Raw genomic sequence first — 230,686 nt, forward strand, 5'->3', positions numbered from 1 at the left:
CCTCAGCGAGAACAAACTGATTATCACCGAAGATCACCAGCGTCATGAATCGACGCTGCATTCCGAAGATGAACGGCGTGCAGCGCTGATGCGCTATTTTGGGATTGATTTGGACCGGTGATGACAGGGGAATAATCGCTCTCTGAACAGGGGAATATTCCCCTGTTTATTTTATAGGGAATGCACTGCCGCTTTGAATATTCCTGACCTTACCTTTTAGATATATAAGACAATCACCATTGACAATATAATATTATTAATATTTCAAATAAAAAACGGATAAAAAACAATATTTATATGATTTTACAATTACAACACCCTTTTGTTTATACAGGTGTTTTTCGTTGAAAATCTCGTCAAAATCAATCACAACAGAGACTGATTCTGATATTTTTATTTAGATAGAGTAGGCTTTACCTGGCAGTCACGATTATTTCAACGATATATCTTAAGGAGAAATGCATGAGTGACAATGAAAACAGCAAGACGCAGATTGATAATTTACGTGATGTGGTTTCTCAGCTAAAAAAATGCGGCACTACGCGCAATCCAATACCGAAACGCTGTCTGCGCAATGGTTGGCCTTCGATCAGGGCGAATACAAGCATGCTGAATTTGCCGAAGCGATCGCCGATCTCTTGAATAACCAGGGTATCTGCCTGGAAGGGCTGGAAAAGAACATTCAGGATATCGAGATCGAAATAAACCGTCTCGACAGCGAAGTCTGATAACATCTCTCACGACTGAAAAATAAGATCTGAGGAATCAGGCTGACAGCCTGAAATAGCACGAGTGATATCTTATCTGATGTTAGAGGAGAATGTCCTGCGACACTCTCCGCTAATTTTAAAGCGAACAGCACTGGATGCCGTTCTTAATCATCTCGCCAAAACCTGCCGCGATATGGTGCCGGTTTATTAGCGCTGATTTATGGGAATCCCTCAGCGTGGTTGGCGGGCTTAAATTGAAACCAGAATGATTAAACCCTAACAACGATTTTTTATGCCTTGAGCCCTAATCTCTTATCACCTTATAACTGTAATATTTACCGACGTATTGATATTTGGCTCCCCTAACAGCCGGGATTGATACTCCGGATAGTCTTTATCATGCGCCTCCAGAGTTAAGGTATAGCCCCCTTCGCTAAGTTTATCCGGTAATGCACAATCTATTGATAATGGTAAGGGTCCTCCATCATATGCAAAAGCATTTATTGCTTCACCGATTTTTATCTGGTTGCGGTTTGCCAACGTCACATAGGCTGTCACATTCCCCCAATAACCATAATTATCATTTTCCCGTGGCAGGAGATACATTTGTGTGTCGAGTGTAAATGCCTCTCCCGGGGACAGACGCAACTCCGCCGGCAGGCTTTGTGTAATGCGCAGGAAAGGAGCCTGTAGCACAGGGATTACGATAATCGGTGACGGATTACGAACCCCCTCTGCGCCGGATACCAACATTGCGCCAGAGGGACTTCCCGCAGGCATTGCGACTATGCCAATTTGATATTGGCCTGGTGTAAAATTCCTGCCCATCATCGGGGTAATCGTATAGTGTTTTGTTTCTCCTTTTTTATATCCTTCGCGCTCCACCACACTACCTATGTAATGGATGATGCCATCTCCATCAATAATTACAAGATGTATCAGCACTACTTTGTCCAGACCCTTTTCACAATAAAGATCAAACGCTATCGGCGTCGTCGTTCTCATTGAAATATTAACGGGATAATCTGGAGTATAAACTAAACGAAGTTCATCCATATAGTGAACGGTTGACTTTATGGTGACCATTACAGTGTCAATGATATCGGTACCTTCTCCCGTTAGAGGGGTAAACGTATTTACCGGATGTGCATCTTCTGAAGAATAAAAGACTTTCATCGTATAGACATTTCCTGTCTGTACTTCTGAGGGAACCCTGGCTGAAAATATCAGTTTCTTCACCTCTCCCGCAGGTAATATGACATTTCTCTCGCGGGAAACTTCATATGTTACGTTATTCTTCTTATCAACAAAACAAAGGGTAACACTTCCCGTAAACGGTTCACCAATATTTCTCAGAATTACTGAAACAGGTGACATTTCATCCCTGTAGAAGGCTACGGGGGTATCCAGTGATTTATCCAGCCTGACTTTATTGCTTGTTTTAGGTCGAATTATGTTTACAGAAAAAAAATTATTCCCATTAAAAATGTTTGGTATTTTTTTCCATCCATATTTCAATGATGGGTTATTTGCCAATAAATAAAGGCGTCTTGGGTTACAAGTCATGATATTCGGTAGGTGTGATGCGAATGTCATGGGTACTTCGGTTCCTGCGGGAATATGTACCGTTTGGTTATCATCCAGAAGTTGAATGATCACACCACTGACATCCGCCAGTGCCAGTACAATCTGTCCTTCAAAATCCACACCCGTGGTATTTTTCACCATGACAGTCGTAAAAAATGATTCACCCAGAGTGAGTATTTGCTGGCTGCTGACAGGAGTCATCGATAAGGGCAGGTACTCTCGGGGTTTTATGTCAACAACAATATCTTCACACCAGATGTTATGGGGCAAATTATAATAACCGTCGTAACCGCTGATGCCCCAGCCGAAATTAAGGTGGAAAAACTGATTCTCATCCATCCCGTCGCACACCACTGAATGGCTTTTTCCACCGATCTGCACGGGGCGCTTATTTTCAATTTCGTGCCTGAATATCGATATAATTTCGTAATCCGAGAAGGTAGTTTCACTCTGTTTCGGCGTCAGATCACCGTAAGTGACATCGGGGTCATAGCTGTAATGCCTGGAGAGCATAGGTCCGACGTCTTGTACAAACGCGGCTGAGCCTCCAGACATATAATGCATCTTTACTGCACATCCGATGTGTAGCATCAGGTCCGCGACGGCATTATCTTCTTCCGGTGTGCCCTTGCCAATGTCCTTCATCTTGTCCCACTGATACATAAAATTATTAATATCAATGGCAGGCATTGTTGTGTCACCCACGGTATAGGCAGGAATAATGCCTGTTCCTGTCACAGGCCATTCGTGGTATTTCATGAGCTGCGCGGCGGCTGTGGCCACGCACCCCGTATATCCTGGTGTTTTATCATTATACGGTGAGGATTGATTCCACCGTGTCTTTAGCATTGGAGAAATGGCTGTTGACTCCGAAGGGTACGGACCATGGAGTTTAAAACCACCTCTTTTAGCGTAATCTGCATCATAGGTAACCTGCCGTGACTGGTTATCAATGGCTGTTCTGGCAATTTCATCAAGAAATCTCTCCGTATCGTCGTTTTTAACGATCGCTTTCGGGAAAAATAAATGACTCAGCGAGTAACCAATTACCGGAGGGAGATGTTTCACCGAAGCACAGATAATAAACCCACTGCCGTCTTCATTCAGGGAATATATTTTAAATAGCTCAAGGCCGTGATGGTATCGGGTATAAATTACCGTGGGGGAAAATGTCTTGCGTCCAATAGTTAGTATGGATAACGTTTCAAAAGCCAGATCATGTTTCATCATGTAATCCTATTAGTAGGAGGTATCAATTTTTTGGTCAATCACATTGTTATAACCAATAACAATAAACGTTATAGTTGTCTTTTTTATCATGTATCGTCAATTTATAAAAACAAAAGGCACGTAAAGAAAATACAATGATGAACTGTGAATCGTTATGCGATAATATTCATTAAATTTATTCCATTCCCGGCCTCGCCATATAAAGAGTATCGACCAGTTGATCTTCACATTGTAAAGCGCTGTGCCCGGCCTTCGATGACAAAGCCGCAGCGTTTTTCGTCCCGGTGTGGCGGATGCCAGTCGGGTACATAAAATTCCCTTTCTGGATAACCCCCCCTCTTTAAAATTATGGTTATTAAGGCAGTCGGCAAAAAAATAATCAGTGAGAACATTGCAAGTGCGAATTATTATTGTTGTTGTACGTTCCCAGGAAGTCTTTCGGGACGGATTGAGAAAGCACGACATTGCTCACATCGCTTCTAGTATTTTTTAGCCAACCCGGTGGCTCTAAGGCTCCCCAGTAATAGGAGAATATTTCATTTATTATTAACAGGGTACGTTATTAATCAATTAAAAAACCTGGAGATTTTGACCAAAGAATAGGGAGTGTTATCTAATCCCAATTTCTTCAGCGCGTTGATTTTTTGGCTGCTGATGGTTTTGATACTTTTCCTTGTTCTAAATGCAATCTTTGTGGGACTCATGCCCAATAGGATAAGTTTTAGCACATTATACTCGATAAAAGATAAAACCTCGCGACTCCCTTGAATGCCGGAAAAGTCCCCTACCCCTATGATTTCACGTTCAAACACCTCAACTCCTGCATCCTCCTCGATAAACCTAAGCGTTTTCATGGATAAATACTCCATGATTGCGATAACCCGCTTTTGCGCAATGACGATGAGATCCCGATGCCCGTAAAAATGCGCATTCCTTAGCAAAGGTAAAATGGTTGGATAGTCGTCATCTGTAACATGAATTAACACTATCGCCTGATCAACATTACCCTCACTTAAATCATCCGGTCCAATAAACGCCATTTCATAGCCTTTTTTATTTTCAAAAATGGACTTTAATGCCAGCTTCGTGAACTGGCATTGACTCATCAATAATATTTTTTTCATATCAGTAAATACGCTAAAGAGTAAAACAGATTTCTGGAATAGACAGTGATTTATACCCAAAATAATTGGAGTTGCATTGAGGCGAGCAGACGCAGCCAACAAAAATGCAGCTTCAAGTATGAAGGGTATACGCCTATTGCCGTCAGAAGCTTGAGCGCGCAAACCGCCTGTCATGGGGAAACAATAACGCCGCCTCGTACCGCAGTTCATCGGCCCGAACATATTCTTGCTGTTGATACAAGATAACCAACAGGTTGGCGTAAACGTTTTTATCAATGCGGTGATTCAGATAACGCTGCGCCCATTGGGCATAGGTTTCCAGCCGCTGCTCGTCACGCGTTCGGTTAAAGGCAAGCAACCCCGCCAACTGGCGATCAAACTGCAGGCGCTCCTCATGCATCCAACTGACCCAGCCCGGCAATGCCTCCACCTGCCGCATATCCTGCAACCCGCCGCGCTCCGCCTGGGTCAATACCCGCGCGCTGTAAAACCCGGTCGCCATGACGAACAGCGCCGCCAGTGACAGGGCCAGCATCGGCAGTCGCCAGGGTTTTAACCCACAGCCGGCGCCAAGGCGCGGGCCGACCAGCCGATCGAGCATTGCCAGCAAAAGCAGGAACACCAGCCAGTGCAGCGCCGACAGGTAAAACGGGTATTCGGTTTGGCTATGCAGCGCAATCGGCAGCAGCGCTACGCACAATGCCAGTGCCTCGCCCGCCGATGCTTTGCCGCAGGCAAAGGTCCGCTTGTCATGCCAGCGGGCGCAGGCCAGCAGTTTGAAGCCCGCCCACACCAGCAGCAGCATCCCTAACAGCGCGACCATGCCCCCTTCCACCCACCACAGCAGCAATTCGTTATGTGGATGACGAGCAATTTCGGTCACCGCCGTGGGCGGGGTTTGGTTAATGCGAAAATACTGAAAACTGTACTCAAAACCGCCGTAACCCCAGCCAAGCAGCGGTTTTTCGGCGATCATCGCCAGCGTATCGCGCAGCATGGTGTAGCGCGCATGGTTGGAGCCGGCATGGCTGGCGTAGCGCAATGCACCGCCCAGCTCACTCCCCCACCACAGCACCAGCACGCCCACCAGGGTGCCGCCGGCCATCAGCAGTGAAGCAATGGCGATAACCTGCGGATAACGGCGGCAAAAGCACAGAACAAACAGCCCCAGCACCAGGGCACCCGCCAGCCAGCCGGTGCGGGATTGCACCCACACCAGCACCATCGGCAGCAGCACCAGCACCACGGCCAGGGTGCGGCGACGCCAGCATTCTGCACGCGGCTCCAGTAGCCGGAACCCCGGCAGCACAAATGCCGCCTGCGCCAGCGCCAGCCCGGTGGCGATAAAACTCGCCAGCACGTTAGGTTGCTGGAAAATGCCAAAGGCACGCAGGCTCCCGGATGGGATCCAGGATTGTGCAATTGCTGGCGCAAACAGCTGCAACAGCACGATTAACGCCTGAACCGCCGCCGCCGATAAAATCACATACAACACCGCATGGCGCTGACGTGCGGTCATGCGTACCTGCAGCCAGGTGAAATAGAACACTGCCCCAGCAAATAAGCCAGCCAGCCGCCAAACGGCGGTGCTTTTCCATTCGGGCCGGGTAAATATAACCGGCATCGCCAACAGCAAACAGGCGGCTATTATTGCGCGACAGCTCGGCGTTATCACAACCCGGTGCAGCGGTGTTGCCCGCCAACACCCCCCTATTAATAGAGCCGCTCCGCCATAGGTCAGCAAATTAAACGGCAGCGCCAACCCCATCCCGCCGGGGTTAGGGATATATATTGCTAACGGAATAAAAAGCAAAAATACAAATAAGAAAAAAACACGGTCGAATATCATAAAAACAACCTGGTAATATTATCATTAAACTTATCGGCGCTATAAATATCGCCATTTGGGTTGTGAAAACATCGACGATGAGCGTGAAGGTAGAGATATGCACAAATGAAGTCAGTAAAGTACCGGTGCTATAAAACTCGCCAGCATATTAGGATACTGGAAAATTCCATGTGGCGCGCAGATTACCGGGATGGGATCCATTGATGTGCGGCCGTTGGCGCCAAGTAGTTTCGGCAACAGGATTAACACCGGAGCCACCGATGCCGATAAGTCAACTACAGCACAGCGTTGCCCCGGCGTGCTGTTGTTATCCCGTATCAGGTTGAATAGAGAGCCGCCTTCACCACCGTCCTGGCACCCGCCAAACGGCGGCGTTTTGTCATTTAGGCCTGGGCAATATTCAAACCGCCCCGCCCAAGGATTTTAATCCCACAACCGCTGCACTCTGTAGACCTTCTACGGTGGGTATCCCCCCGCCCCCCACGATGGACTCACCCGAGACGACATACCAGTGTTGCCGGATCGTGGGGGAAGGATTCACCTTGAGTACGGTCGTCTACAGACGGAGCCAGACAAACGTGTCCGCTGCCGGGATTGCGGCCTTTTCCGAATCGTAGCATTCACAACCCCCTGACTTCTTTCTTTCCGGTGTCCGCTGTCTCGTCTTCATAACGGTGGTGTTTCGATTCTGGTATAGGCCATTCAATCGTATGATATATTTACGACAGCACTCCCAGAGATCACCCCCGCCCCCATCGTTGACACACCGTGAGTCTTCACCCGCAACGGAATATTTTTGGGAGTATTGCTTTCCATCGTTAGCGTCACACTATTTCCGTAACCTCGGCCCCAATCGAGCACTGCGACCGCATCGGTCGTCCCCCCCAGCGGTATGGTTTCGCCCGTATTTGTTTCGACGGTCACCGAAGCCCGTTCGGTGCATTTTATCGATACGTCACTGAACTTGACTTCTTCGGCCTCCTTGCCAAGAAGCGCGGCCAAGCGCACATCGATATTATTCGGGGTTATCGAGCAGGTCGGGGCCTGCACTATTCCTTTTGCGCAATTCGATACGATGGACCCGGCGATCATCAGCCTAAAGGAGTCCCGTGCGGCAACGACGACGCAGGGCTTCATGGGTTTATCATCACTCGCCGGGAGGTAATCTTGTCCCGTGCGGTTTTTTTCTCGCACTGCAGACCACCATTCACCAATGGTCTTATACCTCCATGCGTCCGTAACGGACGGCCATCCACGGTCTGTCGTATTGTACCCTTCGGCACCTTCCGGTAGCCATCTTTCGTCGATGGTAAAAAATCGGAGCGTGCACGAACGGCGGTTCCAGCAGGGGTTCAATTCAGGGTCAGTATTGGAACCCCCGGACACCGTCGCGCTAAAAACCCCGGATGGTTCACTCGGCACCGATGTTACGGACACCTGTAGTTTGCTGTCTGCAACGGTTGACAGTAATGACAACGTTGCCATGAGTATCGGGATCAACAATCGCATGATTTGATGTCTCTGAGTTTTATCTATCAGGCAGATACCGCTAAATATCACCCAACGGATGACCCAGCATTTGTTCTGCCCATATTGCCCACCGTGCCTCGTGCGTCCGCACTCGCAACTCGGTCTCTGTCGATGACAGCCCCTGTCGGCGAGCCTGCTCGTAAAGCCGCGCGCGTCGTGCACGATGGTTTTCCAGCGCTCTGGGTGCTATGGTGGACCCCGTGGGGGTAAACCATACCCCCAGCCAGTCAAACCCCTGCGCAATTCTGCCCAGTTGGGTCTTGTCCGGGTGAGTTTCAAACCCGCCCAGGTCAAAAAATTCATGCAGCCGCTTAACGCTGCGCCGCAGTTGCCAGCGGGTGCGGGTGAACACCAGAAAATCATCCATGTATCTTGCATAAAAGACTCCCTCCTGAGCGTTAAAAAACTGTCTATACCCGTCATACTTGAAGCTGCATCTGTGTTGGCTGCGTGCAGTCACCCCAGTCACTTACCTGAGTAAGCTCCCGGGGACTCCTGCCCTGGCCGCCTTGATGCAACTCCAATTATTTTGGGTATGCATGATGCAACAGGCTGCCGCCAATCAACGGGCTCAGCGCGCAACCCCGGCAGATACCGTTTGGCGGGGAATAAAACTCTCCACCGTCTTCTACGCTGTAATGCACATATTGCTGAATCACATCAAACAACACCGGGTCGGCCACATGCCATTTCAGTTGACTGATCACCTGCTGTTTACGGATGTGCCGGTAATAACCGCGAATGTCCGTTCGGTAGACAAAAGCGTATTCTCCACCGGCCAGGGCAGCCCGGACTTCCGCTACCGAAACCACGCTACCGCCATGCCCGCGCAAATGCATGCAACGAGCGGGTTTTGGCAACAGCGGCTCCGCCAACAACGCGGCCCACTTCAATATCAGCACATCCTGCGCACACCACTGCACCCAACTGCGGCCACCACGCCGCAACGCCTGCATCGGCGCCAGCCGGTAATGCCCACTTTGCAGTTGCCGATAGAGCCGGTCGCCCTGCTGCGCCCAGTGAAAACGCAAATGCCAAATGTCCGCATTGGGCGGCGCATGGCGGCGACGTTGGCACAGCCAGCGCCAGGCGGCTTGCCATGCCGCCGCGCGGTTATTCATACTCCAGGCTAAAGGTCGCCACCGCACTAAACGGCCCGCGTTCGATGACTTTATGCTTCAGCGCGTCTGGTTCACCCTGCACATAGGCGTGCGCCGTCAGAATGTTGGCCCCACTCACCAATGCCTGCGCCTTGCCTGGCTGGTTAATCGGCAACGGCTCACCCTGCGGGGTTTCCATGCCGATGGCGATGCCGCTGGCCTGGCTGGCACCGTTCAGTGCCAGCAGCCCCGGCAGCGCCGCGCTTTCATTGCCGCTGAACGTCACCTTGACCGTTTTGCCCAGGCTCAGATCGCACTGCGCCAGATGCAGCTCAAACGGCTGACCGTGAGTGCGGGTGTTCATATACAGGTACTTGTCGATCACCGTGTCAAAATCCAGCACCACCGTTTCATCGCCCGGCGGGATCACGCAGGGTTCGGCCACCAGCGCGCCATGCAGGCGCATATTCTCCGCCGCGCCGGCCGGTACACTACACAGCAGCAACGCCGCCGTTGCGCACCAGGCCACCTTGTTAACCATGGCTATTCTCCGCCTCATTGGTACACCGCCAGCAGGGTGGCCGTGGCTTCAAACGCCCCTTCTTTCAGCGCTGCGCCCGGCCGTTTGACCGGCACCGCCACAAGCGCTGGCGGCGCGTTCAACTTGATCGGGATCGGTTGATTCAACGTAAACCGCTTGCCGTTTTGCAGCAGGCGAACGGCCAGATCGTCCACGTTGCTCTCGATCGCCGCCTCGTCGTAATCCGCCGGGGTGCCGACCACTTCCAGCGTCATGCTCCATGCCCCGGCACCGGGGCCGGGGCCGGGGCCGCAGGTGATCCTGTAGTTCACCGGTTGCAGGTAGTTAACGCCATCCACCTTGCTGACCCCGACACGGTTGCCGAAATCGACATCCACCTCGCCGCCGTCGTTGATGGTGCACGGCGGCGGTTCGATCAGGGTGCCGGAAAAACGCATGTTGTCCGCCGCCGCTGCCGGGCCGCCGAGGGCCATTAACAGAAAAATGCTGCCGTATCTCGCCATTGCCTCAGCCCCTTTCACTGGTATTCCACCTTCATGGTCGCCCCGGCGGAGAAGGCCCCGCCGCTCAACGTCGCCCCGGCCTGCTTGACCGGCACCGCCTCAAACGTTGGCATATTGGGGTAGGTAAAATTCACCCAGGTGTTGATCGGCTGCCGATTGCCGTTGCGCAACAGCGCCACCCCTAAATCATCCTTGTTGGTTTTCAGCACGTCAGTGTCAAAGCCGGCGCCGGTACCCTGGATCTGCATTTTCATCGCATTGTTCGACGCGTTTTTGCACTCCACCGAATACACCACCGGCTGTTTCTTGTAGCCGCCGTCGATGCGGGTCGTCATGACGTCGTTGCCGAAATTCACTTCGATCAGGTTATTGTCGTTAATCACACAGGGCGGTGGTGCGACGATGGTCACCGTCACTTTTATCGTTGCGACTGCCTGCACCTGCGGGCCGTACAACAACACCAACGCCGCCAGCCCACAGCCGGGCAAACACTGTCTAAATTTTGCCTTCATGCCCATTCCCTTAGTCATAGCTGAGCTGGAAATCCACCACCGCCGAATAGGCGCCGGGCAGCAACTGCGCACGGGTGCGTTCCGGCGTGATGCGGTAATTCAGCGTGTTTTGCCCCACCGCCAGCGCCAGTGGCGCCCCGCGACTGCCAAGGCGGATATCCCTGCCGCGCTCATCACTAATGCGCAACGCCAGCCCGGAAGCGCCGTGCACCTTCACCAGTTCCGGGTTGTCAGCATCCGCCGGCGCGATAAAACTCACCGACACCGCCGGCTGATGGGCGCTCCACAGCAGATTGCCGGTGCGTTGATCCCGGTTGGCGGCCGGGCCACGCAGGCAGTCGCGCAGCTGCAATTGCACGTTCACTGACGCACCGCGATCGCCGGATTTTGCCAGTTGCGCCGTGGTGGTATTGCCCAGCCACACCGCCTGATACGCGCTCGCCATCTCCAGCCGGCAGGCGCTTTCGGTCAGTTCGCCGCGCACATGCAGCACGCCATGGGCACCTTCCACCTGCCAGTTATCCGCCGCCAGGGCTGACGGCATCAGCCACAGCATCACGCATAGGCACACCGGCACCATCATCACCACCGCGGTAATCACCAGGGTATACAACCATTCATGGCGGCGGTAACCGTCGCCGTTCCATCGCCGGGATGTTGTTCGCATCGCTTATCCACCTGTTGTGTCAGTGGGCCTTATTTGCTGCCCGCCACCGCCTGGCAGCTCGCGCCGTTACAGTTAAAGCTCAGCTGCGGGCGGCCGCCGTAGTCGTTGACGTAAGTCAGCACCGGCGCGTTACCCAACGCAGAGGCCGCGACCTTCAGCGGTGTATTGCCCTTGGGTGCCACCATCAGCGGTTCGAAGCCCGGCGCGCTGGCACCGCCTTTTTTGCTGCTGGCGTCCACCAGCGTCACGTAATACGGCGTCGGGTTATTCACCTGGTAGCTGTCGCCCTGTTTGGTCAAGGTCAGTTTTTCCTGCCACGGCGCGCTGGCTTCCGGGTTGGCTACCGCAATCGCCTTCGGCCGGTAGAACAGCTTGATGCGGGTTTGCAGCGCCAGTTGCAGCGTGTTGGGTTTGTCGCTCTTCGGCGGGATCTCGCGCAGGTTGAAGTAGAACAGCGTTTCGCGATCCTGCGGCAGCGTATTGGCGGCCGGCAGCCCCTGCACTTTCACCTGGCTCTTGGCCCCCGGTTCCAGGCGTTGCACCGGCGGCAATACCGTCAATGGGCTGGTGATTTTTTTGCCGTTGGCGTCTTCGATCCAGCCCTGCGCAAGATAAGGCAGCTGTTTGTTCTCGTTGCTGATGCTCATGCTCACCGACTTGTCGCCGCCGCTGAAGATCACCCGGGTGCGGTCCAGCGCGATGGCAGCCGTTGCCTGTTGGGCGCACAGCAGGCCCGCCAGGCCGCCGGCAATTAATGTCACTAGATTATTGGTTTTCATTGATCTCTACTCTTTAACAGTGTTTAACGCCTTGCCGTTGGCCACCGGGCCGCAAGGCAGTAACAGATTGGTCAATTGGCCAGGCGACAGCGTCTGCGGCAGGGTAAAGCCGCACTGCTCCGCGCCGCCCCAGCTCACGCTCATGGCTTCCCCGGCGTTGATGCCGCTCAGGTAGACTTCGCCGTTGTCATTGATAATGCCCACCTCCTGCCGCTTGCCGTTGCGCACCGTGGCGCCAAACGGCGGGGCAGAACCGTCCGCCAGCCGCACTACCGCCATCGCCTTCTCGCCGGCGATCACCTCAAAACGTCGGTAGCCGATGGCACCTTCGGTCAGGGTGGCCTGCGCCACGCTCTGGCTGACCTCGGCGTTTTCCGGCAACGTGTTCAGATCGATACTGAACTGGTTGCGGTAGTAACTGCCGACGTCCACCACCACCGCCTTGCCGAACGCATTTGTCAGCGTCGGTGAGCTGTAACCGCGGATCGGGATCCCCGGCACGCCGTCGGTATCCAGCAACATGCGGGTGCCACCGCTTATGCTGCTGCGGTGCAAGGCCGCCCCTTTCAGGGTGGCGGTCGCGCCGCCCTGCATCGACAGCCCCAGCGAGCTGTACTGCCCGGCCTGGTAGCTGGCGCTGGCGTTCACCTGGCTGAGATCGCCGCTGTGGCTGTAGTAGCCGCTGGCTGTCGCGCCGCTGCGCGCAGTACCGGCGCTCACCTGGTAAGTGTCGCGCTCATTGAGCCGGTCGTAATACCCCACCTGATGGGTGTTATCGTTGCGGTTGTAACTGCCGCTGTAGCTCAGTGAGCCATTGCTGCCCCACGGCAGCGACAGCGACAGGTACATGCCGTCGTCATTGGTGCCGTTATATTTGTTGCGATAGCCGGTCAGCGACAGGCTGATATTCCTGAAGCGCCCCAGGTCGAAATAGCGCGACAGCGTCAGGTTGTAACGGTCATTCGCCGGCCGGTCCCAGTAGGTCTGGTGGTTGTAGTTGAGATAGGCACTCAACCCCAGATCGCGGAACTGCTGGTTAAAGGTGATGGTGTACATCTCCTTGCTGCTGTTGGTTCGCGTACCGTCGCGGCGTGCATCCAGGTATTCGCCCATCGACATATAGTTGCGCTCCGAGAAGCGGTAGCCGGCAAAGGTCACCTGGCTGTCATAGTCGTCAAAGCGCTTGGAATAGCTCAGGCGGTATGAACCGCCGCTCAGCGTGCCCTGCTGCGGCAGGTTGGCGCGTGACTGGGTGGCGTCGAAAGACAGTGCACCGAACATCATCAGATCACGCCCCACCCCCAGCGCCAGCGCGTTGTAATCGCCGCCCGCCACGCCGCCGCCGTACAGCGACCAGCCGTTGCTCACGCCCCAGGAAAACTCGCCGGAGCCGAACATCGGCCCGTCGCTATGGTGTTCCCAGTCAGCCGGCCGGCCGGCCGCCACCTTGTAACGCACCGAGCCGGGCCGGGTCAGGTACGGGATGCTGGCGGTGTCCATCTTGAACTCCTGCACGCTGCCGTCCTGCTCTTCCACCCGCACGTCCAGCTGGCCGCTGACCGCGTCGTTGATGTCCTGAATGCGGAACGGCCCCGCTGCCACCTGGGTCTCATACAACACGCGCCCTTGCTGGCGAATAATCACCTTGGCGTTGCTGCGCGCCACGCCGGTCACCTCCGGCGCATAGCCGCGCAGGTTGGGCGGCAGCATGTTGTCGTCGGTCACCAGGCTGGCGCCGGCAAAACGCACGCTGTCGAAGATGTCGGAGTTTAAATAGTCCTCGCCCATCGTCAGCCTGGCACCCAGCTTCGGCAGTGCGCGGTAGGCGTAGTAACGGCTCCAGTCCCAGCTGGTGCGGGTCGGCTCGCCCGAGCCACCCTGGTGATCCAGCCGCGATTGCCAGTCTGCCCGCAGCCGCCAGGCGCCCAGATTGCCGCCAAGGGTGCCGTTGCCGCTGAGGTTATAACTCTGCGTGCCCTGCTTTTGCTGGCGCTGGCTTTGCGCATTCAGGTTGTAATCAAACAGCACCCCCGGGATCCCCTCGTCCCAGCGTGAAGGCGGGTCCCAGTTTTCTGCGGTATATTCCAGATACGCCTGCGGAATATTCAGGTACAGCGCCGCCGCGCCTAAATCGCCGCGCATTTCCATCCCCTCCAGGCTGCGGGGATCCATACACTGGTTTTGGTGCCACCAGGTCAATTTCAGTAATGCAGATTCTTTTAACCCCAGTTGCTCAACCAACTGCGGCGTAATACAGGCTTCACTGCCTTTGGCATCGTCATCCGGCGGGTAAAACGCCACCGGCCGATCGGTTAATGTCTGTTTATTAATGTGCACGGCAAACAGATAATCACCGGGCATAATAAAGTTGCCGCGAGAAAACTGCTCCAGGTCAATATTGGCGCGATCCGTCACATCCAGTACGTCGGTATTGAATTCAATATCAGCAGCTGCGACATTGGCAGCATTCCCCGCCAGAATAAAGACGATCAACAGCCCCAAGATTCGCGGTCGTATTTTCCCTATACAGCCATATGACGGAGTAGTTGACATCCGCAGACCCTTATCAATAATTATTTAATTCGCAGTTACCGCATTCAGGCATATTTAGTAGTAATCCATTTTAAAGCGCACGGTGGAGTAATAACTCCCGGCCTTCATTACCTGATTATTGCCAATCAACCGCAGGCCATAATTAAACTCCATGGTGCCGGGTTGAATTTCATTTTTTGCCATGGGCATTCCGGGTGCGGCGACATTCCCCCGCTTATCGGATATTTGCAGGGCAATGCCCTTCGCGTTACCGTCAATACCAAATAATCCGGCATCTTCTCTGCCGTCAAAGGTCACGGCAAAATATCGCCAGTCATCCAGCGCAGGGTTGAATTTCTCTAACGTGCAATTCACCAGCTTAATAGTAAACTCATGCAACTCGCCCTGGCCGTCACGAATAATCTGGCTGACGGGCAGCGTCGCCAGAGTAATGGTTTGGTCAAGGCTTTCAGTATCAATGGCGCAGGCGGAGGCGATAATCCTGCCATTCACGGTCACTTCGCCACGCCCCTGATTGGCCGATTGCGCCAAAGAGGAACACAGCAACAGATTAACTAACACCGCACTGTGCAATATCCTTTTGCCATGCTGTGAATGCATACCTTCTCCCCACATAACGAGTTAATATACCCGTCATACTTCAAGTTGCAGGTGTGTTGGCTGCCTTTACTCACCCGAATCACTTACTTGAGTAAGCTCATCGGGATTCGCTCAGTTGCCGCCTTCCTGCAACTCCAATTATTTTGGGTATAAGCAGCATGCGGGTTGCCCCGCATGCAATTAACTGTGCGAATTAATCGCCGTGGGCTTATTGGTACGCCAGGGTAAAGTCAGCAACAGAGTTGAATTCGCCCGGGGTGATGGCAGCAGAAGCGCCGTCGCCCTGCAGGTGTGCGCTGAAGCGCAGGGTTGCCTGGCCGTCTTCAATTTTTTGCGCTTTGCTGGCTTTGGTCAGTGGCAGCAGTTTACCGTCGAGGTCGTTGATGGCGATACTGGCGCCGCGAGCGGAACCTTTCATTGCCAGCAGGCCAGGAGCCGCTTCAGACTCGGCACCGCTAAAGGTGGTGGTCACGTCTTTAGCCGTTTCCACATCACAACCGACCAGCTTGATCACAATATCCTGCGGCGTAGACTTGCCGCCGTTTTTCAGCTGTGCAGAGGCGATATCGCCCAGCTCCACAGTCTGATGCAGGCTGCCCGGCTCGATAGAACACGGTGCATCAATGATAGAACCGTTAAAGGTTACGGTGCCGGAACCTTGGTTAGCGGCGTTAGCCATAGAGATAGTACCCAGGGTCATTACGGCTGCCAGCATGATTTTGTTCAGTTTCATTGTGTTAATTCCATATATACAATTAATTTAATAAAGAAAGAGTCCTTGTGCTTACGCAGCCACTCTTTATTTTTTCACGTTCGCCAATACAGAGAATCTTGCTACCCCCCCTATTTTGGCGATGTGAAAATGATACCCCCGCCAAAAGCAAAACAGCAAAATAAACTAAATAGGTTAAAATTTACAACATTAAAACCTTAAAAAATGCGATTAATTATATTTTTACACTAAAAATTATCAAAATAATGGCAGCGACAAGATTATTAAACCAGAATAAAAACAATAAATTATCGTCAATGGAAAAATCTTATGGATGCAATAAGATTTTTCTTGAAAACCAAGTCATCTGGGTTAGGATATAGGCTAACAACAAGACCTGCTAATCCACATAAAACTTATAAACATGAAATACATAATAAACAAAATCGTTGTTTTTAACTCTGAAGAATTAACATTGTGTCTGTACGAGAATAACCAGGTTGTCACCAGGCTGACTAAACCGGCAAGCCGGTTACTGCTGGAATTAATACAAAACAACAGGAAAAACATTACCCGGGATGATCTCATGGAAAGGGTGTGGACTACCTACGGCTTCACCGCCTCTAATGCCGGTTTAAATAATTACATTAGCGAACTGCGCAAAGAATTTGCTCTATTGGGCATCAAGGAAATTATCATTACCATCCCCAAAGTGGGCTTCAGGTTTGAGGTTGATATTGACTTTATGGATGATATTGCCCAAAGAACTAAAGCTCCCGTTATTCTCGAAGCTGTAGCACAGCCAGAAAATGGTGTGGTTCTGCACAAAAAAAATCGAATGTATACCCCTGGGTTATTGCCATACAAAAAGTGGCTGTTGATTGCTTCGGGGTTAGTTATTATTTTTATTTTCTCAGGCGTAAATTTGTTGAAAGGGAAAAACGACGAAAGTTATCCCTATCAGCGGATATCTAAGATAGATAACTGTGAGATCTACACTATTGGAGAAATAGATAATGGGAATAATTTATTATTGAAAATAAAAAACACTCTAAAGCAACAGAAGATTGATTGCGCACAAACCCATGCCGACATTTTCTACATGGAAGAAATTGCCAGCAAAAAAATGGTGCGATCTGATTTAATTTCTATTTGCAATAAAAACAAAAAAAACCATTATGACACCTGTTTCAACATAAAAAACCTGAGAAATACATCAAAATGAAAAAACTGCTGATTGTCCTGAATGCGTTTCTTTTTTTGCTGTTCTTTTCATTCAGTATTCGTGCCGAAGAACCCTTCAAATGCGCATCACCTTATGAGTTTTTGATAGAAAAGGACAATGATTTCACGCTGTATGATGGCCGTATAACCCTATTTCTGAAGAGCGAAAACGAAGGTTTTTTCGTCATGTCCGGCAAGGTCCAGACCAAAGAAAACCACTATCTTCTTTCCAGAGTCAGTTACTTTTCTTTTGCCCCTATGGAGATCAATCATGTTAAAAAGGCGACTATCACCAAGGTGATAAAATACCCTATTGATACAACCCCCGAAAATATTTGGCTGGCCGATATTTCACCTAGACCACAGAAGATAGACTTCCCTCTGGAAATATGGCGATTAAAAGATAACCTTATGCTGGTAAAATACATGGACACTGGGTATCTCATCTGCGCAAAAAAATAAACATTTCTAACAATGAGATAAATTAGCGCGGGTTATCACCAGGGTAACCCGCCGCTTTTCTCACGTCAGCGGCAAATCACCCGCGCAATGTCCTTCGAGTTGGTCAGAGCGCGCACTTCGCCGAACAGCTCGGTGGCCTCTGCATACTCTTTGCGTAAATACCCCAGCCACTGCTTGATGCGCGCCACGTGATACAGGCCGGTGTCGCCCTGCTTTTCCAGCTGAACGTATTTTTGCAGCAGTTGCACCACCTGCGGCCACGGCATGCGCGGTTCGTTGTATTTCACCACCCGGCTCAGGTTCGGCACGTTTAATGCGCCGCGCCCCAGCATCACCGCGTCGCAGCCAGTAGTTTGCAGGCAGTCTTGCGCGCTTTGGTAATCCCAGATTTCGCCGTTGGCGATCACCGGAATGGTCAGCCGCTTGCGGATCTCGCCAATCGCCGCCCAGTTAATGCGCTCGGCCTTGTAGCCGTCCTCTTTGGTACGGCCATGCACCGCCAGCTCGGTGGCACCCGCCTGTTGTACCGCGTCGGCGATTTCAAAACTGCGGCTGTCGCTGTCCCAACCCAGGCGTACCTTTACCGTTACCGGCAGATGATCCGGCACCGCCGCGCGCATCGCTTTAGCGCCCTGGTAAATCAGTTCCGGGTCTTTCAGCAAGGTTGCCCCGCCGCCGCTGCCGTTAACCAGCTTGGACGGGCAGCCGCAGTTGAGATCGACGCCGTAAGAGCCCAGCTCGACCGCGCGGGCGGCGTTTTCCCCCAGCCACTGCGGGTGCTGGCCCAACAGCTGGATGCGCACCAGCGTGCCGGACGGGGTGCGGCTGGCGTGGTGCAGTTCGGGGCAAAGGCGATAGAAAGATTTGGCCGGCAGCAGTTGATCGACCACGCGCAGGAATTCGGTGATGCACAGGTCATAGTCGTTCACTTCGGTGAGCAGCTCGCGCACCAAAGAATCGAGAACGCCCTCCATCGGAGCCAATAATACGCGCATGATTACCCCTGCTTAAAAAGACGCGCAATGATACGGGGGAATGCCGGTATCAGACAAGCGCACGGGGGAATAAACCCTGCATATTTGAAGCTGCATCTTTGTTGGCTTCCTGCGGATATTCGGCCCATCCGTGGGCCTCCCCCCTTTGGGGCCGCTGCAAGCAGCGTTCAAATCTGTTCCTGACAGATTTGTCACCCCGGTCACGTACTACCTGTACGCTCCCAGGGATGCGCTTAGTTGCCGCCGCGATGCAACTCCAATTATTTTGGGATTCAAACCGCCTTAGCTCAACCTGCGCAGGGGCTGCCCGGCGAGAAACGCCTCGATGTCCTCAATCGCCTCGCGGAAGTAGATGCGGTAGTTGTCATCGGCCACGTAACCCAGGTGCGGCGTCGCCAGCACGTTGGGCAGGCGGCGGAAGATATCGTCCGCCGGCAAGGGTTCAACCTCGAACACGTCCAGCCCGGCACCGGCGATCCGTTGTTGTTGCAGGGCTTCTATCAATGCCGCCTGATCGACAATCGCCGCGCGCGAAGTGTTGATCAGATAGGCGGAAGGTTTCATCGCGGCCAGTTCATCGCGCCCCACCAGCCCACGGCTGCGTTCGCTCAGCACCAAATGGACGGAGACAAAATCGCTCTGCTCGAACAGCGCCCGTTTCGACTCGGCCAGCGCAACGCCCTGTTGCCCGGCTCTTTCCGCCGTCAGGTTCTGGCTCCAGGCCAGCACCCGCATGTCGAACGCCTGCGCCACCTTGGCCATCTGGCTGCCAATCTTGCCCAGCCCCAGCAGGCCCAGCGTTTTGCCTTGCAGGGTGACGCCAAGCGCCTGTTGCCAGGGGCCGTTATTGCGCAGCCCGGCATTTTCCGCCACCGTGTGCTTTGCCAGCCCCAGCAGCAGCGCCCAGGTCAGCTCCATCGGCGCGGCCGAGCCGCTGGCGGTGCCGCAAACCACAATGCCGCGCTGTTCGGCAGCGGCCAGATCGATAGAGGCATTGCGCATACCGGAGGTGATCAGCAGTTTTAACTTCGGCAAACGGGCCAGCAGCGTGGCGGTGATCGGCGTGCGCTCGCGCATGATCACCAGCATGTCGCAGTCTTGCAGGTGCACCGCCAGCTCCGCCTCGTCGGTAAAATGCTGGCTCATGGCGAACACCTCGACCCGCCCGGCGATCGCCGACCAGTCCGCCATGGTGAGCGCCACCTGCTGATAATCATCAAGAATTGCGCACTTCAGTTTCATCACCGGCTCCAGAGAAATTGAGTTACCCCGTCGATCCTAGTATGAAAATTCACTTCCGCCAGACATAAAAAAAGCCACCTATAAAGGTGGCCCAGACTGCTGACAAAGCCGATTATTAGGGAGAGCGTGCCGAAGGGGTCGTAGCGGCTTGCCCGCCGGAGCGCCCCTCGGTGCGCTAGGCCCGGGTATCTCGGGTTTAAAGACAACTTTGTCATCAAACTCAGCCACCTATAAAGGTGGCCTGATAGCGTCTTGCAACAGCGCGATATTATTCGCCCGGTTTGCGACTGCGCGGACGGCGTGCCGGCGCGCCTGAACGCGGTTTGCCATCGCCCTGAGGACGGGCACTGCCGCCGCCACGGTTTTCACGTTGGCCGCTATGGCCGCCGCCGTTACCGCTGCGCTGGCCGCCACCGGAGCGTTGACCGCCGCCGTTGCCGCGCCCGCCACCCTGACGGCCGTTGATGATCGGCTCCGCCTTGATGCTTGGGTCCGGCTCGTAGCCTGGCAGGGCAATACGCGGGATTTCACGCTTCAGCAGGCGCTCGATGTCGCGCAGCAGTTTGTGTTCATCCACGCACACCAACGAGATAGCCTCACCGGTACGCTCTGCACGGCCGGTACGGCCGATGCGGTGCACGTAATCTTCCGGCACGTTAGGCAGCTCGTAGTTCACCACGTGCGGCAACTGGTCGATGTCCAGACCGCGCGCCGCGATGTCGGTTGCCACCAGCACGCGAATTTTGCCGTCTTTAAAATCGGCCAATGCACGGGTACGCGCGCCCTGGCTTTTATTGCCGTGGATCGCTGCGGCAGTGATGCCGTCTTTGTTCAGTTGCTCGGCCAGGTGGTTGGCGCCGTGCTTGGTGCGGTTGAACACCAATACTTGCTTCCAGTCGCCTTCGCCGATCATCTGCGACAGCAGTTCCCGCTTACGCTTCTTGTCGACGAAGTGCACGCTTTGTTCGATCTGCTCGGACGCGGTGTTGCGGCGCGCCACTTCCACCGATGCCGGGTTGTGCAGCAGCTTGTTCGCCAACGCTTTGATGTCGTCGGAGAAGGTGGCCGAGAACAGCAGGTTCTGACGCTTGGCAGGCAGCTTGGCCAGCACGCGGCGGATATCATGGATAAAGCCCATATCCAGCATGCGGTCAGCTTCGTCCAGCACCAGAATTTCAATTTTGGACAGGTCAACCGCGTTCTGGTGTTCCAGATCCAGCAGGCGACCCGGTGTTGCCACCAGAATGTCGACGCCGCCGCGCAGTTTCATCATCTGCGGGTTGATGCTCACGCCGCCAAACACCACCAGCGAACGCAGGCGCAGGTGTTTGCTGTAAGCTTCGACGTTTTCGCCGATCTGCGCCGCCAGTTCACGGGTTGGCGTCAGGATCAGCGCACGTACCGGGCGACGGCCTTTGATCGGATGATCATGCTTACTCAGCAGCTGCAATAGCGGCAGGGTAAAGCCAGCGGTTTTACCGGTACCGGTCTGTGCGCTGGCCATCAGGTCACGACCTTCCAACACCACAGGGATAGCCTGGCGCTGAATTGGCGTAGGTTCGCGATAGCCCTGTTCTTCAACAGCGCGCAGAATTTCAGCACTTAAGCCGAGAGTTTCAAATGACATAGTAGAGAAAAGCTCCAGATCCCCCCTAACCTAAACAATGTTCGGTGCAGTTTCCTGGGAGGATGATCAGACGGGGCATTAAGCATGACCACGAGGGATTTGGCACAAACTGCAGTGCACCAGCGCGGGAGTGTAGCAGAAGTCGCACAAGAAAACGCAATTTTACTGACCGAAAGCACAATATGCCGGAAATTCAGCATATCCCGAGAATAACCTGAATTTAAAAAGGGTTTCTGGTTGCATTTCACCCAATCTGGCATAAAGTTAATCATATGATTGATTAACTTTTGCGAGCACCGTCTATGCCAGCTCATCAAACTTCCGGCCGGGCGCGCGGCGAACAGGCGCGCCAGCAGCTGATCGCCGCCGCCATCGAGATGTTCGGCGAATACGGCATTCAGGGCGCGACCACCCGCGATATCGCCCAGCGCGCCGGGCAGAACATCGCCGCCATTACCTATTACTTCAATTCCAAAGAAGGCCTCTATCTGGCCGTTGCGCAGTGGATCGCCGACTTTATCCAGCAGGCGTTCCGCCCGTTGGCCGAGGAAATTGACCGCTTCTGGCAACGGCCCGCCGCCGAGCGCCGGCCGGAACAGTATCTCGCTTACCTGAAAAGCGGGCTGCTGGCGTTCAGCGAACTGATGACCCAACCGCATACGCTGAACCTGAGCAAAATCATGTCGCGCGAACAGCTCTCGCCTACCGATGCTTATCCGCTGATCCACCAGCAGGTGATAGCGCCGCTGCATAGCAAACTGTGCCGCCTGTTGGCGGCCTATACCGGCATCGACGAGCGCTCGACCAAAATCGTGCTGCACACTCACGCGCTGATCGGCGAGGTACTGTCGTTTCGCATCGCGCGGGAAACCGTGCGCCGGCAAGCGGGCTGGCAGCAGATAGGTGCGGCCGAAGCGGCGCAGATCGGCGAGGTGCTGGCAGAACACATAGATCTTCTGGTGAATGGGCTGCGCCAGCGTTATGGCGCATAAACCCCGCGTCTTTCAAGCTACGGCGTTGTTGACTGCGTGCACGCCCCCCAGTCACTTACTTGAGTAAGCTCCTGGGGACTCACGCACTTGTCGCCTGGCCGTAACGTGAAATTCATTGGGTTTAATCTTTATAGGCAGGGAGTGTTATGAACAAGAAACGCAGTGCCATTATTGTGGCGGTTATCGTGCTGATCGCCGCCGCCGGTTACGGCTTTTGGTATTACCAACAGCAGCAAGACCAGCCGCTGACGCTGTACGGCAACGTCGATATCCGCACGGTGAATCTCGGCTTCCGCGTCGACGGGCGGCTGGCGTCGCTGACCGTGGACGAGGGCGATCCGCTCCAACCGGGGCAACTGCTCGGCAAGCTGGACGATGCGCCGTACATTAACGCGCTGCAACAGGCGCAGGCCAACGTCGCCAGCGCCAAGGCCAAGCTGGCGCTGCTGATGGCCGGTTACCGCGCCGAAGAAATTGCCCAGGTGCGTTCGGAAGTGGCGCAACGCCTTTCCGCCTTTAACTATGCCGACAGCTTCCTCAAGCGCCAGCAAGGATTATGGGCGAAAAACGCCACCTCCGCCGATGCGCTGGAAGATGCCCGCACTTCGCGCAATCAGGCGCAGGCCAACCTGCAGGCCTCGAAAGACAAGCTGTCGCAATACCTCAGCGGCAACCGCCCGCAGGAGATAGAAGAAGCCAAAGCCAATCTGGCGCAAAATGAAGCCGCGCTGGCGCAGGCGCAGCTGAATTTGCACGATACCACCCTGGTTTCCCCTTCGGCCGGCACGGTGCTGACGCGCGCTGTCGAGCCGGGCACCATGCTCAGCGCCGGCGGCACGGTATTCACGCTTTCGCTGACCCGCCCGGTGTGGGTGCGCGCCTATGTGAACGAATCCAGTCTGAGCAAAGCGGTGCCGGGTGCCGAACTGGAAATTTATACCGATGGCCGGCCGAACAAGCCTTATCACGGCAAAATCGGCTTTGTGTCGCCGACCGCCGAATTTACGCCGAAAAGCGTCGAAACCCCGGATCTGCGCACCGATTTGGTGTACCGGCTGCGGGTGATCGTCACCGACGCCGATGACGCATTGCGCCAGGGCATGCCGGTCACCGTTCGTTTTGCCAAACCTTGAGGGGGCGGTAATGGAACAGGTCATTGAACTGGCGGCGTTGGAAAAACGTTTCCCGTCGTTGGCAAAACCCGCGGTCGCCAGCCTGACCACCCGCCTGACCAGTGGCGCGGTCACCGGGCTGGTTGGCCCGGACGGCGCGGGCAAAACCACGCTGCTGCGCATGCTGGCCGGGTTGCTGAAACCCAGCAGCGGTACGCTGCGCGTCGCCGGGTTGGATCCGATCGCGCAAGATCGTCAACTGCACGCCATCCTCGGTTACATGCCGCAAAAGTTCGGGCTGTATGAAGATCTGACGGTCATGGAAAACCTGACGCTGTACGCCGATCTGCGCGGCGTCACCGGCGATCTGCGTAAACAGACTTTCGAGCGGCTGCTGACCTTCACCGATCTCACCCGTTTCACCACCCGCCTCGCGGGCAAGCTTTCCGGCGGCATGAAGCAAAAACTCGGGCTGGCCTGCACGCTGCTGGGCCAACCGCAGGTGCTGCTGCTGGATGAGCCGGGAGTCGGCGTCGATCCGATCTCGCGCCGCGAACTGTGGCGCATGGTGCATGAGTTGGCCGACGACGGGATGCTGATCCTGTGGAGCACCTCCTATCTTGACGAGGCCGAGCAGTGCCGCGACGTGCTGTTGCTCAATGAAGGGGAATTGCTGTTCAGCGGCGCGCCTAAAGATCTGACCCAGCGCATGGCCGGGCGCACGGTATTGATTGCTCCCCCCGCCGGCAGCCACCGCGCTCTGCTGCAACGGGCGATCTGCCTGCCTTCGGTCACCGACGGGGTGATCCAGGGCAAATACCTGCGGCTGATCCTCAAGCAGGGCGAAGATCACCGCCAGGTATTGCAAGCGCTGGATCTGCCGGATGCCGAAATGACAGAAGCGGATCCGCGCTTCGAGGATGCGTTTATCGATCTGCTCGGCGGCGGGCCAAACAGCAAATCGGCGCTGGCGGAGATCATGCCCACTGTCGAGGGCGAAAGCACGCAAACGGTGATTGAAGCTCAGGGGCTAACCAAGAAATTCGGCGATTTCGCCGCCACCGACCATGTGGACTTCAAGGTGCAGCGCGGCGAGATTTTCGGCCTGCTCGGCCCGAACGGCGCCGGCAAATCCACCACCTTCAAAATGATGTGCGGGCTGCTGGTGCCGACCGAAGGCAAGGCGCTGGTGCTGGATATGGACTTGAAAACCAGCTCCGGCAAGGCGCGCCAACACTTGGGCTATATGGCGCAGAAATTCTCGCTGTACGGCAACCTGACGGTGGCGCAAAACCTGAAATTTTTCTCCGGCGTCTACGGCCTGAGCGGCAAAGCGCAGCGCGAAAAAATCAACGAGATGTCGACCGCCTTCAACTTTGAGCCGATCCTCAGCCAAACGCCGGATTCGCTGCCGCTCGGTTTCAAGCAACGGCTGGCACTGGCCTGCGCGCTGATGCACGAACCGGACATTCTGTTTCTCGACGAACCGACCTCGGGCGTAGACCCCCTGACCCGCCGCGAGTTCTGGTTGCACATCAACGGCATGGTGGATAAAGGCGTGACGGTGATGGTCACGACCCACTTTATGGACGAGGCGGAATACTGCGATCGCATCGGGCTGGTGTATCGCGGCAAGATCATTGCCGCCGGCACGCCGGACGATCTCAAACAGCAGGTCGCCTGCGACGACAACCCCAACCCTTCAATGGAGCAGGCGTTTATCGATCTGGTGCAGGGTTACGATCGGGAGGAGCAGCCGTGAGCGAGAAAGTAGCCGTGAACGAGAAAACAACCTCCGCCGACGCCAGCGGTTTCTCCTGGCGGCGGCTGCGTGCGCTGTGCCTGAAAGAGACGCGGCAGATCCTGCGCGATCCCAGCAGCGGGTTGATTGCCTTTGTGATCCCATTGATGCTGTTGTTTATCTTCGGCTACGGCATCAACCTGGATTCCAGCAAGCTGCGACTGGGCATTTTGATGGAGCAACAGAGCGAAGACGCCCGCGATCTGGCCCACGCTTTCGCCGGTTCGCCCTACATTGAGCCGACCATCAGCGACAACCGCCAAGGGTTGATCCAACTGATGCAGGCCGGACAGATCCGCGGCTTGGTGGTGATCCCCAATGACTTTGCCCAACGTATGGCGCGGCCGCACGACAGCGCGCCAATCCAGGTAATCACCGACGGCAGCGAGCCGAACACCGCCAACTTTGTCCAGGGCTATACCCAGGGCGTGTGGCAAATCTGGCAGCAGCAGCGCGCCACCGATCGCGGGCGCGAGGACAAGCCGCTGATTGACGTGCAGATGCGTTACTGGTTTAACCCGGCGGCCATCAGCCGGTACTACATCATTCCCGGCGCCATCACCATTATCATGACGGTAATTGGCGCGATCCTCACCTCGCTGGTGATCGCCCGCGAGTGGGAACGCGGCACCATGGAGGCGCTGCTCTCCACCCAGGTGACGCGCAGCGAACTGTTGCTTTCCAAACTGGTGCCCTACTACTTCCTCGGCATGATCGCCATGGTGCTGTGCATGGTGGTGTCGGTATTCGTGCTCGGCGTGCCCTACCGCGGTTCGCTGCTGATTTTGTTCGTGATCAGCAGCCTGTTCCTCGCCAGTACGCTCGGCATGGGGCTGCTGATTTCCACCCTCACCCGCAATCAGTTCAACGCGGCGATGGTGGCGCTGAACGCCGCCTTTCTGCCTTCGATCATGCTGTCCGGCTTTATCTTCCAGATCGACAGCATGCCGGCGATCGTGCGTGCCGTGACCTATATCATCCCGGCGCGCTACTTCGTCAGCACGCTGCAGACGCTGTTTTTGGCGGGCAACGTCGGCACGGTACTGATGATTAACCTGCTGTTCCTGATCGCCTCGGCGGTGGTATTTATCGGCCTGACGGCCTGGAAAACCCAGCGGCGGCTGGATTAAGGAGCCAGATGATGTTTCACCGTCTTTGGACGTTAATCATTAAGGAAATGCAATCGCTGCTGCGCGATCCGCAGACCCGCGCCATCCTGATTTTACCGGTGATTCTGCAGGTGCTGCTGTTCCCGTTTGCCGCCACGCTGGAGGTGACCAACGCCACCATCGCGGTGTACAGCGAAGACAGCGGCCATGCTTCAGTAGAGCTGACCCAGCGCTTCGCCAAGGCGAAAGCCTTTTCGCACGTATTGCTGCTGCGCAACCCGCAAGAGATACCAACCACCCTCGACAACCAGCGGGCGCTGCTGCTGATCCGCTTCCCGGCGCAGTTCTCGCGCGATATCGCCAGCGGTACTACCGCCCCGCTGCAATTGCTGCTCGATGGGCGCAATTCCAACAGCGCGCAGATCGCCGCCAACTATGTGCAGCAGATTGTGCAGGATTACCAAAACGAGCTGATCGGCAACCGCGCCAAACCCAACAACAGCGAGCTGGTGGTGCGTAACTGGTATAACCCGAATCTGGATTACAAATGGTTCGTGGTGCCTTCGCTGATCGCCATGATCACCACCATCGGCGTGTTGATTGTCACTTCGCTGTCGGTGGCGCGCGAGCGCGAACAGGGCACGCTGGAGCAGTTGCTGGTGTCGCCGCTGACCACCTGGCAGATTTTTATCGGCAAAGCGGTCCCGGCGCTGATTGTCGCCACCTTCCAGGCCAGCATCGTGCTGCTGATTGGCATCTTTATGTACCAGATCCCGTTCGCCGGCTCGCTGCTGCTGTTTTACGGCACCATGCTGATTTACGGGCTGTCGTTGGTGGGGTTCGGTCTGCTGATTTCGTCGTTGTGCGCCACGCAGCAGCAGGCGTTTATCGGCGTGTTCGTGTTTATGATGCCGGCGATCCTGCTTTCCGGTTATGTCTCGCCGGTGGAAAACATGCCGGTGTGGCTACAGGATCTCACCTGGGTTAACCCGATTCGCCACTTTACCGACATCACCAAACAGATCTATTTGAAGGACGCCAGCTTCGGCATTATCTGGCACAGCCTGTGGCCGCTGCTGGTGATCACCGCCACCACCGGCAGCGCCGCTTACGCCATGTTCCGCCGCAAAATGGCATAAAAAATGTCGAGTTTGATGACAAAGTTGTCTTTAAACCCGAGATACCCGGGCCTAGCGCACCGAGGGGCCATTATGGGACACATCCCTGTGTCCCACCCTGCGGGCCGACATGAAGTCGTTCCAATTTGCTCCAGGCAAATTGGTCGGCGGGCAAGCCGCTACGACCCCTTCGCCACGCTCTCCCTAATAACGGGCTTTGTCAGTAGTCTGGGGCTTAACATGTTAAGCCCCTACGGAAAACGCTGATTTTAGCGGCGGCGAGACCAAGCAATGGTGCGACGCCCGCAGCGCAGAAAGCGCAGTTGACATAGGTCAATGAGCATTTCGAGCAGCGTACGGTGCAGTAGTGCGCTGTGTCGCAGCCCCGATAAAACGGATTTAGCGGCGGTTGCCGAAAATGCGCAGCAACATCAGGAACAGGTTGATGAAATCAAGATACAGCGTCAGCGCGCCGACGATGGCGTATTTGCGGAAGCTGTCTTTGTCATCGGCGTTCAGCTGTTCGCCCATCGCCTTCAGTTTCTGGGTGTCGTACGCCGTCAGGCCAACGAACACCAGCACCCCGATATAGGTAATCGCCCACATCAGCGCGGTGCTTTTCAGCCAGATATTCACCAGCGAAGCCAGCACGATGCCGATCAGCGCCATAAACAGCATGCTGCCGAAACCGCTCAAGTCACGCTTGGTGGTGTAGCCGTACAGGCTCATAGCCCCGAACATCCCGGCGGTCACCACAAAGGTGCTGGCGATCGAACTGTAGGTATAAGCGATGAAAATGCTGGAAAGCGTCAACCCGGTCAGCGCCGAATAAAGCATAAACAGTGACGTAGCCACCGTGCCGCTCAGGCGGTTGACCATGCCGGAAATCACGAACACCAGCGCCAACTGCGCGATAATCAGGCCAAAGAAGGTGATCTGGCTGGAGAAGATAAAGTTGAGGATCGCGGGCGTGTTGGCCGCGTACCAGGAAACGAACGCCGTCAACAGCAGGCCGCAGGTCATCCAGCCATAAACCTGCGCCATATAAGCCTGAATGCCGCTGTTGGCACGTTCAACGATTGAACCATTAGAGCGTGGATATCGGTCCATGACGGTTACCTTTTGCGTATGAAACAAGATTTCGAACCCCATGTACCCGTCGCCTTTCAAGCTACAGCGTTGTTACCTGCTTACAAGGCCCATCCATGGTCCTTGCCCTTTTAGGGCCGCTGCAAGCAGCGTTCAAATCTGTTCCCGACAGATTTGTCGCTCACCCCAGTTACTTGACTTTAGTAAGCGCCTGGGGATGAACGAGCTGGGTGCCTGGCTGTAACTTGAAATTCATAGGGTATCCAAGGGATTCGGCCTGTTATAAGCCTACCACAGAAAGCCTAGCCTGAAAGTTGCAAAGGTATTGATATATTTCTGCGGTTTACCCTTTATTTACTCGCTTGATGCCAACGTTCCGCCGCCTGACGATCGCTGTCGCGCGCGTCGACCCAGCGCTCGCCCTGCCCGGTCGCTTCGCGCTTCCAAAACGGCGCACGGGTTTTCAGGTAGTCCATGATGAACTCGGTGGCGGCGAACGCCATGCCGCGGTGCGCGCTGGTCACGCCGACGAACACAATCTCCTCGCCGGGAAACAGCTCGCCCACGCGGTGGATCACCGTCGCCCGCTGTAACGGCCAGCGGCTGCGCGCTTCTTCCACGATCTCCGCCAGCGCTTTTTCGGTCATACCCGGATAGTGCTCCAGCGTCAACGCGCTGACGTTATCGCCCAGATTATGGTTGCGCACCTTGCCGGTGAAGGTCACGACGGCGCCGTCGTCATCGCACTGCGCCAGCCACTGATACTCATCGCCGACGCTGAAGGGTGCTGCGCCAACGCGGATACGGGTATTTTCCACTGTTAACCTCCGGTTACCGGCGGAAAGAAAGCGACTTCATCGCCGGCGCGCAGCGGGTGCTCGGCCGCCACCAGCGATTGATTGACCGCCGTCAGCAGCTTGCCGGATTCCAGCGCCAACGCCCAGCGTTCGCCGCGTGCGCACAGCGCCTTGCGCAGCGCCTCTACCGTGGGATAGTCCGCCGGCATCGACAAGTCGCCAGTGCCCACCAGTTCGCGCACTTGCGCAAAAAACAGAATATTAATCATAGGTCCACCTTAAAATCACCGGACTTGCCGCCGCTTTTCGCCAGCAGCCGCACCGGGCCGATCACCATGTCTTTCTGCACCGCTTTGCACATGTCGTAAATGGTCAACGCGGCGACCGAAGCGGCGGTCAGCGCTTCCATTTCGACGCCGGTCTTGCCGGTCAACCGGCAGCAGGTTTCAATGCGCACCCGGTTGTGCGCCGGTTGCGCCTCCAGGTGCACTTCAACCTTGCTCAGCATCAACGGATGGCACAGCGGGATCAGCTCCCAGGTGCGTTTCGCCGCCTGAATGCCGGCGATACGCGCCGTGGCGAAGACGTCGCCCTTGTGGTGGCTGCCGTCGACAATCATCGCCAACGTGGTGGGCAGCATCTCGACAAAGGCCTCGGCGCGGGCTTCGCGCACCGTCTCCGCTTTGGCGGAAACGTCGACCATATGGGCTTCGCCCGCGGCGTTAATATGGGTTAACTGCGTCATGGCTCTTATTTCTTCAGATGTGGCTGGAAGTTGCACGGGCGGTGGCGCGCGTCCAACTGCTCTTCAATGATGCGCTCCCAGGCGGTGCGACAGGCGCGGGTGGAACCCGGCATGGCAAAAATCACCGTCCGGTTGGCGATGCCGGCCAACGCGCGCGACTGGATAGTGGCGGTGCCGATTTCTTCGTAGGACACCATGCGGAACAGCTCGCCAAACCCTTCGACCTCACGGTCAAACAGCGGCAGCAGCGCTTCCGGGGTGTTGTCGCGGGCGGTAAAACCGGTGCCGCCGGTGATCAACACCGCCTGTACGCCTTCATCGGCAATCCACGCGGAAACCCGCGCGCGGATCTGATATTTATCGTCTTTGACGATGGCGCGATCCACCACCCTATGGCCCGCCTCCTGCGCCGCTTCCTGCAGGTATTGGCCTGAGGTATCTTCCGCTTCGCCCCGGCTGTCCGAGACGGTCAAAATAGCGATGTGCGCCGGAATGAATTCACTGCTGGCATGGCTCATTGTTAACGATGCTCCTCTTCGTTGGATACCCGATAAATTACCTGCCGTTATCAGGGGTGACCGCATGCAACCGACAACGCTGCGGCTTGAAATATGCAGGGTGTCAGCCGCCGATAAACGACAAGTTCTGGGTAATGCCACTGTTGTTCTGATGCAGGAAATGGGTCTGCTTTTTGCTCAGCAGCCCGCCCTGGATACGTTGCTTCAATGCCTCGAGCTGACCGTCATCCGCCAGCAGATCGCGCAGCGTGATGCCTTGCTCGCCGAACAGGCACAGGTGCAGGTTGCCGATGGCGGAGACCCGCAGCCGGTTGCAGCTGGCGCAGAAATCTTTCTCGTACGGCATGATCAACCCCACTTCCCCCTGGTAATCCGGGTGGCTGAACACCTGCGCCGGGCCGTCGCTGCGGCCGCGCGGTTGCCGTTGCCAGCCCTGTTGCTCCAGCTGCAAACGAATCACTTCGCCGGACACGTGATGCCGGCGAAACAGCTCGCCGCCCTCGCCGGTTTCCATCAGTTCGATAAAACGCAGTTGGATCGGGCGGTCTTTGATCCAGTGCAGAAAGGTATCCAGTTGCTGATGATTGACGTCACGCATCAGCACCGCATTGACCTTGACCTTGCTGAACCCGGCGGCAAACGCGGCATCGATGCCGTCCATCACCTGGCGGAACTTGTCCTGGCCGGTAATGGCGTGAAACTGGCGGGCATCCAGGCTGTCGACGCTGACGTTAATCGCCGTCAGGCCGGCGTCGCGCCACTGGGCGACGTCGCGCGCCAAGCGGTAACCGTTGGTGGTAACCGCCAGCGTTCGGATGGCCGGGTTTTCACGTACGGCAGCAATGATCTCGGTAAAATCGCGGCGCAGCGAAGGTTCACCGCCGGTAAGACGGACCTTTTCGGTGCCCAGTTCGGCAAAGGCGCGGCTGACGCGACGGATCTCATCCAGCGACAGGAAGGTTTTCGGGCTGCCGCTAGGTTGATAACCGTCAGGCAAGCAGTAGGTGCAACGAAAGTTGCACACGTCGGTGATCGAGAGACGCAAGTAATAGAACTTGCGCTCATAAGCATCAATGAGTTGCGGCACCATAACACCTTTCCAAAGTCGGGAGATGCGAGCGTTTCCACTCTGCACCCTGGTGGCTGATTTCGCCACGGCCCAAGCGCCATATTGTTCGCAGGAACAACGTAGGCCCAGAGGCTAGGAGTTTTGGTCTCAGTTCCCGCTGTTTGAATAGCCGGAACGAAACCGTGGTTTTCACCAGAATACTAGCGCTAAATAAACGCGATAGCCAACTCGCAATTTCGCTATATAATTGTGTATACAGCGTTTTTACGTGGCTGCAAATCTGGTTAACCATGATAAACGCCCCTTGCGCAGGCGAATTGACCAGAATCACGCAAATGACACTCTTTTACCCTAAATAATTGGAGTTGCCTCCCGACGGCAAGAGCGGGAGCCCCCAGGAGCTTACTCGAATAAGTGACTGGGGTAAGCGCTTGCAGCCAACACAGAGGCAACTTCAAGTATGACGGGTATATCGCGTTTTTACGCCAGATCCGCTATTTTATGCGGGCAGTTTCAGCCCCTTTGTAAGGAAATTTATGCGTAATCGTACCCTGGCCGATCTCGATCGGGTGGTGGCATTAGGTGGTGGCCACGGTCTTGGCCGCGTGATGTCTTCCCTGTCGTCTTTAGGCTCCCGTTTAACCGGCATTGTCACCACCACCGATAATGGCGGTTCCACCGGTCGCATCCGCCGCTCGGAAGGCGGCATTGCCTGGGGCGATACCCGCAACTGTCTCAATCAACTGATCACCGAACCGAGCGTCGCCTCCGCGATGTTCGAATACCGCTTCAGCGGCAACGGCGAGCTGTCGGGGCATAATCTCGGCAACCTGATGTTGAAAGCCTTGGATCACCTTAGCGTGCGTCCGCTGGAGGCGATCAATCTGGTACGCAGCCTGCTGAAAGTGGATGCGGCGCTGATCCCGATGTCTGAACAGCCGGTGGATCTGATGGCGCACGACCACGAAGGGCACCAGGTTTACGGTGAAGTGAACATCGACCAGCTTACCCATATGCCGCAGGAGCTGATGTTGTCGCCGCACGTCCACGCCACGCGTGAAGCGCTGGATGCCATCGCGCAGGCCGACGTGATCCTGATTGGGCCGGGCAGTTTTCTCACCAGCCTGATGCCGCTGTTATTGCTCGACGATCTCACCCAGGCTTTGCGTCGCAGCAGCGCCAATATGATCTACATCGGCAATCTGGGGCGCGAACTGAGCGTCGCGGCGGCGGCATTGTCGCTGAAAGACAAGCTGGAGCTGATGGAAGAGCGGATTGGCCGCAAGATGATTGAGGCACTGATTGTCGGCCCGGCGGTGGATACCGGGGCGGTGCTGGATCGGGTGGTGATTCAACAACCGTTGGAAGCCGCCGATATTCCTTATCGCCACGATCGCCAACTGCTGCGCCAGGCGCTGGATCAGGCGCTGATAGAATTGGGGACTCGCGCCTGAGTTAATCGCAGTCGGTTAATCGCGCCCGCGCAGCCACGGGTTGTCGCTGGCCGCGCTGTTGAGCATCTCGATATAAAGATCTTCCACCTGCTTGCGCGCCCACGGCGTGCGGCGCAAAAACTTCAGGCTGGACTTGATGCTGGGATCGCTGCTGAAACAGTTGATGCGAATGCGTTCGGCCAGCCCTGACCAGCCATAGCTTTCCACCAGCTTAGTTAAAAGGTGTTCCAAAGTGACGCCGTGCAACGGGTCTTTGGACGGGCGTTCGGTCATGGTCTTTGGCTCGCGTTAGTCAATTGGCCGCACACGATAATCAGCTTTGGCACAGGCGACAAGAAATTTATCCCCTTCGTCTTTCAAACTGCAGCGTTGTTGGCTGCAGCTTGAAATCCATTGGGTATCAACCTGAACGACATCAGGTGCCTTAACGGTTCACGAAATGGCGATAAACTGCTCGCGCAGCTGATGGATTTCGTCACGCAAACCGGCGGCCAGCTCGAACTCCAGGTTCTGCGCGTGAGTATACATCTGCGCTTCCAGCTCGCGGATTTTCTGATCCAGCGCTTTTGGCGTGAGGTGTTGATACTGGGCGGCGCTTTCTGTGGTCTTGCCCTTTCCTCGGCCCTTGCTGCGGTTGCCCGGTTGGCCCAGTTGCAGGATATCGGACACTTTCTTGTTCAGGCCTTTAGGCACGATGCCGTTTTCTTCGTTGAACGCCTGCTGCTTGGCGCGGCGGCGTTCAGTCTCGCCAATCGCCCGAGCCATCGAGTCGGTGATTCTGTCGCCGTAGAGGATCGCCTTGCCGTTGAGGTTACGCGCCGCACGGCCGATGGTTTGGATCAGGGAGCGTTCGGAACGCAGGAAACCTTCCTTGTCTGCGTCCAGAATCGCCACCAGCGACACCTCAGGCATGTCCAGCCCCTCACGCAACAGGTTGATGCCCACCAGCACGTCAAACTCGCCCAGACGCAGGTCACGAATGATTTCGACGCGTTCCACGGTATCGATGTCCGAGTGCAGATAGCGCACGCGCTCGCCGTGCTCTTCCAGGTATTCGGTCAGATCTTCCGCCATGCGCTTGGTCAAAGTCGTGACCAACACGCGTTCATTGACCGCCACCCGTTTGCGGATCTCGGAAAGCAGATCGTCCACCTGGGTGGTGACCGGCCGAACTTCCACTATCGGATCCAGCAGCCCGGTAGGCCGCACGACCTGATCGATAATATCGTCGCCGGATTTCTCCAGTTCATATTTGCCCGGCGTGGCGGACACGTAGATAGTCTGCGGTGCCAACGCTTCGAACTCTTCAAAACGCATCGGGCGGTTATCCAGCGCCGACGGCAGGCGGAAACCGTATTCCACCAGCGTTTCCTTGCGCGAGCGGTCACCTTTGTACATGCCGCCGATTTGCGGAATGGTGACGTGGGATTCATCGACCACCAGCAGGCCATCCGCCGGCAGATAGTCAAACAGCGTCGGCGGCGGCTCACCCTCGCGGCGGCCGGACAAATAGCGCGAATAGTTTTCAATGCCGGAGCAGTAGCCCAGCTCGTTCATCATCTCCAGATCAAACTGGGTACGCTGCGTCAGACGCTGTTCTTCCAACAGCTTGTTGTTGGCCAGCAACACCTTGCGCCGCTCGGCCAGATCCACCTTGATCTCTTCCATCGCCTGCAGGATCCGCTCGCGCGGCGTCACGTAGTGCGACTTCGGGTAAATGGTGAAGCGCTGTACCACCTGCTCGATCTGGCCGGTCAACGGATCGAACAGCGAAAGCCGTTCGACTTCTTCATCAAACAGCTCGATGCGCAGCGCCAACTCGTCCGACTCTGCCGGGAAGATGTCGATCACCTCGCCGCGCACGCGGAAGGTGGCGCGCTGGAAAGCCTGATCGTTGCGGGAATATTGCAGCTCCGTCAAACGCCGCAGGATCGACCGTTGATCGATGATCATGCCCTTGGTCAGGTGCAGCATCATCTTCAGATACAGCTCCGGATCGCCCAGGCCGTAAATTGCCGACACGGATGCCACCACCACCACGTCGCGGCGTTCCAGCAGCGCTTTGGTGGCTGAAAGGCGCATTTGTTCGATGTGCTCGTTCACCGCGGAGTCTTTTTCGATAAAGGTGTCGGAGCTGGGGACGTAGGCTTCCGGCTGGTAGTAGTCGTAGTACGAGACAAAATACTCAACCGCATTCTCGGGGAAGAACTCTTTCATCTCGCCATACAGCTGCGCCGCCAGCGTCTTGTTTGGCGCCAGCACCATGGTCGGCCGGTTGAGATCGGCGATGACGTTGGCGACGGTAAATGTCTTGCCCGAACCGGTAACGCCCAGCAGCGTTTGATGCGCCAGGCCGTCTTCCAGGCCCTCTTCCAGCTTGCGAATGGCTTCCGGCTGATCGCCGGCCGGTTTGAAATCGGAATGCAGTTTGAAAATTTTACTCATTGACTCGGCTACCCTGTGGAGATGCGCGCGCTCAGGCGGCCATGGAGCGGATGCTCGACGAATGGCCCCTAATTATGGAAAGCCCCGGCGATTTTCGCCAGTGCCTATGATACTGGATATAAAACCAGCTTCAAGCGATTCATTGCTCAAGATGACGCATCCCGCTATTGACCCCGGCACCGACGCGCAGCGGCAAAGCGCCGCCTCATGCGCGTCGGCGGGGCGCGGATGCACCGACAGGGTTACAGCCGCGTGACATTTTTATTGTCAATAACTGATTTATCCCCAGAATCCGTCAAAAATTAACTTATTGATAGCACTGCGGTGAAAAATCATACATAGCCACCGCATCAATACATTGGCGTCTTGATTTTAGTTAATTTATTGATATAAAACACAATTAATAAAAAGATGAGAATGCGGTCAACGGGAACAGAACCCGCGCCCGCTCTCGCTTTAAACCGCTTTTCTAAATCTAATGCACAAGGTTATCCACAGGAATAGTGGATAACTCCCACCGCCCCGCCCGTGACGGGAGTTGCAGAAAGAACGCTTTTTGGCGTTTCACCTCGCCGAAACGGCTTTTTTAGTTATTTTTTCACAAAAATATCGCATTGTTTATGCCGATTAATGCTAAAAAGCCCCATTGCCAAAAACACATTTATCCCATTATTGCACTCATGTGCTGCATCTTGCCGCAACCGGTAAAATAGTTTGCACCATCACTTTTCCTCACGGCACTGCAACAGTGCAAAAATCGTCCGCGTTAACTTTTCACCTCATTTTCATCCAGGCCGTCGGGCCAGCCCACTCCTGCCAAAGGGTTAACATAGCAATAACATTCCCTTTTTTTTTCGGATTGAAAAAGTTGGCCTGAGAGTTGCAATATCGTCTAGCGGCAAAAGTGCGACCGGATGAAATATCCGTGCCGGCACGGCAGGATTACCTGCTCTTGGCTGGGTGTCGGTATGGGGCTAAATAACTGGCAATACCGCGATAAAGGCGAGAGAGCGCTGGTAAACCGCCATTAACGGCCATTTTTACCTGGAAATCCTTTGTTTTTTCTGAACCTGAACTACCTCGTTAAAGGTAGCAATGCAGCATTTTGTTCTGGACATTAAGACACTCGGGAAAGAAACCGCCAAGGCGGATCAAGCAGTCAGGAGTGGATAACGCAGGGAAGCAGACGTTTGATTGCCGTTCCTGCGCAGATACCGCCCGGTGAAATCGGTGTGGTTTTTAACAGGAACGCGTTACGCCTGCGCCTATCAGGGCGCATATCCACGAGTGGAATACAGGTCTTTGAGGAGAGTGCCGGATGTTGAGTTTAAGGTCAGTGAACCAGTTCTACGGGCAAAATCATACCCTGTGGGATATTAATCTGGAGTTGCCGCGCGGCCAGTGCACGGTGCTTATCGGTCGTAACGGCGTGGGCAAAACGACGTTGGTCAACTGCATTATGGGGCATTTGCCGGTCGTCAGCGGCAGTATGACCTGGCAGTTGGCGGACGAACCCCCGCAAAATCTGCTGCAGCAGCCGATGGAAAACCGGGCGGCGCTGGGCATCAGCTACGTGCCGCAAGGACGGCAAATCTTCTCGCAGCTCAGCGTGGAAGAGAACCTGCAGGTGGCGCTGATGGCCGGCCGGGACAAAACCCGGCGCATTCCGCCACTCATTTACAGCCTGTTCCCCAACCTGCGGGAAATGCGCAGCCGCCGCGCCGGGGATTTGTGCGATGGCGAGCAGCAGCAACTGGCGATTGGTCGGGCTCTGGTGCTGGAGCCGGAACTGCTGATCCTCGACGAGCCTACCAGCGGAGTACAGCCTTCGATCGCCACCGATATCGGCAACGCGATCCGCAAGCTGAACCGCGAGCTGGGCATGACGATCCTGCTGGTGGAACACAAGTTACCGTTTGTACGCCGCGTGGCGGATCGTTTTTGCCTGATGGATCAGGGACGCAGCGTGGCGAACGGCACGCTGGAGCAGTTGGACGAGGAGTTGATCAATGCCTATCTGGCAGTGTAAAAACCGGAGGTGGGGGAATGTCATCTCCCCCGCCCCATTTACAGCAGACTCAAATCCAGATACGCCCCCAGCGCCTGCCGCTCAGGTTGCGGCAGATGCGGGATCTCCCCCAGCAAAGGCGCAGGCAGCATACGGCGCAGCGTAGCCAAATATTCCTGATGACGGCGGCCCGGTGCGGTGACGTCGTTGGCAATCCACCCGGCAAGCTGCAACCCCGCCTGCCGGATCGCCTGAGCGGTCAACACGGCATGGTTAATGCACCCCAGTTTGATCCCTACCACCAGGATCACCGGCAGTTGCTCCTGCTGTACCCAGTCGGCGAAGGTATGTTGCTCGGACAGCGGCGTAAACCAACCGCCGGCCCCTTCGACCAACAGCCAATCGGCCCTTTGCTCCAGGTGACGCAGGCCGGCGGAAAGCCGGGCCAGCTCGATTGGCCGCCCTTCGTCGGCACTGACAATGTGCGGCGACGTCGGTTCGGCAAACACATAAGGATTCACTTCTTCGTAGCTCAGCGCCACGGCGCTGTTGGCCTGCAATGCCAGCGCGTCGCCATTGCGCAGCCCCTCGGCCGTCATGTCACTGCCGGAAGCGACCGGCTTGTAACCGGCCGTGCGATAACCCGCCGAATTGGCCGCCTGCAACAAGGCGCTGCTGGCCACGGTTTTACCCACCTCGGTATCGGTGCCGGTGACGAACCAACGCTTAATCACGATAAATCACTCCATAAACCAGATGATAGCTGAGCGGGAATTGCCCGCCCCGGCGTGGATAGGCAGCCTGTAAGGCGGCAAGCCGCCGACGGGACAGCAAACCGGCTTCGCGCCCCTGATGCAAATGGGTGGCACCGATCCCCTTGAGCGATCGCATCAGCGCCATCACATCCGGATAGTTCAAGGTTTGTCGCTCCGTCTCCAGACGGTAACGGTAGCCGGCGCAGGCCGCGTCGATCTGCGCCAGCGGCAGAAAGTCGTTCACGTGACGCTCGCCGTCGACCTGCTGCCAGGCGTCGCCCAATTCCGCCAGCGAGCCTTCCGCCAGCGTGGAAAACAAAATCAGGCCCCCCGGCCGGGTGACGCGGTACAGCTCCGCCAACGCGCGCGGCAAATCGCTGCACCATTGCACCACCAGGCTGCTGAAACAGATATCCACCGCGGCCGCAGGCAGCGGCACATTTTCGATATCCCCCAGCAGATAATGGTCCGCCGCCTGCTGCTGGCGGGCGAATGCCAGCATGCCAGGCGCCAGATCGAGCGCGGTGACCCATTTCCCCCGTTCGCGCCAGCGGCGGCTGAAGTGCCCGGTGCCGCAACCGGCGTCGAGCAACTGTTCGCCCCGATGCTCCGCCCCCATCCCCAGCAAGCGCTCACCAACATCACGTTGCAGTACCGCCGCCGAATCATAACTGCCCGCCGCACGGCTGAAGGCCGAGGCGACCGCCTGCTTGTTGACCGGCTCAAAGGCTGACGTCATGCAATACCTCCAGCAGGCGATCGATATCCTGCGGCTGATGCGCCGCCGTCAGGGTAATGCGCAGGCGCGCGCCACCCGGCGGCACCGTTGGCGGCCGAATGGCGCTCACCCACAATCCCTGGCCACGCAGTTGCTGCGCCAGGTCGAGCGCACGCTGGTTGTCGCCCACCAGCAGCGGTTGAATGGCAGTCACCGACGCCGTCAGGGCTAATGGCAACCGGGCCGCACCTTGCCGGAAGCGCTGAATATTGTCCTGCAGCCGGGCGCGCAACTCGTCACCCTGCCGGATACGGTGCAACGCCGTCTGCAAGGCGCAAGCCTGCGCCGGCGGCATGGCGGTGCTGTAAATCAAATGGCGGGCAAACTGCAGCAGATATTCCGCCGTGGCCTCGTCGCACAGCACCGCCGCGCCGCTGACGCCAAAGGCTTTGCCAAAAGTGACCACCAGCAGTTCGGGCCGCACGCCCTGTTGCCAGCAACTGCCGCGCCCCTGTTCGCCCTGAACGCCGATGCCGTGCGCGTCATCGACCATCAGCCATGCCCCCGCAGCTTGGGTCAGGCGATGCAACTCCGCCAGCGGTGCGCTGTCGCCGTCCATGCTGAACACCCCTTCGGTCACCGCCAGCATCTGGCCGGCGCAGGGTTTTGCCAGCAGGCCGGCCAGCGCCGGCGGCTGATTGTGACGAAAACGACGCAGCTGGGCCGGTGAATGGGCGGCCGCCTCCAACAACGACGCGTGGCTGAGCCGGTCCGCCAAGATGCGATCGTCCGCCTGCATCAGCGCCGCCAGCAAGGCCTGATTGGCGGCATAGCCGGAGATAAACAGCAGCGCGCGCGGGTAGCCGAGCCACTCCGCCAGTTGCTGTTCCAGCGCCTGATGCGCCGCACAAAACCCGGTGACATGCCCGGAGCCGCCGCTGCCGACGCCATACTGCCGGGCGCCCTGCTGCCAGGCGGCGATCACCTGCGGATCCTGGCTCAGGCCAAGATAGTCGTTGCCGGAAAAGTTCAGGTAGCGCTCGCCACCCAACTGAATATGGCGGCCATTGCCGCCCTGGTTCACCTGGCGATGACGGTAAGCGGCATTCTGCCGCCGCTCCTCCAGCGCCTGTTCAATACGTTGTTGCCAGCCCATTACAGCGCCGCGTTGTAAAACTCAGCGGTATCGGCATGCAGCAGTTGCTCCGCCAGTACCTGTTGCTGCTGGTTGTCGCCGTGCTCGGTTTCGGTCTGCTGCGGGTTGAGGCCCAGCTTGCGGAACAGTTGCAGGTCTTTGTCTTCTTCCGGGTTTGGCGTGGTCAGCAGTTTGCAGCCGTAGAAGATGGAGTTGGCGCCGGCCATAAAGCACATCGCCTGAGTTTGCTCATTCATTTGTTCGCGACCGGCGGAAAGGCGGACGTAAGAGGCCGGCATCATGATGCGCGCCACCGCGATGGTGCGGATGAAATCGAACGGATCCACATCATCGTTATCCGCCAGCGGCGTGCCTTTTACCTTCACCAGCATGTTGATCGGCACGCTCTCCGGCGGCGTCGGCAGGTTGGCCAACTGCACCAGCAGTCCGGCGCGGTCACGCACCGTCTCGCCCAGCCCGACGATGCCGCCGGAACAGACTTTAATGCCCGCCCCGCGCACCTTGTCCAGCGTGTCCAGGCGTTCCTGATAGCTGCGGGTGGTGATGATGTTGCCGTAGAATTCCGGCGAGGTGTCCAGGTTGTGGTTGTAATAATCCAGCCCGGCGTCCGCCAGCCGTTCTGCCTGGGTGTGGTCAAGCGTGCCCAGCGTCATGCAGGTTTCCATGCCCATCGCCTTCACCCCTTGCACCATCTGTTGCAGATAAGGCATATCGCGCTCGTGCGGGTTCTTCCACGCCGCCCCCATGCAGAAACGGGTCGAGCCATTCGCTTTGGCCTTGCGCGCCGATTCCAGCACCTGTTCCACCTGCATCAACCGCTCCGACTCAAGGCCGGTTTTGTAGCGAGAGCTCTGCGGGCAGTATTTGCAATCTTCCGGACAGGCCCCGGTTTTGATTGATAACAGCGTGCTCACCTGCACCTGGCGCGGGTCAAAATGCCGACGGTGAACGGTCTGGGCTTCAAACAACAGCTCAAGCAAGGGTTTATCAAACAAGGTCTGGGCGAGACCCACTGTCCAGTGAATGCGATCGGCCATCACGGCGTCTCCAAAAATGAAAAAAGTGTCGTCAGTGTAGATATTGTGGATATACTGTCAACCATTACGAACATGATTTGGTTTACAAGTATGTCTATCAGCGCCTCCGACCTTGAATTCGACCAGCGCCACATTTGGCACCCTTACACGTCCATGAGCCATCCGTTGCCCTGTTATCCGGTAGAGGCCGCCAGCGGCGTCGAGCTGCAATTGGCCGACGGCCGGCGCCTGGTAGACGGCATGTCATCCTGGTGGGCCGCAATCCACGGCTATAACCACCCGCAGTTGAACCTGGCCGCCACCCGGCAACTGGAAAAAATGTCGCACGTGATGTTCGGCGGCATTACCCATCCCGCCGCCATCGCGCTGTGCCGCAGGCTGGTGGAGATGACGCCGGAGGCGCTGCAATGCGTGTTTCTGGCGGACTCCGGCTCGGTGGCCGTCGAAGTGGCGCTGAAGATGGCGCTGCAATACTGGCAGGCGCGCGGGGAGCGGCGGCAACGTATTCTGACCCTGCGTCACGGCTATCACGGCGATACCTTCGGCGCGATGTCAGTGTGCGATCCTGACAACTCGATGCACAGCCTGTATCAGGGTTATCTCACACCGCACCTGTTCGCCACCGCACCGCAGTGCCGTTTTGACGACCCCTGGAATGAAAACGACATCGCGCCCTTCGCCGCGCTGCTGGAACAGCACGCCGGGGAGATCGCCGCAGTGATTCTTGAGCCGGTGGTGCAAGGCGCGGGGGGCATGCGCATCTATCACCCCACCTACCTCAAGCGGGTGCGCGAGCTGTGCGACCGGCATCAGGTGCTGCTGATTGCCGATGAAATCGCCACCGGTTTTGGCCGCACCGGCAAGCTGTTTGCCTGTGAGCACGCGGAGGTGGTACCGGATATTCTCTGCCTGGGCAAGGCGCTGACCGGCGGTTATATGACGCTGTCGGCCACTCTGACCACCCGCCACGTAGCGGAAACCATCAGCAATGGCGCGGCGGGCTGCTTTATGCACGGGCCGACCTTTATGGGCAACCCGCTGGCCTGCGCGGTGGCCGAAGCCAGCCTGTCGTTGCTGGCGGAAAATCATTGGCAGCAGCAGGTCGCCGCCATCGAAACGCAGCTAAAACAGCAGCTATTGCCGCTCCTGTCGCGGCCAAAAGTGGCGGATGTGCGAGTGCTGGGGGCGATTGGCGTGGTGGAAATGCGCGAGCCGGTGGACGTGGCGCAGTTGCAGCGCGGGTTTGTCGAGCGCGGGGTATGGATCCGCCCCTTCGGCAAGCTGATTTATCTGATGCCGCCTTACATCATTCAGCCCGATCAGCTCAGCCGGTTGACCGCCGCCGTGGCCGCAGCGGCGAGCTAAGCGCTTACCAGTGCTGGTCCAGATAGCGGGCCAGCATCACCAGACACAGCACCCACAAAAAAATGATCATCACCGCCGCCATGCGGCCGGTGGGATTATCGATACGCCGTTGCGCCTTCTCCCGCAGTTCCGCCATCAGCGGCCTGGGGATCAGGCGCACCGCCAGCATGATACCCAACGGCACGATGATCACGTCGTCCAGATACCCCAGCACCGGGATAAAATCCGGGATCAAATCGATAGGCGACACCGCATAGCCGGCCACCAGCAGAGCAACCAGTTTGGCGTACCAGGGCGTGCGCCGATCGCGGGCCGCCAGCCAGAGTGCATAGATGTCGCGCTTGATGCCCTTGGCCCAGCGGCGCAGCCAGCCAAACCACGGCGTGCGTTTTTTGAATGAGATCATGATTGCTTTTATCGATTTGTGAATAATTGATATTGCGTATGTAGCTTCAGCGTTAACGAGGATAACTCATAGGTGAGGCCGCTGGCGAGATGCAATGACGCTTGTGTTATCGCGCCAAAAAGGTCTGGCTTAGGCATTCGGCTTTTACCGACCCATGGGTGGATGAAGGTTCCAGCGGCGCACTGGTCGGCTTTAACGTGCACTTCCACAGCCTCGGCAGCGCCACGCTGACGGTGAAGTACAGCTGAGAACGCTTATCCGCCCCGACGGAAAAGTTGATTCAGCGTAGATAATATGAGGCGGCGAAAGTCTATTTACACCGCCGCATACCATGCCTTGAGTAATACCTCTTTCTATACCCTAAATAATTGGAGTTGCATCACAACAAAACCAAGGGTTTTGTTGAACAGCGCTTGCGCTGGCCCCTACGGGGCGAGGCTTTGCCGAGTAACGCGGCAAGTTTGTGAATCCCCAGGAGCTTACTCAAGTCAGTGACTGGGGTGACAAATCTGCCGGGAGCAGATTTGAACGCTGCTTGCAGCGGCCCCGAAGGGGTTCGGCCCACGGATGGGCCGAATAATCGAGTGCAGGTAACAACGCTGCAGCTTGAAAGGCGACGGCTATTAATTACTTGGCTAACACGCTCACCCACATCGGGCCTTGCCCCACAGGATAACGTGCCAGCGTGGTCAGTTTGCCGTTGGTCTGATCGATTTCATAGACGCCGATATGGCCGGATTTCTGACCTGCGGCAATCACAAAGCGGCCGCTGTGGTCGATGTTGAAACCGCGTGGCTGCTCTTCGGTCGGATGATGGCCGACAGGCGACAGGGTGCTGCCGTCTTCGGACACTCTGAAAATCGTCAGGATGCTGGCCGTGCGGTCGCTGGTGTACAGGAAGCGGCCATTCGGCGTGATGTGGATATCCGCCGCCCAGCGGGTGCCGTCGAAATCGTCCGGCATGATATTCACCGTCTGCGTCAGGGTGTATTTGCTGCCGTTTTCAGTGATGACGAACACGTCCACCGTGCCGTCCAGCTCATTCACGCAATAGGCATAGTTGTCATTGTGATGGAACGCCATATGACGCGGGCCGGCACCGGTTGCGGTAGCCACCGCGTCCTGCGCATGCGGCGTCAGTTTACCTTCCAGACTCAGGTTGAACAGGCGAATACGATCTTCTTTCAGGCAAGGCACCAACAGCAACTGATTGGTCGGGTCGATATTGGCCGAGTGCGGCGCGGTTAAACCGTCGATCTGCTGAAGGGGTGCCACTACCACGCCGTCATGGCCGATCGGGCTGACGCTGGCGCAGTTGCCGCTGTAGGAAGCGGAGAACAGATAGCGGCCCTGCAAATCGGTGGAAATATGGGTCGGGCTGCCCGGCAGCGGCGCCATGCCGGCCTGTTGCAGTTTGCCGTCCGCCTCAATGCGGTAGCTGACGATGCCGAAGGCCGGGCGCACGCCCACATACAGGTGGGTTCTATCCGGGTGGATCGCCATCGGCTGTACCTGGCCCGGTACGTCGAGGGTCTGCAGCAGATCCAGTGCGCCGGTGTCATTTAACTGCCACACGTGGATTTGCTGGCTTTCCGGGCTGGCGACATAAACGATTTGCTTCATGTGTTCTCCTTGAAGAGAGTAAAAGAGAAACCGGTTTCAGGTTTTTCGGTTTCCCCTAGCTTACCTCACATCGGTGACATAACAACCCCGGGTTGCAGATGAAATCTGTGCAGTTTTATCCCTCGCTTATCCGGTGTACCATCGGCTTAGTTTTCTTGCTAACGATAATGAGATCCCTATGAGCTACCGCGTCATTGCCCTCGATCTGGATGGCACCCTGCTGGACAACCAAAAACGCATTTTGCCGCAGTCGCTGGCGGCCCTGGCTGAAGCACGCGCCGCCGGTATCAAAGTGGTGGTGGCCACCGGTCGCCATCACGTGGCGATCCACCCGTTCTATCAGGCGCTGGAAATAGACACGCCGGCGATCTGCTGCAACGGCACCTATCTGTATGACTTCCAGCAGAAAAAGGTGCTGGCTGCCGATCCCTTGCCAAAAGAGCAGGCCAGGCTGGTGCTGCAAATGCTGAAACAAAGCGGCATTCACGGCCTGATGTATGTGGACGACGCCATGCTGTATCAGGACACCAGCGGCCACATTATCCGCTCGCTGGCCTGGGCGGAAACCCTGCCCCCGGCGCAACGCCCGACGCTGCTTCACGTCAACAGTCTGATTCAGGCGGTGGATGAAGTGCAATCGATCTGGAAATTCGCGACGTCGCACGACGATATTCCCGCGCTGCGCAGCTTCGCCGAAACGGTGGAAAAAGAGCTGGGGCTGGCGTGCGAATGGTCATGGCACGATCAGGTAGATATCGCCAAAGGCGGCAACAGCAAGGGCAAGCGCCTGCAACAGTGGGTCGAGTCTCAGGGGCTGAGCATGGATCAGGTGGTGGCCTTCGGGGATAACTACAACGATCTCAGCATGCTGGAAGCGGCCGGTCTGGGCGTAGCCATGGGCAACGCCGATGACGCCATCAAACAACGCGCCGATCTGGTGATCGCCGATCATCTGCAACCCGGCATCGCCGAGGTGATCCGCACGCGGGTGCTGGGCCAGTAACCCTCTCGCCCTCCCCTTGCGGGAGGGCCGTATTCAACGCGCCTCGCGACTGATCGACACGCTTTTCACCTGAGCATACAGCCACTGCCCCGGCCGGATCGCCAACTCGTCACGCGCCCACGGCGTAATGCGCGCCCACAGCACGCTTTCCCCGACCGCCAGCTTCACCTCCACCTGCCCGTCAACCTCCAGACACTCGGTCACCCTGGCCGGCAAGACGTTGCGAATGCTGCTGTTAACCGGCGGCTGCAACACCAGCGAAACGTCGGCGGCGTTGATGCGGATACGCAGTTGTGCCCCCAATGGAGCATCGACGCCGCTGACCCACAGGCGTTGATCGCCCAGCGCCAGCGCGGTCATGGCATAGCGCGAGTGATGTTCGATCACGCCGACGCGCAACACGCTGCTTTGATCTTCCCGCTGCAACCAAGGGCGCAGCGCGCTGCTGGCCCAAACCTCTTCCAGCCCGCCGAATGCCCGAACCTGGCCGTTATCCAGCACCATCACCTGTTCCGCCAGGCGCAGAATTTCGTCCATGCTGTGGCTGACGTAGAGGATCGGGATATTGACGTCCTGCGCCAGCCGTTCCAGGTACGGCAGCAACTCGCGTTTGCGCGGCAGATCCAGCGACGCCAACGGCTCGTCCATCAACAGCAGTTCAGGGGCGGTCAGCAATGCGCGGCCAATCGCCACCCGTTGTTTTTCACCGCCGGACAAAGTCAACGGCAGGCGGTTGAGCAAAGGGCCGATGCCCAACAGCTCAACGATGCCGTCGAACTGCGAGCGCATACCGGCCGCCATGCCGTATTGCAGGTTGCCGCGCACCCGATAATGCGGGAACAGGCGCGCGTCCTGAAACACGTAGCCGATACGGCGTTTTTCCGGCGGCAGGCACAGGCCGCTGGCGGTGTCCACCAACGTGCGGCCATTGAGCGCTATGCGCCCCTGCTGCAAACGCGTCAGGCCGCCGATGGCATTGATTAATGAGGTTTTACCGGCGCCGGACAGGCCAAAAATGGCGGTAATGCCTTGAGCGGGCAGATCCGCGCGCACGTTGAGGTCGAGATCGCCAAGGCGTTGGGAAAAATCCAGCTCCAGCATTTAGATACCCATCCGTTTGCGGCCCCAGCGGGCCAGCCACTCGGAAACCATCAATGAAACCAGCGACAACACTATGGCAATCACGCACAGGCGCGCGGCGGCGGCTTCCGCCCCCGGCGTTTCAATCAGGGTATACATCGCCAGCGGAATGGTGCGCGTTTCGCCGGGAATATTGGATACAAAGGTAATGGTGGCGCCGAACTCCCCCAGCGAGCGGGCAAACCCCAGCACCACGCCGACGATGACCCCAGGCAGCGACAGCGGCAGCGTAATGGTGAAAAACACCCGCCACGGGCTGGCCCCCAGAGTGCGGGCAGCCTGTTCGAGGCGGGTATCCACCGCCTCCAGCGCCAGCCGGATGGCGCGCACCATCAGCGGAAACGCCACCACGGCGGAAGCCAGCGCCGCGCCGCGCCAGCTAAAGCTGAAACTGAAACCGAACCAGTCATGCAGCCATTCGCCAATCACACCGCGCCGCCCCATGGCGATCAGCAATAGGTAGCCGACCACCACCGGCGGCAGCACCAACGGCAGGTGGATAAGACTGTCCAGCAGCGACTTGCCGGGGAAACGGCAACGCACCAGGATCCAGGCCATCAGAATGCCGAAAGGCAAGCTGCAAGCCACCGCCACGGCGGACACTTTCAGGCTCAGTTCAACGGCCTGCCACTCGTACTCACTCAGAATCATTTACGCGGGGAAAATCCATAATGTTGAAAAATAGCCGCCGCTTGCGGGCTTTTCAGGTAGTTGTAAAAAGCGCTGACGGCCGGCGTTTGATGGTCTTTAACCACCGCCATCGGGTATTCAACCGGTTTGTGGCTGTCTTCCGGGAAGACGCCCACGACGCTGACTTTATCACTGGCCACCGCATCTGAGCCATAAACAATGCCCAACGGCGCCTCGCCGCGTTCCACCAGCGCCATTGCGCTGCGTACGTTGTTGGCCCGCGCCAGTTTAGGCTCCAGCGCGGTCCAGACGCCGAGATTCTGCAAGGCTTCTTTGGCGTAGATCCCCGCCGGTACGTGGTCCGGATCGCCCACCGCCAGGCGGCCGCCGTTCAACAACCTGGCCCAGTCGGTCTGTTTATTCAGCGTGATTTTGCCCTGCTTGCCGTCTTTGGCGGCGATCAGCACCAGTTCGTTGCCCAGCAGCGTATAGCGCGTCTCTTTGACCATCTGCTGCTTGTCGATGGCGTAGTCCATCCACTGTTGATCGGCGGAGATAAACAGATCGGCCGGCGCGCCCTGCTCAATCTGGCGTGCCAGCGTAGAAGACGAGGCGAATGAAGACACCACCTGCACATCCTTGCCTTTCTGATACTGGGTCGCGATATCCTGCAGCGCGTTGGTCAGGGATGCCGCGGCAAAAACGGTAATTTTCTCTGCCGCAGAGGCCTGCATGACCATACCGGATGCCAATACAATACCGCCGACCCATTTAGTCCATTGCTGTTTCATGGTGTTCTCCGCAAGTTAATGTGCAATATCGCCCTTCGTTATATAAAAAATAATATAACGTTGCGCAGAAGCTTGTCATGCGGTTTATCGGCAGGGGAAGACATATCTTGAGAAACACCCGCCGAACGGTGCCGGCGGGCATTGAGAGGGGAATGGGTGACGATCAGTGCTGAGTGCGGTTTTCTTTCGAGCGGCCCACTTTGGAGAAAATGTTGAACACTTCCGCCAAACCGTAGATCAGGCCGAGGATGATCGCCATGACCACCGGCACCATCACCACAGCGAACAGCAAACTTTTTAATAATTCCAACATGGTAGCCTCACTTAACTGCCCATTGAGCGGTAATGAACACCGCTACGTAGCGCCATTTTAAACCAAAATAGCCGCTAAAACGGAGCTATTTTAAACATCAGGTGAAATTTGTAACCGGCCAAACGTGCCATTTTGGCGCTTTGTCGGCAAATCGGCGACAATAAGGCTTTTGCAGCCGACAGGACGCGTTATGCAGGCCGAAATCCTCCTTACCCTAAAACTCCAGCAAAAACTGTTCGCCGATCCACGCCGCATCGCGCTGCTCAAGCAGGTCCGACACACCGGCTCCATCAGCCAGGGCGCCAAACTGGCGGGCATCAGCTATAAAAGCGCCTGGGACGCCATTAATGAAATGAACCAACTGGCGGAGCAAACGGTAGTGGAACGCGCCACCGGCGGCAAAGGCGGCGGCGGCGCTCAGGTCACTCACTACGGTGAACGGCTGATCCAGCTTTATGATCTGCTGGGCCAAATCCAGCAAAAAGCCTTCGACGTATTGCAGCAAGATAACCTGCCGCTCGACAGCCTGCTGGCGGCGATTTCCCGCTTTTCGCTGCAAACCAGCGCGCGTAACCAGTTCTTCGGCACCGTCATCGAACGTGACCACCAGCAGGTGCAGCAGCATCTGGAGATTTTACTGAGCGATGGAAAAACTCGCCTCAGCGCGGCGCTTACCCAACAGAGCGCCGACCGGCTGCAGCTCGCTCCCGGCAAGGAAGTGTTGGCGCTGATCAAAGCGCCGTGGGTGACACTGAATAGCGATCCGGCGCTGGCCGGGGCGGCGGACAATGTGCTGGCGGGCGTAGTGGCCAGCCTCCAGCCAGGTGCCGATCACAGCGAAGTGCTGGTGACGCTGGCGGGCGGCGAAACTCTGTGCGCAACGGTGACCAATCAGGAACTGCAACAGCTTGAATTACAGCCCGGCAGCGCGGTACACGCCCTGTTTAACGCCGATCGGGTAATTGTCGCCACGTTGTGTTAAACGCAACGTAACGTTGCGTTTTTGCCGATTGACTTCACACGCCAATACGCCTATTTCTAAATCAATTAATTGCACAATAAGGAATAGGTAATGTCATCGTTGCACATTTCGCAAGGCTCATTTCGCTTAAGCGATACCCGAACCCTGACGCTGGATGCGCTGGAGATTCAGTCTGGCGACAGTTGGGCCTTTGTCGGTGCCAACGGCAGCGGAAAATCCGCCCTGGCGCGTGCGCTGGCCGATGAGCTGGTGTTGCTGAGCGGCGAACGCCGCAGCGACTTCAGCCGACAGGTGCGCATCTCCTTCGAACAGTTGCAAAAACTGGTCAGCGACGAATGGCAACGCAACAATACCGATCTGCTCAGCCCCGGCGAAGAAGACACCGGCCGCACCGCGGCGGAAATCATTCAAGAAGAAGTGAAAAACCCGGAGCGCTGCGCGCAGCTGGCCGCACAGTTCGGCATCACTGCGCTGCTGACGCGCCGTTTCAAATACCTTTCCACCGGCGAAACACGCAAGACCTTGCTGTGCAGGGCATTAATGCCGCAGCCCGACTTACTGATCCTGGATGAACCCTTCGACGGGTTGGACGTGAATTCCCGCGCGCAATTGGCTGCGCTGTTGAGCGATCTCTCCGAACAGGGTTACACCCTGGTGCTGGTGCTCAACCGTTTTGACGAGGTACCGGACTTTATCCGGCAGGTGGGGGTGTTGGCGGATTGCACGCTGGCAAGCCAGGGCACGCGCCAACAGGTAATGGCGGACGCGCTGGTGGCGCAATTGGCGCACAGCGAGAACCTGGATGGCCTGGCGCTGCCGGAAACCGAGGATCCGGCCCAGAAATCCACCTTGCCGACGGATCAACCGTTAATCGTGCTGCGTGACGGGGTGGTCAGTTACAACGATCGCCCCATCCTTAATCATCTCGACTGGCAGGTTAACCCCGGCGAGCACTGGCAAATCATCGGCCCGAACGGTGCCGGTAAATCCACCTTGCTCAGCCTGATCACCGGCGATCACCCACAGGGCTACAGCAACGATCTTACCCTGTTCGGCCGCCGTCGCGGCAGCGGAGAAACCATCTGGGACATCAAACGCCATATCGGCTACGTCAGCAGCAGCCTGCATCTGGACTATCGCGTCAGTTCGAACGTACGCAACGTGATCCTGTCCGGCTTTTTCGACTCCATCGGCATCTATCAGGCCGTGTCTGACCGGCAGCAGCAATTGGCCGACCAATGGTTGGCACTATTGGGGTTGGGCGGTTCACGCGGCGATATGCCGTTTCACAGTTTGTCCTGGGGTCAGCAGCGGCTGGCGTTGATCGCCCGTGCGCTGGTCAAGCACCCGGCGTTGCTGATCCTCGACGAACCGCTGCAGGGCCTGGATCCGCTCAATCGCCAATTGGTGCGCCGCTTTGTCGACGTGCTGATCGGCCAGGGCGCCACCCAGTTGCTGTTTGTTTCCCACCATGCGGAAGACGCGCCACAGTGCATTACTCACCGCCTGAGCTTTTTGCCCGACAGTGACGGTTACCGCTATCAACAGGATCAGTTGGCCTGATATCCCGGATTATCCTGCGGAGGGGGGCCCGGCGCTCCTCCGACGGCATATCCGACGACATATCCGGCAACACTTCCTCCGCAACACATCGCAGTGGGCCTTTTATCATAAAGGGATGAAGGATTCATTTTTGGAGAGGCTATGTCCGCTGCACTGATTATTATCGATCTGATTGAGGATCTGATTGGCCCCAAAGGACGCGCGAATCATTGCCATGAGCAGGTGGTGGCGCATGACCTGATTGCCAACACCAATGCTGCCGCAGCCTACGCGCGCGTGCGCAAAATTCCGGTGATTTGGGTACGCGTGGGTTTTGCCGACGATTATCACGATATCCCCCCCCACTCTCCCTTGTTCAATCACCTTAAGCAGATAGGCGCCCTGCGTTTGAGCAGCCCCGGTTGCCAATGGGACAAGGCTTTACAGGTGTTGCCGGTGGATTTTCAATTCGAAAAGAATGCCGTCTCCGCCTTTGCCGGTAACAATTTGTTAGCCTGGTTGCAGCAACATCGTTGTCATCATCTATTGCTGGGAGGCGTCAGTACCCCGCTGGCAATTGAAAGCACCGCGCGACAGGCGCACGATGCAGGTTTTCAGGTCACCGTATTGCAGGATTTGTGCGCGGCGCCGAGCGAGGAGATACACCAGCAAAGCCTGGATATTCTGCAAAACCTGGCGGAAATCACCCGCTCGCAAGCCTGGATGAAAGGGTAAATCAGACAGCTGCCGAATAAACTCACTTCAGATCACTGTCCGGACCTTTGCTGTAACCTCTCTATGTTACTATTCGTCATAGCGCTCAACTTCGCCATACTCACACGCCGTACAGGCATTGAGCGCTGTGTGCATATTTTAAAGGGATAGAGTTATGTGGGGCGTACTTTCGATTTCGTTGTTCTTTTTGCCATTTAACCGGCTGATTGCCTGGTTGTTTTTGGCCGCATCGGCGGGCATGGGGATGTACCATGGGGTGTTGACCCCACTCAGCCTGGGTTGTTTGTTGGTCATTGCTGCACTGGCCGGCCTGAGGCACCATTTCCGCGCCCAACCTAATCTGGCGGTGCCGCTGGAAGTGCTGGTGGTGGGAAGCTGCGTGGCGTTATTCCTGCATCTGGTGCCGGGGTTCCATAACCAGTTGATGATCGACGATGAAAAAACCGGCCCGCTCAGCGCACCTTTCACCATGTATTACAATTTCGACAAGGCGCTGGTGCCATTCCTGTTGTTTGCCTGCCTGCCGACATTGTTCGCCGCTGAAACCGGTAAAAGCGTCGGGAAAACCGGTTGGATCGCGCTGATCGTGGCAGTGCCTGCCTTACTGCTGGTGGCGGTGGCGCTCGGCGGTTTGAAGATTGAACTGCATGCACCGGGCTGGATCCTGGCGTTTGTGATGGCCAACCTGTTCTTCGTCTGTATGGCGGAAGAAGCGCTGTTCCGCGGTTATTTGCAACAACGCCTTAGCCAGTGGCTAGGCGCCTGGCCGGCCTTGATTATTGCAGCGCTGGTGTTTGGTGCCGCGCACCTGGCCGGCGGCATGCTGATGGTGGTATTCGCCACGCTTGCCGGGTTGATTTACGGCCTGGCGTGGATGTGGAGCGGCCGCCTGTGGGTGCCGATCCTGTTCCATTTCGGGCTTAATCTTACGCACCTGCTGTTATTCACTTATCCACTGTATCAACATCCCTGATGTTCTCGGCCGGCAGGGATACTCTGCCGGCGATATGGATGAAAACGCTATCATCCCGTTTCTCACCCTACCTACTCCGCCCTGTAACCCCTGCTGCATTTCCTGTATCCCTTCTTGCTGCGCCCGAGTGTAAACGATTCCATTTTTCGCTCTGGATCACCTTTTTACTCTGTTGGGCATGCTATCTTTTTGCGCATCGTTATCCATTTTAATCTGTAAAGGGTGCGCCTGGCACTGATGAAAGCGATTACACGCAGCCGCACCAGCCAAGAAAAAGGAACCGCAATGACGGATTTTAATCCCATCGATCACCCCCATCGCCGCTATAACCCGCTGACCGGTCAATGGGTATTGGTGTCGCCGCACCGCGCCAAGCGCCCATGGCAGGGTCAACAGGAATCCGCCCAGCAGGAAAGGCTGCCGCAACACGATCCGGACTGCTTCCTCTGCCCAGGCAATACCCGCGTTACCGGCGATAAAAACCCGGATTATCAGGACACCTATGTGTTCACCAATGATTTCGCCGCGCTGATGACGGATACGCCGCAGGCACCGGAAAGCCAGGATCCGCTCATGCGCTGCCAGAGCGCGCGCGGCACCAGCCGGGTCATCTGCTTCTCCCCCGATCACAGTAAAACCTTGCCGGAACTGACGCTTGCGGCACTGGAACGGGTGATTGCCACCTGGCAGGAACAAACTGCCGATCTCGGGCGCAGCTATCCGTGGGTACAGGTATTCGAAAACAAAGGGGCGGCGATGGGATGCTCCAACCCGCACCCGCATGGGCAGGTGTGGGCCAACAGCTTCCTGCCGAACGAAGTCGAACATGAAGATCGCCTGCAGCGCGAATATTTCCAACAGCACCAATCCTCCCTGCTGGTGGACTACGTACAGCGTGAACTCGCTGACGGCAGCCGGACGGTAGTAGAAACCGAACACTGGCTGGCCGTAGTGCCTTACTGGGCCGCCTGGCCGTTTGAAACGCTGCTGCTGCCGAAGGCCGCCGTGCAGCGCATTACCGATCTGAGCGCCGCGCAGAGCAGTGACCTGGCCGTCGCGCTGAAAAAACTGACCAGCCGCTACGACAATCTGTTCCAGTGTTCTTTCCCGTATTCCATGGGCTGGCACGGCGCGCCGTTCAACGATGCGGATAACCGCCACTGGCAATTGCATGCGCATTTCTATCCGCCGCTGCTGCGCTCCGCCACGGTGCGTAAATTTATGGTGGGTTACGAGATGCTGGCGGAAACCCAGCGAGATCTGACTGCAGAACAGGCGGCAGAACGCCTGCGCGCCGTTAACGACATTCATTACCGTGAAGCCGGAGCCCAATAATGAGTTTGAAAAATATTACCCACACCCTTTTTACCGAACGCTTTGGCTACGCGCCCGCGCTGACCATTCAGGCTCCAGGGAGGGTGAATTTGATCGGTGAACATACCGACTATAACGACGGTTTCGTGTTGCCGTGCGCCATTGATTACCAAACGGTGATTGCCGGTGCCAGGCGTGACGACCGCCAGATCCGGGTGATCGCGGCCGATTACGACGGCCAGCTGGATCAATTTTCGCTTGACGAGCCGATCGTCAGCCACCCGGACCAGCTTTGGTCCGATTACGTGCGCGGCGTGATCAAACACCTGCAACTGCGCAACGCCAATTTTGGCGGCGCGGATCTGGTGATCACCGGCAACGTGCCGCAAGGCGCCGGCCTCAGCTCTTCCGCCTCACTGGAAGTGGCCGTTGGCCAGGTGATGCAGGCATTGTATGAACTGCCGCTGGATGGCGTAGCGCTGGCTTTGAATGGCCAGGAGGCGGAAAACCAGTTTGTCGGCTGCAATTGCGGGATCATGGATCAGCTGATTTCTGCGCTCGGCGAACAGGATCATGCATTACTGATCGACTGTCGTTCACTGGAGACCCGTGCAGTGTCGGTTCCGGAAAATATTGCCGTGGTGATCATCAACTCCAACGTGAAGCGCGGACTGGTGGACAGCGAATACAACACCCGTCGCGAACAATGCGAAGCCGCCGCGCGCTTCTTCGGCGTCAAGGCACTGCGCGACGTCAGCCCGGAGCTGTTCTTCCCGATCCAGCATGAATTGGATCCGATCGTCGCCAAGCGAGCGCGCCACGTGATCACTGAAAACGATCGCACCCTGGCCGCCGCAGATGCACTGGCAGCGGGCGATATGAAACTGATGGGGAGGCTGATGGCGGAATCTCACGCTTCAATGCGGGATGACTTTGCCATTACCGTGCCGCCGATCGACCAGTTGGTGGAGATCGTCAAAAACGTTATCGGCGAGCGCGGCGGCGTGCGCATGACCGGCGGCGGCTTTGGCGGCTGCATAGTGGCGCTGATGCCGCAAGAACTGGTAGAGCCGGTGCGCGAGACGGTAGCGCGCGAATATCCGTTGCAGACCAATGGACTGAAAGAAACCTTTTACGTTTGCAAGGCATCAGCGGGGGCCGGAATATGCTGACAGACAGTTTGCAACTGGCCCCTGATGGCCAGCCTTACCAGCTGACCCGGTTGCAAAACGCCGGTGGGATGACGATCACGCTGATGGATTGGGGCGCCACCTGGCTTTCCGCCGTGCTGCCGCTGAAATCGGGCGAAACGCGTGAACTGCTGTTGGGCTGCCGGACACCGGCGGACTATCAGCGGCAGGCGGCCTATCTTGGCGCCACCGTTGGGCGCTATGCCAACCGCATCGCCTACGCCAGTCTGCTGGTCGGCAACAAGCCGCATCCGCTGCTCGCCAATCAAGGGGAGCACCAACTGCATGGTGGGCCGGAAGGCTTCAACGCCCGCCGCTGGCGGATTGTTCAGCAAGATGCGCAGCAGGTGAGCTACGCGTTGCATTCACCCGATGGCGACCAGGGGTTTCCCGGCAACCTCGAGGTTCAGGTCAATTACCGGCTCACCGCCGATAACCGGCTGGAAATCAGTTATCAGGCCCGGACCGATCGCGCCTGTCCGGTCAATCTGACCAACCACGCGTATTTCAACCTGGATGGCGCCGGTACCGACGCCCGCCGGCAACGGCTGCAGCTGTTTGCCGACCGTTATCTGCCGGTCGACAGCGAGGGCATACCCAACGCCGAACTCACGCCGGTGGACGGCAGCGGCATGGATTTTCGCCACCCGAAAACGTTGCTGCAGGATTTCCTGCGCGACCGCGATCAGCAGCGGGTAAAAGGCTACGATCATGCCTATCTGCTGCACCGTACCTGCGGCGCATTGGACTGCCCGGCGGCACACCTGTGGTCGGCGGACGGTCAGGTGCAGATGAGCGTCTTCACCAGCGCACCGGCGCTGCAACTGTACAGCGGCAATTACCTGGACGGCACGCCGGCACGTGATGGCGGCAGCTACGCCAGTTACGCCGGCATAGCGCTGGAAAGCGAGTTTTTGCCGGACAGCCCGCACCACCCGGAATGGCCGCAACCGGACTGTTGGCTCAAACCGGGGCAGCAATATCAAAGTGCCACCCATTATCAGTTTTATCCTATTTGACCCACCACGCCCCTTGCCATGCGGCCGGGGGCCGTTTGTTATAAATGCTTACCTTTTTACACGCCGGGCCCACCGGCACCTGCCTTTCCTTATTCCAAAGCGCACACTAGAATCAGGCTACGGTGATAAGCACAACGTCTTGTGCTGCGTCACAATTTTCGGCCATCTCAGGCCGGTCAATAGCTGAAGGAACACCTATGCGTCTGATTACTGCACTCCCTTTACTGGCGGGTTTACTGCTGAGCACCAACCTGATGGCTGCCGATACCGCAACCGCAGCGAAAACGCCTTCGCCGGCGCAGGCTGCACAGCAGAAGCGCATGACCGATTGTAATCAACAGGCTTCTACCCAAACACTGAAAGGCGCGGACCGCACCACCTTCATGAGCACCTGCCTGAAAGCGGAAGGTTCTGCAGCAGCGAAAACCCTGACGCCGCAACAGCAGAAAATGAAAACCTGCAACGCCGACGCCAAAGCTAAAAGCCTGAAAGGCGACGAACGTAAAACCTTTATGAGCAGTTGCCTGAAAAAAGCAGCCTGATTCCCCTTCTCCCACGGCACGGCCGGATCTCATTCCGCCGTGCCGGTTTACCCCGTGACGCCCGCCTGATCGATTCAGCTTTTTCCTCGGAACAGTACTTACTTTGCGGCAAGAAATTGGCTATGGTTAGACACTATCGATTGCCGAGCCACCGGCCGCGGCAATATAATGATTTTCGTTATCATTGAAATGTCAGATTATTAAGGAGTTAAGCTATGGCTGTAACTAAGCTGGTTCTGGTGCGTCACGGCGAAAGCCAGTGGAACAACGAAAACCGCTTTACCGGTTGGTATGATGTTGATCTGTCCGACAAAGGTCGCACCGAAGCGAAAGCAGCAGGCAAGCTGTTGAAAGATGAAGGTTTCTCTTTTGACTTTGCTTACACCTCCGTACTGAAGCGCGCGATCCATACCCTGTGGAACATTCTGGACGAACTGGATCAGGCCTGGCTGCCGACTGAAAAATCCTGGAAGCTGAACGAACGCCACTACGGTGCGCTGCAGGGTCTGAACAAGGCCGAAACCGCTGAAAAATACGGTGACGAGCAGGTTAAGCAATGGCGTCGCGGCTTCGCCGTCACCCCACCAGAGCTGACCAAAGATGATGAGCGTTACCCGGGCCATGATCCACGCTACTCAGCGCTGACCGAAAAAGAGCTGCCGCTGACCGAAAGCCTGGCGCTGACCATCGATCGCGTAATCCCTTACTGGGACGAAGAAATTCTGCCACGTATCAAAAGCGGTGAGCGCGTTATTGTTGCCGCTCACGGCAACTCGCTGCGTGCGCTGGTGAAATACCTGGATAACCTGAGCGAAGATGAGATCCTCGAACTGAACATCCCAACCGGCGTGCCGTTGGTGTATGAATTCGACGAAAACTTCAAGCCAATCAAACGTTACTATCTGGGCAATGCCGACGAGATCGCGGCTAAAGCGGCCGCCGTGGCAAACCAGGGTAAAGCGAAGTAATTTTTCGCCCGTTGATCTAAAAACCCCCCGGTTTTGGCCGGCAATATAGATCGTTTGAGAATGTTTGAACGATCCCGGCAGTAAGTAAAAGATAATCCGGAGTCAGCCCCTGACTCCGGATTTTTTTATGTCTGAACTCGATGCAGTTACAGGGGCTGGCCCCCTATTCGGAGCAATGACCAGCAATTCAATCCGCCAAGTTTCGCAGCCTATAAACATGCGGCTCGAGAGTATCAAGCACAGATAGCCAATATGAAAAACATAAGCTTGATGGCATTCTGCTGAGAGGTTAAGAGAATAGCGGTTATAACCGTTATGGCCTTCTGTCCGGAAACGGCCAAAAATCCGAATCTACGCAGGGAGAATTGAACAACATTTACACTGCAGTCGGTCATGACCTATTATCCATGAATAAAAGGACCGCAATGGACGACGTACAAGGAATGTATCACCATGTCAGCACTAGCGTTTCCCTGCACTATCTTCAAAACTCAAAAAAGAATGGACGACTATGGCGCGGAGGATATGCGCTGCGGTGATTTAAGCGAATCACAGCTAAAAAATACATTTAATCTGGCCGACATCTCGGCCAGGGTTAATCCGTTCACCTTGACGAAAATCACCCCGTTCAGCCAGCCACAATCGCTGACTCGTGGTTCCCGTGGAGAGGACGAGAAAATTACCCGTGAGGCGTGCGCCAAAATTCTGTTTGATGAATTCCGTCACCTCTCGCAGCCTTTCTCCGTATACGGTCCCTACAAGCCGTTGATCGAAAAGATGATCACCCATATGCAGAATGGCCAGGGCTCGCCCTTCACCAGTCCGCATCTGGATGCGGCTTTGAAGGAGCATGTGCTGAGCGACAGATCGCCAGATAATAGCTCACGCTTATTATTGGGGAAATCTTTAAGCCAAAATATAGACTGGGAGAATAAATGTTATCCAATAGAAAATAAAAATGAACTAAACGATGCTATCCTTGGAGGAAAGTTACCTAAATTTGATAGATTCCAGGATAATTTTAACGGCATGGGCATCACGGTTCACGACACTTGGGCAACTCATATCACCATAAAATCACTACAGATTGATAATGACCGCTATCGTGCGGTTGTGCATTACAAGGTACAGGATCACTTCGGCCTGGACGGTGACGATATTTCAAATACTAAATTTAACCGGCTCCGTTTTTTCCGTATCTGGTTTGTACTCCAGCGATACCATCAGTTTGGTTTTAATCCCTTTATGACCAATATGGAAGCCACTGTAGAAATTACCGGGGGACGAAATGAAAACAAAAACTAAGAAAACTTTCTATGCACTACTCCTGATCGGCTTCGCTCTGATTTTTTATTTTATCTGGTTAACTAATCGTACAGTTGAAATAGTAGGCATCCATCAGAGAAACAATTACAGTGATGTACTGGTAACAAATTTCCCTTTCACTGACAAAGGTAAAATAAACTGGTGGATGGAGAATAAAGATAGATTAAAAACCCTGTATAACATACCAAAAGCAGCACCTTATGGTTTATTCACTATAGTATTTTGGGATTTCGACGAAGGTTATAAAGAAGAAGGAAAGTATGACAGAATGTGTTTTGATGATATGAAAACCAAATTTAACTGCATTGATAAAAATAGAGTCTTCTCAGTTGAGAATAATCGAAGTAATGATATTTTGTTTACCGTGCATGATGGAATATATCGCATGGGAAAGGATGGGAATATTATAAAAATTTATCATAAATAAGTCTTTTATCCTCCAGGGGTGAAGGCAGGAAGATTGCCTTTGCTCCCGATATACACTAGCCATGCACTCATAGCCAAATATCCAGAAGGCTATCACGCCTTACCCCCTTCCGATAATCCGTCAATGGTGAATTGCGCAAGCGCATGGGTGACAATTCAGTTACCGACGCCGCGCTTATTAAATAACAGTGGGTTAACGCATAAATCGCTAACCCACTGTTTATTATTATAATAGGTAAATCAGACGCCGTTTGGCGAAAACCGCGTATTGATGACGCAAACGGCTTTCATCGGGACAGGAAGCACTTCCCGGCAAACATCGGGTCGATTTAAGCAAAACCGCCTGCCTCTCAAAATCCGTCTTGCAAAACAGGCGGCCCATAGATTCCATGAAGATTTCGCAAACTGATCCCTGTTTTATCAGGCGCGACGCGCCTTAACCGCCGCCGCCAACTCGCGCAGCACGGTTTCCGTGTCTTCCCAGCCGATGCAAGCGTCTGTCACGCTTTTGCCATAGACCAGCGGCTCGCCGCTTTCCAGGTTTTGGTTGCCTTCCACCAGATGGCTTTCGATCATCACGCCGATAATCGCTTTTTCACCGCCGGCTACCTGTTTGCACACGTCCGCATTCACTTCCAGCTGCTTTTTGAATTGCTTGCTGCTGTTGGCGTGGCTGAAATCGATCATCACCTGCGCCGGCAGGCCCGCTTTGACCAGGCCGTCTTTGACTTCTTTCACGTGCGCCGCGCTGTAGTTCGGCTCTTTGCCGCCGCGCAGGATAATGTGACAATCGCCGTTACCGCTGGTGTTAACGATAGCCGAGTGGCCCCATTTGGTCACCGACAGGAAACAGTGCGGTGCGCTGGCCGCGTTGATGGCATCAATCGCCACTTTGATGGTGCCGTCGGTACCGTTCTTGAAACCAACCGGGCAAGACAGGCCGGAAGACAGCTCGCGGTGTACCTGGGATTCCGTGGTACGTGCGCCAATCGCGCCCCAGCTCATCAGATCCGCCAGATACTGCGGGGTGATCATGTCGAGGAATTCCCCCGCAGCCGGCAAGCCGCTATCGTTGATATCCAACAGCAACTTACGGGCCAGGCGCAGACCGTCGTTGATCTGGAAGCTGTTATCCATCTGCGGATCGTTGATCAGCCCTTTCCAGCCCACGGTGGTACGCGGTTTTTCAAAGTAAACGCGCATCACCACTTCCAGTTCACCGCTCAGTTCCTGACGCAGCGTCAACAAGCGCTCTGCATACTCTTTTGCCGCTTTGGTATCGTGGATCGAGCATGGGCCGATGACCACCAACAGGCGATCGTCGTTACCGCGAAGGATCTTGTGAATTGCACTGCGCGCCAGGGACACCGTCTCAGCTGCACGTTCAGTGGCCGGAAACTTCTCTAACAGGGCCACCGGTGGCAGGAGTTCCTTAATTTCTTTAATGCGTAAATCATCATTTTGGTAATTCATAACTTTTCCATTCGGTATCGAGGGGCGGTATTTCACAAAGCGTAGATCTCACCAATTTAGCCTGTGAGGGTAGCGCTGTAAATCACCTTAGCCGCCTCCCGGCTGAACGGCCAAATTATCAGTAGATTGTGCTGTTTCATCGGGAGAGCGCAGTGGCTCCTTTTTCGCTATGCTAGCGATCAGGATATCGCTACTTGAGCCAAACCATGCCTTCTCTGTTATTAGTTGATGACCACCCAGTGGTTCATGTCGCACTGGAAGCGGCGCTAATGAAGTCTTCCCGTCCTTATAGTCTGCAGGCGGTAGAGGACGATGTTCAGGCCCTGGCCCAATTGGCCTCAGCCGCTTTTTCTCTGGTCATTCTGGATATCGGCCTGCCGCAGGTAGACGGCTTACAACTGCTGAAAAAGATCCGTCGCCACTACCCGCAGCAACCGATCCTGATCTACACCGCGCAGGAAGAAGAGATCTACGCGCACATGGCCTGGTCGGCCGGCGCTAACGGGTTTGTGCATAAAGGCAGCCGGCTTGAACAGTTGGTGCAGGCAATTGAAACCGTGCTGGCCGGGGAGCCGAGTTTTCCTGCCGGCGCGATGGCGGAAGAAACGCAGTCGGCAGAGGGAACACTACTGACACCCAAAGAATTGCAAATCCTCGGCCTGCTCAGCAAAGGGCTATCCAATCTGCAAATTGCCGAGATGCTGAGCATCAGCAACAAAACCGTCAGCACCCACAAGAAGAATATTCTGCGCAAAACCGGCGCCGGCAACCTGTTGGAGCTGGTGGCGGTATTTAGAGAACTGGCGCCATGATGCGTGGCGTTCTGCTGCTGTTGGCGATGCTGTTCAACCTCGGCAACGTTGCATACGCGGCGCAACCGGTGCCTTATCAGTTGGTCAGCAGCCTGAATATTCCGGCGGATATGCTGATTGCCAGCGAGAAAAATCCCTGGCGCGACGCTACGCTGCGCGTGGGCATCATCAGCGAGAATGCCAGCCCCTATAACATTATTGTCGATGAGGATCTGTACGGGTTGAACGCCGACTACCTCGGTTACATCCAGCAGGTCACCGGCATCCGCTTTCAGATTTACGGCTTTGCCGATCTGGCGCAGCTCGAACAAGCGCTGCACGGCGGCATTATCGATCTGCTGTACGGCATTCCGCAGAACGAGGCGCTGGAGGATCTGAAAATCTCCCAGCCTTATTACGTCAGCAACCTGCGCGTATTGCGCGATCGGAGCAATGACCGCCAGGTGATGCTTAACTCCGCCGATGCACGAGTGGCGATCAGTGCCCTGACCGATATGCAAGCCGGCAACGCGTTGAAGGCGGTGTCTTCCCACGTGCAGCGTTATGACAATAACCTGCAGGCGGTGTATGCCTTGCTGAACGGCAGCAGCGATTACTTTATTGCCGACGAAGCCAGCGCCAGCTTTATTATTGACCAGTTGCAGCTAGGTCAGCTTTATCAGATCGAAAGCACCGTCAATCTCGGTAACCTGTCGTTCGTCTTCGCCGCCGCCAATCCGGCGCTGATCGACACTCTCAACGTCGCTATCGCCGATGCGCCCATGGAGTTGATGAATGCCATTCAAAGCCGTTGGAGCAAAAAGATCCCCAGCTATCTCGATACCGGCAACGCCGATCTGACGCAGATGGAAAAAGGCTGGGTAGAAAAGCACCCCACCGTTTATTACGCCGCCATAGAGAATAACTTCCCTTTCGCCTATCGCGGCTCCGACGGCCAGCCCCGCGGTTACGCGATCGACATACTCAAGATCATTGCGCAAAACACCGGGCTGCGTTTTGCTCCGTTATGGGCGCGCAATGCCGAACAGGCGGACCAGTTGGTGCTGTCCGGCCAGGCCAGTTTCCGCACCGCTCTGCCGCTGGCGCGCGGCGTTAAGGCACGCTACAGCACCAGCATGCCGATTCACCGTTCGCTGTGGGGGGTTTACGTGGGCCAGTACGCCAACGGGATTTCTACCTGGAACGATCTGGCCGGCAAGCGCATCGGCGTACTGCAAGGCGATCTGGCGCAGGGGCTGGTACCGCCTAACGAAGAACCGGTACGCTTTGCCGACAGCAAGGCCATGTATGACGCCCTGGCCAACGGCCAGTTGGATGCGCTGGTGGATAACGTGATCTCGGCAAACTTTATCGCCCTGTCGCGTTATTCCGGGGCAATAAAACTGGCTTTCGCCGCCAATAACATCGCCTACCCGGTGGCGTTCGGCGTGCGTCAAGACCAGCCGCTGTTACTGGCAATCCTCGATAAAAACCTGATGCAGATCCCCGCGGAAACCCTGCAATCGCTGCGCGATGAGTGGATTGTCGACCGCAGCAACCTGATCGATGCGGTGAACGACAACCGCATGCAACCGCAAACGACCTGGCTGCTGGCGCTACTTGCAGCGGCGATCCTGCTGCTGCTGGCGCTGACATTGCGCCGGTTTATTTTGCAACGAAGGGAAAAGCATGAGCGTGAAATGATCGAGCAGGCGCGCCGCCACGCCGAAGCCGAGAACCGGATGAAAAGCAAGTTTTTGGCTACCGTCAGCCATGAGCTGCGCACGCCCATGCACGCCATCCTCGGCCTGTTGGAACTGGAGCTGAAACGCCAGCCGATGCCGGAGGGGCTGCCCGTCATTTACAGTTCGGCGTCATCCTTGCTCAACTTGCTCAATGACTTACAAGATTACGCCCGGCTGGAAACCGGAACCTTGACGCTGGTGCCAAAGACCCTGGCACTGCGCCCCTGGGTTGCCCACATCAGCGCGCTGTATCAGCCGCTGATCGGCGAGCGCCCGGTCACCTTGAGCGTTACCGCCAGCAACCTGTTGCCTGCCGCCGTCGTTATTGATGGTGAGCGTTTACTTCAGGTTGCTAACAACCTGATAAATAATGCCATTAAATTCACGCCTCGCGGCAGCATTCTGGTCAATATCGGCTGGCGCGAGCAGGATAAACAACAGGGCGAGTTGTTGCTGACGGTGACCGATAGCGGCTGTGGCATTGCCGCCGATGAGATCGGCAAACTGTTCCAACCCTTCTATCGCGCCCGCGGCGCACAACGCGTATCGGTGCAGGGTACCGGGCTGGGGTTGTCTATCTGTAAGGAAATTATCGAGCAAATGGGCGGCCGGATTGAGCTGCAATCACAGCCCGGCATCGGTACTCAGGTCAAGGTTTCAGTGCCGGTCCCCCAGGTTCCCCTGGATGCAGTTCCCCTCAACCAGAACGACGCACCGCTCAGCTTGCCGTCGCCCTCCACGCTGCGCGTGGCGCTGATTGACGATCACCCGACCAACCTGCTGCTGATGGAACGGCAACTGCGCCACTTCGGCCTGCAGCCGGCGCTGTTCGAGCACGGTTATGCGCTGCTGAAAGCTCACCGCAGGCAGCCGTTCGACCTGCTGTTTATCGATTACAACATGCCGCGCCCGGATGGCCTGACATTGGCGCGACTGATACGCCGCGATGAACAGCGTTATCATCGCCCGGCCTGCCAGATTGTTCTCTGTTCGGCAGACGTACAGGAATTTACCCGTATTCCACAGGGACGGGGGTCTGTCGATCGCTTTTTGACCAAACCGATTTCACTGGCCGCCATTGCTCAGGCACTACCGCAGCAACCGCAGGCTCCGGAACAGCAGTTAGCCCTTACTGACCTAAAACGGGTACTGGGCGATATGGCCGGCAATGATCAACTGATGGCGCAACGCCTGGCCACCACGCTGATCTCCACGCTGCGACAAGACCGGCAACGGCTTGTCCAGGCGGCGGAGAGCGAAGACTGGCCGAGCCTGGGGCAGGCCGCACATCGCATCAAGGGCAGCCTGCTGATGTTGCAACAGCCAGAGGCCGCAAACCTGTGCCAATTATTGGTGGAAAGCGGCCGTGAAGGGATGTTGGCTCAGGCCGCCTATACTGAATTGAGTGCGTGGGTAGAACAGATACTGATAGAACTGGACGGTCTGGTCAGCACTGACGCGCCGTATTTCGCTATGCATAAGGATAAACAATGACGGACTCCCCACAGGCACACCTGCCAAAAAACAGTAATAGTAAACGCCTACTGACCGCTTTTTTAGTCACTGCGGTATTTATGATCGCCGAGGTGATCGGCGGGCTGATTTCCGGTTCGCTGGCACTGCTGGCCGATGCCGGCCATATGCTCACCGACGCTGCGGCGCTGCTGGTGGCACTGATGGCGGTACACTTTTCGCAGCGTAAACCCAACGCACGCCATACCTTCGGCTATTTGCGCCTGACCACGCTGGCGGCGTTTCTCAATGCCGCCGCCCTGTTGGTGATCGTAGTATTCATCCTGTGGGAGGCGATACGGCGTTTCTTCGAACCACAGCCGGTGATGGGTGCGCCAATGCTGATCATCGCCATAGCGGGGCTTTTGGCTAACCTGTTCGCCTTCTGGCTGCTGCACCGCGGTACGGAAGAGAAAAACATCAACGTGCGAGCCGCTGCGTTGCACGTATTGGGAGATTTGCTGGGTTCGGTGGGGGCGATCGTTGCCGCCATTGTGATCCTGAGCACCGGCTGGACGCCGATTGACCCGATATTGTCGGTGCTGGTGTCCTGTCTGGTGCTGCGCAGCGCCTGGCGACTGCTGAAAGAGAGCTTCCACGAATTGCTGGAAGGCACGCCACAAGAAGTGGATATCAACAAACTGCAAAAAGACCTGTGCCTGAATATTCCCGAGGTACGCAATATTCATCACGTTCACGTCTGGCAGATTGGCGAACAGAAACTGATGACGCTGCATGCGCAAGTGATACCGCCAAACGACCACGATGGCCTGCTGCGCCGCATTCAGGCTTATCTGCTGGAACACTACCGTATCGGCCATGTCACCATTCAAATGGAATATCAGCACTGTGATACGCCCGACTGCGGGATTAACCGGGCACCCGAGCCGAGTGATCACTCACATTCCGGCTCACATTCACATCTGGGTCATCACCACTAAAAGCAAGAGGGCGCCAGTTTGGCGCCCTCTGCGTTTGTTATTGCGAGGAAGATAACGGTCGGGAATGGTTGCGACCGGCGCTTTTGATCCACAACCAGGAACCGTTCAGCGCAATCAGCGTCAGGATCACGTATTCCAGCGCCATGGCATACACGCCCTGGTAGGCAAAAATCGCCACGCTGATTACGTCAATCACCACCCACAGCAGCCAGTTTTCCACGTATTTGCGCGTCATCAACATCATCGCCACGATCGACAACACCATCATCGCCGAGTCCCAGAACGGGAAAGCGTCCGGTTGCAGCTGCGGCATTTGCACGCTGAGGCCCACTGCCTGCATTACCGTCACCGCAAGCTGCGTCAACCAGGCAAAGACTCTGTCGATATTGAAGGTCATCAGGGCAATGCCGATAACGCACACCGCCGCCCAGGCCAGCGCTTTCGGTAACGGCAGCCAGCGGATTTTCAGCTCGGCCTGATTGTCCTGGGTTTGGCGGCTCCAGGCATACCAGCCGTAAATATTGGCGACAAAAAAGAACAGCTGCAGCAACAGGCTGGCGTAAAGCTGGATCTGAAAGAAAATCACCGCAAACAGCGTGACGTTAATCAGGCCGAACAGATAGTTGATAATTTTCTCTTTGCTGGCATACCAGATGCACAGCAGGCCGAACAAGGTCCCTATGGCTTCAATCCATGACAGATCGTAGCCGCCCGCCCCCAGCGGGATGTGCACCAATATATTGCTGGTACTGAAAAAGCTCATCTGTTCTTCCTTATCAAAGGGTTAACTCAGGCGTTTCCTTTAACCTGCATTTTCAGCTGCGCGGCAAAGTCCAGCATCCGGTTTAGCGGGATCAGCGCCTTTTCGCGCAGCGCGGCATCCACGTGTATCTCATGCAAGGCACCGCCCTGTTCCAACCCATCGGCAATCGCCTTAAGGCCGTTCATCGCCATCCACGGGCAATGCGCGCAACTGCGGCAGGTGGCGCCTTCGCCGGCGGTCGGGGCCTCGAACAGTTCTTTGTCCGGGCAGGCCTGCTGCATCTTATAAAAAATGCCGCGATCGGTGGCAACAATCAGCTGCGGGTTGGGCAGCGTTTTGGCCGCCTGAATCAGTTGGCTGGTTGAGCCGACCGCATCGGCCAAATCGACCACCGCCTGTGGGGACTCTGGGTGCACCAATATCGCCGCTTCCGGGTACAGGGCCTTCATGCGCATCAGCGCCTGGGTTTTAAACTCGTCATGGACGATACAGGCCCCTTGCCAGCACAGCATATCGGCGCCCGTCTGCTTTTGCACATAGTTGCCCAGATGGCGGTCCGGCGCCCAGATGATTTTTTCGCCCAGGCTGTCGAGGTGTTCTATCAACTCTACGGCAATGCTGGATGTTACCACCCAATCCGCGCGCGCTTTGACCGCAGCTGAGGTATTAGCGTAGACCACCACGGTGCGATCCGGGTGGCTGTCGCAAAATGCATGAAATTCGTCTTCCGGGCAACCGAGATCCAGCGAACACTCGGCGTTCAGCGTCGGCATCAGCACCTGTTTTTCCGGGCTGAGGATCTTGGCGGTTTCGCCCATAAAGCGCACGCCGGCGACCAGCAGGGTCGAAGCCGGGTGATTGCTGCCAAAGCGCGCCATCTCCAGCGAGTCCGCCACGCAGCCGCCGGTTTCTTCCGCCAGCGCCTGAATTTCCGGATCGGTGTAATAATGGGCCACCATCACCGCATTGCGTTGCTTGAGCAGAGTTTTAATCTTCTCGCGATAAAACGCCTTTTCCGCTACGTCCAGCGGCACCGGTTTGGGCGGGAACGGGTACACCGCCGCATTGACATCAAACATTTCACTCATCGCTGCAATCGTCTCTGTGCTAGGCTGAGTGTCTGCTGCCCGGGTCTCCCCTCTCGCAACCGCCACTCGTTTTATATACTAAACAAAATACCTAAAAACTCGCCAAAAGTCCGCTGATATTTTCATTATTGCGCTCACAGCGTTTAATGGATTGAATTTTTGATGAAAGAAGAAAGTCTGCAGGAAGCAAAGTGCATTTTTGAGGAGGAAGGGAACGGATTAAGGGTGCAGGATTGATTCAGTTTTTGAATGGCCAGGTGCGATGTTCGAACCTGAACGCCGGTTACTCACCCACAGGATTCGTGCGTTATGCAATATCAGGGTTTGGGGGAAGTACTGAGGTATCGGAAAGAATGGTGGGTCGTGCGGGATTGGTTCGGCCTTTGGCCTCGCCCTTCGGGCCAGCGCAAGCGCTGCCCAAAATTGACGGAGCAATTTTGTCGAACCTGAACGCAGGTTACTCACTCACACGATTCGTGCGCTATACAATACTCGGGTTTAGGGGAAGTACTGGGGTATCGGAAAGAATGGTGGGTCGTGCGGGATTGGTTCGGCCTTTGGCCTCGCCCTTCGGGCCAGCGCAAGCGCTGCCCAAAATTGACGGAGCAATTTTGTCGAACCTGAACGCAGGTTACTCACCCACACGATTCGTGCGCTATACAATACTCGGGTTTAGGGGAAGTACTGGGGTATCGGAAAGAATGGTGGGTCGTGCGGGATTCGAACCTGCGACCAATTGATTAAAAGTCAACTGCTCTACCAACTGAGCTAACGACCCACTGATGTGGTTTACTGCTGAACCGCGTAAGCAAGAGAGAAACTCGCTGCGATAATGGTGGGTCGTGCGGGATTCGAACCTGCGACCAATTGATTAAAAGTCAACTGCTCTACCAACTGAGCTAACGACCCACTGACGTGGTTTACTGCTGAACTACGAATACAAAACCGAGGATTTGTATTGCGGAAAAACACCTCTGGAACAGTGGGTTGCACGGGATGATTCGGCCTTTGGCCTCACCCTTACGATTCCACATCGTAATCACATCTAAAAATGGTGGGTCGTGCGGGATTCGAACCTGCGACCAATTGATTAAAAGTCAACTGCTCTACCAACTGAGCTAACGACCCACAGTAGTGGTGGGTGATGACGGGCTCGAACCGCCGACCCCCTCCGTGTAAAGGAGATGCTCTACCAACTGAGCTAATCACCCACTGATGTGGTTACTGCTACTGCTTCAGAAATTGGTGGGTCGTGCGGGATTATTCGGCTTGCGCCTCACCCTTCGGGCCATCACTTCGTGATGTTGTCTCGCTCTGCGAGACTCGAACCTTTACGGTTCTCACCCTTACGATTTCACTTCATTTCTGATTTTAGGAATTGGTGGGTCGTGCGGGATTCGAACCTGCGACCAATTGATTAAAAGTCAACTGCTCTACCAACTGAGCTAACGACCCAATTTCCTAGCTGCTTTAACATCTTGCAAGTTGTCTTGGCAACGGCGGCATATATTACTAATTTATCTTGGCAGCGCAACTTAAATTTTAAAACAAGTGGTTCAACTGCTTGTTCTTCACACGAATGAGCCCAGAAAGCGGTCAGATAGACTAATTTCTGGGCTCATTTTTTTGCTGACTAACCGGCAACGCGACTTTTCGCCTGTTTGGCCGCAGCACTGGTTGGATATTGTTTAATCACCTGCTGGAACACGGCTTTGGCTTTATCGGCCTGCCCTTTTTCCTGCATGATGATACCCACCTTGTACATTGCGTCCGGCGCCTTAGGTGATTTTGAATAATTCTTCACCACGACGGCAAAATAGTAGGCCGCATCGTCTTTCTTGCCCTTGTTGTAGAACAACTGCCCCAGCCAATAGTTGGCGTTGGGCTGGTAAGTAGACTTTGGGTACTGTTTTACGAAGGTCTGAAAAGCGGAGATCGCCTGATCATACTGTTTTTTTTCCAGCGCCAATGAAACAGCGGCGTTGTAGTCGCTGTTTTCATCGCCCGCACTGGCCGGTGCTGCCGCTGAGGCGCCCGCAGACGCGCTGTCAGCGCCGTCGGAGGAGGCAGCCGCTGCTGCTCCACCTGCGGCACCCGCAGCGGCTGCGGAGCTCTGAGCGCCGCCCTGGCTGATGCTATCCATCTGTTGATAGATCTGCTTTTGGCGTTCAACAACCTGATTCAGTTGATATTGGCTTTCCTGGATTTGCCCGCGGAGAGAGTCAATATCGCGTTGGTTATCAGAGAGTTGCTGCTGGAGTTGGTTTAAAAGCTGGCCCTGAGCATTGGAGATACGCTCAAGTGAAGTGACACGGTCTTCGACCGAGCCGGAGCCGACATTACTGATTGGCGCTTGGGCAGTAGCGGCCCATGGGACCGCTACGCCAACCAGTAACGACAGACTCAACAAGTGACGTCTGAAGTTACTGTTCATGCGATTCTCTTAGTAAACCAGAACGGCACGACGGTTTTTAGCATAAGCCGCTTCGTCGTGGCCCAGTACTGCTGGTTTTTCTTTACCGTAAGAAACGATAGAGATCTGGTCAGCTGAAACGCCTTTGCCTTGCAGGTACATTTTAACTGCGTTAGCACGACGCTCGCCCAGAGCGATGTTGTATTCAGGCGTGCCGCGTTCGTCCGCGTGGCCTTCAACGGTCACTTTGTAAGATGGGTTCTTACTCAGGAATGCAGCGTGTGCGCCCAGCATCTCGGCGAACTCGGAGCTCACGTCATACTTGTCCAGGCCGAAGTAAACAATGTTGTTCTTCTGCAGTTCTTGCATCTGCAGACGAGCTTGTTCTTCAGAAGACAGGTTGCTGCTGCCGCTTTCCATACCAGTGCCAGCGCCAGCGCCCAGACCAGATTGGTCGTTGTTTGCGCTTTTGTTAGAACTACAAGCCGCTACAGCCAGAACTGGCAGTGCCAGCAGAAGCCCTTTCAGCACTTTGTTCAGTTGCATTTCTTTGATCCTTTTATAGTTTGCCATACATATTTACACATGCATCACAGATACGGCGACCAGGCAGGGAATTTGACCTGTCCATCGGTTGCCGGAAGACGCGCTTTAAAACGCCCATCAGTCGATACCAGTTGCAGCACGGAGCCCATACCTTGCGTGGAGCTATAGATCACCATGGTGCCATTTGGAGCAATACTAGGCGTTTCGTCCAGGAACGTGCCGGTTAAAACTTGAACGGCTCCCGATCCAAGATCTTGTTTGGCGATATGCTGAGCGCCGCTATTGGAGCTCACCATCACCAGGAATTTACCATCAGAGCTGACTTCAGAATCCTGATTCTGAGAGCCTTCCCATGTCAGACGCTGTGACGCACCGCCACTGGCACTGACTTTATAAATCTGCGGTCGGCCGCCCTGATCGGAGGTGTATGCCAGAGACTGGCCATCCGGGAACCAGGTCGGTTCGGTATTGTTGCTGCGCCCGTCGGTGATTTGCGTGATCTGGCCGGAGCCGAGATTCATCACATACAGGTTCAGGCTGCCGCTTTTAGACAGCGCAAAAGCCAGGCGGCTGCCGTCCGGTGAGAATGCCGGTGCACCGTTGTGACGCGGGAACGAAGCGATCTGACGGATAGCGCCGTTAGCCAGGGTCTGTACGACCAACGCAGAACGGCCACTTTCAAAGGTCACGTACGCCAGCTTGCTGCCATCCGGCGACCAAGCCGGGGACATCAGCGGCTCCGGTGAACGGTGTACCACAAACTGGTTGTAACCGTCGTAATCCGCTACGCGCAGCTCGTACGGGAATTTCCCGCCGTTGGTCTGCACTACGTAGGCGATACGGGTACGGAATGCGCCTTTGATACCGGTCAGCTTCTCGAACACTTCGTCACTGGCGGTATGAGCAGAATAACGCAACCATTGCTTGGTCACTTTATACTGGTTCTGCGCCAATACGGTGCCCGGTGAACCTGAAGTGTCCACCAGCTGATAGGAGATCAGGTAGCCGCCGTCTGCACCAGGTTGCACCTGGCCGACCACGACCGCGTCAATGCCCAATGCAGTCCAGGCCGCCGGCGTCACTTCAGACGCAGAGGTCGGTTGCTGCGGCATGCGCGCCACGTCAATAGGGTTGAATTTGCCGCTGTTGCGCAAATCTGCGCCGACAATCTTGCCAATGTCTTCCGGAGGCGTGCCTGGGCCAGCCCATTTAAAGGGTACCACACCAATCGGGCGAGCAGAGTCGACCCCCTGGGTGATTTCGATGCGAACTTCCGCATGAAGAACGGACGCCCACAGTATTAAAAAACCTAACGCTACTCGAAATGCCTGCTTCATCTCATCTCCCTTATCCAGGCGGGATGCCTGCGATAAATTAGCAGAATTTTAACAAACCAACGCAAACAAAACTACATAATCCCTGTTGGTTACCTTAGTACATCCCTGCGGTATGACTTAGTCAATCAACCGTTATTACGGCTTGAATACAAGGGGAGCATTCTTAAACACCTCATACACAGCCTGGCTAGGTGGTTTCGGGATCTTCGCCTGCTTCGCTGCGGCTATCGCCGCCTGACACAGAGCTGGATCACCCCCTTCAGCTTTAACATCAATCAACAGGCCGTCTGGTGCCAGCTTAATACGCAGGTTACAGGTTTTACCGGCGAACGAGCTGGCATCATAAAACTTGCTCTCGATTGCGCCCTTAATCTGCCCTAAATAACCATTAATATCCGCTCCACTGGCCCCCGCAGTCTTGGCATTCCCCTGACCGGCAGGTTTACCGTCGCCTTTCTGCTTGCCGCCACCTTTCGGTGCGTTTTTACCGTCCGCCAGACCACCAAAGAGATCGTCAACCTCTGAGGACTGAGCTGCAGCTTCGGCTGCCGCCTTCTTCTTGGCATCCGCTGCGGCTTTCTTGGCTGCGGCCTTCTCGGCAGCAGCCGCTTTTTTCTCAGCCTCTGCGGCCGCTTTCTTCTCGGCGTCAGCAGCAGCCTTTTTCTCGGCTTTCTCGGCTTCTGCTGCAGCTTTCTTCTCAGCTTCCGCTGCGGCTTTCTTCTCGGCGTCGGCAGCCGCTTTTTTCTCTGCGGCTTCAGTCGCTTTTTGCTCGGCGGCAGCCGCTTTCTTCGCTTCTTCCGCCTGTTTCTTGGCGGCAGCGGCGGCGGCGGCTTCTTTCTTGGCTTCAGCTTCCGCTTTCTTCTGCGCATCTGCTTGTGCCTTGGCAACTTTATCCGCTTCGGCCTTGGCCTTGGCGGCGGCCGCTTCCGCTACTTTCTGTTGTTCTTTGGCTTTTTCCGCAGCCTTCTCGGCCACTTTTTGCTGTTCTGCCGCCTGCTTTTGCTGTTCTGCCGCCTGCTTTTGCTGCTCTGCGGCCTGCTTTTGCTGTTCAGCCCGTTCTTTCGCGTCCTGCGCCGCTTTTTCCTGCGCGGTCAAACGCTCTTTCTCCAGCTCTTTCAGGCGCTGTTGTTCCGCCGCCTGCTTCTGCTGAAGTTCTTCGGCCTGTTGCTCCGCTTTTTTCTGGCGCTGCTTTTCAGCACGCTGCGCGTCGTTACTCTGCTGTTGCTGGCGGTTGTACTGCTCCACCACTGCCCCGGGATCGACCATCACTGCGCCGACAACCGAACCCTCGCCGCCACCGCCGGCGCTGTCCATGTTGACGTTTTCTTGCAGCGATCCCCAAATCAGCAGGGCAATCAATATGAAGTGCAGAACGACCGAAACAATAACGGCGCGGTTCAGCTTATCGTTTTGCTCAGTTGCCTTTACCAAAATAGATTCCCAAAAACTGGTGTTGCTTATACGGGGTTCCTGCGCCTGAGCACAGGAACCGGGTTGCCTCTAACCTTAGGGTCAGATTGGCTGGGTCATCAGCCCCACAGAAGCGACGCCCGCCTGATGGAGAATATTCAATGCCTTGATAATCTCATCGTAGGGTACTTCCTTCGCCCCGCCGATCAAAAAGACCGTCTTCGGGTTAGCCGCTAAACGCGACTTGGCTTCGGCTGCAACCTGCTCCGGCGGCAACAACTCCATGCGGTTGTGATCCACCACCAGCGTATATTGACCGACACCGGAAACCTCAAGGATCACCGGTGGGTTATCGTCACTGGACACCGCCTTGGAATCGGTGGCGTCCGGCAGATCAACCTCAACGCTCTGGGTGATGATCGGCGCGGTTGCCATAAAGATCAGCAACAACACCAGCAACACGTCGAGCAACGGCACTATGTTAATTTCGGACTTCAGCTCGCGCCGATTGCGTCCACGAACTCTCGCCATGCTACCTCCTACTTATTTGCTGTCGCTGGAGAAGGCCTGACGATGCAGAATAGCGGTGAACTCTTCCATAAAGTTGTCGTAATTCTGCTCAAGCTTGTTGACGCGCTGGTTGAGGCGGTTATAGGCCATAACGGCCGGGATAGCGGCGAACAGACCGATGGCGGTTGCGATCAGCGCTTCGGCGATACCCGGTGCTACCATTTGCAGCGTGGCCTGTTTCACCGCACCCAGTGCGATAAAGGCGTGCATAATCCCCCACACGGTGCCGAACAAACCGATATACGGACTGATCGACCCCACGGTGCCGAGGAAAGGAATGTGGTTTTCCAGCGTTTCCAGTTCGCGGTTCATCGAGATGCGCATAGCGCGTGACGCGCCTTCAATCACCGATTCCGGCGCATGGTTGTTAGCGCGGTGCAAACGAGCGAATTCTTTGAAACCTGAATGGAAAATTTGTTCGGAGCCGGTCAGGCTATCGCGACGTGCCTGGCTTTCCTGATACAGACGGGAAAGTTCAATACCGGACCAGAATTTGTCTTCAAAGGCCTCGGCGTCACGCGTGGCCGCATTAAGGATGCGGGTGCGCTGAATGATGATCGCCCAGGAGGCCACTGAGAAGCATATCAAAATCAACATGATAAGCTTAACCAGCAGGCTTGCCTTCAAGAATAAATCTAGGATGTTCATCTCATTCACTGCTTAAACTCCGCGACAATAGACTTAGGAAGCGCTATCGGCTTCATTTGGTGTGGATCAATGCATGCAATCAACACATCGGCCTGACTCAAAAGAGTTCCGTCAGAATTGACAATACGTTGAGCAAACGTGAGAGAAGCCCCGCGCATTGAGGTGATTTCACTCTGCACTTCCAGCTGTTCGTCGAGACGAGCCGGAGCCAGATAATCCACCGTCATGCGCCGGACTACGAAAGCGATATGTTCACTGAGCAGCTGCTGTTGATGAAAGTTGTGGTGACGCAGCATCTCGGTGCGCGCTCTTTCAAAAAAGGCGACATAGCGGGCGTGATAGACCACACCACTGGCATCGGTATCCTCGTAGTAAACGCGAACCGGCCATCGAAACAACGTATTACTCACTCTACTTCCCAGCAATGCAATTTAACGGTGCTACTATACGCAAGACGGATCGGGTTGGGAATGGGTTACAAGAAGGGAACGAAAATAATTATGGGCCGGAATGGCCCATAACACGGGGATATAACGGAGATTATAAAGAAACGTAAAGTAATCCTGCGGCCAGGATCACAATTGCCGGAAGTGGCGCAAAAAAAGCACGCCATAACGAACGTTGCGGTCGGAACCCGACGCCGTGAATCACGCCGGTGCACACCGCCCAAATAAGCAGCAGGCCTTCCCAAATCTCCAGCGAGCTGGTCTTCGCCGCAAAGCGGGTCGGATCCCAGAAAATACAGCCCGCCAAAATCAACGCCAGCACCAATGAAAGGGCCCGAATCGGGCCCTTGTCAGTCATAGCGTACAGCTTGTCAGCCAATGACGAACTCATCACTTGCCGTCTTGCTGCGCTTTTGAATCTTCGTGCTGCTCAAACGCCAGCGCCGTAATGATACCGAAGGCACAGGCAAGAAGCGTTCCGAGGATCCAGGCAAAATACCACATGGTTTAGCTCCTTATCCTTAATACAGCGAATGCTTGTTGTTCTCGATGAAGTTCTTGTCGAGACGGCCAAACATTTTGTAGTACGACCAACTGGTGTATGCCAGAACGATAGGCACGAAGATCGCCGCAACAACGGTCATCACTTCTAGCGTAAACAGGCTGGACGTCGCATCCCACATGGTCAGGCTAACGTTAGGCACGGTGCTTGACGGCATCACGAACGGGAACATGGTGACCCCGGCAGTCAGAATCACACAGGCAATGGTCAGTGACGACGACACGAAGGCCAACGCGTCTTTCTGCAAGCGCGAGAACAGCGCGGTGAACAACGGCAGCACGACGCCCAATGCTGGCAGCGCCCACAGAGCCGGATACTTGTTGAAGTTAATCAACCAGGCCCCCGCCTGATGCGCCACTTCTTTACGCATCGGGTTAGACTCCGCCATGGTATTCAGCGCCGAGGTAATCACATACCCATCGATGCCTTTCACCAGCCATACGCCACCCAACAGGAAGCATACCGCCATCACCAGCGTGGAGATCTGCGCCGCAGCGCGTGCGCGCAGGTGGATTTCGCCGGAGGTACGCATCTGCAGATAGGTTGCCCCTTGCGTCACCAGCATGGTCAGGCTGACCACACCCGCCAACAGGCCGAACGGGTTCAGCAGTTGGAAGAAGTTGCCGGTGTAGAACAGACGCATGTATTCGTCCATGTGGAACGGCACGCCCTGCAACAGGTTGCCGAACGCCACGCCGAACACCACGGCCGGCACGAAGCTGCCGATGAAAATGCCCCAGTCCCACATGTTGCGCCAGCGGCTGTTTTCCAGCTTCGAACGGTAGTCAAAACCGACCGGGCGGAAGAACAAGGCTGACAGCACCAGGATCATCGCGACATAGAAACCGGAGAACGCCGCCGCGTAGACCATCGGCCAGGCGGCGAACAACGCACCACCTGCGGTGATCAACCACACCTGGTTACCGTCCCAGTGCGGAGCGATAGAGTTGATCATCACCCGACGCTCAGTATCGGTTCTGCCGATAATACGCAGCAGGATGCCGACGCCCATGTCGAAACCGTCGGTGACGGCAAAACCGATCAGCAGTACGCCAATCAGAGCCCACCAGATAAATCGCAGTACTTCATAGTCAAACATACGTGGACTCCTGTTTAGCGCGCTTCCTGCACGGCGGCAGTCGGTTGTTCAAAGTGGTAGCGGCCAGTTTTCAGGCTGCTTGGACCCAGACGCGCAAATTTGAACATCAGGTACATCTCAGCCACCAGGAACAGGGTGTACAAGCCGCAAATCAGCCCCATCGAGAACAGAATGTCGCCCGCAGTCAGTGAAGAGTTGGCGACAGCCGTCGGCAGCACCTCACCGATCGCCCAGGGTTGACGACCGTATTCAGCCACAAACCAGCCGGCTTCGATCGCAATCCAGGGCAGCGGCAAGCCATACAGCGCCGCGCGGTGCAGCCATTTTCTCTGACCGATGCGCCCGCGAATCACGCTCCAGAACGACAGACCGATGATAAACAGCATCAGCACGCCACAGGCCACCATGATGCGGAAGGCGAAGTACAGCGGAGCCACGCGTGGGATGGAGTCTTTGGTCGCTTGCTGGATTTGCGCTTCCGTCGCGTCGGTGACGTTCGGGGTATAACGCTTCAGCAACAGACCGTAGCCCAGATCCTGCTTGGCTTTATTGAACTCGGCGCGGACCGCCGGATCGGTATTGCCGCCACGCAGCTCTTCCAGCAGTTGGTAGGCTTTCATCCCGTTGCGGATACGCACTTCATGCTGCGCCATCAGATCTTTCAGGCCGGTGACCTGGGTATCCGTGGAGCGAGTCGCAATCAGCCCGAGCGCATAAGGAATTTGGATCGCATAGGAGTTTTCCATTTTATCCTGATTCGGGATACCGAACAGGGTAAAGGCGGCCGGAGCCGGTTGGGTTTCCCACTCGGCTTCGATAGCGGCCAGCTTGGTTTTCTGCACGTCGCCCATTTCGTAACCGGATTCATCACCCAGCACGATAACGGACAATACGGCAGCCATACCGAAACTGGCGGCGATGGCGAAGGAGCGCTTGGCGAAGGCGACATCGCGGCCTTTCAACAGGTAGTAAGAGCTGATACCCAGAACGAACATCGCGCCGCAGGTGTAGCCGGCAGCCACGGTGTGCACAAACTTCACCTGCGCAACCGGGTTGAGCACCAGTTCGGAGAAGCTGAGCATCTCCATGCGCATGGTTTCGAAGTTGAAGTCGGATGCGATCGGGTTCTGCATCCAGCCGTTGGCAACCAGGATCCACAGTGCGGAGAAGTTCGAGCCCAGCGCCACAAGCCAGGTTACCGCCATGTGCTGCACTTTGCTCAGACGATCCCAGCCGAAGAAGAACAGGCCGACCAGCGTCGATTCCAGGAAGAACGCCATCAGACCTTCGATGGCCAGCGGGGCCCCGAAAATATCACCGACGTAGTGGGAGAAATATGACCAGTTGGTCCCGAACTGGAACTCCATGGTCAAACCGGTGGCCACACCCAGAGCAAAGTTAATTGCAAATAACTTGCCCCAGAATTTGGTCATATCTTTATAGATTTGTTTGCCAGACAGCACATATACCGTTTCCATAATTGCCAGCAAAAACGCCATGCCTAGCGTTAATGGGACAAATAAGAAATGGTACATCGCCGTTAAAGCAAACTGTAAGCGCGACAGTTCGACAATATCAAACATCTTGACTCCTTGCTCCTCGCAGGAAGACTCCGACATGCGGTTATCGGCATATACCCGTCATACTTGAAGCTGTATCTGTGTTGGCCGCGAACGCTCACCCCGGTTACTTACTTAAGTAAGCTCGTGGGAACTCACGCTCTTGCCGTCGTGATACAGCATCAATTATTTAGGGTATGGCTTTTTTCAAAGCTGCCGGTAACGCCCCGCAGTGAATGCCCTTAAACACAACAAATTTGATCCAGCTTCTCCGCTTTCAACCGCACACTCACCGCAAGGCCGCGCGGGCCATCGCCAAGCACACCACTGAAAACCGACAACGGGTAACAAATGCAACAAGATCAACCATCCATAATCACAACATGGATGATACTCGCCCAATCCCACACAATAAATAGGTTTTTGCGTGATGCAGGTTAGACTTTTGGTTACAGGTCAAATCTTGGCCGAAAGAGGTACTTCGGGCTAATTTGATCTGAAACAATTTAAGCCTATCTCAGTATTATTTCCATATTCATCAGCACATTTCTCATAATTTTCTTAGGGTCATGTTGCGCAATGGTTTAATTGTTTTTTAATGATATTTTTGTGTTAAATAAATGTAATTCAAAAGCAGCTTCGTTGTATTATTACGCGCTTATTATGCGACATAATTAACTTTTTATTTCCAATAACCGAACACAGTGATTTCAGTCACAAAAGCAAAAAACTCTCTCCAATATTAGTCTATTTTTGGCTATTCGATCGTAAAGGTTGCATTTTTGTAGCAAAATAGAACCTTGTATAAAAAATCTTTGGCCTACAATAACTTATGAAAAAAATTCTTTTTGCCTCTGTTCTTGGTCTCTCAGGGAGCGCCATTGCCGCGGAAACGGTAAATATCACGCTGCTGGGCACCTCTGACCTGCACGGCACCTTCGTGCCCTGGGACTACGCCAGCGATACCGAAAACCTGGCAGGCAGCCTGAGCCAGATCGCCACTCAGATTAAAAAGCTGCGCGCCGAACAGCCCAATCTGATCCTGGTTGACGCCGGCGACACCATTCAGGGCAACTTTGTCGAGACCTTCAAACATGAAGCCATCAGCCCGATGATGCTGGGCTTCAACGCGCTCAAATACGACGTGTGGGTGATGGGTAACCACGAATTTGATTTTGGCCTGCCGGTATTGGCGACGCCACTCAAGCAGTTTGAAGGCACCGCGTTGGCGGGCAATATTTTCTGGGATAACGGCAAGCCGTTCCTGCCGGCGTACAAAATTATCGAACGCCAGGGCGTTAAAATCGGCATTATCGGCATGGATACGCCAATGACCGCCGAGTTTGCCAAAGGCACCGATCGCACCAAAGGGCTGAACTTTACCGATCCCGTGCAGGCGGTGAAGAACGTAATCAGCGAGATTGACAGCCAGGTCGACGCCATCGTTCTGGTGGCGCATATGGGTATCGATAACGAAAACCAACGGCCAGGCACCGGCGTGGCCGACATTGCCAACGCCAACCCGCAGCTGGCAGCGATCGTCGCCGGGCATATGCATGTAAAAATCGACAAGGCGGTGGTTAACGGCGTCATTATTACCGAGCCGGATAAATATGGCCGCGCGCTGTCGCGCATCGATCTGCAGTTTGAACGGCGCGACGGCAAATTCGCCCTGATCAATAAAGACAGTTTTACCTACCCGATTAAGGGCATCACGCCCGACAGCGGCATGCTGGCCCTCTACCGGCCGTATCACGATATCCTGCGCGCCAATGCCAACCGGGTGGTAGCAACGTTGACTGGCAGCGATCTGGTGCCTGCCGACGAGATCAAGGGCATTCCGCAAGTGCATATCCAGGATACCGGTATCAGCGCCCTATTCCAGCAAGCCGCTCGTTATTACGCGCCGCAGGCGCAGGTGATCGCCCTGCAAATCGATAATGACTTCGCCAAACTCGATGTCGGTGAAATCAAGGCCAAGGATATCGCGTTTAACTATCAATATGCCGGCGGCGAAATCACCGTTTATCAGCTCAACGGCAAAGCGTTAAAACAGTATATGGAATGGTCCGCCGGTTACTTTAATCAGCTTAAGCCCGGTGACGTCACCTACAGCTTTAACCCGGCGCGTCGCTCGTCCAAATACTCCACCAACGACTTTTTCGACGGCGTCACCTACAACATAGATCTGCGCCAACCCGCCGGTTCGCGCATTACCGATTTACGCCTGGCCGATGGCACCCCGGTTACCGACGAGATGCCGATTCGCCTGGGCATGAACAGCTATCGCATGGGGCATCTGACGCAAAAAGGCGGTGCGCTGGAAGGGCAATCCTTCCCGGTGCTGTCCGACAGCAAGGCGCAATACGGCGAGGAGGAAGGCACCATCCGCAATCTCACCCTGCGTTATCTGACGGAAGTGAAAAAAGGACAATATCAAGGGCTGCCGCAGCAACGCTGGAAACTGGTGGGCATGGAAGGCTATGAACCCCAGCGGGCGATCGTCAAAAGTCTGTTAAATCAAGGCATCATCCGCGTCCCCACCACCGATGACGGCCGTTACACCAACGTGGCGTCAATCAACGTCAAAGACGCATTATTCAGTGACGCCGCAGACTATAACGCCGCCCTCTCCTCACTCGAAAAGCAACAGGGAACCAGCAACGACGCAATGCAAAAACAACGTCTGCAGGATCGCATCGCACTGATCAAGGCGCTCAACAACTTCTGAGCCCTTTCCATAAAAAAGGCCACCCAAAAGGGTGGCCAATCATGTCGAGACAATATTGCCGTATCAGCGATTCAATACCGCTTTTACCGCTTCACCGATGTCAGCCAGGCTGCGTACGGTTTTAACCCCTGCCGCTTCCAGCGCTGCGAATTTTTCATCCGCAGTGCCTTTGCCGCCGGCGATGATGGCGCCTGCGTGGCCCATACGCTTGCCTTTCGGCGCGGTAACGCCGGCAATGTAACCCACAACCGGCTTGGTGACGTGTTCTTTGATGTAAGCCGCCGCTTCTTCTTCCGCGCTACCGCCGATCTCGCCGATCATCACTATCGCTTCGGTTTGCGGATCTTCCTGGAACAGTTTCAGGATATCGATGAAGTTGGAGCCCGGGATCGGGTCGCCGCCGATGCCCACACAGGTAGACTGGCCCAGACCGGTATCGGTGGTTTGCTTAACCGCTTCATAGGTCAGGGTGCCAGAGCGGGAAACGATGCCCACTTTACCCGGCAGATGAATGTGGCCTGGCATGATGCCGATTTTGCACTCGCCCGGAGTGATAACGCCTGGGCAGTTCGGGCCAATCATGCGCACGCCGGCTTCATCCAGCTTCACTTTCACGGTCAGCATATCCAGCGTCGGGATGCCTTCGGTGATGGTGATGATCAGTTTGATGCCTGCATCGATAGCTTCCAGAATGGAATCTTTGCAGAACGGTGCCGGGACGTAGATCACGGACGCAGTGGCGCCAGTGGCTTCTACCGCTTCGCGCACGGTGTTGAACACCGGCAGACCCAGGTGTTGAGTGCCGCCTTTGCCTGGCGTAACGCCACCGACCATTTTGGTGCCGTAAGCGATAGCCTGCTCGGAGTGGAAGGTCCCCTGGCTACCGGTGAAGCCCTGGCAAATTACTTTGGTGTTCTTATCGATTAAAATGGACATTATTTACCCTCCACTGCCGCAACAACTTGCTGAGCCGCATCAGTCAGGCTGGTCGCAGCAATGATATTCAGACCGCTGTCCGCCAGTTTCTTGGCGCCCAGTTCGGCATTGTTCCCTTCCAGACGCACGACCACAGGGACGTTAACGCCCACTTCTGCTACAGCGCCAATGATGCCGTCGGCGATCAGATCGCAACGTACGATACCACCGAAAATGTTAACCAGAACCGCTTTCACCTTGTCGTCAGACAGGATGATTTTGAACGCTTCCGTTACACGCTCTTTGGTTGCGCCGCCGCCTACGTCGAGGAAGTTGGCCGGTTCGCCGCCGTGCAGTTTAACGATGTCCATGGTGCCCATCGCCAGACCGGCGCCGTTGACCATGCAGCCGATGTTGCCGTCGAGAGCAACGTAGTTCAGCTCCCATTGCGCAGCGCGGGATTCACGTTCATCTTCCTGAGAAGGGTCACGCATTTCGCGCAGTTCAGACTGGCGGAACAGTGCGTTGCCGTCAGCGCCCAATTTACCGTCCAGGCAGATCAGATCGCCCTGCTTGGTGACTACCAGCGGGTTGATCTCAACCATCGCCAGATCGCGCTCCAGGAACAAGGTCGCCAGGCCCATGAAGATCTTGGCGAACTGGCCGACTTGCTTGCCGGTCAGGCCCAGTTTGAAGGCCAGCTCACGCCCCTGGTAAGGCTGTGGGCCTGCCAGTGGGTCGATGGTCATTTTGTGTATCAGTTCCGGGGTTTCTTCCGCAACTTTTTCAATCTCGACGCCACCTTCGGTGGATGCCATAAACACCACGCGACGGCTTGCACGGTCGACTACCGCACCCAGGTACAGTTCTTTATCGATGTCGGTCGCCGCTTCTACCAGGATCTGGTGAACCGGTTGGCCCAGCGCGTCAGTCTGGTAGGTCACCAGACGCTTGCCCAGCCAGGCTTCAGCGAAAGCACGGATATCTTCTTTGCTGTTAACCACTTTAACGCCGCCAGCTTTACCGCGACCGCCAGCATGAACCTGACATTTCACCACCCACGGGCCGGAGCCTATTTTGGATGCGGCTTCTTCTGCTTCACGCGGTGTGGTACAGGCGTAACCGGTCGGTGCCGGCATGCCATACCGAGCAAACAGCTGTTTTGCCTGATATTCGTGTAAATTCATGATGTTCTATCCATTCAGTTCTGAAGGTTTTAGCCGAGCCATTTTGGCGGAAAACCGCATGACTTTAATCGGCCACATAGCACAGAGTGTGGGCGCGGCGTACCCGTAATACTTGAAGCCGCATCGTTGTTGGCTGCCTTCTCTCACCCCAATCACATAGTTCGCTATGTTCCTGGGGATTCGTTCAGTTGCCGCCGCGATGCAACTCCAATTATTTAAGGTAGCGCGCCCATCAGGGTTATACGTCCAGCAGCAGACGAGCCGGATCTTCCAGCATCTCTTTCACCGTCACCAGGTAACCAACGGACTCTTTGCCGTCGATCAGGCGGTGATCGTAAGAAAGCGCCAGATACATCATTGGCTGGATCACAACCTGGCCATTCACCGCCATTGGGCGATCTTTAATGGCGTGCATGCCCAGGATGGCGCTCTGCGGTGGGTTGATGATCGGGGTAGACATCAATGAACCGAATACGCCGCCGTTGGTAATGGTGAAGTTACCGCCGGTCAGTTCTTCCACGGTCAATTTACCGTCACGGCCCTTGACCGCCAGCTCTTTGATTTTCTTCTCGATGTCCGCCATGCTCATGCTGTCTACATCGCGCAGAACCGGAGTCACCAGGCCGCGTGGGGTAGAGACCGCAATGCTGATATCGAAGTAGTTGTGGTAGACCACGTCAGTACCGTCAATGGACGCGTTCACTTCCGGGAAGCGTTTCAGCGCTTCAACCACCGCTTTGATGTAGAAGGACATGAAGCCCAGACGTACACCGTGACGTTTTTCGAAGGCTTCACCGTACTGCTTGCGCAGATCCATGATCGGCTGCATGTTGATTTCATTGAAGGTCGTCAGCATCGCAGTGCTGTTCTTCGCTTCCAACAGGCGCTCTGCCACACGCTTGCGCAGACGGGTCATCGGCACGCGTTTTTCGCTGCGGTTGCTCAGGGCAGGCTGCGGTGCGGCTTCAACTGCGGCTGCGGCCGGCTTGTCGGCTTTCTTGCCGTTGGCCAGATGCGCTTCCACGTCTTCGCGAGTGATGCGACCACCCACGCCGCTGCCTTTGATGGCTGCAGCGTCGAGATCGTGCTCAGCAATCAGACGGCGGATCGCCGGGCTGAGGGCATCGTTGCTCTCTTCTTCCAGGCTGGCGGTTGCGCGCTGTGCCGGGGTGGCTTCTTTAGCCTGGCTTTTCTCTTCGGTCGGCTTGCCGGAGCTATCGCCCGGACGAATACGGCCGAGGATCTGGCGAGAAAGCACGGTTGCGCCCTCTTCTTCCACGATCGCATCAAGAATACCTGCTTCGCTGGCCGGCACTTCCAACACAACTTTGTCAGTTTCGATTTCAACCAGAACTTCGTCACGCTGGACGCTGTCGCCTGGTTTCTTGTGCCAGGTGGCTACGGTCGCATCGGCAACCGATTCAGGAAGGTCAGGAACCAGAATATCTACGCTACTCATTTAGCTTTCCCTTAATCTTTATTCAATATTCAGCGCGTCATTAACCAGAGCCTGTTGCTGCTTCTGGTGTACGGACATATAACCGACCGCCGGAGAGGCGGAGGCTGGACGTCCGGCGTAACGTAAAGAAGCCCCGAACGGCACGACTTCACGGAAATTGTGTTGGCTGCAGTACCAGGCCCCCTGGTTCAGCGGCTCTTCCTGGCACCAGACGAAATCATGCACGTGAGCATACTTCTCCAGCACGGCCTGAACGGCCTGGTGCGGGAACGGGTACAACTGCTCGATACGTACGATGGCCACGTCTTTCTGGTCGTTCTTGCGGCGCTGTTCCAGCAGGTCGTAATACACCTTGCCGGAGCACATCACCACGCGTTTGACCGCTTTCGGATCCAGCTCGTCGATCTCGCCGATAGCCGGCAGGAAGGTGCCGTTAGCCAGTTCTTCCAGGGAAGAAACCGCCAGCGGATGACGCAGCAGGGATTTCGGTGACATCACCACCAACGGACGGCGCATACCGCGCAGCGCCTGACGACGCAGCATATGGTAAACCTGTGCCGGGGTGGACGGGATGCACACCTGCATATTCTGTTCTGCACACAGCTGCAGGTAACGCTCCAGACGCGCGGAGGAGTGCTCCGGACCCTGGCCTTCGTAGCCGTGCGGCAGCAGCATCACCAGGCCGCACATACGGCCCCATTTCTGCTCGCCGGAGCTGATGAACTGATCGATCACCACCTGAGCGCCGTTGGCGAAGTCGCCGAACTGCGCTTCCCAAATGGTCAGGGTACGCGGTTCCGCAGTGGCGTAGCCGTATTCGAACGCCAGCACCGCTTCTTCGGACAGCACGGAGTCCCAGACTTTAAACTCGCCCTGCCCGCTGTGTACATTCGCCAGCGGAACGTAGACCGAACCGTTTTTCTGGTTGTGCACCACCGCATGACGGTGGAAGAAGGTTCCGCGCCCGGCATCTTCACCGGAGATACGAATCGGAATGCCTTCATCGACCATAGTGGCGTAGGCCAGCGTTTCGGCCGCGCCCCAGTCGAACGCTTTGTTGCCGGCGGCCATCTCTGCACGATCGCCGTAGATTTTCGCTACGCGCGACTGCATTTCGATCGCTTCCGGTACGGTGCTGATGCGACGAGCCAGTTCCTGCAAGCGCTTCATCTCAACCTTGCTTGGGTACTCTTCGTCCCACTCGTGGTTCAGGTACGGCGACCAGGTAAAGGAATGCAGATTCATTGGACGCCATTCTTCAACCACGCAATCGCCGCGATCGAGCGCATCGCGATACAGGTTGACCATTTCCGTGGCATCTTCCAGGCTCGCGACTTTCTGTTCGGTAAGAACGTCAGCATAAAGCTTGCGCGGCGTCGGGTGTTTTTTGATCTTCTGGTACATCACCGGCTGGGTTGCACTTGGCTCGTCGGCCTCGTTATGCCCATGACGACGGTAGCAGACCAGATCGATCATCACATCGCGTTTGAAGGTGTTACGGAAATCCAGCGCCAGACGGGTAACGAACGCCACCGCTTCCGGATCGTCAGCATTGACGTGGAAGATCGGCGACTGCACCATTTTGGCGATATCGGTACAGTATTGGGTCGAGCGCGCATCCAGCGGGTTGGAGGTGGTGAAACCAACCTGGTTGTTGATGACGATACGCACCGTGCCGCCCACTTCGTAACCGCGAGCCTGCGACATGTTCAGGGTTTCCTGAACCACGCCCTGGCCGGTAATGGCGGCGTCGCCGTGAATGGTGATTGGCAGCACCATGTTGCTGCGCGCTTCGTCCAAGCGATCGCGGCGGGCACGTACGGAGCCCATAACCACCGGGCTGACAATCTCCAGGTGCGACGGGTTGAACGCCAGCGCCAGGTGAACCATGCCGCCTTCGGTTTCGACGTCGGAGGAGAAGCCCTGGTGATATTTTACGTCACCGGTACCGAGGTGTTCTTTATGCTTGCCGGCAAACTCGTCGAACAGGTCGGCGGGCTTTTTACCCAGCACGTTGATCAACACGTTCAGACGGCCGCGGTGAGCCATACCCAGCACCACTTCGCGCGTGCCGTTCTTGCCGGCGTGGCGAACCATCTCTTTCAGCATCGGCACCAGCGCATCGCCGCCTTCCAGAGAGAAGCGTTTTGCTCCCGGGAATTTAGCGCCGAGATAGCGTTCCAGACCTTCCGCTGCGGTCAGCTCGTTCAGGAAACGGCGTTTCTCTTCGTTAGTAAAGCTGGCGCGCCCCGCTACCGATTCGATGCGCTGTTGGATCCAGCGTTTCTCTTCGGTATTGGTGATGTGCATGTATTCCGCACCGATCGAACCGCAGTAAGTCTGCTTCAGCGCGGCATACAGATCGCCCAGCTTCATGGTTTCTTTGCCGATGGCAAATGACCCCACGTTGAAGGTTTCCTGGAAGTCGGCTTCGGTCAGATTGTGGTAAGCGGGATCGAGATCGGCAACGGTTTCTTGTTGCCACAGGCCGAGCGGATCGAGGTTGGCATGCTGATGCCCGCGGAAACGGAAGGCGTTGATCAGTTGCAGTACCTTGACCTGTTTGGCGTCGGTGTCTGGATCGTTGATGGTGGTGTTGTAACGCGCAGAGTCTTTCGCCAGGCGGCGGAAGTAGTCACGCGTTTGAGAGTGAAGCTGATCGGGTTTAACACCCGCGGTTGGTAGCTGTTGAAAAATGGAACGCCAGCTATCTTCAACGGAGCCCGGATCGGTTAAGAAGTCTTCATAGAGCTGTTCTATGTAAGACTGGTTCGCGCCCGCCAGATAGGAGGAATCCAGCCAGGCCTTCATTGCGCCGTTCTGCATCATGATCCCTTAAGCTTTGAAGCTTTAGTTTTCGCCGTGGTTAACATAATTACCGTGATGGATACGGTTTGCCGTAGAAACGGTTCACTCGACGTACTTAATACCCGTCGCCTTTCAAGCCGCAGCGTTGTTGCCTGCATTCGCTCCCCCCAGTTACTTACTGAAGTAAGCGCCTGGGGACTCACGAACGGGTCGCCTGGCTGCGACTCGAAAGTCATAGGGTATGCCATTATGGCCTGATACGTTTTGTTATGGACCTTGCGGCCCCTTACAAGGAACCTCTAAAAACCGGCGGACGAACCAGGCTGCATAGTACCGCAGCCGCGGGTCAGTTTTTAGAGGCTCCCTCCTTTGTGATGTGCGCCGGGACCTGCCCGGCGCAGCATCTCGTTCCGCTTATGCGCCGCGTTGCAGCAGCATAGACTTGATATGACCGATCGCACGCGTCGGGTTCAAGCCTTTAGGGCATACACTGACACAATTCATAATGCTATGGCAGCGGAAAACACTGAAAGCGTCGTCCAGATCGTCTAAACGTTCTTGCGTTTCCGTGTCACGGCTGTCGATCAGGAAGCGGTACGCTGCCAACAGGCCGGCCGGCCCTACGAACTTGTCAGGATTCCACCAGAATGATGGGCAAGACGTCGAACAACAGGCACACAGGATACATTCATACAAACCGTCCAGTTTAGCCCGTTGTTCCGGCGATTGCAGGTGCTCACGCGCCGGAGGATTCTTGCCGTCGTTCAGCAGGTAAGGCTTGATCTTTTCATACTGGGTATAGAACTGGCCCATATCAACCACCAGATCCCGCACCACCGGCAAACCCGGCAGAGGACGGATCACAATCTTGTTGTTGCCTTTGCGCAACGCCGAGACGGGGGTAATGCACGCCAGACCGTTTTTACCGTTCATGTTCAGGCCATCGGACCCGCACACGCCTTCGCGGCACGAACGACGGAAAGACAGGGTCGGATCTTTCTCTTTCAACTGGATTAACGCATCCAGCAGCATCATGTCCCGGCCTTCTTCCGCTTCCAGGCTGTAATCCTGCATATGCGGAGCGTCATCAACATCCGGGTTATAGCGATATATTGAGAATTCGAGTTTCATCAATCGATCTCCGCGATCAGTAGGAACGCACTTTCGGTGGGAATGCCGGGCGCAGCTTCGGTTGCATGTTCACTTCACGACGCGTCATGCTTTCCGATTGCGGTTGATACAGCGAATGGCACAGCCAGTTGGCGTCATCGCGCTCCGGGAAGTCGAAGCGGCTGTGCGCCCCACGGCTCTCGGTACGGAAGTTGGCCGACACGGCGGTGGAAAACGCAGTCTCCATCAGGTTATCCAACTCCAGGCATTCGATGCGCTGGGTGTTGAATTCGCTGGAGGTATCGTCCAGGCGTGCGTACTTCAGACGTTCACGGATCTCTTTCAACTCTTCCAGCCCTTTCGCCATGGCGTCACCTTCACGGAATACCGAGAAGTTGTGCTGCATACAGGCTTGCAGCGCCTTGCGAATTTCGACCGGGTCTTCACCCGAACGGGTGTTGTTCCAACGGTTCAGGCGCTCCAGCGACGCCTCCACATCCGATTCGCTGGCGTCACGGCTTTCGCCCTGCTCCGCGAGTGACTCCTGCAAATGCATGCCGGCAGCACGCCCGAACACCACCAGATCAAGCAGCGAGTTGCCGCCCAGACGGTTGGCGCCGTGCACCGATACGCAGGCGATTTCGCCCACGGCAAACAGGCCCGGGATCACCACGTCTTCGCCTCTTTCGTTCACGGTCAGCGCCTGGCCGGTCACCTTGGTCGGAATGCCGCCCATCATGTAGTGACAGGTCGGAATAACCGGGATCGGCTCTTTCACCGGATCGACGTGCGCGAAGGTGCGCGACAGTTCCAGAATGCCCGGCAGGCGGGATTCCAGCACTTCTTTACCCAGGTGATCCAGCTTCAGCTTGACGTGCGGGCCCCACGGGCCGTCACAGCCGCGGCCTTCGCGGATTTCAATCATGATCGAACGGGCAACCACATCACGGCCCGCCAGGTCTTTGGCGTTCGGCGCATAGCGCTCCATGAAGCGCTCGCCGTGTTTGTTCAGCAGATAACCGCCTTCACCACGGCAACCTTCGGTCACCAATACACCTGCGCCGGCGATGCCGGTCGGGTGGAACTGCCACATTTCCATGTCCTGCACGGGCACGCCGGCGCGCAGCGCCATGCCGACACCGTCACCGGTGTTGATATGCGCGTTGGTGGTAGACTGGTAAATACGGCCTGCACCGCCGGTCGCCAGCACGGTGGCTTTGGCTTTGAAGTAAACCACTTCACCGGTTTCAATGCAGATAGCCGTAGTACCCACCACCGCGCCATCCTGGTTTTTCACCAGATCCAGCGCATACCACTCGGAGAAAATAGTGGTGTGGTTTTTCAGGTTCTGTTGATACAGGGTGTGCAACAGGGCGTGGCCGGTACGGTCAGCCGCCGCCGCCGTGCGTGCCGCCTGTTCGCCACCAAAGTTCAGTGACTGGCCGCCGAACGGGCGCTGATAGATGCGGCCTTCATCCGTACGGGAGAACGGCAGCCCCATGTGCTCCAGCTCCAGAACCGCTTCCGGGCCGGTTTTACACATATATTCAATGGCGTCCTGGTCACCGATATAATCGGAACCTTTCACCGTGTCATACATATGCCATTCCCAGTTGTCATCGTGGTTATTGCCCAGGGCTACGGTAATGCCGCCCTGTGCAGACACGGTATGGGAACGGGTCGGGAATACTTTGGATATCAGGGCGCACGTGGAGCCCGATTGAGAAATCTGCAGTGCCGCGCGCATACCTGCACCGCCAGCACCGATAACTACAGCATCAAACTCTCTGACCGGCAGTTTCATTTACACACCCCACACTACGATTGTTCCGTACAGTAAATAGACCAGCAACACGACAACGATCGCCAGTTGCAATACCAGACGCACTGCCAGCGGTTTGACGTAATCCGTCAGCACCTGCCACAAACCGACCCAGGCGTGCACCAGAATCGACAGCAGCGTCAGCAGCGTGAACACTTTCGTAATAGAGGTGGCGAAGAAGCCGCGCCAGATTTCATAGGTGAGATCCGGAGCCGTGACGAAGAAGCCCAGGATATACAACACGTACAGGGTGATGACGATAGCGGAAGCACGCAGTAACAACCAATCGTGTACGCCATTGCGCCCTAATGCAGAAACATTGTTTACCATACGAGGACTCCAGCCAGAACTGACAGCACGACGGTCAGACCGATCGCCACCTGGGCAGAACGGGTACCGGCGGCTAAACTCTCTTCGATATAGCCAAAATCCATTAACAAGTGACGAATGCCACCGCAAATGTGATAGGCCAACGCCGTGAGGATGCCCCAGAATATGAATTTGACGATGAAGCTATTCATGATGGCGGCAGCCTGCATGAAACCCTCTTGGGAAGAGAGAGACAGGCCCAGCAGCCAGAGGAGGATACCCACGGCAACGAAGGTAATTACGCCAGAGACTCGGTGTAAAATGGACGCTATCGCAGTTACGGGAAACTGAATCGTTTGCAGATCCAGGTTGACAGGTCTTTGTTTTTTCACGTTTTTGCCCACACAGCTCTTATTATTTTCCTTCCTCCGGGCCTGGGTGGGGATCAGACAGCGTTAAGAGCCAAAACCCTTACACGTCACGCGCTCAAACATCAACATCCTCTGTGCTTAAACGGCGCGCATTTATAACGCTGGGTGCTCCTACTTCAGGGTAATCCGGAGACCTGGCGGCAGTATAGGAGGATCACATTCTGATTACAATTCCCATACAATCTGTTTGGTAACATTTCCCCCGAACAGTGATTTAGATCACGGATTTCACAATTGGCACAAAATTAATTATCTGATTTGACAAGAGATCAACATTTCCATTACATATAGGGGCACAAACGGTCCTATGATGCGCTATAGGTCAGCGGATACACTTCCCCCAGTGTTCAAGATATGCAACAGTGTATTTGGCAGAACCTATCCCAATAACCGTTTTTGCCGGTCATGTTTGCAACAAATCACCGCAGGTAAAAGCAAATAAGACAAATAAAACAGTTTATTGGGATAGGTTCATAAAACCCTCGAACACGTCGTAGGTACGATTAACAGAATATAACGAATTCCGATGAATCGTTAACAACTGGTCACCCGCCTCGTTCGCCTGGTTAGCACTCTGTACCCTACCCGCGCAATTGCGCAGTCGCTCACAGAGTTAGCGTCCGCTCCATTTTTTGCGGGCAACCTGCGGAGAATTAAGGTATTTCAGTTGTTAGAGGTTTTTAAAATAAGGCGCTAAGGAGACAGTAAATGACTGATAAGAAAGCGACGCTAACCATTAACGATGGTGAAGCTCCGATCGAACTGGGCGTATTATCCCCGACACTGGGCCCCGATGTCCTCGATGTCCGCGCTCTGGGCTCCAAAGGTTATTTCACATTTGATCCCGGCTTTACTTCTACCGCTTCCTGCGAATCCAAAATCACCTTTATCGACGGTGACAAAGGCGTGCTGCTGCACCGTGGCTTCCCGATCGAACAGCTGGCGAAAGAGTCTTCCTACCTGGAAGTGTGCTACATCCTGCTGTACGGCGAGACCCCGACCGCAGAAGAGTTCGAGACCTTCAAAACTACCGTAACCCGCCACACCATGATCCACGACCAGATCACCCATCTGTTCCGTGGCTTCCGTCGCGACTCGCACCCTATGGCGGTGCTGTGCGGCGTAACCGGTGCGCTGGCGGCGTTTTACCACGATGCGCTGGATGTGAACAACGAGCGTCACCGCGAGATTACCGCATTCCGCCTGCTGTCCAAAATGCCTACCGTGGCGGCGATGTGTTACAAATATTCCCTGGGCCAGCCGTTCGTTTACCCACGTAACGATCTGTCCTACGCAGGCAACTTCCTGCACATGATGTTCGCTACCCCATGTGAAGAATACGTGGTTAACCCGGTGTTGGAACGCGCAATGGATCGCATCCTGATCCTGCACGCCGACCACGAGCAAAACGCGTCCACGTCTACCGTACGTACCGCAGGTTCTTCGGGCGCTAACCCGTTTGCCTGTATCGCGGCCGGTATCGCTTCCTTGTGGGGGCCGGCGCACGGCGGCGCCAACGAAGCCGCGCTGAAGATGCTCGAAGAGATCAAAACCGTTGAACACATCCCAGAGTTCATCAAGCGCGCGAAAGACAAGAACGATTCTTTCCGTCTGATGGGCTTCGGCCACCGCGTGTACAAGAACTACGATCCGCGCGCCACCGTGATGCGCGAAACCTGTCACGAAGTGCTGAAAGAACTGAACAAGAAGGACGACAACCTGTTGGAAGTGGCGATGGAGCTGGAACACATCGCACTGAACGACCCGTACTTCATCGAGAAGAAACTGTACCCGAACGTCGACTTCTACTCAGGTATCATCCTGAAAGCTATGGGTATCCCTTCTTCCATGTTCACCGTTATCTTTGCCATCGCCCGTACCATCGGCTGGATTGCGCACTGGAACGAAATGCATGACGAAGGCATCAAAATTGCCCGTCCGCGTCAGCTGTATACCGGCTATGCCGAGCGTGATTTCAAATCCCAGCTGAAAAACAAATAACGCCGCTTTACCCTACATAAAGCAGCACAACGCCGCCCGAATGGGCGGCGTTTTTTTTGCTATTTTTGGCAACCGGGGCACCAATAAAACGGCCGCGACGACAGTTGGGTTCTGACAATCATCGCGCCGCAGCGCCCGCAAGGCTCACCGCTGCGATGGAACACCTTAAAGCTGAACAGCGCGCCGTGATGGCGATTCTCATCCACCAGCCCGCGCGTCCGGTAAGACAGGCGCGGCACAGCCAACAGAGCCTCCGCCAGCCGCCGTAACACTTCCGGCGCCAAATCCTGAGGCCGGTGCTGCGGCGCCAGTTCCGCCTGCCAAAGAATTTCGGCACGCAGATAATTGCCCAAACCGGCAAGAAACGCCTGATCGAGCAGCATCCCTCCCAATTGCCGGCGGCGAAACGCCGGCGACAACAGCCGTTGTTCCACCGTTGTCGCCGTCAGCGACATATCCAGCACATCGGGCCCGATGCGTTGCAAGAACGGGTGCTGCTCAATTTCTTCGCGTGGCCCCAGGGTGATCTCCGAGGCACTGTACAATAAAATCGCCCGCTCCGCCGTTTCCAGCCGTACGCGCAAATCGCGCTTGGTATCCGGCGTCTCTCCCGCTCTGGCCACTTTCCACACGCCATACAACTGATTATGGCTGTACATCGTCAGCCCGTTGGAAAAATGGGTCAACAACGCCTTGCCGCGTGGCTCGATGGCAATAATGCGTTCGCCGATTAACCGATCGCGGTAATGTTTAAGCTGGGGAAAAGCAAACTCGACCGCAGTCAGCGGCCGATCGATCACCGCCGTCGCCAGCGCATCCGCCGCTCGGCGAATTTCCGGTCCTTCCGGCATGTTGCAACTCCTGATTTAGCCGGGCCGCCGCAGCGGGCGCCCCGGTGAAAAACACCGGTTAATGCGTCGCGCCGCCCACCACTTTCAGATCGTGTTCCACCTGCAATGCGACAGAGATCGCCAGCTCCAGAGCGAACAGCACCGTCTGGGACGCCATGCTGGGCGCACCAGGATGCGCGGCAGCCTGTTCCGGCAGATAAGGGATATGAATAAACCCGCCCTTAATCTCTTGCTGGCCGTTTAACCGGTGCAGCAAGCCGTACATCACGTGGTTGCAAACGTAAGTCCCGGCGGTTTGCGATACCGAAGCGGGAATTCCGGCTTCACGCATCGAGTTGACCATCGCCTTGATCGGCAAGGTACTGAAATAGGCCGCCGGTCCGGTTTCGAGGATCGGTTCGTCGATCGGTTGCCGGCCCTGATTATCGGGAATGCGCGCATCATCAACGTTGATCGCCACCCGTTCGAGGGTAATATCGGTACGCCCACCGGCCTGGCCGATGGCCAATACCATCACTGGCTGCACCTCATCAATCGCCGCGTTCAACGCCTCAAGCGCCACGCCGAATACGCAAGGCAGCTGGCGCGCAATAATGCGCGCGCCGACAAACTCCCTATCGTTCAGTTGCTTTACCACTTCCCACGAAGGATTAACCCGTTCTCCGCCAAAGGGCTCAAAGCCCGTAATCAATACCTTTTGCATGAGTTCTCCTACAGGAACATCAGGAAATACAGCAAGAATACGTTAACCAACAGCAGCAGCACCCCGGTCGGCACCTGCGCCTTGATCACCGCATTCTTGTCCGGCAATTCCAGCAACGCCGCCGGCACAATATTAAAGTTAGCAGCCATTGGCGTCATCAGCGTGCCGCAATAGCCGGAAAACATGCCGATTGCCGCCATCACCGCCGGATTACCGCCGTGTTGCAACACCAGGATCGGGATGCCGATACCGGCAGTGACGATCGGGAAGGCGGCGAAGGCGTTGCCCATCACCATGGTCAGCAGCGCCATGCCGATGGCGTAAACCGCCACGGCGATAAAGCGGTTGTCGACCGCCAGGTATTCCTGGGTCAGATGGGAAATCGCGGTGCCGACGCCGGCGGCAGTGAACAGCAGCCCCAGCGTGGCCAGAATCTGCGGCAAAATAAACGCCCAGCCGACCGAATCCAACAGACGACGCGCTTCCTGTATCGGCTGCGAAAGGGTTTCGCGAGTCATTCTCACCGCAATAATGCCGCCCAACACCACACCCAGCGCCATCGAGAACAGCGTAATCAACGTGGCGTGATTGCCGCTGCCGAACACCGCCTGCTGCAGAGCCGGAATATTGTTGAACAGCAACACGCCGGCCACCGTCACCACCGGAATAGCCAGCGCAGGAATAAACAGCCGGTTCCCCAACCGTTTGGCACTTTCTTCACGCTGCTGCGGGGTACGTTGATGGTAGCTGCCAAGCCGCATCCCGCCGAAGCCGGCGATCAATGCCATCACTATCACCACTACGCCGACGATGATATGCAGTATGCGTTTCTCATTGCTGCCCTCGCCCAACACCTCACCCAGCAGGCTATAGGTCCAGTCGCCGACCAAAAAAACCAGGCCGTACAGCGCCCAGAACAGCCCGGTGGTAATGCGGCGCGGGTTGGCGCGATCGCGGAACGACATCACCGCCACGATCAACAGCACCGCGCCGGCCAGCCAGTAGAGATATTGTTGTTGGAAATTCATTGGGCATCTCCTTTGGCCCGCAGCGCCGCCTGGTTAAGCTGCGCCAGCTCGGCGCTGAGCTGTTTGTCCATCCGGTAAAGCCGGAAGGCATGGATCAGGAAAGCGAAAATGGCGGTCGGAATGCCCCATAACGCGATATGCAACGGCTCGGTCTGGATACCGCCTGACTCCAGCATAAAGTTATGCATGAAAATGATCGCACCAAAGGCCACGAAGATGTCCTCGCCAAAGAACAGCCCGACGTTATCGGTGGCGGCGGACATGGCACGCAGGCGATGCCGCGTACGTTCCGGCAGCTCGCCGTAGCGGTTTTCGGTTGCCCCTTCCGCCATCGGCGCCAGCAACGGGCGCACCATTTGCGGGTGGCCCCCCAAGCTGGTCAGCCCCATGGCGGCGGTGATTTCACGCACGAACAGATAGACGATCAGCAACCGCCCTGCGGTAGCGCTCTTGATCTTGGCGATCCACGCCTGCGCGCGTTCCTTCAACCCATGACGTTCCAGCAGACCGATCACCGCCAACGGCAACAACAGGATCAGCGGCAGATTCCGGGTATTGAGGAAACCTTCCCCCAGTTTTTCCAGAATGACGTCCAGCGGCATCAGCGCCGCCAGTCCGGTGATGATGCCGGCGGCAATCACCACCAGCACCGGGTTGAAACGCAAAACAAATCCAGCCACGATGGCGACAATGCCAATCAATGGCCAGAGATTAATGGCCTGTTCCATAATCATCTTCCCTCGGTAGTTTCTAATCGTTTTTTATGAGTGATGTTGTGTGTACCGCTGTCAGTCTGCGCTGACGTTAATGCCCTCTATGGCGAAACGCTCGCGCAGCGTGCGCGCGAAGCTCAACGCGTGTTCACCGTCGCCGTGCAGGCAGACGGTTTCTGCTTGCACCGCAGCCCAAGAGCCTTCCAGAGTGCGAACCCGATGATGGCGCACCATGTCCAGCGTTTGCCTCAGCGCCTGTTCATCGTCTTCGATCAGTGCGCCCGGCTGGCCGCGCGGCACCAGCGTGCCGTCGGCCTGATAGCCGCGATCGGCGAACACTTCCTGCCGCGTCGCCAACCCCAGTTTTTCACCGGCGCGGATAAGCTCGCTGCCCGCCAACCCCACCAACCGCAGAGCGGGATCGACCGCCTTCACCGCCCGGGCGATAGCCTCCGCCAAAGCCGGTTCAACCGCTGCCTGGTTGTACAACATACCGTGTGGCTTCACATGTACCATCACCCCGCCTTCGGCGCGGGCCATCGCTGCCACCGCCCCCAGCTGATACACCACCTGCGCATATACCGTTTCCGGCGGCAACTGCATGCGGGTACGGCCAAAGTTCTCGCGATCGGGGAAGCTGGGGTGTGCGCCAATCGCCACGCCATATTGCAGTGCCCAACGGATCGACTGACGCAGGGTTTGCGCATCACCGGCGTGAAAACCGCAGGCAATATTGGCCGAACTGACCAGTTGCAGCAGCGCCTCGTCGTTGGCGCAGCCTTCGCCGAGATCGGCGTTCAGATCAATGAGCATCTAACCCCCAGGCAATTTGTTGGATAAAGTGATCCTGCTCTGCCTTGGCACGTTGCGCCTCCGCCAGGGTACAGGGAACAAAGTGGATAGCCTCGCCCAGACGGATCTGCGCCAAATGGTAGAGATCGGCCTCGATTACACAGGCAATGCGCGGGTAACCGCCGGTAGTTTGCGCGTCGGCCATCAGCACGATCGGCTGGCCGTTATGCGGCACCTGCACCACGCCCGGCAGCAGGCCGTGCGACAGCATTTCGCGGTCGGTGGTGCGGCCCAGCACATTGCCGCCGTGCAGACGATACCCCATGCGGTTGCTCTGCGGGCTGAGTTGCCAAGCGGTGCGCCAGAAAGCCTCCTGCGCCTCGGGGCTGAACTCGGCATATTCCGGTCCCGGCAAGGCGCGGATGCGATTATTGAACAGCAGTTGCTTTACGCCACAGCTGTTTTGCGGCAGGAAACCCGGCTTGCCCAACGGCAGGCTGTCGCCGTCTTTCAGGTTACGCCCTTCCAGCCCGCCAAAGGCAGCTTTGATATCCGTGCTGCGCGAGCCGAGCATTTCGGGCACGGCGATCCCCCCGGAGAGCGCCAGATAGCTGCGCATACCGCGTTTAGGCATGTTCATGACCAGTTGCTGGCCCGCTTTAACCGGGTAACGCCAGCCGGTCCACAGCGGTTTTTCGTCCAGTTTGGCATCGCAACCGGCCCCGGTCAGAGCGATCCACCCCGCTTGGGTGAATTCGACGCTGAATTGGCCCAAGGTGATTTCCAACCCGGCGGCATCCGCTGAGTTACCCACCAGCAGGTTAGCAATTTTCAGCGCCGGCAGGTCGAGCGCACCGCCCTGGCTAACGCCCAGACGGCGGAAACCGTGACGGCCCGCATCCTGTACCGTGGTGTAAATGCCCGCACGCAGGATCTTCAACATACGCCCTCCTTCTGCGGCACGAAGCGCACGTTATCGCCAGGGCGCAGCAGCGTCGGCGGCATGTCATAAGGATTGAATAACGACAGCGGCGTGCGGCCAATCAACTGCCAGCCCCCCGGCGTGACCAGCGGATAAATGCCGGTCTGGCTACCGCCGATGCCGACGGAGCCTGCGGCCACCGCCAGGCGCGGTTCGGCACGGCGCGGCGTCGCCAATTGTTCCGGCATGCCGCCCATATAAGAAAAACCCGGCTGGAAGCCAAGGAAATAAACCACATAGGCCGCAGAAGAATGGCATTCCACCACCTGCTGCGGCGTCATGCCGGTATGGCGCGCTACCTCGCCCAGATCCGGCCCATACTCGCCGCCGTAGATCACCGGAATATCCACCTCGCGCAATTCCGGCACCAGGCTTTCCTCACTGTCCCAGCCTTGCTGCAACAGCGCCAGCATCGCTTCGGCGTCAGCCTGCGGCGTATTCAGCAACAGCGTAAGATTGTTCATACCCGGTATCACTTCCAGCACATCGGGATGATGATTCAGTTTTTCGGCCAATGCCCAGATCCGCCGCTGACTTGGCAGCGTCACCGGTGGCGACAGCTCAAGCACTGCCGCTCTTTCACCCAACAGGTAATATCGCGCTTGTTGCACCCTTCTTCTCCTTATACCCGCCGTCTTTCAAGCCGCGGCGTTCTGCCCAACTCCCCCGGGCGCAGCATGCAACGCCCCTACGATATTTGGCTATCGACGAACAGGTCGCTTGGCCACAACTTGCAATGCATAGGTATTTTATTATTTGCAATAACACAGTTATGCGCGACGCGGGTCCGGCTGTCAATAAAACGCAACCATTGGGAAAATAAGGAATTAGCGACGCAGAAGGATTCAGCCGACGTGTGAGCCGGGCTGAATCCCAGAGAGAAATCAGGCAGGATTCGGGATATCGATAAAGGTCACTTCAAAACCATGATGCTGCGCCAACCATTCACCCAGCGCCTTCACGCCGCCGCGCTCGGTGGCATGATGACCGGCGGCGAAGAAATGAACGCCCATTTCCCGTGCAGTGTGAATAGTTTGTTCCGACACCTCACCGCTGATAAAGGCATCGACGCCGAAACGCGCCGCGCTATCGATGAAACCCTGGCCGCCGCCGGTACACCAGGCCACGCGGCGAATGTGCGCCGGTGCGTTATCGCCACAGTGCAGCACTGCACGGCCCAGGCGGCTCTCAATGCGCTGCTGCAGCTCAGCGCCGGTCAGCGGTTGTTCAAACTCGCCGTGCGGCACCAAGGGTTCCACTTCGCCAATCACGCGAATGCCAAGCAGATGCGCCAGTTGCGCGTTGTTGCCCAGCACCGGGTGGGCATCCAGCGGCAGATGATAGCCGTACAGGTTGATGTCATTGGTCAGCAACGTTTTCAGCCGATTGCGTTTCATGCCGCGCACCGCCGGCGCTTCGTTTTTCCAAAAATACCCGTGATGCACCAGGATGGCGTCCGCCTGCCGCTCCACCGCCGCATCCAGCAGTGCCTGACAGGCGGTCACACCGGTGACGATGCGCTTCACGTGCGACCGCCCTTCTACCTGCAGGCCATTCGGCGCATAGTCCTGAAACGCGGCGGTATTCAGTTCTTTGTTGATCAGATTTTCCAGATCGAGGTTACGCATTGTCTTCTCTCTTCAATTCAAAATGTCTGCCGGTCGCCCTGTTCCATCAGGATAAACTTCACGCCCAGATCGTTGCCCTGATCCAACTGCTGTTTAATGGTAGCGCGCACGTCCTCGCCCTGCTTCAGGCTGGGTTTGATGTGGCTGATCACTACCGGGAAATCTTTCAGCGAGCCTTCGCCGCCGCTGTACCGGGCCAGATTTTCCAGCTCTTTCAGCAGCCACGCCGGCGTCAAATGACCATACAGATTTTTATCTGCAACGCCATTGGGATAAGACGTTTCAATTATCATCCCCTTCAGTTTTTTCTGTTCAATTAACGGCCCCAGCGCGCGCCAGGCGGTATCCAGATTGCGTGACTGCTCGAGTGCATCCGGCCCGGTGTCGCCGAAATAGGCGAAGGACCCGCTGCGATCGGATACCAGCAGCATCGAAGAAGGGTAACGATCGTGGCTAAGCGGATACATCACGCCGCTCAGGCCGGTGACGCCCAGGGTAAAGCGCTGCTGCGGCCGCACCGTTTGCAACCGATAGGTGCCCAGCCGCGACCCGTTACCGGCGTCGGTGAAGTTTGGCCAGGCCTTCCAGTTAAAGTAATGATTGCGCAAGGTCAGGATGGTATCGGCCTGGGCATAAATATTTTTCCTGGCGTCCTCCGGCGAACCGATAATCAGCCCGGCCACGTGGTCCAGATGACCGTGGCTGATAAAGTAACCGCCGATCAGTTGCCGGAACACATAGCCCTGCGGGGTATAAGGCGCCGCCAGTTCGGGGGTCACCTGCGGAAAACTGCCTTTTTCCAGCCCTTTGGCAATGCCCGGCAACAGTGAGCCGGCATCGAGCGCCAGATACTGCGGCTGGTTGACGCTGCGGATCAGATAGGATGTCAGATTGCCGTCGCTGACGCCGCCGTCAACGCCGAGCGCCACTACGTCAAAGCCGGCCAGCGCCAGGGCTGAATAGCCGCTCAGGCACAGGGCCAGCACCTTGTTCATCATTCTTTCGCTCCTTGCTGTTGCCTTAATATTCCCCCCGCCTGGCCGCTTCAAAGGCCGCCAGCGTCTCCAGCCGGGCCTGCTTGTGATCGACAATCGGCAGCGGGTAATCCAGCGTGCGTTGCTGTTTTTCCGCCCAGCGATGGGGTTGATGGAGAGCATTGTCCGGTACATCCGCCAGCTCGGGCAACCATTTACGGATAAAAGTGCCTTGCGGATCAAAACGTTCGCCCTGAGTGGTCGGGTTAAAGATGCGGAAATACGGCGCGGCGTCGGTGCCGGTTGAGGCCGCCCACTGCCAGCCACCGTTATTCGCCGCCAGATCGCCGTCCAACAGCTGCGACATGAAATAGCGTTCGCCGGCGCGCCAGTCGATCAGCAGATCTTTCACCAAAAAACTGGCGCTGATCATGCGTAACCTGTTGTGCATCCAGCCGGTTGCATTCAACTGACGCATGGCGGCATCGACGATCGGATAGCCGGTCTCGCCTTGCTGCCAGGCCAGTAACAGTGCGTCGTTATCCCGCCAGCGTACCTTATCCGTCCACTCGATAAAGGGACGGTGCCTGCATAACGCAGGATAAGCCACCATCAGATGCCGATAAAATTCGCGCCAGATCAATTCGTTCAGCCAGCCAAAGGCACCGCTGTCGCTGTTTTCCAGCACCTGCGGGCATTCGGCGCGCAGGCGGTTAAAACACTGGCGCGGCGACAATACGCCAATCGCCAGATACGGCGACAGGCTGCTGGTGCCGGCAATAGCGGGAAAATCACGTTGTTGCAGGTAATCTTGCACCTGTTCACGGCAGAAAGCGCGCAGCCGTTGCAGCGCCGCCTCTTCCCCGGCGGGAAAATCTGCGCCCACCTCGACCGATGGGTAATCGAATGCCGTCGGCGCAGCCGACACCGGCAACGCGCCGCCTTCACGAGGTTTGGGTGCCGGCAGGGAACGAACGTCGGATTCGGTCAGCCGCTGGATAAAGGCCTTGCGAAACGGCGTATAAATCTTGTACATCTCCCCGCCGCCGGTTTGTACGCTGCCCGGCGGTAACAACAGGCTGTCATCGAAGCTTTGGCAAATCACCTGCCCGGATAATCGCCGCTCTGCCTGACGGTCGCGCTTTAGCTCATTGAGCTCGTACTGGCGGTTATAAAACAGCGCATCCACCCGCTCTTGCGCGCAGTACGCCACCAACCAGTCAACAGCAGCGGCAAAATCATCGCACTGATGGCAGACCAGCGGGATACCGCGATCCGCCAGCGTCTGCTGAACCCGCAGCAGGTTGGCATGAATAAACGCCGCCTGACGCGGTGCCATCTGATGCTGCCGCCACTGCCCAGGAGTAGCGATAAACACCGCCAGCACGCGGGCGGCGGGATCGCAACAGGCGGCGTGCAGCGCTTTGTTATCGGTTATACGCAGATCGTTACGTAACCAGACCAGATGAGTGGCCATAAAATTCCTCGTCGGTTAGTGGCCGTAACGCAGGCGCAACGCTTCGGGATAGGGTTCGAAATAACGTTGTTCGGCCAGATAGCGATCCGGGTATTCGGCCATGTAATGTTTGAGCAGGGTGATCGGCGCCAACAGCGGCTGCATTCCCTGGCGATAGCGGTCGATCAGCTGCGCCAACTCCTGCCGTTGAGCCGAACTGAGCTGGCGGCGGAAATACCCCTGCACGTGCATCAGCACATTGGTGTGATTGCGGCGCGTTGCCTTGTGCGCCAGCAGCCTCATCAGGCGGCTGCGGTATTCAATGGCGAACGCCTCCAGCGACGCCCACTTTTCGATACCGGCGACAAAACGTCCCAGTTCGCGGTATTCCGGCTGTGAATGCGCCAGCAGAGAAAGCTTATAGCGGCTGTGGAAAGCGATCAGCCCGCCACGGGTCAACCCCTTGCGCCACAACATATTCAGTTCATACAGCGCGTAAACCCGCTCGACAAAGTTTTCCCGCAGGGTGGCATCGTTCAGCCGCCCGTCTTCTTCTACCGGCAGCCACGGCATCTGGCGCATCAGTTCGGCGGTGAATAGCCCGACGCCGCTTTTGCGCGATTCTTTCCCGTTTTCGCTGTAAACCCGCACCCGCTCCATACCGCAGCTCGGGGATTTGGCGCAGACGATATAGCCGCACAGATGCCCCAGTTCCGCGACGCGTTGCTCTGAGAACCGCTGCATTTTGTCGGTCACGTCGACGCTGTCGTCGTTGCTGAAGCGCATTGCCGGCGACGGCTGTGGCCGTTTACTCAACCGCAGTGCCGGGCGTGGGGTAGGCAAACCGATCGCCATTTCCGGGCACACCGACTCAAAACGCACATAAGGCGCCAGTTGCTCCACCGCAAAGGCCAGGCGTTTATGGCCACCATCAAAACGCACCGCGTCGCCCAACAGGCAGGCGCTGATCCCGACCGGAATTTTGTCACTCATGATTTGCTCCCACAATCCTGGACAATGCTAAAAGTGTAGAGGAATTCACGCCGGGAAACGACAGTTAGCAGGGCAATGACCGGTCTGCGCCCATAAAAAAACCCCCGCTGCGAGGCGAGGGTTTCAGGGGATGCTGGCGGCGATCAGTAGAAATCGCAGGACGCCAGTTCTGCCTGCTGCAGCCAGACCGGCTTATCGCTGGTTTTGGACCAGACACGGTGCAGATAGCTGTAAAAACGTGCCCGGTCGCTGCGGAACAGCATCACCGGTAAAGCCAAAGTTCCTGCCAGGATCACTGCGCTGCGGCGCAGGAGAATCCGATGCAATGAATAAGCGTGGTAAATAGACATGCGAACCTCCTCAAAAACGCCCGGCCGTTGATTTTCTGGAAACAGCGCTGGCGTGGACAATGTAAATGCGACAATTTGGTAACTGAACAAAATTTTAGCGCAACTGATGAAAGTTTACTACTCATCCGACCACCAAATTGTACAAAAAATCGCAAATAAATGCGCCATTCCGTAATTTTGTTACAACAAGGTTAATCAATAACTAACCATTGGTTATATTATGGTTATTTACAACCTGTTTACGCCCATCGCATCCCCAGACTGGGTTGAACACCGGCTGAAACGCGCCACTCGTTCACAAAACCGCCGTGAAAAAGCCATTTTTTGCTGTAATTTCAGCCATTTTTATACTTTTTTTACACTGGCTCGCCCTATTTTTTCATCTTCTTTTTATTGCCCTCCCTACACTCGCAGTATCAAAAACTACACCTCTGGAGGTGTCCTGTGAGTATCAGCGTTATTGGTGGTGCGCTGTTGGTTCTGCTGCTGTTGGGCTATCTGGTTTATGCCCTGTTCAACGCGGAGGATTTCTGATGGCAGCTTCAGCCTTTTTACTGATTGCCAGTTTCCTGCTGGTGCTTCTACTGCTGGCCCGGCCTTTGGGCAGCTTTTTGGCACGCCTGATCGAAGGCGAGCCGTTGCCTACCCTGCGCCATGTGGAAGCCACCGTCTGGCGCTGCTGCGGCAATGACACCGCCGAGATGAACTGGTGGCAGTACGCGTTGGCGATCCTGTGGTTCAACCTGCTTGGCCTGGCGCTGCTGGTCGCCCTGCTGATGACGCAAGGTTCGTTGCCGCTTAATCCGCAGGGTTTCCCTGGGTTGTCGTGGGATTTGGCGTTCAATACCGCCGTCAGCTTTGTCACCAATACCAACTGGCAGGCCTACAGCGGAGAAAGCACCCTCAGTTACCTCAGCCAGATGGCCGGGCTGGCAGTGCAAAACTTCTTGTCCGCCGCCACCGGCATCGCCGTGGCCTTTGCGCTGATCCGTGCTTTCACTCGCCGTTCCAGTGCCACCATAGGCAACGCCTGGCTCGATATTTTCCGCGTGACGCTGTACGTACTGCTGCCGATTTCGCTGCTGATCGCGCTGTTCTTCGTCAGCCAGGGCACGTTGCAAAACTTCCTGCCTTACCTGCATACCACTACGCTGGAAGGCGCGCAGCAGACGCTGCCGATGGGACCGGTGGCCTCGCAGGAAGCGATCAAGATGCTCGGCACCAACGGCGGCGGCTTCTTCGGCGCCAACTCGGCTCACCCGTTCGAGAACCCGACCGTACTGACCAACTTTGTGCAGATGCTGGCGATCTTCCTGATCCCGTGCGCCTTGTGCTTCGCCTTCGGTCAGGTTGCCGGTGAGAACCGCCAGGGCCACGCACTGATCTGGGCGATGGCGCTGATCTTCGTGGTGGCGGTGATCGTGGTGATGTCCGCCGAACTGACGGGTAACCCGCATCTGGGTGAATTGGGCAGCGCCAGCAACATCAATATGGAAGGCAAGGAATCACGCTTTGGCATTCTCGCCACCAGCCTGTTCTCGGTGGTGACCACCGCCGCCTCCTGCGGTGCGGTCAACGCGATGCACGACTCCTTCACCGCGTTGGGCGGCATGGTGCCGATGTGGCTGATGCAGATTGGCGAGGTGGTGTTCGGCGGCGTGGGTTCCGGCCTGTACGGTATGCTGTTGTTCGTGCTGCTGACGGTGTTTATCGCCGGGCTGATGATCGGCCGCACGCCGGAGTACCTGGGCAAAAAGATCGACGTCTATGACATGAAAATGACCGCGCTGGCGATCCTGGTCACGCCGACCCTGGTGTTGCTGGGCACGGCGCTGGCCATCGCCACCGACGCAGGCCGCGCCGGCATCCTTAACCCGGGCGCGCATGGCTTCAGCGAAGTGCTGTATGCCCTGTCCTCCGCCGCCAACAACAACGGCAGCGCCTTTGCCGGCTTGAGCGTCAACACGCCGTTCTACAACCTGTTGCTGGCCTTCGCCATGTTCGTCGGCCGCTTCGGGGTGATCCTGCCGGTGCTGGCGATTGCCGGTTCGCTGTGCGCGAAAAAACGTCAGCCTGCGGGCAACGGCACCCTGCCAACCTACGGGCCGCTGTTTATCGGCCTGCTGATCGGCACCGTGCTGCTGGTAGGCGCATTAACCTTCATACCGGCGTTGGCGCTGGGACCGGTAGCCGAGCACCTGCAGCTCTGGTTGGCAAACTAACAGACGTCATAGAGAGAGAATAAAGAAATGACTCGCAAACAACGCGCACTGTTTGAACCGGCATTGGTCCGCACCGCGCTGATCGATGCGGTGAAAAAACTGGACCCGCGCACCCAATGGCGTAACCCGGTCATGTTCGTGGTGTATCTCGGCAGCATGTTGACCACCGTCATCTGGCTGGCGATCCTGGCGAAGCAGACCGACGGCAGCGCCGCCTTTACCGGCAGCATCGCCCTGTGGCTATGGTTCACCGTGCTGTTCGCCAACGTTGCCGAAGCGCTGGCCGAGGGGCGCAGCAAGGCGCAGGCAGAAAGCCTGAGGGGCACCAAGAAAACCAGTTGGGCGAAGAAATTGGCCGGGCCAAGTCGCGAGGGCGCTACCGAGAAAGTGTCCGCCGAGAGCCTGCGCAAAGGTGACGTGGTGCTGGTGGAAGCCGGCGATACCATCCCCTGCGACGGCGAAGTGCTGGAAGGTGGCGCTTCGGTAGATGAAAGCGCCATTACCGGCGAATCCGCACCGGTGATCCGCGAATCCGGCGGCGACTTCTCCTCGGTGACCGGCGGCACTCGCGTGCTGTCCGACTGGCTGGTGGTGCAGTGCAGCGTCAACCCGGGCGAAACCTTCCTCGATCGGATGATCGCCATGGTGGAAGGCGCCAAGCGGCGTAAAACCCCGAACGAGGTGGCGTTGACCATTCTGCTGGTGGCACTGACCATCGTGTTCGTGCTGGCGACCGCTACGCTGTTTCCGTTCTCGCAATACAGCGTAGATGCCGCCAAAGGCGGATCGGTCGTCAGCATCACCGTGCTGGTGGCGCTGCTGGTCTGCCTGATCCCAACGACTATCGGTGGCCTGCTGTCTGCCATCGGCGTGGCGGGAATGAGCCGGATGCTGGGCGCTAACGTGATCGCCACCAGCGGCCGCGCGGTGGAAGCTGCCGGCGACGTCGACGTGCTGCTGCTGGACAAAACCGGCACCATCACGCTGGGTAACCGTCAGGCCTCCGAGTTTCTGCCTGCACCTGGCGTGAAGGAACAGGATCTGGCCGATGCGGCGCAGTTGTCTTCCCTGGCCGATGAAACGCCGGAAGGCCGCAGCATAGTGGTGCTGGCCAAACAGCGTTTTAACCTGCGCGAACGCGACCTGCAGGCGCTGAACGCCACCTTCGTGCCCTTCTCCGCCCAGACGCGCATGAGCGGCGTCAACGTGCAGGACCGCATGATCCGCAAAGGAGCGGTGGATGCCATTCGCCGCCACGTGGAATCCAATCAGGGCCACTTCCCGCAAGCGGTGGACGATCTGGTGGCTAGCGTCGCGCGCACCGGCGGCACGCCGCTGGTGGTGGCCGAAGGGCCGCGGGTGCTGGGCGTGGTGGCGTTGAAAGATATCGTCAAGGGCGGCATTAAAGAGCGCTTCGCCGAGCTGCGTAAAATGGGCATCAAAACGGTGATGATCACCGGCGATAACCCGTTGACCGCCGCGGCGATCGCCGCCGAGGCCGGGGTGGATGACTTCCTGTCGGAAGCCACGCCGGAAGCCAAACTGGCCTTAATCCGCCAGTACCAGGCGGAAGGCCGACTGGTGGCGATGACCGGCGACGGCACCAACGATGCGCCGGCACTGGCGCAGGCCGACGTGGCGGTGGCGATGAACTCGGGTACCCAGGCGGCCAAAGAGGCAGGCAACATGGTCGATCTGGACTCCAACCCGACCAAACTGATTGAAGTGGTGCATATCGGTAAACAGATGCTGATGACGCGCGGTTCGCTGACCACCTTCAGTATCGCCAACGACGTGGCGAAGTATTTCGCCATTATCCCGGCGGCGTTCGCGGCAACCTACCCGCAGTTGAACGCGCTGAATGTGATGCACCTGCACTCCCCCGCTTCCGCCATTATGTCGGCGGTCATTTTCAACGCCCTGGTGATCGTGTTCCTGATCCCGCTGGCGCTGAAAGGGGTGAGCTATAAGCCCATGAGCGCCGCAGCGCTGCTGCGCCGCAATCTGTGGATGTACGGTGTGGGCGGTCTGCTGGTGCCCTTTGTCGGCATCAAGCTGATCGATCTGGTCCTGGTCGCCTTGCATATCGCCGGCTAAGAATTAAGAGGAAACGAACATGTCTTATTTACGTCCTTCGCTGGTAATGCTGATTCTGCTGACGTTGATTACCGGCATTGCCTATCCGCTGCTGACCACCGGGCTGTCGCAGTTGCTGTTTTCCGGCGCGGCCAACGGCTCGCTGCTGTATCAGGGCGACAAGGTGGTCGGGTCGGCGCTGATCGGCCAAAACTTTACCAAGCCGGAGTATTTCTGGGGCCGCCCTTCTGCCACCGGTGATTCCGCCTATAATGCCATGGCGTCCGCCGGCAGCAATCTGGCCGCCACCAACCCGGCGCTGGATAAGGCCATCGCCGAACGTGTAGCGCAACTGCGCCAGGCCAATCCGGCGATGAAAGGCCCGATCCCGGTCGATCTGCTGACCGCCTCCGGCAGCGGGCTGGATCCGCAGATTTCCATCGCTGCGGCGCAATATCAGCTGGCCAGGGTTGCCGCAGCGCGCCAGTTGCCGCCGGAGCAAATCGCCAAGCTGATTGACGAAAACACCGATCAGGCAACCCCCAACTTTATAGGCGAATCGGTGGTTAACGTGCTGAAATTGAATCTGGCGCTCGACGCATTGCGGTAATACGCCGCATTCAGCATAGTGAGAGGGTTCGGCGTGCCGAACCCATTTTTGCTTTGTTACGCAAGGAATTGTAATGGTCGAAGAAGAACAGCAGCGCCCCGATCCCGACAGCCTGCTGGCGGTAGCCAATGAAAAACCGCGCGGCCGGCTGAAGGTGTTCTTCGGCGCCTGCGCCGGGGTGGGCAAAACCTACGCCATGCTGCAAGAAGCGCAGCGCCTGCGCGGCCAGGGGCTGGACGTGCTGGTCGGCGTAGTCGAAACCCACGGACGCAGCGAAACCGCTGCGCTGCTGACCGGCCTGGACGTGCTGGCGAAAAAGCGTATCCAGTATCGCGGCCGGCTGGTGCAGGAGTTTGATCTCGATGCCGCGCTGGCGCGCCATCCGGCGTTGGTGTTGATGGACGAACTGGCGCACAGCAACGCCCAGGGGTCGCGCCACCCGAAACGCTGGCAGGATGTAGAGGAACTGCTGGACGCCGGTATCGACGTGCTCACCACCGTGAACGTGCAGCATCTGGAGAGCCTGAACGACGTGGTCGGCGGCGTCACCGGAGTGCGGGTGCGTGAGACCGTGCCCGACCATGTATTCGACGAAGCCACCGAAGTGGTGCTGGTCGATCTGCCGCCGGACGATCTGCGCCAGCGGCTCAATGAAGGCAAGGTGTATATCCCCGGGCAGGCCGAACGCGCCATTGAGCACTTTTTCCGCAAGGGTAACCTGATCGCCCTGCGCGAGCTGGCGCTGCGCCGCACCGCCGATCGGGTCGATGATCAAATGCGCGCCTTTCGCGATACTCAGGGCCGAGAGAAAGTGTGGCATACCCGCGACAGCATTTTGCTGTGCGTCGGCCACAACAGCGGCAACGAAAAACTGGTGCGCATCGCCGCCCGGCTGGCGGCGCGGCTGGGGTGCCACTGGCATGCGGTCTATGTGGAAACGCCGACGCTGCACCGGCTGCCGGAAAACCGACGCCGGGCGATCCTGCGAGCGCTGCGGCTGGCGCAGGAGCTGGGGGCCGAAACCGCCACCCTGTCCGATCCTTCCGAAGAACGTGCGGTGCTGCGCTACGCCCGCGAGCATAACCTGGGGAAAATCATTATCGGCCGGCGTGGCGAACAGCGCTGGAAACTGCGCGGCAGCTTCGCCGATCGTCTTGGTCGTCTGGGGCCGGATCTCGATTTGGTGATTGTCGCGCTGGAAAACGACAGCTTCCCGCCGCCCGGCAAAGAGCACGACAACCGTAACTTCACCGAAAAGTGGCGTATGCAGTTGCGCGGCTGTGCCGTCGCCGTGGCGCTGTGCGCCCTGATCACCCTGCTCTCGCAATGGTTGCTGCCGGGTTTTGACCAGGCCAACCTGGTGATGGTGTATCTGCTCGGCGTGGCGATCGTCGCGCTGTTCTTCGGCCGCTGGCCGTCGGTGCTGGCGGCGGTGATCAACGTCGCAAGCTTTGACCTGTTTTTCGTTCAACCCCAATGGTCGTTTGCCGTCAGCGATATGCAATATCTGCTGACCTTCGGCGTCATGTTGATCGTCGGCATCACCATAGGGAACCTGACCGCCGGGGTGCGTTACCAGGCCCGGGTCGCACGCTATCGCGAACAGCGAGCCCGCCACCTGTATGAAATCTCGCGCGGCCTGAGCCAGGCGCTGACCCCCGAAGATATCGCCAAGACCAGCCGCCATTTCCTCTCCAGCAGCTTCCAGGCCAAAACCGTGTTGCTGCTGCCGCAGGAGGATGGCAGGCTGCAACAGATGGTCGGCGAGGCCGGCGGGCTGTTGTCGGTGGATGAGGCGATTGCCCGCTGGAGCTTTGACAAGGGCATGCCGGCCGGTGCCGGTACCGATACCCTGCCCGGCGTACCTTATCAACTGCTGCCGTTAACCACCTCAAAGCAAACCTTCGGCCTGCTGGCTATCGAACCCAGTAACCTGCGCCAACTGATGGTGCCGGAACAACAGCGGCTGCTGCAAACCTTTACGGTGCTGATCGCCAGCGCGTTGGAGCGGCTGCACCTGGCGCGCAGCGCCCAGGAAGCCAAGCTGGACGCCGAACGCGAACAGTTGCGCAACTCTCTGCTGGCGGCGCTGTCCCACGATTTACGCACCCCGCTGACGGTGCTGTTCGGTCAGGCGGAAATTCTGACGCTCGATCTGGCGGCAGAAGGTTCCAGCCACGCACCACAGGCCAGCCAGATCCGCCAGCAGGTGCTGAGCACCACCCGGCTGGTGAATAACCTGCTGGATATGGCGCGTATTCAGTCCGGCGGTTTTAACCTGCGTAAAGAGTGGCAATCGCTGGAGGAGATCGTCGGCGCATCGCTGCACATGCTGGAACCCTTGCTGACCCAACACCAGATCAAGGTTGAGCTGCCGCCTGAGCTGGTACTGGTCAATTGCGACGGCAGCCTGCTGGAACGCGTCTTCACTAACTTGTTGGAAAACGCCAATAAATACGCCGGCATCGATGCTATTATCGGCATTCGCGCCCATACTCTGCCGGAGTGGCTGGAAGTCGAAGTCTGGGACAATGGCCCTGGCATCCCCGAGGGGAAAAAACAGCTGATTTTCGATAAATTCTCTCGCGGCAATAAAGAGTCGGCAATCCCCGGCGTTGGGTTGGGGTTGGCGATTTGCCGTGCCATTATTGAAGTGCACGGCGGCCGCATCTGGGCGGAAAACGGCGCCAACGGCGGTGCCAGTTTCCGTTTTGTTCTGCCGCTGGAGAAACCGCCCGAAATTGACGGCGAATCCTTTGATCTGTAATCAAACCCTGGGAGCACTGTGAGCAGCACGCCAACCAATATTCTGATTGTCGAAGATGAAAAAGAGATCCGGCGTTTCGTACGCATCGCATTGGAGAGCGAAGGTCTGCGGGTGTTTGAAAGCGAGACGTTGCAACGCGGGCTGATTGAAGCCGGCACGCGTAAACCGGATCTGATTATTCTCGATTTAGGGTTGCCGGACGGCGACGGGCTGAACTATATCCGCGATCTGCGGCAGTGGAGCGCCATTCCGGTGATCGTCCTCTCGGCGCGCAATGCCGAAGAAGACAAAGTCGCCGCACTGGACGCCGGGGCAGACGACTACCTCAGCAAGCCCTTCGGCATCGGCGAGTTGCTGGCGCGGGTGCGGGTTGCCTTGCGCCGCCACTCCGGCAGCCAGCAGGAGAGCCCGCTGATCAGCTTTTCCGAAATCACCGTCGATCTGATCAACCGCCGGGTGCTGCGCAATGGCGAGGACTTACACCTGACGCCGATCGAGTTTCGTCTGCTGGCCGAGTTGCTGGCCAACTCCGGCAAAGTGATCACCCAACGTCAGTTGCTAAGCCACGTCTGGGGGCCGAACTACGTCGAACACAGCCACTATCTGCGCATTTATATGGGGCACCTGCGGCAGAAGCTGGAGGCCGACCCGGCGCGGCCGAAACACCTGCTGACCGAGACCGGCGTCGGGTACCGATTTATGCCTTGAGGTTATGGGTGCCGCATGCCCCCCTACGAATGCGGCCCTTTCTTCAACCCCATCATAAATTCCTTGAACGCCTCGCGCAGCGGTGCGAACACCGGATGCTTGCGGTTCTCGATCATCACTTCCGAGAACAGCTTCAAGCCGACGGCAAAAGCCGCACTTTTATCTTCGCCAAAGTTCAGATCTTCACGCGCTTTGATACGCTCAACGATGCCGAGAATGTCGTCGTGGTTTTCCACTTCAAAACTCAACGGCGCTTTATCGACCGGATCGCCCTTGCGATCGTGCAAGGCTTCAACGGTGATACGGAAACGGTGGCCTGGCATCAGTCATTCTCCTGCGCTGTTGGGCGAATGTTCATTTCGCTTTCGATCGTCGCCACAGCGGTGAGCAACGCCTGATTGATGCGCTCAACCTGCTGAGGCGAGAGATCGGCGCGCATCACGTTACCGCGCAGCAAACTGCGCAGGCGGTTCATGGCTTCGGAGATCCCCTCCGCCAGATTGCCGTGATGGTGATGGCTGCGACCGGCCCCGGCTAAACGGGCAAGGATCAGATCGACGGCGGCCTGGTGTTTTTGCAGTTCACTCTGGCCAAGCGCGGTGATTTGGTAGCTTTTACGGCCGTTACCGGTGGTGATCGGCTCAAGGAAATCCTGCTCTTCCAACAGCGTCAGAGTCGGATAAATAACGCCCGGACTTGGCACGTACAAGCCGGAGGAAGCCTCGTCGATCGCCTTGATCAGCTCATAGCCGTGGCTCGGCTTGCGCGCCACCAGCGCCAACAGCACCAACCGCAAATCGCCATGTTCAAACATGCGGTGACGCCCGCCACGGCCACCGCGCCCATGGTCTTCGCCGTGCTCGCCGCCAAAGTGGTGGCGCCCGCCGCGCCGACGATGTTCGTGCCCTTCTTCGCCGTCATGGTGGCAACCGTGCCGGCGGTGTAAACCTAATCGATGGAACATAGGGTTTTACCTCTCAATGAATAGTCAGTTGACGAGGTGATTTAGATATATCTAACTCACTTCGATATATCTAATCTAGATCGATATATCTAAATGTGCAACGGGTCTTTGTAAATAGATATATCTAAATCGCAGCCATAAAAAAAGCGCTGTAAAAACAGCGCTTTTCATCATGGGAAAGAAGAGATTATTTGGCGGAAGCCAGCACTTCGCTGACGATCTCTACCGCTTCGTGCTCGATTTTTTCGCGGTGTTCGGCGCCCAGGAAGCTTTCACAATAGATTTTATAGGCTTCTTCGGTACCTGAAGGACGCGCAGCAAACCAGCCGTTGTCGGTCATTACTTTCAGGCCGCCGATGGAAGCCCCGTTGCCCGGAGCCGCCGTCAGACGCGCGGTGATCGGGTCACCCGCCAAGGTGTTGGCCTTGACCATTTCCGGCGACAGCTTGGCCAATGCGGCTTTCTGCGCATGGGTAGCCGGTGCCTGAATACGGTTATAGCTCGGTGCACCGAAACGCTTGGCCAGATCTTCGTAATGATTCTGCGGGTTTTCGCCAGTCACTGCGGTGATTTCCGCCGCCAGCAGGCACATGATGATGCCGTCTTTGTCGGTCGACCACGGGGTGCCATTGAAACGCAGGAACGAAGCCCCGGCGCTCTCTTCACCGCCAAAACCGAAGCTGCCGTCGAACAGACCGTCAACAAACCATTTGAAACCGACCGGCACTTCCACCAGCTTGCGGCCCAGATCGGCCACCACGCGGTCAATCATCGCGCTGGAAACCAGCGTTTTGCCCACGGCCACATCGGCGCCCCACTGCGGGCGATGCTGGAACAGGTAGTTGATGGCAACGGCCAGATAGTGGTTCGGATTCATCAGGCCTTTAGGCGTCACGATACCGTGGCGATCGTAGTCCGGGTCATTGGCGAACGCCAAATCGAACTTGTCGCGCAACGCCAGCAGGCCGGCCATCGCAGATTCTGACGAGCAGTCCATGCGGATAATGCCGTCGTGGTCCAGGTGCATAAAGCGGAAGGTCTGATCGATGGAGTCGTTGACCAGCGTCAAATCCAGCTTGTAATGCTCGGCAATGCGCTGCCAGTAGGCAATACCGGAACCGCCAAGCGGATCAACGCCCAGTTTCAGGCCGGCACGCTGAATGGCGGGCATATCAACCACGTCCACCAGCCCTTCCACATAAGGTTGCACCAAATCCTGCGCGTGCAGATGACCGCTGTTCCAGGCTTTGTCCAGCGACTGGCGCTGAACGCCTTTCAGCTGCTGCGCCAGCAGTTCGTTGGCGCGCTTTTCAATCACTGAGGTCAGGTTGGTGTCGGCCGGGCCGCCGTTGGTCGGGTTATACTTGATACCGCCGTCTTCAGGCGGGTTGTGCGAAGGGGTAATGACGATGCCGTCGGCCTGCGCCCCGCCGTTGCGGTTGTGGCACAAAATGGCATGAGATACCGCAGGGGTTGGCGTAAAGCCGTTATTTTCCTGCACGATCACATCTACGCCGTTGGCGGTCAGGACTTCCAGCACGGAAATAAAGGCCGGCTCCGACAGTGCATGGGTGTCTTTACCGACGTAGCAAGGGCCGGTAACCCCTTGCTGGCGACGCACTTCGGCAATCGCCTGAGCGATAGCGAGGATATGGGCTTCATTGAAGCTGTGGCGCAGGGCGCTGCCGCGATGCCCTGAAGTACCGAACTTCACCGCATGTGCGGCGTTGCCCGCTTCCGGCTGCAGTACATAGTACTGCGACGTCAGTTGGGCCACGTTGATCAAATCGCTTTGCTGAGCCGGCTGCCCGGCACGTGGGTTATTCGCCATCGACATATCTCCCTAATCCCTGTCCGGCAGCCGGGCAATATGTCGCTCACGGCCGCCATGACGGGCTGTTCGCTAAATTAGATAGTGCCGCAAACTTTATCTGTCAGTTCCGCAGGGAACTGCATAGCCTGCATGATGTGTTCAACCATGCTGCGTTTACGACCGGTGTTGGTATTGGTGATCACCCAGTAAGGCGTACCCGGAACGTGCTTTGGCTTGGTATGCGTTCCGTTCGCCAGCAGGGTTTGTTGATCGCCGGCAAAATAGGTGCGGGTGCGGCCATGCAATGCATCGGTAGCTGCGGCAAAACCCGCCGCATCGAGGGTATACAAGGTCGAAAGTACCAGCATAAAACGATTAACCGCTCTGCTCTGTTCGGCATATTCGTCCGACAGCAACAGCTCGCGCACCGCGCGTACGCGATCGCGAGGACGCTGCGCGGCAACGGCTTTTTCCTGCTCGGCGCTCTGAGCGCTGGCGACAGGCGCGACGCGCAATGGCTGGCCTGCGGTAAACTTCAACATACGGCGCAAAATATCGGACGCGCTCTCACCAATATGTTGCGTGTGGCTGGCAATATAACGGTAAAGCTCTTCGTCGACTTCAATAGTTTTCATCTTTATCCAGTACTGTTTTTTTCTACTTAGAACCTGAAGCCAGATCCTGCATTCAAGCCATGGGATTATAAGGTTAAAAGCGCGAGAGCGAACACAACTATGTGTCTGCGGGCGGAAAATGCAGACTAATACCTATAGTCGGCGCTGCCAAGCCCGAACCTCGAAAAATCCGCGTCATCCCCTCCGGATTTCAAGTTGCCGCTAACAACGCTGCTGCTTGAAAGGCGACGGGTATAGTCGTCGTGTGTTTTAATCATGATACCCTAATCTGAATCTCTCTCAGTATGAACTTCGCCATGAAATTACATTATCAACTGCTGGCCACCGAGTCCGCCACCCTGCCGGTAGTGCTGATCCACGGGCTGTTCGGCAATCTGGATAACCTGGGCGTGCTGGCGCGCGATCTGAATCAACAGCACAGCGTGATTAAAGTCGATCTGCGCAATCACGGCCTTTCGCCGCGTTCTGCGGTAATGACCTATCCCGAGATGGCGCAGGACCTGCTGGCCCTGCTCGATGAATTGCAGTTGGAGAAGGTGATTGTGATCGGTCATTCTATGGGCGGCAAAGCGGCGATGGCGCTGACGGCGATCGCCCCGGAACGGGTTGAAAAGCTGATCGTTATCGACGTGGCACCGGTGGATTACCGCACGCGGCGCCACGACGAGATTTTCGCTGCCTTAACAGCGGTGAACGCGGCCGGCATCACCCAACGCCAGCAGGCGGCGGAATTGATGCGCGGCTACCTGCACGAAGAAGGCGTGATCCAGTTCCTGCTGAAGTCCTTTCATCAGGGCGAGTGGCGCTTTAATCTACCGGTGCTGATCGACCAATACGAAAACGTCACCGGCTGGCAGGACGTTCCCGCATGGCCGCACCCGACGCTGTTTATCCGCGGCGGTCTGTCGCCCTATGTGCAGGACAGCTATCGTGAAGATATCGCACGCCAGTTCCCGCAGGCGCGAGCGCACGTGGTTGCCGGCACAGGCCACTGGGTTCACGCGGAAAAACCGGAGGCGGTGCTGCGCGCCATCCATCGTTTTCTCGACGAAGCCTGAATAAAAACCACCCACTGGCGAAAAAACGCGCTAAAGATAACGGCTTAGCGCGTTTTCGGCTCAGTTAAACATTGTCGTTGCTCTATCTGCTGGGGTAATATGGCGCGCTATAATTTTGCCGCCCTGCTCAGCGTGCTTAGTAACGTCAGGCTGGGGGTGAATTTGGGTTAGGGTTTATTGGCCCGAAGTGTGTTAACCGAACCGTCCGGAAGCGTATACGCTTTTTGATGCAAACTCCCTTGCAGTACCGCTACCTATGGCAAAAGAACAAACGGATCGCACGACGCTGGATCTGTTCGCAGATGAACGCCGTCCGGGGCGCCCGAAAACCAACCCGCTATCCCGAGATGAACAGCTTAGAATCAATAAGCGCAATCAGCTTCGACGCGATAAAGTCCGTGGCTTACGGCGTGTGGAACTGAAAATCAACGCGGATGCGGTGGACGCCCTGAACAAACTGGCGGAACAGCGCAATATCAGCCGCAGCGAGCTTATTGAGCAAATGCTGCTGGCACAACTGGCGGATGAACAGCCGGAACATTGATCTTTGCAGCCGCACATGCGGCACGGTGTTATGGATGACACCGATCAACACCCTTTATTCCTCCCGGCATCGCATAAACGCGATAAAACCCCGGGGTAAATCTCTGGCATGATACGCACTTACCGGTAAGAGGCAGATTCTTGCCATGTCATCATTTTAATCGGTGTTATCGCGTTCAACGCTAACATCGTGCAATGCAATTTATTGAATTTAAAGGTTATACGCGATATGGCTAATGTAGGCATTTTCTTTGGCAGCGACACTGGCAATACCGAAAACATTGCCAAGATGATCCAGAAAATTCTTCAGCAGCAGTTTGGCGCAGAGGTGTCGGAAATCCGCGACATCGCCAAAAGCAGCAAAGAAGATCTGGAAGCTTTCGACATCCTGCTGTTGGGTATTCCTACCTGGTACTACGGCGAAGCCCAGTGCGATTGGGATGACTTCTTCCCGACGCTGGAAGAAATTGATTTCAACGGCAAGCTGGTTGCGCTGTTCGGTTGTGGCGATCAGGAAGACTACGCGGAATATTTCTGTGATGCGATGGGCACCATCCGCGACATCATTGAGCCACGCGGCGCCGCGATTGTCGGCCACTGGCCGACCAAGGGTTACCACTTCGAAGCCTCGAAAGGTTTGGCGGATGACAATTTCTTCATCGGCCTGGCGATTGACGAAGACCGTCAACCGGAATTGACCAACGAACGCGTCGCAGCCTGGGTGAAACAGATCAGCGAAGAACTGAGCCTGGCCGATATCGTCGGCTAACCCTCAAAGGTTGAACAAAAGCCCTGCAAAGTGCATAGTGTTGCCAGCAGGGCCGTTCATCGGCAGCACGGATTTCTGCAATAGAAGCTACATGTTTGTAACTTCCCACATCGTCAAGGTAGACTGAGATATCGGTTTATCCCATCCATCAAGACGTTGCGTGTGTAACATGCAATTGTGCCATGATATCTTTGTTAACAACCGGCGGTTTCCATTTAGGGCAACCGGTTCTATAATGACACGCAATTAACTCTTTGTGCCGACCGATGCCACAGGCAAGAATGCCTCAACTTGATTAGCATAGTAACAGGACTGAATCCGCATGACTGACAACAACACCGCATTGAAGAAGGCCGGCCTAAAAGTCACGCTTCCGCGACTCAAAATCCTGGAAGTACTGCAAAATCCGGAATGCCATCACGTCAGTGCGGAAGATTTGTACAAAAAACTGATCGATATGGGCGAAGAAATTGGCCTGGCGACAGTTTACCGCGTACTGAACCAGTTTGATGATGCCGGCATTGTAACCCGTCACAATTTCGAAGGCGGCAAGTCCGTGTTCGAGTTGACCCAACAGCATCACCACGATCACCTGATTTGCCTGGATTGCGGCAAAGTGATCGAGTTCAGCGATGAGTCTATCGAAGTGCGTCAGCGTGATATCGCCAAGCAGCATGGTATCAAGCTCACCAACCACAGCCTGTACCTGTATGGTCACTGTGAAATCGGTGATTGCCGCGAAGACGACACCTTGCACGACAAAAAATAATGCCCGCAATCGGCATTGAGAACCGCCTTAACGGCGGTTTTTTTATGCCCCCAGGTAAGGGACAAAAAAATCCCCGGACAGGCCCGGGGAAAATCACATCAGAAAGACAACAATTGCAGCGGCACTTCTCCGCGGTACTTCTCTCACTACCCACTTACACGCACTTCACCGTCAACTCACCCGCCGACACGCGGATGGGTAAACTCGTCACAATGCATATTCAAGAAACAGCAGCCGATCGAAGAACATCGGCCAGGCATAGTCGAAAACGCCGCGAACGCGGAACCCTTTGTTCAGGTAGATTTGGCAGGCATCGCTGCTTTGCCATACGCACAGCACGATATGTTTTGCCCGGCGCTGCTGCGCGCGCTGCTTAATCTGGGCAAACAACGGGTTAAAATAGCCCTGCCCGCGGAACCGGCTCTCTATGGCCAGGCTGCAGATAAAATAATCGTCCTCCGTGCTCAGTGTTCGCACAAACCCGTCATAGGCCTCGTCAAGCGGCTTTATTTCATCGCGATACAGCGAGTTCGCCTCAACGCCATACAATTCGTCAACGCTCGCCGCCGTGAAAAATCCGACAAACGCCCCGCACCGCTCGTAAGCCAGGGTAATCAGGTCCAGATAGGGGTCGATATTTTGCGCCCGCTGCAGAGAGACCAGCCCCATCCCGGCGGGGTTGCCGACGGAGCAATACTCCAGATAACTGGTGGCAAAAATCAGCTTCGCCATGCGGGTCTTGTCCGCTTCGTCCGCCTGCCGCCCCGGTAGAAAATGCAGCCCGCCCTGCGATAGCGCCAATACCGCATCGCCCGTTCCAACGGTTGGTCGCCAGTAATTGCCCTCGTCGATCTGCCGTCGGTTATCGGCTATCAAATACTCGCCGAAAAGCTGGTTCACTCGATCCAGCGCGCGATCCTGGGACAGCACCGAATAGTAATGGTAGTGATCGATATCGGACCTTATCTGCGCCGGATAGGCCATACGCGGCACCTCATCGACGGTAAATATTTCCGCATACCGCGCCAGATCCGCCGGCTGCTCAAGCTGCCAATCCACCCGCTCCAGACGACTGATACATTGCCGATAGCTGCGCAGTTCGTCCTCCCTCAGCGGCAGCGTCTCATTGGTAATCACATCTTCCAACAGACGCATGCCACGGATACCGCAGGTCACCGCCTGCGGAACGGCGTCATAATGAACCCCGTGATCCTTGCAGAAGCTCTCGTGGCTGAGGAAAGTCCTGCCGATGTGGCGGCTCCACAACAGATAAAACGCATCGAACAACTTTCTTTCATAGACGGGGTTTTTATCCGGCACGTCACCGGTTTGCGCTGCATAGATCTGATCCAGGCCCGCCAATATTTTGCACAGCGACCTATCGCCGCTGCGGCCAATGATCATCCCGGTTTCATCAAGAAACAAATTCAATCCGCTGACATGGCTGACTTCGCCATTGGGCAGGCGCTGAAGGTAATCCGGCACTTCCGGCTTCAGCAGGAAAAACGTCGCTGAACGGTGCGGAAGGGTGTCGATATCCATATACATGCCCCCCATTTCGATCAGGATCAAAAAGCGAAAGTAGTCAGAAAGCGTGGCGTAATAGCGCTTATCATGGAGTGCGTGGATAAAGCCCAGGTTGCCGCCGACTCTTTTTTGCGCCAGTTCGCTCAGCGAATGCACCTGCAACCGGTGGTTGCCGGCATCGAACTCCCCGAGCAGCCCACCTTTAACTTGCGCCGCAGGGGTAAAATACGCCTCGTTTCTGAGTTGCCGCGCATCCCATACCCAGAGTATCCCGGTCCACTCGTCGGCGGTTGCATGGTGAACGGCCTGCTGCGCATCGCCCCATTGGGAGATAACCTCTCTGGCATCGTCTGGAATGGCGCCGCCCAGCCAGATGCGGTGCAGCAATTTTTCCTGCGCTGCCAACTGGCGCGTAGGAACGCAGAATAATGAGGAGCACTGCGCGGCATCGAATAAATGCCCTTGATCAGCCAGCCAGGCTCTCAGCTGGCTAACCCCTCGCTGGTACTGCCCCAGCAACGCCGGGGAAGGCCGGCGTTGATATTTCACGAACGCTAATTTCAGGTTATTAATCCAGGCCTCATAGTCGGCGCGAAACAGGTCACGCTGCATCAATCCCAAAGGCTCGTCGTTAAGCTTCATCGTCAGCCTCCCACCAGCGGTGCACAAGAACCGTATCCCTGGGGATTTTTGCTCTGCCAATGCCAGGCGTCGCGAACCATTTTTTCCAGGCTTCTTTTGGCTTGCCAGCCTAATTTTTCCGCCGCCAGCGTCGGATCAGACCAGCACTCGGCAATATCTCCCGCACGGCGCGGGTTAATTTGATAAGCGATTTTAAATCCGCAGGCGCGTTCAAATGCCTGGATAATCTCCAGCACCGAATAACCTTTGCCGGTACCCAGGTTATAAACGTTAAAACCCGGCCGCAGATTATCCAGCGCTTTCAAATGCCCTTCGGCCAGATCCATAACGTGAATGTAATCCCGCACCCCAGTGCCATCGCTGGTGGGATAGTCATTGCCATACACCGGCAACACCGCAAGTTTGCCAATAGCCACCTGTGCCAGGTAAGCCAGAAGATTATTGGGAATGCCTGCGGGATCTTCACCGATCAACCCCGACTCGTGCGCCCCGGCCGGGTTAAAGTAACGTAGCGCGGTGATCGCCATCTGCGGCGCGGTTCTGGCGAACTCCGCCAGGATCTGCTCCACAATCAGCTTGGAAGTGCCGTAAGGGTTCGTCGTCTGCCCGACGCGGCAACTCTCCGTCAGCGGGGTATATTCCGCCGGCCCGTAAACGGTGGCGGAAGAGCTGAAAATAAATTGCCGCACACCGGCATGGCGCATTCTGTCCAGCACGATCAGTGAACCGGAAATGTTATTTTGATAATACTTCAGCGGTTCTTCGGTAGACTCTCGAACCGACTTCAACCCGGCAAGATGAATAACCGCATGAATATCATGCTGGCGAAAGAGATGATCCAGCAAATGATGCTCTTGAATATCCCCCTGATAAAAAATCACTTTTTTACCGGTCAGCCTCTCCACGCGAAAAAGCGATTCCGGTGAACTGTTGGACAAGTTGTCCAATACGACAACGTCCTCTCCCCTTTCCAGCAATGCCAATACGGTATGCGAACCGATATAACCGGCGCCGCCCGTCACTAATATAGCCATCATGTATCCTTGTTTGTGTTTAAAAATAAACGACTCACTCAGAAACCACTAAACTTCTCGAACTTTACACCCCACGGGCAAAGCAATTAAAAGCAGTAACACGGCTAACAGATAAACGGAGGAATGCGGCCCGTACTCGGTCAGAATCCCTTGTAATATTCCGGCCAGGATCACGCCGGTTGAAATGCTGTTGGTAAACAATGTAGTGGCCATTCCGGCCCGTTCAGGCATCAGATCCTGAAAATAGAGCATGCCGACGGTGGCGATAATGCCGATAAATATCGCGTTAAACGCCTGCAGAACCAGCAACCCGCCGGCAGTGGTGAACCACAGCATGCCGGCATAAAACAGCATGCCGGCCACGATGGCGCCCGCCATCATCGGGCGCTTGCCTATTCGGTTCACATAACGCCCGGCCAGAACCATGATCGGGATCTCGATCGCGGCGGCAACGCCCATAATCCAACCGGTCAGACTCTGCGACAACCCCAGCTCGGCGGTGATATACAGCGGCACGTCGATCAGATACATGGCGCTGCAGGTCCACATCAATACCGAGGTGCAAAACAGCAGGCCAACGTCTTTATCGAAGGCCTCTTTTGGCCGCAACGGCGGATCAATATCAACGTTGCCCTCTTCGGTTCGCGCTACGCAGGGCAATACCCGCCAGGCCAACAGCGTGACCAACAGGAATATCCCTGCGGCAAACATAAACATGGCCGTAAAGCCGTAATTCATCACCAGCATAAAAGCCAATGGCGGACCAAATACCCAGGCAAGCGAAAGCTGGGCGCGCATCATCGCGCCGAACATCGCCACGTTATGCGATGTTCTCTCCCCATACTCGCGCGCCAGCGCAAATAATTGCGGTATCGCCGTATTGGCGATGGCGGTTAACAGCACGCCCGCCGTAATTAACGTCAAATAATTGCGGTTAAACGCAAACAGCAGGCAGTTGCCCGCAGCCAATAAATAACAGATTAAAATCAGATTACGCCGGTCACGCTGGCGATCTGATTTTTTTGCCAGCAAGAAACTGACCGCAATGCCCGTGCCGGCGTTAACCGCATAAAAAAATCCGACCCATAACGACGTGACCTGTACTTCAGTAGTGAGAAACAGGCTCAGCGTCGGTATTTGCAGTGCGCCGGCAATACCGGAGAAAAAAGCGACCACCATAAACGTCAGCCGTATCGAATTCATGATTGATTACCGCCGAACGTTGCCGTTGAAAAAGAATGGCCCGCCTGCAATCAGACGGGCCACGGTCAAGATTTACACTTTCTCTGCGCGGCTATAACGCTTGCCATCCGGGCTTACCGCCCGGATCTGCACGTCGCCGGTTACCGCGGGTTTGGCTTTGGCGTCATAACGCTGCCAATGTTTGCCGCCATCGACGGAATACTCAATGCCCAGGCCCGGCAGCGAGATATTGGCTTCCAGCTTGCCGCCCACCACCCGGGCGCCCGGAACCGGCAAGCGATAACTCACCCCGCCCTTGTCCAGTTTCGCCAACTCGCGCTGCCCCAGAATATTGGCAAAGCGCAGCCAGTCCCGATCCAGTTTCTTGCTGTCGACAAAGTGGGTTTCCCCACCTTTATACTCACGCCCCGCCTGGTAATCCTGTTCCCAGCCGGCGCGGTGCCATGCGCGTTCAGCCACCGACAGCGAGCGAGGGAAGATCATGTATTCCATTTGCGGATCGGTGCGTTGGGTTTCACTCCACATCTGCGCGGAGATGCCGTAAGCGCCCGGCCAGGGTTTGTCGCTCTTGGCGGTAAAGTGGTTGCCGTCGCGGTCAACCGAGGTTTCGGCGTTCTGCGGCAGGTTATTCGGTGCGAAACTGAACATTTTCCGTTCGTCGCTGAAGCGTGTCCCCCAGTAGTAGCCGCGCTCGTCCGGGTTCACCTCATACGGGAAGTCCATATAAACGTAATCCGGGTTGGAAAGGATAACTTCGTAACCTTTGTTCGCCCAATCGTTCGCGCTATCAAAACCGCCCCAATACAGGGTATCCCAGAAGTTCACCCCAACGCGTTGGGTGGCGAATGCCTTGGCGTCTTTCGCATCTTTCAAGCCATCCTGCCAGGCCTGCATTCTGTCAATGCCGTGCGCCTTCACCAGTTGGCTGACTTCCAATCCGAAGTAGCTTGGCAGGTGCTCCATATCGGCAACTTTACCTTCTTTAATCATTGCCTGGCACACCTGAGATTTCGCCCAGGGTTTGTCTTCCTTGCTCTGATCGATGATACCCTTGCCCGCCTCCGGTTGGGTCAGATTGGTATAGCCCGCACCCAGACGAATGTTTTTCGCTTCATCGCCGCCAAAGTGCCAGGTGCGCAGCGGTTGCCCGGCCTCTTTGTGCATCTGGGCAATTTCGCCGATCACCTTATCGACAAAGCGCCTGGACGAATCCAGACAGGGATTCAGGTAGCTTTGACGGTTAAAGTACTGCACCGAAGTGGTGTTCGAGGTATCTGTCGGGTCCACCAGGCGGAACTCGTCGGCCTCTTTCTCTTTCCCGGCGGCATGCAGCTTTTTGTAGCGCGCCTCCATCGAGACCACTGCCGCACGGGCATGTGCCGGCATGTCGATTTCCGGGATCACCTCAATCTGGCGCGCCTGGGCGTATTTGATAATGTCGATGTAATCCTGGCGCGAGAAGAACCCGCCGTACACGTCGGGCCCCTGACCGTATTGCGGCAGCAGGCAGGTGGTTTCGCTCAGATCGTGACAACGTTGCCCCCCGACTTCGGTCAGCTCCGGCAGGCCCGGGATCTCGATGCGCCAACCTTCGTCATCGCTCAGGTGGAAGTGGAATTTATTGAGTTTGTAAGCCGCCATCTGATCCAGCAGGCGCAGCACCGCATCTTTCTGGTGGAAATTGCGCGCCACGTCGAGGAAGATGCCGCGATACTGGAAGCGCGGTGCATCTTTCGCGTCCAGCGTGGCGATGTTGGCGCCGCCATCTGTCGGGACAAGCGACAAAATAGACTGCAGGCCATAGAACACCCCGGCCTGATCGAAGCCGATGACCCGCGCTTCCTTGTTGCCAATCTTCAGCTCATAAGCGCCCGACACCGCCAGCTCACCTTTAAATTTACCCGGCTGGATATCGGTTTTGATTGGATAACCGCCCGCATTATTGGTCACCCCCAGCAGCGCAAAGCGTTCAGCAACCGCGTCAGCCGCAGGCTTATTCAATGCGCTCAGGTCAAGCGCCACGCCGTTGCTCAGATCCACATCCTGCGGGTGCACGTTCACTTCCAGCGGCGTCGGCACGATTTGGCCACGCAGCGACGCTGCCGGTAAGGTTTTCAGCTCGGCGTTTTTAGTGAAACGAGTGGCCGGCGTCATCAGGATATTGTTGTCATCCTTGGTGCGCTTCCACTGGTCGCCGGTAAAGGGCGCAACGAACCGGCTCAGATCTTCGGTATCGGTATTGAGCAGAATTTTTGGCTTGGCATCGCCGGAGGTCGCGTACCAGCGCGGCACGAAGTCGGTTTTAAACAGCTGCCAGTATTCCGCAATAATCGGAATGTCCACCGTTTTACCGGCCGGGAACCCGGTAAATTTATCGGTCGGCGCCAGCGTGTACAGATCTCCGGTCACATGAGAAACAGTGAACTGATCGTTATCCACTCTCATGGTCTGGCGGGCGCTGTGAAAATAGATCGCCCAGTCTTTGCCTTTAATGTCCTGATTATCGTTGGTCAGGCTGATCACGACTTTATTGCAGGCCGCCCAGTCGGCACCCAGCTTGCCGCAATCCAGGCCGCTGTCGGCCGCGCGGTTGTCCACCATCTTTAAATTCAGTTTTAACTGGCTCAGTTGATCCACCAGCTGTTGATCGGCCATTGCGTTTCCCACGCCGCCAAACAATCCAACGGTCGCCGTCAGGGCAGCAAGCGCATTCAATTTAAATTTGTTCATCGTTAACATCATCCTTAATTAATTGTTATTTTCGCGGATCTCTTGCCAAATCTTGCCGCATTTGGCGTCGTAGGCCTGGCCGTTACCGCTGTGGGCTGCCTGAATGCAGCTTTGATAATCCATCACGCGTACCGTTTCCTGCGCGGCAAACTGTTGGTGCTGCTTTTCTTGCCGCAGCACGTTCAGCACCGCCTGGCACGACTGCAGTTTTTCCGGCGAACCTTCCGCGGTATTAATGCAGGCGCTGTACGCCTGTTTCAATTTGGCATCTTCCGGCGGTGCGGGAGGTTGTACGCAGGCATTCAGTGAGACCACGGCGGCCAGCGTCAGCATCATTTTTTTCATCGTTATATTCCCTTTTAAGCATCCCCGGCGTCACCGCCGGGGAAGGCATCAGAAGATGGTGAATGGCGCGATAACCATGAATTTGACGTCTTTCTCATCCTGGAAGATGTTGCCGTAACCGCCGCTCCAGCTTGGGATGTTGGTGTGATTGTCGTACTGGGTGTAATGCAGTTTCAGCAAGGTGCCTTTGGCGCGTCCTTCCTGCACGGTGTACATGGCGTCCAGGCTCCAGGCACTCTCTTTCAGGCGCTGGCCCTGATCGTAGATCGGGTTGGTGCTGGGTTTGGCATCCCAGGCATACACGTAAGAACCACCCACCGCCATGCCCGGAAGATTCCAGTTGCTCAGGTCGTACATCACGCCGGCATAAACGGCTTTCTCGCCGTTGGCGTTGAAGTCGGAGCGGTTATCCCACCACACGTCGAGGCGGCCGTTGGAGGAGGCGTAGGTTGGCGTCATACGCTGCAGGAAGAAGCCCTGATTGCCTTCGGCTTTCACCATGGTGCCTTCCAGCCGCCAGTTGAACTGACCGGTGGTGTAGCCGAAGGTCAACGCCTGCAGCCAAGCCAGCCCATCGTAAATGCTGTTGGCATCGTTTTTGTCGCTGATGCGGTCTTCCGCACCGTAGAACTGGTAGCTGGTGGTTAACGGGTTGCCTAACAGATCGAACTTATAAGATGCCTTGGTAAAGTACTGGTTTACATAGCCCTGGGCCTGGCCGAATGCCGCTTCGAGCACCAGATCATTTTTGAAGTCGTACTTGGCGCCTAATGAGTGCAGGTAGGACACGCCGGTTTTTTTATCGTTTTGGCGGAAGTCGTCCATCTCGGTATGCCAAGGCGCTTTGTATTTATTGCTCCACATGTAGGAGAAGCTCAACGCGCCGGCATCGCCGTAGTCAAATTTGGCGCCGGCTTCGGCCCCCTGATAGGTGCCTGGCATAAAGCTCCAGTGCGGCGCCAGCAGCGTCTGGCCGCTGGGCTGGATGTAGCCGGCACGCGCCCAGAGCGGGCCGTATTTGAACTTACCGGCCGCTTTATACAGGCTGATACCGCCCTTGTCGCCGGTGTAATCTTCATCATAGGTACGGTTTTTCGAGGAGAACGCAATTTCGTTTGGGTGGCCGCTGGCACTGGACTCGGCCAGTTCGATGGCGGTAAACGCGCCCACGTCCAGACCGAACATATCCCAGGCATAGCCCGATGCGAAATCGAGGCTCAGGTTAGCCGTCGAGTGCGACAGGTTGGTGGTGTATTTATTGTAATCGTCACTGGTCGGATTGAGATCTTTACGGTCGCGCTCACGTTGCCAGTAATAAATACCGCCGGTCAGCGTGGAATCATCGACAAACCCTGCGGCTTTCACCTCAGGGGCCATGGCAAACCCTGTTCCCAACAGCGCACCCGCGATAGCGAGCGCCAGCGTTTTACGCTGAGCACCGTGCGTACCCATAATGAAATTCCTCTTTGACTTAACTTTAAAAGTTGCAGCCGCCCGTGTTCACCACTGCCCTGCACGACTGCCAATAAAAAAACCCAATCGGGTAAAAAAATATTGCGGCGGGGTGAAATCCCCACAGCACTTATTGCTACAGACAGACTATTTTTCGCGACGCGAATTATCAAATGAAAAATGAGAGAGATTTGTCAAAGTATGACAAAGAGCACATATCGCTGAGATTGCGTTACGTCGCTGTGCAAAGAGGGATTTGAATAAAAAATTCAATAAAATCAGAATAATTATTGATACCAGGTCAACCAGAGACGATTAATGGTTTCAGCATAACGAAAACCATCAGCCAGAAAAGAAAATCTGAGAGCGCTCTCTAAATGAAATTAATTCGCATCACGAATATATAAGGTAATGTTAACTGAATGAAGCCTTATATCAAGGAATTGATGATGAAAGGTCGTGATGAAAATCTAAAATGAGGTTGATGAAATAAGCTATGGGCAAAGGGGAAAAACGGTGAATGCCATAAAAAAAAGCGCAACCTGAGTTGCGCTTTTATCCGTCAGCGAAATATCACTCTCAGACGTCGATTTTCGCCCAGGTGTCACGCAGGCCAACGGTGCGGTTAAACACCAGATGCTCAGGCGAAGAGTAGCGGCTGTCGGCACAGAAATAGCCTTCACGTTCGAACTGATAGGCTTTTTCCGGCTGTGCGGCAGCCAGGCTTGGCTCCACGAAGCCATGCTTGATAACCAGCGACTCCGGGTTAATGGTCGCGAGGAAATCCTCTGCCGCCGCCGGGTTCGGCACGTTGAACAGGCGATCGTACAGGCGGATTTCCGCCGGCAGCGCATGCGCAGCGGAAACCCAGTGGATCACGCCCTTCACCTTGCGGCCATCGGCAGGATCCTTGCTCAGCGTATCTGCATCGTAGCTGCAGAAAATGGTGGTGATCTCACCCTCGGCGTCCTTCTCGACGCGTTCAGCCTTGATCACATACGCATTGCGCAGACGCACTTCCTTGCCCAGCACCAGACGCTTATATTGCTTGTTGGCTTCTTCGCGGAAGTCGGCACGATCGATATAAATCTCACGGCTGAACGGCACTTCGCGGCTGCCCATTTCCGGCTTGTTCGGGTGGTTGGGCATGGTGACCATTTCCACACCTTCCGCCCGGTTCTCGATGATCACTTTCACCGGATCCAGCACGGCCATCGCACGCGGCGCATTCTCGTTCAGATCTTCACGAATGCAAGCCTCCAGCGCCACCATTTCGACGTTGTTATCCTGCTTGGTCACGCCGATGCGCTGGCAAAACTCACGAATCGAAGCCGCGGTATAACCACGGCGACGCAGACCTGACACGGTCGGCATACGCGGATCATCCCAGCCTTCAACGATATTCTCGGTCACCAACTGGTTCAGCTTGCGCTTCGACATGATGGCGTACTCAAGATTGAGACGCGAGAACTCGTACTGACGCGGATGGCAAGGGATGGTGATGTTATCCAGCACCCAGTCATACAGACGGCGGTTGTCCTGGAACTCCAGCGTACACAGCGAGTGGGTGATCCCTTCCAGCGCATCGGAAATGCAGTGGGTGAAATCGTACATCGGGTAGATGCACCACTTGTTGCCGGTCTGATGGTGTTCTGCGAATTTAATGCGGTACAGCACAGGATCGCGCATCACGATGAACGGCGAAGCCATGTCAATTTTGGCTCGCAGGCAGGCGGTGCCTTCGGCAAACTCGCCATTGCGCATTTTCTCAAACAGCGCCAGGTTCTCTTCCACGCTGCGGCCGCGATACGGGCTGTCTTTGCCGGGTGCAGTCAGGCTGCCGCGATATTCGCGGATCTGCTCAGGCGACAGTTCGTCGACGTAGGCCAGACCTTTGTTGATCAACTCAACCGCATAGTGGTGCAACTGATCGAAGTAATCCGAGGAGTAACGAACATTGCCGCTCCACTCAAAGCCCAGCCACTCCACGTCGTGCTTGATTGACTCGACGAATTCGATGTCTTCTTTTACCGGGTTGGTATCATCGAAACGCAGGTTGCACTGGCCCTGGTAATCCTGGGCGATGCCGAAGTTCAGGCAGATGGATTTGGCATGGCCGATATGCAGATAGCCATTTGGCTCAGGCGGGAAACGGGTATGTACCGACGCGTGTTTCCCTGATGCCAGATCTTCATCAACGATCTGACGGATAAAATTGGTTGGGCGGGCTTCAGCCTCACTCATTTGACTATTCCTCAATGCAAAGCGCTACACATAACCGCCTATGATCCAACAAGCCACGCCCGGAAACAACCGTTTGTTTCACGAAAAATGCAGGGCTCTGCACCGCAATAGACCACAGCACCACAACGGAGCAAATTGCGCCTATAAAAAAGCGGGAAGAGATCGCTCTCTTCCCGCCAAAGGTAGGGTGTGTTCCGTCATGACTCGTTAAACACCCTGGGTACTACTCAGGTAAAACACTTTACTTCTGGATGTCGAACAGCTTGGTCTGGCCTGCGACTACGGAACCGGTCGCCAGTGCAGCCAGGCCGGCGTAATCGTCAGAGTTGCTCACCACCACCGGGCTTATCATCGAGCGGGCATTGGCGTTCAGGAAGTCCAGATCCAACTCGAGAATCGGCTGACCGGCTTTCACCTCAGCCCCCTCTTCTACCAGACGTTTGAACCCCTGACCGTTCAGCGCCACGGTGTCGATACCCATGTGCACCACAATCTCCGCGCCCTTGTCGGTTTCCAGACAGAAAGCGTGGTTGGTGTTGAAGATTTTCACGATGGTGCCGTCCGCCGGCGCCACCACGGTTTTGTCGGTCGGGCGGATAGCCAGGCCATCACCCACCGCTTTGCTGGCAAAGGCTTCATCAGGAACCTGATCCAACAACACCACTTCGCCGGTGACCGGAGCCACTAGCGTCTCAAAAGCCACCTTCGGCGTATTAGGCACTGCCTGCGGCTTGGCTTCGGCTACAGGGGCTGCAGCAGGCGCGACGGTAGCGGCAACCGGACCTGCGGCGACCACGTTGCGCATGGCGCTGGCAATCAGCTCCGCACGGGTGCCGACAATCACCTGCACGCTTTGTTTGTTCAGGCGGATTACGCCGGAAGCACCTAGACGTTTCGCCACCGCGTCGTTCACCAGTGCAGAATCTTTCACGTTCAGACGCAGACGGGTGATACAGGCGTCGATGCCGGTCAGGTTGTCAGAACCGCCGATGGCGCCCACGTAACGGCGTGCCAGGGTGGTGGTTTCGTTTTCGTCTTTACCCGCGTCGGTGCCGACGTTAACGTCATAACCGTCGGTTTCGTCACCGGCAACCGCCAGTTCGCGCCCTGGGGTCATCAGGTTGAACTTGTTGATGGTAAAGCGGAACACCACATAGTAAATGGCGAAGAACACCAGACCCTGCGGGATCAGCATGTACCAGTGGGTTGCCAATGGGTTGCGCACCCACAGCATCATATCCACCAGACCGGCGCTGAAACCGAAACCTGAAATCCAATGCATGTGAGCAGCGATAAACACCGAGATGCCGGTCAGTATCGCGTGGATCACATAGAGTACCGGAGCCACGAACATGAAGGAGAATTCCAGCGGTTCGGTGATCCCGGTAAAGAAGGCGGCAAAGGCACCCGCCATCATGATCCCCAGGACCTTGGCTTTGTTTTCCGGACGTGCGCAGTGATAGATAGCCAGCGCCGCACCCGGCAGACCGAACATCATGATTGGGAAGAAGCCCGCCTGATAACGACCGGTGATGCCGACAACCGCTTTACCGGCTTCGATAGACTGCTGGCCACCAAGGAAGTTAGGGATGTCGTTAATGCCCGCCACGTCGAACCAGAACACCGAGTTCAATGCATGGTGCAGACCGACCGGGATCAATAAGCGGTTGAAGAAGGCGTAGATACCTGCGCCGACAGAGCCCAATTTCTGGATATGCTCACCGAAGCTCACCAGACCGCCGAAAACCACCGGCCAGGCATACATCATGATGAAGGCCACCAGGATCATCAGGAAGGAGATCAGGATAGGCACCAGACGGCGGCCGCTGAAGAACGACAGCGCCTTCGGCAGCTCAACGCCGCTGAAGCGGTTGTAGACTTCTGCGGAGATGATACCCACCAGAATACCGACGAACTGGTTCTCAATCTTGCCAAAGGCAGCAGGGACCTGGTCGAGGGGGATCTTCTGAATCATCGACACGGCGGCCGGTGAACAGAGGGTGGTTAATACCAGGAAACCGACAAAACCGGTCAGGGCAGCGGAACCGTCCTTGTCTTTGGACATGCCATAAGCCACACCGACGGAGAACAGTACCGCCATATGATCGATAATGGCAGAGCCGGATTTAATCAATAATGCGGCGAATGCGTTATCGCCGCCCCAACCAACAGGGTCAATCCAGTACCCTACGCCCATCAAGATCGCGGCGGCGGGCAGCGTGGCAACCGGCACCATCAAGGCGCGGCCCACTTTTTGCAAATAACTAAGAATGTTCACCTTTTCCCCCTATGTTGTCCGCGGACGGACCCTATTAGTAGTTTATTTAACTCTCTCACTACCTTTTAGAAATAACGCATGGCACGTATCACTCATGCGGAGTGTAAAAAAATTATTTCGTATCGCAAATTAAAAGCTCCTTTTTTGTGATTTATATCACCAAAAAGTAGTCTTAAGCTGCCACATTGCTAGCCATCACACAAAACTTATTTTATCATTCAAAAAATCATCGGGACTGACGCATCACGTGAGAATCATAAAGTTGGATTACGCTTAGACTCTTATTCAGGCCCGTAACAGTATAGCTTTAGTTTACTTACCCAAAGAGGTGTTAGATGAGACTTATCCCACTGAAAGATACTGCACAAGTCGGCAAATGGGCCGCCCGCCATATCGTCCAGCGCATCAACGCATTCAAGCCTACTGCGGAGCGTCCGTTTGTACTCGGCCTGCCAACCGGCGGGACTCCGCTCGAAGCCTACAAACATCTGATTGCGATGCACAAAGCAGGTGAAGTAAGCTTTAAGCATGTAGTGACTTTCAACATGGATGAATACGTTGGCCTGCCGCAGGAACACCCGGAAAGCTATCATACCTTCATGTACCGTAATTTCTTTGATCACGTTGATATTCCACGCGAAAACATCAACCTGCTGAATGGCAATGCGCCGGACGTGGACGCCGAATGCCGTAAATACGAAGAAAAAATCAAGTCTTACGGTAAAATCCACCTGTTTATGGGCGGCGTTGGCATTGACGGTCATATTGCGTTTAACGAGCCGGCTTCATCACTGGCGTCGCGTACCCGCATCAAAACGCTGACTGAAGATACCCGCATCGCCAACTCTCGCTTCTTCGGCGGCGATGTTAGCCTGGTGCCGAAATACGCGCTGACCGTGGGCGTAGGTACGCTGCTTGACGCAGAAGAAGTGATGATTCTGGTGACTGGCCATGCCAAGGCACAGGCGCTGGAAGCCGCAGTGGAAGGCAATATCAACCATATGTGGACCATCAGTTGCCTGCAGCTGCACGCCAAGGCGGTTGTGGTGTGCGATGAACCTTCCACCATGGAACTGAAAGTCAAAACCGTTAAATACTTCCGCGAGTTAGAAGCGGAAAGCGTTAAGAGTCTTTAATTTTTGCAGGGGGCTACGATGTTCGCTTTAACCCAATGCCGGATTTTCACCGGCCACGACGTGCTTGACGACCATGCGGTAATCATCGCTGATGGACTGATTGAACGAGTCTGTCCGCTGGCTGAACTGCCGGCCGACATTGAAACGCGCGATCTGGGTGGCGCCATCCTGGCCCCCGGTTTGATCGACGTGCAGCTTAACGGCTGTGGCGGCGTACAATTTAACGATTCGCTGGACGCCATTTCGGAAGAGACGCTGGAGATCATGCAGCGCGCCAACGAAAAATCCGGCTGCACCAGCTATCTGCCTACGCTGATCACCAGCAGCGACGAATTTATGAAGCACAGCATCGATGTGATGCGTGCTTATCTGAAAAAACACCCGAATCAGGCGCTTGGCCTGCATCTGGAAGGGCCGTACCTTAGCCCGCTGAAAAAAGGCACCCACAACCCGGCGTTCATCCGCAAACCGACCAGCGAGATGATCGACTATCTGTGCGCCAACGCCGATGTGATCACCAAAGTCACGCTGGCGCCGGAAATGGTAGAGCCGCACTTTATCAAGCAGCTGACCGCAGCGGGCATCGTGGTGTCCGCCGGCCACTCTAACGCCACTTACGATCAGGCCCGCACCGGCTTTGCCGCCGGCATCACCTTTGCGACCCATCTGTATAACGCCATGCCGTATATCACCGGGCGCGAACCTGGCCTGATGGGAGCGATTTTCGATACGCCTGAAGTGTATACCGGCATCATTGCCGACGGCCATCACGTGGCCTGGGCGAGTATCCGTAACGCCAAACGCATGAAAGGTGATAAATTGGTGCTGGTCACCGATGCCACCGCCCCGGCGGGCGCAGAGATTGACCAATTTATTTTTGCCGGTAAAACAATATACTATCGCGACGGGCTGTGCGTGGATGAGAACGGCACCCTGAGCGGTTCGGCGCTGACCATGATCGACGCGGTGAAAAACAGCGTAGAGCACGTCGGTATTGCGCTGGACGAAGCGCTGCGCATGGCAACGTTGTATCCGGCGCGCGCCATCGGCGTAGACCACCTGTTAGGCACAATCGAAGCCGGCAAAGTGGCGAACCTGACTGCATTTACCCGTGATTTTAATATCACCAAAACGCTCGTTAACGGTAACGAGGTTTAACTAACATATGTACCCAAAATAATTCGAGTGGCAGGTAGGCGGCAACTGCACGAACCTCAATGAGCATACGCAGGTATGTGATTTGAGTGAGTAAAGGCGGCCAACACCCCTGCGACTTGAAGTATGAAGGGTAGACAGCGAGTAAAATTATTGATGAGTACTGGCGGACAGGCACAAATAGGGAACGTTGACTTAGTCAAACAACTCAACGGCGCAGCAGTGTATCGCCTGATCGACCAGCAAGGTCCGATCTCGCGCATTCAGATAGCCGAACTCAGCCAGCTAGCGCCCGCCAGCGTCACCAAAATTACTCGCCAGCTGTTGGAGCGCGGGCTGATCAAGGAAGTCGATCAGCAAGCCTCCACCGGCGGCCGTCGCGCCATTTCCATTGTCTCCGAAACCCGGCACTTCCACACAGTGGCAGTGCGTCTTGGGCGTCACGACGCCACCATCACCCTGTACGACATGAGCGGAAAATCGCTCGGTGAAGAACACTACCCGCTGCCGGAACGCACTCAAGAGACGCTGGAAAATGCGCTGTTCAACGCCATTGCGCAGTTTATCGAAAGCTACCAACGCAAACTGCGCGAGCTGATCGCCATCTCGGTGATCCTGCCGGGTCTGGTTGATCCGGCGCTGGGCGTGGTGCGCTATATGCCGCACATCAGCGTCAACCACTGGCCGTTGGTAGATAACCTGCAGCAACGTTTCAACGTCACCAGCTTTGTCGGGCACGACATCCGCAGCCTGGCGCTGGCGGAGCATTACTTTGGCGCCACCCGTGACTGCGAAGACTCTATTCTGGTGCGTCTGCATCGGGGTACCGGTGCCGGCATTATCGTCAATGGCCAGATTTTCCTCGGCAATAACGGCAACGTCGGCGAAATCGGCCACATTCAGATCGATCCCCTGGGTGAGCGCTGCCACTGCGGCAACTTCGGTTGTCTGGAAACCGTGGCCGCCAATGCCGCGATTGAACACCGCGTGCGCCATTTGCTGACCCAGGGTTACCCAAGCAAGCTGACGCTCGACGATTGCAGCATCGCCGCCATCTGCAAAGCGGCCAACCGCGGCGATCTGCTGGCCAGCGAGGTGATAGAGCACGTCGGCCGCTACCTCGGCAAAGCGGTGGCTATCGCCATTAACCTGTTTAACCCGCAAAAAGTGGTGATCGCCGGGGAAATTACCGAGGCCGAAAAAGTGCTGCTGCCGGCGATCCAAAGCTGCATCAACACTCAGGTGCTGAAGGACTTCCGCAAAAATCTGCCGGTGGTCACTTCCGAACTCAATCATCGCTCGGCGATCGGCGCTTTCGCCCTGGCCAAACGGGCGATGCTCAACGGCGTGCTATTGCAGCGATTGCTGGAAAGTTGAGCCGCCGCTTCAGGCAGGTGTGCATCTTCGCGTTTTTGCCTGCCGTAATCATGAGAAACAGCAACGATGACAATCAAGAACGTTATATGTGATATCGACGGCGTGCTGCTGCATGACAACACACCGGTCCCCGGCGCCGATCTTTTCCTGGCGCGCATTCAGGAACAGGGTATGCCGCTGGTGGTGCTGACCAACTACCCGTCACAAACCGCGCAGGATCTGGCGAACCGCTTCGCCGCCGCCGGGTTGGACGTGCCGGAGAGCGCGTTTTATACCTCCGCGATGGCCACCGCCGATTTTCTGCGCCGCCAGGAGGGCAAAAAAGCCTATGTGGTCGGTGAAGGTGCGTTGATTCACGAACTCTATAAGGCCGGTTTCACCATTACCGACATCAACCCGGACTTCGTGATTGTCGGCGAAACCCGCTCCTACAACTGGGATATGATGCATAAGGCCGCCTACTTCGTGAACAACGGTGCGCGCTTTATCGCCACCAACCCGGATAGCCATGGTCACGGCTTTACGCCTGCCTGCGGTGCGCTGTGCGCACCTATCGAAAAGATCACCGGCCGCAAGCCGTTTTACGTCGGTAAGCCAAGTCCGTGGATCATTCGCGCCGCGCTGAACAAGATGCAGGCACACTCGGAAGAAACGGTGATCGTCGGCGACAACCTGCGCACCGACATTCTGGCGGGCTTCCAGGCCGGTCTGGAAACCGTGCTGGTGCTGTCCGGCGTCTCGACGCTTAACGATGTCGAAACCATGCCGTTCCGCCCGAGCTATATTTTCCCTTCCGTGGCCGACATCACCATTTTTTAAGCCCTGCGGCGGCCTCAATGGTCGCCTCTGCTCCTCCTCTCAATAATAAAACCTTCGCCAACGTGAATTTAATTTATTCATGGGCGCAAAAGGTTTCAGCCTGCCCTCGTTAAAAATCCGCACTATGTATTTACACCCCGCCAATCACTGAATTGCCGGCGAGTGAAAATACCCTTACTTAAAAAATAACGAGGCCACCATGAGCACGAATAACATTATCAATGTACAAACCGCAGATGCTGCTGCCGCGATGCCGGATCTGACCGGCAAAAAAATCCTGATGGGCTTTTGGCATAATTGGCTGGCCGGCGCCAGCGATGGTTACAAGCAAGGTAAATTCACCAATATGGATCTGACCGATATCCCGCCTGAATATAATGTGGTGGCGGTCGCCTTCATGAAGGGTGAAGGTATCCCTACCTTCAAGCCTTATAATCTCTCCGACGCCGAGTTCCGCCGCCAGGTTGGCGTGCTTAACAGCCAGGGCCGGGCGGTACTGATTTCACTCGGCGGCGCAGACGCGCACATCGAATTGAAAACCGGCGATGAAGACAAGCTGAAAGATGAAATTATTCGTCTGGTAGAAACCTATGGCTTTGATGGCTTGGATATTGACCTGGAACAAGCGGCGATTGGCGCAGCCAATAATAAAACCGTATTGCCCGCCGCGCTGAAAAAAGTTAAGGATTATTATGCCGCACAAGGCAAAAAATTCATTATCAGCATGGCGCCTGAATTCCCTTATTTACGCACCAACGGCAGTTATCTGGATTATATTACCGCACTCGAAGGCTATTATGACTTTATCGCGCCGCAGTTCTATAATCAGGGCGGCGATGGCATTTGGGTTGACGAACTCAATGCCTGGATCACTCAGGTTGACGATGCCAAAAAAGAAGAGTTTCTTTATTACCTGACCGAAAGCCTGGTTACCGGCACCCGCGGTTACACCAAGATCCCGGCGGCCAAGTTTGTGATCGGCCTGCCAAGCAACGTGGACGCAGCAGGAAGCGGCTATGTGATCAACCCGCAGGCGGTATTCAACGCTTTCAAACGTCTGGACGCCAAAGGGCTGTCGATCAAAGGGCTGATGACCTGGTCGGTCAACTGGGACAATGGCAAAAGCAGCGCCGGCGTTGCCTATAACTGGGAATTCAAAACGCGCTATGCGCCGTTGATCCAGGGTGGAGTCACCCCACCGCAGCCGGGAAAGCCTGATGCGCCTACGGCGCTGAACGCCAGCGCAGTGACCTCGACGTCGCTGACGTTAAACTGGACCGCAGCAAGCAGCACTTATCCGATCAGCCACTATGCGGTTTACCGCAACGGCAGCGCCATCGGCCAGACCGGCGGCCTTTCGCTGCAGGACAGCGGCTTGCTCCCATCGACTCAGTACAGCTATTTTGTTACCGCGACCGACAACCAGGGCAATACTTCGCTGCCTGGCAGTGCGCTGGCGGTGAAAACTGCTGACAGCGGCACGCCGCCCGATCCGGGCACGGCCGAGTGGCAAAACAATCACAGCTACAAGGCGGGCGATGTGGTGACCTATAAAGGCAAAAAATATACCTGCCTCCAGGCACACACCTCGAATCCCGGTTGGACGCCGGATGCCGCCTTCACCTTATGGCAGCTGACCGCCTGATAGTCAGCAATGAGTCGCCGGTAAAATTGTCCGGCGACTCATTCATTCACCAAAAAATTAGACATTCCTTAATTAAAAACGACAAAAAATGAATATCCGCTAAAAATAGACACCCCCCAAACAACTATTTTTCTGCGTAACGCTAAAACGCTTGCATCCCCTGCCGGTTTTGACGCATTTTCATAAACACAACGCAGCAAAACCGCGTCATCACTGATGAACCGGCCGCGCCGCCCATAACAGCAAAACAACATCACAGTCTAAAAAAGTCGTTAGGAGAGTCGTTATATGTGTTCTATTTTCGGTGTGCTCGATCTGAAGTCCGATCCCGTTGAACTGCGTAAGAAAGCGCTGGAGCTGTCTCGTCTGATGCGCCATCGCGGCCCGGACTGGTCCGGCGTTTACGCCAGCGATAAAGCCATTCTGGTGCATGAGCGCCTGTCGATTGTCGACGTCAACAATGGCGCTCAACCGCTGTACAACGCTGCGCACACCCACGTTCTGGCCGTAAACGGTGAGATCTATAACCACCAGGCACTGCGCCAACAGCTGAGCGATCGTTACGAGTTCCAGACCGCATCCGACTGTGAAGTGATCCTGGCGCTGTATCAGGAGAAAGGCATCGACTTCCTCGACGACTTGCAGGGGATGTTCGCCTTCGCCCTTTATGATTCAGAGAAAGACGCTTACCTGATTGGCCGCGATCATTTGGGTATTATCCCTCTGTACATGGGCCATGACGAATTCGGCAACCTGTATGTCGCCTCCGAAATGAAAGCGCTGGTACCGGTCTGCCGCACCATCAAAGAATTCCCGGCGGGCAGCTATCTGTGGAGCCAGGACGGCCAGATCCGTGAATATTACCAGCGCGACTGGTTCGATTACGACAATGTCAAAGATAACGTGACCGATGCCAACGCCCTGCGCAACGCGCTGGAAGATTCGGTGAAAAGCCACCTGATGTCCGACGTGCCGTACGGCGTACTGCTGTCCGGCGGCCTGGATTCTTCCGTAATTTCCGCCATTACCAAAAAATACGCCGCACGCCGTGTGGAAGATCAAGAGCGCAGCGAAGCCTGGTGGCCACAGCTGCACTCCTTTGCCGTCGGCCTGGAAGGTTCACCGGATCTGCGCGCCGCGCAGGAAGTGGCCAACCATTTGGGCACCGTGCACCATGAAATTCATTTCACCGTGCAGGAAGGCCTGGACGCCATCCGCGACGTGATTTATCACATCGAAACCTACGACGTCACCACCATTCGCGCCTCCACGCCAATGTACCTGATGTCGCGTAAAATCAAGGCGATGGGTATCAAGATGGTCCTGTCCGGCGAGGGTGCGGACGAAGTGTTCGGCGGCTATCTGTATTTCCATAAGGCGCCGGATGCGCGTGAGTTTCACGACGAGACCGTACGTAAGCTGCTGGCGCTGCATATGTTTGACTGCGCGCGCGCCAACAAGGCGATGTCCGCCTGGGGCGTGGAAGCTCGCGTCCCCTTCCTGGACAAGAAGTTCCTCGACGTGGCGATGCGCATCAACCCGAAAGATAAAATGTGCGGCAACGGCAAAATGGAAAAACACATCCTGCGCGAGTGTTTTGAATCCTATCTGCCGGCCAGCGTGGCCTGGCGCCAGAAAGAGCAATTCTCCGACGGCGTAGGCTATAGCTGGATCGACACGCTGAAAGAAGTCGCTGCGAAGCAAATCAGCGATCAACAGCTCGAAACCGCACGTTTCCGTTTCCCGTACAACACGCCGAGCTCCAAAGAAGGCTACCTGTATCGCGAAATCTTCGAAGAGCTGTTCCCACTGCCAAGCGCGGCCGAATGCGTACCTGGCGGCCCTTCAGTGGCTTGCTCTTCAGCGAAAGCCATCGAATGGGATGAATCCTTCAAAAAGATGGATGACCCTTCTGGCCGTGCCGTCGGCGTCCACCAATCCGCCTACAAGTAATCACGCGGGTTTTATCTCCAGGGCGGGCCTCATGGCCCGCTTTTTTGTTGATGTTTTCAACCATTAATCACCTGAATTGATGATTTTATCACCATACTGTTCACAACCCAGACAAACAACACATCCAGCCGCTTTTTCGGGAAAAAACTTGTTGACGCAAAACGGCCATATACGCATAATGCGCCCCGCAACGCCGATGAAGGTTGCGCGAAAAAAGATGGCTACGTAGCTCAGCTGGTTAGAGCACATCACTCATAATGATGGGGTCACAGGTTCAAATCCCGTCGTAGCCACCATCTTTTTGCGGGAGTGGCGAAATTGGTAGACGCACTAGATTTAGGTTCTAGCGCCGCAAGGTGTGCGAGTTCAAGTCTCGCCTCCCGCACCATTTCTTTTCATCGTCGAGCAGGCAGCAGGTGGGGTATCGCCAAGCGGTAAGGCACCGGTTTTTGATACCGGCATTCCCTGGTTCGAATCCAGGTACCCCAGCCATCTTTTTTAGGATGGGGATGCTGCAAAAAAGGTTTACGTGTTGATGGGGTATCGCCAAGCGGTAAGGCACTGGTTTTTGATACCAGCATTCCCTGGTTCGAATCCAGGTACCCCAGCCATACCGACACTGTTGACTTTTAAGGTAAAATATCGAAAAATGGCTACGTAGCTCAGCTGGTTAGAGCACATCACTCATAATGATGGGGTCACAGGTTCAAATCCCGTCGTAGCCACCATATTTTACTGTTATACCATTGGGGTGTCGCCAAGCGGTAAGGCTCTGGTTTCTGATACCAGCATACCCAGGTTCGAATCCTGGCACCCCAGCCACATTTAGAAAAGCCCGCTTCGGCGGGCTTTTTGCTATTCTGCGTTCCTGCGTTCGTTCAAGTCTCGTTAGAGCGGGATAGCGGGCGCCGCCTGTTGCGCCCGTACCAATAAAACCCCGCCTTAACTACAACCCTAATGCGTATTTCAGCGCATGTTCCTTCAGCTTGCCTGCCCGCTGGGCCGCCATCAGCGCAATATTGCGCGCTACGTTCAGCGGCGCCAAGTTATTGCTGAAAGCGGTATAAAACAGATCCATGCCACTTTGCATCAGCAGGTTATCGGTGCGACGACGGCGCTGATAGCGCATCAGCACCGCTTCACTGCTCCAGTCCTCGCCCTGTTCCCGCGCGTCACTCAATACCGCCAGCAACGCTTCCACATCGCGATAACCCAGGTTCACCCCCTGCCCCGCCAATGGGTTGATGGTGTGCGCTGCATCACCGAGCAACGCCAGCCCAGGCAGTACATAGCGCTGTGCATGACGGCGCGCCAGCGGAAAGGCCCCGGCGGCATGCACTTTTACCGCTCCCAGGCGAGCCGGAAACGCTTCGGCGATTTCCCGCTCAAGCTGCGCCGGCGGCATCGCTTGCAACTGACGGATACGCTGCGGGCTGTCGTACCACACCAGCGAAGCCCATCGATCGTACAGCGGCAGGAAAGCGCGCGGCCCGGAAGGGAAAAATTGCTGCCAGGTCACATCCTGCTGCGGCGCACCGGTATCGACGGTGATCAACATGCAGGACTGGCGATACTGCCAACCGCTGGTGCCGATGGCCGCCAGATTGCGCACCTGCGAATTAGCGCCGTCGGCGCCTACCACCAGCCGCGCCTGCAGACTCTCAGAAGAGTCCAGCTCCAGTTGCCAATATTCATCTGCCCGTTGCAGCGAACGCAGCCTGGCGGGGCAACAGAGCGTCAAATTGTCGCACTGCTCCATTTGCTGCCACAGCGCCAATTGTAAAATCCGATTTTCCACCATAAAGCCCAGCTCAGGCAGCCCCAGCGACGCCGCGTCAAACGCCACGCGTGAAGATGCCCACTCCCAGGTTTCCAACCGGCGATACGGCGCCACGCGCATAGCCGCCACCGCTGGCCAGACGCCAAGCTGCTTGAGCAACCCCACCGAGGTGCAACCAATCGCGGAAATACGCAGATCCGGCGGGCTTTGCACATCGAACGCCTGCGGCGCCTGATGTTCCAACAGCGCCACCGACCAACCGGCCTGCGCCAATCCCAGCGCCGCCGCCGCGCCGACCATCCCGCCGCCTACCACTACGGCGTCATACCTTTTTTGAGATGTGTTCATTTTGGCCATGTTTTCTTAGTGAATTATCGCCATCCCAGCGGGCACGGCATTTGGCATCAGTGTACCGGATTTTTAATTGCGCATCAGGTCGCATACCCTTTTCCCCGCGCTGGTCACAACGGCGCCAAATGATTACAATACGCCTTCTGCATGTCGCCTAACGCAACTTTCGCTCCGCACTGAGTAATGGCAAGTCAATGACGAAAAAACTACATATCAAAACCTGGGGCTGCCAGATGAATGAATACGATTCATCGAAAATGGCCGACCTGTTGAACAGCACGCACGGCTTCGAGTGGACCGAAAACGCCGAAGAAGCGGACGTGCTGCTGCTGAACACCTGCTCAATTCGTGAAAAGGCGCAGGAAAAAGTTTTCGCCATGCTCGGGCGCTGGAGATTGCTGAAAGAGAAAAACCCGGCGCTGATCATCGGCGTGGGCGGCTGCGTCGCCTCCCAGGAAGGCGAATTGATCCGCACCCGCGCGCCCTGCGTTGACGTAGTGTTCGGCCCGCAGACCCTGCACCGCCTGCCGGAAATGATCAACCACGTGCGCGGCACCCGCAGCCCAATCGTCGACATCAGCTTCCCAGAGATCGAGAAGTTCGATCGCCTGCCGGAACCGCGCGCCGAAGGCCCAACCGCCTTTGTTTCCATCATGGAAGGCTGCAACAAATACTGTACCTTCTGCGTGGTGCCTTACACCCGCGGCGAGGAAGTGAGCCGCCCAAGCGATGACGTGCTGTTCGAAATCGCCCAACTGGCGGCACAGGGCGTACGAGAAGTGAACCTGCTCGGCCAGAACGTCAACGCCTACCGCGGTGCCACCTACGATGGCGGTATCTGCTCGTTTGCCGAGCTGCTGCGCCTGGTGGCGGCAATTGACGGCATCGACCGCATCCGTTTCACCACCAGCCATCCGATTGAGTTCACCGACGACATCGTCGCGGTGTATCAAGACACGCCAGAGCTGGTCAGCTTCCTGCATCTGCCGGTACAAAGCGGCTCAGACCGCATACTGACCATGATGAAACGCGCGCACACCGCATTGGAATACAAAGCGATCATTCGCAAACTGCGCAAGGCGCGGCCGAACATACAGCTCAGCTCTGACTTTATCATCGGCTTCCCGGGAGAAACCCAGGCCGACTTCGAACAAACCATGAACCTGGTCGCCGAGATTAACTTCGACGCCAGCTTCAGTTTTATCTATTCGTCACGCCCCGGCACCCCGGCGGCCGATATGGTGGACGACGTCAGCGAAGACGAAAAGAAACAGCGCCTGTATATCCTGCAGGATCGCATCAACCAGCAGGTGCTGCAGTTCAGTCGCCGCATGCTCGGCACCGTACAGCGTATTCTGGTTGAGGGCACCTCGCGCAAAAGCCTGATGGAGCTGGCCGGTCGCACCGAATGCAACCGTATGGTGAACTTTGAAGGCACGCCGGATATGATCGGCCAGTTCGTTGATGTGGAAATCACCGAGGTAATGACCAACACACTGCGTGGCGCAGTGGTGCGTACCGAACAGCAGATGGATCTGCGCGTACATGAATCCCCGCAGTCGGTGATCGCCCGTACCCGCAAAGAAAATGCGCTGGGTGTCGGCACTTACCAGCCCTGACGCCGTTTCCGCATTGCCGTAAACCGTGGCGCCCGTCGCCACGTTAACGTTTATCCTTATTATTTATCAGCCGGGCGCTAGCGTCCGGTGATGTTCTTTTTTCTATTTTAAGAGGCGACATAGCATGCAACTCCCACACTGCCCGAAGTGCAATTCCGAATACACCTATCAGGACAATGCGATGTTTATCTGCCCTGAGTGCGCTCATGAGTGGAGCGACAGCGCGCCGGCAGAGGACAGCGATGCGCTGATCGTCAAAGACGCCAACGGCAACCTGCTGGCCGACGGCGATGCCGTGACCGTGGTGAAAGACTTAAAAGTGAAAGGCAGCTCTTCGATGCTGAAAATTGGCACCAAGGTGAAAAACATTCGCCTGGTGGAGGGCGACCACAACATTGACTGTAAAATCGATGGTTTTGGCCCGATGAAGCTGAAATCCGAGTTCGTGAAAAAGAACTGATCCTCGCGCAATTACGCGGCTGTTTTTGCCGCGTTTTTTCCTCACCCTGCCCTTGAATTACACCGCCGGCGCACAGATAGATCATGGGTAAACTTGCGCCAGTACGGCGCACCATGAATAATTCAAGGTAGAAACGTCAGGGTTTGCCCTGAATGCGCGTACCGAAAATCAACCAGGCCCGATATGAGCCTTGAGGAATAGTTTGAACGTCGCAACACAAGAAATTCTGTTAGAGCCGGCAGACAATAAGCGATTGCTCAGCCTGTGCGGCCCGTTTGATGACAATATCAAACAACTCGAACGCCGGTTGGGGATTGAGATCAACCGCCGCGACAATCGTTTTAAGCTGGTTGGCAAAAACCCGTGCGTGGTTGCCGCCGCCGATATCTTGCGCCACCTGTACGTAGACACCGCGCCTATTCGCGGCGTGATCCCGGATATCGATCCGGAACAGATCCATCTGGCCATCAAAGAGAGCCGGGTGCTTGAGCAGGTAGCCGACAGCGTGCCGGATTACGGCAAAGCGGTGACCATCAAAACCAAGCGTGGCATGGTAAAACCGCGCACGCCGAATCAGGCGCAATACATCGCCAATATTCTCGATCACGACATCACGTTCGGCATTGGGCCGGCGGGGACCGGGAAGACCTATCTGGCCGTCGCCGCTGCGGTAGATGCCCTGGAACGCCAGGAGATTCGCCGCATTCTGCTGACTCGCCCGGCGGTTGAGGCCGGTGAAAAACTGGGCTTCCTGCCGGGGGATCTGAGCCAGAAGGTCGATCCTTACCTGCGCCCGCTGTACGACGCCCTGTTTGAAATGCTGGGCTTTGAGCGCGTGGAGAAGCTGATCGAACGCAACGTGATTGAGGTCGCGCCGCTGGCCTATATGCGCGGCCGCACGCTGAACGATGCGTTTATCATTCTCGATGAGAGCCAGAACACCACCATCGAACAGATGAAGATGTTCCTGACGCGCATCGGCTTCAACTCGAAGGCGGTGATCACCGGCGACGTTACCCAGATTGACCTGCCGCGCAACCAGAAATCCGGCCTTCGCCATGCGATAGAAGTCCTGTCGGATGTCGAAGAACTCAGCTTCAACTTCTTCCATAGCGAAGACGTGGTGCGCCACCCGGTGGTAGCACGCGTGGTTGTCGCCTATGAAGCCTGGGAAGCCGCCGAACAAAAACGCAAAGACGCGATTGCCGAACAACGTAAGCACGAGGCCATCATCGCCTCCGGGCAGGAGACACTATGAGTCAGGTGATTTTGGATCTGCAAATTGCCTGTGCAGACAACAACGGCCTGCCGGACGAAGCCACCTTCCAGCGCTGGCTGGAGGGCGTGCTGCCCCAGTTTCAGGAAGAGGCCGAGGTCACCATTCGCGTTGTGGACGAAGCCGAGAGCAACGAACTGAATCTGACCTATCGTGGGAAGGACAAACCGACCAACGTGCTGTCCTTCCCGTTCGAAGCTCCGCCGGGCATCGAGCTGCCGCTGCTCGGCGATCTGATCATCTGCCGTCAGGTCGTTGAACAGGAAGCGGTTGAGCAAGACAAGGCGCTGGAGGCCCACTGGGCGCATATGGTTGTCCACGGCAGCCTTCATCTGCTAGGGTATGACCACATCGAAGACGATGAAGCCGAAGAAATGGAGTCTTTGGAAACCGAAATCATGCACGGCCTGGGCTATCCGGACCCGTACCTGGCGGAAAAAGACCCCATCTGACGTCAGCTGATTCCCCGCAGCCCCTGTAAGGGGCTGTCGCTGACGCCCCTAACTCTTACATGAGTGATATTAACTAAAACGCCATGAGCGACGACCATTCACAAAGCAATGACAGCCCCAGTCCCAAGAAGGGGTTCTTTACTCTCATCCTTAACCAGCTATTCCACGGCGAACCGAAAAACCGTGGCGATCTGGTAGAGCTGATCCGCGATTCCGAGCAAAACGATCTGATCGACCCCGATACCCGAGACATGCTGGAAGGCGTGATGGATATCGCCGAGCAGCGCGTGCGCGACATCATGATCCCGCGCTCTCAGATGGTCACGCTCAAGCGTAACCAGACGCTGGAAGAGTGCCTGGACGTGATTATTGAATCCGCCCACTCGCGCTTCCCGGTGATCAGCGAAGATAAAGATCACATCGAAGGCATTCTGATGGCCAAGGATCTGCTGCCGTTTATGCGCGCAGAGTCTGAGCCGTTCAGCATCGACAAGGTGCTGCGCACCGCGGTGGTGGTGCCCGAAAGCAAACGGGTCGATCGGATGCTGAAGGAGTTCCGCTCCCAACGCTATCACATGGCGATTGTCATTGACGAATTCGGCGGCGTTTCCGGTTTGGTCACCATCGAAGACATTCTGGAACTGATTGTCGGCGAAATCGAAGACGAATATGACGACGAAGAAGATTTGGACATCCGCCAACTCAGCCGCCATATGTATACCGTGCGGGCATTGGCGCCGATTGAAGACTTCAACGAAACCTTCAATACGCACTTCAGCGACGACGAAGTCGACACCATAGGTGGCCTGGTGATGCAAGCCTTCGGGCACCTGCCCGCCCGCGGGGAAACCATTGAAATCGAAGGTTACCTGTTTAAGGTTGCGATGGCCGACAGTCGACGTATCATCCAGGTTCATGTAAAAATTCCGGACGATTCTCCACAACCGAAACTGGAAGACTAAATCCAACATGGCTAAAGCCTCTTTCCTTGAACGCCAGCGGGTTCGCGCCCTGCTGGCGCTGTTGTCTGGTGCTGGCGGCGCGCTGGCGTTTTCTCCTTACGATATATGGCCTGCGGCCATTGTTTCCCTGTTCGGTCTGCTGGCCGTTACCCTGAACCGCACCACCAAACAATCCGCCCTGCTCGGCTTCTGCTGGGGTTTCGGTCTGTTTGGCGCCGGCGTCAACTGGGTTTACGTCAGCATTGCCGACTTCGGCGGTATGCCGTTTGCCGTCAATATTTTCCTGGTCGCGCTGCTGGCCGCCTACCTGGCGTTGTATACCGGGCTGTTCGCCGGGTTGTTGGCGCGCCTGTGGCCGGCCACCAGTTGGTATCGCCTGGCGATTGCCGCGCCGGTGCTGTGGCAAGTGACCGAGTTTCTGCGCGGCTGGGTGCTGACCGGCTTCCCCTGGTTACAATTCGGCTATAGCCAGCTCAACGGCCCGTTGAAAGGCGTCGCGCCGCTGCTGGGAGTTGATGCCATCACCTTTATGCTGATGGCGATCGCCGGGTTGCTGGTGTATGCCATCAACCAACGCCGCGTTGCCGCCGCGGTCGTTGCCGTCGCACTGCTGTTGTTGCCCTGGCCGCTGCGTCAGTTGCACTGGTTTACCCCGCAGCCGGAGAAAGCGGTGAATGTCGCCATGGTACAAGGCAACATCGCCCAATCGATGAAGTGGGATCCGAAAGCGCTGGTCAGCACGCTGCAAACCTATCTGGATGAAACCCGCCCCTATATGGGCAAGGCGCCGATCATCATCTGGCCGGAATCCGCCATCCCGGATTACGAGGCCAGCCAGAACGGCTTCCTGACCATGATGGACGACCTGATGCGCGCCAAAAACAGCAGCCTGATCACCGGTATTGTTGACGTGCGCGCCACCCCGCAGGGCCAGCAAATCTATAACAGCGCCATTGTATTGGGTGAACAGGGGCCGTACGTCTACCCGGCCAAAGACCGCTATAACAAGCATCATCTGGTGCCGTTCGGCGAGTTTGTGCCGTTGGAAACGCTGTTGAGGCCACTGGCGCCGTTCTTCGATCTGCCAATGTCATCCTTCAGCCGCGGCGATTACGTGCAACCGCAGTTGAGCGTGAAGGGGTATAACCTGACGGCGGCGATCTGTTATGAAATTGTCCTCGGCCAGCAGGTGCGCGATAACTTCCGCCCGGACACCAACTTCCTGCTGACCCTCTCCAATGACGCCTGGTTCGGCCATTCCATCGGCCCGTGGCAGCACTTCCAGATGGCGCGCATGCGTGCGCTGGAGTTGGGGCGCCCGTTATTGCGCAGCACCAACAACGGCGTAACCGCCGCTGTTGACGCCAACGGTGAGGTGATAGCCGAGATCCCGCAGTTCACCCGCAGCGTGCTCGAGGTGAAAGTCACTCCGACCACCGGCATTACGCCATACGCCCGCTTTGGTGCCACGCCGCTGTGGATCATCACCCTGCTGCTTGGCGGCATGGCGTTGATGCTTGGCCTGCGTCGCAAGTAATCTCACCCGGTGCGCAGTTCAGTGAACTGCGCACCGCTTCCCTATCTGCGTCAAATGTCCGTCAAATCAACGCTTCTGGCACACTCCTTGCTTTAATTACTCTGTGATTTAAAGCCGATTTACTTTTACTGACGTTTTGTCGCACTTACGCACAACTTGAGAGCATCACCGGCACCGGAAAGGTGCATCAGGGTTTTGTTGCATTAATTTGGTGCGTGTGGCGTCTCAAAAAATGAAACATTTTAGTTTCATTGCGTTCACAATCGGCTATTTTCTAACGGTTATCCGTTCCAAGACTATCTTTATATCTTGAGTAAGAGATCCCCGTTTTAAACCTGACGCTCTTTCGTCAGAACCACGACAACAGCAAAGGAGCTGGACCATGCAAATGCGTAAATTGGCGTTATCGTTACTGCTGATCGGTATGGCGAGTAACGTAGCCCATGCAGAAGAACTGACTGGTACGCTGAAAAAAATCAAAGACAACGGCGTGATTGTTGTCGGCCACCGCGAATCGTCAGTGCCGTTCTCCTACTACGACAACCAGCAGAAAGTTGTGGGCTACTCCCAGGACTACTCCAACCAAATCGTTGAAGCTGTTAAGAAAAAACTGAACATCCCCGATCTGCAGGTAAAAATGCTGCCGATCACCTCGCAGAACCGTATCCCTCTGCTGCAGAACGGCACCTTTGATTTTGAATGCGGTTCAACCACCAACAACGTTGAACGTCAAAAACAGGCGGCCTTCTCCGACACCATCTTCGTGGTAGGTACCCGTCTGCTGGTGAAAAAAGGCTCTGACGTCAAAGACTTCAAAGACCTGGCCGGCAAACCGGTGGTGGTCACCTCCGGCACCACGTCAGAAGTGCTGCTGAACAAACTGAACGACAGCGGCAAGATGAACATGCGTATCATCAGCGCCAAAGACCACGGTGACTCGTTCCGCACTCTGGAAAGCGGCCGTGCCGTAGCCTTCATGATGGATGACGCGCTGCTGGCAGGCGAACGAGCCAAAGCGAAGAAGCCGGATCAATGGGAAATTCTCGGCACACCGCAGTCGAAAGAAGCTTACGGCTGTATGCTGCGTAAAGACGACGCCGAGTTCAAAAAACTGGTCGATGACACCATCGCTCAGGCCCAAACCTCCGGTGAAGCGGCAAAATGGTTTGATAAGTGGTTCAACCAGCCAATTCCACCCAAGAACCTCAACATGAACTTCGCCCTGTCAGACGACATGAAGCAACTGTTCAAAGAGCCGAACGATAAAGCACTGAACTAATAGAAAAAGAGCTGGGGCGGCCGCCAGGCCAAACCAGCCCTGTTGATGGCTGGGACAGACAGGAATGAGGGGGGCCGTTCCCCTCCCTCATTTTCCCCTAACTCACAACCGATACTCGCGTACATAAGCCAGCCTGACTGGCCGCGATGCGATCGGTGCTGCTGAATAGTCATCAATCTTTAGGCGCTCTGCGCCCGCTTAACGGAGTTTGTTATGTCAATAGATTGGAACTGGGGTATCTTCCTGCAGCAGGCCCCGTTTGGGAATACCACCTACCTCGGCTGGATTTGGTCCGGCTTCCAGGTTACGGTAGCCCTCTCCGTCTGTGCATGGATTATCGCTTTCTTTGTCGGTTCGCTGTTCGGTATTTTGCGTACCGTGCCAAACCGTTTTCTTTCCGCTCTCGGCACCTGTTACGTCGAACTATTCCGTAATGTGCCGCTGATTGTGCAATTCTTTACCTGGTATCTGGTGGTTCCGGAACTGCTGCCGGCCAATCTGGGTATGTGGTTCAAAACCGAACTCGATCCTAACGTGCAGTTCTTTATCTCCTCCATGCTGTGCCTCGGGCTGTTTACCGCTGCCCGCGTGTGCGAACAGGTACGCGCCGCGATTCAGTCCCTGCCGCGTGGCCAACGCGCCGCCGGGCTCGCCATGGGCTTGACGCTGCCGCAAACCTATCGCTACGTGCTGCTGCCGAACGCCTACCGGGTGATTGTGCCGCCGATGACCTCGGAAATGCTCAACCTGGTCAAAAACTCCGCCATCGCGTCAACCATTGGTCTGGTGGATATGGCCGCTCAAGCCGGTAAACTGCTGGATTACTCCGCGCATGCCTATGAATCCTTTACCGCCATTACGCTGGCCTATATCGGCATCAACGCCGTGATCATGCTGTTTATGCGTCTGGTAGAGAAGAAAGTGCAGTTGCCTGGCAATATGGGGAGTAAATAATGTACGAATTTGACTGGGCATCCATTGTCCCAAGCTTCCCTTACCTGCTGCAAGGGTTGGTCATCACGCTGAAGATCACCGTGACCGCCATCGTTTTCGGCATCCTCTGGGGCACCATTTTGGCGGTCATGCGCCTGTCGCCAATCAAGCCTATCAGCTGGTTTGCCACGCTCTACGTCAACCTTTTCCGTTCCGTACCGCTGGTGATGGTGCTGCTGTGGTTCTACCTGGTGGTTCCAAGCTTATTACAACAAGTTCTGGGGCTGTCGCCGAAAACCGATATTCGCCTAATCTCGGCTATGGTAGCCTTTTCCCTGTTTGAAGCGGCCTATTACTCGGAAATTATCCGCGCCGGCATTATCAGTATTTCCCGCGGCCAGTCTTCCGCCGCACTGGCGCTGGGCATGACCCACTGGCAGTCGATGAAGCTGGTGATCCTGCCGCAGGCGTTCCGCGCAATGGTTCCGCTGCTGCTGACTCAGGGCATCGTACTGTTCCAGGATACTTCGCTGGTCTACGTACTGAGCCTGGCCGACTTCTTCCGTACCGCCTCAACCATCGGCGAGCGCGACGGCACGCAGGTTGAAATGATCCTGTTCGCCGGCTTTGTCTATTTTGTTATCAGTATCGCCGCCTCGGCGCTGGTAAGCTATTTGAAGAAAAGGACTGTTTGATGATATCCCTGAAAAATGTTTCTAAGTGGTACGGTCACTTTCAGGTTCTGACCGATTGCACCACAGAAGTAAAAAAAGGCGAGGTGGTGGTGGTCTGTGGTCCTTCAGGCTCGGGCAAATCTACCCTGATCAAAACCGTCAACGGTCTGGAGCCGATTCAGCAAGGCGATATCCTGGTGAACGGCACGGCGGTCAACAACAAGAGCACCAACCTGGCGCAGCTGCGTTCCAAAGTGGGCATGGTATTCCAGCATTTTGAGCTGTTTCCGCACTTGTCGATCATCGACAACCTGACGCTGGCACAGGTAAAAGTGCTAAAACGCGATAAAGCCGCCTCCCGAGAGAAAGGCCTGAAATTGCTGGAGCGCGTCGGCCTGACCGCCCACGCCAACAAGTTCCCCGGGCAGCTTTCCGGCGGCCAGCAGCAGCGCGTGGCCATCGCCCGTGCGCTGTGCATGGATCCGATCGCCATGCTGTTCGATGAACCAACCTCCGCGCTTGATCCGGAAATGATCAACGAAGTGCTGGACGTCATGGTTGAGCTGGCGCAAGAAGGCATGACCATGATGGTGGTAACCCACGAAATGGGCTTTGCCCGTAAGGTGGCCCACCGGGTGATCTTTATGGATGAAGGCAAAATTGTCGAAGACCGCAACAAAGACGACTTCTTCAACAACCCGGAATCAGAGCGCGCCAAAGACTTCCTGGCCAAGATCCTGCATTGATTCATTGACACTGTGCGCCCCGCCCGGGGCGCATTCTCACTCCCCCTTCCCGGCACTAAAAGCGCTTGTTTCTCTCCGGTTTTGATCCGATGCTCGTTGAATAACAACAAAGGAGATAAACATGCCCCGCCCTATCATTATCGATTGCGACCCGGGCCTGGACGACGCCATTGCCCTTGCCATGGCGCTGCGCTCGCCGGAACTGGACGTCAAGGCCATCACCACCTCCGCCGGCAACCAGACGCCGGAGAAAACCCTGCATAACGCGCTTGGCCTGCTGACGCTGATGAAACGCGAAGATATTCCCGTCGCTGCCGGTGCCGCAGCGCCGCTGATGCGCGCGCTGGTGATTGCCGATCATGTTCACGGCAAAACCGGTATGGGCAATACCCATCTGCCAGCGCCAACGATAAAACCGGTCACGCAAACCGCCGTGGAACTGATAGCCGGGCTACTGCGCACCAGCCCGCAGCCGATCACCCTGGTGGTCACCGGCCCGATGACCAATATCGCTCTGTTACTGGCCCAGCATGCCGAGCTGAAAGGCAACATCGAGCGCATTGTATTTATGGGCGGTGGCATGAATGCCGGCAACGCCACGCCGGTGGCGGAATTCAATATCTTTGTCGATCCCGAAGCCGCAGAAATAGTGCTGAAGTCCGGCGTGCCGCTGACCATGGCCGGGTTGAACGTTACCCATCAGGCACTGGTGCTGCCAAAGGACATCGAACGTATCCGCCAGATTGACAATCCGGTGGCGCAAGCGGTCGCAGAGATGCTCGATTTCTATTTGCCGCTGTACCTCCGCCACCCGCGCGGGTTGCCGGGTGCCGCGATGCACGATCCCTGCACCATTGCCTGGCTGCTGGCACCGCGGCTGTTTACCGGCATCGAACGCTGGGTCGGTGTGGAAACCAAAGGGGAATATACCCTCGGCATGACGGTGGTGGATGAATTCCAGCAGAGCGGCAAACCGGCCAACGTTCAGGTGCTGACCGATATTGATCGCGAAGGATTTATCGAGCTGCTGATTGAACGCGTGGCACGCTACTGATCTACCGGGGCGCTGATTGCGCCCTGGTACATTCAATTTTTTTGATTTAACTCAGCGAATTTTTACGCTATCACCGGCTGCAGCTTGCCTCTAAGATGCTGTACATACGCAGCATCACTTATCCCTTAGAGTAAGCCCGGAGATAGCCTAATGAGTCGCATACTGGTCCTGAAATCAAGTATTCTGGGCGATTATTCCCAGTCTGGAAAATTAGTCGATTTTTTTGTTGAACAGTGGCGCGAAGCGCATCCGGATGACACCTTCACCGTTCGTGATCTGGCCAACCCAACTCTGCCCGAACTGGATGGCGAAGTGATTGGCGGTTTTAACGCCGGCGATAACCCTTTGACGCCGCACCAAAAAGAAACGCTGGCGCTTTCCGATGAGCTGATTGCTGAATTGAAATCGCACGATACCCTTATCATCGGTGCCCCGATGTACAACTTCACTATTCCCACTCAACTGAAGATCTATTTCGATCTGGTGGCCCGCGCCGGCCAAACCTTCCGTTACACCTCAGAAGGTGCGGAAGGCCTGGTTACGGGTAAAAAAGCGATTGTGATCTCCAGCCGCGGCGGTATCCACGCCGATACGCCAACCGACCTGATCACCCCTTATCTGAAGCTGTTCCTCGGGTTTATCGGCATCACCGACGTAGAATTCGTGCTGGCGGAAGGTTTTGCCTATGGACCGGATACCGCTGAAAAAGCCGCGCAAGACGGCCGCCTGGCCGTGCTGCAAAAAGTGCCGGCCAAGATACAGTTAGCCCCGGTGGCCCAGCCTGCGGCGGTACAGGCCCCGGCGAACGGCGGTTTTCTGAGTAATCTGATGAAAAAGCTCTTCGGTTGATCGCCGCCCCTCATCCTGACTTGCCGGACAAGAAGAATGAGGGGGCAAACTCAAGGTTCGAAAGGCCGACGCTGGAACTGGTCATGGCCGCACTTAGGGCAAAGCGGCAGCACTTCCGGCGTGTAAAACGCCAAATGATGATGGCACTGTTCACACACCAGATTACCCAGCCCGACCACCTCACCGCTGTGGTAGACGCCGTGATGGCTGACGTCTTTAAACACTTCCCGCCATTCCAACTGGGTTTTATCCGTAATATCCGCCAGTTCCTGCCACAGGCTCTCCTTGATGACCCGCATAAAGACGCTGTCGGTAAACTCGCCCTTACTTTCCTGGTAACTGCGGGCAAACTCTTCCAGATCGCGCCGTACCGCCTGGATCACCTGCTCCACCTCGCCGCGCGTCAATTCGCCCGCTTCGTTCAGCCGTTTTTCTGCACCGGCGACCAATTCGTCAATATCACGCTCTCCATTTTTCAGGCGTTCGGTCAGAGATGCCACCAATTCGCGGTAATACTGAGCAACCTTGTTCATATTTTCTCCTCGATGAACTCACGTGACAGGGCTTATCTCCCAAAACTATCTCTTATCATTTTAGTCGTAAATTGCTGATGTCACTTGGCAAGGCACGGGATCCTCAAGATGTGAGTCATATCATGGCGGGGATTTTTTAAATACGCTGAGTCGGGCGCTTGGTGTTGTTGCCGGGAGGTCTTATCAGCTATGCTATGCGGATCTACGAATACTAAATCTTCATAGCCTTATCTCTGACTGAGGTAACGGTTTTACACCTACAGGACCACCGGCCGCCATGCAAGAGCAATACCGTCCAGAAGACATAGAATCGAACGTACAGCTTCACTGGCAAGAGAAGCAAACTTTCAAGGTTACCGAAGACGCGAGCAAGGAAAAGTACTACTGCCTCTCCATGCTGCCCTACCCATCAGGCCGTCTGCACATGGGACACGTTCGTAACTACACTATCGGCGACGTGATCTCGCGCTATCAGCGCATGCTGGGCAAAAACGTGCTGCAGCCAATCGGCTGGGATGCGTTCGGCCTGCCGGCGGAAGGCGCTGCGGTTAAAAACAACACCGCACCGGCTCCGTGGACCTACGATAACATCGAATACATGAAGAACCAGTTGAAACTGCTGGGCTTCGGCTATGACTGGGATCGCGAGATCGCCACCTGCGATCCGGATTACTACCGTTGGGAACAGTGGTTCTTCACCAAGCTGTACGAAAAAGGCCTGGTCTACAAGAAAACCTCTGCGGTCAACTGGTGCCCACACGATCTGACCGTATTGGCCAACGAACAGGTTATCGACGGCTGCTGCTGGCGCTGCGACACCAAGGTCGAGCGTAAAGAGATCCCGCAGTGGTTTATCAAAATCACCGACTACGCCGATCAGTTGCTCAACGATCTGGATACGCTGGAAAGCTGGCCAGAACAGGTGAAAACCATGCAGCGCAACTGGATTGGCCGCTCCGAAGGGGTGGACATCACCTTTGACGTGGCGGGCAGCGACGAGAAGCTGACCGTATACACCACCCGCCCGGATACCTTCATGGGCGCCACCTATGTAGCCGTCGCGGCGGGCCACCCGCTGGCGCAACAGGGTGCGGTGAATAACCCGGCGCTGGCTGAATTTATCGAAGAGTGCCGCAATACCAAAGTGGCCGAAGCCGACATGGCGACGATGGAGAAGAAAGGCATGCCGACCGGCCTGTTCGCCATTCATCCACTGTCCGGCGAGAAAGTGCCGGTTTGGGTTGCCAACTTCGTCTTGATGGAATACGGCACCGGTGCAGTGATGGCGGTTCCGGCTCACGATCAGCGCGACTGGGAGTTCGCCACCAAATATGGCCTGCCGATCAAACCGGTGGTGCTGGCGCTCGACGGCAGCCAGCCGGACGTGCACGCCGAAGCGATGACCGAAAAAGGCACGCTGTTCAACTCCGGCGAGTTCGATGGCCTGGATCACGAAGCCGGTTTCAACGCCATTGCCGACAAACTGGTCGCCATGGGCGTGGGCCAACGCAAGGTCAACTACCGCCTGCGCGACTGGGGCGTGTCCCGTCAACGTTACTGGGGCGCTCCAATCCCGATGGTGACGCTGGAAGACGGCACCGTGATGCCGACACCGGAAGACCAACTGCCGGTGATCCTGCCGGAAGACGTAGTGATGGACGGCATTACCAGCCCAATCAAAGCCGATCCCGAGTGGGCGAAAACCACCGTTAACGGCCAGCCGGCGCTGCGTGAAACCGACACCTTTGACACCTTTATGGAGTCCTCCTGGTACTACGCGCGCTACACCTGCCCGCAGTACGACAAAGGCATGCTGGACCCGGCTGCCGCCAACTACTGGCTGCCGGTCGATCAGTATGTCGGCGGTATCGAACACGCCATCATGCACCTGATGTATTTCCGTTTCTTCCACAAATTGCTGCGTGACGCAGGCCTGGTTGATTCCGACGAGCCGGCAAAACGCCTGCTGTGTCAGGGTATGGTGCTGGCGGATGCCTTCTATTACACCGGTAACAGCGGCGAGCGCGTCTGGGTTTCCCCGGTCGACGCCACCGTTGAACGCGACGACAAAGGCCGCATTGTTAAAGCCACCGATCCACAAGGCCGTGAACTGGTCTATGCTGGCATGAGCAAAATGTCGAAGTCGAAAAACAACGGCATCGACCCGCAGGTGATGGTTGAGAAATACGGCGCGGATACCGTGCGTCTGTTCATGATGTTCGCTTCGCCGGCAGAAATGACGCTGGAATGGCAGGAATCCGGTGTGGAAGGGGCAAACCGCTTCCTGAAACGCGTTTGGAAACTGGCCTACGAACACCTTGAGAAAGGCGCTGTCCAGCCGCTGAACGTCGCGACGCTGAACGAAGATCAAAAAGCGCTGCGCCGTGATCTGCATAAGACCATCGCCAAAGTGACCGATGATATTGGCCGCCGTCAGACCTTCAACACCGCCATTGCGGCCGTGATGGAGCTGATGAACAAGCTGGCCCGCGCTCCGCAGGAAAGCGAGCAGGATCGCGCTCTGCTGCAGGAAGCGTTGTTGTCCGTCGTTCGTATGCTATATCCGTTTACCCCGCACGTTTGTTTCTCACTGTGGCAGGCGTTGGGCGGCGAAGGGGATGTAGATACCGCAGCCTGGCCGCAGGCTGACGAACAAGCGATGGTCGAAGACTCCAAGCTGGTCGTAGTACAGGTAAACGGCAAAGTTCGCGCTAAAATCACTGTGGCAGCAGATGCAACCGAAGAGCAGGTACGTGCGCGTGCCGCTGAGGAACATCTGGTCGCTAAATATCTGGACGGGGTTACGGTTCGTAAAGTGATCTATGTTCCGGGCAAATTGCTTAACCTGGTTGTGGGTTAACACAAGGAGGAGTTGTGCGACATCGTATTCTGACGCTGTTGCTGGGGTTGGCGGTGCTGGTCACCGCCGGCTGCGGTTTTCACCTGCGTGGCACCACGCAGGTCCCCTCGGAAATGAAAACGCTGATACTGGACAGTGGGGATCCTTATGGTCCGCTGACCCGTGCAGTGCGTGAGCAATTGCGCCTGAATGACGTGACAATCGTCAAAGATCCGAAACGCAAGGATATTCCTTCCCTGCGTATCCTCGGTTCCAGCGAAAGCCAGGACACCGCCTCGATCTTCCAGGACGGCAAAACCGCTGAGTATCAGATGGCGCTGACCGTTCAGGCTCAGGTGTTGATCCCGGGTCATGATCTGTATCCGCTGAACGTGAAAGTCTTCCGTTCGTTCTTCGACAACCCGCTGACCGCGCTGGCAAAAGATTCCGAACAGGACATTATTCGCCAGGAAATGCGCGAGCAGGCCGCTCAGCAACTGGTGCGCCAACTGCTGACCGTGCATGCGGCAGAAGAACAAGCTCAGCAAAAAGCTGCCGCGGCGGGTGAAAAAGCGGAAAGTCTCTCAGCGCAATGATCCGTATTTATCCTGAACAACTTGCCGCGCAGCTCCGAGAGGGGCTGCGCGCTTGTTATTTACTGAGTGGCAATGAACCGTTACTGCTGCAGGAAAGCCAGGATCTGATCCGGCAAGCCGCGCAACAGCAGCAGTTCACCGAGCACTACAGCATTTCTCTCGACGCTCATACCGACTGGGACGCCATTTTCAGCATTTGTCAGGCCATGAGCCTGTTCGCCAGCCGTCAGACGCTGCTGCTGATCTTCCCGGAAAACGGCCCGATGGCCCCCCTCGGTGAACAACTGATCAAGCTGGCGGCTCTGCTGCATGACGACATCTTGCTGATGCTGCGCGGCCCTCGCCTGACCAAAGCGCAGGAAAACAGCGCCTGGTTCAAAGCGCTTAGCCCAAATGGCGCTTACGTCAGTTGCCAGACGCCTGAACAGGCGCAGTTGCCGCGCTGGGTGATGCAGCGAGCCAAAAGCATGAAGCTCGAGCTGGACGATGCGGCCAATCAGTTGCTGTGTTACTGCTACGAAGGCAACCTGCTGGCGTTATCACAGGCGCTGGAAAGGCTGTCTCTGTTGCATCCGGACGGTAAACTCACGCTGCCGCGCGTTGAACTTGCGGTCAATGACGCCGCCCACTTTACGCCATTCCACTGGCTGGACGCCCTGCTGGCAGGCAAAAGCAAACGTGCCTGGCATATCCTGCAACAAATGCAGCAGGAAGATGTCGAGCCGGTGATCCTGTTGCGCACCCTGCAACGCGAGCTGCTGCAACTGCTGAACCTGCAACGACGCATGGCCTCCGTGCCTCTGCGTACGCTGTTCGATCAATACAAGGTCTGGCAAAACCGTCGCAACCTGGTGACTCAGGCGCTGCAGCGGCTGTCCGGCGCTCAATTGCAGCAAGCGGTCCATCTGCTGGCGCAAATTGAAATCACCCTTAAGCAGGATTACGGTCAGTCGGTGTGGCCGGAGCTGGAAACCCTGTCGATGCTGCTGTGCGGCAAACCCCTGGCCACGAGTTTTTCAGATGCCCACTAATCCACAAAACGCGACAATCCTGCATGCCCTGTTCGGCGGCACCTTTGATCCTATCCATTACGGCCATTTGCGGCCGGTGGAAGCGCTGGCCGCAGAAGTCGGCCTGAACCAGGTCACGCTGCTGCCAAATCACGTCCCCCCCCACCGTCCGCAGCCTGAAGCCAATGCCCAACAACGGCTGAAGATGGTTGAGCTGGCGATCGCCAATAACCCACTGTTCGCCGTTGACGACCGAGAACTGCACCGCACTGCGCCTTCCTATACCATCGAGACGCTGGAAAACGTGCGTAAAGAACGGGGCCCCACGTTGCCGTTGGCGTTTATTATTGGTCAGGATTCGCTGCTGACGCTGCATAAATGGCACCGCTGGCAGGCGTTGCTGGATATCTGCCATCTGTTGGTGCTGGCTCGCCCCGGCTACAATGACCAAATGGATACGCCGGAACTGCAACAGTGGCTGGAGCGCCATCGGGTCACCGACGCCGCGCTGCTCAGCCAACGGCCGCAGGGGCATATTTATCTGGCCGACACGCCGTTGTTGGAAATTTCCGCCACGGAAATCCGCCAGCGCCGCCATCAGGGCATCAGCTGTGACGACCTGTTGCCGCGCTCGGTACAGCGCTATATCGAGTTACAGGGTTTATATCGCTAGCCGAAGTCGCGTGATATACTGCGCCGCTATTTTTCAGGTATTCGCTGAAAACCCCGGAAACCTTAGCTGGCCGGGCAATAACCAGCTGGCTTTCAGCGGCATCCTGCCGACATTATCATTGATTCAGGCCGCATGCGGGCATTTGCCTGCCGCAGTCGAACAAACAGAACACACCCGAGGGGGAACCTTTGCAAGGTAAAGCGCTCCAAGATTTCGTCATCGATAAGATTGATGACCTGAAAGGCCAAGATATTATCGCTCTGGATGTACAGGGCAAATCCAGCATCACCGATTGCATGATCATCTGCACCGGGACCTCGACCCGCCACGTGATGTCTATCGCCAACCACGTAGTGCAGGAAGCCCGTTCGGCAGGTATGGAACTGTACGGCATGAAAGGTCAGGAAGCCTCCGACTGGGTAGTCGTCGATTTGGGCGATGTGATCGTACATATCATGCAGGAAGAAAGCCGCCAGCTGTATGAGCTGGAAAAACTCTGGGGCTAATCGGTGAAACTGCAACTGGTAGCGGTCGGCACCAAGATGCCAGACTGGGTGCAGACCGGTTTTATGGATTATCTGCATCGTTTTCCGAAAGACATGCCGTTTGAGCTGACCGAAATCCCGGCAGGCAAGCGCGGCAAGAATGCCGACATCAAACGCATTCTGGAAAAGGAAGGCGAGCAGATGCTGGCTGCGGTGGGCAAAGGCAACCGCATTGTCACGCTGGATATCCCCGGTACGCCGTGGGAAACCCCGCAGTTGGCGCAACAGCTCGAACGCTGGAAGCAGGATGGCCGCAACGTCAGCCTGCTGATTGGCGGCCCGGAAGGGCTGGCACCGGCCTGCAAAGCCGCTGCCGAACAAAGCTGGTCGCTCTCGCCATTGACATTACCGCATCCTTTAGTGCGCGTCCTGGTGGCTGAAAGCCTCTACCGCGCCTGGAGTATTACAACAAATCATCCTTACCACCGGGAATAACCGGTGGTGACAGTGACAGAGTGAAATAAAGCAGCGGGATGAAAATAGAACGTAACCCTTTTCGCGACTATACGGCTGAATCTGCCCTGTTTGTACGCCGCGCCCTGGTGGCGTTTTTGGTCATTCTGGTGCTGAGCGGCACCCTGATCGCCAATCTGTATAATCTGCAAATTGTCCGCGTTGAGGATTACCGCACCCGCTCTAACGAAAACCGCATCAAGCTGGTGCCCATCGCCCCCAGCCGCGGCATTATCTACGATCGTAACGGCACTCCGCTGGCGCTCAATCGCACCATCTATCAGTTGGAACTGATGCCGGAAAAGATCGACGACCTGAAAGCGACGTTGCAGGCGCTGCGTCCGGTGGTCGATCTGACCGATGACGACATCACCAACTTCGAGAAAGAGCGCAAGCGTTCGCGCCGTTTCGTTTCCATCCCGGTGAAAACCGCGCTGAACGAAGTCCAGGTCGCCCGCTTTGCGGTCAATCAGTTCCGCTTCCCCGGCGTGGAAGTGAAAGGCTACCAGCGCCGCTATTATCCTTATGGCTCCGCCCTCACCCACGTCACCGGTTACGTCTCGAAGATCAACGATCGCGACGTCGAACGGCTGGACAAAGACGGCAAACTGGCCAACTACGCCGCCACCCACGATATCGGCAAACTGGGTATCGAACGCTATTACGAAGACACCCTGCACGGCAAAACGGGCTACGAAGAGGTCGAGGTCAACAACCGCGGCCGGGTAATCCGTCAGTTGCACGAGCAGCCGCCTTCCGCCGGTCAGGACGTTTACCTGACGCTGGATCTCAATCTGCAACGCTATATCGAGCAATTGCTGGTGGGCAGCCGAGCGGCGGTGGTGGTGAGCGACCCGCGCACCGGCGGCATTCTGGCCATGGTCTCCAACCCCAGCTACGACCCGAACCTGTTCGTGGACGGCATCTCGAGCAAAGAGTATCAGGGGCTGCTGAACGATCCTAACCGGCCACTGATCAACCGCGCTACGCAGGGGGTTTACCCGCCTGCGTCAACGGTAAAACCCTATATTTCCGTCTCGGCGCTCAGCGCCGGGGTGATCACCAAAAACACCATCGTGTTCGATCCCGGTTGGTGGCAGTTGCCCGGTTCGGAAAAACGCTTTCGCGACTGGAAAAAATGGGGCCATGGCCGCCTGAACGTCACCAAAGCGCTGGAAGAATCGGCGGATACCTTCTTCTATCAAGTGGCGTACGATATGGGCATCGATCGCTTGTCGAGCTGGTTGACCAAGTTCGGCTACGGCCAGTACACCGGCATCGATCTTTCCGAAGAACGTTCCGGCCTGATGCCGACTCGCGACTGGAAATTCAAACGCTATAAAAAACCCTGGTACCAGGGCGATACCATCCCGGTGGGCATCGGCCAGGGCTACTGGACCGCAACGCCGATCCAGATGTCCAAGGCGCTGAACACCCTGATTAACGACGGTAACGTCAAAACGCCGCATCTGCTGCAGAGCACCCGCGTCAACGGCGCGTTGGTGCCTTTCCGTCAGGAAGAGAGCACGCAGATCGGTGATATTCATTCCGGCTTCTGGGAAATTGCCAAAGACGGCATGTATGGTGTCGCCAACCGCCCTAACGGGACGGCGCGCAAGTACTTCGCAGACGCCCCCTACAAAGCCGCGGCAAAATCGGGTACCGCACAGGTATTCGGCTACGAAACCTACAACGCCCACAAACTGGCAGAACACCTGCGTGACCATAAGTTGATGACCGCCTTTGCGCCGTACAATAATCCAACGGTGTCGGTCGCCATCATTTTGGAAAACGGCGGCGCCGGTCCGGCGGTCGGGACGATTACCCGTCAGATCCTCGACCATATCCTGCTGGGCGACAACAATACGCAATTACCAGCCGAGGCCCCACTGCCGCCTGGTGTAGAAGGTGATTAAGGTAGAACATGACTGAAAGCCAACAAAAAGGCTCGATCTGGACCAAGATCCATATCGACCCCACTTTCCTGCTATTCATTCTGGCCCTGCTGGTCTACAGCGCATTCGTGATGTGGAGCGCCAGCGGCCAGGATATCGGCATGATGGAACGCAAAATCGGCCAGATCGTCATGGGCCTGATCGTGATGGGCGTAATGGCTCAGATCCCGCCGCGGGTCTATGAAAGCTGGGCACCCTATCTGTACATCTTCTGCGTAATTCTGCTGATTATGGTCGACGCGTTCGGGCAGATCAGCAAAGGCGCTCAGCGCTGGCTGGATCTCGGTTTTGTGCGCTTCCAGCCGTCAGAAATCGCTAAAATCGCCGTCCCGCTGATGGTCGCGCGCTTTATGAACCGCGACGTCTGCCCGCCTTCACTGAAGAATACCGGCATTGCGCTGGTGCTGATCTTCCTGCCGACCCTGCTGGTTGCCGCGCAGCCGGACCTGGGGACGTCGATTTTGATCGCCGCCTCCGGCCTGTTCGTGCTGTTCCTTTCCGGGATGAGCTGGAAACTGATCGCCGTTGCCGCCGTGATGCTGGCGGCCTTTATTCCGGTGTTGTGGTTCTTCCTGATGCACGGCTATCAACGCGACCGCGTGATGATGCTGCTCGATCCGGAAAGCGATCCGCTCGGTGCCGGCTACCACATTATTCAGTCGAAAATCGCCATAGGTTCCGGCGGCCTGTCCGGCAAGGGCTGGCTGCACGGCACCCAGTCGCAGCTGGAGTTTTTGCCGGAGCGCCATACCGACTTCATCTTCGCGGTATTGGCCGAGGAGCTGGGGCTGATTGGGGTGCTGGTGCTGCTGGCGCTGTATCTGCTGGTGATTATCCGCGGGCTGATGATCGCCGCCAAAGCGCAAACGACCTTCGGCCGCGTCATGGTCGGCGGCCTGATGCTGATTCTGTTCGTTTATGTGTTTGTTAACATTGGTATGGTCAGTGGTATTTTACCGGTAGTTGGCGTACCTTTGCCTCTGGTCAGTTACGGGGGTTCGGCGCTGATCGTACTTATGGCTGGGTTCGGCATCATCATGTCGATCCACACGCATCGGAAAATGCTGTCTAAAAGTTTATAAGAGGTGAGTAATGCGTAAGGAATGGCTTTGGGTCGGCGTAGTGGCTGTGTTGCTTTCCGCCTGTACCTCCCCGACCACGGAACAGCAGGCACCGCCGCAGCAACCCTATAACGGGCCGGTGGTGGAAATCGGCGGCGTTGAGCCTCAATATGAACCCTATAACCCTGGCACCCTGCAGGATTATAAGGTTAATGGCGACACTTACCGCATCGTGAAAGATCCGCAGAACTTCTCGCAGACTGGCCTGGCCAGCTCCTATGGCGAAGAAGCCCGGGGCAACACCACCGCGCTGGGTGAGCAGTTCGATCCTAACGGCCTCACCGCCGCGCACCCCACGCTGCCGATCCCAAGTTATGTGCGTGTCACTAACCTCGCCAACGGCCGCCAACTGGTGGTGCGCGTTAACGATCGCGGGCCTTACACCAACGGCCGCATTATCGATCTGTCAACAGCCGTTGCCGACCGCCTGAACCTGTCCAACAACACCAAGGTTAAAGTTGATTTCATCAACGTGGCACCGGATGGGACGCTGAGCGGCCCCGGCACCATAGGTACGACCGTCGCCAAACAAAGCTACGCCCTGCCGTCTCGCCCGGATCTCGGTTCGAGCAGCATGGGGACGCCAGTGCAACAGGAAACCCCTGTCGCCAGCGGCGCCGCAGTGCGTCCAATCGATAACAGCAGCCTGAACGCCGATGACAACGCCCCGGCCGCCGCTGCCGGCAACGCGCGCACCGGTTTCCTCGGCGCGCCGAGCCAGGTTCCTGCCGGCGTGTTGGAAGGTTCAGAGCCTGAACCGGCCGTCAGCGCCGCAGCCATTGCAGCCCCCGTTGCCGCCACCGCAGCCGTTGCTGCAGGAGCGTCTTCCGCCGGGAGTTATGTCGTGCAGGTTGGCGCTCTCAGCAGCGCCGAACGTGCGCAAACCTGGCAACAGAGCCTGAGCCAGCAATTTGGCGTGCCTGGCAAAGTTGCCGCCAGCGGCGGCGTTTACCGCGTGCAATTAGGCCCGTTCAGCGATCGCCAGCAGGCTGCTCAGCTGCAACAGCGCCTGGCTGCGGAAGCGCAACAACAATCTTTTGTCACTGCCGCACCCTAAACCGATCAATTTCACGTTGCAGCCAACCGCGCTGCAACGTGAAAGGTCAAAAGCATGAAGCCCCGGCGAGCGATCGCGACTGATAAGCGTTTCTCTAGCTGAAACATTTTCTTTCAGCAAAATGTCCGTAAAGCGCTATGAGTCAGATGAATGGATAATGCCTGCCGGGATCTCATCTGTTATAGTGTGGCTCGTTTTTAACTTTACCCTCATGGATGTTGTCCTCTCGATCATGAAACAAGTAACTTCTTTTCGCTTAATCAAGAGCATAGCGCTCGGCTCCGTTATCGCGATGAGCGCAGTTTCCGTTGCGCAAGCCGATGACGTTAATATCAAGACCATGATCCCAGGGGTCCCGCAGATCGATGCGGAAGCCTACGTCCTGATTGACTACAACTCCGGTAAAGTTTTGGCGGAAATGAACGCCGACGCACGCCGCGATCCGGCCAGCCTGACGAAGATGATGACCAGCTATGTCATCGGCCAGGCGCTGAAAGCAGGCAAAATCGGCCAGGAAGACATGGTTACCGTGGGGCAAGATGCCTGGGCAACCGGCAACCCGGTATTCAAAGGTTCCTCGCTGATGTTCCTGAAGCCGGGCGATCGCGTGCCGGTTTCCAAACTGACCCGCGGCATTAACCTGCAATCCGGTAACGACGCCTGTGTGGCGATGGCCGATTACGTAGCCGGCAGCCAGGACGCGTTCGTTAACCTGATGAACACTTACGTCAGCAAGCTGGGCCTGCAGAACACCCACTTCCAGACGGTACACGGCCTCGACGCACAAGGTCAGTACAGCTCGGCGCGCGATATGGCGTTGATCGGCCAGGCGCTGATCCGCGACGTGCCGGACGAATACGCGATTTATAAAGAAAAAGAGTTCACCTTCAACAATATCCGTCAGATGAACCGTAACGGTCTGCTGTGGGATACCAGCCTGAATGTGGACGGCATCAAAACCGGCCATACCGATTCGGCGGGTTACAACCTGGTGGCTTCCGCCACTGAAGGCCAGATGCGCCTGATTTCTGCGGTATTGGGCGGCCGGACTTATAAAGGCCGTGAAACCGAAAGCAAAAAACTGCTGACCTGGGGCTTCCGCTTCTTCGAAACCGTTGCGCCGCTGAAAGTGGGCAAAGAGTTTGCGTCTGAACCTGTCTGGTTCGGCGATGCAGATCGCGTTGAGCTGGGCGTGGACAAAGACGTCTACCTGACCATTCCACGCGGCCGGATGAAAGATCTCAAAGCCAGCTACGTGCTGAACACACCGGAAATTCATGCGCCACTGGCGAAAAACCAGGTTGTCGGCAGCATCAACTTCCAGTTGGATGGCAAAACCATCGATCAGCGTCCGCTGGTGGTGATGAACGAAGTGAAAGAAGGCGGTTTCTTCAGCCGCATCGTGGATTATATCAAACTGATGTTCCACCACTGGTTCGGTTAACAGTTGAAACGGGCAAAATTGCCCCCATATACTGATTAACATTAACTCCCGCTCCGGCGGGAGTTATAATTTATAGATTCGCTATGTTGATAGCAGCACTCTGGAGCGCACATGAAAACTAAACTGAACGAACTGCTCGAATTCCCTTGCTCGTTTACCTACAAGGTAATGGGCCTGGCACAACCAGAGCTGGTAGACCAGGTGGTGGAAGTGGTACAGCGCCATGCGCCCGGGGATTACAACCCGGAAGTTAAACCGAGCAGCAAAGGCAATTACCACTCCGTTTCCATCACCATCAACGCCACCCATATCGACCAGGTGGAGACGTTATATGATGAATTGGGCAACATTGAAATTGTCCGCATGGTGCTGTAATTACAGCATAAAACCCTGCTTACCAACCCGGGCCAGAGGATCGTCTGCCCGGGTTGCGCATTTTTGGTCAGCTAAATGCTGGTCGCCGGCCAGAGCGCCCGGTATAATGGCATTACCACTTCTGTAACCTGACGATGACTCTTTTGCAACCAGACAAGATCATTTTGCGTCAGCTGGGGTTGCAGCCCTACGAGCCTGTATCCCAAGCCATGCACAACTTCACCGATCGCAGAACCGACGCCACGCCCGATGAGCTGTGGTTGGTTCAGCATCAGCCCGTGTTTACTCAGGGCCAGGCCGGTAAAGCGGAGCATTTGTTAATGCCGGGGGATATTCCGGTGATCCAGAGCGATCGCGGCGGCCAGGTGACCTACCACGGCCCGGGGCAGCAAGTGATGTACGTGATGGTCGATCTGAAACGCAACAAGGTTGGCGTTCGCCAGCTGGTCACGGCTATCGAAGATACCGTTATTAATACCCTCTCCCATTTTCATATCGAATCGCGCGCCCGCCCGGATGCGCCCGGTGTTTACGTGGGGGAACAAAAAATCTGTTCGTTGGGTTTGCGGATCCGCAAAGGCAGTTCATTCCACGGCCTGGCACTGAATGTGGCCATGGATCTCAGCCCTTTCCAACGCATCAACCCTTGCGGTTACGCCGGCATGCAAATGGCGCAGGTCAGCGCGCTGGCACCTGGCGTAGGCATAGAAGACGTACACCCAATCCTGGTACAGGAATTTGTTCATTTACTCGGCTACCCGAAGGTCGAGCTTCGTAACTGGAACCTGCACGATTATGAGTAAACCAATTCAGATGGAACGCGGCGTTAAATACCGCGATGCAGACAAAATGGCGTTGATCCCGGTTAAAACGGTGGTCACCGAACGGCAGGAGCTGTTACGTAAACCCGAGTGGATGAAGATCAAACTGCCTGCCGACTCTACGCGCATTCAGGGCATTAAAGCCGCCATGCGTAAAAACGGTCTGCATTCGGTGTGCGAAGAAGCTTCCTGTCCGAACCTGTCTGAATGTTTTAACCACGGCACCGCCACCTTTATGATCCTGGGCGCCATCTGTACCCGCCGCTGCCCGTTCTGCGACGTGGCCCACGGCCGCCCGGTCGCCCCGGATGCCAACGAGCCGGAAAAACTGGCCCAGACCATCGCCGATATGGCGCTGCGCTACGTGGTGATCACCTCGGTTGACCGTGACGATCTGCGCGACGGCGGTGCTCAGCACTTTGCCGACTGTATCGCCGCGATCCGCGCCAAAAACCCGACCATCAAAATCGAAACGCTGGTGCCCGATTTCCGCGGTCGTATGGATCGCGCGCTGGAAATTCTGACCGAAACGCCGCCGGACGTGTTCAACCACAACCTGGAAAACGTGCCGCGCGTCTACCGCCAGGTTCGTCCGGGCGCCAACTACGAATGGTCGCTAAAACTGCTCGAGCGCTTTAAAGAAGCGCATCCGCATATCCCAACCAAATCCGGTCTGATGGTCGGCCTGGGGGAAACCAATGCGGAAATCGTTGAAGTGATGCGCGACCTGCGCCGCCACGGCGTCACCATGTTGACCCTGGGCCAATACCTGCAGCCAAGCCGTCATCACCTGCCGGTACAGCGCTATGTCAGCCCGGCCGAATTCGATGAAATGAAAGAAGAAGCGATGGCGATGGGCTTTACCCATGCGGCCTGCGGCCCGTTTGTCCGTTCTTCCTACCATGCCGATTTGCAGGCGAAAGGGATGGAAGTGAAGTAAACGCGGTAATAATTTGTTACGCTTCGTCTGGCGGAAACGCCAAAAACGGATGTCCTTGCGGCATCCGTTTTTTATTGCTCCGCAGAAAACGTAATTACTGGTCTTTCTTTTCGACGCTTTGCGGATTGGATTGGCTTTCTGCCGCGTTTGCCGGCGGTGGCGTGGTGTCGTCGCCCACGGCCTTTTTAAAGCCCTTCAGCGCAGCGCCCAGATCGGCCCCCAGAGTGCGCAGTTTGCTGGTACCGAACAGCAAGATGATCAACACCGCAATCACCAGAAGTTTGGTAATACTGATACCTTCCATACTCACCTTCTTATTCACATAGCGCTGCAGAGGCAGCGAAAAAACAAACCTTGCCTGCGGTTATTTACCTACTTTCGCTCAACCAAGACAACTGCAACATGTAACAGAGTGAGATCCCTGCGCCGATACCTCTTTTAAATGCGTTGAGCATTAATCAGACTATTCTGAGTTATCGCACTGCATGGTACGCTGTCGTGACACCTATCAGGGAGCCGCAGGATGTATGCACCATCAGTTATCGATACCAGACGATCCGGCCTCAGCTTCGCCAGACGTACCTATCTGCCACGCATCGTCGGCCTGGGGATCGGTTTTCTCTGTGTGTTCTCGGTGATCTCTTCGCAACAGCCAAGCCCCTGGGTATGGGGGCTATTGATTTTTCACGGTTTTATTTGGCCGCATGTCGCCTACCAATGGGCGTGCCGCTCAGCCATGCCCTTCAAGGCGGAAACCCGCAATCTGCTGATCGATTCGTTTTTTGGCGGTCTGTGGGCTGCCATGATGGCCTTCAATGCATTGCCGTCGGTGGTCATTCTGTCGATGATGGGCATGAACAACATTGCCGCCGCCGGCAAGACACTGTTCTTTAAAGGGTTGGCGGCCCAGTTGGCCGGAGCCCTGATGGTCAGCGCCCTGTTGGGCTTTCCCTTCCAGCCGCAGAGCACGCCGATGCAGATCTATCTGTGCCTGCCGATGATTTATCTCTACCCGGCGCTGCTGGGGTTAGTCACGTACCGCACCGCCAAGCGGTTGGCGCAGAAAAAACAAGAGCTGCTGCGCATCAGCATGCGCGACGGCCTGACCGGGCTGTACAATCGCCGCCATTGGGAGCATTTGCTGCATCACCAATTCGACAGTTGCCGCCGCTACCAACACACCGCGACCCTGATCCTGATAGATATCGATCGTTTTAAAACCATCAATGACACCTTCGGCCATGCGCTGGGTGACGAGGCGCTGGCGGTGCTGGCAGAAGAGCTGTTAATTGGCCTGCGCACCGTGGATATCGTTGGGCGCTACGGCGGTGACGAGTTTGGTGCCGTGCTGCCGAACACCAGCGCCGAACAGGCCAGCATTGCGCTACAGCGCATCCAGGAACGGCTGAATGATATTATTTTTCGTGAAGCGCCGCAGTTGCGGCTGAACATCAGCGCCGGTATAGCCGATTACCACGGTGAAATGGGCGGCTATCTGGACTGGCTGAAAGCCGCCGACAATGCGCTGTACCGGGCAAAAAACAATGGTCGCAACCGTCTGGAACTGGCGGTGCCCGGCAACTAACTTAACAGCTTGGCAAAGTATTTAGGGGCTTCAAAAAAGCCCTCCCGCTGATAGAAGGCATGCGCCCGTTCACGGCGGCTGTGGCAATGCACTTCAAGGCGATCGCAGCCGCGCCGGCGGGCCAATGCCTCGCCTTCAGCCAGCAAGGACTGGCCGACACCCAAACCGCGCGCGTGGCTATCAACGCAAAAATAGCTGATACGGCAAATATCCCCGGCCAACGCCAACTGCGGCAAGAAATGCAGCGACAAAATCCCCAGCACCTCACTCTCGTCATCGTCGGTCGCGACCAGCAACGCTTCATCGGGGTGTGCCAATAGTTGCGCCAGACGCGCGTCAATAAATTCCTCGGTTCCGGCGTAATCCAGCGCCGCCATTAACGCCACAATGGCTTCTTTATCAGCCTGTACCGCCGTTCTCACTTTCATTTCGGTTGTTTCCGTCGTCACAGATACTACAAAATAGGCAGCGCCAGGTGTAAGATCCAGTCTGCGCGGCAAAAAGCGGCGCCGAACAACGGAGATGACATTCCTCCATAACCGCCTTCACAGGCTGATGATGTCTACGTAACCTCTCAAAGGGGTGCGTAGCGTTGCGCCAGCCCCTTTCTGAGCCTTGGTTTTCCCTTTTAGTGAAAGGTATTTCAACCATGTTGAGTTCTTTACTGGCAGTCTTTATTGGCGGTGGTGTCGGCAGCGTGCTGCGTTGGGTTATCAGCATGAAGATGAACCCGCTTAACGCGCATATCCCCCTGGGCACACTGGCGGTGAATCTGGTGGGGGGCTTTGTCATCGGGTTGGCTATCGCGATATTTACCCGCATGACGCACCTGGATCCCACCTGGAAATTGCTGATTACCACCGGTTTCTGCGGCGGTTTAACCACCTTCTCCACCTTTTCGCTGGAGGTCGTGTATTTGCTGCAAGATGGCCGCTTCGCCTGGGCGCTGGCCAATATGTTGCTCAATCTGGCCGGCTCACTGGCAATGACCCTGCTGGCGTTTATGCTGGTCGTCTGGATTAACGGGCAATAGCTAATTTAGTTCTCTTAATGTTTCCTTAATCTGCCATCAGCATAATCTCATCCAGGATCCCCAACTGGATGAGAACTCTGATGTTTAGCCTGCCCAAAACCGCCGCTGAAGTGACCGCTACCCTGCTGTGCCTGCTGATTGTCGCCGCGTTTATCAAGGTTTATCTGTTCGCCTGACGCTTCGCCTCCACAGAATCCCCCCTTTAGAGTTCCTCTTCTGCCGTTCTTGCATTACAATTGAGAATGAACGTTCGCACCCAAAACGCGAACCCCTCTCTTGGTAAAGGATCGGGAAATGATATCCACCAGCGACAGCAGGCAAGCCAAAGCGCAGGCCCGCCGCGATCAAATTGTCGAGGCGGCGAAACGTTGTTTTCGTCAGCATGGTTTTCACGCCGCCAGCATGGCGGAAATCGCCCAGAGTTCGCAGCTCAGCGTCGGTCAAATCTACCGCTACTTTGCCAATAAAGATGCGATCATCGAAGAAATCGTCAATCGCATCATCGCCAGTAAAATGCGCCGTCTGGAGGATCTGGGCGATCACATTAACCTGATCGCCGGCACTCTGGCGGCCCGCGCCCAGTTCCAGCAACCGGGTGAAAACGAAACTGATCATATGTTGATGCTGGAGGTCACCGCCGAAGCCACGCGTAACCCGGTGGTCGCGAAAATGCTCAGCGATGCGGAAACGCGGCTGTTTCGTCATGTCTGCCAGAATCTGCAGCGGATGTATCCGCATTTCACCGCGCAGGAAATCGCCGCACGGGTGGAATTTATCGCCGTATTAAGCGAAGGCACAGGTTATCGCATCCTTACCACGCAAAAAGCCGATATCAGCTTGCTGAGCGGCTTATATCAACAAGCTATCTCTCACCTGTTCAGGAAACCCTGATTCCCTATGACCAGACAATTATCCAGACAACGACTGGTGTACGCGGTGGTGCTTGGCCTATTGGCCGCACTGGGGCCGCTGTGCACCGATCTCTACCTGCCCGCCCTGCCGGAAATGGCCGGCGAGCTGAACACGTCCACCGCCACGGCTCAGCTCAGCCTGACCGCCGGCCTGCTCGGGCTGGGCGTGGGCCAACTGATTTTTGGCCCCTTCAGCGACAAACTCGGCCGCATGCGGCCGCTGCTGCTGTCGTTGGTACTGCTGTTGGCCGCCTCGCTGTGGTGTGCGCTGGCACCGAATATCGACCAGTTGCTGATTGCCCGTCTGTTGCAAGGGCTGGCCGGTGCCGGCGGTGCGGTGATATCCCGCGCCATCGCGCGCGATCTCTATGCCGGGCACGAGCTGACGCGCTTCTTCGCACTGCTGATGTTGGTTAACGGCCTGGCGCCGATTATTGCGCCGGTGCTGGGCGGTGCCATGTTGCAGTTAATGGACTGGCGCGGGATCTTCGGTGTACTGGCGGCTATTGCCGTGCTGCTGTTTACCCTTTCAAGCCTGAAGTTGCACGAATCCTTACCCGTGGAGCGCCGCAGCCAGGGCGGCATTTTGGCGATGCTGATGTCGCTGGGCGGGTTACTGACCCAACGCCAGTTTATGGGCCTGTGCCTGACGCAAGGGTTCGTCATGGCCGGGATGTTCGCCTACATCGGCGCATCTCCCTTCGTATTGCAGCAGATTTATGGCCTCAGCCCGCAGATGTTCAGCCTGTGCTTTGCCGTTAACGGCGTAGGTTTGATTATTTCTGCACAGCTTGCCAGCCGTCTGAGCGCGCGTTGGGGGGAAAGGCGAGTGCTGAAAGGCGGCTTGACATTAGCGGCCGTCGCCTCACTGCTGTTGCTGTTGGCAGGCAGCCTGCACGCGCCGCTGGCGCTGTTGATGGTCCCGTTGTTCTTCTCGGTGGCGGTGATCGGCATTGTCGGCCCAACGGCGTCATCATTGGCGATGCAAAGCCAGGGCGACAAAGCGGGCAGTGCCTCGGCGCTGATCGGCGTATGCATGTTCGCGCTCGGCGCGTGCAGCGTGCCCATCACCGGGCTGGGTGGCACTTCCAGCGTGTCGATGGCGCTGACCATTGTCGGCTGTTATGCCATCGCCATCCTGCTGTTCACTCTGCTGGTGCGCAAACCGCAGGCGTAAGCTACCGCAAAAAGGCAATAAAAAACCCGCTCAGGGAGCGGGTTTTAAGAATTTCGGCTACTGTAGCTTAGATAGCGATAACGTTAGCAGCAGATGGCCCTTTGGCACCGTTCGTGATCTCAAATTCTACACGCTGGCCTTCAGCAAGAGTTTTGAAACCATTGCTAGCGATGGCAGAGAAGTGAACGAAAACGTCCTTGCTACCATCTTCCGGAGTAATGAAGCCGAAGCCTTTGGATTCATTAAACCACTTAACGCTACCTTTAATCTTAGACATCAAACTTACCTTTAACGTGAATGTAAGACACTAAACCTGTGTCCAATACAGTACAGCAATTAGACCGGATTTTGTCCACAACCTGGATCACAGAAAACCGATAAAAAGTGAAAAAATCGGTATCGTCCGCTGTAAATCTGTTGCACCGCTCGCCGTTGTCGCTCTTGACAGCTCATTCCTCTTTAATCCACGTCGAACAACGGTCGAACGCCTGTTTCAGCCCCGGTTAGCGCGTATTACCGCCATGATGCAGACATAATCGCTATGAAATATAACCAGATAGTCTTTTTGCTTCCGGCCGCCCTGCACTAGGGTTAGAGCTTATTAACCACTGTGAGCCAAGACTATGACCAGCCAACTGGCCGAGAAGATCGTCGCCTACCGCCGTGAACTGCATCAGAACCCTGAGCTGTCCAACCACGAGTTTGCCACTACCGCGCGCCTCACCCGCTGGCTGGGGGAGGCCGGTATCCGTATTTTGCCGCTGGGGCTGAAGACCGGCGTGGTCGCCGAAATCGGCAGCGGCAAGGGCCCGATCATTGCGCTGCGCGGCGATATTGACGCCCTGCCGATAGAAGAAATTTCCGGCGTTCCCTTCAGTTCGCAAAATAGCGGCGTCATGCACGCCTGCGGGCATGATTTTCATACCTCGGTGATGCTCGGTGCAGCGCATTTGCTGAAAGCGCGCGAGGCGACTTTACCCGGCACAGTGCGTATTTTCTTCCAACCGGCGGAGGAAACCTTCAACGGAGCCCAACATTTGATCGACGCCGGCGCTCTGGATAACGTGGCCGCAGTATTCGGCCTGCATAATGCCCCAGAGCTGCCGACCGGCACCTTCGCCACCCGCGCCGGTGCGTTTTACGCCAACGTCGACCGCTTCCAGATCCTGATCACCGGTAAAGGCGCACACGCCGCCAAACCGGAGCAAGGCGTAGACACCATTGTCACCGCCAGCCAAATTGTCAACGCACTGCAAACCCTGCCCAGCCGCAGTTTTAGCTCGCTGGAGTCGCTGGTGGTGAGCGTAACGCGCATCGAAGGGGGCAACACCTGGAACGTACTGCCGCAGACCGTAGAACTGGAAGGAACGGTGCGCACCCACAACGAGAAAGTCCGTCTTCAGGTCCCGGACAAAATCCGCCAGGTCATTAACGGCGTGGCCGCATCGCTTGGTGCCCAAGCGGAACTTCGCTGGCAGCCAGGCCCACCGGCAGTGATCAATGACGCCCGCTGGGCCGCCTTCAGCAAAACCGTCGCCGCCGAAGCCGGCTATCGGGTGGAGGAAGCGGACCTGCAGATGGGCGGCGAGGATTTCGCGCTTTATCTGCACCACGTGCCGGGCGCTTTTGTCAGTATCGGTTCAGCCAGTGAGTTCGGCTTGCACCATCCGCGCTTTAACCCGGATGAACAGGCGATCTTCCCGGCCTCGCAATATTTCGAACTGCTCGCTGAGCGCACGCTGCAACAATTAGCCACCGCGCCGAAAAAAATCACCAGCAAAGCGTAAAACTCACCTCATTATTATTTCGCGGCGCAGCCTGTTCTGCGCTGCGAATTATTATTTCCCCTTTATTCATACCCGTCACGATATTTGCTATTTCAACATTTGAATATGCTGTTTTGTTGTTTTACATCCTGAGGACGCTCATCAATAGTGGGAACTCGACAGATAGCGCCATAGCGGCACTTAACAGGGTGAAAGCAATGAGCAACAGTGCGAAAAACAAACGGCAATTGCGTCTTGGCGCCATTTTGCATGGCGCATCGGGAAATATGTCTGCCTGGCGGCATCCGGACGCCACCGCCGACGCCAGCATTAATCTCGATTTTAATATTGCCACGGCGAAAAAAGCCGAACAGGGTAAATTGGATTTCGTGTTTGTTGCCGACGGCTTATATATCAATGAGAAATCCATTCCGCATTTCCTCAACCGTTTTGAACCCCTGACCTTGCTTGCCGCCCTGTCCGCCGCCACCGACAAAATCGGGCTGGTGGGCACGCTGTCCACTTCATACAGCGATCCCTTTACCGTCGCGCGCCAGTTCGCCAGCCTGGATCACCTGAGCAAAGGCCGGGCAGGCTGGAACGTAGTGACGTCGCCACTGGAAGGGTCGGCAAAGAATTTCTCGCGCACCGAACACCCGGAGCACAGCCTGCGTTATCGCATCGCCAGCGAATATCTCGATGTCACCAAAGGGCTGTGGGACTCGTGGGAAGGCGACGCCTTTGTGCGTAACAAAAACAGCGGCGAATTTTTCAGCGCCGGTAAGCTGCATACCCTGAACCATCAGGGGGAGTTCTTCTCAGTGCAGGGGCCGCTGAATATCGGCCGCACGCCGCAGGGCCGCCCGATTCTGTTCCAGGCCGGTGCGTCGGAAGACGGCAAGCAGCTGGCGGCAAAACACGCCGACGCCATTTTCACCCACCATGAAACCCAGGAGTTGGCGCAGGCATTTTATCAGGACGTAAAAAAACAATTGGTGGAACAGGGCCGCGAACCGGATGACCTGCGAATTTTCCAGGGCGTCAGCGTGATCGTCGGCGACGACAATGAAGACGTGGAACGTCAATATTGGGAAACCGCGCGCCTGGTCAGCATCGAAAACGCACTCAACTACCTTGGCCGCTATTTCGAGCATTATGACTTTTCCCGCCATCCGCTGGATGAGCCCTTCCCGGACATCGGCAATTTGGGGCAAAACAGCTTCCGCAGCACCACCGATGCCATCAAACGCAATGCCCGCGAGCGCAACCTGACACTGCGCGAAGTGGCGCTGGAAGCTGCTTCGCCGCGCCCGGTGTTCGGCGGCACGCCGGAGGCGGTAGCGGACGGCCTGCAAAACTGGTTCGACACCCAGGCCGCCGACGGTTTCATCATCAGTGGCGGTACACCGAACTCCTTCGGGCACTTTATTGACCGCGTAGTGCCGATCCTGCAGCAACGTGGCCTGTTCCGTAGCGATTACAGCGGCGATACGCTGCGCGACCACCTTGGCCTGAAGCAGCCGCTGAACCAATTTACGCAATAACATACTCTTTTTTCAGGGATATTCCGCTATGCGAAAAACCGTTACCGGCCCCGGCATCAATGTAAAAGCCATCAGACCCCGTCTCCACGTGGCGAAAAACCAGCAAATTCTGGGCGACTAGGAGCATATCTATGGCAAACGACGTCTTCATTCAAACGCTGCCGGACGACCCGCTGGTCGAACCGGTGATTCAAGGGCTGTTCGGCGAGTACCGCCAGCGCTACGGCGATTATTTTGGTGACCAGGAACAAGAAACGCTGGATCTGTACGCCCCGCCACAGGGCGCGTTTATCGTGCTGTTGCGCGCCGGAGAGCCGATCGCCATGGGGGCGTTCAAACGCTACGATCCGCACACTGCCGAGCTGAAGCGCATCTGGACGCGAACCGACCTGCGTCGCCAGGGGCTGGCGCAAAAGGTCTTGCAGCAACTGGAGACGCTGGCACTGGAGCAGGGTTACCGCCAGCTCTACCTGACTACCGGTTTTCGCCAGCCGGAGGCGGTGGGCCTGTATCTGAGCAACGGCTATCAGCCGCAGTTCGATCCCACCATCGACAGTGAAGTTTACAGCCGCCCGCCCTACGACGGCCGGTTGCCGTTTCGCAAGAGCCTGATAACAGCAGGCGCGCTCTGTTGCGCGCCGGAAAGGAAGATTGCCTAGGGGCCTGCCCCCTCCCCTTTTATCTGTTTCAGGAGCAATACGATGTCCAAACAAGAAGTGTTGAAAGTGGTTCCCGCGCGCTACCCGCTGCGGCTGGTGGGCGCGTTGTTTTCGGTGTTTATTCTGGCGGCGATCGTCCAGTCGGTGGCGGCCAACGAGCGCTGGGAATGGGGCGTATTTGCCGAATGGTTCTTCGCGCCGGCGGTGCTTTCCGGCCTGGGGCAAACCCTGCTGCTGACGCTGCTCGGCACGCTGTTCAGCATTATTTTCGGCACCTTGCTGGCGCTGGCGCGGCTGTCGCGCTCTTATCTGCTGGCGTCGCTGGCCTGGGGCTACATCTGGCTGTTCCGTTCGCTGCCGCTGATTCTGGTGCTGATCATCTTGTATAATTTTTCTTACCTGTATGATTCCATCTCGCTGGGCATTCCCTTTACCTCGCTGGTGTTCGCCAGCTATCCGACCATCGATATCCTCGGCCAGTTTTCCGTCGCGGTGCTGGGGCTGACTCTGGTGCAATCGGCCTATACCGCAGAAATCATCCGCGGCGGCATCCTCGGGGTGGAATACGGCCAGCATGAGGCCGCAGCGGCGCTCGGTCTGCCGGGCTATCGCCGAACTTTCCGCATCATTCTGCCGCAGGCGCTGCGCTCAATCGTTCCCACCGGCTTCAACGAAATCATCAGCCTGGCCAAGGGCACCTCGATCGTTTACGTGCTGGCGCTGCCGGAGCTGTTCTACACCATTCAGGTCATCTATAACCGCACGCAACAGGTGATACCGCTGCTGATGGTCGCGACCGTCTGGTACCTGTTTATCACCACCGCGCTGTCGGTGATCCAATACTACATTGAGCGCTATTTCGCCCGGGGCGCCGTGCGCGAGCTGCCGCCGACACCCTGGCAGAAACTGGCCGGCTGGATAAAACGTTAGGAGAATTTTATGTCCGAAGCTATTGATTACTATGCTGCCCTGCGCGAAGCGCCGGTACGCAACATCGCTCCGGTGCCGGCGCGCGGCCTGATTGAAATCAGCAACGTGAGCAAGTATTTCGGCAAGCACAAAGCGCTGGACGACGTCAGCCTGACGCTCCAGCCGGGCACGGTCACGGTGATCCTCGGGCCGTCCGGCTCGGGCAAATCCACCCTGCTGCGCGCCATCAACCACCTGGAGCGCGTCGATGAAGGCTTTATCCGCATCGACGGCGACTACGTCGGCTACCGGCGCAAAGGCGACAAACTGTATGAATTGAAAGAGAACGCCATTCTCAAGCAGCGCATCAACGTCGGCTACGTGTTTCAGAATTTCAATCTGTTCCCGCATCTGACCGTGCTGGAGAATATCGTTGAAGCGCCGGTGGTACACGGGATCTACTCACGGGCTCAGGCTAAAGAGGTGGCTTATCGGTTGCTGGATACCGTCGGCCTGCGCCACAAGGCCGACGCCTATCCGCGCCACCTGTCCGGCGGCCAGCAGCAGCGCATCGCCATTGCACGTGCGTTGGCGTTGAATCCGAAGGTCATTTTGTTCGATGAACCCACTTCGGCGCTCGATCCGGAGCTGGTCGGCGAAGTGCTGGACGTGATCAAGGGGCTGGCGGATCTGGGCGTAACGCTGGTGGTGGTCACCCATGAGATTGGTTTTGCGCGTGAAGCGGCGGATCAGATCGTGTTTATGGTCGACGGGCAGATCGTCGAGCAGGGTAACGCCCGGCAGGTGCTGAACCATCCGCAGCACCAGCGCACCATTAACTTCCTCAACAAAGTACTGTGACTCTCGGGGCGCACAACCGCGCCCCGCCCGATAAGCTCATCCCTCCGCGAAGCGGCGTTTCTCTGCGGCAAAATCCAGCGGCTTGATGCCGCGCTGATTGCGATCCTGCTCGGTCAGCAGCGCCGGCGGAATAAACCAGGTCACTTCAAACAACAACCCGTCAGGATCGTGACCATAGATGCTCTTGTGCACGCCGTGATCCTCCTCCAGCCCGAGAATGCCGCGCTGCGCCAGCTGATCGCGAATGCGTTCGAGTTCATCCAGGCTATCGACTTCCCACGCCAGATGGTACAGCCCGGCCGGTGGCTCGTTTTCCGCCGGCGGTTCGCCGTTGGCACGAAACACCCCGGCCCGCTGCTGCCCGAGATTTTTGCTGAACAGCGCCAGATCGTGATCGTTATCCGAATCGGCCGCCTGGGTAAACACCGCTTTATCGGGGCTGCCCGAAGGTTTTAGCGTAAACCCCAGCACCTGATGATAAAAATTCGCGCTTTGCTGCACATCGCTGACATACAACACCGCGTGGTTAAGCCGTTTAATTCCCATCGATTGTCCCTTTCCGCATTGAATACAGTCAGCTTGAAAATAGCATGTGGTCGGAAACCCGCTAAATGCCGTTATCGCATTATCAAAACCGGAGAGCGTGACCTGTCACTGCAAGGCATTCCGCGCTATCATATCCTCGTCGCCTTTCGAGCCGCAGCGTTGTTGGCTGCAACTTGAAATTCATAGGGGATAAATATTGTATTGAACGAATTAATGAGAATGACGATGAACGGCAAGATAACGACTTTTTTTGAAGACAAAGGCTTCGGCTTTATTACCGATGAGAACGGGGAAAATCGTTATTTTCACGTGATTAAAGTGCAAAACCCGGAGCTGATTAAGAAAAACGCGGCGGTGACCTTCGAGCCGACCAACAACACCAAAGGCCCTTCGGCGTATGCGGTCAAGGTACAGGCGGCAAGCAAATACATCATCATCGCCAACGAAAGAATCAAGATCGCCAGCATCAAGTCCTTCAATACCTTCACCAAAGAAGTGCCGGTGAAAGCGGACGTCGACAAAGAAAACACCGTGCTCTCGGTAGGCCTGCTGATGAACCGCATCCGTCCGCAGTCCGAAGAAGCGCCGCAAACCATGCAGACGCTGCGCATGCTGACCATCACCACTTTCCAGAACGCGACCCATACCTTCTCCGAACAGGAGATCGACATGGATGAAACGCTGAAAGTGCTGAAAAGCCTCTAATCGCCACCAACGCCTATCCCGCTTGCAAGGCCGCTGCCTGCTGCGCTCGTCTTCGTCGGGACGAATATATTCGCGCCCTACTAATGGGCGCGCGTATGGAAAACAATCGAAGCAATTTGATATCACCTATGTTAGCGTGGGTTTTCACCTGACACAGGCCGTGCTATATGACTGATTCCAGCAGCGTCAAAGGCTTTATCAACCGCTCCACCGACATCGCCTGCCCCAAATGCGCCTACGTCACCAGCCAAAAATGCGCGGCGCTACAGCAAAACGTTCTGCTTATCTGCCCAAACTGCGGTACCCGATTTGAACCCAGGCAGAACTGAAACCTTTATCTGAACATGATGTGCTCAACGCTGTTGCCACTCACCACGTTAAACGACTCTACGCGATTGCGCCCCTGCGATTTGGCGCGATAAAGCGCAATGTCCGCCATATTCATCAGTTGTTCCAGCGACTTCACTTCATTCATTGCCAGGCTGGCGACGCCTACGCTGATGGTGATTTTCAGCGGCGTTTTGCCGCCGGGATACAGATCGGTTTTTTGCACCAACTGCCGCAAATGCTCCGCCAAAGCTACCCCCTGCGCGGCCAGCGCACGCGGCAGCATAATCGCGAACTCTTCCCCGCCGAGGCGACCAAACAGCTGATCGTGGCGCAGTTCACGCCGGACGATATGGGCGAAAGTAGCCAATACCTGATCGCCCACATCGTGGCCGTGAGTGTCGTTAATCAGCTTGAAATGGTCGATGTCAATCAACAGCAGCGACACCGCCTCTTTCGATTTATATTTGTGCTCCAGCAATTCGCCGGCCTTTCGCGTCAGCGCGCTGCGCGCCAGTACCCCGGTCAGGAAATCGTGATTGGCGCTGTGCTCCAACCGGCGCATCAGCTTACGGTTAACGGCTATCGAACTGGCGAGGATCAGCGGCCCCATGACCAGCATGGCGATCCCTAACCGGGCGGACATCAGGGTATCGAGGAATGCGTTGTGGTTGTTCGGCGTTTCATACAGCATCAGGTTGGCGGAGATGCTGCTGATTTCGGTCATGCCGGTCAATAGCGTCAGCAAGGTCACGGTGAACAACTGGTAGCGGACCGCACACCACAGCAATGCCGGGATCGGGAAGGCAATCGCCCCCGGGCCGCCGATGTACACGCTGAAAATCAGGGAAAACAACAGCGCCAGCAGCGGCATGCCGGCCCGCAGCGGCCAGTTGATCGGCATGCGCAGCAGTTGCTTCAGCCGCGGTGCCGCCAGGAACACCGGCAACAGCAGCAGGTTAGTGGAGAACTGTTCACTGAACCACGCCAGCCAGGCGGTGATCACCGTATTATTGTACAGGCTGTCGCTGCGCAGTATCGACAGGGTCGATGCCACCGCCGCGCCACTCAGGCTGGCGGTAAACATATAGAGTATCGCCTGCGGCTTGCCCATTCTGCGCTGCGACTGCGGTAACAGCAGCATCACGCCGTAACCGGTGGCGATCAGCGACATATTGCAGGCATTCAACCACATCGCCAAAGGCAGCGCTTCGCCGGTCGTCAAATCGGCGGCAATCATGCCAAGGTAGGTGGTTAACCAGCCCAGCGGCGTGGCATAGGCGGGTTTGCGCAACAGCAGGCCGAGTAAAATCGCATTCACCGGCCAAAACAAGGAAAGGGATCCAATCGGACGAGTAAATATACCCAGCAAGGAAAGCAAAAACGCCAGCAGAAAAAGAGTGATCAGCTGGAGGGTAACAGGCAGGCCATGTTTGGCATTTATTCTGGCGTTCATCACCTTACCCATACATTCATAATAACCAGAGCAATTGTCTGCATATTCCCTCGCCCGGCATGATAAGGAGGACAAAAAACCCGTTCTCAACCAGTAAATACAGATGTATCAAAAACAAAGAGACATTCATTTTTATTTAATAGAATGTTCTTAACACCATGGCCCACCGGCACAACTCCGTGTGAAACGCCTTCGCACCGATCCGCAGAATAATGTTCAACGATATCTAACAGCATAGCCTAAGCCACCGCAGATCCGCACAAACATAAAAACCATATAAATAAAATGGGTATCATTCATTTACCCTATTGTACCGCCGATTATTTTCCAGCAAGTCACCCGGAAGCGCAATTAGAACCGGAAACATAAAAAAAGCCCGCAGAACGGGCTTAATGCTTGTCAGTTAGCGTTTTTCTGAAGGTGTGGTGAAGTTTTCGGTCGATAAAGGTGAAATGCGCCATGAAACACACTCGTCTCGACCGAGCAAGGGGCCCCAGGCGCGGCCCCTTGCAACCCGCGCCTTGCCCTGTCAGACGGTTGGCTAGGCCAACATTACTCGGCCCATCCTTGGGCCTCGCCCCTTCGGGGCCGCTGCAAGCAGTGTTCAAATCTGTTCCTGACAGATTTGTCCTCCCTCCGTCACCGCGCATCACGGCCGGCTACGACAGGCGTCCCTGCCTGTCTCGCCTGAAACCGCCGTCCGTGGCGGTTTCGCCTATGCGCCGCTCCTGCGTTCGGCGTCTTCAAGGGCGCCCAACACCCTGCTCATCTCATCATTGTCACTGTCTTTCATAACGCAATATCCAACGTTGCCCGGTGGCAGCCGATTCGGGTGTTGACCCTGGCGCGCATCACCGGCTGCCGAGCAAGACGGCGTTGTCAGGGGCAACCGGCCAGGGAAGGCCGGTTGAGGCGAGACTAACAGGGAGGTTTGTCGTAGCCGACCCGCCCGACAACGCAGGTGCAGCGAGGGTATCCGCGCAGCGGACAGACGGTGTTAAGCGAGGGCAATGGCGGTAGCAGGGAAATACGGGATAGTTACGGCAATTCCTCCTGCACGGAGCGCACAGGGATTGGATAAAGAAATGCCTGTCAGACTTAACTGACAAGCATTACGCAGAGCGGGCTCGCTTGAAGAGCAGCAAATTGACAGTTACGACACAGCCATTGCATGTCTGTGCTGCTGTTCATGATATCGACGGAAGCTTAAACGGACCTTAGCAACAAAAAACCCGGTCTAGGAACCGGGAATATTTGTACGAAATGCAGTGTTAGCCCAAGCAGGCTAATAACACTTCGCAGTTTACACGCCAAATGTGCAGAAAAAATGAACGACGCATTCCTTCCGTCGGCGTGGTGAGGAGCAGGATCACGCCAGTTTGGCGGCAATGCTCGCGACGCGCTGACCATACAATTTGGCGGTTTCCAAATCCCCCGACAGCATTTCATCGACGCCGGCATCGGCAGGCGTCTGTACCAGCAGGCCGACAGAGCCGCCCAGATTGTTCACATCGGTACGCTGCGCCGCTTTGCTGTTGGCCGGTGGCAACCCCAGGCTGACCCACAGGCCACCGTGTTGTGAAGCCAGCGTTTGCAGGGCGATCAGCGTAACCTGCTTGTCGCCGTTCAGACTGGCGCTGTTGGTGAAACCGCCGAACACCTTGTCCTGCCATTTGCGCGTGAACCAGGCTTTTGAGCTGGCGTCGGCAAATTTCTTGAACTGCCATGACGGACCGCCCATGTAGGTCGGCGAACCAAAGATGATGGCGTCGGCCTCATCCAGTTTCTGCCAGGCTTCTTCGCCGATGTTGCCGTCTTGATCGATAGCGATCAGCTCGGCTTCTGCGCCTTCGGCAACAATGTTAGCCAAACGCTCGGTGTGGCCGTAGCCGGAATGAAAAATCACCACTGTCTTCGCCATAAGGAACTCCCAGGTAGTTGCATCGGGGTGCCGGCGGCACCCATAAATACTCTGATCCAATCTACTCAAGCGGCCGCAGGGTGAATACCCAATTTATCTGACGGAGTTATTCAAAAAAACCGGGTGGTATTTACCCACCGCTCCCTTGCGCACCCTGTTGCCGGGCGAAATCAATAAACGCGCGCAGCGGGCGCGGCATTTGTCGGTTGGCGGGGTAGTAAAGATAAAAACCGGGAAAAGGCGGTGTCCAGGCATCCAACAGCGGCACCAGCCGGCCATCGGTCAGCGCGGCAGCCACCTGATGCTCAAACAGGTAAGCGATGCCCACGCCGTCCAGCGCGGCCCGCACCAGGATCTCCGGTTCGTCGACGATCACCGGCCCTTCCACCGCGATATCCAGCGCTTCACCGTCGCGTTCAAACTCCCAACGGTAAAGATTGCCATTGGTTGGCCAGCGAAAATTCAGGCAAAGGTGTTGGCGCAGCTCGCGCGGCGCCTGCGGTTGGCCATGACGAGCCAGATACGCCGGCGAGGCGACTACTCGCATCCGAAGGTCTCCGCCGAGCTTGATCGCCACCATATCCTTTTCCAGTTTCTCGTGCAGGCGCACGCCGGCATCGAAACCGCCGGCGACAATGTCCACCAGCCGGTCTTCCACGTTGAGATCGAGAAGGATATCCGGGTACTGCCGATGAAACGGCGCGATCAACGGCGCCAGATAATGCATGGCGGCGATCCGCGTGACGTTAAGCCGCAAACGCCCGGTGGGCTGCTGGCGTTGGTTGACCGCCAGCGCTACCGCCGCATCGATTTCGGCGATAGCCGGCAACAGGCGCGCCAACATCTGCGCCCCGGCGTCGGTGGGTGCCACGCTGCGGGTAGTGCGATTCAGCAGCCGCAGCCCCAAACGGCTTTCCAGATTGCGCAGCGTCTGGCTCAGCGCAGAAGCGCTCATGCCCAGGTGCACGGCGGCACGGGCAAAGCTGCCGTGTTCGACAATGGCGGCAAAAGCGCGCAGCTCTGCAAATTCACTTCCTCTCATTATGCCTCCATCGCTTAATAATTCATGAATATTATAGCGTATTCCGTGAACAGCCCACCGGGTCTATCTTGAAATCCACATCAACAGGAGAACGCCCATGAACACATCCTTATCGCTGAACAGTTACCGCCTGCTGGGTCGCTCTGGCCTGCGCGTCTCGCCGCTGGCGCTCGGCACCATGACCTTCGGTGCCGACTGGGGCTGGGGAGCGGAACAGGCCGAGGCCCGCCGCCTGTTCGACACCTATGTCGATCGCGGCGGCAACTTTATCGATACCGCCAACCGCTATACCGAAGGCAGCGCCGAACGCTTTGTCGGCGAATTCGCCACCGGGCGCCGCGATCGTCTGGTGATCGCCACCAAATACACTTTGCCGATGCAGCCCGATAACCCGAACTCCGGCGGCAATCACCGCAAAAGCATGGTGCGATCGGTGGAGGATAGCCTGCGGCGTCTGAACACCGACTATATCGACCTGCTCTATTTGCACGCCTGGGACTACACCACGCCGGTGGAAGAAATCATGCGCGCAATGGACGATCTGGTGCACGCCGGCAAGGTGCTGTACCTGGCGGTATCGGATCTCCCGGCCTGGCAGGCCGCCAGAATGCAGATGCTGGCGGATTTGCGCGGCTGGTCGCCAGTGATCGGCCTGCAAATCGAATACAGCCTGCTGGAGCGCACGGTGGAGCGCGAATTGATCCCGATGGCGCAAGAGTTGGGACTGGGCGTAATCCCCTGGTCACCACTCGCGGGGGGTGTGTTGAGCGGTAAATACCGGCGGCAGGATCTGCACCCCGGGGGGAATGAAACGGGAACCCGCCGCGAGGTCGTGCGCACCAAAGGAACGCTGACCGCCCGCAACCTCGACATTGCCGATGCCGTGGGCGATATCGCCCGCGAAGCCGGTTACACGCACGCCCAGGTGGCGCTGGCCTGGACGCTGCGCAATCCGGCGGTGACCGCGCCGATTATCGGCGCACGCACGCTGACGCAACTGGATGATAATCTCGGCGCGCTGGCGGTCAGACTGGCGGAAGATCAGTGGCAACGGCTGGATGCGCTTAGCGCGATTGAATTGGGCTTCCCGCATGATTTTCTGACGCTGTCCACCACCCGCGACATCATGTTCGGCGGCCTGAATATCGCCGGGCGCAGATAAAAAAAATCCCGCACGAGGCGGGATAAACTTAACAGGGATGGGGTAATACACTACAGGGACTAACACACAACATCATCGGGTAGGACTACCTTACCAATCCCTATGTATAGAACTGTCATTCCTGCGTAAGGTTGCTCCGGCAGATGTAACGCCGGATGGAAATGTGACATCTTGACCGTGGCGCCGGCGCGCAGGGACGGGCGTGCTTTGTCCACCACACACAACCGACTAATAAATAATCGATTCAGGGCTATTGAAAGCGCCGGGTGGTATACTGATACCCCCTACATCTACCCGGTGAAAGATATGTCTATCTTTGATGCCCTTAAGATGTTCAGCGCCACATCCGTAAAAGTGACTTGCCCAAAATGCGCTTACGCCTCCGAACAAAGCAGCAGCAAGGTGCGCAAAAATATCACCATGATCTGCCCTAAATGCGGACATTATTTTCGCCCTGGAGAAGAAAAGTAACGCCTTCCGTCAATGCGCCAACTCTGTGGTGTAGTTGGCGGTTATCCAACGGTAGCCTTTGCCTTCGGCCTTCACATGCCCCAACCCGGGGAATGAAATATGGGCCGCGGCCACCCAGTCCCCATCACGCGCAACCTGCGCCAGAATGCGCTCGCGCGTTTGTACCGCCTGTTGCTGGTTGACGTCGAAATGAATCGCCACCTCAGGGTCCGGCATCTGCACCGCCTTGGCGTGGATAATATCCCCCCACAGCACCAGCGTTTGCCCTTCGCTTTCTACCCGGTAGACCACGCTACCCGGCGTATGGCCCGGTGCCGGGAGCGCACGGATACCCGCTACCACCGTTAGCGGCGCCGTGAAGGTTTTCAGTTTGCCGGCGGCGATAACCGGGTTCAGTGCCTCTGCCGACTCCTTAAAGGTGTGCTTTTGGCTGTCTTCAACCCGGCCGATATTGGCGGGGTTCAGCCAAAAATCCACATCTTTTTTATCGACATACACCTGCGCATTCGGGAACGCCGGTTTACCGTTCAGCGATACCCCGCCGGAGTGATCGCCATGCACGTGCGTCAGCAGCACCGCGTCTATCGTTTCCGCCGGGTAGCCTGCCGCACGCAGGTTTGCCAACAGATGCCCGCCCGCCTTACCGAACAGTGGCCCGGCGCCGGTATCCACCAGCACCCGCTGTTTACCGGTATCGATCACGAAGGTGTTGATAGAGGTTTCCGCCTGCGGCGTCATCGCCTCTTCCGCCATACGCTGCTTCAGCACTTGCGACGAGACGTGGGTAAGCAGCGTATCGAGCGGGATGGTCACGGTGCCGTCGGACACCGCAGTAACGGTAAACTTGCCCAGCGGCATGCGGTAATAGCCAGGTGCCTGGAGCCGAGTATCCGCCGCAGCGGCGGTGGTGAACAGTAAGCCGACGAGTGCCAGCGCAGGAAATCGCTTCATAACATCCCCTTCAATAAGAAATTGCGTCGCCTTTAACGCTGACGGGGATTATGGTAGTGCCAGGTAACATCATTCAAATAGATTGGAAGCATGATGAATATCAGAGAAAATGATTTTAGCCGTATCGACCTGAATCTGCTGACGGTATTGATGGTGCTGTTTCGCGAACGCAGCGTCTCGCGCGCGGCGCAAAAGTTGTATCTGGGGCAACCGGCGGTGAGCGGAGCGCTGGCGCGCCTGCGCGATATGTTCAATGACCCGCTGTTTGTCCGCAGTTCACAGGGCATGGAGCCGACCCCAAGGGCGCAAGCACTGGTACTGGCTCTGACGCCGCTGATGGAAAACATGCAGCAGGTGCTGTTCCAGCTCCCCGTTTTTGCCCCCACCACTGCACAACACAGTTTTCGGCTGGGCATGACCGATTGGGTCGAAATGTGGCTGATGCCGTCACTGATGGTGGCGCTGAAACAACAGGCACCCGGCATCACCCTGAATGTTATCGCTACCGATCCGTTCCGGGACAGTGATGCGCTGGAGAAAGACCATATAGATCTGGCGCTTTCCGTTGCGCCCGGCGGCCCGCATTGGCTAAGGCGTGAGGTGCTGACCCGCATGCGCTTTTGCACCCTGTGGCACCCGGCGCAGTTGGCCCTCCCCGCACCGCTGTCGCTGGCGGACTACACTGCCAACGACCATTTGCTGGTTTCTTACCGTGGCGCGAACGCCAGCGTGATTGACCAACAGCTTGCCGCTGCGGGGGTGCAACGCAAGGTTCGTTACACCACCCCGCACTTTGCCGCGCTGCCGCCCATACTGCAAAACACCCCGGTGTTCGCCACCGTGCCGGCCGGGCTTGGCAAAAGCTGGAGCAAGAATTACGGCCTGAAACGCAGTGAACTCCCGCTCGAGATCCCGCCTTTCGAAGTAGCAATGTTGTGGCACCACAAACGCAATCAGGATCCGGCCTTATTGTGGCTATTGGAAATGGTGCGGGAGATTACCCGCCACGCCGATGCAACGGAGTAGTTAACGCAGGTGAGGGAGAAAGAAGAGCCGTGCTGCCCGACAGCCATTATTCCAGGTTATCGGGCAGGGAATAACGCCGATTAAGGTTGAAGCGGAGCCAGATGCGCCAACACCAGATCTATGCCCTCCCCCGGGCGGCGCAACGGGTTATGCCCCAGCCCCTGGGTTTTCACCAGGCAGGCGGCAGGCCAGGCTTGGGCCAGGCATTCGGCTTCAACCTCCAGGACGATATCGTCGGCGCTGTCGTGGATGATTAACGCCGGTTGCTCAATCTGCCGCAACCCTTCATAGGCGTTAAAGCGCTGCCAAACGGCCTCCCCGATACCGAAGTAACGCTCAATGTAGCCCCGTAAACGTTGCTGCTGGCGCGCCGGTAAATTGAGGATAGAAGCATACTTGGTCACCAGGCCGCTAAAATGCGTGGGCGCGCCGACAATCACCAAGGCTTTGGTACGCAACCCCGCTTTCACCGCGTTGATCGCCGACAGGCCGCCGAAGGAGTGGGCCACGATCGCGTCAAACCCGCCTTCTTGCCGCTCCAGTTGCTGAATGATTTCAATAAATTCGACGATGCTGCTCTGGTCACCTTCCGCATCCCCGTGTGCAGGCGCGTCAAAGCCGATAACCTGGAAACCCCGTTCCACCAGCACCTGGATCAAACGCGCGAAATGCGATGCCCGCGACTCCCAACCGTGCGCCAACAGCACCTTCGGCCCCTGTTGCCCCCAGTGATAGACCACCGCTTGCTTATCGTTGCTCAGGGTAATGTACGTGATGCTGCTCGCCATCCCCATCGTCTGTTTATCGCTTTCACGCGTTGGGACGCGGCGTGGGGTGAAAAAACGTTTGCCAAGGTAAGCGGCCGTTGGGCCAGGCACCACAAAATCCATCAACCGGATACCCATTTTAATGCAGGATACGGCCGGTGAACGCATATAAGCCGGCCCAGGATACTGCCGATAGGCTTGTTCGATAAGTTGGTCAAAGTGTTCACTCATTGTACTCTCCAAAATGGCGGGTAACGTTAGATTTGCGCGGGCGCATCTTGCGCCGCTTGGCGTTTATCGAGCTGCCGAATAAGGGCCCTTTCCGCATCCGTGGCGACATGCCGATCCCAATACGCCAGTTTTGCTTCCATGCGTTTAAACCACAGTGGCGGTACCAACGCATACAGGATATGCGCCACATATCCATGATCGATCCCCACCGCATAGCTGTGCGCTTGCAGCTTCCAGAATTCCCGACGTGGGTTCGTGTGGTGATCCGAGTGGCGCGTCAGATTCAACAGGCCGGCAGAAGAGGCCTGATTGTTGCAATCCCAGCTGTGTCTTGGCTCAACGCGGGTGTTGGGAACCCGGATTAAACCGTAATGCTGGATATAGTTGACGGTTTCAAACAAGAACTTGGAGACCAGCATGGCCACCAGGCAGGCGAGTACCCCGCGCGCTCCTGCCGCCGCATAACAGGCGGCCAGGATCATCAAGCTCATGATGACGCCGCGAATCACCCGGTTGCCCAACGTAATACTCCGCTTGCCCTGGCCTTTTAGCCGTTGCTGTTCCACCTGCCACGACTCGCGGTACTGCGACAGCGACGAGCGGATAAAGAAACGGTAAACATGCTCGCCGCGGCGTGCCGTAGCCCCATCGGCATAGGTCGCCACATTGGGGTGATGTGAGTACACGTGGGAGATGGAAAACTGCGCGTCCGCAACCAATGCCAGTAACCAGCGCCCAACGGTCATCGCCAGCAGGCTATGGGTTTTGTGGATAAGCTCATGAGCCACCACCGTGTTGGTGCTCAGCGTATAACCGGTGGATACGGCGGCCAGCAGCAATTCTGGCGTCCGCATACCGTGCAAGGCCGGCACATCCCACCCCGTCGCCGCCGCGACCCAGGCCCCAGCCCCCAACAAATCGCCCGGCGCCGCCTGCCAGATCAACGTAAACAACGCCAGCAAGGCAGCAGGCAATTGCAGATAGGGGATCAGCGCCAGAAAGGCGGTTAGCCGATAGTGGTGATCGGCAGTATCGACTTTGGTCAGGTTATCGAAGATCAAATAACTCAAGGATACGCACAGCATGGCGGCCAGTATCCACCCGCCGCCGAGCACATTGGCCGCCGCTGTCATGGGCAAAAACACCAGTGGCACCAAGGCAAACCTTAGGTAACTCAACATACTCACTCCTTATTATTCGAGATTTTTTGCTCAGTACGGGCGGGAGAAAAACAGTCTGTTTGGATATGTTGCGCCATCACACCGGATGCCAGCAGCCCCCGTTGGCACGCCTGCGCCAATCCCGGATTGCCGCAGATCAACACCCGCCAGCCGTGAGCCTCCAGCCCGTACTTTTGGTGCGGATAGAGACTGCGCCATTCCTCCAGCCAGGAGGTAAAGCGCCCGGCAAGCTCGTGCGCATGCCCTTCGCTTTCTTGCGATAGCGCATGCAGGTAATGGAAGCCCTGATGTTGTTGCTGCAACCGCTGCAGTTCGGCAACGTCGAACTTGTCCTGCCGCTTGCGAATGGCATGCACCAGCATCACCGCCCGGTAGGGATTACGCGCCAGGGCCGCTCGAACCAGCCCCAGCGTGGTCCCTAAACCTGAACCGCTGGCGATCGCCAGCAAGGGCCCTTTCCCGTCATCCGCTTGCCCAAACTGCCCGCTGCCGACAGAAAGCCACAGGGTGCGCCCGACGTTGTCCTGATCGCATAAAAAGGGAGAGAGGCGTCCTTGCTCTCTCAGCGTGACATCCACGACAATCTCCCGCGCGCTACTGGACCAGCTCACCGAATAACTGCGGACATCCGTGTCCGGCTGGTGGCAAAGCTGGAAAAATTGCCCGGGCAGGAAGGGCATAGCCTGCTCGGGCGACAAAGTGATCCGCCATACCGAGGCTGACAGAGGGGTAGCCCGCATCATCTGAGCAGGCACCCAATGCGTCGCTACCGCAGCCGGCATCAGGGTTAAATCCGATTGGGGCAGGCACTGGCAAGCCAACACATGGCCGGCCGCAATGTCTTCGGCACTGAGCAAGTAGCCGAGATCCACCAGCGAACGCACTTCACCGCTGACCACCCGACACAGACAGGATTTGCAAGACCCCACCTGGCAGTTGTAAGGCAACGCCACGCCGGCTTTCAGGGCGCTTTCCAGCACCGTTTCCCCCGCAGCCAAGGTGAACGCTTGGCCCTCCAGCATCCCCTGGAAGGTGCTGCGGCGTGAGAACCATTTCTTCAGCATGTTATTGCTCCCCGCACATCAGCAACCCATCGTCGAATACGCTGCCCATCAGGATCTGTCCGTCGAGCGGTGCCGCCACGCTAATCGCCGCCAGCGCCTGGCCGTGGCTCTGGTAAAAAATCCGTGAGCGCTCAACCGCGCCCTGCGGGTCTAACGTCAATCGCCAGACCAATGATGGCGAGCGCGCTTGCGCATCCTTTTGAAATGCGGCCAGCTTTAACAGTTGCGGATGCGCGGCCACCAGCAGCCCATCGCCTTCGGGCATGATATTGTCGACGCCGTGCAACCCGGTGAACCGCCCCAGCAAGACGGGTGACGCCTCACCCGGTCGCCATGCCCAACTGCTCACGGCGCCGCTGGTGGTTTCCGCCACATACAGCCGACCCCGTTGCGGGTTGTAGTAAATGCCGTTGGCAAAGTGCAATCCATCAAGCAGCCTATGCTCCCCCGCGTCGTCAACCAGCAACACCCCGGCGAGTGGCAAACGCAAATAGTCTTCCGCACGCCCAAGTCCCCCGGAATAAGCGTGGTCGCGCGTCAGCAGCCAACGGGATCGATCAATGACGCTGATGTCATTGATATTCTTGCCGACGCTGCGCGACAGCTCAGGCTGATAAACCAGCCGCATCGTCGCCCGCTCAAAACGGAACGTTTCGATGCGATCCCCCTGAGAGCCGTGGCTCACTGCATAAACCCACGTCTCGGCGTCCTTTTGCCACACATCGATGCCATGCGGGTAAAACTCAGGCGGATAGTCGCCGGGCAAACGCAGGGGCGCTTGCCCCTGCCGGAAGTAATAGAGCGCGCCCGGCGCCTTATCGTGGCGATTCAGGCTGCTGACCAGCGCGCCCCCCTCTTTCAGCGGCGCGATGTCCTCCGCCCCGCTGATCCCCGATATTTTTCGGCATTGCTGCAGGTTAATATCCTGAACCCGGTAGAACGCGCCTGCGTCAAACAGCAGATTGATTACATACGCCAGCACAGCGACAGCCAGTGCTATACCCATCAACTTTTTCATCATGCTTCCACGGTGACCGGTGAATAAAACTGCTGATTTACGGCGCTCACACCTTGCTCGGCCAGAACCGCGATCGCAGCCAGATACTGCTCCAGCAGTGCTGAGGCGGTTTGCTCGGTGAAATAGCGCGCCTGATAATCAAGTTCAATCGACAGCTCGTCGGCCATTTCCACCACGTTCATCATCAAGGGGAATTCGACCGCGTTGACCGGCAGCATCGACAGACTGGCCTGCCACTGACGCATTTGCGCCAACGGCGCGGGCGGCTCGACATTGAATGTGGCAAACAGAGGCAGTGGCGCTTGCTCGCCATGGAAACAGCGGGACGGCAATGCCGGCGCGTCACGCTGCGCCAGCACCGCCTGATGCACCTTAACGACAAATTCAGGCCACGAAGCGCTCTCGGCACTGTTGAAGCACAACGGCATCAGGCTGACGCATTGGCCGACCAGCCCTTCGCTGTTCTCGAAGTCACGCCCGGCATCCGGCACGGCGATCGGCAACAGAGAGCCGCCGATAAACGTCTCGAGCGTCGATACAAACAGAGCGTTCAACATCACAAAGCGGGTCGTGCGCAGTTCTGCGGCAACTTTACGCAGCTGGGCCGACAAACTCGGGTAAGCCAGGGTCTGTTTCAAACGCCGGCCTTGGTACGGCGCGACTTGCAAAACCACCGGCAGCGCACTGGCGGGATCGAAACGACGCGGTGGAATAGCGGCCAGCCGTTGAGCAACCTCTGCCTCATTGGCCATCTTTTCCGCACGCATAAAACGCAAATAGCTCGGTGCCGCCGACAGCTCAGGGCTAAACCCTGCCGCCAGCGCATCGTAGATATGCAGCAGTTCACGCAGTATCACCATAAATGACCAGCCATCCGCCACCGTATGGTGCGCCGTCAACGCCAGGGCCGTTTGGCCGGGTTGGCTCAGCAACAAGACGCGCGCCAGCGGCGCTGCCGTCAATGCGAAGGGTTTAGCGGCAAACTCCGCCAGCCGGGCAGTAACGTCTGCCGACTCGCTGCGTTCTTCAATAAAATCGACGGTGGCCCCGCCCGGAAGCACCCGCAACGCCCCCGCGTCATTGAACTGCATACGCAAGGACTCATGACGTTCGCTCAGCAGCGCCCAGGCTTCGGCCAGAAGTGAACCCTCGATTTCACGCGCCGTTTCAACCACGCAGCCAATGTTGCCCGCGCACAGCCCGCTGTCGTCTTTGGCGGCCAGCAGCATAAAACGCTGCTGGCTGTCGGCGGCCGGATAAGCCGTATCGGGGTGCAAACCGGCGTCACCGAAGAAGCCGTCAACGCGCATGGCATTCACGCTCTCTTTTACCGCCGCGATAAAGTGCTCGATGTCTTGCGAAGAGTGCGCGGTGGACACGAAGCAGTTGCGGCCTTCCCAAATAAAGATGCCGCGCAGCATCAGGTGGTGGAACAGAATGTCGTAGTTACCGCTGAATTTGAAACGGAACAAACTGCCCGCCGAAACGATCTCGATCGGCGTGCCCGTCGCGGCAAACCAGGTGTTGAGCGTCTGCACGAGGTGATGCGTTTTTTGGTTGATGTCGTCATACAGCCCGGGGTGGCTCTTGATATAGTCGAGCACCGCTTTGCTGGCCGCCATAGTCAGGGGATGCTTGGAGAAGGTCCCGGCAAAGAAAATCAGTTCGGATTGCGGCCAGGACTCATCGCCGTATTGCCAGAAGCCGCCGTCGATACTGTCCATAAAGCGCGCCGCCCCCGCAATGGCGCCAATCGGCATGCCGCCGCCGACAATCTTGCCGTAGGTGGCAATATCGGCCTGGACACCGTAATACGCCTGCGCGCCGCCGGCAGCCAGGCGGAAACCGGTAATCACTTCATCGAACATCAAGGCGATATTGCGTTCGGCCGTCAGCTTACGCAGCGCATGCAAATAGTCGCGCGGCTGATGATCGGGATAGCGGCTTTGTATCGGCTCCACAATGACCGCAGCCAGTTGATCGGCATACTGGGCAATCAAAGCCAGGCTCTCTTCGCTGCCGTAGTCGAGCACCAGCAGATCCTCGACCAGGGACGCCGTCGTCCCTGCGGCGATCGGCACTGCCCGCTCCGGCGTTTCGCCCCCCTGTTGGCGCCCCAAAATGCCATCGAAAACGCCGTGATAAGAGCCACTGAACAGCGCCACTTTATTCTTGCCCGTTACGGCCCGCGCCAGACGCACCGCGCTCATGACGGCTTCAGAACCGGAGTTACAGAAAGCCACGCGTTGCTGGCCCGTCAGTTCCGCTATCAATGTCGCAACCTCGCCGGCCAGCGCGCTCTGCGGCCCGATTTGCATGCCTTGCGCCAGCTGTGCGGCAACGGCCTGCTGCACGCACTCCGGTGCATGCCCCAACAGGTTGGCACCAAACCCCATGGTGAAATCAACGTACTCGTTACCGTCGACATCCCAAATGCGGGAACCTTGCGAACGTACGCCCACCAGGGGGTACAGCATTTCCTTGGTGGATAAACGGAAACCCGCCGATGCCCGGTTATCCGCCAGCACGGCGCGGTATTGCTGCGCATTGTGCCTGGAGCCAGAGGTTTTGCCGACAAACTGCTGCGTCAATTGCTGTATATGTTTATCGCGCTCGGCCCCTAATGAGGTCTTTTGGGTTTCCTTTTTAAACCAGCTACTGTGGGCGCCGGCTTTGGCCGGTGCAACGGTGGCCGCCGCGTTATTCGCCACGGCCGGTGGAGGAAGTGCCTCTACCGGCGCGCTTGTCGGTACCGAAGGCAATACCGGGGCTGAAAGCGGTTGAGCATGGCTGCCGCCTAACAGGCGCAGCTGTTGCGACATCACCTCCAATTGCCGCGCAATCACCCCTTGCAGCGCGGCCGGGGCCGCTGCCGGCATAGCCCATTCGTGTTCGAGCGCAGGGAGCTGCACGGGTGCCATCGCAGCTTCGGCTTGCGGCACTACCGCCACAACCCGGCTCTCACTGGCGACCGCTTCAGGCTCCGCCACTTGCGCACGCTCGACAACGTAATGGATCACCGCCTCCAGCGTGTTCAATTCTTCAAACAGCGATCTCAACGGGATCGCCACGCCATAGCGATCCTTGATGGTATTGATCGCATCCAGCAAGACCAGCGAATCGGCCCCCATTTCCAGGAAGGGCAGATCATCATCCAGGGCTTCGGGCGATGCTCCCAAATACCCGGCAATGATCGCTTTGATTTCGGCGCGTAATTGATGTTGTTTTGACATAGCGTCCTCGTATGAAGATGGTGGCAGCGTTGGCTTTTCATCGGCCAACCAATAGGTTTTCCGACAGAATTGGATGGCCGGCAGCGTTAATGCCTCGCGGCTTGTTGCGCGATACAACCTGGACCCGTCGATGTCATGCCCTTGCTGCCACAACGAACCCAGCAGCGTCAGCAGTGATTGGTATTCGTGGCGATGATCGGCGGCCGCCAAAACCTGTTGGCTGCGATCGGTGGCGGCGACGAACTTACCCAGCGAACTGTCGGCGCTCAGATCCACAAAGGTGTATTCCCCTTCCGCTCGCAGCGCCTGTATGCCTTGCAGGAAATGAACCGGTTGCCGGATTTGTTGGCTCCAGTAGTCGGCATCGGTGCGCCGACGCGGCAGGCCGTCCAGATTGCTGTAGAAAGGGATATTCCCCTCGGCAAAATCAATATGCTGCGTCAACCAGAGGCGATACGCCGGCAACATGGGAGCCATCAGGTGAGAATGGAATGCGTGGGTGGTTTTGATCCGGCGGGCATGGCCGCCTTGCGCTGAAATCGCCTGCAGGCAGGCATCAATCGCCGGCGAACTGCCGGTGATGGTGGTCAGCGTCGGCGTATTAAAGGCGGCAATATCAATATCGTCGGCCCAGGGGGCAATACAGCGACGAACCTCGTTTTCGCCGCTGAACACCACCGCCATCGCGCCTTGCTGCTCCAGGCTGCTCATCAGGCGTGCGCGCTGATGAACCATCGCCAGCCCTTGCTCCAGCGAAACCTGGCCTGCAATCACCGCAGCGCAATACTCGCCCAGGCTATGGCCAATCACCGCCGCCGGGCGTAGCCCGAACTGCAACAGGCTATCCGCCATGGTATAAGCGCAGGCAAACAGTGCCAGCTGGCAGGTTTTGGCGCACTGCTGCCAACTGTCGTCCTGCGCATGCAGCGCTTGCCGAATATCAATTTGATACCTTTCCTGAACGGTCTCAGCCAGGCTATCGAAGCACGTGCGGTAGTGCGGCAGGTGCTGGTATAACGCCGCCCCCATGCCGATTTGCTGTGTTCCCTGCCCAGGGAAGAGCCAAACTTGCGGGCGCGGTTTCTCCACTTTATTCGCGGTGAGTTGCGCCAGGTTTTCTGCCAGTTGCCGGCGGTTGGCGCCATAGGCAAACCCACGATAGCGCGGGTGGTCATAACGGGTATTGACCAGGCGACACCATGCCGGAACGTCAACGTCGTGCTGCATTTGCAAGGTGCGATAAACGCCGTCACGCTGCGCGCTGAAACCCTGTTCTTCGTGCGAGGCCACCAGCAGCAGCGCCAGCGGCAGGGCCGCCTCATCGCGCTTCGCGGCCGGCGGACAATCACGCAGTATCACGTGGCTGTTCGTCCCGCCGAAGCCAAAACTGCTGACACCGGCATAACGTTGGCCCGCCGCAGATTCCCAGGCACAAGGCTGGCTTCCCGCCACCGCCACCCGGCGGCTAATGGCGGCGATATGCGGATTTTTCTGTTGGAAATTCAAATGAGGCACGCGCTGCTGGCCATGCAGCATCAACGCGGTCTTCACCACCCCAAGCACGCCTGCGGCGGCTTCGAGATGGCCGATATTGGTCTTGATCGACCCCACCTGAACCGGTGCCGGTTGGCTACGCTCGGCAAACACCGCTTCCAGCGCCTGATACTCGATCAGGTCACCCAGCGCAGTGCCGGTGCCATGCGCCTCCACATAGTCGATGTGATTGCTGTCGATGCCCGCCTCGGCCAGCGCCCGCGCGATCACCGCCTGCTGCGACGGCCCGTTAGGCGCCGTGATGCCGTTGCTGCGGCCATCCTGATTGATGGCGCTGGCAACCAAGGTGGCATAAACCCGGTCGCCATCGGCCAAGGCCTGCGCCAGGGGTTTCAAAACAACGATGCCGCACCCCTCGCCACGCACATAGCCATCGGCGCGCGCGTCAAAGGTTTTGCACTGGCCGTCCGGTGCCAACATCTGCGCCTCGGTGAAGACCTTTTGCAAATGCGGCGTCAGCGCCAGGTTCACGCCGCCGGCAATAGCCAGCGAACTGCGTCCTGAGCGCAGGCTTTGCATGGCCCCGTCGATGGCCACCAGCGAAGAGGAACAGGCGGTATCGATGGCGACGCTCGGCCCTTTAAAATCATAAAGATAAGATATGCGGTTGGCGGCAATGCTGTGCGCATTGCCCAACCCGCTATACGCGGAAACCCGGTTGCCCGAGACCAGGGCATAATCGCTGGCGCTGATGCCGATAAACACCGCGGTGTCGCTGCCCCGCAGCGCCGAAGTCCGTAACCCCGCATCGGTCAACGCCTGTTGCACGGTTTCCAACAGCAGGCGATGTTGCGGATCGATATACTCCGCCTCGCGTGGCGAAATGCCAAAGTAACCGGCGTCAAAATCGCTCACGCGATCAAAAAAACTGCCTTTGCGGTTAAAACCGCTGAGTGCAGAGCCGGCCCAACGATGAGCCGGTATTTCGCCCGTGGTGCTTTGCCCCTGTTGCAACATCCCCCACAGCGCCTGCACGCCACTGTGGCCTGGCAGCTCAACCCCGATGCCAATCACGGCGATATCCTGGCCGGCCACGGCCGCCGCGCGTGCTTCCGGGCGCTCAGCGGGTTGCAACAAACCCGCAGCCAGCTTGTTGATCGTCGGATAATCGTAAATCAGCGCCGGTGACAGCTCGCGCCCCAAATGTTGTTCTAACTCGCCGATCACGCCAACGGCCTGTAACGAATTCAGGCCAAAGGCGGTAAAGGCCTCGTCCCACTGCTGCTCACCGACGGTGCCGTTGACCGCAGTACCGATGATACCGGCGATAAGCGCGGCCAGGGCAGGCACGCTGTGTGGGGTAACATCGGCAACCTGGGCCGAGGGTGGCTGTACGGCGCGGCTACGCCATTGCACCGCCAGTTCATTTTGCCGGTACATCTCTCTGGCGCGGGTACGTTGCAATTTGCCGCTGGTAGTACGTGGAATGCCCCGGCGGCCAACCCACACCCACTCCCCCAGGGTAATACCGTGCCGCTCGGCCACCACGGCATGCAAACGCCGGTTCAACGCAGCGGTATCCAGGGTCTCCCTGAGACGCTCCGGGATCTCCAGCAAGGCCACCGCTTGTTCAGTTTCGGCAACGTCGGCGGCGAAGACGCAAACGGTTGCGTCTTCCAGCAAAATATCTGCTCCCCTGATGGTTTCCTCGATGTCCGTCGGGTAATGATTTTGCCCATTGACGATCAACAGCTCTTTCACACGCCCGGTGACGTACAGCGCCCCCGCTTGCAGGAACCCCAGGTCGCCGCTGCGCAGCCAATGCGTCGGATCGGGCTCGATACGCGCCTGGAAGGTGGCTTCTGTCGCCGCCGGGTTACTCCAATAGCCGGCCGCAATGCTGGGCCCACGTAACCAGATCTCGCCGGTTTGCCCGGCCGCAAGCGGTTGTAGAGTACCGGGATCGACAATGCGTACATCGGTGCCGGGCAACGCCTCGCCACAGTTGACGACCTCCCCCGCTTTTTCTTCGGTGACCGCCATCCCCTGGCCTTTCTCCCTGCCGGTAACAATCAGCGTGGTTTCCGCCATGCCGTAGCAGGGTAAAAACGCCTGCGCCCGGAAACCGGCAGGGGCAAAATGTTCACTGAACTGGCGCAACGTGGCTGGGCGGATAGGCTCCGCCCCGCAAAACGCCACATCCCAACCGGAGAGATCCAGTCCTTCGGCCTGCTGCGGGCTGATTTTGCGCACGCAGAGATCGTAGGCGAAATTAGGGCCGCCCGAGGTCGTCGCACGGTACTCCGACACCTGCTTTAACCAGTTAAGCGGGTTTTTCATCAGCATCATCGGTGACATCACCCGGCAAGGGAATGCCCCGAATACCGGCTGCAGCAGGCCGCCGATAAGCCCCATATCATGGAAATGCGGCAGCCATATCATGCCGCGGCTTTCATGGTGGTGACCAAAATAGTGATGAATGGCCTGCGAGTTGGCCCACAGGTTGCCATGAGTGACCATGACCCCCTTTGGCGCACCGGTTGAACCCGAGGTATATTGCAAAAAAGCCACATCGTCATCGCTCACCGGCGCAGGATTAAATTCCCCTGAAAAATGGCTATCGAGATGCTGAAGGCGATACCCCGCCGGCAAAGCCACGGCGGGCAGTGGGTCAAAGGTAAAAATTTGCGGCGCCAGCGGTAAGCCGAGCGATATTAAGGTTTCAGCGCCTTTTCCTGTGGTGACGATAAATCCCGTTTGCGCATTGCGTAAAACCCCGCTAAAACGCTCCCACGCGCTTCCTGAGGCCTTGGCCGGCATAGGGACAGGCACGGCAATCATGCCGGCATAAAGACACCCGAAAAATGCGCCAATAAAATCTTCGCCGTCGGGATAAAGTAAAATAACCCTGTCGCCCCGATGACCGTATTGCCGAAGCGCGCTGGCCAGGGATGCGGCGCGCTGATGCAATTGTCCGTAACTTTGGTTGTTTATTTCTTTGGCACTTCGCAAAAATTCAAATGCCGTCTTGTCGGTATGTCGAACAGCAAGCTCGGGCAATAGTTGGTTGAAGGAATTAAATCCCCTGTTAAACAACTGATGAGACGGCATAATGATTAGCTCTTTATTCTCAATATAAAATATGAAAAGTTAAATTAGCCCGAAATTATTTTGCGGCGCGGCCGGCAAGCAGATCGTTGCAGAAGTCATTCCATACCTTCAGCCACAAATCCACGCGTTGTACCATTTCCTCAAAACGATCTTCCGTTATTGCCTGGCAGAATAAAATCCAGGCATCTTCAGAGTGGCCGTCTTCAATCGACTCGCCGGTTTCCGTTTCTACGTGGATGCTGTGATAACCGCGGGAGACGTCGATGTCGGTCGCCACATCCACGCTCTTCGCCCAAGGCGTCGCAAAATCATGGAACACCGTTTCCGCAACGGCCAGCAGCGCGACCAGCTGCGGATAATCGCCGTAGGCATTTTCAAAGGTCGCGCGGCAAGCCACAGCGCTGGACATCGGCATCCAGGCTTTCACCTCGTCCTCGCTCATGCCCAGTTGTTCGATGGTATTGAAGAATTGCACATAGTGCGCCAACGCCGGCTGCCCGTTATAGCTGCCGTCGCTGCCGGTCCCCGGGTGGAAACCCAGTTCGTCCAGCAGGTTAATCTGCAACAGAAAACGCGCGGCCATTTTTGCCCGGGCACCCAGGCGGCCTTCCAGCTGTTTTGCCGAGCTCAGCGCTTCGATCACCGCATCGGTAAAGACCTGGGCAAAAGCATGATAAAACTCCAGATGGAATATTTTCATCTGGTTGAGATCAAATTCACCGCCATTCATTTTTGACAAGATAGGGTTTGTCATCAATGGATGCGATTCAACGCGATCAATTAATCTCTTTGCGAACTTATGATTACGCTGATAGTTATTCTTTTCTACCGTTGCAGCAATAGCGTCTCTGCCGAGTTGGCGTGCACTCAGTAACGTTTCCATGATTAGCATCTCAATATAAAGACTACGGTTGATTGATTACAGGGCGGATACCCTGCCTACTGCCATAACAACTAATGCAAACATCCCACAGCTAAAAGGAATAACCTGAATATATTTGAAGGGTAAGTAAAAACAGGCCGCAATCAGTAATACAGGGATACCCACAGAAAGAATGACCATGCATATCGCCGCATAATACTTGTAAATATAAGGAACCTGTAAGTCGTCAATATTCATTCCGTAAAGCATGGATATCAAAGGAAGCATGATAAAAGCGATATGCGCCAATCTCAGCATCCTGCGGTTTAAATCGGTGTAATTTTCGTGCCCTTTAGGTGCCCGAAACGGCCCCTTAAAAGCGTACATCCCCATTAAGCCCCCCATCATAATACCCACGACAATACCGCTCCAGCCAAAGGCAATCAGCATCTCACCGAGATTAACCACTTTATTTCTCCTGATTATTATCACCACATAGACAAGGTGCTTACGCAATCGCAAGCACCTTTATAAAAAACATTTATTTAAATAGTTTAAAATTTATAAGGCCGAATAATTAAAAGTCTGTAAATTGTTTAACCTTAGAATAATGAATCGGCTGTTCAAATCCCGGCATTCTGATACCGTCCATGTCGATCTCAACCTCAGCCTCATCCATGCCATGCTGCCCAAAAAGATAGATAACCTTCAGTTCGCCGCGTGAGGCCGCCGCATCATAAGCCGCCACCTGTTGCCGTACCTGCCGCCTACGCTGCTGGTAGTCGGCAAAAGCCTGTTCGCCGTGCCGTTTGCGCAACCACTGCGCCGTCAGTTGCGGCGAGTAGACCACGCCGGTGGCATTGTTTCCGCCAAAGCCTTTCGAGTTGATAAAAGCGATCTGCGCCTGTTCGGCAGACAAAGACCGATCCTGAGTCGGGATCAGTAAGCGAGCGTCATTCACCTCCGGCGATACCTGAGACAGGCTTTTGATTCCCGGCAAGATGCCGTACTTAAAGGTGCCCAGACAGCTGATCAACTGATCGCCACTCGCCGGCCCCAATGAGTGACCCAGATAGGATTTCACCGCCGTAACGGGCCATTGGTTAATGGAAAAGGCTTCGGCGACGCGGTCAAAGATCTCGGCTTCGGACACGCAGTTTTTCGGCGTGCTGGAACCGTGCGCCTGGATAAAAGAGCCTTTTTGTACGCATGCCAGCCCGGCCATCGTGACGGCAGAAGCGACGGCCTTCGCCATGGTGATGTAATTGCCCGGCCCCGGCGAGGCGATAGAGCGTTTGTAACCGTCAGCATTGATGAAAACATCGCTCACCGAACCGTGAATCTCCGCCCCCAGTTGCAACGCCAGCTCATCATCCATCAGCACGATATATTGGCTGGACTCGGCAATCACGAAACCGCAGCTGTTGCCGAACGGGCGGCTGCTGTTGCGCCAGTCTGCCGTTTCGGTTTCATCGATACGTTTGAGCTTGCTCTCCGTCGCCAGCGCCCCCATCGCATCGAAGCCCTCGATCACTTCCGAGGTGATCGGCGCCTCCGCGCTCCCCACGATGGCCACGCGGATCCTGCCCGCCTTGATATCTTCCGCTGCGGCATTCAGGTTGTAGAGAAAGGTGGCGCAAGCGCCCAAGGTAGCGCTGGTGTGCCCCACACTGCCCAACACATAGGCATTCAAAAAATCGGCGCACATGCTGTTCAGGCCCAACGGGCACTGTTTGGCGCTGACGCGTTGGCCCTTCAGACGTGATTGCAGCATACCGCCAAACCCTTGATCGTCGAGCTGCCCCAGAATATTGCCGGAATATACCCCTAACTGATCTGGCGCAATCGCCGCCCGGACGTCGTCCCACGGGATCCCCAGGGCATTGATGGCATCGGAAGCCGCGACGATCGCCATTTGCAACGCACGAGGATGAAACTGCGAGCTGTAGTGGTCGCCCGGCCTGAATCCCTGCGGCAATTGGCCCGCGGCTTGCGCTTCGGTGCGCAGCGTGACGTCGATTTTGCAATCCATCTCGCCGCGAACGGTAATGCGCACCCGATCGTCCGTGAGCGGTTCAGCCCGCCATCCTTGCGGCAAAGGCTGGGGCACCTGCCGGCTGGGTAGATCAAAACTCAAAGGGTCGGCACCCGCCGCCATATTCAATTTGGCATGGCTGACCACGGCATCGACGTCAAAATACTCTTTGGCGATCTTTCTGATCAGTGTGCCTTGCAACACGGCTTCTTTTATTTCAGCCGCTGCCTGTGCGGCTGAGCGTATATTCCCTTCCGCGTTACGGTAGCCTTCATCCTGATATTCAAGCAATCCCATCAGCACTGCTAATGATAATAGCGTCTCTTGCTGCTGGTCCTTCGGCAAGGTGTCTATGACCATGCGACGAAACGCGTGGTGCGAAGAGCTCCGACCTGCGGGACCGTAGCCACCGAATGCGGTTATGACAGGTAACTTGACCATAGAGTATCCTAGCCTTTCTGCGGCATCGTTATGCCTTCACTTACTTTAGATAATTTACAGATATCAGTTTACAAAGCGTGGGCAAAAGCTATTATGAAAATCCGGCCAAAATGCAGACTTTTTTGGCCAAGACGGGTGTAGCAGTAATAATCCAATAATAAATCAGGTATTGATTGGAAAATGATAAATACAAAGATAGGATTTGTATTGTGTGAGCACATGCTGAGTTCCGGCCTCAGCCTGCCAATAGAAATGTGGAAAGCAGCAGCGAGTAGTTATTTCGCAGAACAAAGAAACAATCAGAAAAATCAAGATAAATACGCACTTACCTTATGTAAACCCGAAAACATCCTCAGTATTAGCACGATAGGTATTAATAAAAATCCTATACCGACACATAGCGGTTTTAGCCTGATTGCCGATGACGTACTGGAAGACGATGCCGATTACGACATCATCTATTTGCCTGCCATCTGGCGCAACCCGCGCCCTATTGTAAGACAAAACACGGCCATCACGCAGTGGCTGACAATACAGGCGGCAAAAGGCACGCGGATAGCCGCCGTCGGGACCGGTTGCTGCTTCCTGGCGGAAGCCCGGCTACTGGATGACCAACCGGCCACCACCCACTGGCACTATTTCGAACAGTTCGCTCATGATTACCCCGAGGTTAATTTAAAAACAAAATACTTTATCACCCAGTCCGAGAATATTTTCTGTGCAGCCAGCGTTAAGGCCCTTTCCGACCTCACCGTTCATTTTATTGAGACCACCTACGGTAAAAAAGTGGCAAACCATACGCAACGGACTTTCTTCCACGAGATCCGCAGCCACTTTGAACGCCTGTGTTACCGAGAAGAAAATAAACCGCATCCTGACGAGGATATAATCCAGATCCAAACCTGGATAAAGGAAAATTGCACGACAGACTTACCGATGCAGAAACTCGCCGATATGGTAGGCATGAGTTTGCGCAACTTTAACCGCCGCTTCAAAAATGCGACCGATATTTCACCCTTGCAATATCTATTAAAGGTTAGGATTGAGTCCGCAATCAATATGTTACAAACGACTAATTTAAGTATTCAAGAAATTGCCGCTCTGGTGGGTTACCAGGATATTGCGCACTTTAACCGCCAGTTCAAACGCATCTCCAGCGTTTCGCCCGGTGATTATCGCAAAACCGTTCGCGCCAAGATGTTCCGTACGGAACACCCCACCGCCCAGGCTGAATCCGGGCTTTAACCTGAAGGGGCCCCGCAAGGGGCCCCAATCACATCTCATGCGCAATCAGTCAGCTTTCGCCGCACGCACGCTCAATGGCAAGCGCCACAGGTCGTAACGCTCTTCGCCCCGTTTAACGGTTCCCGCAAAGTGATCATTCAAGCTGCTCGAGGTAAAGATAAGATCCCCGCCTGGCTGGATAGCAGGCGTGTCCGGCCAGCGTACGCCCTCGTCGGCGGCGAGCAGCGACATCGCCCTGCTCTTGGGATCAAACTTCACAATGCCATTGCGGGTAACATCGGTAATGTAAAGGTTGCCGACGGCGTCGGTCACGATGCCATCGGTATTACCGCCTACGGAGCCAAGATCCTGGATTTTTGCGGCAATCTGTTCATCTGTGGCCGCAGTGTTGCGCAAGATCTCGGTCGGCACCGCATGCGCGTGCGTACCTGTCGTCACTGTCCAATACAGCGTGCGGCCGTCCGGCGACAACGCGATGCCGTTAATGCCAATAAGTAACGGGTTACCTGGCCAAACGTCTGCGCCATGCGCAACGACTTTCACGCCCGCCTCAATCTGCAGGCTCGCGTGCCGGTCGAGCACCCGGCGGGCATTGCCGGTGGCGAAATCCACCACGATCAGGCCGACCTTATTGTTCGGTGCACTGCGCGAACCGCTGTCGGAGATATAGGCAACGCGACGGCGCTCATCGACGACAATATCGTTCAGGAAACTGCCCTTGCGGTCAGCCACGCCATCCAGGCCGATGCGCTTGATGGTTCGACCCGAGGTCAGATCCAGCACCAGCACCTTCTGCGAGCCGGCCGGAGCCTCGGCTTCGCCGGCGACGAAGCCCATGTCCAGTGCCCACAACCAGCCGTTCTCGCGATCGACATAAAAGCCCAGCACATTACGCAGGTTTTGTTCCGGTGCGGCATTCACGGCGTTGCCCTCGCGGGACGGGAATGCCGCCAAGCGTGCGGGGCCAGACGTGGCGCGGGTGTCCAGAATGCTCAATGTGGCAGGCGCAGCGGCGGACACCAGGCGCGGCGTACTCACGAACGCGGTGCCTTGCTTATCGAAATGAATACCGGCGATAGGCGCGTTGACCGACCCGGAAAAAGCAGCCGGATCTTTGCCACTTTTGGGGGATTCCCAGCTCACGCCGGTATAGCTGCGCCAGCGTTCGAGGGTTGGCGAATCCGCCGCTATCGCCGCGTTTTCGAAAGACAGCAGAGCCGCCATGGCCATAGCGGAAAGACGAAAGAAATGTTTGGGCATAAACGTGCTCCGTTGAATGTAAGGAAAAGCGGTGAACGGGGGCTCAGGCGTTTTGGCGAGGCTGCAGCAAATCCCCTTTTAATAAATTGTATTGATAACTCTCAGGGTGATAAATTGGCTTAATGGACAAAGATTTGTTCTTTTGAGGATAAGATGAGCCGTAAATTTGACTACCTTGGGGATGTAGAGGCTTTCATTGCGGTGATCGAGAAAGGTTCTTTTACTGCGGGTGCCGTGGCGCTTTCTACCACGGCTTCCGTGCTGAGCCGGGCCGTTTCCCGCCTTGAAACGCGCCTGGGGCGACAATTGCTGCATCGAACCACCCGCAATCTGGGCCTGACCGAAGCCGGGCGGCTCTACCTGGAGCAGGCGCGATCGGCATTTCAACAACTGGACGACGCCGGGCGCGAAATCCAGGGGCTGGAAGGCGAACTGACCGGCCGCGTGCAGATAAGCGTGCCCACCACTTATGGGCACTACCGTCTACCGCCGCTGCTAGCGCGCTTTGCCCAGCAGTACCCGCAAGTCCGGGTGGAGTTGAATATCACCAATCGCAATGTCGATTTGGTCGCGGAGGGTTTTGATCTCGCCATCCGCCTTGGCGACTTGCCCGACAGCGGCCTGGTCGCGCGCAAGCTCGAGGATGCGGCGTTGCTTTTGGTCGCCTCACCCGGCTACCTCAATCGCGCCGGTACACCCAAGACATTGGAAGAATTGGAGCGGCACATCTGCCTGCCGTTCGTCATGCCGCGCACCGGCCGGCTCGCACCCTGGGTATTTCGCGACGGTGAGCGTGACGTTGACTGGCTGCCCAGCTCATCCATCGAAATTTCCGACGACGTATTGGGCGTGGTGTCCCTGGCCGAACAGGGTATCGGTATTTGCCAGAGCTATGAATTTATCGTTCATGACCGAATGGAAAACGGCCGGTTGGTGGAAATACTGCCGCATTTGCGCGGCCGTTCACGCCCCTTCTCGGTGGTATACGCACCGCATCGCCGCCAATCGCCGGCAACGCGGGCGATGATCGAACTGCTGTGTTTATAGGGGGGTTTGGGGTAGAAAAATGCCAGTAGTAACTGAGTCTGTTATCTAATTTTGGGGTAGATCACAGCTTTGGTAATTAATATTTCAACTTGTAAATTCATGTAAACATGCCATTATTCTCGCGCTTTTATTAACTTACAAAAGGGATATTTATGAAAAAGTTACTTGCCGCAGTCGTTCTCACCATGACTGTCACTGGCTGCGCTCAGCAAACATTCACTGTAAAAAATGACGTAGCGATAGCACCAAAACAGATCACTACTCATCACTTCTTTGTGTCCGGCATTGGCCAGAAGAAAACTATTGATGCGGCTGCCGTTTGTGGCGGGGCAGATAAAGTTGTTCGTACAGAAGTACAGCAAACTTTCGTCAATGGGCTGCTTGGTTTTGTGACCCTCGGTATCTACACCCCGCGTGAAGCTCGCGTATATTGCTCATAATCATTCTTCAATGAAATTAAGCCCGTTTACAAGTCGGGCTTCTTAATTTCCGTGCCACTACGGTACTTTCCGCATTATCGATGGTATTCATCAGTGAAGCCCCCTGCCTTTCTGCCTCAATCTTATGGATAAGTGGGCGATACGTGACTGCAATTGAGTGATGTCATCTGCTTGAATAAGCCCCCCGAAAAACTGGTTGGCAATTTAAATCCCAATCTCATAGGTCAGGACCCCACAACCATTGTCTGCCATTTACTTACCTTTTAGTAATAAAAAACCTCGCCAGAACGAGGTTTTTTTATAAATCGCCATATCAAAAGACTTAATAATTACTTACAGGCTTCATTCCCAACATAATCAGCGATAGAGCCGGAAACGATGTCGCTCATGTTCTGATCCGCCGGAGAGGATTTCATTTGTTCCAACGAATCACCGCTTCCTAAGTACTTGACAGTCCTGTTAACACAGTCATACGCTCGCTCTGAGTAAGACACACCAGAACTTCCCTCGCGTTTCGTGACAATGGTTTTCAAACCAGCGTTCTCACCCTTGGTTAATACTGTGTATTTAGCCTTTGAATCGGAAGGAATTGCTATTTTATATTCCGCCGAATGTGCTAATGGGGAAGCAAATAGCACCAATGTCAACAAAGCCTTTCTCATATAAATCCCCCAATCAGTCTGCCCATCCTGATTTTGTTTCGATGGCTGATTCAGACATGGTGTATTTCTCAACCACATCGCCATTGAAAAGTATAGTCAGCTCTTTCTTGGTGCCATTGGTACCGTTATGGAACAGTCCATAGAACGGGATAAACGTTTTACCGCTCACTTTCACCTTTGCATGGACATATTTCCAGATCTCTTTCCCGCCATCGGTAAAGCTCACGCTATCTGGAGAGCCAAGCATTGTCTTCAACTGGGCCTTGGTGGTGACACCCTCTTTGATTTTGCTTTGCATGCTAACTTCTGTTTCTTTCTGAAGCTGCTTATTCCCTGATGAGGCACACCATGACAGCGACAGTAATCTTTTTCATTCAGTCCTTTTCCCATAGACAAGTAACAAGTCGTTACATGGTAGCAGAGAGTGCAGCGGCGGCAACGAAAAAACCCGCCGGAGCGCTGAGGAATCCCCAGTAATGGGCGGGTAAAAAAGACAGGCATAGGGATTTATGATCGACTGATTGTGCGACCAATTCAGCGAGATCAACTCTATGCCTGCCCGCACAATATGCCAGAAGTTTTTTCGGGACGCTTTAGCCCCGTTTCATCAGTACCGTCAAAATGCCCTTCTCGATGCCACCGTTGCTTTAATCCACGGCGCATCACTTACTCTGACCAGTATCGGACGCCATCTTCCTGGTAGTGCGCAGGTTAACAACAAAATAAAACGCGTTGACCGGTTACTGGGTAATACCGCACTGCATAATGACATCCCTCTGATATTCAATAATATTATCTCTATTCTGACTCAGCGGCTGTCGTGGTGTGTGATTGCCGTTGACTGGAGTGGCTATCCGTCACAGGAATATCATGTTCTGAGAGCAAGCCTGATTTGTGACGGTCGCTCCATTCCTCTCCTCAGTCAGATAATGCCTTCCGCGAAACAACAAAATGCACAGGTACAAAAGGCATTTCTGGATACACTTGCTGGGGCTATTGTGCCAGATATACGGGTGATGATCGTGACTGACGCAGGTTTTCAGAATGCTTGGTTTCGGCACATCAGAAGTCTGGGCTGGGATTTTATGGGCCGGGTCAGAGGAAATATCCAGCTCAGGCTAAAGGAAAAAGGCGAACAATGGCTGAGAAGGCAGTCTCTTACGGCAAAAAGAAAGCCTGAATATCTGGGGCCAGGTACTCTAGCACGCACCGAATACGCCCAGTGTGACGGGCATTTTTATCTCCACAAAAAAGAGGCTAAGGGGCGAAAAAACAAGCGAAGCCGCTGCCGTATATCTCGCCATTCTCAGGAACGGGATGGGCGAGCTTCGGCTAATGGACCGTGGCTTATTTTCAGCAGTAGCGATGAATTCAGTCCTGCAAAAGTGATGAAACTCTACAGCCGGAGAATGCAGATTGAGCAGAACTTCCGCGATGAGAAAAGTGAAAGGTTTGGTTTTTGGTCTTCGCGCCAGCCACAGCAGTACTGAAGGGCGAATACGGGTGCTGAGTCTGCTTGCCACACTGGCCACTGCCGTGTTGTGGTTAATTGGTTATCATGCTGAAAATAAAGGGTTACATCTGAGGTATCAGGCCAACAGTATTAAATCAATGCGGGTACTTTCATTTCTGACATTAGCGGAGAATATCTTGCGACACTCTCCGCTAATTTTAACAAGAACGGTACTGAATACCGTTCTTAACCATCTCGCCAGAACCTACCGAAGTATGGTGCTGATTTATTAGCACTGAGTTTTGTGGGGATCTCTCAGCGCCGGAGCGGGTTTAGGTGCTATTCAGCGAAGCCCCGCATGGGTTGATCACGTTCAGGCAACCAGTGGCAAGACAACCCAGTGAGAAGGACTCATGCTGCAATACGAGATTTAGACGTATTTTATGTGATGGGAAGGAGGTAACGGGCAACGCGCTTAGCTATCTTTGCCAAGATGGCGCAAAGCCAAATGCATAAGCAATGGCGTTGGAAAATTCTGGGGGATAGCACCCAATCATTTAACTGAGTATGCAAGGCAGATAGATTCGATTTTTGGAGGCTTGGTCCCAAATCTGTCCCATGTTGAAATTGAGAAGCTTGGGTGAGTAATGTAAGCCGTTGAATCTTAATGGTACGCCCTACAGGGCTCGAACCTGTGACCTACGGCTTAGAAGGCCGTTGCTCTATCCAACTGAGCTAAGGGCGCATTGGGATGCGGCAACCGGGGGTTGCGGGTTGGGATTATACGGTCAGAGGTCACTGAGTCAATGCCTTTTCATGACGTTACGGCAGCAGCCGTGCTTTATGGCGATTTTTCACCCATCACCCGTACCGCCCATTGGGCCAACGCCCTCATTTATCCTGCGTGAGATCCGGCAGCAAGCTGTTGCTGCGCTGGGCCAGGCCGCGATCGGCGGTGGTGGGAAGGCGTTCGGATTGCTCCAGCCCTGCCGGGCGTTGCAGGCAAACGCGGGCCGAGCGCACCACTGCGTTGATATTCCCCCAGTCGGCATGCTGCGTCGTCAGCAGGTTGCAGGCCGCCGTCAATTGTTGGTTCAGCACGGCGCTGACCGGTGCAGCATTTAACGAGGCGTGGCTCAATGGCATCCACGCCAGCAGCATACTAATACCCATGAGTTTTCTCATGCTCGCAGCCCCCGGTACAACGCGTGCAGCCGCGCTCTCCATGAGGGCTGCGCTTTGTGTACCGCGAGTTTGTGCAGCGCAATCAGCTGCGCCACATCCGCCGGGTGCAAAGAAGAGTCGAACACCGTTTCACCAACGTGCTTCGGTTGGCTAGCAATCGGGCGGCGCAATGAGCGCAACCGGGCGATGACCATCATGATTTTTACTCTCGTAGCGCAGTATGAATAATGCCAGCTTACGCAGCAGCCGGTAAAAAAGGCGTAGAGGATCATTCCGTTGGCATAAAAAAAACGTAAATCCCCACCGGCAAACGCCAGCGATCGCGATTCAACGCCTGACAGCGCGCTCAGCTTCTGACAAAATAGCGCCATCCCCCGCTTTTCTTAATTGATGGATTTCCTCACTGATGGCAGCAAAGATTATTGATGGTAAAACGATTGCGCAGCAGGTTAGAAACGAAGTGGCTGAGCAAGTTAAACAACGTCTGGCGGCCGGCAAACGCGCCCCGGGCCTGGCGGTCGTGCTGGTTGGCGAGAACCCGGCGTCACAGATTTACGTCGCCAGCAAGCGCCGCGCCTGTGATGAAGTGGGCTTTCTCTCCCGCTCTTACGATCTGCCTGCCACCACCAGTGAGGCCGAACTGCTGGCACTGATCGACAAACTGAACGCCGACGGCGAAATCGACGGCATTCTGGTGCAGCTGCCGCTGCCGGCCGGCATCGATAACGTTAAAGTGCTGGAACGCATCCATCCGGATAAAGACGTCGACGGTTTCCATCCGTACAACGTCGGTCGCCTGTGCCAGCGCGCGCCGAAGCTGCGCCCCTGCACCCCGCGCGGCATCGTCACCCTGCTCGAGCGTTATGACATCGATACCTACGGCCTGAATGCCGTGGTGGTTGGCGCATCCAACATCGTTGGCCGTCCGATGAGCATGGAGCTGCTGCTGGCCGGTTGCACCACCACCGTAACCCACCGTTTCACCAAGAATCTGCGTCATCACGTTGAAAACGCCGATCTGCTGGTGGTGGCGGTCGGTAAGCCGGGCTTTATTCCGGGCGATTGGATCAAACCGGGCGCGATCGTGGTCGATGTCGGCATCAACCGTCTGGAAAGTGGTAAAGTGGTCGGTGACGTGGATTTCGATGCCGCCAGTGAGCGTGCAGCCTACATTACCCCGGTTCCGGGTGGCGTTGGCCCGATGACCGTTGCTACACTGATCCAAAATACCTTGCAGGCCTGCGAGGAATATCACGACGTTCAACCTAAATAAGTAAGGCAGTATGGAAACTTTTAATCTGGATAGTCACCCGCACATCGAACTGTGCGACCTGCTCAAGTTCCAGGGCTGGTGTGAAAGCGGCGGTGCCGCCAAAGAAGTCATCGCCGAAGGGTTGGTGAAAGTGAACGGCAAAGTCGAAACGCGCAAACGCTGCAAAATCGTCGCCGATCAGGTTGTGGAGTTTAACGGCGGCAAGGTTGTGGTTAAGCCGTAAACCCCTCTCCATAGAAAAAGGCGCTGATGATCAGCGCCTTTTTTGTTTGCGGCTACGCCTGTTACTTACGGCGCCAGGTGGTCCCCTGCGGGCCGTCTTCCAGCACGATATTCATCTCGTTCAACCGATCGCGAGCGGCATCCGCCAGCGCCCAGTCTTTGGCTTTGCGCGCGTCGTTACGCTGTTTGATTAACGCCTCGATCTCCGCCACTTCACCGTCGTCAGTCTGTGCGCCGCTTTGCAGGAACTGTTCCGGCTCCTGTTGCAGCAGGCCCAGCACCTTCGCCAGCTTGCGCAGTTCCGCCGCCAACCCGTTGGCCGCCGCCATGTCTTCGCCTTTCAGGCGGTTGACGTCACGCGCCAGATCGAACAGCGCCGAGTAGGCTTCCGGGGTGTTGAAATCGTCGTCCATCGCTTCGCGGAAGCGGGCTTCGAAGACTTCGCCGCCGGCCGGTTGCGCATTGGCGTCGGTACCGCGCAGTGCGGTGTACAAACGCTCCAGCGCGGTGCGCGCCTGCTTGAGGTTCTCTTCGCTGTAGTTCAGCTGGCTGCGATAGTGGCCGGACATCAGGAAATAACGCACCGTCTCGGCATCGTAATGGCCGAGCACGTCGCGGATGGTGAAGAAGTTATCCAGCGATTTCGACATCTTCTCGCGGTCGATCATCACCATGCCGGAGTGCATCCAGTAGTTGACGTACGGGCCGTCGTGGGCGCAGCTGGACTGAGCAATCTCGTTCTCGTGATGCGGGAACATCAGATCCGAACCGCCGCCGTGGATGTCGAAATGGGTGCCGAGCTGCTTGCAGTTCATGGCGGAACATTCAATGTGCCAGCCTGGGCGGCCCGCGCCCCACGGCGATTGCCAGCTCGGTTCGCCCGGTTTGGACATTTTCCACAGCACGAAGTCCATCGGGTTGCGCTTCACGTCGTCAATCTCAACGCGCGCGCCGGCCTGCAACTGATCCAGATCCTGGCGTGACAGCAGGCCGTATTGCGGATCGCTATCAATCGAGAACATCACGTCGCCATTGCTGGCGACATAGGCGTGATCGCGATCGATCAGGCGTTGGGTGATCTCGATGATCTCGGCGATATGCTGGGTGGCGCGCGGTTCTTGATCCGGGCGTTCGATCAGCAGCGAATCGAAGTCCGCATGCATCTCCGCCAGCATGCGTGCGGTCAGTTGATCGCAGCTTTCGCCGTTTTCCGTCGCGCGGCGAATAATTTTGTCGTCAACGTCGGTCACGTTGCGCACATAGTTCAGCGAATAGCCGAGATAACGCAGGTAACGCGCCACCACGTCGAAAGCGACAAAGGTACGCCCGTGGCCGATATGACACAGGTCATAGATGGTTACCCCGCACACGTACATGCCCACTTTACCGGCATGAATGGGTTTGAATTCCTCTTTTTGACGACTCAGGGTATTAAAAATCTTTAGCATCGGGACATTCCGTGGTGTGCGTGATAACAAAAATGATAATTGGGCTGTTCATCCAGCAACGTATTGAAACCCGAAGCCTGATCTAATGCAAGGTTAAGCCCGCGCTTTGCTGCGCCGGGTTGCGCAAATCGGTGATATCCCCGTCATCTTGCAAGCCGCAGCGTTGTTGCCTGCACGCCCTCACCCCAGTCACTGACTTAAGTAAGTGACTGGGGACTCCTGCGTTTGCCGCCTGGCTGCAACTTGCAAGCTATAGGGGATAAATTAATGCCCGCCGCATTTGTTATAATATAACAAAACCCGATTTACCACAGAGCCTGCGCGGTTTAGCCGCTGCTGACTCGTTAATAGAGATATGTTATAAGGTCGGTCTGAATGTTCACTCGCTCTACGTGACGTCTCACTTCATCTTGTTAGGACTAAAACTATGGTTACTTTCCACACTAATCACGGCGACATCGTTATCAACACCTTTGCTGACAAAGCGCCGGTTACCGTTGAAAACTTCCTGAACTACTGCCGTGCAGGTTTCTACGACAACACAATCTTCCACCGTGTTATCAATGGCTTTATGATTCAGGGTGGCGGTTTTGAGCCAGGCATGAACCAGAAAGACACCAAAGCGACCATCAAGAACGAAGCCAACAACGGTCTGAAAAACACCGTGGGCACCCTGGCGATGGCACGTACCAACGATCCGCACTCCGCTACCGCTCAGTTCTTCATCAACGTGGCTGACAACGACTTCCTGAACTTCCGCGCCGAGAACGCGCAAGGTTGGGGTTACTGCGTATTTGCCGAAGTGGTTGAAGGCATGGACGTGGTCAATAAAATCAAAGCCGTGAAAACTGGCCGCAGCGGCATGCACCAGGATGTTCCGGTAGAAGACGTGATCGTCACCAGCGTTACCGTCAGCGAGTAATCGCGGCTGCATGAATACGCTGTTCATCGCGGATCTGCACTTATGCGCACAGGAACCGGCAATCACTGCCGGTTTTCTGCGTTTTTTGCGGCACGATGCGATCCACGCCGAAGCGCTGTACATTCTTGGCGATCTGTTCGAAGCCTGGATCGGCGATGACGATCCCGAACCGCTGCACGCGGAGATTGCCGCTGAGCTGAAGACGCTGCAGCAAGCCGGCGTGCCCTGCTACTTTATCCACGGCAACCGCGATTTCCTGCTCGGCAAGCGCTTTGCCCGCGCCAGCGGCATGCAACTGCTGCCGGAAGAGAAAGTGCTGGAGCTGTACGGCCGCAAAATCCTGATCCTGCACGGCGACACGCTGTGTACCGACGATCAGGCCTATCAGCAGTTCCGCCGCAAGGTACATAATCCATTAATCCAAAAGCTGTTTTTGGCCATGCCCCTGCGCTGGCGCCTGAAGATTGCCGCCAGGATGCGCGCGCGCAGCCGGCAGAGCAATCAGGGCAAATCGCAAGCCATTATGGACGTCAACCCGCAGGCGGTTGAGCAGGCGATGCTGAACCATAACGTACACTGGATGATTCACGGCCACACCCACCGCCCGGCGGTGCATGAGCTGGAACTGAGCAACGGCAAGGCCCACCGCGTGGTGCTGGGCGCCTGGCACACGGAAGGCTCGATGATCAAAGTCAGCGCCGACGCCGTCGAACTGATCCAATTCCCCTTCTAACCCCCTGACTTGCCACGCGAGTAATAAAATTCGCGTTTTCGACAGTGAAAACCGGCGACGCAACCGTTTTCCTCGCCGTGCGCTCATGGTATGATCTGCGCCCTCATTCGGCCTCCCGCCGCAGGCAACCGGCCGTCGTTTGTACACTTACAGGAGCCTTACACCCATGGGAGCCAACGCCGCTTCAGCCGCCAATGCTGGAGTTAAAATCGCAATTGTAATGGGATCGAAAAGTGACTGGGCCACCATGCAGTTCGCGGCCGAAATCCTGACCCAACTCGATGTCCCCTTCCATGTCGAAGTCGTTTCCGCTCATCGCACGCCAGACAAGCTGTTCAGCTTCGCCGAACAGGCCACCGCCAATGGCTTTGACGTGATCATTGCCGGTGCGGGCGGTGCTGCGCACCTGCCGGGCATGCTGGCGGCGAAAACGCTGGTTCCGGTGCTGGGTGTTCCGGTACAAAGCGCCGCGCTGAGCGGTGTAGACAGTCTGTATTCTATCGTGCAAATGCCGCGCGGCATTCCGGTCGGCACCCTGGCGATCGGCAAAGCCGGTGCGGCCAACGCCGCGCTGCTGGCGGCGCAAATTCTGGCGCTGCACGATACCGCGCTGGCGCAACGTCTGGCCGACTGGCGCCAGGCGCAGACCGAAGAGGTGCTGAACAACCCGGATCCGCGGGAGGAAGCATGAAGCCGGTTTGCGTACTGGGCAACGGCCAATTGGGGCGCATGCTGCGCCAGGCCGGCGAACCGCTGGGCATCGCCGTTTACCCGGTCGGCATCGACGCCGAGCCGGAAGCGGTGCCCTATCAAAACAGCGTGATCACCGCCGAAATCGAACGCTGGCCGGAAACCGCGCTGACGCGTGAATTGGCGACCCACAGCAGCTTCGTCAATCGCGATATTTTCCCCCGTCTGGCGGACCGCCTGACGCAAAAACAGCTGCTCGATCAGCTCGGCCTGGCCACCGCGCCGTGGCAATTGCTGGCCGATGCCGCCGAGTGGCCACAGGTGTTCGCCACCCTCGGCGAACTGGCGATCGTCAAACGTCGCGTTGGCGGTTACGACGGCCGCGGCCAATGGCGCTTGCGCCCGGGCCAGGAAGCGGAGCTGCCGGCGGATGCCTACGGCGAGTGCATCGTCGAGCAGGGGATTAACTTCTCTGGCGAGGTTTCGCTGGTGGGCGCGCGCGGGCACGACGGCAAGTCGGTGTTCTATCCGCTGACCCATAACCTGCATGAAGAAGGCATTCTGCGCACCAGCGTGGCACTGCCGCAGCCTGACCCCGCCCTGCAACGGCAGGCTGAGCAGATGCTGGCGGCGATCCTCGACGAGCTGAACTACGTCGGAGTGATGGCGATGGAGTGCTTTATCGTTGGCGACAGCCTGCTGATTAACGAGCTGGCACCACGGGTGCACAACAGCGGCCATTGGACGCAGAACGGCGCCTCCATCAGCCAGTTCGAACTGCACCTGCGCGCCATTCTCGCCCTGCCGTTGCCAAAACCGGTGGTAAGCACACCGTCGGTGATGGTCAACCTGATCGGCACCGCCGTGAATCAACAGTGGCTGGCGTTGCCGTTGGTGCATTTGCACTGGTATGAGAAAGAGGTGCGCGAAGGCCGCAAGGTCGGCCACCTCAACCTGAACGATCCGAGCGCCGCCGCGCTGCAACAGGCGTTGCAGGCACTGGCGCCGCTGCTGCCGGCCGAATACCAGAGCGGCCTGGCCTGGGCAGGGCAAAAGCTGGTTTAAGGCTTTACTTCGCACCAACATCAAAGGGTTCAGCTTGGCTGAGCCCTTTTTTATGGCCGATGAAAAACTACCGGGTATAGCCTTGCGGGTTTTTGCTTTGCCAGTTCCAGGTATCACGCATCATCGCATCGATCCCACGCTGCACTTCCCAGCCCAGTTCCTGTTTAGCCAAACTGACATCGGCCCAGAAAGCGGGCAAATCCCCGGCACGGCGCGGTAAAATCCGATAAGGCACGGCAACGCCGGCGGCTTTTTCAAACGCATGCACCATCTCCAGCACCGAATGCCCTACCCCGGAACCCAGGTTATAAGCTTTAAAACCGGCGATCTGCTTTAGGTGATCCATCGCCGCCAGGTGGCCCTGCGCCAGATCCATCACGTGAATATAATCGCGCACGCCGGTTCCGTCTTTGGTGGGATAATCACCGCCGAATACGCTCAGGTGATCCCGCTTACCGACGGCCACCTGAGCAATATAAGGCAGCAGATTATTCGGGATCCCGCTGGGGTCTTCCCCCATCAATCCGGATTCATGGGCGCCCACCGGGTTGAAGTAGCGCAGAGAGACAATGGAAAAGGCCGGTTCCGCCTTGGCGAAATCCTGCAGAATCTGCTCAACCATCCACTTTGAAGTGCCGTAGGGGCTGGTCGTGCCGCCGATTGGCATGTCTTCCCGGTAAGGCACCGGCGCATCTTCGCCGTACACCGTCGCCGAAGAGCTGAAGATAAACTGATGAACCCCGGCATCGCGCATGGCTTCCAGCAATACCAGCGTGCCCGCCACGTTGTTCTGGTAGTACTCCAGCGGCTTGCGGGTGGATTCTCCCACCGCTTTCAGACCGGCGAAATGGATCACCGCAGCAATCTTGTGCTCGCCGAAGATCCGGCTCAGGCACGCCGCATCCCGCACATCCCCCTGATAGAACACCGCCGCTTTACCGGTCAGTTGCTCTGCACGGCGCAAGGACTCTTCGGAAGCGTTGATCAAATTATCCAACACCACCACCTCTTCGCCGCGCTCCAGCAGCGCCAGTACCGTATGTGAACCTATGTATCCGGCACCGCCGGTCACTAAAATCGCCATCATGCTCCCCTTTCATCAGCCGCGGGCGCCAACGCCCGAGGCATAAGCCTGTTTCATGCGCGCAGCCAACCGACTAGCGCGTACCGATGTTGCGTAATGGCTTGCCGGCCATCAGATTGCGTTCGATATGTTCCAGAGAGATATTTTTGGTTTCCGGGATCAACGCCAGCGTAATAAAGATAAACGCCACGTTGAGCGCCGCGTAGACCCAAAAAGTAGAGGCGCTGCCCAGCGAATTGAGCATGGTCAGGAAAGTCGCGCCGACGATCATGTTGGCGATCCAGTTGGTGGCGGTGGAACAGGTGATGCCAAAATCACGGCCTTTCAGCGGTTGGATCTCCGAACACAGCACCCAAATCAACGGGCCGGCGCTCATGGCGAAACCGACAATGAACATCAACAACATGATAACGGCGAAATATTGCGTCGCCGGCGAGCTCATGCCGATGCTCATCATGGTTCCCAGCGCCCCCATGCCCACCGCCATCACGATAAAACCGAGGATCAGCGTCGGTTTGCGGCCCCAGCGATCCACCAACCCAATGGCGATAAAGGTCGCCAGCACGTTAACCAGCCCGACGATCACCGTTCCCCACATTTGCTGTTCGGTACTGGCAAAACCCGCCAGGCCAAAAATCTTCGGCGCGTAATACATGGTGACGTTCATGCCGGTAAACTGCTGCATCACCTGCAACAAGATGCCGAGGAAAACGGCGCGGCGGAAATTTTTATTCTCCTTGAACAACGCCCAGCCGCTCTGCTTCAGTTTGAGGCTTTCACGGATTTCGTTCAGTTCATGCTGTGCCTGGGCGCTGCTGTCGCGCAGTTTCTCCAGCACCTGACGCGCCTGTTCATGGCGATTGCGCGAGGCCAGCCAACGCGGGCTATCCGGCAGGAAGAACACGCCAATCAGCAGCAAACCGGCCGGAATGGTGATAACCCCCAGCATCCAGCGCCAGGCGCCGGTGTAACTGAACGCGGTATCAGACAGGTAGGCGGCCAAAATCCCGATGGTGATCATCAATTGATACATCGAAATCATGCTGCCGCGAATTTTCTCCGGCGCGATTTCAGACAGGTAAATCGGCGCAGTATAGGAAGCGATGCCCACCGCCAACCCCAGCAGAATGCGCGAGAGTATCAATATGTCCACATTGGGTGCCGCTGCGGAACACAATGACCCCACCACGAACAGGATTGCGCCGATCATCAGGCTGTATTTGCGCCCGATGCGGAAATTCATCCAACCGCTGCCCACGGCGCCGACCGCCGCGCCGAACATCATCGAGCTGACCACCCATTCCTGTTGGGAACTGGTGATGTGAAAAGAGTCGGCAATAAACGGCAAAGCACCCGCAATCACGCCGATATCCAGACCAAACAGCAGCCCGGCTAATGCAGCCAGAAAACAGACGAAAAAAGTCATACCGGCATTCGTCTGGCTTTTATCAGCCGACGCAATTTTGACGGTAGCACCCATACAGCCTCCAAGAGATAACGTTGAATCAGTTAGCCGTCATGATAGGAGGCAATCCGCAGGAGGTAAGTGAGTGAGATCACATTAGTGGAAACGGTTACATTATTTTCATTTTCAAAAACTCACGTATCGGCAAGCCAAATTCACCATATAATATTGATTATATTTATAAAAAAATTCACATCAATTACTGACACTCCCAAGATAAAAACCTCGCTTATCAGACGTCGATATTAATCTTTAAGGATAGCCATTTATTTGTAAGCGATTTCACTTAAGCCAAAGACTCCACACAGAGCAATGTGGAAGGGAAAAGGCGTTTTCAGGCAGGGAGTTTGAAAAGGAAATATTTGTATTTTCAATAGCAAAGGTATCGGCCCGGCACCCGATAACAGAGAGCCGGGCCGACTATGCAACGGTTTAGCCGTCGTAACTGCGGAACAATGCCTGGCCGCGCAGCAACCGCACGCCCAGCCAGCCGCCGCACAGCGACAGCAGCAGCGCACTGAGCAACGGCAACGCCCACCACAGCACCGGCGTGGGTGCCCACGGGAAGTCGAATACCTGGCTTTGCAACAGCCACAGTGCCGCTTCCGCCCCCACCGCAGCGGCTACCCCCGCCACCAGCCCCAGCAGCGCAAACTCGCACCACAGCGTGCTGCGCAACAGGCGCTTGCCGGCCCCCAGAGTACGGTACACCACCAGTTCCTGGCGCCGCTGCCGCATACCCACTTGCACCTGCGCCATCAGCAACAAGCCACCGCAAAGCACTACCAGCACCACCATCACCTCCAATGCGCGGCTGACCTGTTGCAGCACCCCGCCGACCTGCTTGAGGATTGACCCGATGTCCAGCAGGCTGAGCGTCGGGAATTGCCGGTTGAGCTGGGTCAGCATCTGGCCGTCCCCGTCATAGCGGAAACTGGTAAGCCAGGTCTGCGGTTGACCGTCCAGCGCACCCGGCGGGAAGATGAAGTAAAAGTTCGGCTTCAGGCTTTCCCAATCCACCTGCCGCAGGCTGGTGACCTTGGCGCTGAACGACTGGGTATCGCCGCTGAAGGTCAGCGTGTCGCCCAGTTTAATCTTGAGCCGCCCGGCAATGCCCTGATCCATCGACACCTCACCGGCCTTCGGTGGCCAACTGCCCGCCAGCAGTGGATTGTGCGCCGGCAGATCCGCCAGCCAGGTCAGGTTCAGCTCACGGTTAACTGCTTCACCGCCCGGATCGTCCTCATGCACCCGCTCGGTCGCCACCTGCTGATTAATCTCGGTCAGGCGCACACGCACAATCGGATAATAGGTTTCCGGCTTGACCTGGTGCTGCTGCAGGAAGGTTTTCACCTGCGGTACCTGCGCTTCAGTCAGGTTCAGCAGGAAGTAGTTCGGGCTGTCCGGTGGCAGTTGCTGTTGCCAGCGTTCGAGCAGATCGCCACGCAGCACCAGCAACAACGCCAGCAGCATAAACGACAGCGAAAACGCCGCCAGTTGGCTGACCGTTACCCAGGGTTGATGCAGCAGGCGATTGACCGCTAACCGCAGCGCCAGGTTCTTCAGCGTAATACGGCGCAGCAGCAACAAACTGCCCCAGCCAATAGCGCCCAACAGCAGCGCCAGCACCAGAATACCGGCGAGGATCGACCACAGCAGCGTGCTGGCTCCCATTAATGCGGTCAGCAGCGCTACCACAATCACCGCCGTCACCGGCAGGAAATAGCGCAGCGGCCAGACGTTAGCCACCACGTCGCGGCGCAGCACCCGCAGCGGCTGGGTCGCCAGCAACTGCCGGTACGGCCGCAACCCCACCAGCAGCGAAATCATCAGCAACGCGCCGATCGCCCACAACCACGGCCAGGCCCCGGCGGCAGGCAATTCCGCCGGCAACACCGGTGCCAGCAGCCGGATCAGCACCGCTTCAAACCCCAGGCCGATAATGCCGCCGCACGCCGCCGCCAGCAAAATGACTGCCAGCCACTGGCCGACAATCAGCTTGCGCAAAGCGCTGCGGCCGGCACCCAGCGTTTTCAGCACTGCGATCAGATCGTAACGGCTGCGGCAATAGTGGCTCATGGCCACCGCCACGGCGGCAATCGACAACAGCAGAGTCAGCAGTGCCGACAGCAACAGGAATTGCTGCGATCGTTGCAGCGATTTGCCCAGCGCGCTGCCGGACTCCTGCAATCCAAACCAACGCTGGTCGGGTTGCAGCTGCGGTGTCAGACGCGTTTCGTAACGCTGAACGTTCTCCGGGGCGCCGGCGAACATATAGCGGTAAGTCAGGCGACTGCCCGGCTGCACCGCCCCGGTTTTATCCACATCCGCTAGGTTGATCATGATGCGCGGCGCAGTCTGGAACGGATTGAAGCCGGAGTCCGGCTCCTGAAGGATTTCACCGGCAATGCGCAAGCGCGTGTCGCCCACGTCCAGCGAATCCCCCACTTTCACATTCAGCAACGCCAGCAAACGCGGTGCCACCAGCACCGACCCCGGAGCAAGCTTGACGTTGGCCGGGCGCGTTTCCAGCTTGCCGTACAGCGGATAGGCCAAATCGGTGGCTTTCACGTCCGCCAGTTGCGGCCTGTCGCCGGCGTAAGTCATGGTGGTGAACGACAGCTGGCGGCTCACTTTCAGCCCTTCCTGCCGTGCATCCAGCAGCCAGCCTTCCGGCACCGGCCGGGCGCTGCGCAGCACCCGGTCACCGGCGATGAAATCGCGGCTCTGCTGGCTCAGCCCCTTGTCCATACGATCGCTGATGCTGCCCAGCGCCAACACGCAGGCCATCGACAGCGTCAGCGCCAGCCAGACAATCAGCAGTGACGGCGATCGCCACTCCCGCCAAAACCAGCGCCAGATCATGCTTCCTCCCACAGCTTGCCTTCACGCAGGCGCAACCGCCGCTGGCAGCGCGCCGCCAGGGTTTCGTCATGGGTGACCAGGATCAGGGTGGTGGAGAAATCGCGGTTGAGGGAGAACAGCAAATCGGCGATGCGTTCGCCGGTCTGGCGATCGAGGTTGCCGGTGGGCTCATCGGCAAACAGCACCCGCGGCCGGCCGCTGAAGGCGCGCGCCAACGCAACCCGCTGCTGCTCACCGCCGGAAAGTTGCGCCGGCAGGTGATCGAGCCTTTTCCCCAGCCCCAACTGCTCCAGCAACTGAACCGCCTGCTCGCGGCTCTGCCTGTCGCTCTCGCCGCGCAGCAGCGCCGGCAATTGCACGTTCTCCAGCGCGTTGAGCGTCGGCACCAGCATAAATGACTGAAATACGAAGCCGACGTTTTTGGCGCGCAGGGCCGCGCGCCCTTCTTCGTCCAGCGCGGTCAGCGATTCCCCCAACAAATGCACGTCCCCTTCGCTGCCGTCGTCCAACCCGGCGAGGATCCCCAGCAGCGTCGATTTGCCCGAGCCGGATTCGCCAATCAGGGCAATCGTCTGCGCGGGTTTGACAACCAGCTCGACTCCGGTAAGGATGGAGAGCTGATGCTCACCCTGACCAACGTGTTTACTAAGATGATGAACTTCAAGAACGTTTTCCGCTGGCATCTTCCCTTCCTTTTGCTGTTGGGATTATTCAGTTTACGCGCTGTCGCCGCCGATACCTTATTGATTTTAGGCGACAGTTTAAGCGCCGGTTACCGCTTGCCGGTGGAGCAGGCCTGGCCGACGCTGCTGGCCGACCAATGGCAGAAAAAACCGGGCGATCCGCAGTTGGTGAACGCCAGCATCAGCGGCGACACCGCCGCTCAAGGGCTGGCGCGCCTGCCTGCACTGCTGAAACAACACCAACCGCGCTGGGTGCTGATCGAACTGGGCGCCAACGACGGCCTGCGCGGTTTCCCGGCGCAGGACGTGCAACGCGATATCAGCCAGATCATTACTCTGGTGCAGCAGGCCGGTGCGCAGCCGCTGCTGATGCAAATCCACATTCCGCCCAACTATGGCCGCCGCTATACCGAGGCTTTCAGCGCGATTTACCCGCAGCTTGCCAGGCAGTTCAACATTCCACTGCTGCCGTTCTACATGGAACAGGTGGTGATAAAAGCGGAATGGATGCAGGATGACGGATTGCACCCCAATAAGGACGCCCAACCGTTTATCGCCACCTGGATGGCGGAACGCCTGGAACCTCTAGTAAAACATGAGTCTAACTAAATAGGGTTGTACACTAGGTAAAGTTATGCAAAAAGCGGTATTGATAACCGGCTGTTCCAGCGGGATAGGACTGATTGCAGCGCAGGATCTGCGTAATCGCGGCTACCGGGTGCTGGCCGCCTGCCGCAAGCCGCAGGACGTGGAAAATATGCGTCAACTGGGGCTGGAAGGCATTGAGCTGGATCTGGACGACAGCGACAGCGTCGAACGCGCGGCGGCGCAGGTGATAGCGCTGACCGGCGGCCGGCTGTATGGCCTGTTCAACAATGGCGGCTTCGGCGTTTACGGCCCGCTGAGCAGCATTTCCCGTCAACAGTTGGAGCGGCAATTCTCCACCAACCTGTTTGGTACCCATCAGTTGACCCAGTTGCTGTTGCCGGCGATGCTGCCGCACGGCGAAGGGCGCATTATTCAAACCAGTTCGGTGATGGGGCTGGTCTCCAGCGCCGGACGCGGCGCCTATGCCGCCAGCAAGTTTGCGCTAGAAGCCTGGTCCGACGCGCTGCGCATGGAGCTGCACGGCACCGGCATTCAGGTCAGCCTGATTGAGCCCGGCCCGATTTCGACCCACTTTACCCAGAACGTGAACCAGGCGCAGAGCGATAATCCGGTGCATAACCCCGGTATCGCCAAACGTTTGACGCTGCCGCCGGAGGCCATTTTGCCGAAGCTGCGCCACGCGCTGGAAAACCCACGCGCCAGGCTGCGCTATCCGGTGACCTTGTTGGCGCACGCGCTGAGCGTATTGCGCCGCATTCTGCCCGGCCGCTGCCTGGACTGGCTGCTGCGCAGCAACGGTTAATTGGGCCACAGGGGTTGAAGAATGGCGCCCCGCCCCCATCTAAAAGCCAATGGCTCCGCAAGATCAGAGAGAAAATCACATGCTAGCTCAAGCTGTTGTTGATATTAACGAAACAAACCTGCACCAAACGCTGGAACAATCGATGTCCCTGCCGGTGCTGTTCTACTTCTGGTCAGAGCGCAGCCAACACTGCCTGCAGCTCACTCCGGTACTGGATAAACTGGCGGCGGAATATGCCGGTCAGTTCTTGTTGGCCAAAGTGGACTGCGACGTAGAACAAGCGATCGCCGCCCAATTCGGGCTACGTTCCCTCCCTACGGTTTACCTGTTCAAAGACGGCCAACCGGTCGACGGCTTCCAGGGCCCGCAGCCGGAAGAGGTCATCCGCGAATTCCTGCAGCGCTTCCTGCCGAAGGAAGAAGATCTGAAACTGGCACAGGCAACCGAACTGCTGGCTGAAGGCAATGCGGCTGACGCGCTACCGCTGTTGAAAGACGCCTGGCAAGCCAGCCGGCAACGCAGTGATATCGGCCTGACGCTGGCGGAAACCCAGATCGCGCTGAACCGCACCGAAGAGGCCGAGGCGGTGCTGGCGACTATCCCGCTACAGGATCGCGATACCCGTTATCAGGGCCTGGTGGCGCAGATTGAATTGCTGAAGCAGGCGGCCGACACGCCGGAAATCCAGCTGTTGCAACAACAGGTGCAACAACAGCCGGAGAACGTCGAGCTGGCCGTGCAACTGGCGCTGCAACTGCATCAGGTGGGGCGCAACGAAGAAGCGCTGGAACTGCTGATGGGGCACTTGAAGAAAGATCTGGCCGCCGCCAACGGCAGCGCGCGCAAGACGCTGATGGATATCCTGGCCGCACTGGGCACCGGTGACGCATTAGCGGCTAAGTACCGTCGTCAGCTGTACTCTCTGCTCTACTAAATACCCTTCGTCTTTCCAGCCGCATCGTTGTTGGCTGCACGTTCGAACCCCAGTCACTTAGTTATCTAAGCTCCTGGGGCTTCTCGCGCTTGCCGCCTAGATGCAACAGGAAATCCATTGGGTAGATGTTATGCCAAAGCAAAAAACTGGAGTGGTATCCCCTAAATAGTTCGAGTTGCATCCAGGCGGCAAGTTTGTAAGTCCCCAGGAGCTTACTCAAGTAAGTGACTGGGGCGCACAAACGCGGCCAACGCCGAGGCAGCTCGAAATATGACGGGGATATCAGCGGTAGACTCGAATACCGCCATCAACGCCTTTCGGGCTGAACAACACTTGCCACAGCTGGATATCGCGCGAACGGAACGCGCCCGCGCAGGCATTCAGGTAATAGGTGAACATCCGCTCGAAGCGCTCAGAGTAATTTTCTGACAGCGCCGGCCACGCCCGTTTGAAATTCTCATACCAGGCCATCAGCGTGCGATCGTAATCGGCGCCGATATTATGCCAATCCTCCATCACAAAACGCTTTTCGCTGGCTTCGGCGATTTGACGCACCGAGGGCAGGCAACCGTTGGGGAAGATGTATTTATCAATCCAGGCGTCGACGTGGAGATTGGTTTGGTTGGCGCCAATGGTGTGCAGCAGGAACAGGCCATCGGGCTTCAGATTGCGCTCCGCGACGCTGAAATAGGTATCGTAGTTTTTCGGCCCGACGTGTTCAAACATACCGACGGAAACGATGCGGTCAAATTGGCGGTTCAAATCGCGGTAATCCTGCAGCAGAATCTCTACGTCCAGCCCCTGACAGCGCTCCTGAGCCAGCTTTTGCTGCTCGGCCGAAATGGTCACGCCGTACACCGACACACCGTAATTTTCCGCCGCATACTGCGCCAGCCCGCCCCAGCCGCAACCGATGTCCAGCAGCGACATGCCCGGTTTCAGTTGCAGCTTCTCGCAGATCATTTTCAGCTTAGCCAGTTGCGCCTGCTCCAGCGTTTCCGCGTCCTTCCAGTAACCGCAGGAATATTGCATATAGGGATCGAGCATCGCACGGAACAGATCGTTGCCGATGTCGTAATGCTCTTTCCCCACCTGCCAGGCGCGTTTGCGTGATTGCCGGTTAAACAACCGCGCATAGGCGATCCGCGTAATGTCCGTCAGGTGTTTTGGCAGGCGTTCATCAACGCCGAAATGCAGGATGCGGGTAAATAGCGCGTCCAGCCTTTCGCAATCCCACCAGCCGTCCATATAGCTTTCGCCAAACCCGAGCGAGCCTTCCTGCAAAATGCGTTTAAATAAGCCCGGGTTGTGCACCTGAAGATCACATGCATTATTCCCGTTGATGGCAATACCGGCCGCAGCCAGCATTTCTTCCACGATGAGATACCAGCGATCTTTTTTCTGGGCGAGTTCATCGACACTGATTGAGTCCATAACGATCCTTGGCGCAAGATGTCACTTCAAAAAGCATAGTCGCAAATAGAAATGACAAAAGTTTGAAATAAGCGCAGCGGCCGATCCCACTCTAGCCAAGACAGACAACGTCATGAAATGAAGTAAAATTATTGGAAACATGCCAATTTGGAATGTTATCGCTCCCTATACTGATTTATCTCCTGAAACGACCGGGGATATTAGGCTTTCCCTCCGCGGTGGCGTAAAATCTTCTTACATATGTCTGACAGGAGGTTTGCCATGTTTACCCTTATCCCCATCGTGATTGTCGTCGCGCTGATCATCGTCTTCGCCGGCGTCAAAATTGTACCGCAAGGGTTCCAATGGACGGTGGAACGCTTCGGCCGCTACACCAAAACGCTGATGCCCGGTTTGAATCTGGTCGTGCCCTTTATGGATCGCATCGGCAGAAAAATTAATATGATGGAACAGGTGCTGGATATTCCCTCGCAGGAAATCATCTCGCGCGATAATGCCAACGTGGCCATCGATGCGGTGTGCTTTATCCAGGTGGTGGATCCGGCGCGCGCCGCTTACGAGGTCAGCAACCTTGAGCGGGCGATCGTCAACCTGACCATGACCAACTTCCGTACCGTGCTCGGCTCAATGGAGCTGGACGAAATCCTGTCGCAACGTGACAGCATCAACAGCCGCCTGCTGCATATCGTGGACGAAGCCACCAACCCGTGGGGCGTCAAGATCACCCGTATCGAGATCCGCGACGTGCGCCCGCCTGCCGAACTGATCGCCTCAATGAACGCCCAGATGAAGGCCGAACGTACCAAGCGTGCGGATATTCTTGAGGCCGAAGGCGTGCGCCAGGCAGCCATTCTGCGCGCCGAAGGGGATAAGCAATCGCAGATCCTGAAAGCCGAGGGCGAACGCCAGTCGGCATTCCTGCAGGCCGAAGCGCGCGAACGTGCCGCAGAAGCGGAAGCTCGGGCCACTCAGTTGGTTTCCGACGCTATTGCCAGCGGCAATATCCAGGCGGTGAACTATTTTGTGGCGCAGAAATACACCGATGCACTGCAGAAGATCGGCTCCGCCAACAACAGTAAAGTCATTATGATGCCGCTGGACGCCAGCAGCCTGCTCGGTTCAATCGGTGGCATTGCCGAGCTGTTGAAAGACACCAAAGGCAAGTAATCATGCTCGAACAAATTGCAGCAAACCCGCACTGGTTCTGGCTTTCGCTCGGCGGGCTGCTGCTGGCGGCCGAGATGCTCGGCGCCAGCGGTTACCTGTTATGGAGCGGCGTGTCGGCGGTGGTGGTCGGGGCGATCGTCTGGCTGCTGCCGCAGTTGGCCTGGGAGTGGCAGGGGGTGATTTTTGCCGTACTGACCATTGTCGTGGCCTATCTGTGGTGGTACTGGCTGCGGCAGCGACCGGCTGCGGCATCCAGCGGCTCTCAGGTGCTGAACCAACGCAACCGCCAGTTGATCGGCACCCGCGCTACCTTGACTGAAGCCATGCATAACGGCATGGGCCGCATTAACATCGGTGACAGCAGTTGGCGCGCGCAGGCCAGTGAAGATCTGGCGATAGGGACCGAAGTGGAAGTGATTGCCGTCGAGGGCGTCACCCTGGTGATCCGTGCCGTTACGCGCTAGTGATTGTGGCAGCAACCGGCCAGGTTATTAATGATCGGGCATTCCGCCCCGTCATCGCCCGGGCATTCGTTCGCCAGCGCCAGCAGACGCTGGCGCATCTCGCCCAACTCACCGATGTGTTTTTCAATATCCGCCACTTTTTGCAGCGTGCGCGCTTTCACATCGGCGCTATGCCGGGCCGGATCGTTAAACAACGCCACCAGCTCGCGACACTCATCCAGGTTAAAACCCACCTGTCGCGCCTGGCGCAGCAGCGTCAGCTCTTCAATATGCTTCGGGTTATAGCTGCGGTAACCGTTATCGGTACGGATCGGCGCGGTAACCAGCCCTTTCTCTTCATAAAAGCGGATCGCCTTGCTGGTTAAACCGGTTTTTTTCGCCACGTCGCTGATATTCATTTTCACTCCTTGACCTTCCCCTTGCTGGAAGGTTTAACCTCATTCTTAGTGAAAATAGGCTAAGCGGTCAACCTTTAAACACCGCACTTGAGCGAGGAACCGAATCATGTCACAAACCACCGTGCTGGCGTTGCAGGGGTTAACCTGCATGAACTGCGCGCAACGGGTGAAAAAAGCCCTGGAAAGCCGCAGCGATGTCGAACAGGCAGAGGTCAACGTCCATTACGCCAAAGTCACCGGCGATGCGCCGAGCCAGGCGCTGATCGACAGCGTGATCGCCGCCGGTTACCAGGCTGCCGTAGCGCAACGACCGGATACCGAACTGCAACTGAGCGGCCTGAGCTGCATGCACTGCGCCGCCAGCACCCGCAAAGCGCTGGAAGCGGTCCCGGGCGTGATCGCGGCAGAGGTCGGCATCGAGTCGGCCAAGATCTATGGCGATGCCGCTCCCGAGGCATTGATCGCCGCAGTAGAAGAGGCCGGTTATCACGCCAGCGTCAATGGAGCCGCCCTTCTCCCAAAAACTGAGCCGTTGACTGAATCAGCCCCTGAATTGCCGGAACCCCAGGCAGCGGCCCTCTCTTCCCTTCCGGTAACCCACCTCAACGACGATGATGACAGCGTTCAACTGCTGCTCAGCGGCATGAGTTGCGCCAGCTGTGTCAGTAAAGTCCAAAGCGCGCTGCAAAGCGTGCCCGGCGTCGAACAGGCGCGGGTCAATCTGGCAGAACGTAGCGCGTTGATTACCGGCGGTGCCGATCCGCAGGCGCTGGTGGCGGCGGTGGAAAAAGCCGGCTACGGCGCGGAAATGATCCAGGACGAAACCGAACGCCGCGAGCGCCAACAGCAGACCGCGCAGGCCAACATGAAGCGCTTCCGCTGGCAGGCGGCGCTCGGCCTGGCGCTGGGCATTCCGCTGATGGCCTGGGGCCTGT

Annotated in this window: 209 protein-coding genes, 12 tRNA genes, 3 other RNA genes, 4 pseudogenes and 2 riboswitches (2 of these 230 cut by a window edge); of the genes and pseudogenes, 108 read left to right on the plus strand and 120 right to left on the minus strand. The window is 56.5% G+C overall.

Going from position 1 to position 230,686, the window contains the following annotated elements; all coding sequences use genetic code 11:
- The 3 genes and pseudogenes from V2S86_RS12910 to V2S86_RS12920 all read left to right on the plus strand — a co-directional run.
- Positions 1-121: the final stretch of an arylamine N-acetyltransferase family protein gene (locus tag V2S86_RS12910; RefSeq protein ID WP_330762746.1), read on the plus strand. It extends 641 nt beyond the left edge of the window; only the last 121 of its 762 coding nucleotides appear in the window; its start codon lies beyond the left edge, outside the window; it ends in the stop codon at positions 119-121.
- A 341-nt stretch (positions 122-462) separates the two neighbouring features.
- Positions 463-728, plus strand: a pseudogene (locus V2S86_RS12915) (hypothetical protein).
- Between the two features lie 29 nt (positions 729-757).
- A pseudogene (locus tag V2S86_RS12920) lies at positions 758-921 on the plus strand (IS4 family transposase); the annotation flags it as partial.
- A 104-nt stretch (positions 922-1,025) separates the two neighbouring features.
- Here V2S86_RS12920 and V2S86_RS12925 read toward each other — a convergent pair.
- The 14 genes from V2S86_RS12925 to V2S86_RS12990 all read right to left on the minus strand — a co-directional run bounded on the left by V2S86_RS12925 (position 1,026) and on the right by V2S86_RS12990 (position 16,018).
- Positions 1,026-3,524, minus strand: coding sequence for a C10 family peptidase (locus V2S86_RS12925; protein ID WP_330762747.1), 2,499 nt, complete (start codon positions 3,522-3,524; stop codon positions 1,026-1,028).
- Between the two features lie 569 nt (positions 3,525-4,093).
- Positions 4,094-4,825 carry a LuxR family transcriptional regulator gene (locus V2S86_RS12930; protein WP_330762748.1) on the minus strand — a complete coding sequence of 244 codons (732 nt, stop codon included), beginning with the start codon at positions 4,823-4,825 and terminating at the stop codon, positions 4,094-4,096.
- The gene (locus V2S86_RS12935) at positions 4,794-6,500 is read right to left on the minus strand and encodes a PglL family O-oligosaccharyltransferase (RefSeq protein WP_330762749.1); all 1,707 of its coding nucleotides are present in this window, start codon (positions 6,498-6,500) and stop codon (positions 4,794-4,796) included. The genes V2S86_RS12930 and V2S86_RS12935 overlap by 32 nt, the downstream gene beginning before the upstream one ends.
- Before the next feature lie 702 nt (positions 6,501-7,202).
- Positions 7,203-7,694 (minus strand): hypothetical protein, encoded by a 492-nt coding sequence (locus tag V2S86_RS12940; protein ID WP_330762750.1) that lies wholly within the window; start codon positions 7,692-7,694, stop codon positions 7,203-7,205.
- 355 nt (positions 7,695-8,049) lie between these two features.
- Positions 8,050-8,397 (minus strand): hypothetical protein, encoded by a 348-nt coding sequence (locus V2S86_RS12945; RefSeq protein WP_442996183.1) that lies wholly within the window; start codon positions 8,395-8,397, stop codon positions 8,050-8,052.
- Between the two features lie 157 nt (positions 8,398-8,554).
- The gene (locus tag V2S86_RS12950) at positions 8,555-9,151 is read right to left on the minus strand and encodes a hypothetical protein (protein ID WP_330762752.1); all 597 of its coding nucleotides are present in this window, start codon (positions 9,149-9,151) and stop codon (positions 8,555-8,557) included.
- Positions 9,144-9,671: a fimbrial protein gene (locus tag V2S86_RS12955; protein WP_330762753.1), complete on the minus strand. Its 528-nt coding sequence runs from the start codon at positions 9,669-9,671 to the stop codon at positions 9,144-9,146. Before V2S86_RS12955 ends, V2S86_RS12950 begins: the two co-directional genes overlap by 8 nt.
- Before the next feature lie 14 nt (positions 9,672-9,685).
- Positions 9,686-10,174, minus strand: coding sequence for a fimbrial protein (locus V2S86_RS12960; protein WP_330762754.1), 489 nt, complete (start codon positions 10,172-10,174; stop codon positions 9,686-9,688).
- 14 nt (positions 10,175-10,188) lie between these two features.
- Positions 10,189-10,686 (minus strand): fimbrial protein, encoded by a 498-nt coding sequence (locus tag V2S86_RS12965; RefSeq protein ID WP_330762755.1) that lies wholly within the window; start codon positions 10,684-10,686, stop codon positions 10,189-10,191.
- Between the two features lie 10 nt (positions 10,687-10,696).
- Positions 10,697-11,353 carry a fimbrial protein gene (locus tag V2S86_RS12970; RefSeq protein ID WP_330762756.1) on the minus strand — a complete coding sequence of 219 codons (657 nt, stop codon included), beginning with the start codon at positions 11,351-11,353 and terminating at the stop codon, positions 10,697-10,699.
- 29 nt (positions 11,354-11,382) lie between these two features.
- Positions 11,383-12,132: a fimbria/pilus periplasmic chaperone gene (locus V2S86_RS12975; RefSeq protein ID WP_330762757.1), complete on the minus strand. Its 750-nt coding sequence runs from the start codon at positions 12,130-12,132 to the stop codon at positions 11,383-11,385.
- A 6-nt stretch (positions 12,133-12,138) separates the two neighbouring features.
- Positions 12,139-14,685: an outer membrane usher protein gene (locus tag V2S86_RS12980; RefSeq protein WP_330762758.1), complete on the minus strand. Its 2,547-nt coding sequence runs from the start codon at positions 14,683-14,685 to the stop codon at positions 12,139-12,141.
- Between the two features lie 54 nt (positions 14,686-14,739).
- Positions 14,740-15,285 (minus strand): fimbrial protein, encoded by a 546-nt coding sequence (locus tag V2S86_RS12985; RefSeq protein WP_004941925.1) that lies wholly within the window; start codon positions 15,283-15,285, stop codon positions 14,740-14,742.
- A gap of 208 nt (positions 15,286-15,493) precedes the next feature.
- Positions 15,494-16,018: a fimbrial protein gene (locus V2S86_RS12990; RefSeq protein ID WP_330762759.1), complete on the minus strand. Its 525-nt coding sequence runs from the start codon at positions 16,016-16,018 to the stop codon at positions 15,494-15,496.
- A 403-nt stretch (positions 16,019-16,421) separates the two neighbouring features.
- On the opposite strand from V2S86_RS12990, the gene V2S86_RS12995 reads away from it, so the two are divergent.
- Entirely contained in the window at positions 16,422-17,222 is an 801-nt protein-coding gene (locus V2S86_RS12995) for a winged helix-turn-helix domain-containing protein (protein ID WP_330762760.1), read from the plus strand.
- Positions 17,219-17,683 carry a hypothetical protein gene (locus tag V2S86_RS13000; protein ID WP_330762761.1) on the plus strand — a complete coding sequence of 155 codons (465 nt, stop codon included), beginning with the start codon at positions 17,219-17,221 and terminating at the stop codon, positions 17,681-17,683. Before V2S86_RS12995 ends, V2S86_RS13000 begins: the two co-directional genes overlap by 4 nt.
- A 65-nt stretch (positions 17,684-17,748) precedes the next feature.
- Here the strand turns inward: V2S86_RS13000 and dusC are convergent, their stop codons facing one another.
- The 3 genes from dusC to rhlE all read right to left on the minus strand — a co-directional run bounded on the left by dusC (position 17,749) and on the right by rhlE (position 21,547).
- Positions 17,749-18,678: a tRNA dihydrouridine(16) synthase DusC gene (gene dusC / locus V2S86_RS13005; RefSeq protein ID WP_062869983.1), complete on the minus strand. Its 930-nt coding sequence runs from the start codon at positions 18,676-18,678 to the stop codon at positions 17,749-17,751.
- Between the two features lie 282 nt (positions 18,679-18,960).
- Complete coding sequence (locus V2S86_RS13010; protein WP_330762762.1) at positions 18,961-19,920, minus strand: D-2-hydroxyacid dehydrogenase family protein; 960 nt, start codon at positions 19,918-19,920, stop codon at positions 18,961-18,963.
- 268 nt (positions 19,921-20,188) lie between these two features.
- Positions 20,189-21,547 (minus strand): ATP-dependent RNA helicase RhlE, encoded by a 1,359-nt coding sequence (gene rhlE / locus V2S86_RS13015; RefSeq protein WP_064798705.1) that lies wholly within the window; start codon positions 21,545-21,547, stop codon positions 20,189-20,191.
- A gap of 302 nt (positions 21,548-21,849) precedes the next feature.
- On the opposite strand from rhlE, the gene cecR reads away from it, so the two are divergent.
- The 5 genes from cecR to V2S86_RS13040 all read left to right on the plus strand — a co-directional run bounded on the left by cecR (position 21,850) and on the right by V2S86_RS13040 (position 27,700).
- Positions 21,850-22,539 (plus strand): transcriptional regulator CecR, encoded by a 690-nt coding sequence (cecR, locus tag V2S86_RS13020; RefSeq protein ID WP_330762763.1) that lies wholly within the window; start codon positions 21,850-21,852, stop codon positions 22,537-22,539.
- 146 nt (positions 22,540-22,685) lie between these two features.
- On the plus strand, positions 22,686-23,672 hold the full coding sequence (gene hlyD, locus V2S86_RS13025; RefSeq protein WP_330762764.1) for a secretion protein HlyD: 987 nt from the start codon (positions 22,686-22,688) through the stop codon (positions 23,670-23,672).
- 10 nt (positions 23,673-23,682) lie between these two features.
- Positions 23,683-25,413, plus strand: a complete 1,731-nt coding sequence (locus tag V2S86_RS13030) for an ATP-binding cassette domain-containing protein (protein WP_330762765.1) — start codon at positions 23,683-23,685, stop codon at positions 25,411-25,413.
- Positions 25,410-26,582, plus strand: coding sequence for an ABC transporter permease (locus tag V2S86_RS13035; protein ID WP_330762766.1), 1,173 nt, complete (start codon positions 25,410-25,412; stop codon positions 26,580-26,582). The genes V2S86_RS13030 and V2S86_RS13035 overlap by 4 nt, the downstream gene beginning before the upstream one ends.
- 11 nt (positions 26,583-26,593) lie before the next feature.
- A complete protein-coding gene (locus V2S86_RS13040) occupies positions 26,594-27,700 on the plus strand; it encodes an ABC transporter permease (protein WP_330763201.1) in 1,107 nt (368 codons plus the stop codon).
- A gap of 378 nt (positions 27,701-28,078) precedes the next feature.
- On the opposite strand, the gene V2S86_RS13045 is transcribed toward V2S86_RS13040, so the two are convergent.
- The 6 genes from V2S86_RS13045 to moaA all read right to left on the minus strand — a co-directional run bounded on the left by V2S86_RS13045 (position 28,079) and on the right by moaA (position 31,918).
- On the minus strand, positions 28,079-28,789 hold the full coding sequence (locus V2S86_RS13045) for a Bax inhibitor-1/YccA family protein (protein WP_004941907.1): 711 nt from the start codon (positions 28,787-28,789) through the stop codon (positions 28,079-28,081).
- A 329-nt stretch (positions 28,790-29,118) separates the two neighbouring features.
- Positions 29,119-29,586 carry a molybdopterin synthase catalytic subunit MoaE gene (moaE, locus tag V2S86_RS13050; RefSeq protein ID WP_330762767.1) on the minus strand — a complete coding sequence of 156 codons (468 nt, stop codon included), beginning with the start codon at positions 29,584-29,586 and terminating at the stop codon, positions 29,119-29,121.
- A 2-nt stretch (positions 29,587-29,588) separates the two neighbouring features.
- Positions 29,589-29,834 carry a molybdopterin synthase sulfur carrier subunit gene (gene moaD / locus V2S86_RS13055; RefSeq protein WP_065506001.1) on the minus strand — a complete coding sequence of 82 codons (246 nt, stop codon included), beginning with the start codon at positions 29,832-29,834 and terminating at the stop codon, positions 29,589-29,591.
- Positions 29,831-30,310 carry a cyclic pyranopterin monophosphate synthase MoaC gene (gene moaC / locus V2S86_RS13060; protein WP_330762768.1) on the minus strand — a complete coding sequence of 160 codons (480 nt, stop codon included), beginning with the start codon at positions 30,308-30,310 and terminating at the stop codon, positions 29,831-29,833. Before moaC ends, moaD begins: the two co-directional genes overlap by 4 nt.
- 5 nt (positions 30,311-30,315) lie before the next feature.
- Positions 30,316-30,828, minus strand: coding sequence for a molybdenum cofactor biosynthesis protein B (moaB, locus tag V2S86_RS13065; protein WP_330762769.1), 513 nt, complete (start codon positions 30,826-30,828; stop codon positions 30,316-30,318).
- A 103-nt stretch (positions 30,829-30,931) separates the two neighbouring features.
- Positions 30,932-31,918: a GTP 3',8-cyclase MoaA gene (moaA, locus tag V2S86_RS13070; RefSeq protein WP_330762770.1), complete on the minus strand. Its 987-nt coding sequence runs from the start codon at positions 31,916-31,918 to the stop codon at positions 30,932-30,934.
- Positions 31,905-32,048, minus strand: a riboswitch (molybdenum cofactor riboswitch). Its footprint overlaps the gene before it by 14 nt.
- A 385-nt stretch (positions 32,049-32,433) precedes the next feature.
- Between moaA and yvcK the strand changes: the two genes are divergently transcribed.
- Positions 32,434-33,351, plus strand: a complete 918-nt coding sequence (gene yvcK, locus V2S86_RS13075; RefSeq protein ID WP_330762771.1) for a uridine diphosphate-N-acetylglucosamine-binding protein YvcK — start codon at positions 32,434-32,436, stop codon at positions 33,349-33,351.
- A gap of 15 nt (positions 33,352-33,366) precedes the next feature.
- On the opposite strand, the gene V2S86_RS13080 is transcribed toward yvcK, so the two are convergent.
- Both V2S86_RS13080 and uvrB read right to left on the minus strand, forming a co-directional pair.
- Positions 33,367-33,624, minus strand: a complete 258-nt coding sequence (locus tag V2S86_RS13080) for a VF530 family protein (protein WP_330762772.1) — start codon at positions 33,622-33,624, stop codon at positions 33,367-33,369.
- Between the two features lie 159 nt (positions 33,625-33,783).
- Positions 33,784-35,796, minus strand: coding sequence for an excinuclease ABC subunit UvrB (uvrB, locus tag V2S86_RS13085; RefSeq protein ID WP_330762773.1), 2,013 nt, complete (start codon positions 35,794-35,796; stop codon positions 33,784-33,786).
- 1,318 nt (positions 35,797-37,114) lie between these two features.
- Between uvrB and V2S86_RS13090 the strand changes: the two genes are divergently transcribed.
- Positions 37,115-37,825, plus strand: a complete 711-nt coding sequence (locus tag V2S86_RS13090) for an ATP-binding cassette domain-containing protein (protein WP_330762774.1) — start codon at positions 37,115-37,117, stop codon at positions 37,823-37,825.
- 38 nt (positions 37,826-37,863) lie between these two features.
- Here V2S86_RS13090 and bioD read toward each other — a convergent pair whose 3' ends face one another.
- From bioD to bioB, 4 genes are read right to left on the minus strand one after another with little or no spacing between them, the layout of a single operon-like run.
- Entirely contained in the window at positions 37,864-38,538 is a 675-nt protein-coding gene (bioD, locus tag V2S86_RS13095) for a dethiobiotin synthase (RefSeq protein ID WP_330762775.1), read from the minus strand.
- Entirely contained in the window at positions 38,531-39,298 is a 768-nt protein-coding gene (bioC, locus tag V2S86_RS13100; RefSeq protein WP_330762776.1) for a malonyl-ACP O-methyltransferase BioC, read from the minus strand. The genes bioD and bioC overlap by 8 nt, the downstream gene beginning before the upstream one ends.
- Positions 39,282-40,433 (minus strand): 8-amino-7-oxononanoate synthase, encoded by a 1,152-nt coding sequence (gene bioF, locus V2S86_RS13105; protein ID WP_330762777.1) that lies wholly within the window; start codon positions 40,431-40,433, stop codon positions 39,282-39,284. The genes bioC and bioF overlap by 17 nt, the downstream gene beginning before the upstream one ends.
- Positions 40,433-41,470 (minus strand): biotin synthase BioB, encoded by a 1,038-nt coding sequence (bioB, locus tag V2S86_RS13110; RefSeq protein WP_062869967.1) that lies wholly within the window; start codon positions 41,468-41,470, stop codon positions 40,433-40,435. Before bioB ends, bioF begins: the two co-directional genes overlap by 1 nt.
- 90 nt (positions 41,471-41,560) lie before the next feature.
- Between bioB and bioA the strand changes: the two genes are divergently transcribed.
- Positions 41,561-42,835 carry an adenosylmethionine--8-amino-7-oxononanoate transaminase gene (bioA, locus tag V2S86_RS13115; protein ID WP_330762778.1) on the plus strand — a complete coding sequence of 425 codons (1,275 nt, stop codon included), beginning with the start codon at positions 41,561-41,563 and terminating at the stop codon, positions 42,833-42,835.
- 4 nt (positions 42,836-42,839) lie between these two features.
- Here the strand turns inward: bioA and V2S86_RS13120 are convergent, their stop codons facing one another.
- Entirely contained in the window at positions 42,840-43,241 is a 402-nt protein-coding gene (locus V2S86_RS13120) for a YkvA family protein (protein WP_330762779.1), read from the minus strand.
- A 158-nt stretch (positions 43,242-43,399) separates the two neighbouring features.
- Here V2S86_RS13120 and V2S86_RS13125 point away from each other — a divergent pair.
- A pseudogene (locus V2S86_RS13125) lies at positions 43,400-43,489 on the plus strand (kinase inhibitor); the annotation flags it as partial.
- 379 nt (positions 43,490-43,868) lie between these two features.
- Here the strand turns inward: V2S86_RS13125 and pgl are convergent.
- Positions 43,869-44,864, minus strand: coding sequence for a 6-phosphogluconolactonase (gene pgl, locus V2S86_RS13130; RefSeq protein WP_330762780.1), 996 nt, complete (start codon positions 44,862-44,864; stop codon positions 43,869-43,871).
- A 178-nt stretch (positions 44,865-45,042) separates the two neighbouring features.
- On the opposite strand from pgl, the gene V2S86_RS13135 reads away from it, so the two are divergent.
- On the plus strand, positions 45,043-45,867 hold the full coding sequence (locus tag V2S86_RS13135; protein ID WP_330762781.1) for a pyridoxal phosphatase: 825 nt from the start codon (positions 45,043-45,045) through the stop codon (positions 45,865-45,867).
- Between the two features lie 33 nt (positions 45,868-45,900).
- Here V2S86_RS13135 and modC read toward each other — a convergent pair whose 3' ends face one another.
- From modC to V2S86_RS13155, 4 genes are all read right to left on the minus strand, one after another.
- Entirely contained in the window at positions 45,901-46,968 is a 1,068-nt protein-coding gene (modC, locus tag V2S86_RS13140; protein WP_330762782.1) for a molybdenum ABC transporter ATP-binding protein ModC, read from the minus strand.
- Positions 46,969-47,658, minus strand: coding sequence for a molybdate ABC transporter permease subunit (modB, locus tag V2S86_RS13145; RefSeq protein ID WP_330762783.1), 690 nt, complete (start codon positions 47,656-47,658; stop codon positions 46,969-46,971).
- Positions 47,655-48,428: a molybdate ABC transporter substrate-binding protein gene (gene modA / locus V2S86_RS13150; RefSeq protein ID WP_330762784.1), complete on the minus strand. Its 774-nt coding sequence runs from the start codon at positions 48,426-48,428 to the stop codon at positions 47,655-47,657. The genes modB and modA overlap by 4 nt, the downstream gene beginning before the upstream one ends.
- Before the next feature lie 163 nt (positions 48,429-48,591).
- Positions 48,592-48,741, minus strand: coding sequence for an AcrZ family multidrug efflux pump-associated protein (locus V2S86_RS13155; RefSeq protein WP_004941845.1), 150 nt, complete (start codon positions 48,739-48,741; stop codon positions 48,592-48,594).
- A gap of 190 nt (positions 48,742-48,931) precedes the next feature.
- Between V2S86_RS13155 and modE the strand changes: the two genes are divergently transcribed.
- From modE to V2S86_RS13210, 11 genes are all read left to right on the plus strand, one after another.
- Complete coding sequence (modE, locus tag V2S86_RS13160; RefSeq protein ID WP_330762785.1) at positions 48,932-49,723, plus strand: molybdenum-dependent transcriptional regulator; 792 nt, start codon at positions 48,932-48,934, stop codon at positions 49,721-49,723.
- Positions 49,724-49,813: 90 nt separating this feature from the next.
- Positions 49,814-51,286, plus strand: coding sequence for a molybdate ABC transporter ATP-binding protein ModF (modF, locus tag V2S86_RS13165; protein WP_330762786.1), 1,473 nt, complete (start codon positions 49,814-49,816; stop codon positions 51,284-51,286).
- A gap of 141 nt (positions 51,287-51,427) precedes the next feature.
- Entirely contained in the window at positions 51,428-52,000 is a 573-nt protein-coding gene (locus V2S86_RS13170; protein WP_330762787.1) for a cysteine hydrolase family protein, read from the plus strand.
- Positions 52,001-52,154: 154 nt separating this feature from the next.
- Complete coding sequence (locus V2S86_RS13175; protein WP_330762788.1) at positions 52,155-52,973, plus strand: CPBP family intramembrane glutamic endopeptidase; 819 nt, start codon at positions 52,155-52,157, stop codon at positions 52,971-52,973.
- 285 nt (positions 52,974-53,258) lie between these two features.
- Positions 53,259-54,308, plus strand: a complete 1,050-nt coding sequence (galT, locus tag V2S86_RS13180) for a galactose-1-phosphate uridylyltransferase (RefSeq protein ID WP_330762789.1) — start codon at positions 53,259-53,261, stop codon at positions 54,306-54,308.
- A complete protein-coding gene (gene galK / locus V2S86_RS13185) occupies positions 54,308-55,459 on the plus strand; it encodes a galactokinase (RefSeq protein WP_330762790.1) in 1,152 nt (383 codons plus the stop codon). The genes galT and galK overlap by 1 nt, the downstream gene beginning before the upstream one ends.
- On the plus strand, positions 55,453-56,496 hold the full coding sequence (gene galM, locus V2S86_RS13190; protein WP_330762791.1) for a galactose-1-epimerase: 1,044 nt from the start codon (positions 55,453-55,455) through the stop codon (positions 56,494-56,496). The genes galK and galM overlap by 7 nt, the downstream gene beginning before the upstream one ends.
- 197 nt (positions 56,497-56,693) lie before the next feature.
- Positions 56,694-57,038 (plus strand): PsiF family protein, encoded by a 345-nt coding sequence (locus V2S86_RS13195; protein WP_330762792.1) that lies wholly within the window; start codon positions 56,694-56,696, stop codon positions 57,036-57,038.
- Between the two features lie 215 nt (positions 57,039-57,253).
- Positions 57,254-58,006, plus strand: a complete 753-nt coding sequence (gene gpmA, locus V2S86_RS13200; protein WP_004941818.1) for a 2,3-diphosphoglycerate-dependent phosphoglycerate mutase — start codon at positions 57,254-57,256, stop codon at positions 58,004-58,006.
- A gap of 453 nt (positions 58,007-58,459) precedes the next feature.
- Positions 58,460-59,311, plus strand: coding sequence for a YPO3983 family protein (locus tag V2S86_RS13205; protein ID WP_330762793.1), 852 nt, complete (start codon positions 58,460-58,462; stop codon positions 59,309-59,311).
- Complete coding sequence (locus V2S86_RS13210; protein ID WP_330762794.1) at positions 59,295-59,759, plus strand: DUF943 family protein; 465 nt, start codon at positions 59,295-59,297, stop codon at positions 59,757-59,759. Before V2S86_RS13205 ends, V2S86_RS13210 begins: the two co-directional genes overlap by 17 nt.
- Before the next feature lie 419 nt (positions 59,760-60,178).
- Here V2S86_RS13210 and aroG read toward each other — a convergent pair whose 3' ends face one another.
- Complete coding sequence (aroG, locus tag V2S86_RS13215) at positions 60,179-61,231, minus strand: 3-deoxy-7-phosphoheptulonate synthase AroG (RefSeq protein WP_004941813.1); 1,053 nt, start codon at positions 61,229-61,231, stop codon at positions 60,179-60,181.
- A gap of 206 nt (positions 61,232-61,437) precedes the next feature.
- On the opposite strand from aroG, the gene V2S86_RS13220 reads away from it, so the two are divergent.
- From V2S86_RS13220 to zitB, 3 genes are read left to right on the plus strand one after another with little or no spacing between them, the layout of a single operon-like run.
- Positions 61,438-62,043 carry a response regulator transcription factor gene (locus tag V2S86_RS13220; RefSeq protein WP_330762795.1) on the plus strand — a complete coding sequence of 202 codons (606 nt, stop codon included), beginning with the start codon at positions 61,438-61,440 and terminating at the stop codon, positions 62,041-62,043.
- A complete protein-coding gene (locus V2S86_RS13225; protein ID WP_330762796.1) occupies positions 62,040-65,261 on the plus strand; it encodes an ATP-binding protein in 3,222 nt (1,073 codons plus the stop codon). Before V2S86_RS13220 ends, V2S86_RS13225 begins: the two co-directional genes overlap by 4 nt.
- Positions 65,258-66,220, plus strand: a complete 963-nt coding sequence (gene zitB / locus V2S86_RS13230; protein WP_330762797.1) for a CDF family zinc transporter ZitB — start codon at positions 65,258-65,260, stop codon at positions 66,218-66,220. The genes V2S86_RS13225 and zitB overlap by 4 nt, the downstream gene beginning before the upstream one ends.
- 37 nt (positions 66,221-66,257) lie before the next feature.
- Here zitB and pnuC read toward each other — a convergent pair whose 3' ends face one another.
- From pnuC to cydA, 21 genes are all read right to left on the minus strand, one after another.
- On the minus strand, positions 66,258-66,983 hold the full coding sequence (gene pnuC / locus V2S86_RS13235; protein WP_330762798.1) for a nicotinamide riboside transporter PnuC: 726 nt from the start codon (positions 66,981-66,983) through the stop codon (positions 66,258-66,260).
- A gap of 26 nt (positions 66,984-67,009) precedes the next feature.
- Complete coding sequence (nadA, locus tag V2S86_RS13240) at positions 67,010-68,071, minus strand: quinolinate synthase NadA (protein ID WP_330762799.1); 1,062 nt, start codon at positions 68,069-68,071, stop codon at positions 67,010-67,012.
- Between the two features lie 354 nt (positions 68,072-68,425).
- A non-coding RNA gene (locus tag V2S86_RS13245) (RtT sRNA) lies at positions 68,426-68,556 on the minus strand.
- Between the two features lie 43 nt (positions 68,557-68,599).
- A non-coding RNA gene (locus tag V2S86_RS13250) (RtT sRNA) lies at positions 68,600-68,730 on the minus strand.
- A gap of 43 nt (positions 68,731-68,773) precedes the next feature.
- Positions 68,774-68,849, minus strand: a tRNA-Lys gene (locus V2S86_RS13255).
- Positions 68,850-68,904: 55 nt separating this feature from the next.
- Positions 68,905-68,980 (minus strand) — tRNA-Lys (locus V2S86_RS13260).
- Between the two features lie 143 nt (positions 68,981-69,123).
- Positions 69,124-69,199: transfer RNA gene (locus V2S86_RS13265), tRNA-Lys, on the minus strand.
- 7 nt (positions 69,200-69,206) lie between these two features.
- Positions 69,207-69,282: transfer RNA gene (locus tag V2S86_RS13270), tRNA-Val, on the minus strand.
- Between the two features lie 32 nt (positions 69,283-69,314).
- Positions 69,315-69,435, minus strand: a non-coding RNA gene (locus V2S86_RS13275) — RtT sRNA.
- Between the two features lie 15 nt (positions 69,436-69,450).
- Positions 69,451-69,526 (minus strand) — tRNA-Lys (locus tag V2S86_RS13280).
- Positions 69,527-69,704: 178 nt separating this feature from the next.
- A complete protein-coding gene (gene cpoB, locus V2S86_RS13285) occupies positions 69,705-70,505 on the minus strand; it encodes a cell division protein CpoB (RefSeq protein WP_330762800.1) in 801 nt (266 codons plus the stop codon).
- A 9-nt stretch (positions 70,506-70,514) separates the two neighbouring features.
- Positions 70,515-71,030 carry a peptidoglycan-associated lipoprotein Pal gene (gene pal / locus V2S86_RS13290; protein WP_330762801.1) on the minus strand — a complete coding sequence of 172 codons (516 nt, stop codon included), beginning with the start codon at positions 71,028-71,030 and terminating at the stop codon, positions 70,515-70,517.
- Positions 71,031-71,074: 44 nt separating this feature from the next.
- Positions 71,075-72,367 (minus strand): Tol-Pal system beta propeller repeat protein TolB, encoded by a 1,293-nt coding sequence (tolB, locus tag V2S86_RS13295; RefSeq protein WP_004949773.1) that lies wholly within the window; start codon positions 72,365-72,367, stop codon positions 71,075-71,077.
- 135 nt (positions 72,368-72,502) lie between these two features.
- On the minus strand, positions 72,503-73,798 hold the full coding sequence (gene tolA / locus V2S86_RS13300; RefSeq protein ID WP_330762802.1) for a cell envelope integrity protein TolA: 1,296 nt from the start codon (positions 73,796-73,798) through the stop codon (positions 72,503-72,505).
- A gap of 81 nt (positions 73,799-73,879) precedes the next feature.
- Positions 73,880-74,308: a colicin uptake protein TolR gene (gene tolR / locus V2S86_RS13305; RefSeq protein WP_004949769.1), complete on the minus strand. Its 429-nt coding sequence runs from the start codon at positions 74,306-74,308 to the stop codon at positions 73,880-73,882.
- 12 nt (positions 74,309-74,320) lie between these two features.
- A complete protein-coding gene (tolQ, locus tag V2S86_RS13310; protein WP_006324117.1) occupies positions 74,321-75,004 on the minus strand; it encodes a Tol-Pal system protein TolQ in 684 nt (227 codons plus the stop codon).
- Positions 75,001-75,405, minus strand: coding sequence for a tol-pal system-associated acyl-CoA thioesterase (gene ybgC / locus V2S86_RS13315; protein ID WP_004949765.1), 405 nt, complete (start codon positions 75,403-75,405; stop codon positions 75,001-75,003). The genes tolQ and ybgC overlap by 4 nt, the downstream gene beginning before the upstream one ends.
- Before the next feature lie 130 nt (positions 75,406-75,535).
- Positions 75,536-75,832: a cyd operon protein YbgE gene (ybgE, locus tag V2S86_RS13320; protein WP_330762803.1), complete on the minus strand. Its 297-nt coding sequence runs from the start codon at positions 75,830-75,832 to the stop codon at positions 75,536-75,538.
- Positions 75,832-75,945, minus strand: coding sequence for a cytochrome bd-I oxidase subunit CydX (gene cydX / locus V2S86_RS13325; RefSeq protein ID WP_330762804.1), 114 nt, complete (start codon positions 75,943-75,945; stop codon positions 75,832-75,834). The genes ybgE and cydX overlap by 1 nt, the downstream gene beginning before the upstream one ends.
- 17 nt (positions 75,946-75,962) lie before the next feature.
- Complete coding sequence (cydB, locus tag V2S86_RS13330; protein ID WP_004949760.1) at positions 75,963-77,102, minus strand: cytochrome d ubiquinol oxidase subunit II; 1,140 nt, start codon at positions 77,100-77,102, stop codon at positions 75,963-75,965.
- A 14-nt stretch (positions 77,103-77,116) separates the two neighbouring features.
- Positions 77,117-78,685, minus strand: coding sequence for a cytochrome ubiquinol oxidase subunit I (cydA, locus tag V2S86_RS13335; protein WP_004949759.1), 1,569 nt, complete (start codon positions 78,683-78,685; stop codon positions 77,117-77,119).
- 808 nt (positions 78,686-79,493) lie between these two features.
- Here cydA and V2S86_RS13340 point away from each other — a divergent pair.
- Positions 79,494-81,392: a bifunctional metallophosphatase/5'-nucleotidase gene (locus V2S86_RS13340; protein ID WP_330762805.1), complete on the plus strand. Its 1,899-nt coding sequence runs from the start codon at positions 79,494-79,496 to the stop codon at positions 81,390-81,392.
- A 63-nt stretch (positions 81,393-81,455) separates the two neighbouring features.
- On the opposite strand, the gene sucD is transcribed toward V2S86_RS13340, so the two are convergent.
- From sucD to sdhC, 8 genes are all read right to left on the minus strand, one after another.
- Positions 81,456-82,328, minus strand: coding sequence for a succinate--CoA ligase subunit alpha (gene sucD / locus V2S86_RS13345; RefSeq protein ID WP_020825678.1), 873 nt, complete (start codon positions 82,326-82,328; stop codon positions 81,456-81,458).
- Positions 82,328-83,494, minus strand: coding sequence for an ADP-forming succinate--CoA ligase subunit beta (sucC, locus tag V2S86_RS13350; protein ID WP_004949756.1), 1,167 nt, complete (start codon positions 83,492-83,494; stop codon positions 82,328-82,330). Before sucC ends, sucD begins: the two co-directional genes overlap by 1 nt.
- A gap of 238 nt (positions 83,495-83,732) precedes the next feature.
- Positions 83,733-84,953: a 2-oxoglutarate dehydrogenase complex dihydrolipoyllysine-residue succinyltransferase gene (gene odhB / locus V2S86_RS13355; RefSeq protein WP_013811923.1), complete on the minus strand. Its 1,221-nt coding sequence runs from the start codon at positions 84,951-84,953 to the stop codon at positions 83,733-83,735.
- 18 nt (positions 84,954-84,971) lie between these two features.
- Entirely contained in the window at positions 84,972-87,779 is a 2,808-nt protein-coding gene (sucA, locus tag V2S86_RS13360) for a 2-oxoglutarate dehydrogenase E1 component (protein ID WP_330763202.1), read from the minus strand.
- Positions 87,780-88,175: 396 nt separating this feature from the next.
- Positions 88,176-88,892, minus strand: a complete 717-nt coding sequence (locus V2S86_RS13365; protein WP_330762806.1) for a succinate dehydrogenase iron-sulfur subunit — start codon at positions 88,890-88,892, stop codon at positions 88,176-88,178.
- A 16-nt stretch (positions 88,893-88,908) separates the two neighbouring features.
- Positions 88,909-90,675: a succinate dehydrogenase flavoprotein subunit gene (gene sdhA / locus V2S86_RS13370; protein ID WP_330762807.1), complete on the minus strand. Its 1,767-nt coding sequence runs from the start codon at positions 90,673-90,675 to the stop codon at positions 88,909-88,911.
- A complete protein-coding gene (gene sdhD / locus V2S86_RS13375) occupies positions 90,676-91,023 on the minus strand; it encodes a succinate dehydrogenase membrane anchor subunit (protein ID WP_004949748.1) in 348 nt (115 codons plus the stop codon).
- Positions 91,017-91,406 (minus strand): succinate dehydrogenase cytochrome b556 subunit, encoded by a 390-nt coding sequence (sdhC, locus tag V2S86_RS13380; protein WP_065505961.1) that lies wholly within the window; start codon positions 91,404-91,406, stop codon positions 91,017-91,019. The genes sdhD and sdhC overlap by 7 nt, the downstream gene beginning before the upstream one ends.
- A gap of 735 nt (positions 91,407-92,141) precedes the next feature.
- Here sdhC and V2S86_RS13385 point away from each other — a divergent pair.
- On the plus strand, positions 92,142-93,434 hold the full coding sequence (locus V2S86_RS13385; RefSeq protein ID WP_004949745.1) for a citrate synthase: 1,293 nt from the start codon (positions 92,142-92,144) through the stop codon (positions 93,432-93,434).
- A 59-nt stretch (positions 93,435-93,493) separates the two neighbouring features.
- Here V2S86_RS13385 and nei read toward each other — a convergent pair whose 3' ends face one another.
- From nei to V2S86_RS13445, 12 genes are all read right to left on the minus strand, one after another.
- Positions 93,494-94,285 carry an endonuclease VIII gene (gene nei / locus V2S86_RS13390; RefSeq protein WP_330762808.1) on the minus strand — a complete coding sequence of 264 codons (792 nt, stop codon included), beginning with the start codon at positions 94,283-94,285 and terminating at the stop codon, positions 93,494-93,496.
- 58 nt (positions 94,286-94,343) lie between these two features.
- The gene (gene pcp / locus V2S86_RS13395) at positions 94,344-94,988 is read right to left on the minus strand and encodes a pyroglutamyl-peptidase I (RefSeq protein ID WP_330762809.1); all 645 of its coding nucleotides are present in this window, start codon (positions 94,986-94,988) and stop codon (positions 94,344-94,346) included.
- A gap of 8 nt (positions 94,989-94,996) precedes the next feature.
- Positions 94,997-96,016 carry a DUF979 domain-containing protein gene (locus V2S86_RS13400; protein ID WP_330762810.1) on the minus strand — a complete coding sequence of 340 codons (1,020 nt, stop codon included), beginning with the start codon at positions 96,014-96,016 and terminating at the stop codon, positions 94,997-94,999.
- Positions 96,013-96,744 (minus strand): DUF969 domain-containing protein, encoded by a 732-nt coding sequence (locus V2S86_RS13405; protein WP_330762811.1) that lies wholly within the window; start codon positions 96,742-96,744, stop codon positions 96,013-96,015. Before V2S86_RS13405 ends, V2S86_RS13400 begins: the two co-directional genes overlap by 4 nt.
- Positions 96,745-96,804: 60 nt before the next feature.
- Positions 96,805-97,542: a 5-oxoprolinase subunit PxpA gene (gene pxpA, locus V2S86_RS13410; RefSeq protein WP_330762812.1), complete on the minus strand. Its 738-nt coding sequence runs from the start codon at positions 97,540-97,542 to the stop codon at positions 96,805-96,807.
- Positions 97,532-98,464 (minus strand): 5-oxoprolinase subunit PxpC, encoded by a 933-nt coding sequence (gene pxpC, locus V2S86_RS13415; protein ID WP_330762813.1) that lies wholly within the window; start codon positions 98,462-98,464, stop codon positions 97,532-97,534. The genes pxpA and pxpC overlap by 11 nt, the downstream gene beginning before the upstream one ends.
- On the minus strand, positions 98,458-99,114 hold the full coding sequence (gene pxpB, locus V2S86_RS13420; RefSeq protein ID WP_330762814.1) for a 5-oxoprolinase subunit PxpB: 657 nt from the start codon (positions 99,112-99,114) through the stop codon (positions 98,458-98,460). Before pxpB ends, pxpC begins: the two co-directional genes overlap by 7 nt.
- A gap of 273 nt (positions 99,115-99,387) precedes the next feature.
- Positions 99,388-100,131, minus strand: a complete 744-nt coding sequence (locus V2S86_RS13425; protein WP_330762815.1) for a type 2 GTP cyclohydrolase I — start codon at positions 100,129-100,131, stop codon at positions 99,388-99,390.
- A gap of 17 nt (positions 100,132-100,148) precedes the next feature.
- Complete coding sequence (locus tag V2S86_RS13430; RefSeq protein WP_330762816.1) at positions 100,149-101,129, minus strand: MBL fold metallo-hydrolase; 981 nt, start codon at positions 101,127-101,129, stop codon at positions 100,149-100,151.
- A 22-nt stretch (positions 101,130-101,151) separates the two neighbouring features.
- The gene (phrB, locus tag V2S86_RS13435) at positions 101,152-102,582 is read right to left on the minus strand and encodes a deoxyribodipyrimidine photo-lyase (RefSeq protein WP_330762817.1); all 1,431 of its coding nucleotides are present in this window, start codon (positions 102,580-102,582) and stop codon (positions 101,152-101,154) included.
- Positions 102,583-102,597: 15 nt separating this feature from the next.
- A complete protein-coding gene (locus V2S86_RS13440; protein WP_330762818.1) occupies positions 102,598-103,554 on the minus strand; it encodes a YbgA family protein in 957 nt (318 codons plus the stop codon).
- A gap of 143 nt (positions 103,555-103,697) precedes the next feature.
- Complete coding sequence (locus V2S86_RS13445) at positions 103,698-103,904, minus strand: YbfA family protein (RefSeq protein WP_006319981.1); 207 nt, start codon at positions 103,902-103,904, stop codon at positions 103,698-103,700.
- A gap of 444 nt (positions 103,905-104,348) precedes the next feature.
- On the opposite strand from V2S86_RS13445, the gene V2S86_RS13450 reads away from it, so the two are divergent.
- The 6 genes from V2S86_RS13450 to kdpE all read left to right on the plus strand — a co-directional run bounded on the left by V2S86_RS13450 (position 104,349) and on the right by kdpE (position 112,287).
- A complete protein-coding gene (locus tag V2S86_RS13450) occupies positions 104,349-104,438 on the plus strand; it encodes a K(+)-transporting ATPase subunit F (RefSeq protein WP_004949718.1) in 90 nt (29 codons plus the stop codon).
- Positions 104,438-106,126, plus strand: a complete 1,689-nt coding sequence (gene kdpA, locus V2S86_RS13455; RefSeq protein ID WP_330762819.1) for a potassium-transporting ATPase subunit KdpA — start codon at positions 104,438-104,440, stop codon at positions 106,124-106,126. The genes V2S86_RS13450 and kdpA overlap by 1 nt, the downstream gene beginning before the upstream one ends.
- 27 nt (positions 106,127-106,153) lie before the next feature.
- Positions 106,154-108,223, plus strand: coding sequence for a potassium-transporting ATPase subunit KdpB (kdpB, locus tag V2S86_RS13460; protein WP_330762820.1), 2,070 nt, complete (start codon positions 106,154-106,156; stop codon positions 108,221-108,223).
- Positions 108,224-108,242: 19 nt separating this feature from the next.
- On the plus strand, positions 108,243-108,812 hold the full coding sequence (kdpC, locus tag V2S86_RS13465; RefSeq protein ID WP_330762821.1) for a potassium-transporting ATPase subunit KdpC: 570 nt from the start codon (positions 108,243-108,245) through the stop codon (positions 108,810-108,812).
- A gap of 73 nt (positions 108,813-108,885) precedes the next feature.
- On the plus strand, positions 108,886-111,579 hold the full coding sequence (gene kdpD / locus V2S86_RS13470) for a two-component system sensor histidine kinase KdpD (RefSeq protein WP_330762822.1): 2,694 nt from the start codon (positions 108,886-108,888) through the stop codon (positions 111,577-111,579).
- Positions 111,580-111,597: 18 nt separating this feature from the next.
- Positions 111,598-112,287, plus strand: coding sequence for a two-component system response regulator KdpE (kdpE, locus tag V2S86_RS13475; protein WP_311993573.1), 690 nt, complete (start codon positions 111,598-111,600; stop codon positions 112,285-112,287).
- Between the two features lie 23 nt (positions 112,288-112,310).
- On the opposite strand, the gene V2S86_RS13480 is transcribed toward kdpE, so the two are convergent.
- The 4 genes from V2S86_RS13480 to seqA form a co-directional block, all read right to left on the minus strand.
- Positions 112,311-112,610 (minus strand): DUF3861 domain-containing protein, encoded by a 300-nt coding sequence (locus V2S86_RS13480; RefSeq protein ID WP_330762823.1) that lies wholly within the window; start codon positions 112,608-112,610, stop codon positions 112,311-112,313.
- A complete protein-coding gene (locus tag V2S86_RS13485; protein ID WP_330762824.1) occupies positions 112,610-113,251 on the minus strand; it encodes a PadR family transcriptional regulator in 642 nt (213 codons plus the stop codon). The genes V2S86_RS13480 and V2S86_RS13485 overlap by 1 nt, the downstream gene beginning before the upstream one ends.
- Before the next feature lie 187 nt (positions 113,252-113,438).
- On the minus strand, positions 113,439-115,082 hold the full coding sequence (pgm, locus tag V2S86_RS13490) for a phosphoglucomutase (alpha-D-glucose-1,6-bisphosphate-dependent) (RefSeq protein ID WP_006319960.1): 1,644 nt from the start codon (positions 115,080-115,082) through the stop codon (positions 113,439-113,441).
- Positions 115,083-115,159: 77 nt separating this feature from the next.
- Positions 115,160-115,699 (minus strand): replication initiation negative regulator SeqA, encoded by a 540-nt coding sequence (seqA, locus tag V2S86_RS13495; RefSeq protein ID WP_330762825.1) that lies wholly within the window; start codon positions 115,697-115,699, stop codon positions 115,160-115,162.
- 284 nt (positions 115,700-115,983) lie between these two features.
- On the opposite strand from seqA, the gene ybfF reads away from it, so the two are divergent.
- From ybfF to fur, 4 genes are all read left to right on the plus strand, one after another.
- Positions 115,984-116,757 carry an esterase gene (ybfF, locus tag V2S86_RS13500; RefSeq protein WP_330762826.1) on the plus strand — a complete coding sequence of 258 codons (774 nt, stop codon included), beginning with the start codon at positions 115,984-115,986 and terminating at the stop codon, positions 116,755-116,757.
- 256 nt (positions 116,758-117,013) lie between these two features.
- Positions 117,014-117,301, plus strand: a complete 288-nt coding sequence (gene ybfE, locus V2S86_RS13505; RefSeq protein WP_004949692.1) for a LexA regulated protein — start codon at positions 117,014-117,016, stop codon at positions 117,299-117,301.
- A 228-nt stretch (positions 117,302-117,529) separates the two neighbouring features.
- Positions 117,530-118,069 carry a flavodoxin FldA gene (fldA, locus tag V2S86_RS13510; RefSeq protein ID WP_330762827.1) on the plus strand — a complete coding sequence of 180 codons (540 nt, stop codon included), beginning with the start codon at positions 117,530-117,532 and terminating at the stop codon, positions 118,067-118,069.
- 322 nt (positions 118,070-118,391) lie between these two features.
- A complete protein-coding gene (gene fur, locus V2S86_RS13515; RefSeq protein ID WP_004949689.1) occupies positions 118,392-118,838 on the plus strand; it encodes a ferric iron uptake transcriptional regulator in 447 nt (148 codons plus the stop codon).
- Between the two features lie 207 nt (positions 118,839-119,045).
- Here the strand turns inward: fur and V2S86_RS13520 are convergent, their stop codons facing one another.
- From V2S86_RS13520 to nagE, 8 genes are all read right to left on the minus strand, one after another.
- A complete protein-coding gene (locus V2S86_RS13520; RefSeq protein WP_330762828.1) occupies positions 119,046-121,007 on the minus strand; it encodes a glycosyltransferase in 1,962 nt (653 codons plus the stop codon).
- Positions 121,008-121,009: 2 nt separating this feature from the next.
- The gene (gene galE / locus V2S86_RS13525; protein ID WP_330762829.1) at positions 121,010-122,041 is read right to left on the minus strand and encodes a UDP-glucose 4-epimerase GalE; all 1,032 of its coding nucleotides are present in this window, start codon (positions 122,039-122,041) and stop codon (positions 121,010-121,012) included.
- Between the two features lie 48 nt (positions 122,042-122,089).
- A complete protein-coding gene (locus V2S86_RS13530; RefSeq protein ID WP_330762830.1) occupies positions 122,090-123,244 on the minus strand; it encodes an MFS transporter in 1,155 nt (384 codons plus the stop codon).
- A 72-nt stretch (positions 123,245-123,316) separates the two neighbouring features.
- Positions 123,317-125,974: a beta-N-acetylhexosaminidase gene (locus tag V2S86_RS13535; protein ID WP_330762831.1), complete on the minus strand. Its 2,658-nt coding sequence runs from the start codon at positions 125,972-125,974 to the stop codon at positions 123,317-123,319.
- An 18-nt stretch (positions 125,975-125,992) separates the two neighbouring features.
- Positions 125,993-126,319 (minus strand): ChiQ/YbfN family lipoprotein, encoded by a 327-nt coding sequence (chiQ, locus tag V2S86_RS13540; RefSeq protein ID WP_330762832.1) that lies wholly within the window; start codon positions 126,317-126,319, stop codon positions 125,993-125,995.
- Positions 126,320-126,367: 48 nt separating this feature from the next.
- Entirely contained in the window at positions 126,368-127,771 is a 1,404-nt protein-coding gene (gene chiP / locus V2S86_RS13545; protein WP_330762833.1) for a chitoporin ChiP, read from the minus strand.
- A 579-nt stretch (positions 127,772-128,350) separates the two neighbouring features.
- Positions 128,351-130,015: a glutamine--tRNA ligase gene (gene glnS / locus V2S86_RS13550; RefSeq protein ID WP_330762834.1), complete on the minus strand. Its 1,665-nt coding sequence runs from the start codon at positions 130,013-130,015 to the stop codon at positions 128,351-128,353.
- Between the two features lie 241 nt (positions 130,016-130,256).
- Positions 130,257-132,293 (minus strand): N-acetylglucosamine-specific PTS transporter subunit IIBC, encoded by a 2,037-nt coding sequence (gene nagE / locus V2S86_RS13555; protein ID WP_330762835.1) that lies wholly within the window; start codon positions 132,291-132,293, stop codon positions 130,257-130,259.
- 335 nt (positions 132,294-132,628) lie between these two features.
- On the opposite strand from nagE, the gene nagB reads away from it, so the two are divergent.
- The 12 genes from nagB (at position 132,629) to V2S86_RS13615 (ending at position 141,200) form a co-directional block, all read left to right on the plus strand.
- The gene (gene nagB / locus V2S86_RS13560) at positions 132,629-133,429 is read left to right on the plus strand and encodes a glucosamine-6-phosphate deaminase (RefSeq protein ID WP_330762836.1); all 801 of its coding nucleotides are present in this window, start codon (positions 132,629-132,631) and stop codon (positions 133,427-133,429) included.
- A gap of 18 nt (positions 133,430-133,447) precedes the next feature.
- A complete protein-coding gene (gene nagA / locus V2S86_RS13565) occupies positions 133,448-134,587 on the plus strand; it encodes an N-acetylglucosamine-6-phosphate deacetylase (protein WP_330762837.1) in 1,140 nt (379 codons plus the stop codon).
- A gap of 153 nt (positions 134,588-134,740) precedes the next feature.
- A complete protein-coding gene (nagC, locus tag V2S86_RS13570; protein ID WP_330762838.1) occupies positions 134,741-135,961 on the plus strand; it encodes a DNA-binding transcriptional regulator NagC in 1,221 nt (406 codons plus the stop codon).
- 66 nt (positions 135,962-136,027) lie between these two features.
- Positions 136,028-136,780, plus strand: a complete 753-nt coding sequence (locus V2S86_RS13575) for an HAD-IIA family hydrolase (protein WP_212558838.1) — start codon at positions 136,028-136,030, stop codon at positions 136,778-136,780.
- Positions 136,781-136,979: 199 nt separating this feature from the next.
- On the plus strand, positions 136,980-138,425 hold the full coding sequence (locus tag V2S86_RS13580; protein ID WP_330762839.1) for a carbohydrate-binding protein: 1,446 nt from the start codon (positions 136,980-136,982) through the stop codon (positions 138,423-138,425).
- Positions 138,426-138,713: 288 nt separating this feature from the next.
- Entirely contained in the window at positions 138,714-140,378 is a 1,665-nt protein-coding gene (asnB, locus tag V2S86_RS13585) for an asparagine synthase B (protein WP_330762840.1), read from the plus strand.
- A 219-nt stretch (positions 140,379-140,597) separates the two neighbouring features.
- Positions 140,598-140,674, plus strand: a tRNA-Met gene (locus V2S86_RS13590).
- Between the two features lie 7 nt (positions 140,675-140,681).
- Positions 140,682-140,766 (plus strand) — tRNA-Leu (locus V2S86_RS13595).
- 29 nt (positions 140,767-140,795) lie between these two features.
- A tRNA-Gln gene (locus tag V2S86_RS13600) sits at positions 140,796-140,870 on the plus strand.
- Positions 140,871-140,914: 44 nt separating this feature from the next.
- Positions 140,915-140,989, plus strand: a tRNA-Gln gene (locus V2S86_RS13605).
- Between the two features lie 40 nt (positions 140,990-141,029).
- A tRNA-Met gene (locus V2S86_RS13610) sits at positions 141,030-141,106 on the plus strand.
- A 19-nt stretch (positions 141,107-141,125) separates the two neighbouring features.
- A tRNA-Gln gene (locus V2S86_RS13615) sits at positions 141,126-141,200 on the plus strand.
- Positions 141,201-141,324: 124 nt separating this feature from the next.
- Here V2S86_RS13615 and ubiF read toward each other — a convergent pair.
- Positions 141,325-142,506, minus strand: coding sequence for a 3-demethoxyubiquinol 3-hydroxylase (ubiF, locus tag V2S86_RS13620; protein WP_330762841.1), 1,182 nt, complete (start codon positions 142,504-142,506; stop codon positions 141,325-141,327).
- Positions 142,507-142,703: 197 nt separating this feature from the next.
- On the opposite strand from ubiF, the gene miaB reads away from it, so the two are divergent.
- The 12 genes from miaB (at position 142,704) to V2S86_RS13680 (ending at position 154,350) form a co-directional block, all read left to right on the plus strand.
- Positions 142,704-144,128: a tRNA (N6-isopentenyl adenosine(37)-C2)-methylthiotransferase MiaB gene (miaB, locus tag V2S86_RS13625; RefSeq protein ID WP_330762842.1), complete on the plus strand. Its 1,425-nt coding sequence runs from the start codon at positions 142,704-142,706 to the stop codon at positions 144,126-144,128.
- 124 nt (positions 144,129-144,252) lie between these two features.
- Positions 144,253-144,588, plus strand: coding sequence for a zinc ribbon domain-containing protein YjdM (locus V2S86_RS13630; protein WP_004949642.1), 336 nt, complete (start codon positions 144,253-144,255; stop codon positions 144,586-144,588).
- Between the two features lie 202 nt (positions 144,589-144,790).
- Entirely contained in the window at positions 144,791-145,846 is a 1,056-nt protein-coding gene (locus tag V2S86_RS13635; protein WP_330762843.1) for a PhoH family protein, read from the plus strand.
- A complete protein-coding gene (ybeY, locus tag V2S86_RS13640; RefSeq protein WP_330762844.1) occupies positions 145,843-146,316 on the plus strand; it encodes an rRNA maturation RNase YbeY in 474 nt (157 codons plus the stop codon). The genes V2S86_RS13635 and ybeY overlap by 4 nt, the downstream gene beginning before the upstream one ends.
- An 83-nt stretch (positions 146,317-146,399) precedes the next feature.
- Positions 146,400-147,278, plus strand: coding sequence for a CNNM family magnesium/cobalt transport protein CorC (corC, locus tag V2S86_RS13645; protein ID WP_330762845.1), 879 nt, complete (start codon positions 146,400-146,402; stop codon positions 147,276-147,278).
- A gap of 7 nt (positions 147,279-147,285) precedes the next feature.
- The gene (gene lnt, locus V2S86_RS13650) at positions 147,286-148,815 is read left to right on the plus strand and encodes an apolipoprotein N-acyltransferase (RefSeq protein ID WP_330762846.1); all 1,530 of its coding nucleotides are present in this window, start codon (positions 147,286-147,288) and stop codon (positions 148,813-148,815) included.
- Positions 148,816-149,197: 382 nt separating this feature from the next.
- Positions 149,198-150,094 (plus strand): amino acid ABC transporter substrate-binding protein, encoded by an 897-nt coding sequence (locus V2S86_RS13655; protein ID WP_330762847.1) that lies wholly within the window; start codon positions 149,198-149,200, stop codon positions 150,092-150,094.
- A gap of 213 nt (positions 150,095-150,307) precedes the next feature.
- Positions 150,308-151,048: an amino acid ABC transporter permease gene (locus V2S86_RS13660; protein WP_004949619.1), complete on the plus strand. Its 741-nt coding sequence runs from the start codon at positions 150,308-150,310 to the stop codon at positions 151,046-151,048.
- Positions 151,048-151,722, plus strand: coding sequence for a glutamate/aspartate ABC transporter permease GltK (gene gltK / locus V2S86_RS13665; protein ID WP_013811879.1), 675 nt, complete (start codon positions 151,048-151,050; stop codon positions 151,720-151,722). Before V2S86_RS13660 ends, gltK begins: the two co-directional genes overlap by 1 nt.
- On the plus strand, positions 151,722-152,447 hold the full coding sequence (locus tag V2S86_RS13670) for an amino acid ABC transporter ATP-binding protein (RefSeq protein ID WP_006319906.1): 726 nt from the start codon (positions 151,722-151,724) through the stop codon (positions 152,445-152,447). The genes gltK and V2S86_RS13670 overlap by 1 nt, the downstream gene beginning before the upstream one ends.
- Positions 152,448-152,568: 121 nt before the next feature.
- Positions 152,569-153,501: a pyrimidine-specific ribonucleoside hydrolase RihA gene (rihA, locus tag V2S86_RS13675; RefSeq protein WP_330762848.1), complete on the plus strand. Its 933-nt coding sequence runs from the start codon at positions 152,569-152,571 to the stop codon at positions 153,499-153,501.
- Between the two features lie 150 nt (positions 153,502-153,651).
- The gene (locus V2S86_RS13680; protein ID WP_330762849.1) at positions 153,652-154,350 is read left to right on the plus strand and encodes an FMN-dependent NADH-azoreductase; all 699 of its coding nucleotides are present in this window, start codon (positions 153,652-153,654) and stop codon (positions 154,348-154,350) included.
- Between the two features lie 50 nt (positions 154,351-154,400).
- Here the strand turns inward: V2S86_RS13680 and V2S86_RS13685 are convergent, their stop codons facing one another.
- The gene (locus tag V2S86_RS13685) at positions 154,401-154,883 is read right to left on the minus strand and encodes a zinc ribbon-containing protein (RefSeq protein ID WP_004949608.1); all 483 of its coding nucleotides are present in this window, start codon (positions 154,881-154,883) and stop codon (positions 154,401-154,403) included.
- Positions 154,884-155,160: 277 nt separating this feature from the next.
- On the opposite strand from V2S86_RS13685, the gene leuS reads away from it, so the two are divergent.
- From leuS to lipA, 13 genes are all read left to right on the plus strand, one after another.
- The gene (gene leuS / locus V2S86_RS13690) at positions 155,161-157,743 is read left to right on the plus strand and encodes a leucine--tRNA ligase (RefSeq protein ID WP_330762850.1); all 2,583 of its coding nucleotides are present in this window, start codon (positions 155,161-155,163) and stop codon (positions 157,741-157,743) included.
- 14 nt (positions 157,744-157,757) lie between these two features.
- Entirely contained in the window at positions 157,758-158,318 is a 561-nt protein-coding gene (gene lptE, locus V2S86_RS13695; protein ID WP_330762851.1) for an LPS assembly lipoprotein LptE, read from the plus strand.
- Positions 158,315-159,349, plus strand: coding sequence for a DNA polymerase III subunit delta (holA, locus tag V2S86_RS13700; RefSeq protein ID WP_330762852.1), 1,035 nt, complete (start codon positions 158,315-158,317; stop codon positions 159,347-159,349). Before lptE ends, holA begins: the two co-directional genes overlap by 4 nt.
- Positions 159,339-160,001 carry a nicotinate-nucleotide adenylyltransferase gene (gene nadD / locus V2S86_RS13705; RefSeq protein WP_330762853.1) on the plus strand — a complete coding sequence of 221 codons (663 nt, stop codon included), beginning with the start codon at positions 159,339-159,341 and terminating at the stop codon, positions 159,999-160,001. Before holA ends, nadD begins: the two co-directional genes overlap by 11 nt.
- Positions 160,002-160,189: 188 nt before the next feature.
- The gene (gene rsfS, locus V2S86_RS13710; protein ID WP_006319883.1) at positions 160,190-160,507 is read left to right on the plus strand and encodes a ribosome silencing factor; all 318 of its coding nucleotides are present in this window, start codon (positions 160,190-160,192) and stop codon (positions 160,505-160,507) included.
- A 3-nt stretch (positions 160,508-160,510) separates the two neighbouring features.
- Positions 160,511-160,981 carry a 23S rRNA (pseudouridine(1915)-N(3))-methyltransferase RlmH gene (rlmH, locus tag V2S86_RS13715; RefSeq protein WP_004949595.1) on the plus strand — a complete coding sequence of 157 codons (471 nt, stop codon included), beginning with the start codon at positions 160,511-160,513 and terminating at the stop codon, positions 160,979-160,981.
- 38 nt (positions 160,982-161,019) lie between these two features.
- Positions 161,020-162,915 (plus strand): peptidoglycan DD-transpeptidase MrdA, encoded by a 1,896-nt coding sequence (mrdA, locus tag V2S86_RS13720; protein WP_330762854.1) that lies wholly within the window; start codon positions 161,020-161,022, stop codon positions 162,913-162,915.
- An 8-nt stretch (positions 162,916-162,923) separates the two neighbouring features.
- Positions 162,924-164,036, plus strand: a complete 1,113-nt coding sequence (mrdB, locus tag V2S86_RS13725; RefSeq protein WP_311993603.1) for a peptidoglycan glycosyltransferase MrdB — start codon at positions 162,924-162,926, stop codon at positions 164,034-164,036.
- A 10-nt stretch (positions 164,037-164,046) separates the two neighbouring features.
- On the plus strand, positions 164,047-165,132 hold the full coding sequence (gene rlpA, locus V2S86_RS13730; RefSeq protein ID WP_330762855.1) for an endolytic peptidoglycan transglycosylase RlpA: 1,086 nt from the start codon (positions 164,047-164,049) through the stop codon (positions 165,130-165,132).
- A gap of 232 nt (positions 165,133-165,364) precedes the next feature.
- The gene (gene dacA / locus V2S86_RS13735; protein ID WP_311993605.1) at positions 165,365-166,576 is read left to right on the plus strand and encodes a D-alanyl-D-alanine carboxypeptidase DacA; all 1,212 of its coding nucleotides are present in this window, start codon (positions 165,365-165,367) and stop codon (positions 166,574-166,576) included.
- 111 nt (positions 166,577-166,687) lie between these two features.
- Complete coding sequence (gene ybeD, locus V2S86_RS13740; protein ID WP_004949579.1) at positions 166,688-166,951, plus strand: DUF493 family protein YbeD; 264 nt, start codon at positions 166,688-166,690, stop codon at positions 166,949-166,951.
- A 134-nt stretch (positions 166,952-167,085) separates the two neighbouring features.
- Entirely contained in the window at positions 167,086-167,754 is a 669-nt protein-coding gene (gene lipB / locus V2S86_RS13745; protein ID WP_330762856.1) for a lipoyl(octanoyl) transferase LipB, read from the plus strand.
- Entirely contained in the window at positions 167,747-168,712 is a 966-nt protein-coding gene (gene lipA, locus V2S86_RS13750) for a lipoyl synthase (protein WP_006319875.1), read from the plus strand. Before lipB ends, lipA begins: the two co-directional genes overlap by 8 nt.
- Positions 168,713-168,806: 94 nt before the next feature.
- Here the strand turns inward: lipA and tatA are convergent, their stop codons facing one another.
- Entirely contained in the window at positions 168,807-169,016 is a 210-nt protein-coding gene (gene tatA, locus V2S86_RS13755; protein ID WP_330762857.1) for a Sec-independent protein translocase subunit TatA, read from the minus strand.
- A gap of 219 nt (positions 169,017-169,235) precedes the next feature.
- On the opposite strand from tatA, the gene V2S86_RS13760 reads away from it, so the two are divergent.
- Entirely contained in the window at positions 169,236-170,297 is a 1,062-nt protein-coding gene (locus V2S86_RS13760; protein WP_330762858.1) for a diguanylate cyclase, read from the plus strand.
- Here the strand turns inward: V2S86_RS13760 and V2S86_RS13765 are convergent.
- On the minus strand, positions 170,294-170,725 hold the full coding sequence (locus V2S86_RS13765; protein WP_330762859.1) for a GNAT family N-acetyltransferase: 432 nt from the start codon (positions 170,723-170,725) through the stop codon (positions 170,294-170,296). The genes V2S86_RS13760 and V2S86_RS13765 overlap by 4 nt on opposite strands.
- A gap of 81 nt (positions 170,726-170,806) precedes the next feature.
- Positions 170,807-170,869, plus strand: a riboswitch (Fluoride riboswitch).
- Positions 170,870-170,946: 77 nt separating this feature from the next.
- On the opposite strand from V2S86_RS13765, the gene crcB reads away from it, so the two are divergent.
- The 3 genes from crcB (at position 170,947) to V2S86_RS13780 (ending at position 173,418) form a co-directional block, all read left to right on the plus strand.
- Positions 170,947-171,330, plus strand: coding sequence for a fluoride efflux transporter CrcB (gene crcB / locus V2S86_RS13770; protein ID WP_330762860.1), 384 nt, complete (start codon positions 170,947-170,949; stop codon positions 171,328-171,330).
- Between the two features lie 294 nt (positions 171,331-171,624).
- Positions 171,625-172,221, plus strand: a complete 597-nt coding sequence (locus V2S86_RS13775) for a TetR/AcrR family transcriptional regulator (RefSeq protein ID WP_330762861.1) — start codon at positions 171,625-171,627, stop codon at positions 172,219-172,221.
- Between the two features lie 6 nt (positions 172,222-172,227).
- Positions 172,228-173,418, plus strand: a complete 1,191-nt coding sequence (locus V2S86_RS13780; RefSeq protein ID WP_330762862.1) for a multidrug effflux MFS transporter — start codon at positions 172,228-172,230, stop codon at positions 173,416-173,418.
- 67 nt (positions 173,419-173,485) lie between these two features.
- On the opposite strand, the gene cspE is transcribed toward V2S86_RS13780, so the two are convergent.
- Entirely contained in the window at positions 173,486-173,695 is a 210-nt protein-coding gene (cspE, locus tag V2S86_RS13785) for a transcription antiterminator/RNA stability regulator CspE (RefSeq protein ID WP_002210315.1), read from the minus strand.
- A 346-nt stretch (positions 173,696-174,041) separates the two neighbouring features.
- On the opposite strand from cspE, the gene V2S86_RS13790 reads away from it, so the two are divergent.
- The 5 genes from V2S86_RS13790 (at position 174,042) to V2S86_RS13810 (ending at position 179,157) form a co-directional block, all read left to right on the plus strand.
- A complete protein-coding gene (locus V2S86_RS13790; RefSeq protein ID WP_330762863.1) occupies positions 174,042-175,205 on the plus strand; it encodes a M20 peptidase aminoacylase family protein in 1,164 nt (387 codons plus the stop codon).
- A 197-nt stretch (positions 175,206-175,402) separates the two neighbouring features.
- Positions 175,403-176,728 (plus strand): LLM class flavin-dependent oxidoreductase, encoded by a 1,326-nt coding sequence (locus V2S86_RS13795; RefSeq protein WP_330762864.1) that lies wholly within the window; start codon positions 175,403-175,405, stop codon positions 176,726-176,728.
- A gap of 131 nt (positions 176,729-176,859) precedes the next feature.
- Positions 176,860-177,387 (plus strand): GNAT family N-acetyltransferase, encoded by a 528-nt coding sequence (locus V2S86_RS13800; RefSeq protein WP_330762865.1) that lies wholly within the window; start codon positions 176,860-176,862, stop codon positions 177,385-177,387.
- Between the two features lie 42 nt (positions 177,388-177,429).
- Positions 177,430-178,317, plus strand: a complete 888-nt coding sequence (locus tag V2S86_RS13805) for an amino acid ABC transporter permease (RefSeq protein ID WP_126527619.1) — start codon at positions 177,430-177,432, stop codon at positions 178,315-178,317.
- A gap of 9 nt (positions 178,318-178,326) precedes the next feature.
- Positions 178,327-179,157, plus strand: a complete 831-nt coding sequence (locus V2S86_RS13810) for an amino acid ABC transporter ATP-binding protein (protein ID WP_330762866.1) — start codon at positions 178,327-178,329, stop codon at positions 179,155-179,157.
- A gap of 36 nt (positions 179,158-179,193) precedes the next feature.
- On the opposite strand, the gene V2S86_RS13815 is transcribed toward V2S86_RS13810, so the two are convergent.
- The gene (locus V2S86_RS13815; RefSeq protein ID WP_330762867.1) at positions 179,194-179,703 is read right to left on the minus strand and encodes a VOC family protein; all 510 of its coding nucleotides are present in this window, start codon (positions 179,701-179,703) and stop codon (positions 179,194-179,196) included.
- A 225-nt stretch (positions 179,704-179,928) separates the two neighbouring features.
- Between V2S86_RS13815 and V2S86_RS13820 the strand changes: the two genes are divergently transcribed.
- Together V2S86_RS13820 and V2S86_RS13825 are read left to right on the plus strand one after the other, a co-directional pair.
- Complete coding sequence (locus V2S86_RS13820; RefSeq protein ID WP_330762868.1) at positions 179,929-180,408, plus strand: cold-shock protein; 480 nt, start codon at positions 179,929-179,931, stop codon at positions 180,406-180,408.
- Between the two features lie 167 nt (positions 180,409-180,575).
- Positions 180,576-180,737, plus strand: a complete 162-nt coding sequence (locus tag V2S86_RS13825) for a YnfU family zinc-binding protein (protein WP_330762869.1) — start codon at positions 180,576-180,578, stop codon at positions 180,735-180,737.
- A 5-nt stretch (positions 180,738-180,742) separates the two neighbouring features.
- Here V2S86_RS13825 and V2S86_RS13830 read toward each other — a convergent pair whose 3' ends face one another.
- From V2S86_RS13830 to V2S86_RS13840, 3 genes are all read right to left on the minus strand, one after another.
- Positions 180,743-182,191, minus strand: coding sequence for a GGDEF domain-containing protein (locus V2S86_RS13830; RefSeq protein WP_330762870.1), 1,449 nt, complete (start codon positions 182,189-182,191; stop codon positions 180,743-180,745).
- A 1,369-nt stretch (positions 182,192-183,560) separates the two neighbouring features.
- Positions 183,561-184,112, minus strand: coding sequence for a flavodoxin family protein (locus tag V2S86_RS13835; RefSeq protein WP_330762871.1), 552 nt, complete (start codon positions 184,110-184,112; stop codon positions 183,561-183,563).
- A 130-nt stretch (positions 184,113-184,242) separates the two neighbouring features.
- On the minus strand, positions 184,243-185,154 hold the full coding sequence (locus V2S86_RS13840) for a LysR family transcriptional regulator (protein WP_330762872.1): 912 nt from the start codon (positions 185,152-185,154) through the stop codon (positions 184,243-184,245).
- 97 nt (positions 185,155-185,251) lie between these two features.
- Here V2S86_RS13840 and V2S86_RS13845 point away from each other — a divergent pair, with 97 nt between their 5' ends.
- Complete coding sequence (locus tag V2S86_RS13845) at positions 185,252-186,316, plus strand: aldo/keto reductase (RefSeq protein ID WP_330762873.1); 1,065 nt, start codon at positions 185,252-185,254, stop codon at positions 186,314-186,316.
- A 306-nt stretch (positions 186,317-186,622) separates the two neighbouring features.
- A complete protein-coding gene (locus V2S86_RS13850) occupies positions 186,623-186,787 on the plus strand; it encodes a YnfU family zinc-binding protein (RefSeq protein ID WP_164713296.1) in 165 nt (54 codons plus the stop codon).
- 9 nt (positions 186,788-186,796) lie between these two features.
- Here the strand turns inward: V2S86_RS13850 and V2S86_RS13855 are convergent, their stop codons facing one another.
- On the minus strand, positions 186,797-187,738 hold the full coding sequence (locus V2S86_RS13855) for an MBL fold metallo-hydrolase (RefSeq protein ID WP_330762874.1): 942 nt from the start codon (positions 187,736-187,738) through the stop codon (positions 186,797-186,799).
- Between the two features lie 93 nt (positions 187,739-187,831).
- Between V2S86_RS13855 and V2S86_RS13860 the strand changes: the two genes are divergently transcribed.
- Complete coding sequence (locus V2S86_RS13860) at positions 187,832-188,764, plus strand: LysR family transcriptional regulator (protein ID WP_442996140.1); 933 nt, start codon at positions 187,832-187,834, stop codon at positions 188,762-188,764.
- Between the two features lie 80 nt (positions 188,765-188,844).
- Here V2S86_RS13860 and V2S86_RS13865 read toward each other — a convergent pair whose 3' ends face one another.
- The 8 genes from V2S86_RS13865 to V2S86_RS13900 form a co-directional block, all read right to left on the minus strand.
- Positions 188,845-189,762: an alpha/beta fold hydrolase gene (locus V2S86_RS13865; protein WP_330762876.1), complete on the minus strand. Its 918-nt coding sequence runs from the start codon at positions 189,760-189,762 to the stop codon at positions 188,845-188,847.
- A gap of 26 nt (positions 189,763-189,788) precedes the next feature.
- Positions 189,789-190,943: a fatty acid desaturase gene (locus V2S86_RS13870; protein WP_330762877.1), complete on the minus strand. Its 1,155-nt coding sequence runs from the start codon at positions 190,941-190,943 to the stop codon at positions 189,789-189,791.
- A 2-nt stretch (positions 190,944-190,945) separates the two neighbouring features.
- The gene (locus tag V2S86_RS13875) at positions 190,946-192,007 is read right to left on the minus strand and encodes a 2Fe-2S iron-sulfur cluster binding domain-containing protein (protein ID WP_330762878.1); all 1,062 of its coding nucleotides are present in this window, start codon (positions 192,005-192,007) and stop codon (positions 190,946-190,948) included.
- Position 192,008: 1 nt separating this feature from the next.
- Positions 192,009-193,025, minus strand: coding sequence for an arylesterase (locus tag V2S86_RS13880; RefSeq protein ID WP_330762879.1), 1,017 nt, complete (start codon positions 193,023-193,025; stop codon positions 192,009-192,011).
- Complete coding sequence (locus tag V2S86_RS13885) at positions 193,025-200,863, minus strand: aminotransferase class III-fold pyridoxal phosphate-dependent enzyme (RefSeq protein ID WP_330762880.1); 7,839 nt, start codon at positions 200,861-200,863, stop codon at positions 193,025-193,027. Before V2S86_RS13885 ends, V2S86_RS13880 begins: the two co-directional genes overlap by 1 nt.
- A gap of 55 nt (positions 200,864-200,918) precedes the next feature.
- Positions 200,919-201,617, minus strand: coding sequence for a hypothetical protein (locus V2S86_RS13890; RefSeq protein ID WP_330762881.1), 699 nt, complete (start codon positions 201,615-201,617; stop codon positions 200,919-200,921).
- Between the two features lie 165 nt (positions 201,618-201,782).
- Positions 201,783-202,193: a CorA family divalent cation transporter gene (locus V2S86_RS13895; RefSeq protein WP_065505952.1), complete on the minus strand. Its 411-nt coding sequence runs from the start codon at positions 202,191-202,193 to the stop codon at positions 201,783-201,785.
- A 109-nt stretch (positions 202,194-202,302) separates the two neighbouring features.
- Positions 202,303-204,201: a beta-ketoacyl synthase gene (locus V2S86_RS13900; RefSeq protein WP_330762882.1), complete on the minus strand. Its 1,899-nt coding sequence runs from the start codon at positions 204,199-204,201 to the stop codon at positions 202,303-202,305.
- A gap of 219 nt (positions 204,202-204,420) precedes the next feature.
- Here V2S86_RS13900 and V2S86_RS13905 point away from each other — a divergent pair, with 219 nt between their 5' ends.
- On the plus strand, positions 204,421-205,446 hold the full coding sequence (locus V2S86_RS13905; RefSeq protein WP_330762883.1) for a GlxA family transcriptional regulator: 1,026 nt from the start codon (positions 204,421-204,423) through the stop codon (positions 205,444-205,446).
- Between the two features lie 45 nt (positions 205,447-205,491).
- On the opposite strand, the gene V2S86_RS13910 is transcribed toward V2S86_RS13905, so the two are convergent.
- Positions 205,492-206,706, minus strand: a complete 1,215-nt coding sequence (locus V2S86_RS13910) for an L-dopachrome tautomerase-related protein (protein WP_330762884.1) — start codon at positions 206,704-206,706, stop codon at positions 205,492-205,494.
- 153 nt (positions 206,707-206,859) lie between these two features.
- On the opposite strand from V2S86_RS13910, the gene V2S86_RS13915 reads away from it, so the two are divergent.
- Positions 206,860-207,753 (plus strand): LysR family transcriptional regulator, encoded by an 894-nt coding sequence (locus V2S86_RS13915; protein WP_330762885.1) that lies wholly within the window; start codon positions 206,860-206,862, stop codon positions 207,751-207,753.
- 152 nt (positions 207,754-207,905) lie between these two features.
- Complete coding sequence (locus V2S86_RS13920; RefSeq protein ID WP_330762886.1) at positions 207,906-208,193, plus strand: Bor family protein; 288 nt, start codon at positions 207,906-207,908, stop codon at positions 208,191-208,193.
- Between the two features lie 329 nt (positions 208,194-208,522).
- On the opposite strand, the gene V2S86_RS13925 is transcribed toward V2S86_RS13920, so the two are convergent.
- Entirely contained in the window at positions 208,523-208,855 is a 333-nt protein-coding gene (locus V2S86_RS13925) for a hypothetical protein (protein ID WP_330762887.1), read from the minus strand.
- Positions 208,856-208,868: 13 nt separating this feature from the next.
- Positions 208,869-209,153: a hypothetical protein gene (locus V2S86_RS13930; protein ID WP_330762888.1), complete on the minus strand. Its 285-nt coding sequence runs from the start codon at positions 209,151-209,153 to the stop codon at positions 208,869-208,871.
- A gap of 253 nt (positions 209,154-209,406) precedes the next feature.
- Between V2S86_RS13930 and V2S86_RS13935 the strand changes: the two are divergent.
- Positions 209,407-210,601: pseudogene (locus V2S86_RS13935) on the plus strand (IS4 family transposase).
- 375 nt (positions 210,602-210,976) lie between these two features.
- Here V2S86_RS13935 and V2S86_RS13945 read toward each other — a convergent pair.
- The 3 genes from V2S86_RS13945 to V2S86_RS13955 all read right to left on the minus strand — a co-directional run bounded on the left by V2S86_RS13945 (position 210,977) and on the right by V2S86_RS13955 (position 211,864).
- Positions 210,977-211,053: transfer RNA gene (locus V2S86_RS13945), tRNA-Arg, on the minus strand.
- A 146-nt stretch (positions 211,054-211,199) separates the two neighbouring features.
- Positions 211,200-211,493, minus strand: a complete 294-nt coding sequence (locus V2S86_RS13950; RefSeq protein ID WP_330762889.1) for a hypothetical protein — start codon at positions 211,491-211,493, stop codon at positions 211,200-211,202.
- On the minus strand, positions 211,490-211,864 hold the full coding sequence (locus V2S86_RS13955) for a hypothetical protein (RefSeq protein WP_330762890.1): 375 nt from the start codon (positions 211,862-211,864) through the stop codon (positions 211,490-211,492). The genes V2S86_RS13950 and V2S86_RS13955 overlap by 4 nt, the downstream gene beginning before the upstream one ends.
- Positions 211,865-211,899: 35 nt before the next feature.
- On the opposite strand from V2S86_RS13955, the gene folD reads away from it, so the two are divergent.
- The gene (gene folD, locus V2S86_RS13960) at positions 211,900-212,766 is read left to right on the plus strand and encodes a bifunctional methylenetetrahydrofolate dehydrogenase/methenyltetrahydrofolate cyclohydrolase FolD (RefSeq protein ID WP_006322343.1); all 867 of its coding nucleotides are present in this window, start codon (positions 211,900-211,902) and stop codon (positions 212,764-212,766) included.
- A gap of 10 nt (positions 212,767-212,776) precedes the next feature.
- The gene (ybcJ, locus tag V2S86_RS13965; protein WP_330762891.1) at positions 212,777-212,989 is read left to right on the plus strand and encodes a ribosome-associated protein YbcJ; all 213 of its coding nucleotides are present in this window, start codon (positions 212,777-212,779) and stop codon (positions 212,987-212,989) included.
- A gap of 61 nt (positions 212,990-213,050) precedes the next feature.
- Here ybcJ and cysS read toward each other — a convergent pair whose 3' ends face one another.
- Entirely contained in the window at positions 213,051-214,436 is a 1,386-nt protein-coding gene (gene cysS, locus V2S86_RS13970; protein WP_330762892.1) for a cysteine--tRNA ligase, read from the minus strand.
- 427 nt (positions 214,437-214,863) lie between these two features.
- Between cysS and ppiB the strand changes: the two genes are divergently transcribed.
- The 4 genes from ppiB to purK all read left to right on the plus strand — a co-directional run bounded on the left by ppiB (position 214,864) and on the right by purK (position 217,846).
- The gene (gene ppiB, locus V2S86_RS13975; RefSeq protein WP_212558785.1) at positions 214,864-215,358 is read left to right on the plus strand and encodes a peptidylprolyl isomerase B; all 495 of its coding nucleotides are present in this window, start codon (positions 214,864-214,866) and stop codon (positions 215,356-215,358) included.
- Positions 215,359-215,368: 10 nt separating this feature from the next.
- Positions 215,369-216,091, plus strand: a complete 723-nt coding sequence (gene lpxH / locus V2S86_RS13980; RefSeq protein ID WP_330762893.1) for a UDP-2,3-diacylglucosamine diphosphatase — start codon at positions 215,369-215,371, stop codon at positions 216,089-216,091.
- A gap of 166 nt (positions 216,092-216,257) precedes the next feature.
- Entirely contained in the window at positions 216,258-216,782 is a 525-nt protein-coding gene (gene purE, locus V2S86_RS13985) for a 5-(carboxyamino)imidazole ribonucleotide mutase (protein ID WP_330762894.1), read from the plus strand.
- Positions 216,779-217,846 carry a 5-(carboxyamino)imidazole ribonucleotide synthase gene (purK, locus tag V2S86_RS13990; RefSeq protein ID WP_330762895.1) on the plus strand — a complete coding sequence of 356 codons (1,068 nt, stop codon included), beginning with the start codon at positions 216,779-216,781 and terminating at the stop codon, positions 217,844-217,846. Before purE ends, purK begins: the two co-directional genes overlap by 4 nt.
- Positions 217,847-217,913: 67 nt before the next feature.
- Here the strand turns inward: purK and galE (V2S86_RS13995) are convergent, their stop codons facing one another.
- From galE (V2S86_RS13995) to ybbA, 4 genes are all read right to left on the minus strand, one after another.
- Entirely contained in the window at positions 217,914-218,930 is a 1,017-nt protein-coding gene (gene galE, locus V2S86_RS13995) for a UDP-glucose 4-epimerase GalE (protein WP_330763203.1), read from the minus strand.
- Between the two features lie 73 nt (positions 218,931-219,003).
- Entirely contained in the window at positions 219,004-220,410 is a 1,407-nt protein-coding gene (locus V2S86_RS14000) for a sugar porter family MFS transporter (RefSeq protein WP_330762896.1), read from the minus strand.
- A 417-nt stretch (positions 220,411-220,827) separates the two neighbouring features.
- Positions 220,828-223,260, minus strand: coding sequence for a putative ABC transporter permease subunit YbbP (gene ybbP / locus V2S86_RS14005; RefSeq protein ID WP_330762897.1), 2,433 nt, complete (start codon positions 223,258-223,260; stop codon positions 220,828-220,830).
- On the minus strand, positions 223,257-223,943 hold the full coding sequence (gene ybbA / locus V2S86_RS14010; protein WP_004949414.1) for a putative ABC transporter ATP-binding protein YbbA: 687 nt from the start codon (positions 223,941-223,943) through the stop codon (positions 223,257-223,259). The genes ybbP and ybbA overlap by 4 nt, the downstream gene beginning before the upstream one ends.
- On the opposite strand from ybbA, the gene tesA reads away from it, so the two are divergent.
- The 3 genes from tesA to V2S86_RS14025 all read left to right on the plus strand — a co-directional run bounded on the left by tesA (position 223,914) and on the right by V2S86_RS14025 (position 226,288).
- Positions 223,914-224,552 (plus strand): multifunctional acyl-CoA thioesterase I/protease I/lysophospholipase L1, encoded by a 639-nt coding sequence (gene tesA, locus V2S86_RS14015; RefSeq protein ID WP_330763204.1) that lies wholly within the window; start codon positions 223,914-223,916, stop codon positions 224,550-224,552. The two genes, ybbA and tesA, sit on opposite strands and share 30 nt — an antisense overlap.
- A gap of 25 nt (positions 224,553-224,577) precedes the next feature.
- Complete coding sequence (locus V2S86_RS14020) at positions 224,578-225,354, plus strand: SDR family oxidoreductase (protein ID WP_004949412.1); 777 nt, start codon at positions 224,578-224,580, stop codon at positions 225,352-225,354.
- Positions 225,355-225,433: 79 nt separating this feature from the next.
- Entirely contained in the window at positions 225,434-226,288 is an 855-nt protein-coding gene (locus V2S86_RS14025) for a co-chaperone YbbN (RefSeq protein ID WP_330762898.1), read from the plus strand.
- Between the two features lie 282 nt (positions 226,289-226,570).
- On the opposite strand, the gene cfa is transcribed toward V2S86_RS14025, so the two are convergent.
- Positions 226,571-227,722 (minus strand): cyclopropane fatty acyl phospholipid synthase, encoded by a 1,152-nt coding sequence (gene cfa / locus V2S86_RS14030; protein ID WP_330762899.1) that lies wholly within the window; start codon positions 227,720-227,722, stop codon positions 226,571-226,573.
- Positions 227,723-227,983: 261 nt separating this feature from the next.
- Between cfa and V2S86_RS14035 the strand changes: the two genes are divergently transcribed.
- Positions 227,984-228,889, plus strand: a complete 906-nt coding sequence (locus V2S86_RS14035; RefSeq protein ID WP_004949405.1) for an SPFH domain-containing protein — start codon at positions 227,984-227,986, stop codon at positions 228,887-228,889.
- A gap of 2 nt (positions 228,890-228,891) precedes the next feature.
- Positions 228,892-229,353 (plus strand): NfeD family protein, encoded by a 462-nt coding sequence (locus tag V2S86_RS14040; RefSeq protein WP_197912935.1) that lies wholly within the window; start codon positions 228,892-228,894, stop codon positions 229,351-229,353.
- On the opposite strand, the gene cueR is transcribed toward V2S86_RS14040, so the two are convergent.
- Positions 229,350-229,751, minus strand: coding sequence for a Cu(I)-responsive transcriptional regulator (gene cueR / locus V2S86_RS14045; RefSeq protein WP_126480791.1), 402 nt, complete (start codon positions 229,749-229,751; stop codon positions 229,350-229,352). The genes V2S86_RS14040 and cueR overlap by 4 nt on opposite strands.
- A 106-nt stretch (positions 229,752-229,857) precedes the next feature.
- Between cueR and copA the strand changes: the two genes are divergently transcribed.
- A protein-coding gene (gene copA, locus V2S86_RS14050) for a copper-exporting P-type ATPase CopA (RefSeq protein WP_330762900.1) crosses the window boundary here: on the plus strand, positions 229,858-230,686 show its beginning. Its footprint extends 1,895 nt past the window's final position; only the first 829 of its 2,724 coding nucleotides appear in the window; the start codon lies at positions 229,858-229,860; its stop codon lies beyond the right edge, outside the window.

Origin of the sequence: Serratia sp. C2(1), assembly GCF_036352655.1 — a bacterium.
GTDB classification, from domain to species: domain Bacteria; phylum Pseudomonadota; class Gammaproteobacteria; order Enterobacterales; family Enterobacteriaceae; genus Serratia; species Serratia inhibens.

What these genes read in the sequence shown, in the direction of transcription:
- rlpA (WP_330762855.1), top strand. Translation starts at nt 164,047, where the DNA reads ATGCGTAAGGAATGGCTTTGGGTCGGCGTAGTGGCTGTGTTGCTTTCC.
- ppiB (WP_212558785.1), top strand. Translation starts at nt 214,864, where the DNA reads ATGGTTACTTTCCACACTAATCACGGCGACATCGTTATCAACACCTTT.
- modE (WP_330762785.1), top strand. Translation starts at nt 48,932, where the DNA reads ATGCAGGCCGAAATCCTCCTTACCCTAAAACTCCAGCAAAAACTGTTC.
- V2S86_RS13685 (WP_004949608.1), bottom strand. Translation starts at nt 154,883, where the DNA reads ATGAACAAGGTTGCTCAGTATTACCGCGAATTGGTGGCATCTCTGACC.
- V2S86_RS13425 (WP_330762815.1), bottom strand. Translation starts at nt 100,131, where the DNA reads ATGCGTAACCTCGATCTGGAAAATCTGATCAACAAAGAACTGAATACC.
- nagC (WP_330762838.1), top strand. Translation starts at nt 134,741, where the DNA reads ATGAGTACTGGCGGACAGGCACAAATAGGGAACGTTGACTTAGTCAAA.
- V2S86_RS13910 (WP_330762884.1), bottom strand. Translation starts at nt 206,706, where the DNA reads ATGCCCAAACATTTCTTTCGTCTTTCCGCTATGGCCATGGCGGCTCTG.
- purK (WP_330762895.1), top strand. Translation starts at nt 216,779, where the DNA reads ATGAAGCCGGTTTGCGTACTGGGCAACGGCCAATTGGGGCGCATGCTG.
- V2S86_RS13135 (WP_330762781.1), top strand. Translation starts at nt 45,043, where the DNA reads ATGAGCTACCGCGTCATTGCCCTCGATCTGGATGGCACCCTGCTGGAC.
- tatA (WP_330762857.1), bottom strand. Translation starts at nt 169,016, where the DNA reads ATGGAAGGTATCAGTATTACCAAACTTCTGGTGATTGCGGTGTTGATC.
- modA (WP_330762784.1), bottom strand. Translation starts at nt 48,428, where the DNA reads ATGAAACAGCAATGGACTAAATGGGTCGGCGGTATTGTATTGGCATCC.
- leuS (WP_330762850.1), top strand. Translation starts at nt 155,161, where the DNA reads ATGCAAGAGCAATACCGTCCAGAAGACATAGAATCGAACGTACAGCTT.
- cydX (WP_330762804.1), bottom strand. Translation starts at nt 75,945, where the DNA reads ATGTGGTATTTTGCCTGGATCCTCGGAACGCTTCTTGCCTGTGCCTTC.
- modB (WP_330762783.1), bottom strand. Translation starts at nt 47,658, where the DNA reads ATGATTCTGAGTGAGTACGAGTGGCAGGCCGTTGAACTGAGCCTGAAA.
- galE (WP_330762829.1), bottom strand. Translation starts at nt 122,041, where the DNA reads ATGGCTATATTAGTGACGGGCGGCGCCGGTTATATCGGTTCGCATACC.
- pcp (WP_330762809.1), bottom strand. Translation starts at nt 94,988, where the DNA reads ATGCAAAAGGTATTGATTACGGGCTTTGAGCCCTTTGGCGGAGAACGG.
- crcB (WP_330762860.1), top strand. Translation starts at nt 170,947, where the DNA reads ATGTTGAGTTCTTTACTGGCAGTCTTTATTGGCGGTGGTGTCGGCAGC.
- kdpA (WP_330762819.1), top strand. Translation starts at nt 104,438, where the DNA reads ATGGCAGCTTCAGCCTTTTTACTGATTGCCAGTTTCCTGCTGGTGCTT.
- kdpD (WP_330762822.1), top strand. Translation starts at nt 108,886, where the DNA reads ATGGTCGAAGAAGAACAGCAGCGCCCCGATCCCGACAGCCTGCTGGCG.
- sdhD (WP_004949748.1), bottom strand. Translation starts at nt 91,023, where the DNA reads ATGGTAAACAATGTTTCTGCATTAGGGCGCAATGGCGTACACGATTGG.
- tolR (WP_004949769.1), bottom strand. Translation starts at nt 74,308, where the DNA reads ATGGCGAGAGTTCGTGGACGCAATCGGCGCGAGCTGAAGTCCGAAATT.
- V2S86_RS13040 (WP_330763201.1), top strand. Translation starts at nt 26,594, where the DNA reads ATGTTTCACCGTCTTTGGACGTTAATCATTAAGGAAATGCAATCGCTG.
- pnuC (WP_330762798.1), bottom strand. Translation starts at nt 66,983, where the DNA reads ATGAGCTTTTTCAGTACCAGCAATATATTGGTGCACATCCCGCTGGGG.
- ybgE (WP_330762803.1), bottom strand. Translation starts at nt 75,832, where the DNA reads ATGAGTTCGTCATTGGCTGACAAGCTGTACGCTATGACTGACAAGGGC.
- V2S86_RS13010 (WP_330762762.1), bottom strand. Translation starts at nt 19,920, where the DNA reads ATGAAACTGAAGTGCGCAATTCTTGATGATTATCAGCAGGTGGCGCTC.
- V2S86_RS12955 (WP_330762753.1), bottom strand. Translation starts at nt 9,671, where the DNA reads ATGGTTAACAAGGTGGCCTGGTGCGCAACGGCGGCGTTGCTGCTGTGT.
- V2S86_RS13430 (WP_330762816.1), bottom strand. Translation starts at nt 101,129, where the DNA reads ATGATGAACAAGGTGCTGGCCCTGTGCCTGAGCGGCTATTCAGCCCTG.
- ybfE (WP_004949692.1), top strand. Translation starts at nt 117,014, where the DNA reads ATGGCAAAAGAACAAACGGATCGCACGACGCTGGATCTGTTCGCAGAT.
- V2S86_RS13825 (WP_330762869.1), top strand. Translation starts at nt 180,576, where the DNA reads ATGACTGATTCCAGCAGCGTCAAAGGCTTTATCAACCGCTCCACCGAC.
- hlyD (WP_330762764.1), top strand. Translation starts at nt 22,686, where the DNA reads ATGAACAAGAAACGCAGTGCCATTATTGTGGCGGTTATCGTGCTGATC.
- V2S86_RS13530 (WP_330762830.1), bottom strand. Translation starts at nt 123,244, where the DNA reads ATGAATTCGATACGGCTGACGTTTATGGTGGTCGCTTTTTTCTCCGGT.
- V2S86_RS13820 (WP_330762868.1), top strand. Translation starts at nt 179,929, where the DNA reads ATGAACGGCAAGATAACGACTTTTTTTGAAGACAAAGGCTTCGGCTTT.
- ybcJ (WP_330762891.1), top strand. Translation starts at nt 212,777, where the DNA reads ATGGAAACTTTTAATCTGGATAGTCACCCGCACATCGAACTGTGCGAC.
- V2S86_RS12985 (WP_004941925.1), bottom strand. Translation starts at nt 15,285, where the DNA reads ATGCATTCACAGCATGGCAAAAGGATATTGCACAGTGCGGTGTTAGTT.
- nadD (WP_330762853.1), top strand. Translation starts at nt 159,339, where the DNA reads ATGCCCACTAATCCACAAAACGCGACAATCCTGCATGCCCTGTTCGGC.
- V2S86_RS13220 (WP_330762795.1), top strand. Translation starts at nt 61,438, where the DNA reads ATGCCTTCTCTGTTATTAGTTGATGACCACCCAGTGGTTCATGTCGCA.
- modF (WP_330762786.1), top strand. Translation starts at nt 49,814, where the DNA reads ATGTCATCGTTGCACATTTCGCAAGGCTCATTTCGCTTAAGCGATACC.
- V2S86_RS12950 (WP_330762752.1), bottom strand. Translation starts at nt 9,151, where the DNA reads ATGAATAACCGCGCGGCGGCATGGCAAGCCGCCTGGCGCTGGCTGTGC.
- V2S86_RS13780 (WP_330762862.1), top strand. Translation starts at nt 172,228, where the DNA reads ATGACCAGACAATTATCCAGACAACGACTGGTGTACGCGGTGGTGCTT.
- ybfF (WP_330762826.1), top strand. Translation starts at nt 115,984, where the DNA reads ATGAACTTCGCCATGAAATTACATTATCAACTGCTGGCCACCGAGTCC.
- nagA (WP_330762837.1), top strand. Translation starts at nt 133,448, where the DNA reads ATGTTCGCTTTAACCCAATGCCGGATTTTCACCGGCCACGACGTGCTT.
- V2S86_RS13480 (WP_330762823.1), bottom strand. Translation starts at nt 112,610, where the DNA reads ATGCCAGGCCACCGTTTCCGTATCACCGTTGAAGCCTTGCACGATCGC.
- kdpB (WP_330762820.1), top strand. Translation starts at nt 106,154, where the DNA reads ATGACTCGCAAACAACGCGCACTGTTTGAACCGGCATTGGTCCGCACC.
- V2S86_RS13925 (WP_330762887.1), bottom strand. Translation starts at nt 208,855, where the DNA reads ATGAGAAAGGCTTTGTTGACATTGGTGCTATTTGCTTCCCCATTAGCA.
- moaD (WP_065506001.1), bottom strand. Translation starts at nt 29,834, where the DNA reads ATGATTAATATTCTGTTTTTTGCGCAAGTGCGCGAACTGGTGGGCACT.
- V2S86_RS13670 (WP_006319906.1), top strand. Translation starts at nt 151,722, where the DNA reads ATGATATCCCTGAAAAATGTTTCTAAGTGGTACGGTCACTTTCAGGTT.
- sdhA (WP_330762807.1), bottom strand. Translation starts at nt 90,675, where the DNA reads ATGAAACTGCCGGTCAGAGAGTTTGATGCTGTAGTTATCGGTGCTGGC.
- V2S86_RS13875 (WP_330762878.1), bottom strand. Translation starts at nt 192,007, where the DNA reads ATGCTGAAGAAATGGTTCTCACGCCGCAGCACCTTCCAGGGGATGCTG.
- V2S86_RS13845 (WP_330762873.1), top strand. Translation starts at nt 185,252, where the DNA reads ATGAACACATCCTTATCGCTGAACAGTTACCGCCTGCTGGGTCGCTCT.
- corC (WP_330762845.1), top strand. Translation starts at nt 146,400, where the DNA reads ATGAGCGACGACCATTCACAAAGCAATGACAGCCCCAGTCCCAAGAAG.
- gpmA (WP_004941818.1), top strand. Translation starts at nt 57,254, where the DNA reads ATGGCTGTAACTAAGCTGGTTCTGGTGCGTCACGGCGAAAGCCAGTGG.
- V2S86_RS13405 (WP_330762811.1), bottom strand. Translation starts at nt 96,744, where the DNA reads ATGGAACAGGCCATTAATCTCTGGCCATTGATTGGCATTGTCGCCATC.
- miaB (WP_330762842.1), top strand. Translation starts at nt 142,704, where the DNA reads ATGACGAAAAAACTACATATCAAAACCTGGGGCTGCCAGATGAATGAA.
- V2S86_RS12970 (WP_330762756.1), bottom strand. Translation starts at nt 11,353, where the DNA reads ATGCGAACAACATCCCGGCGATGGAACGGCGACGGTTACCGCCGCCAT.
- V2S86_RS13955 (WP_330762890.1), bottom strand. Translation starts at nt 211,864, where the DNA reads ATGGCGCTATTTTGTCAGAAGCTGAGCGCGCTGTCAGGCGTTGAATCG.
- galT (WP_330762789.1), top strand. Translation starts at nt 53,259, where the DNA reads ATGACGGATTTTAATCCCATCGATCACCCCCATCGCCGCTATAACCCG.
- V2S86_RS12990 (WP_330762759.1), bottom strand. Translation starts at nt 16,018, where the DNA reads ATGAAACTGAACAAAATCATGCTGGCAGCCGTAATGACCCTGGGTACT.
- dacA (WP_311993605.1), top strand. Translation starts at nt 165,365, where the DNA reads ATGAAACAAGTAACTTCTTTTCGCTTAATCAAGAGCATAGCGCTCGGC.
- V2S86_RS13045 (WP_004941907.1), bottom strand. Translation starts at nt 28,789, where the DNA reads ATGGACCGATATCCACGCTCTAATGGTTCAATCGTTGAACGTGCCAAC.
- V2S86_RS13950 (WP_330762889.1), bottom strand. Translation starts at nt 211,493, where the DNA reads ATGAGAAAACTCATGGGTATTAGTATGCTGCTGGCGTGGATGCCATTG.
- ybbA (WP_004949414.1), bottom strand. Translation starts at nt 223,943, where the DNA reads ATGCCAGCGGAAAACGTTCTTGAAGTTCATCATCTTAGTAAACACGTT.
- uvrB (WP_330762773.1), bottom strand. Translation starts at nt 35,796, where the DNA reads ATGAGTAAAATTTTCAAACTGCATTCCGATTTCAAACCGGCCGGCGAT.
- V2S86_RS14000 (WP_330762896.1), bottom strand. Translation starts at nt 220,410, where the DNA reads ATGGGTGCTACCGTCAAAATTGCGTCGGCTGATAAAAGCCAGACGAAT.
- V2S86_RS13485 (WP_330762824.1), bottom strand. Translation starts at nt 113,251, where the DNA reads ATGTTCCATCGATTAGGTTTACACCGCCGGCACGGTTGCCACCATGAC.
- V2S86_RS12945 (WP_442996183.1), bottom strand. Translation starts at nt 8,397, where the DNA reads ATGGATGATTTTCTGGTGTTCACCCGCACCCGCTGGCAACTGCGGCGC.
- V2S86_RS13920 (WP_330762886.1), top strand. Translation starts at nt 207,906, where the DNA reads ATGAAAAAGTTACTTGCCGCAGTCGTTCTCACCATGACTGTCACTGGC.
- asnB (WP_330762840.1), top strand. Translation starts at nt 138,714, where the DNA reads ATGTGTTCTATTTTCGGTGTGCTCGATCTGAAGTCCGATCCCGTTGAA.
- pxpA (WP_330762812.1), bottom strand. Translation starts at nt 97,542, where the DNA reads ATGCTCATTGATCTGAACGCCGATCTCGGCGAAGGCTGCGCCAACGAC.
- V2S86_RS12930 (WP_330762748.1), bottom strand. Translation starts at nt 4,825, where the DNA reads ATGACAGGCGGTTTGCGCGCTCAAGCTTCTGACGGCAATAGGCGTATA.
- ybeD (WP_004949579.1), top strand. Translation starts at nt 166,688, where the DNA reads ATGAAAACTAAACTGAACGAACTGCTCGAATTCCCTTGCTCGTTTACC.
- V2S86_RS13580 (WP_330762839.1), top strand. Translation starts at nt 136,980, where the DNA reads ATGAGCACGAATAACATTATCAATGTACAAACCGCAGATGCTGCTGCC.
- V2S86_RS13000 (WP_330762761.1), top strand. Translation starts at nt 17,219, where the DNA reads ATGAAAAAACTGCTGATTGTCCTGAATGCGTTTCTTTTTTTGCTGTTC.
- bioC (WP_330762776.1), bottom strand. Translation starts at nt 39,298, where the DNA reads ATGACGTCAGCCTTTGAGCCGGTCAACAAGCAGGCGGTCGCCTCGGCC.
- fldA (WP_330762827.1), top strand. Translation starts at nt 117,530, where the DNA reads ATGGCTAATGTAGGCATTTTCTTTGGCAGCGACACTGGCAATACCGAA.
- V2S86_RS13800 (WP_330762865.1), top strand. Translation starts at nt 176,860, where the DNA reads ATGGCAAACGACGTCTTCATTCAAACGCTGCCGGACGACCCGCTGGTC.
- cydB (WP_004949760.1), bottom strand. Translation starts at nt 77,102, where the DNA reads ATGTTTGACTATGAAGTACTGCGATTTATCTGGTGGGCTCTGATTGGC.
- glnS (WP_330762834.1), bottom strand. Translation starts at nt 130,015, where the DNA reads ATGAGTGAGGCTGAAGCCCGCCCAACCAATTTTATCCGTCAGATCGTT.
- ybeY (WP_330762844.1), top strand. Translation starts at nt 145,843, where the DNA reads ATGAGTCAGGTGATTTTGGATCTGCAAATTGCCTGTGCAGACAACAAC.
- nagB (WP_330762836.1), top strand. Translation starts at nt 132,629, where the DNA reads ATGAGACTTATCCCACTGAAAGATACTGCACAAGTCGGCAAATGGGCC.
- folD (WP_006322343.1), top strand. Translation starts at nt 211,900, where the DNA reads ATGGCAGCAAAGATTATTGATGGTAAAACGATTGCGCAGCAGGTTAGA.
- V2S86_RS13790 (WP_330762863.1), top strand. Translation starts at nt 174,042, where the DNA reads ATGACCAGCCAACTGGCCGAGAAGATCGTCGCCTACCGCCGTGAACTG.
- V2S86_RS13930 (WP_330762888.1), bottom strand. Translation starts at nt 209,153, where the DNA reads ATGCAAAGCAAAATCAAAGAGGGTGTCACCACCAAGGCCCAGTTGAAG.
- V2S86_RS13090 (WP_330762774.1), top strand. Translation starts at nt 37,115, where the DNA reads ATGTTGAGTTTAAGGTCAGTGAACCAGTTCTACGGGCAAAATCATACC.
- V2S86_RS12935 (WP_330762749.1), bottom strand. Translation starts at nt 6,500, where the DNA reads ATGATATTCGACCGTGTTTTTTTCTTATTTGTATTTTTGCTTTTTATT.
- ubiF (WP_330762841.1), bottom strand. Translation starts at nt 142,506, where the DNA reads ATGAACACATCTCAAAAAAGGTATGACGCCGTAGTGGTAGGCGGCGGG.
- chiQ (WP_330762832.1), bottom strand. Translation starts at nt 126,319, where the DNA reads ATGAAAAAAATGATGCTGACGCTGGCCGCCGTGGTCTCACTGAATGCC.
- V2S86_RS12995 (WP_330762760.1), top strand. Translation starts at nt 16,422, where the DNA reads ATGAAATACATAATAAACAAAATCGTTGTTTTTAACTCTGAAGAATTA.
- pxpC (WP_330762813.1), bottom strand. Translation starts at nt 98,464, where the DNA reads ATGTTGAAGATCCTGCGTGCGGGCATTTACACCACGGTACAGGATGCG.
- cfa (WP_330762899.1), bottom strand. Translation starts at nt 227,722, where the DNA reads ATGGACTCAATCAGTGTCGATGAACTCGCCCAGAAAAAAGATCGCTGG.
- tolB (WP_004949773.1), bottom strand. Translation starts at nt 72,367, where the DNA reads ATGAAGCAGGCATTTCGAGTAGCGTTAGGTTTTTTAATACTGTGGGCG.
- V2S86_RS13155 (WP_004941845.1), bottom strand. Translation starts at nt 48,741, where the DNA reads ATGTTGGAATTATTAAAAAGTTTGCTGTTCGCTGTGGTGATGGTGCCG.
- V2S86_RS13680 (WP_330762849.1), top strand. Translation starts at nt 153,652, where the DNA reads ATGAGTCGCATACTGGTCCTGAAATCAAGTATTCTGGGCGATTATTCC.
- cydA (WP_004949759.1), bottom strand. Translation starts at nt 78,685, where the DNA reads ATGTTTGATATTGTCGAACTGTCGCGCTTACAGTTTGCTTTAACGGCG.
- yvcK (WP_330762771.1), top strand. Translation starts at nt 32,434, where the DNA reads ATGCGTAATCGTACCCTGGCCGATCTCGATCGGGTGGTGGCATTAGGT.
- cecR (WP_330762763.1), top strand. Translation starts at nt 21,850, where the DNA reads ATGCCAGCTCATCAAACTTCCGGCCGGGCGCGCGGCGAACAGGCGCGC.
- V2S86_RS13760 (WP_330762858.1), top strand. Translation starts at nt 169,236, where the DNA reads ATGTATGCACCATCAGTTATCGATACCAGACGATCCGGCCTCAGCTTC.
- V2S86_RS13440 (WP_330762818.1), bottom strand. Translation starts at nt 103,554, where the DNA reads ATGAGTGACAAAATTCCGGTCGGGATCAGCGCCTGCCTGTTGGGCGAC.
- V2S86_RS13520 (WP_330762828.1), bottom strand. Translation starts at nt 121,007, where the DNA reads ATGAAGCTTAACGACGAGCCTTTGGGATTGATGCAGCGTGACCTGTTT.
- V2S86_RS13865 (WP_330762876.1), bottom strand. Translation starts at nt 189,762, where the DNA reads ATGAGTGAACACTTTGACCAACTTATCGAACAAGCCTATCGGCAGTAT.
- nei (WP_330762808.1), bottom strand. Translation starts at nt 94,285, where the DNA reads ATGCCGGAAGGACCGGAAATTCGCCGAGCGGCGGATGCGCTGGCGACG.
- galK (WP_330762790.1), top strand. Translation starts at nt 54,308, where the DNA reads ATGAGTTTGAAAAATATTACCCACACCCTTTTTACCGAACGCTTTGGC.
- moaA (WP_330762770.1), bottom strand. Translation starts at nt 31,918, where the DNA reads ATGGTGCCGCAACTCATTGATGCTTATGAGCGCAAGTTCTATTACTTG.
- tesA (WP_330763204.1), top strand. Translation starts at nt 223,914, where the DNA reads ATGAACTTCAAGAACGTTTTCCGCTGGCATCTTCCCTTCCTTTTGCTG.
- V2S86_RS12980 (WP_330762758.1), bottom strand. Translation starts at nt 14,685, where the DNA reads ATGTCAACTACTCCGTCATATGGCTGTATAGGGAAAATACGACCGCGA.
- V2S86_RS13805 (WP_126527619.1), top strand. Translation starts at nt 177,430, where the DNA reads ATGTCCAAACAAGAAGTGTTGAAAGTGGTTCCCGCGCGCTACCCGCTG.
- V2S86_RS13030 (WP_330762765.1), top strand. Translation starts at nt 23,683, where the DNA reads ATGGAACAGGTCATTGAACTGGCGGCGTTGGAAAAACGTTTCCCGTCG.
- V2S86_RS13870 (WP_330762877.1), bottom strand. Translation starts at nt 190,943, where the DNA reads ATGTTGAGTTACCTAAGGTTTGCCTTGGTGCCACTGGTGTTTTTGCCC.
- V2S86_RS13900 (WP_330762882.1), bottom strand. Translation starts at nt 204,201, where the DNA reads ATGGTCAAGTTACCTGTCATAACCGCATTCGGTGGCTACGGTCCCGCA.
- V2S86_RS13835 (WP_330762871.1), bottom strand. Translation starts at nt 184,112, where the DNA reads ATGGCGAAGACAGTGGTGATTTTTCATTCCGGCTACGGCCACACCGAG.
- mrdB (WP_311993603.1), top strand. Translation starts at nt 162,924, where the DNA reads ATGACTGAAAGCCAACAAAAAGGCTCGATCTGGACCAAGATCCATATC.
- V2S86_RS13195 (WP_330762792.1), top strand. Translation starts at nt 56,694, where the DNA reads ATGCGTCTGATTACTGCACTCCCTTTACTGGCGGGTTTACTGCTGAGC.
- lnt (WP_330762846.1), top strand. Translation starts at nt 147,286, where the DNA reads ATGGCTAAAGCCTCTTTCCTTGAACGCCAGCGGGTTCGCGCCCTGCTG.
- pgl (WP_330762780.1), bottom strand. Translation starts at nt 44,864, where the DNA reads ATGAAGCAAATCGTTTATGTCGCCAGCCCGGAAAGCCAGCAAATCCAC.
- V2S86_RS13445 (WP_006319981.1), bottom strand. Translation starts at nt 103,904, where the DNA reads ATGTCTATTTACCACGCTTATTCATTGCATCGGATTCTCCTGCGCCGC.
- gltK (WP_013811879.1), top strand. Translation starts at nt 151,048, where the DNA reads ATGTACGAATTTGACTGGGCATCCATTGTCCCAAGCTTCCCTTACCTG.
- V2S86_RS14025 (WP_330762898.1), top strand. Translation starts at nt 225,434, where the DNA reads ATGCTAGCTCAAGCTGTTGTTGATATTAACGAAACAAACCTGCACCAA.
- V2S86_RS13860 (WP_442996140.1), top strand. Translation starts at nt 187,832, where the DNA reads ATGAATATCAGAGAAAATGATTTTAGCCGTATCGACCTGAATCTGCTG.
- purE (WP_330762894.1), top strand. Translation starts at nt 216,258, where the DNA reads ATGGGAGCCAACGCCGCTTCAGCCGCCAATGCTGGAGTTAAAATCGCA.
- fur (WP_004949689.1), top strand. Translation starts at nt 118,392, where the DNA reads ATGACTGACAACAACACCGCATTGAAGAAGGCCGGCCTAAAAGTCACG.
- modC (WP_330762782.1), bottom strand. Translation starts at nt 46,968, where the DNA reads ATGCTGGAGCTGGATTTTTCCCAACGCCTTGGCGATCTCGACCTCAAC.
- V2S86_RS12965 (WP_330762755.1), bottom strand. Translation starts at nt 10,686, where the DNA reads ATGAAGGCAAAATTTAGACAGTGTTTGCCCGGCTGTGGGCTGGCGGCG.
- V2S86_RS13765 (WP_330762859.1), bottom strand. Translation starts at nt 170,725, where the DNA reads ATGAAAGTGAGAACGGCGGTACAGGCTGATAAAGAAGCCATTGTGGCG.
- nadA (WP_330762799.1), bottom strand. Translation starts at nt 68,071, where the DNA reads ATGAGTGAAATGTTTGATGTCAATGCGGCGGTGTACCCGTTCCCGCCC.
- V2S86_RS13225 (WP_330762796.1), top strand. Translation starts at nt 62,040, where the DNA reads ATGATGCGTGGCGTTCTGCTGCTGTTGGCGATGCTGTTCAACCTCGGC.
- pal (WP_330762801.1), bottom strand. Translation starts at nt 71,030, where the DNA reads ATGCAACTGAACAAAGTGCTGAAAGGGCTTCTGCTGGCACTGCCAGTT.
- lpxH (WP_330762893.1), top strand. Translation starts at nt 215,369, where the DNA reads ATGAATACGCTGTTCATCGCGGATCTGCACTTATGCGCACAGGAACCG.
- V2S86_RS13120 (WP_330762779.1), bottom strand. Translation starts at nt 43,241, where the DNA reads ATGATCTCATTCAAAAAACGCACGCCGTGGTTTGGCTGGCTGCGCCGC.
- V2S86_RS13880 (WP_330762879.1), bottom strand. Translation starts at nt 193,025, where the DNA reads ATGAAAAAGTTGATGGGTATAGCACTGGCTGTCGCTGTGCTGGCGTAT.
- zitB (WP_330762797.1), top strand. Translation starts at nt 65,258, where the DNA reads ATGACGGACTCCCCACAGGCACACCTGCCAAAAAACAGTAATAGTAAA.
- V2S86_RS13575 (WP_212558838.1), top strand. Translation starts at nt 136,028, where the DNA reads ATGACAATCAAGAACGTTATATGTGATATCGACGGCGTGCTGCTGCAT.
- V2S86_RS14020 (WP_004949412.1), top strand. Translation starts at nt 224,578, where the DNA reads ATGCAAAAAGCGGTATTGATAACCGGCTGTTCCAGCGGGATAGGACTG.
- cueR (WP_126480791.1), bottom strand. Translation starts at nt 229,751, where the DNA reads ATGAATATCAGCGACGTGGCGAAAAAAACCGGTTTAACCAGCAAGGCG.
- mrdA (WP_330762854.1), top strand. Translation starts at nt 161,020, where the DNA reads ATGAAAATAGAACGTAACCCTTTTCGCGACTATACGGCTGAATCTGCC.
- V2S86_RS12925 (WP_330762747.1), bottom strand. Translation starts at nt 3,524, where the DNA reads ATGAAACATGATCTGGCTTTTGAAACGTTATCCATACTAACTATTGGA.
- V2S86_RS13400 (WP_330762810.1), bottom strand. Translation starts at nt 96,016, where the DNA reads ATGAATTTCCAACAACAATATCTCTACTGGCTGGCCGGCGCGGTGCTG.
- moaC (WP_330762768.1), bottom strand. Translation starts at nt 30,310, where the DNA reads ATGACGCAGTTAACCCATATTAACGCCGCGGGCGAAGCCCATATGGTC.
- V2S86_RS13205 (WP_330762793.1), top strand. Translation starts at nt 58,460, where the DNA reads ATGTCAGCACTAGCGTTTCCCTGCACTATCTTCAAAACTCAAAAAAGA.
- V2S86_RS13830 (WP_330762870.1), bottom strand. Translation starts at nt 182,191, where the DNA reads ATGAACGCCAGAATAAATGCCAAACATGGCCTGCCTGTTACCCTCCAG.
- chiP (WP_330762833.1), bottom strand. Translation starts at nt 127,771, where the DNA reads ATGGGTACGCACGGTGCTCAGCGTAAAACGCTGGCGCTCGCTATCGCG.
- V2S86_RS12975 (WP_330762757.1), bottom strand. Translation starts at nt 12,132, where the DNA reads ATGAAAACCAATAATCTAGTGACATTAATTGCCGGCGGCCTGGCGGGC.
- aroG (WP_004941813.1), bottom strand. Translation starts at nt 61,231, where the DNA reads ATGAATTACCAAAATGATGATTTACGCATTAAAGAAATTAAGGAACTC.
- sucA (WP_330763202.1), bottom strand. Translation starts at nt 87,779, where the DNA reads ATGCAGAACGGCGCAATGAAGGCCTGGCTGGATTCCTCCTATCTGGCG.
- cysS (WP_330762892.1), bottom strand. Translation starts at nt 214,436, where the DNA reads ATGCTAAAGATTTTTAATACCCTGAGTCGTCAAAAAGAGGAATTCAAA.
- V2S86_RS14040 (WP_197912935.1), top strand. Translation starts at nt 228,892, where the DNA reads ATGCTCGAACAAATTGCAGCAAACCCGCACTGGTTCTGGCTTTCGCTC.
- V2S86_RS13660 (WP_004949619.1), top strand. Translation starts at nt 150,308, where the DNA reads ATGTCAATAGATTGGAACTGGGGTATCTTCCTGCAGCAGGCCCCGTTT.
- bioB (WP_062869967.1), bottom strand. Translation starts at nt 41,470, where the DNA reads ATGGCCGATCGCATTCACTGGACAGTGGGTCTCGCCCAGACCTTGTTT.
- V2S86_RS13655 (WP_330762847.1), top strand. Translation starts at nt 149,198, where the DNA reads ATGCAAATGCGTAAATTGGCGTTATCGTTACTGCTGATCGGTATGGCG.
- odhB (WP_013811923.1), bottom strand. Translation starts at nt 84,953, where the DNA reads ATGAGTAGCGTAGATATTCTGGTTCCTGACCTTCCTGAATCGGTTGCC.
- V2S86_RS13795 (WP_330762864.1), top strand. Translation starts at nt 175,403, where the DNA reads ATGAGCAACAGTGCGAAAAACAAACGGCAATTGCGTCTTGGCGCCATT.
- V2S86_RS13815 (WP_330762867.1), bottom strand. Translation starts at nt 179,703, where the DNA reads ATGGGAATTAAACGGCTTAACCACGCGGTGTTGTATGTCAGCGATGTG.
- V2S86_RS13810 (WP_330762866.1), top strand. Translation starts at nt 178,327, where the DNA reads ATGTCCGAAGCTATTGATTACTATGCTGCCCTGCGCGAAGCGCCGGTA.
- moaB (WP_330762769.1), bottom strand. Translation starts at nt 30,828, where the DNA reads ATGAGCCATGCCAGCAGTGAATTCATTCCGGCGCACATCGCTATTTTG.
- V2S86_RS13915 (WP_330762885.1), top strand. Translation starts at nt 206,860, where the DNA reads ATGAGCCGTAAATTTGACTACCTTGGGGATGTAGAGGCTTTCATTGCG.
- V2S86_RS13850 (WP_164713296.1), top strand. Translation starts at nt 186,623, where the DNA reads ATGTCTATCTTTGATGCCCTTAAGATGTTCAGCGCCACATCCGTAAAA.
- galE (WP_330763203.1), bottom strand. Translation starts at nt 218,930, where the DNA reads ATGGCGATTTTAGTGACCGGCGGTGCCGGATACATAGGTTCACATACG.
- rihA (WP_330762848.1), top strand. Translation starts at nt 152,569, where the DNA reads ATGCCCCGCCCTATCATTATCGATTGCGACCCGGGCCTGGACGACGCC.
- lipB (WP_330762856.1), top strand. Translation starts at nt 167,086, where the DNA reads ATGACTCTTTTGCAACCAGACAAGATCATTTTGCGTCAGCTGGGGTTG.
- dusC (WP_062869983.1), bottom strand. Translation starts at nt 18,678, where the DNA reads ATGCGCGTATTATTGGCTCCGATGGAGGGCGTTCTCGATTCTTTGGTG.
- V2S86_RS13855 (WP_330762874.1), bottom strand. Translation starts at nt 187,738, where the DNA reads ATGAAGCGATTTCCTGCGCTGGCACTCGTCGGCTTACTGTTCACCACC.
- galM (WP_330762791.1), top strand. Translation starts at nt 55,453, where the DNA reads ATGCTGACAGACAGTTTGCAACTGGCCCCTGATGGCCAGCCTTACCAG.
- V2S86_RS13175 (WP_330762788.1), top strand. Translation starts at nt 52,155, where the DNA reads ATGTGGGGCGTACTTTCGATTTCGTTGTTCTTTTTGCCATTTAACCGG.
- V2S86_RS13885 (WP_330762880.1), bottom strand. Translation starts at nt 200,863, where the DNA reads ATGCCGTCTCATCAGTTGTTTAACAGGGGATTTAATTCCTTCAACCAA.
- V2S86_RS13905 (WP_330762883.1), top strand. Translation starts at nt 204,421, where the DNA reads ATGCTGAGTTCCGGCCTCAGCCTGCCAATAGAAATGTGGAAAGCAGCA.
- V2S86_RS13365 (WP_330762806.1), bottom strand. Translation starts at nt 88,892, where the DNA reads ATGAAACTCGAATTCTCAATATATCGCTATAACCCGGATGTTGATGAC.
- V2S86_RS13775 (WP_330762861.1), top strand. Translation starts at nt 171,625, where the DNA reads ATGATATCCACCAGCGACAGCAGGCAAGCCAAAGCGCAGGCCCGCCGC.
- V2S86_RS13840 (WP_330762872.1), bottom strand. Translation starts at nt 185,154, where the DNA reads ATGAGAGGAAGTGAATTTGCAGAGCTGCGCGCTTTTGCCGCCATTGTC.
- V2S86_RS12960 (WP_330762754.1), bottom strand. Translation starts at nt 10,174, where the DNA reads ATGGCGAGATACGGCAGCATTTTTCTGTTAATGGCCCTCGGCGGCCCG.
- sucC (WP_004949756.1), bottom strand. Translation starts at nt 83,494, where the DNA reads ATGAATTTACACGAATATCAGGCAAAACAGCTGTTTGCTCGGTATGGC.
- holA (WP_330762852.1), top strand. Translation starts at nt 158,315, where the DNA reads ATGATCCGTATTTATCCTGAACAACTTGCCGCGCAGCTCCGAGAGGGG.
- V2S86_RS14035 (WP_004949405.1), top strand. Translation starts at nt 227,984, where the DNA reads ATGTTTACCCTTATCCCCATCGTGATTGTCGTCGCGCTGATCATCGTC.
- bioA (WP_330762778.1), top strand. Translation starts at nt 41,561, where the DNA reads ATGTCTATCAGCGCCTCCGACCTTGAATTCGACCAGCGCCACATTTGG.
- V2S86_RS13210 (WP_330762794.1), top strand. Translation starts at nt 59,295, where the DNA reads ATGAAAACAAAAACTAAGAAAACTTTCTATGCACTACTCCTGATCGGC.
- cpoB (WP_330762800.1), bottom strand. Translation starts at nt 70,505, where the DNA reads ATGAACAGTAACTTCAGACGTCACTTGTTGAGTCTGTCGTTACTGGTT.
- V2S86_RS13080 (WP_330762772.1), bottom strand. Translation starts at nt 33,624, where the DNA reads ATGACCGAACGCCCGTCCAAAGACCCGTTGCACGGCGTCACTTTGGAA.
- sucD (WP_020825678.1), bottom strand. Translation starts at nt 82,328, where the DNA reads ATGTCCATTTTAATCGATAAGAACACCAAAGTAATTTGCCAGGGCTTC.
- rhlE (WP_064798705.1), bottom strand. Translation starts at nt 21,547, where the DNA reads ATGTCATTTGAAACTCTCGGCTTAAGTGCTGAAATTCTGCGCGCTGTT.
- kdpC (WP_330762821.1), top strand. Translation starts at nt 108,243, where the DNA reads ATGTCTTATTTACGTCCTTCGCTGGTAATGCTGATTCTGCTGACGTTG.
- cspE (WP_002210315.1), bottom strand. Translation starts at nt 173,695, where the DNA reads ATGTCTAAGATTAAAGGTAGCGTTAAGTGGTTTAATGAATCCAAAGGC.
- lipA (WP_006319875.1), top strand. Translation starts at nt 167,747, where the DNA reads ATGAGTAAACCAATTCAGATGGAACGCGGCGTTAAATACCGCGATGCA.
- seqA (WP_330762825.1), bottom strand. Translation starts at nt 115,699, where the DNA reads ATGAAAACTATTGAAGTCGACGAAGAGCTTTACCGTTATATTGCCAGC.
- V2S86_RS13340 (WP_330762805.1), top strand. Translation starts at nt 79,494, where the DNA reads ATGAAAAAAATTCTTTTTGCCTCTGTTCTTGGTCTCTCAGGGAGCGCC.
- ybbP (WP_330762897.1), bottom strand. Translation starts at nt 223,260, where the DNA reads ATGATCTGGCGCTGGTTTTGGCGGGAGTGGCGATCGCCGTCACTGCTG.
- V2S86_RS13890 (WP_330762881.1), bottom strand. Translation starts at nt 201,617, where the DNA reads ATGACAAACCCTATCTTGTCAAAAATGAATGGCGGTGAATTTGATCTC.
- V2S86_RS13385 (WP_004949745.1), top strand. Translation starts at nt 92,142, where the DNA reads ATGACTGATAAGAAAGCGACGCTAACCATTAACGATGGTGAAGCTCCG.
- V2S86_RS13630 (WP_004949642.1), top strand. Translation starts at nt 144,253, where the DNA reads ATGCAACTCCCACACTGCCCGAAGTGCAATTCCGAATACACCTATCAG.
- bioF (WP_330762777.1), bottom strand. Translation starts at nt 40,433, where the DNA reads ATGGGCTGGCAACAACGTATTGAACAGGCGCTGGAGGAGCGGCGGCAG.
- V2S86_RS13535 (WP_330762831.1), bottom strand. Translation starts at nt 125,974, where the DNA reads ATGAACAAATTTAAATTGAATGCGCTTGCTGCCCTGACGGCGACCGTT.
- pgm (WP_006319960.1), bottom strand. Translation starts at nt 115,082, where the DNA reads ATGGCGAATAACCCACGTGCCGGGCAGCCGGCTCAGCAAAGCGATTTG.
- V2S86_RS13170 (WP_330762787.1), top strand. Translation starts at nt 51,428, where the DNA reads ATGTCCGCTGCACTGATTATTATCGATCTGATTGAGGATCTGATTGGC.
- phrB (WP_330762817.1), bottom strand. Translation starts at nt 102,582, where the DNA reads ATGGCCACTCATCTGGTCTGGTTACGTAACGATCTGCGTATAACCGAT.